This window comes from Demequina sediminicola, assembly GCF_000975055.1.
In the GTDB taxonomy this organism is placed as follows: domain Bacteria; phylum Actinomycetota; class Actinomycetes; order Actinomycetales; family Demequinaceae; genus Demequina; species Demequina sediminicola.
Genome location: NZ_BBRB01000002.1, coordinates 114,664 through 344,278, shown reverse-complemented (window position 1 = coordinate 344,278; position 229,615 = coordinate 114,664). Strand labels below are relative to the sequence as shown.

The following is a 229,615-nucleotide window of genomic DNA, read 5'->3' as shown; positions in this document are numbered from 1 at the left end:
GCGGAATCTGGCTACCTCACACAGATCGCGGCCGACCGCGTTGGCGGTGCGCAAGCAGGCTGGGGCGCGTAAGCATGCCACGCGTCTGCTTCACCCTTCAGGTGGACCCGGAGCGTCTGGACGAATACGTCGAGGCGCACCGGGCCGTCTGGCCGGAGATGTTGGCGGCCATCCGCGATGCCGGACGCCGTGACTACTCGCTGTTCTTGCGTCCGGACGGCCTCCTCGTAGGCGTGTACGAGACCGATGACGACGTCGCATCGGCCGCAGCACTAGCCGCAGACCCCCGCACAGCCTCGTGGGAAGAAGCCATGGCACCGTTCTTTGTCGATCTCGGTGGCGCGCGTCCGGACCAAAATGCCCCGAGCCTCCCCGAGGTCTTCAACCTTGCCCAGCAACTCGACGCCGCGGGCATCGAACACTGACTTTCGCCCTATCCACACTGAAAGAGGACCCATCGTGACAACGAATCCAGCCGCTACCGAGCTGATTGCCCGCTCCAACCGCCTTGGATCAGACCCCAAGAACACCAACTATGCCGGTGGAAACACGTCCGCCAAGGGCACCGAGACAGACCCCGTCACTGGCGATCCTGTCGAGTTGCTGTGGGTGAAGGGATCGGGTGGCGACCTCGGAACTCTTCAGGAGAAGGGCTTGGCTGTATTGCGGCTCGATCGGATGCGGTCACTCGTCAACGTGTACCCCGGCACCGATCGCGAAGATGAGATGGTCGCCGCGTTCGACTACTGCCTCCATGGCAAGGGCGGCGCGGCCCCATCCATCGACACCGCGATGCACGGCTTAGTGGATGCAGCCCACGTCGACCACCTGCACCCGGACTCTGGCATCGCTATCGCGACGGCAGCCGATGGTGAAGAACTGACCGCAAAGATCTTTGGCGACAAGGTGGTGTGGGTCCCGTGGCGTCGTCCCGGCTTCCAGCTCGGGCTCGACATCGCAGCCATCAAGGAAGCAAACCCCCAGTCAGTCGGCTGCATCCTTGGCGGCCACGGCATCACCGCCTGGGGCGACACCTCCGACGAGGCCGAGGCCAACAGCACCTGGATTATTGATACGGCCGCCAACTACATCGCAGAACACGGCGCCGATGCCCCCTTCGGCGGGGTGCGCGACGGCTTTAAGGCGCTGTCCGACAGTGAGCGCCGCGCGAAGGCAGCGGCGCTAGCACCCACGATTCGCGGGCTGGCGTCCACCGACAAGCCGATGATTGGCCACTTCACCGACGCGGATGTGGTGCTCGACTTCCTCGCCAGCGAGCGCGCTCCGGAATTGGCCGAGTTGGGCACCAGTTGCCCCGACCACTTCTTGCGCACCAAGGTCAAGCCGATGATCCTCGACCTCCCCGCCGATGCCTCAATCGAGGAATCGCTGGCACGCCTGGGTGAGCTCCACGAGGCGTATCGCGCCGACTACACCGCGTACTACGAGGCGCACGCCACCGAGGACTCCCCCGCCATTCGCGGAGCTGACCCCCTCATCGTGCTGGTGCCCGGCGTGGGCATGTACTCCTTTGGAGCCAACAAGCAGACCGCGCGCGTGGCCGGCGAGTTCTACATCAACGCCATCAACGTGATGCGCGGCGCAGAAGCGCTGAGCACCTACACGCCCATCTCCGATGCCGAGAAGTTCCGCATCGAATACTGGGCATTGGAAGAAGCCAAGCTCCAGCGCATGCCCAAGCCCAAGTCCCACCAGGGGCGCGTGGCTCTTGTCACGGGCGCGGCTTCCGGCATCGGCAAGGCCATCGCCACTCGCCTCGCCGCTGAAGGTGCCTGCGTTGTCATTGCGGACCTCGACCTTGAGAAGGCTCAAGCCGCTGCTGCGGAACTGGGCAATAGCGATGTCGCCATCGGTGTAGCCGCCAACGTTGCCGATGCAGACGCGATCGAAGCCGCGTTCAACCAGGCCGTCCTGGCGTTTGGCGGCGTCGACCTCGTCGTCAACAACGCCGGCCTGTCGCTGTCCAAGTCCCTGCTCGACACGACCGAGGCCGACTGGGATCTCCAGCACGATGTCATGGCCAAGGGATCATTCCTCGTTTCGAAGACCGCAGCCAAGATCCTCATCGACCAAAAGCTTGGCGGGGACATCATCTACATCGCCTCCAAGAACGGCGTCTTCGCGGGCCCCAACAACATCGCTTACTCCGCCACCAAGGCAGACCAAGCCCACCAGGTGCGTCTGCTTGCGGTGGAACTGGGCGAACACGGCATCCGCGTCAACGGCATCAACCCTGATGGCGTGGTCCGCGGCTCGGGAATCTTCGCCTCCGGTTGGGGGGCCAACCGCGCCGCGACCTATGGTGTTGAGGAAGAAGACCTGGGCAAGTTCTACGCGCAGCGCACCATCTTGAAGCGCGAAGTCGTTCCCGAAAACGTCGCAGATGCCGTGTACGTCCTCACCGGCCCCGACCTCACCCGCACCACAGGACTACACATTCCTGTCGACTCGGGCGTTGCCGCGGCATTCATCCGATGAACGAGTCCGTCACCGTCGCCGCCATCGACCTGGGCGCCACGAGCGGCCGGGTGATGGCGGGGCGGGTCGGGCCAGACGAGTTGCGCGTGCGTCAGATGGCGCGCTTTCCCAACGGCCCTGTCGCCCTCCCCGATGGACTCCACTGGGACGTCCAAGCGCTGTTTCGCGCAGCCCAGGCAGGACTCCGGGATGCGGCATCGTGGGCAGGCGACATCAGTTCCATCGGAATCGACTCGTGGGCAGTGGACTACGCACTACTACGCGGTTCGCGTGTATTGGGCGAACCATTCCACTACCGGGATGAACGGTCCGGGCGAGGCGTCGACACCGTGCACGCCAAGGTTCCCTTCACCGACCTCTACGCGCGCAATGGACTTCAGTTCCTTCCGTTCAACAGCGTCTACCAGTTGGCTGCTGAGGACCCGGCGATGCTGGCGGTCGCAGACAAGGTATTGCTCGTTCCCGACCTCGTGGCGTTCTACCTCACCGGAGCCACCGTGTCCGAGCGCACCAACGCGTCGACCACCGGACTACTCAATGTCACCACCGGACAGTGGGACACGGACCTCCTTCATACCCTGGGCTTGAACCCGGCACTCTTGCCGGCGCTCGTGGAACCCGGCGACCGCATCGGCCCGCTCCTCCCCGCGGTACTGGAGGCGACCGGACTGTCTGGGAACGCGCAGGTGACCGCGGTGGGGAGCCACGACACGGCATCGGCCGTTGTCGCCACGCCGATGCGCGAACAGGGTGGCGCTTACATCTCCTGTGGGACGTGGGGCCTGGTGGGTGTTGAGACGGAAACGCCCGTGCTCTCCGATGCCGCCCGAGCCGCGAACTTCACGAACGAGGGTGGAGTCGACGGGCGGACGCGTTTCCTTCACAACGTCATGGGGTTGTGGCTTCTCAGCGAATCCATCCGGACCTGGGAACGTGATGGCACCACCATCGAGCTTGAACGTCTGCTCGCTGAAGCCGTCGCCGTGGGACCTGACATGCCGGTCTTCGACGCGACTGACGAGGCCTTTCTTGCCCCTGGCGACATGCCTGCACGCATCGCCCAATGGTTGAGCGAGCGGGGCCTCCGTGTGCCTCACACTCGCGCCGAGACCACGCGCAGCATCATTGAATCGCTAGCCAAGGCGTTTGCCGATGCGGTGAGGATGGCCTCCGACCTCTCCGGTCAGGCCGTCGACACCATCCACATCACAGGCGGCGGCTCCCTCAACGCTCTCCTGTGCCAACGCACCGCTGACTATGCAGGACTACGAGTCGTCGCTGGCCCCGTTGAGGCCACCGCGTTGGGTAACGTCGTGGTGCAGGCCCGCGCGGAGGGCGCCACTGGTGCCACTCTTGAATCCATGCGTGACCTCGTGGCGCGCACGACTGAACTACACACTTACGAGCCCAGGAGTAACTCATGAAGATGGAGCGTCGTGTGCCGCGGCCGAGTGAGTTGGCGCCGTTGATGAGTTTCAAAAAGATCGAGTTCAATGGGCGTACGAGGCGTCTGTCGAGGGCTCACACCATCGCTGATCTGCGCGCCATAGCCAAGCGACGAACCCCCAAGGGTGCGTTTGATTACACCGACGGGGCCGCAGAAGCAGAACTGTCGCTGGCACGTGCCCGTCAAGCGTTTCTCGATATCGAGTTCCATCCGGCAATCTTGAAAGACGTCTCCCATGTGGATACCTCAGTCGAGATCGCTGGCGGCACTGCAGCATTGCCGTTCGGTATTGCCCCCACCGGGTTTACTCGCATGATGCACTCTGAAGGTGAACGTGCTGGTGCTTCCGCCGCCCGATCGGCTGGCATTCCGTTCTCCCTGTCGACAGTGGGCACCACCTCTCCCGAAGGCGTAGCGGAGGTCAACCCCGATGGACGTAACTGGTTCCAGCTGTATATGCAAAAAGACCGCGACAAGTCCATGGACCTCGTCTCACGCGCCGCGCAGTCAGGCTTCGACACTCTCTTGGTGACAGTGGACGTTCCCGTCGCCGGAGCCAGGCTCCGAGATAGCTATAACGGGTTCACGATTCCTCCACAGCTGACACCGAAGACTGTGCTGAACGCAATACCCAGGCCTGAATGGTGGATCAACTTCCTCACCACCGAACCCCTCACGTTTGCATCCCTGTCCGAATGGGACGGCACCATCGGGGAACTCCTGGACGCCCTGTTCGATCCGACCATCACGTTCGAAGACCTCGAGTGGATCCGCGACCAATGGCCCGGTCAGGTGTTCGTCAAAGGCATCCAAACCATCACCGACGCACGCGCCGTGATGGACCTGGGTGTTGACGGGATCGTGCTGTCTAACCACGGAGGCCGCCAACTCGACCGCGCTCCCATCCCCTTCCACCTGCTCCCCAAAGTGCGCAAGGACCTTGGGCCGGAGGCGCAGATCATTGTCGACACCGGCATCATGTCCGGCGCCGACATCGTCGCAGCCCTAGCCATGGGTGCCGACTTCACCCTCATTGGCCGCGCCTATCTGTATGGCCTCATGGCAGGCGGACGCGAAGGAGTCGACCGCACCATCCACATCCTGCGCCAAGAAATCATCCGCACCATGAAACTCCTCGGCGTCGCCCACACCACAGAACTCACCCCCGACCACGTCACCCAGTTGCAGCGCCTCACCCCACGCACCTAGAAACGCGCTGCAACCAACACCCCCGGAACTAAGGCCCCTAGGAGCGCTCCTCGCCCGTTGCTACGAACGCGCCCGTCGCAGTTTCCTTGCGCACCGTCCCCGCGGCGAAAAGCCGAGCCCCCATCGCGACGTAAACGCCCGGGGATGCGAGTTGCGCGGCTGCGAGCGCGAAGCCCAGATTCACCTGCGCATCGGACCCGTGAACGGTTTCCGGACGCAAAGCGCCAGTGAGCACCACCGTGCTACCCGCGGGAACACGGGAGTGGAGGTAGCTGGCGGTGTCCGCCATGGTGTCCGTGCCGTGTGTGACCACCACGGCGTCGGTCTGAGCCTCATCGATGGCACGCACCAGCACGTCCCGGTCAGCATCGGTGATGTCCCGACTGTCGAGCGCGAGAGCACCGGTGACACGGATCGCCACACCGGGCACGACCGTCGAGAGAATCCGAACGGCTGCGGGCTCACCGACTTCCAAGTCGCCGGTGAGTTCATAGACCTTGTCGATGGTGCCGCCCGTGGCGATAACTGCGACGTCCGCGTGGCGTGTCAACTGCTTTTCCCTTGAGTGTCAGTGCCGTTGTTGCGGTAGCCGGTCGTGAGATCCAAGAGTTGGCGTTCGAGTTGGTCGAGGTCCTCTGTGGTGAGCGCAGTTCCCCACAGCGGCGCCACGCTCACGCCGTCTGCTGCCGCGACCACGAGGCGCACCACATGGGACGGCAGCCCGTCGGCGTCGAGGTCTTCACGCCACCGTTGTCCGTCCTCGTGAGCGATTGCCTGGCGCGCGGGTTCACCCATGACGTGGGCCGCGAGCGCCACGCTGTCATGAAGGCCTGCGGCGTCGTGGGCGTCCGCAATGGACACGCGCACGTAGGCGCGCAATAGCCGGCCAGGAGCGTCGTCGTCTGGCGCAATGGCGGCATGCACGGAGCGCCTAAACGACTCGTAGAGTTCCCGCGCGAGCGCTTCGGTGAGGGCGGCTTTGGAGGAGAAGTGGTAGAGCAGTCCGCCTTTTGACACGCCGGCCTCGGCGGCCACGGACTCCAGGCTGGCGGCGAGTCCGTCGCGCAACACCACACGGCTGGCGGCATCGAGAATGAGCTGACGCGTGTCCTCCGCGGAACGCCCTTCAACTCTTCCCATCGCACTACCCTCCGTGTTCGACAAGCACTGCGGTGCGCCGTGCTGGAATCTTGCGCCACGCCACCGCGGCACCTACCAGCAACACCGTAGCCGAGACGAGGGTGGTGACTTGCATCCCTTGAGTGAAGGCGTGCTGGGCGTGCTCGAGCAGTGCAGAGTTGGGTTCCAGGAGGGCCGATGCGCTTGCCAGGGAGTCTTCGACGCCCGCCTGAACGTGGGCGGGGGTTCCGTCCGGCACATCAAGGTAGAGGCGGTAGGCGAGGGTCGAGACGGATCCGAGCACAGCGATTCCGAGTGCGACGCCCAGTTCATAGGCGGTCTCGGAGATAGATGATGCGGCACCGGCCTTGTCGGGTTCGACTGCAGAGACCACTGCGTCAACACTCAGCGTCTCTGCCATTCCGATCCCCAGCCCCACGGGGATGAGCGCCAACGCCACCCACCAGTACGACTGGGCGTCCTCGACGAGGGCGAGCAGCACCAGCCCGGTGGCCGCGAGGGCGAGTGCGCCTGCGATTGCTGGCCCTCGTCCCCAGGCTCGCAGCGCTGCGGCGACCACGAGCGCGACTGCCATGCTTGCGACCGCGATGGGGAGTTGCGCGATGCCGGCTTCGAGTGGACTCATGCCGCGCGCGAGTTGCAAGTACTGCGAGAAGAAAAACAGAACGCCGCTGAGCGCGAACACGGTGATGAAGGTCACGGCAACAGCGCCGGCGAACTCCGGCACTTTGAAGAGGCGAACGTCGACCATCGGAGCAGGTGCGGTGCGTTGGCGCCGCACAAATGCCACGGCTGCCGCTGCGGACAGCGCTACGGCGGTCAGGAGCAGAGCATTGATGTCGCCGGCGAACGTTTTCTTGATGGCGTAGACGAACGGAATGATCGCCGCCATGGACAGCGCGCTGGAGATCAGGTCGAGGCGGCCGCTGTGCGGATTGCGCGACTCGGGGAGGAGCCGTGCGCCAGCAATCACAAGGATGGCCACTACTGGCACGTTGATGAGGAACACTGACCCCCACCAGAAGTGCTCGAGGAGCACGCCGCCCACGAGAGGGCCGATGGCTAGGCCACTGGCGGCAGCCGCCGACCAGATGGCGATGGCGCGGGTGCGCTCGGTGGGGTCGGGGAACACCTGACGGATCAGCGACAGCGTCGAGGGCATCAGGGTCGCTCCTGCGATGCCGAGGAGAAGCCGGGCCACAATCAGCATTTCTGGGCTGGTGGCGAAGGCCGCCAGGACCGATGCGGCACCAAATCCAGTGGCACCCATCAGGAGGAGGCGCTTGCGCCCCACTCGGTCGGCAACGTTTCCCATGGTGACGAGTAGGCCTGCAATGGCGAGCGAGTAGATGTCGCCGATCCACAACACCTGTGTGGCGCTCGCTTGGAGGTCTGCGGTGAGTGACGGCACTGCGAGATACAGCACGGTGCTGTCAATCGCGAGGAGTAGCACGGCTCCGACGAGTACCGCTAAGGCCGCCCACCGGCGCGTTGCTGACATGACGGGCTCCTCTCAAGTTACTCAACCGTCCAGACGGTACAGTAACACGAAGGGGCGTACAACGAGATCACGATCCATGCCACACACGCGGCCCCGCTGCGCTCTCACCTCACGGGAAAGGGTGCCCGTCGTGTCCTGGTAATCTAGGTTCTCGCGGGCTCGCCCGCATGCCCCCGTAGCTCAGCGGATAGAGCGCCGGTTTCCGGTATCGAAGGTCGCAGGTTCGACTCCTGTCGGGGGCGCGTTGCATGCTCGCGACACAAGAGCCGGAGGGCGCGCTGAAAGGCGCGGATCCCTCCGGCTTTGTCGTTTCCCCAGAACCTGCAGCAACCACGTCTAGCGAGCCCCCAGTTGTGACCTACGTCACAACGTGCGAGCATGAAGGTTGGGACGGTTCGATGGCACCCGGCGCTTCTCATGAGGGGCCGCGGCGTCTCACGGGAATTATTGCTGAGGAGCTTTCCATGAAGATCACCACTCTTGTCGCGCCATTCGCCGCCGTCGCCTTCGCGGCGACACTCACTGCGTGCTCGAATCCCATCGAGGACATCGCGAACAACGCCGTCGAACAAGCCGCCGAAGAGGCCATCGGAGGTGGTGAAGCAGACGTCGACCTCAACCTCGATGGCGCTGGGGCCAACCTCCCGGATGGCTGGCCTGATGACATCACCCTTCCCGACGGCACCATCGACGTGTCGACGACGACCGGTGACGGCATGATGGTCTCGATGAGCGTCGCCGACATCGCGTCGTGGGAGGAACTCAACGCCAATCTCACGGCCGCCGGTTACGCCGAAAACCCCGAAGTCTCGATGGTCGTGGAAGACGCCGAGGGCGGGGCATTCAACACGATGCTCTTCGAGGGCAACAACTACACCGTGACGTCCTCCGTCATCGGCGAACCGGGTGAGTACATCTTGCAAGTCATCGTGGCAAAGAATGCAACGGAGTAACGCGCGCGTCGCGCTCTAGGCGTCAAGTGTCGGAGCGAGCTGCTCGAGCTCCTCCGCGGTGAGTTCAATCTCTGCCGCTGCAGCGGAGTCCAAGATGGAACTCGGTCGCGATGCTCCCGGAATGGGGATCACGTGGTCTCCCAACGCAAGCTCCCATGCCAACACGACTTGCTGCGCGGAGATCCCTCGAGCATCGGCGACGTGCTGGAACGCATGGAAACGCGTACCTACGTCCCCGGCCTTGCCGATGCCGCCCAAGGGACTCCAAGGAATGAACGCGACACCCAGTTCGGCACAGAGTTGCAGTTCGTCATAACTGGAAACGAACGCCGGGGAGAACTGGTTTTGCACGGAGGTGAGTCGTCCGCCCAAGACGTGGTGAGCCTCACGAATCTGGTCGACGTTGGCGTTCGAGATTCCCGCCATCGCGATCACACCATCGTCTAAGAGTTCTGCGAATGCCCCCACAGAATCGGCATAGGGCACGCGCGGGTCGGGACGGTGGAATTGGTGCAGGCCGATGCTGTCGCCACCTAGGCGCTGCGCAGAGGCCCGTGCCGCGTACTTCAGGTACGCGGGGTCTCCGTTGACCGCCCACGTTCCGTCCCCTGGACGGACGTGACCAGACTTGGTAGCGACCAGCACATCGTCGCGGCGCGCACCATAGGCGACGAGCGCACGAGCAATCAACGCCTCATTGTGCCCTGCTTCACCGGGATGCAGGTGGTACGCGTCGGCGGTATCAATCAGGGTGACGCCGGCATCGAGTGCGGCGTGAATCGTGGCGATTGAACGAGCCTCGTCCGGGCGCCCCTCTACCGACATGGGCATCCCGCCGAGCCCGATCGCTCCGACGGTCCTTTTTCCCAAGGCGCGCTGGTCCATGGCCACTCCTCACGTGTTCGCCCACATGCGAACGTACCTGGGCGTGCCCGTTTGCTCAAACCAGCATGGTCACGGCCGGTGCGAGACTTTACTCTTCGAGGTCCTCTGCGGCGTCGCCCACCAACTCGACGCTGGTGACCTGATTGTCCGCGACCGTAGCCTCGCAGCCCCCGAACGTGCCATCGGCAAACTCCCACGCGATGTCGTACACGCCCGCCTCGGGGCCCGCGATGTCACCGCGAACAATCTCCCCTAGGCCCGCCTCCTGAGCTGCGATCTCGCACGCCTCGATGGCGTCCTGTTCCTGCGTTGAGGTGCCAGCTCCGACAAAGAACCAGACCACAGCGGCGACGACCACCACCACAGCCACCGCCAATGCGCCGATCAGTGGACCCGCTGATCGCGGATTTGGTGTCGCCGCAACAGATTCTTCATTCATGACCGTCAAGCATACGGGCGTAGATCTCCTGACCTCTCTACGATGGTGACCATGGCTAACGATGATGACCTCCGATATGTGCCACACCTGGGACTCGCGCTCGGCGGCGGCGGCGCATTGGGTGCAGCGCATGTGGGAGTCATGCAGGTGCTACATGAGCGCGGCATCATCCCTGAAGTCATCACGGGCACCTCTGCCGGTTCTATTGCAGGTGGCGCCACAGCCTTGGGGCTGAATCCATATGCATTGGAGGATCGCATCTACGAGTGGGGCTGGCAGAGCTTCGGCACCTGGACGCCAAAGCCCGGCTTTGGACTGATGACGCACGATGGACTCGCACGAGGCGTGATCAACGTGGCAGGTACGGACCCCAACATTGAAGACCTCCCGATTCGGTTCGGCGCCGTCGCCACCGACATCGAGGCCCGTGAGGCCGTCGTCATTGATCATGGTTCTCTCACCGAGGCAGTCGCTGCGTCTATCGCGGTTCCGGGCGTCTTCCGCCCTGTCCACATCGAGGGCCGATCACTCCTTGACGGCGGGCTCGTGCAGAACCTCCCTATCGAAGCCTGCTTTGGCTTGGGCGCCGATCACGTCATTGCTGTCCGTTTGGCTGCCGAGTGGGATCTCCGCGGATTCGGCAATGGTTTTGAGGTTCACGAATGGGAGATCCGCTCGGATGTCACGGTCATTACTCCGCGTGTGGGTAAGCACAGCCAGTGGGTCATCAAGGGGCTACCGGACCTCGTTCAGGCGGGCCGCGAAGCTGCGGAGGCTGAGTTTCGTGACTACCCGGTGATCAACCCGCGCCCACCTCGACCGCGCATCGACACCTCTGTGGCACCCTCGGGCCAGTCCGACGCGGCGGCTAGCCCGACAGCAACGCCGGACCTGGAGGACCAGCAGGAAGATCGGGAAAGGACTCCTGCACGGCGGCGCATCTCAGGACTCCTCCGGCGACGTTAAGTCCTCGAGCAAGGGCATCGTCTGCTGAGATGGCCCGCTCCCAGCCTTCCGCGAGTTCCTGCACGTACGCCACGGTGTGCGCGTTGAGTGCCGCTGTCGCTGTGGTTCCCACAGCACCGGGCATGTTCGTGACGCAGTACAACGTCGCCGGGCCGATGCTGAACACAGGGTCATCGTGAGAAGTCGCCTTGGAGTCTTCGCAGCATCCACCTTGATCAATCGCGATATCGACGATGACGGCGCCGGGCTTCATTGACTGCACGAGACCGTGGGGTATCACGACGGGTGCAGGCCTTCCCGGAACGAGGACCGCGCCGATGACGAGATCCGCTGCACGCACCTCCTCGGCCACGGACGCGGGGGTCGAAACGACGGTCCGGATAGCGTCGCCCCAACGATTTTCGGCTTCACGGAGCCGATCGACAGCACGGTCAAGGACGACGACCTCTGCCCCAGCACCCACCGCTTGGTCGATGGCCGCTGAGCCGGCAGATCCCACACCGATTACCACCACTCGGGCCCCAGGCACACCGGGAGCACCACCCAGCAACACGCCCGGACCACCCACGGATCCCAAGAGGAAGTGGGCGCCTTCCACGACCGCGAGCGCACCAGCTATGGCGCTCATCGGAGCGAGGAGTGGCAGTGCACCATCGCCCGTTTGGACTGTGTCATACGAGAAGGCGGTGGTCCCTGCCGCGATGAGGGCCTTGGCAAGTGGCTTGTTCGCAGCGAGGTGCAAGAAGGTAAAGAGGATGTTGTCGCTGAGAAGCGGGAACTCCTCGGGCAGTGGCTCTTTGACTTTCACGACCATAGCCGCTCCCCACGCGTCCTCGCGCGTTCCGATAATGGCCCCGGCATCGGCGTACTCTCTGTCGTGAAACAGCGCGCCGTCGCCGGCTCCACTTTGCACGACGACCTCATGGCCGCCGTCGACCAAGCGTGCGACGGCGGCGGGTTCAAGACCTACCCGTGTCTCATGGTTCTTGACCTCTGTGGGTACTCCTATGCGCATTCCACGTTCCTCTCGGTCGCTTCCACACGCCGCTCACTGCGGCGGAGTGACGAGGCACATGCGGCATTGCACCTCCGTACCGCTCAGCCTGCTACACGGGCGTGGAGAGTGCATTGCGACACGGCGATGCCTGATCAGAGTGGCGCCCTAGCCGAGCACGGCGCGGAACTAGCCGCGGTTGCTGTAGTACGTGTTGCTACTGCTCCAGTAGCCAGCGTCGTATACACCGAGCTCGTCGGTGCCTGGCTCATACTCCCAGTGCCAGGGCTCCCACTTGCTCGACTTGGCCCACGAGGGGTTGACCCAACCCCAGGTTGAGCCATGCGATTCGAGCCATGCCTTGGTGTAGCCAGTGTCGTCATCGCCGCAGAGGTCAATGGCCAAGCCCCACCCGTGAACCGAGTAACCAGGCTGCGCCGCAAGGTAGCCGCGCGACGCCTTCGTTGCGTACTGCTCTGAGAGGGTCCGGTAGCCGTTCCCCACACACAGCGCCCGGCCAAACTCCAACTCAAACGCAGCGCTGAGTTCTGCGAGCGCCACGGCAGCGTCATTGCGCAGCAGCACGCCGTTGTCGAGGGCGCACATCGAGTCTTCGCTCATGCGTCCGTTGTAACCCTCCGCGCCAACGGACGGATCACAATCAGGCAGGTGCGAACTCGCGGAGAACTCTGCGGATACCGCGAGCACGGCACTAGCGCCGTTCACGCTGGGCAATGGCAGGTTTCCGTCGTCCAACTGTTGGGCGCCGATGATGGCCCGCGAACTCACAGTGTGACCGCCGTCGGCCACCGTGGCGGCACCGCCGCTTTCCGATGCGTCGGCATACGGTGCGATTGTTCCCACCGCGGGGTACACCACCATCGTCAGCGCGAAACCTGCAAGCACTCCCGTACGTGCAAGGAACTTGCGGCGACGGTGAGTAGTGCGGTCCTGGGAGATCTCCGCGTGGGCTTCACGGAGCACTTTGCGAGAGTGATGCGTCGGTTTTGACGCGCCTTCACGCTTGCTCACACGAGCCTCCACACTTCGATTGCCATCGTCCTCCGGCCCCCACCCGGCCGAGGTTTTCAGCGAGTCTAACGAAACGGTTACGGCTTGGCTACCCCTGCGGAGACGGCCCTTTTCGTAACCCTTGGAGATACGGGCTTTATGGGCTCTCAGGTATTCCTCACTGTGGAAAACTTCACATTCCGCTCGGCAAATTGCCTAGCAGTACGTGCCCGAAACGATACGACTCCGCGCTCCCAGAATCGCGCCCCAAGCACCTGATACGGTCAGCGCAGATCTCTATCCAGAAGGGGGACATTCGCGTGGATGCACCCGACATTGAAGTACGCGGATTGACCAAGACCTTTGGCTCAGTGGCCGCGGTCAACGACCTGACCTTCACGGCGCGCGCCGGTCGTGTCACCGGTTTCCTTGGGCCAAATGGGGCAGGCAAGTCCACCACCCTGCGAGCTCTCGTGGGACTCATCTCCCCCACGGCCGGAGAAGCCCTCATCGGTGGCAAACCCTATGACGGCATCGCCCACGCGCCACAGCGTGTCGGCGCCCAGTTCGAAGCCGCTTTTCACCCTGGTCGCAGTGCCCGTGGACATCTCCTCACTTACGCACCCCTGGCCGGCGTCACGGCTCAGCGGTGCGACGAAGTGCTGGCGATGGTGGGACTCACAGAAGCAGCCGGTCGCCGTGTGGGCGGCTACTCCATGGGAATGCGGCAGCGACTTGGACTGGCGACTGCCCTGCTCGGTGACCCTCAAGTCCTCATTCTCGACGAGTCCGCCAACGGTCTCGACCCGGCTGGTGTGCACTGGCTCCGAGGCTTCCTCCGCAACTTCGCTGCCGAAGGCGGCACTGTGCTCCTGAGCTCACACCTCCTCAGCGAAGTTGAACTCACCGTGGACGACGTGGTCATTGTCGCCAAGGGGGAACTGCGTCACTCGTCCTCGATGGAGGACTTACGGAATCTGACAAGTTCACGAGTCGAGGTGCGAAGCCCACGGCAGGAGGCCCTGGAGTCGTTCATCGCGTCGAGATACCTCGACTCGGCAACGCTGACGTCACCTACGACAGCACGCATCGACGGCGCGAGCGCTCAAGAAGTTGGGGCAGCCGCATTCGCTGACGGCTTGGAACTTCACGGACTGGAACAGCAGACCGACAGTCTCGAAACGGTGTTTATGCGCCTGACCACGGAAGGGGCATCCGCATGAACGCAGCCATTCGCTCCGAAATTCGCAAGATCAGCACCACCCGCATGTGGTGGGTTCTCCTGCTGTCGCTGATCTTGAGTGTGGCCTTCCTTGTGGGCACCATTGCTTTCAGCATCGCTTTCGCAGAGCAACTCGGCGGTGATGAAGCAGCGTCGCTCACCGCGGGGATGAACCCCGATGACGTGGCCTTGATGGTCTATAGCTTGCCCGTCTCACTCGGCTATGTGTTCCCTGCTGTCCTTGGAGCCCTCTCCGTCACACAGGAGTACCGCCACCGCACGATTGACACCACGCTGTTGATGGATCCGCGCCGCGGACGGTTTATTGGGGCCAAGTTGGTGAGCATCGTGCCGTTCGCCGTGGTCCTGGGAATCGCGGCCATGGTCACGGGCGTGGGTACCGGCGCAGCTGCATTGGCACTCGCGGATTTCCCGACTGGGCTCGACAATTCTGCTATCTGGGGTTCCATCGGCATGGGGGTGCTCGCGCTCACCGTGTGGGGCGTGGTGGGGGTGGGTCTGGGCACCGCAATGCCCAGCCAAGTCTTGGTCGTGGTTTTGCTCATTGGATGGACACAACTGGCTGAACCTATCCTCCGCCTCGCCCTAGGCTTCATCGAACCTTTACAGGGCGTCGCGGCCTTCCTGCCTGGTGCAGCAGGAGATGCCATGGTAGGTGCCAGTTTGTACTCCACCATGGACTCCGGAGACCTCCTCAACCCTTGGGCTGGATTTGGCGTTCTCCTTACATATGGCCTGGTCGCAGCCGCAATTGGCTGGTTCCGTATGCGCCACCGTGACATCTCCGTGTAACTGACGCGCGGCGTTCACACCAGAGCATTTTTGCGTCTAGGCTTGTCCCTGAGAACACTGACGTATCTGACGCACTGGCGCCAAGAAAGTGAGCGGCCCTGACGTGTCTACTGACACCAGCGCGACCGACGCAGACCGTACTACCGTCACCCGGGAAGAGGGGGCGCCCACGGTCGCCTCGCTCGTCCTCAGCGGCCGTAAGAACGATGCCTCGGGCACCCCACAGTCCCAGCCCACCTCGACCTCCGCGACCGACGCCACGTCGGAACCGCAGCCTCAGGTAGAGGATGCCGCCCCCAGTCCGGGCTCACACGAGACCAGTCACAGGCCTGCGGCACCGCGCATCACGCCTGCGTCGACCGACGTCTCAGCGTCCGAGGCACACTCAGCACCGGCGTCGGCCGCTTCCGTGACCGAAGCCGCTCCCGCGTCAGCCGCCAGCGCGCCGGCCGACGTTTCGCCGGCATCGGCGCCCGCCGCCGAGTCACCCCAGACTGAAGATCAGGCTCCCGAGCAGGCCCCCACCCAGCCGATCGCCACCACTCAGGCTCCGATCGCCACCTATCTTCAGCAGCACGACCACCAGGCACTCAATGCCAAGAACGTCGAACACGGTGTGACGCGTCTGCGCGGCCCAGCCGCACGCGTCGTCGCCAACATGGAGTCGAGCCTTGAGGTGCCGACAGCAACGTCGGTGCGCACCATTCCCGCCAAGTTGCTGATGGATAACCGCACGGTCATCAACAACCACCTCGCCCGCACCCGCGGCGGCAAGGTCAGCTTCACGCACCTCATTGGCTACGCCATTGTGGAGGCGCTCGCACAGCTACCCGCTCTCAACGTTGCCTACGCGGAGGACGACGGCAAGCCTGCTGTCCGCACTCCTGAGCACGTCAACTTCGGGCTCGCCATCGACTTGGCAAAGGACGACGGCACCCGCCAGCTCCTCGTGCCGAACATCAAGAACGCCGACGACATGGACTTCGCGAAGTTCTGGTCGGCATACGAAGACGTCGTCAAGCGTGCTCGCTCCGGCGCTCTCCAGGCCGCCGACTTCCAGCAGACCACCATCACGCTGACGAACCCCGGCACGATTGGCACCGTCCACTCCGTTCCACGCCTCATGGCGGGTCAGGGATCGATCATCGGTGTGGGAGCCATGGACTACCCAGCCGAATACCAAGGTGCCTCGTCTGAGACCGTGGCCCGCCTTGGTGTGTCCAAGGTCATGACACTGACGTCCACCTACGACCACCGTGTCATTCAGGGCGCTCAGTCCGGCGAGTTCCTCGCGCTGGTCCACCGCAAGTTGCTGGGCCAAGACGGGTTCTACGACCGTGTCTTCGTCGCTCTGCGCATCCCCTACGAGCCCGTGCGCTGGATCCAAGACGCCGCCACCAACGACGTCGCTGAAGCTGCGAAGCCCGCCCGCATCGCGGAACTCATTCACTCGTACCGCTCGCGCGGACACCTCATGGCCGACGTGGACCCCTTGTCCACACGGCTACGCAAGCACCCCGACCTCGACGTGCAGACCCACGGCCTCACGCTGTGGGACCTTGACCGCATCTATGCCACAGCCGAGTTCGGTGGCCGTGGCACCTGGAAGATGCGCGAAGTGCTGGGACGCCTGCGTGACGCATATTGCCGCACGGTGGGTGTCGAGTACATGCACATCGCAGACCGCAAGCAGCGCGCATGGCTCCAAGAGCGCCTCGAAGTCGACTACACCAAGCCCACCCGCGAAGAGCACCTGCGCATCCTGCGCCGGCTGAACGCAGCAGAGGCCTTCGAAGCCTTCCTGCAGACCAAGTACGTCGGGCAAAAGCGCTTCTCCCTCGAAGGTGGCGAGTCACTCATCCCGCTCCTCGACGCCGTCATGTCTTCGGCGGCCGAATCCGGCATCCAAGAGGTATGCATCGGCATGGCTCACCGCGGACGCCTCAACGTGCTGGCAAACCTCGCCGGCAAGTCGTATTCGCAGATCTTCTCCGAGTTCGATGGCACCGCCGTCCCGGGATCGGTCCAAGGCTCCGGTGACGTGAAGTACCACCTCGGTACCGAGGGTGTCTTTACGTCCGAGTCAGGCGCCACCACGGATGTCTACCTCGCGGCAAACCCCTCACACCTCGAAGCCGTCAACCCAGTCCTCGAGGGCATCGTTCGAGCAAAGCTCGATGCACTCGGCGCTGACCCGGTCACGGACGGCTACCCAGTCTTGCCAGTTCTCGTCCACGGCGACGCAGCATTCGCAGGACAGGGCGTGGTCATGGAGACGCTCAACCTCTCCGGGCTGCGTGGCTACAAGACCGGCGGAACAGTCCACGTCATCATCAACAACCAGGTGGGCTTCACCACGGGGCCTGGCGACTCGCGTTCCACGCGCTACTGCACAGACATCGCCAAGGGCTACCAGATCCCCATCTTCCACGTGAATGGCGATGACCCTGAGGCCTGTGCCCGCACCGCACGCCTCGCATTCGAGTACCGCGAAGAGTTCGGTCGCGACGTCATCATCGACATGGTGTGCTACCGCCGCCGTGGTCACAACGAAGGCGACGACCCCTCGATGACGCAGCCGCGCATGTACGACCTCATCGAGGCCAAGCGTTCCGTACGCCACCTCTACACCGAGGCGCTCATTCGACGCGGCGACATCACGAACGAGGAAGCCGAGGCTGTCTCTCAGGACTACCTGGCGCAGCTTGAGCGAGTGTTCCTTGAGACGCGTGAAGGTTTCCAGGGCACGCAGTCGGAGTCCATCTCTGGCCTTGAGCTGCCCTCGAGTCAATCCTCGGACGCCGGCGTCATGGTCGGATGGCAGACCGCCGTCACCGCCTCGCAGGTGGAGCGCATCGGTCGTGCGCACATGCGTCCACCTGAGGGCTTCAAGGTGCACTCCAAGCTTGCGAAGTTGCTGGAGCGGCGTGAAGTCATGAGCCGCGAAGGTGGCATTGACTGGGGCTATGGAGAGCTCCTCGCCTTCGGTTCGCTCCTCCAAGAGGGCACCCCGGTACGCCTCGCCGGCCAGGACGCTCGACGCGGCACCTTCGTCCAGCGTCACGCCGTGTTCCACGACCGCGCCACTGGTGCCGAGTGGACGCCGCTGCTGTACCTGAGCGCAGACCAGGCACGCATGCACATTTACGATTCGTCGTTGAGTGAGTACGCATGCCTGGGCTTCGAGTACGGGTACTCCGTGGAACGCCCCGACGCTCTCGTGTTGTGGGAAGCGCAGTTTGGTGACTTCGTCAACGGTGCGCAAACCATCATCGATGAATTCATCTCATCGGCCGAGCAGAAGTGGGGTCAGTCCTCCTCTGTGGTGCTGCTCTTGCCCCACGGATATGAGGGACAGGGACCGGACCACTCGTCCGCTCGGGTGGAACGCTTCCTCCAGTTGTGCGCCGAGCAGAACATGGTGGCAGCAATGCCCTCGACCCCGGCAAGTTACTTCCACCTGCTGCGCCGTCAGGCCTATGACCGCCCCCGCAAGCCGTTGGTGGTGTTCACACCTAAGTCGATGCTGCGCCTGCGCGCGGCCCAGTCAGCCGTGGAGGACTTCACCCAAGGCACCTTTGAGCCTGCGAAGCCGGACACGATCGATGCCGCCAATGTGACGCGTGTGCTCATGTGTGCGGGCAAGGTGTACTACGACCTCGCGGCTGAACGTGAGAAGTCCGGAGACACCACGACGGCGATTGTGCGCCTCGAGCAGCTCTACCCGCTTGACCAGGAGTCAATCGCAGCAGCGCTGGAACCCTACGCCGATGCTGAACTCGTGTGGGTTCAGGAAGAGCCAAGAAACCAGGGCGCGTGGAGCTACCTTGCGCACGCACTTCCGCAGGTCGTTGGCCGTGACGTACGCGGGGTGACTCGCACTGCGTCTGCGTCTCCAGCATCGGGCCTCAGTTCGCGCCACAAGGCTGAACAGGAAGACCTGGTCAAGCGAGCATTCGCGCGATGAAAAATGTCTTCTTTGTAGGCGACGAGCTCACCGCCGGTCACGGCGACCCCAAAGCCCTAGGCTGGGCCGGTCGCGTGGCCGCGCGGACGTTGCCACTGATCAAAGACGTGCGGTTTCACACGCTCGCGGTACCTGGTGAGACCACAGGGGAACTGGCGACGCGCTGGGACTCCGAAGCCCTCCGACGTGTAGGCCCAGACGGAGTCGAGAGCGCGGAGAACTACGTGCTCTTCGCTCTTGGCCGTCACGACCTCTCACGCGGTGTGTCCTCAACGATGACTCGCCTCAACCTCGCGAACACCCTGGACCGTGCGGCGGCGTTGAACTTCAACGTGATGCTTGCCGGTCCGCCACCAGTCACGGCAGTCGATCGCCAAGCGGTGGCCGAATACGCGGCCCTGTGCGACGAGTCCGCTGCCCGCCGTGCCGTGCCCTACATCGACATGTTTGGCCCGCTGGCTCGCCACGAGCAGTGGGCGACAGACATGGACACCAGCGGCGGCGAAGTTCCGCTCCAAGCTGGCTACGGCCTCATGGCATGGCTGGTGCTGCATTCCACCTGGCACGACTGGCTCGGCGTCGCTGCGCCGCGGTAACACCACCAAGCGCGCTCATCCACAAGCGCTCCCCTGCCTCCACTGTGTACCCTGCGGAGCGCGCGGACCGTGCCATCAGGATGACTTGATCACGGACCTCATCGGAACCACGGCGTCCACCCTCAAGGTATAGCCAATGCCGCGCACAGTCTCGATGGGCGGCACTGCCCACGGGACGGCCTGCGCGAACGCATCTCGCGCACGGCCAACACCCACACGCACACGGGAGACCGCACCGGCGCCCGTCGCACCGCATTCGCGAGCCAGATCCTCCGGGCTCACCACCGCGGGGTAGGCATTGACGAGTGCCGTCATGAGATCGAGCAACAGAGGCCCGAGGACAACTCTGCGGCCATGCCAGCGCGCCCCATGGGCTTCGCGTTCGACGATCAGCTCTCCCACCTGGAGTGGCCTCAGTTCGGGCACATGCCTCTCGGGAAGTCGTTCCAGAGCGGCCCGCAGCCGTTGAGGACTTGCCGGGAGCAGCATCGGCTCTGTGTGGACCTTCGCCACGACCGGGGGGAGGCTCGCGGCCTCCCGCTCGGCCGCGACGATCACCGGCGTATGCCCCAAACGCATCACCACATCGACCAGGCCCTCGAGCTCCATGTCACGCACTCCGGGGCCCACCATGACCGCAGCGATATCGCGATCACGTCCAAGGCGCACCAGCGCATCCACACCGGTATCGACGACCTGCACCACGACGCCCGCTCGGAGATACTCGTCGTGGCGTCCCCGCAGGTGGCGCTGACGGTCCAGCCCCACAGCAAGCACCGTTCGGGGCCACGGGGTGTGCGCAGTCATGGTTACCCGAACCGGCCGCTGATGTAGTCCTCAGTGCGCTTGTCGTGTGGTGACTCGAAGATCGTTGCCGTGTCGCCGAACTCGACCAGCACTCCCGTGCGATCACCTGTCGTGTCGTTTGCCTCGGCAGTGAAGAAGGCGGTCTTATCCGCAACACGAGCGGCTTGCTGCATGTTGTGCGTGACAATCACGATCGTGTAGTCGTTGCGCAGCTCCTGCATCAGGTCTTCAATACGCAAGGTCGCGATCGGGTCGAGTGCGGAGCACGGCTCGTCCATCAGGATCACCTCTGGCTGAACGGCAATGGTCCGTGCAATGCACAAACGCTGCTGCTGACCACCTGAGAGTCCAAGCGCGGACTGCTTCAGCTTGTCTTTGACCTCGTCCCACAACGCGGCTCGGGTCAGGGCCTCCTCGACGAGATCGTCCATCGAGTCAACCTTCATGCCGTTCACTCGAGGCCCGTAGGCGATGTTGTCGTAAATCGACTTGGGGAACGGGTTGGGCTTCTGGAAAACCATGCCGATGCGCCGGCGGACCTCGATTGCATCGACCTCGGGACCATAGATGTCCTCACCGCGGTAGGTGATGGCACCTTCAACGCGAGCGCCTTCGATGAGGTCATTCATGCGGTTAAACGAGCGAAGCACCGTTGACTTGCCACAGCCCGATGGGCCGATGAGCGCGGTGATCTCGTTGCGCAAGCATGCGAAGTTGACGTCGTGGACTGCACGGAAGTCGTCGTAGAAGATACTCACCGAGTCGCAGTCGAGCACGGGGACCTCAAGAGAGGGCCGGGCCGATGCGTGCACGATGGTGTTCGTCGAGCCGGTACGTTCTGGGGCTACGGAAGTATTGCGGATGTCATTCACAGCGGACCTTTCTGGGTTACCAACGCTTCTGGTAACGGTTACGGATGAGGATTGCCAAGGCGTTCATGGCGAGGAGCATCACCAGGAGCAGCACGCTCGCTGCAGCCGCGAGTTCGTGGAAGCCCGCTTGAGGGCGTGACGTCCAGTTAAAGATCTGGATAGGCATGGTGGTGTACCCGCTGGTGAGACCGTTCGGGTCGAAGCTAAGGAATACGAGCCCACCCAAGAGCAGCAGTGGCGCTGCCTCACCCAACGCTCGCGACAAGGCAAGGATGGAGCCGGTCGCAATACCCGGAACGGCGGCTGGCAAGGTGTTACGCACCACGGTTTGCAATGGCGTTGCGCCTACTGCGAGAGAACCCTGGCGGATTTCCGAGGGAACAGCGCGCAGCGACTCTCGCGTCGCGATGATCACCACGGGCAAGATCAGCATCGATAGGGCGAGCGCCCCCACCCACACCTGGTTCTTGTTCGAGACCCCCATCAGTCCCATGGCACCGAGGGTCAGCATGCCGTAGATCACGGCGGGAATTGCGGCGAGGTTCTGCACATTCACTTCGACAATTCGGCTGAACCAGTGATGCCGGTTCGCGAACTCCTCCATGTGGATCGCTGCGGCGACGCCCAGGGGGATGGTCATCAACGCCGTGGTGCCAATCACCCAAAGCGATCCAAGGATCGCCGGACGGGCTCCCGCATCTTCAGGATCCGAGGCCGGGTACTCCGTGAAGAGTCGGGAATCTAGTCGGTTCCAACCATCGATGAAGGTCGTGACGATCAGGACCGTCAGGAACACGAGGGCGAACAGAATCGCAAGCCAAAGGATGACGAGGAACCCGATGGACTTGGGGCTGCTCTCCCCGCTTCGTGCCTTGTGACGGATCGTGGTGTGAACCGTCTCTTGCATGGTGCGGCGCGCCATTAGTAGGCCTCCCGGAATCGGCGGACAATCCAAATGCTCACGAGGTTGATCAGCAGTGTGATCACAAAGAGCAGGAGTCCTACTGCAAAGAGCGTGTTGTATTCGAGAGACCCGACTCGCGAGTCACCCAACGCAGCGTTCGCGATAAAGCCCGTCATGGTTTGGCCAGCTTCGAGGGGCCCACCAACGATGCGTGCTTGCTGGCCTGCGGCAAGCGCCACGATCATGGTTTCACCGACCGCACGAGACACGCCCAAGACAATCGCGGCAATGATGCCTGAAAGAGCTGCGGGAAAGACGACCTTGAGCGCGGTCTGCCGCCTCGTTGCTCCAAGAGCTGCCGAGCCTTGCCGCAAGCTATTGGGCACCGCAGACATGGCGTCCTCGCTGATCGAGGCGATCGTCGGGATGATCATGATGCCCATGACGAAGCCTGCGGACAGCACTGAGAACGAGCCTGTCTCGAGCTTCAGCCAGTCTCGGAACACCACGGCCTGGATGAACTGGACCGCGAAGTAGCCGTAGACCACCGTAGGGATTCCTGCGAGGACTTCGAGGACGGGCTTGAGGATGCGGCGGGTGCGCTGGTGGGCGAACTCCGACATAAAGATCGCGGCACCGAGCCCGAGCGGGATCGCGAAGAAGAGTGCAATTGCCGTCGTCCACGCAGTGGCCGTGATGAGCGGAACTACACCGAATGAAGCGTCAGCGAAGCGGGGTGCCCAGCGGGTACCGAACAGGAACTCGTTCACGGGCACTTCAGAGAAGAACTCCACGGACGGAACGATGAGCGCGATGAGGATGCCCAGCGTGATTGCGATCGTGAGTCCTGCGGCAAACCTGAATCCCATACGCGCGGCGATGTCGCCGGGGCGCGGGCGCCGTCGTAGGTCGGGGGTGGGCGGCGTCGTGCGCGCCGTTACTGAGGTCAAGAGAAGGACCGCCTTACATAGCGAACCTGGGGGCGGGCCACGATGGCCCGCCCCCAGGTGTCACGTATTAGTTGACGAGGGATGCCAGTTCGGACTCTGCGGTCTCGACCTGGTCATCGGTCAGCGGCACAAACAGGGCGGACTCTGCAATGTCGCCGGAGTTGCTGACGTAGTAGTCGATGAAGTCGCGCAGCTCAGGCTTCTCGGCGTAGTTGGCGTTGTTCACATAGATGAACAGCGGGCGGCCCAGCGGCGAGTAAGAGCCGTCCTGGACGGTCTCGGTCGAGGGGTAGACGCAGCCCTCACCGCCGTCAATCTCCACACCCTTGATGATGTCGGGGTTCTCTTCGAGGTAGCTCAGACCGAAGTACCCCATCGCGCCGAGTTCACCCGACACACCCTGGATCGTGACGTTGTCGTCTTCCGAGGGGCTGTAGTCGGTGCGGCTCGCGCCTTCTTCGCCGTTGATGACGTCGGTGAAGTAGTCGAAAGTACCGGAGTCGGTACCGGCTCCGTACAGGGTCAGTGGCTCGTCAGGGAACGATGGGTCGACGTCTGCCCACGACATCACTTCACCTTCGGACTCGGGAGCCCAGATGGTGGCGAGTTGCTCGGTGGTGAGGCACTGTGCCCAGTCGTTCTCGGGGTTCACCACGACGGAGAGACCGTCGTTGGCGATGATGATCTCGGTGAACTCAACGCCGGCTTCGGCGCACAGGTCTGCCTCTTCGTCCTTAATGGGACGCGAAGCATCGGAGATGTCAGTCTCGTTGGCGCAGAATGCGGCGAAACCGCCACCGGTACCTGACGTGGCGACCGTGACTTGCACGTCGGCCTCAACATCGCGGTAGGCGTCAGCGGCTGCTTCGGTCAGCGGTGCGACCGTCGATGAGCCATCGGCTGCGATGGTGCCGGACAGTCCGGAACCACCTGCGGCTGCAGAAGACGAGGCTTCTGCGCCGTCGGCGTCGTCAGAAGTACCTCCGCATGCGGCAAGCAGAAGTGCTGCGGAAAGCGCGAACGCTCCAGATGCGGCGAACTTGGGAAGCTTAGTGGTCACTCTCGGTCCTTTCGTCGACGCCGGGGGGCGCCGCAGAGGGATTGGCATCGGCTTTGTGCCGACTAGAACCGAGAGTAAGCAGGTAAATTAAACTTTGAATGAACGGAAGGTGTACTCCGGCTAAAACATTGAGAAGTGTCTGTATGTTTTTGGCAAAATGCCGGAATACCAGGGATTTCTTAAGCGATGACGCCCGAGTTCTTCAGGGTCACAGTCAAATCGTGTGGTCGCGAGGCGATAGCGACAGCATCATCGACCGAGACGAGCCCATCGCGAACCAACGTAAAGAGGTGCTGGTCGAAGGTCTGCATCTTGTAGTACTCGCCTTCAGCGATCAGGTCCGTGATGGGAGGTTGGCTCGACGGATCAATGATCGCTTCCGCGGTACGGCCGTGGTTGACCATGACTTCTGCGGCGAGAGTCCGGCCACTTCCGTCACCCTTGCGCACAAGTCGCTGAGAGACGATGCCGCGGAGAGTCTGCGCCAATGTCGCGCGCACCTGGCTCTGCTCGTGGGGCGTAAAGAAGTCAACGATGCGATTAATCGTGTCCTGCGCATCAACGGTGTGAAGCGTCGCGAGCACCAGGTGCCCCGTTTCTGCGGCGGAGAGCGCAGCGCGGACCGTCTCGATGTCACGCATCTCACCGACGAGGATGACGTCCGGGTCTTGACGCATAGCGCCACGGAGGGCATTCGTGAAGTCAAGGGTGTCTGAGCGCACCTCGCGCTGCGAGATGATCGCCTTCTTATCCTGATGCAGGACCTCGATCGGATCCTCAATGGTGATGATGTTGACCTCGCGGTACGTATTGATGAGGTCAACCATCGAAGCCAACGTGGTGGTCTTTCCAGAACCGGTAGGGCCAGTCACGAGGACGAGTCCGCGAGGTTCAAGAGCGAGGTCTGCGATGACCTGTGGCAACCCCAGGTCCTCCCACGGCTGCGCACCGACGGCCACGCGACGGAACACAAGGCAGTCCGTGCCGCGCGCCACGTAGGCGTTCACGCGGAAGCGACCAACGCCAGAGAGCGAGAACGCGAAGTCCGCCTCGTGCGTATCGCGGAACTGAGCGACAAGGTCCTCGGGCAGCACCTGAGCAACCATGTTGCGCGTGTCAGCAGGCGTCAACGGTGGCACCTGCAATTTGCGCAGGCGTCCATCGACGCGGATGCGGGGTGCGGATCCAACCTTGCAATGCAGGTCGGACCCTCCAGTGCTCGCCAAAGCGTGCAGGAAGGGAATCACGGAAACTGGCTCGTTGCTCACGACTTCTCCATCGGCACAAGGTGTGTAGGTCTTGAGTGAGACTATCGGCACCACGGCGTTCAACAGAACTTGAGTGTGGGAAGATAGGGAGTCACGTCGTCACCCGCGTCAGAAAGGGGGAGCTCATGAGCAAGCGAGGCCGTAAGCGCAAGGCACGCGCCAAGGGAGCAGCCAACCACGGCAAGCGTCCCAACGCATAAGACGTCCTTTCACGTAAAGGAAAAGGCCGCACCAGCAATGCTGATGCGGCCTTTTGTCATCTCTAGGCGATTCTTTGATGTCTAGTGTGACGTCTCTGCGCTGTGGCGCCCGGGACTCGGCGCTACCGAACTGTGCGGAACCGGACTGTGCGGAACCGAAACTATGCGGGACTGGCGCTAGCCGTCTTCGCGCACTGCACGCAGCGATGCAAGTACCCGCTCGCGGAGCTGATCGGGTGCTCTCTCTCCTCCGGCATGCGAGGTGAGCTCCTTGATCTTCTCTTTGATCTGGTGCTCGGCTTCACACGGGGGGCATGTCTTGAGGTGTTCACCGATCCGGTGCACCTCATCGGCTGGGAGCTCGTCATCGATGTACTCGAAAAGACGATCCAATGCTTCACTACATTCTTGACCCGCCATGTCAGGCTCCCTTATCCATCTTTGCCGCAGGGCGCTTATCGCGGAATCCGCGATCGGCAGCGTAATCCACGAGCTGTTCTCTGAGTAGTTTGCGGCCACGGTGCAATCGCGACATCACGGTGCCCACCGGCGTATCCATGATCTCGGCGATTTCCTTGTAGGCGAATCCTTCAACATCAGAGAGGTACACAGCCATTCTGAAATCTTCTGGAAGGTCATTCAGCGCTTGCTTCACTTCCGCATCGCCCAGACTGTCCAGCGCCTGCTGTTCAGCTGAGGCCAATCCGGAACTGGTGTGTTCAGCAGCTGCCGCGAGCTGCCAGTCTTCAACCTGTTCGGCATCCGACTGCAAGGGTTGGCGCTTTTTCTTGCGATAGGTATTGATAAAGGCGTTGGTTTGAATCCGGTACAACCACGCCTTGAGGTTGGTCCCGGGGGTGAACTTGTCCTGTGCGGCAAAGGCCTTGGCATAGGTTTCCTGCACCAGGTCTTCGGCATCGGCGCCATTACGTGTCAGTCGCAGAGCAGCCCCGTAAAGTTGGTCCATAAACGACAGCGCGTCTGTCTCGAAGTCGAACGTTGAATCGCTCATGGCACCCGAGCCTACGCCACCCACCGGGTCACTCTGGCGGGCATTCGGAGACCGCCCTGGGACGGTGCTCGGGCGGAGTGTGCGCTGCGTGACGTCAACCTCGATGGATGAGGCCACGTTCCCAGCCCGGGGGTGTGTGGCGGTTTCCGTGACATTCATACGACGTGTAACGCCGCACTTCCCCGCATCATTCCCCCGCGAACACCTGACGCAGAGCGCCGGTCTTGGTAGGTTTAGTTCATGCTTAGAGTTCTCGCCCGGCCACTGCTCGCCACCTGGTTCGTTTACGGAGGTGTGCAGTCTGTTCTCGAGCCCGAGACGCGTGCCGAACGCGCCGCACCTGTCATCGAGCCTGCGCTGGCTGAGGCGGGCGTCGACGGTGTGAAGACCACTGACATCGTGAAGGTTCATGGTGCTGCCACCATCGTCGCGGCGAGTGTCCTTGCGCTCTCGCGTACGCCCCGGACCGCCGGGTTGGTGCTCGCCGGGCTGACGGCCGCCACGGTCGTGGCCGGACGTCCCTTCTGGACCGAGACTGATGAGGCAAAGCGCGAGGAGCAGATGGAGTTCTTCCTGCGCAACGTTTCACTGCTCGGCGGTACCTTGCTTGCCGCTTCAGCAGGACACAACCCTCGCCGCAAGGAACGTGCCAAGGCTAAGAAGACCAAGGCTCAGGCCAAGAAGGTCAAGGCCGATGCCAAGAAGGGCAAGACCACGGTTGAGGCCAAGAAAACTCGCCGTGGTGGCGCGCTCACCGCTTCCAAGAAGTGACCACCGGCACAGTTTCAGGAACTGGCCCCGGCCAGTTGTGGCGCGCACCCCGTGCACTCACGCCGATTGACGCCACTGTTGATGTTCCCGGCTCCAAGTCGCTGACCAACCGGTTCCTGCCTCTCGCAGCCCTGGCATCGTCCCCCGTCACCATCCGAGGTGGGCTACGTTCCCGCGACTCAGACCTCATGATCGCGGCGCTACGTGAACTCGGCGTCACCATTGATGATGCCGGCACCGAGTGGACCGTCAACCCGGGGCCCCTCAAGGGTGGCGGCCATGTCTTCACCGGCCTGGCGGGCACCGTGATGCGCTTCGTGCCACCGATGGTGTTGCTCGCCGATGCCCCTGTCACCTTTGACGGCGACGCCGAGGCGCGCGTGCGCCCGATGGGGCCGCTACTCGACGCGCTGCGTGCGCTCGGCGCCACAGTCGACGATGATGGCCGCGGGACCCTGCCGTTCACAGTGACACCCCCTGCGCAGATTGCAGCGTCCGTCGACGTCGACTCCTCAGCGAGTTCGCAGTTCGTCACCGCGCTCCTCATGGTTGCCCCGCGACTCCCCCACGGCCTCACTGTTCGCCACACAGGAGAGACCCTGCCCAGCCTGCCCCACATCGACATGACCTGTGAGACGCTGCGCAATGCCGGAGTACACGTCGAACAGCCTGACGAACGCACGTGGGTTGTCCACCCGGGTTCACTCGAGCTGGGTGATGTCCGCGTGGAGCCCGACTTATCGAATGCGGGCCCATTCATTGCGGCGCCGCTCGTGGCCGGTGGCACCGTCCGCATCCCCGGATGGCCTGCCGAGACTACCCAACCGGGCGCACTCTATCCCGAGATCCTCGAGCGCATGGGAGCCACCTGCACACGTGACGACGGTGTGCTCACGGTGTCGGCACCCGGACTCGCCCACGGCGGTATCGCCGGAATCGATGCGGATCTCTCCCCCGCTGGCGAGATCACACCCACCATTGCCGCACTGTGTGCGCTGGCTGAGGGGCCTTCGACCATCACGGGCATCGGCCATCTCCGCGGACACGAGACGGACCGTTTGGCTGCGATCGCGACCGAAGTCGAGCGGTTCGGAGGCCAGTGCACGGCGCACGAGAGCTCGCTCAGCTTCCACGGATTCCCCTCCGAGGGCATCCGGCCCGCCACCATGGAGAGCTACCACGATCACCGCATGGCGACCTTTGCCGCGATTGTTGGCTTGGCGGTGGACGGTATCGACATCGTGCACGTCGGCACCACAGCCAAAACGATGCCGGACTTCCCTGACATGTGGAAGGGCATGCTGAGCGCGTGAGCGACTGGAGTCGTTACGACGAATCGGACGCCAAGGTGCGGCCCGGCAAGGGCTCGCGACCTCGTTCCAAGCGCCGCCCACTCCACGAGGACGCCATCCCTGGCGTCGTGATTGGCGTAGATCGCGGACGATTCTCGACTGTCCTCAATGACGGAACGCGAGTGACGGCAGTCAAGGCCCGCGAACTAGGGCGACGTGGTCTCGTGGTCGGCGACCGGGTCTCGCTGGTGGGAGATGTATCCGGCGGCGATGGCACGCTCGCACGCATTGTTCGACGCGACCCCCGCACCACGGAACTCCGACGCACCGCCGACGACACGGACCCCGCCGAGCGCGTGGTAGTCGCGAATGCCCAGCAATTGGGCATTGTGACTGCACTTGCAGACCCCGAACCCAACCCCCGAATGATTGACCGTTGCCTCGTCGCTGCTCTCGACGCCGGGATGGAGGCGATCCTGATCCTGACCAAGGGCGATTTGGGCACTGGCGATGACCTGCGCGCCGCCTATGAGCCACTCGGAGTGACGGTCATGGTGACCACGATGTCCACCGCCGCCGATGGCGCTCGAGTGATCGACGGCATCGGTCCACTTCGGGACCTACTGACTGATCGCGAAAGTGTGCTGGTGGGCTACTCCGGCGTAGGAAAGTCAACGCTCGTCAATGCACTCGTTCCCGATGCGGCTCGTGCCGTCGGACACGTCAATGATGTGACCGGACGCGGCCGCCACACGTCGACTTCCGCCGTCGCTCTCGACCTTCCCGAGGGTGGCCGCATCATCGACACCCCTGGTGTACGCACCTTCGGACTCGCCCACGTCGACCCCGACCACTTCATTGACGCTTTCCCCGACGTCGCCGAGGCAGCTGCAGAAAACTGCCCACGCGGCTGCGCACACGAATCTGCGGAGGCAGGTTGCGAGCTCGATGCGTGGGCCCATACCGATGCTCAGCGCGCCCGCGTAATTTCCATTCGCAGGCTCCTGGCCACGCGAGCCGAGGCCGATGCCACGCGCTAGCCTGGCACCATGAACTCTGGCCCTTATTCGGACGACTTGGCACTGGCGCTTCGCATAGCGGATGCCGTCGATACCGTCACTCTCGGCAACTTCGAAGCAGATGACCTCACTGTCGAGACCAAGCCCGACGACACCCCGGTGACCGCGGTGGACCGGGAAGCCGAGAGGCTTGTCCGAGAGTTTTTGGCTCGTGAGCGCCCGGACGATGCTGTGCTTGGCGAGGAGTACGGTGCCGTGGGGGACGCGTCTCGACAGTGGATCGTCGACCCCATCGACGGCACCAAGAACTACATTCGCAACGTGCCCGCGTGGGCGACACTGATTGCGCTCGTCGTCGATGGCGACCCAGTGGTGGGTGTCGTGAGCGCTCCAGCCCTCCAGCGACGCTGGTTTGCTGCCCGTGACCAAGGCGCATGGCGAGGCCTCACCCCTGAGGACGCCCGGCGCCTCCACGTGTCCTCGGTGGACGACCTCGAGCAGGCATCACTGTCGTATTCGTCACTCACCGGCTGGGAAGAACGCGGGCTGCTACCAGCCTTCCTGGACGTCTCCAGCACCGTGTGGCGCACTCGCGCATTTGGTGACTTCTGGAGCTACATGATGGTCGCCGAGGGGGCAGTCGACGTCGCATGCGAACCCGAACTCGCGTTGCACGACATGGCCGCACTCGTGCCAATCGTCACCGAAGCCGGTGGGGCATTTACCTCGCTGGATGGAGTTGCTGGACCGTTCGGGGGCGATGCACTTGCTACCAACGGCATGCTCCACGCCGCGATGCTCGAGGCGCTGCGCGCCCGCTAAGGGCGCGGTATCTGGTCGAACTCGCTGACGTCCCACCACAGCAGTTCGTGGTCTGCCAAGGCTTCGAGCGCCTCTGCACTTCCCGTCGTGGCATCAGACACGGCATCGGCTGCCGCTAGTTCGTCGACGAACGCGCACACCACATCCGCTCCGTCCACACGCCCGTTAATGCGGACCGCGGCTGGATGTTCACCGGCAAGCTCCTCGACATCTAAACGCGGGCAGTCCGCCACAATGACGACACGCAGAGGCACGCCTCGACGCGCCACTGACGTCAATGCGGCCACATCACGGACCTGCTCTGCGACTTCATCGTCGTCGTCGAGCGCGGTGATATCGAGCAACTGATCGGTCACGGCAAACGCATCACCGGGGCTCCACAAGCCCGTGAGGCAGGTCTCAAGATCGTCGAACGAGGCGGGGATGTACACGCGCATGACTTCAGTGTGTCAGGGAAGCCGGCTGCGTGGGGAGAACTCGCGCAGGAGCCTGTGATCCTCGCTGTGCGGCAACTCCGGACCGAGCCTCGCTGGGATCTTTGGCTTGTGAACCCCACTCCCACCCCATTCGCTCCGAGATGTCACGCATCAAGGCAGTGTGCGCCTTGCGAAGCCGAGAGCGTGGCACACGTTCGGCGAGTGTCTGACCCGCCAACGTGACAGCATCGGCGGCTCGGGGGTCCCAGGGCAGCATTCGGACCTGGCCGATGCCCGCATAGCGAGCCAGTGCATCGGCAAGTGCTTGCTCCGGCTTGGGTCCCGCTACCTCGGAACGCACACGATTCACCACGACGAGGGGCGTCGCGGGCGCGTGCGCTGACAGGGACTCGAGCCCGTGGATAAGCCGTTGCACCCCGAGAGGTTCCGCGCTTCCCACCGCAACGATCAGGTCGGCGGCAGCGAGGGCACTCAGCGTGGCACCGTGACGTTGAGGGGCCACGGTGTCGTACGTGAGTTCTTCATCTTGTTCAAGCCCAAACCCGGCGTCAACGATCACCACATCAGCGCACTCCCGCGCCACTTCCCACACCTGTTCCAGAGCGCTCCCCGGGAGTTCCGGCCACCGCTGTGGGCGGGTGATTCCGGTGAGCGCTCTCAAGTGAGGCGCCACCTGCCGCGCATGGCTGTGCAGGATACGCGCATCCAAAGTGCCGTTGAGGCTCGCACGTGACACCGCGGCGAGCCCCGGAGCCTCGTCGAGCATGCCGCAGGCTTGGCCCACCGCTCCGCCGTACGTATCTGCATCAATGATCAACGCTTCGCGCCCAGCGGACGCTATCTCCGCCGCCAGATTGACGGCAACGGTGGTGCGCCCGGGAGCACCCGTGGGGCCCCAGATCGCAATCACGACACCGCGAGCAGATGTGCTTGGCGACCCCGCCTCGCGAGTTGCGGCTTCTGGAACCGGCATATGCTCTCGCTCAACGATCGCGGCGACCTGAGCCGCAACATCGGCTGGCTCTCGCCCCGCCCAGACGTGGCCGATCCCCAACGCCTCAAGGCGCCGCGCCACCACGTGATCCGGGGCGATCGCCACGACGATCGCGCTCCGTGACAGCTCCGCCACCACGGCACGCGTCAACTGCGGCTGTTCCGACACCACCACCACTGCACCAATACCGGCATGGGCAGCTCCCACGGCCTCGTCGAGTTCCGCACAGCGTCGAGCAACGGTGAGTTCCCGACGCGCATCGAGCGCGGCACTCACACCGGATTCTGCGGACCCTCGCACGGCGACGAGAACATTCGTCGCTCCCATCAGGCTCCACCCCAGCCCACGACGACCAGCTCGCCCTCGCGTGAGATCGCCTGCAAAAACGCAGGCACCTCGGCGTGATCGATAGCGACGTGGACTGTGGCGCCGTGACCGCCCCCAAAGTTTGACTCGCTGCGCTCGATGGCCGTGACGGCAACTTGCTCGGCCACAATGACGGTCGCTGACTCGATGCCACCATCAGCGGGAACAGCGACCGTCATCCAAATGTCCACGACCGATCCCACGCCTATGTCCTCAGAGACTGGCAGCGACGCCGCGACCGGAAGCGGCCTGAGGCCTATCTTGTCGGCATCTGCAGTAGCGCTGACCGGTAACAGCTCACCGGCCGTGATGGTGCGGGTCACGACGGCACCGTAAGGAACGGCATCATCTGAGTCGGCACCCGTGGCCTCCCAGTACATGTCGCCATCGACCTTCGCGGACGAGACGCGCACATTGTCCTCGGTGAGCACCGTGCCAGGCGGGAGTGTCTCGTCTGCCATGTAGTAGTCCACAGTCACATCGGCTGATCGCACCACCAGACCAACCCCCACCACGGACACCGCAATGAGGAGGATCCCCGCCAACAAACGAGGATCCTTCCAGCTCGGCCGCCTCAATCTTCCTGCGACTGGAGCATCGTCGTGCATCGTTTCCCCCTGGAATGTTCTTTGGCTGAGCCAAGAGTGCCCGTCCTCACGTCACGCGACAAGTCCTGTGGACAACCCAGGAACGCCTTGTGGTCATGCCACAATGGCGCTATGGCACAGCGGTTTCTCAAACTCGAAGATGTTCAGGAAGTCCTGAACATTTCCTCGCAGCAGGCGTATTCGCTGGTGCGCAGTGGGGAGCTCCCCGCCATTCAGGTAGGCGGTCGAGGGATCTGGCGCGTAGAGTCCGCGGAACTCGAGTCATACATCGAACGCCAATACGCAGCCGCACGCAGTAAGGCCCACGAGGACGCATAAGGCCCTCGCCGTCGCCCAGGCCCACTCACCGAGCCGTACTGACTCTACCCAGCAGACGAGCAGCGCAATAGCGCCTCAAGGCGCACTGTCACGGTAGTGCCCTGGTCCGTACGCACGTCGCACCAGTCGGCGCCGACAGCCTGGATGACACCCACCACAGTCCCCGAGTTCACCACCAACATGACTCGCGCTCGATCTCGGGAGAGGCCTCGCAGAACGCTGGCCAAGGTCAGCGACTTCTCGACGACAGTGGCGCTCGCCGTCGAGTGGGCAAGTCCGTCTAGGTGCCCGACCGCACCCGTGGGCACCACATGCTCACGTCCGGCGTGATCCCCAATCAATAGCCAACTCGCAGCGACATCATTCAGCGTTCCACGGACGGGCACTCCATCGCGGCACCACAGCGTCACCGCGTGCCCGATCGTCGCGAGCAGGCGTTCGAAGACCGGAACGTCAGCGAGTTCCGATCGCGTCCTTGCGGTCACATCCGCGCGCCACGCTTCGACCTCAGCAGCTTGAGCCTGGCCTTCCAAGTCATCAAAGAGGTCATCCCAACGCATGCGCACACGCTAGCGCTTTCCACAGGAGTCATGCTCGCCCTAGACAATGCCATCACAGTGGACTACATCTAGTGTCATCAAACAGCATCAAATGACATTGGAGAGCATCATGAGCCCCATATCCACACCGAGGCGGATTGCGCGTATCGTGATCGCCGTTGCCCTCGTGCTCGCGACACCTGCGGTCACAGGCGGGCTTGCGTGGACAGCATGGACCCTCGTCACCAGTACCACCCACGCGTCCTGGAGCATCGATGACGTCGTTCTGCTCGCTTGCTGCACTGTGGGCGCTGCGATCGGCGTTTATCTCAGCCTGACAGCCCTTCTCATGGCACTCAGCGTCGGGAGCCGCAGGACATGGACCATGGTCAGCCGGTGGGCTCCCGCTGGATGGCGGCGCGTGGTCGCAACGGCGCTCGGCGTAGCAGTGGCGTCCGGAGCTGCTGGCCCGGCCTTTGCCACAACCGATACTCCCCACGACTCGGCCGGCTGGCTCGACAGTCCCTCGGCGACGGTGAACACCGCCGCAACTGAAGCATCCGACGTCGCCGATGACTCGGTGCATGAGGTCACCGCAGTGACACTCACGGAGCATCTCAGTGACGAGACCAAGGATCTCAGTGACGAGGCCGCAGCCGCGGGCTCCATCACGGTCAAACCCGGTGAGTCACTCTGGAGCGTCACCGCCTCCACCCTGGGAGCCGAGAGCACGGAAAGCGACATCGCGGCTGCCTGGCCCGAACTGTACGAGGTCAACCGCGACATCATCGGCACAGACCCCGACATCATTCACCCCGGGTACGTACTCACGATTCCGCAGGGATGGGCATCATGACCGCAATTGCGCTCGAGCGTTCAGGCACATCGACTCCACCTGACCCGACGCCGTGGCAGCGCCCGCGGGTGGTCCTGGGCGACCCCACCCCCTTGGCCTGCACGGTCACGAAGGCCATCGCCGAAGCCTTCACGGGAACGGCGAGCCTCGCTCCGATCAATCGGTGGCTTGCGCCGTCGGTCCGCGAGAAACTCGCGCGCCAACAGTCGCTCGCGAGGCGTGCACCAGGAGCGCCGGCCCCGGCGCGCATTCACCGAGCCCGCATTGACCGAGTGAATGCCGACGTCGCGGAAGCGGCCGTCGTCGTGGACATTGGCAACCGTACTCGCGCGGTGGCGTTGCGGTTCGAGATGGCCCACGGCCGCTGGCTCGTGACCTCTGCGGATGTCCTGTAGCCGGGCACCCAGTCGCAGTGCCTAGTCCTCGTTGTGCCTAGTCCTCGTTGCGCCTAGTCCTCGTTCTTCCCGTGGCACATTTTGTACTTCTTGCCAGACCCACACGGGCATGTCGCATTCTTTGCGGTGCCGGGGAACGTGACGCCATCACCACCGGGCTTCTTGGCAGCGCCAGCCTTGGGCCCCTTCACTGTGGCAGTTCCGTCCTCAGACGGGCCGGAGTAGGTCAGGGCACCCATCGAGGTTTGCATCATCGCACCCGGAGTTGCTGACTGCGTGGAGATGGGACGCCCCGGCTGTGGTGCACGTGCGCCGGCGGGCTTGGCCGCGGGTGCATTGGCGGCAGCCGCGGCAGCGGAATCTGCGGTGACGGCCGGTGCTTGGGGCTCCTTCTTCTCAATCCGGTAGAGAACCTGCAACGAACGTTCCTTGATGCCATCCGTCATGGCCTGGAACAGTTGGTAGCCCTCACGCTGGTACTCGGTCAGCGGGTCGCGCTGTCCCATCGAGCGCAGACCAATGCCCTCCTTGAGATAGTCCATCTCGTAGAGGTGTTCGCGCCACTTGGCGTCCAGAACCTGAAGCACCACTTGGCGCTCTGCCGTTCGCAACAGACTCTCACCGAGGCGCTCTTCGACCGCCTGATACTGAACCCGGGCATCGGCAATCAGTTCGCGCTCAAGGAAACCTGTCGTGAGGAGGTCGATACCGCCGGCTTCCTCGATCAACTCTTCCTCTGTCACGGACACCGGATAGATCGTCCGCAGATCCTTCCACAGCGCTTCCAGATCCCACTCTTCTGCGTTGCCAACCAGCGTTCCCGCACGCACATACGCGCCTACGACATCTTCAATGAACGTGTCGATCTGGTCCGCGAACTCCTCGCCGTCCAGCACTCGACGGCGCTCACCGTAAATGACCGTGCGTTGCGAGCTCATCACATCGTCGTACTTCAGGATGTTCTTACGGGCCTCGGCGTTGCGGCCTTCCAACTGCGCCTGGGCACTTCGGACACCGCGTGTCAGCACCTTCGACTCGATCGGCATGTCATCGGGGATCGCGCTGGAGTTCATCATCGTGGCAGCCATGCCCGACTGGAACATCCGCATCAGGTCATCTTCGAGCGACAAGTAGAAGCGGGACTCACCCGGGTCACCCTGGCGACCAGAGCGTCCACGGAGCTGATTGTCGATACGGCGCGACTCGTGACGCTCCGTACCCAACACGTAGAGCCCGCCGGCAGCAAGAACTTCGTCGTGTTCAACACTGACGGCCGCTTGCGCCTCAGCCAGCACCTCGTCCCACACCCGCTCGTACTCTTCGGGGTTCTCCTGCGGGTCCAAGCCGCGCTTGTTCATTTCGACGACTGCCCGGAACTCGGGGTTGCCGCCAAGCATGATGTCCGTTCCACGGCCAGCCATGTTGGTGGCAACAGTGACGGCGCCCTTGCGGCCAGCCTCCGCAACGACCTCTGCCTCTTGTGCGTGCTGCTTCGCGTTCAGCACGCTGTGCTGGATGCCGCGCTTGCGCAGTTCCTTGGAGAGACGCTCAGACTTCTCGACGGACACCGTTCCTACGAGTACAGGCTGCCCGTTCTCGTGGCGTTCCAGGATGTCGTCGATGACAGCGTCGAACTTTGCCTGCTCTGTCTTGTAGAGCAGGTCAGACTTGTCCATGCGGATCATGGGCTTGTTGGTGGGGATGGGCACCACACCCATGCCGTAGGTGCTGTTGAGTTCGGCGGCCTCAGTCTGGGCCGTACCCGTCATACCAGCGAGCTTGCTGTACTGACGGAAATAATTCTGGAGGGTGATCGAGGCATACGTTTGGTTCTCCGCCTTGATCTGCACGCCTTCTTTGGCCTCAATGGCCTGGTGCAGCCCGTCGGAGTAGCGACGCCCCTTCAGCAGGCGACCCGTGTGCTCGTCGACGATATCGACGTCGCCGTCCTGGATCACATAGTCGCGGTCGCGCCGGAAGAGTTCCTTGGCCTTCACCGCGTTGTTGAGGAATCCGATCAGCGGGGTGTTCTCGGGCTCATAGAGGTTCTCGATTCCGAGCACCTTCTCCACCTTCTCGATGCCCGGTTCGAGCATTCCGATGGTGCGCTTCTTCTCCTCGACTTCGTAGTCCTCGTCAATCACGAGGTCGCGAGCGATGCGCGCGAACTCGTTGTACCAACGGCCGTTGTCGGCAGAAGCCGGGCCGGAGATGATGAGCGGGGTACGGGCTTCGTCGATGAGGATCGAGTCCACTTCATCGACGATCGCATAGTGGTAGCCACGGTGCACGAGGCTCTTGGAATCCAGCGCCATGTTGTCGCGCAGATGGTCAAAACCAAACTCGTTGTTGGTGCCGTAGGTGATATCTGCTGCGTACTGAGCACGACGGTCTTCAGGGGCCATCCCGGAGAGAATGCACCCGGTCTCCATTCCGAGGAACCGGAAGACGCGGCCCATGAGCTCAGACTGGTAGGACGCCAGGTAGTCGTTCACTGTCACGACGTGGACACCGTTGCCCGTGAGCGCGTTGAGATATGCGGGAAGAGTAGCGACGAGGGTCTTTCCTTCACCCGTCTTCATCTCTGCGATATCGCCGCCGTGCAAAGCGGCACCGCCAAGGATCTGCACATCGAAGTGGCGCATACCTAGCGTGCGGCGGGAGGCCTCGCGGACTGCAGCAAAAGCCTCCGGCATCAGCGAATCGAGGGACTCGCCGTCCGCGACACGGGCCTTGAACTCGTCCGTGAGTTCCCGCAGTTCCTCGTCGCTGAACTCCTGATAGACGTCTTCCAGAGAGTTGGTAAGCGTGACGATCTTGTTGAGGCGGCGCAGGTTGCGTCCCTCTCCCATCCGGACGATGCGGTCGAGCACAGGCACGAAGTGACTCCTCAGTTTCAGGTCTGATCCTGATCTATCGTAGGCCGTGGCTTGGCACGCCCCGGCGAGTCTCGCTGTTGGCGCAACGGCGCGCCCTCACGAGGTGGAAACTCTCTTCATTCTTCCCCATATTTGCACCACGAAGGCCCACACCCGGCGTGGAGCCGGATGCGGGCCTCGTACACCACGTCTCTCGATGCGAGAGTGTGCGTCTGGAGCGCTCCTAGGCGTCGGCCTCGAGGTGGATCACGCCGTAGGTCCAGCCGCGGCGACGGTAGACAGCAGAGGGCAAGTTCGAGTCCACATCCTGGAAGAGGTAGAAGTCGTGGCCCACTAGCTCCATTTGATCAATGGCTTCCGCCACGGTCATCGGCTTGCCGGTGTGAGTCTTGGACCGAATCACGATCGGCGTGTCGTCGATGGCGACTTCGCGGGTGCTGCCCTCTGGCGCACCTTCCCATGACTCCACCGACTCGACCGGGTCTGCCTCGGGTGCCGATGGTGCCGACTCTTGGCTTGCGAGGTCGGTCACGACTTCATGGAGCGAAGGCTTTTTGTTGTGGCGCTTCGCGTGACGTTCGCGGCGCTTGCGCAACTGCTCAAGCACACGGGCCTGAGCCCGGTCGAGCGCGATCAGCCGGTCGTCAGCATCGGCTTCGGCACGGAGAATGCCGCCCTGACCGTGGAGAGTGATCTCGACACGTTCACGGTTGCCAGACAAATGGGGGTTGCGTTCATGGACCACGTGGACTTCTGCCCTGGTGGTACGCGGAGCCACTTCCTCGACCTTTTCTAGCTTCTCAACGATCGTGGTGCGCATTTCTTCGGTGACCTTGGTGTGGCGTCCGACGATGGCGATGTCCATGGTGCAGCTCCTTCGCAGTGGGTAGGACCGGGGCTTCTCATGCCGACCGGCCAGGGTGATTCTCGGCGGCGCCTCATACGCCTGCGGGCATCACCTCCTGACTGGGAAGGTGTGACGTTGCGTCACCTCTACTGGTGCATCCCACCCTAGTCCTGACGAGTACGAAATGCGACCATCACGCGGCAGCAAGGACCAGCGCGCCGCGTACTTTCACCCCTTTTTCGCCAAGGGCTGACGCGCACGCCGCAAGTGTCGCTCCGGTTGTCAGCACATCGTCAACAAGGACCACCTCGCCCGACACCGCACGGCGCACCTTCAGGGCACTTCCGGCCCCGCGCCAGCGCTCTCGTGCTGACTTGCCGCGCGACTCACCCCTGCCTATCGCGAGCGCGGAGACCAGCGGGACACCGCATGCGTCTGCAGCGGCCGCTGCAGTGATGCGCGTGAGATCTGCACCGCGACGTCTGTACGCTCCTGGGCGTGAGGGCACCGGCACCACGGCGTCAGCGCGCAGTCCGGACTCGAGTGCCACGCGGCGCATCGTCTGGGCTGCCATGCGGTCCAGATCGCGACGGCCTCCGTCCTTCCATGCGGCTACCCATTCGTGCACTGGCCCGGTCAGTACCGCGGCGGCCCACACCGGCATGAGCGCCGTGTCCTCGACCATCAGCCGTGGAGCCGCTTCCTCACAGCGCAACACGGGTTCCCACCACAATGCGGCACAGGGCTGGCAGAGCGGGATGTCCACGGCGCCACAACCGGCGCACTCCACAGGGACGATGCATCGGGTGACGTCACGGAGGGCGCGTAGCCATATCGATTCGCTTGGGCGAGCGTCGTGGAAGGTCATCGTGACAGCACAGCACACGCCGTTCACGACCGGCCGTGCCCCGTCACGATTGGGGACGGCAGCCCCGATGCCACGACGGCTGGGGACACGCAGTCGTGAGCGCGCGTACCTAACCGGCGTACGCGATGTCAGTGATGCCTTCCAGCACCATCGTCCACGACGTGCCAGAACGCTCCTCGACCACCTCGTCGTCTCCCACGACCAGCAGCGTCGCCTGCCCCGACCGAGCCGCGACTCCCGTTGCTTCCCGCATCGTGGTGATGGCCGTCGTCTCACCGCCCACCGTGACAGTCCACAACGGTGACGCCGTGCCCTCGACGGGTTCGCCGAGCAGAGCAAAACTGACCTCATCGATCCACGCGATGTCAACGCCGGTCCCCACGTCAGCGCCTACGGCCTTGGCCTCACCCAAGGCGATCGGGACACCCGAGGCATCCCGCACCACGGCAGCCACTTCAAGAATTGGCTGGCCACCGGACCTCGATTGGACAGCCACCATGGTCCCGGATCGGGAAACGGAGATCGCAGAGACCTCGCGGCCTGCAAGCCAGTTCTCCCCCAACCGTATGGGCGCATCATCGCCACGTGTCACCGTGATCGCACCGCCGGACTTCACCGCCGTCCACAGATAGCCGTGATCATCGAAGCTCGGGTCAACCGCATCGGTCCCAGCGACTACGCGGGTCGCCTCAATCTCCGTCGCAGGCGCATCGGCCTCATCAAGCGGAACCAGAGACTCCCAGCCGTCGGCAAGCACTGCCGTGACATACACGCCATCGGGCGCCACCCACGCAGCTTGGCTAGCATCCAAATCCCGTGCCACCACGCTCGCGCCGGCAGGCAGCGCGCCCACATCAGCGGGTGTCACACGCACTTCTGTGCCATCCCACATCCCAAGGCGGCCATCCACAGCAACAACCGCATACTTGTCCGGGATCGCAGGAGACTCAAGCGCAACAGTGTCCTCGTCGGAAATGGGCAGACCGCCGATGCGCACATCCACCTCGGTCACGTCCGGCAGGCTGGACAACGTCAAGCGCAGTTGCTCATCCGCCAGGGACCTCTCCACTTGCGTGCCTGCCGACTGAGCGGTCAAGTCCACCGTTGCGACACCATCGGCCACCACCACGGACTCCACCGCAAGGGCAGCGGTTGCCGGGAACCCGGTCACTACCGCGTCGGCGAGCCACGGCGAGGGGCCCTCAATCAGTTCACGCGCCGCGGCCGTCGCCGCATAGTTGTTCGGAAGCCACCGCAATTCACCCACGACGGTGCTCAGGTCAGGCGTCGCAAATGCCAACGACACCGGCCTAAAGAAGCTCACGAAGTTGGCCTCCGACACCACAACGCCATCTGCGAGATCTGAGATTCGCCACTCACCGGACTCCTCCACCACCGTAAACACAAGTTCGGACACCTCCCCCTCGCCGGCTTCCACCAAGCGACCGGAGTCGTCGAGCGTGGACGCCAAAGGCACCTCATAGGTGACGGTGTTGACTTCTTCATCCCACTCGGGAACAACGGCACCGGAGTCATAGACCGTGACCTGGGCGCTGGGGTCCCACGTGGCGCTCGCGTCTGCGGTCAGGAACTCTCGGGCAACAGTGAAGTCACTGGCCACACCACCAGCGGAGGCGGTCAGGAACCCCGTGATGATGGCGGCAGGATCGTCCTCGGGCGCAGGCCCTTGAACGATGGGTTCAAAGTTCTCAATCGGAGCAACGTCACCATTGCCCTCTGTGACGTCGCCGTCCGTCGGAATAGAGGCACAGGCGCTCAACGTCACAGCCGCGAGCGCGGCGACGGCCGCCACAGTCCGCTTATTCATCACGCGTCCTCCTCGCTCTCTGGGTCCTGAGGCTCGGCCGCGCTATCGACAATAAGTGGCCCGACTTCCTCAAAGGCCCCTTGTCGCATCACCAAGGGCAGTGGCTGGTTGTGTCCCACGCCTTCGTGCGTGCGTGGCAACACCAAACGGAAGCTCGCACCCTGCCCGGGGGAACCCCACACCTCAAGCGCTCCGCCATGGAGTTGCGCATCCTCACTAGCAATCGACATACCCAGTCCGGTGCCACCCATCGTCCGGGCGCGGGCAGCATCGGCCCTCCAAAATCGATCGAACACTCGCTCCACCTGCTGTGGCGTCAACCCAACGCCGAAGTCCCGCACCACCACCGCGGTAGAGCGACGGTCAGAACGCACGGACACCTCGACTCGGGTGTCCTGCGCGTGCTCCACAGCATTTGACAAGAGATTGCGGACGATGCGCCCCACGCGCGGGCGGTCAAGCGACGCTGAGTGTTCTCCCTCAGCCACGCGCAGACGCACGGGCACACCAATGTCCTGTGCCACCGGCACCATCGCTTCAACCTCCTCACGCACAACGTCAGCAATGTCCATCTTCTCGAACTCCAGTTGAGCGGAGCCCGCGTCAATGCGGGAGATCTCGAGCAGGTCAGACAGGAGTGCCTCAAATCGGTCGAGTTGGGCGCTGAGGAGTTCCGAGGAGCGCGAGACCGACGCGGGGAAGTCCGCGCGGGCGTCATACAACACGTCCGATGCCATACGAATGGTGGTGAGCGGCGTCCGCAGTTCGTGGGAGACGTCGGACACGAAGCGCCGTTGAAGTCGGGACAAGCGCTCCAGCTTGGTGATCTGACGTTGGAGGGATTCCGCCATCTCATTGAAGGTCTGCGCGAGCGTCGCCATCTCGTCGTGTCCGCGAACAGTCATGCGTTCACTGAGTCGCCCCTCAGCCAATCGCGAGGCGACCCGCGATGCTCGGCGCACCGGCCGGACAGCCTGGGTAGTGACGAACCATGTCATGGCCACCACGAGCCCCATCAGCACCACTGCGCCCAGCAGCAGCACGCGTTGGATCAGCGCGAGCGTGGCCTGCTCATCTTCCAGCGAGTAGACAAAATACAACTCGTACGGGCCAGCGACACCAAGATCGACTTCCGAACCCACGACAATGCCCGCAATATCGGAGCCGGGGAACTGGACGTACTGCCACGGTTGTGTCATATCGCCCGCCACAGCAGCCCGCATTTCCGCAGAAATCGTCTCGTCAAGGCCCGTCGTAGACTCACCCACGGTCAGGGGCACTGATGACGTGTTGTCGGGACTGCGCAACATCACGAGTCCCCGGCTCTCACCACCCAATGCGCGCAACTCAATGATGAGGTCGTAAACGAACTGCTGCATCTCCGCTGGGTTTGCCGCTGGCGTCGAGTCAGCGCGCTGCTGGGCGATGTTGGCGTCGCGAGCGCTCTCGGACAACACCCGGTCGACCCGGTCGTCAACCAGCCCATCGCGGATTTGGTCAGTGACATACGCACCGAGCAGAAGCACCGTGCCGATACCGACCACCAGAGTCGAGGACACGATGCGCAGCGACAGCGACCGGGACCAGCGCCGACCAGCCGCTTTCAGTGGCGCGAGAATGCGCGCGCCAAGGGAGCGTTCCTCGTCGGTCACGACTGGTGTGCGCCCGCCTTATACCCCACGCCGCGCACGGTCTGAATGATCTCGGGATGTTCAGGGTCTTGTTCGATCTTGGCGCGCAGGCGCTGAATGTGGACATTGACGAGCCGAGTGTCTGCGGCGTGACGGTAACCCCACACATCCTCCAGCAGGGCCTCGCGCGTGAACACCTGGCCGGGTGCCCGGGCGAGCGTCACCAAGACATCAAACTCCAGTGGGGTCAGGGGGATCACCTGGCCGTCACGGGTCACACGGTGTCCCGTCACATCTATCTCAAGATCGCCGATGCGCACTACCGCGGGAACTGCGTTGTCGTTGCGGCGCAGCCGCGCTCGTACACGCGCAATGAGTTCGCGAGGCTTAAAGGGCTTGGGAATGTAGTCGTCGGCACCGGATTCCAGGCCTAGCACCACGTCAACAGTGTCCGACTTCGCTGTCAGCATCACAATCGGGACACCTGATTCGGCACGAATCTCCCGGCAGATGTCGATTCCCGAGCGGCCCGGAAGCATCAGGTCAAGCAGGATCACGTCAGGGTTGTAGTCACGGAACGCTTGCACCGCCTTATCCCCGTGATCGCAGAACACCGGATCAAAGCCGTCGCCCCGCAGGACAATTCCGGTCATCTCCGCGACTGAAGGGTCGTCGTCAACCACCAAGATACGTGCCGTCATATTGTTATCTTGCCATGCAAATGCAGACGGGACGGGACCCTCGTCGTTTTTGCCAGAACATGGCAGGATGGGCGTGGCCTATGAAGGAGGGGGACATGACACACCCATACGGTCCAGGTTCCGAACCGCCCGTCTGGCCGGGCGCGGCCCCACACACGCCCCCGCCGTCAACACCAGGAACCCCACCCCCGGCCGCGAACTACGGCGCGACGTCGCCTCCTCCTCCACATGGCAACCCGCCACCACCGTCAGGCACGCCAACCTTCCGCTCCTGGCAACCGGGCATCGTGGCGCTCAAGCCCCTTTCCTTTGGGGACTTTCTTGCGGCCCCATTCAAAGCCATACGCTTCAACCGAGGGCCAGTACTAGGGATCCCGTTGTTGCTGTCGCTTGGCTCAGCCCTGCTGATGTGCTTCGCGATGCTGGCGCTGTTCGGCGACCCACTCCTAGCCCTCGAATCAAACACCATCCCGACCAACACTGGCGCCATCGCCATCGGACTTGTCGTGATCGCAGCGTTGTTCGCGCTCGCCACCGACATTTTGTCCGGAGCGTTCGTCGCCGCAGGGGTAGCCCGAGCGGTCATGGGAGAGAAGCTGTCGGTGGCCGGCGCATGGCCCATGGTGCGGCGTCGCCTAGGCGCATTGGTCTTGCTGTTCATCGTGGGTGGCGCGGTCCTGGGTGTGCTCGTGGCATTGGCAATCATCCCGCTCATCGTGTCTATCGCGGCCGGCTCAGGAGAGATTGCAGGCGTCCTCGTCTTCCTTGCACTCTTGCTCTTCGTGGTACTCCCCCTCACCCTGGTCGTCCTCGTCCTCCAAGGCATTGCGCGCTCCATCATCGTTCTCGAAAACGCCTCGTTCGGCAGCGCTATCAAACGCACCTTCGGGCTCATTAAGGGCCGGTTCTGGTGGTCGCTCCTCATCGTGTTCGTCGCCGCGCTCCTCATCCAGGTCGTGACCGGCATCCTGCAAACCGTGGCGCAGATCGCCGTCACAGCGACGATCTTCATTGCACCCGAGTCGACCATCGTCGTGGCGATTGTGCTGTTTGGTAGTTACGGGATCCTGCTGGCATTGGTCTCCGCAGTCTCGTACAGCTACTTGGGCTCGGTCTACGCGCTGACGTACATCGATCTGCGGATTCGCCATGAGGGCTTTGACATCGACCTCGCACGCGCCGCCGAGGCCCGTGCAACAGCGAATCGCTACGCATGATTTCTACCGCGATCGTGGATCCTGACGCCGACCAAGCACGGGAATGGGCAGAGGACGAACTCTCCAAGCCTGAGTACCAAGAAAGGGGGCCGTCGCTCATGGAGCGGCTGATCGCTTGGATTGAGGACTTGTTCAATGGTGCCGGTGACGTCGCGGCGGGGTTTCCCCTGGTGTCGGTGCTCGTCGCTACCGGCGTCATCATCGCGATCGTGGCACTCATTGTGTGGATTGTTGTAGGGCCGATGCGCCGGCGCCGCGCCGTAGCCGAACACGCGGCACTCGACCCTGAGGACGAGAGAACTGCGGATCAGATGCGTGCCGCTGCGCACGCTGCGGCAACTCGCCATGACTGGGACACGGCAGTCATCGAAATGTTCCGCGCGTCTATTCGATCAGCAAGTGAGCGCTCCCTCATGCGCGTTGTGCCAGGAATGACCGCCAGTGAAGCAGCGCGGTCGCTGATGCTCGCCGCCCCAGACACCCCCATGGCTTCACCTGTGGCCCAGGACTTCGATCGCGCTCGATATGGCAGCGGTGGACTCAGTGTCACCGCCTGGGAGCAGGCCCAAGAGCTCGACGCCGCTATCCCTGAGCACGCCGCCCAGGCAGGTCACACCGCATGACGACTGAAGCTCACACGCGTGTGGCCGCGCGTCCCGGCGCAGTTGCCACACTACGCAAGCACCCACTGGTCGTGGCTGGTGTGCTCCTGGCATTCATTCTGCTCGGGGTCCTCGCGGTCATGGCCCAGCCCACAGATGAGAGGCCGCTGTCTCCCGCCAACCCAGGAAGCGATGGAGCGCGCGCCGTAGCGCAACTGTTGGGCGAGCACGGGGTTGACGTGAGCAATCCCCAGACGCTCAGCGCCACGAACATCCAAGACCCCGGCTCCACAACCCTGATCGTGTCTGTCCCCTCAGACTTGCAGAGTTACCAAATCGACGCGCTCATGGAATACCCAGGAGATCTCGTGTTTCTTGGCGCGGACCGCACCATCCTCCAGAGCCTTGGCATCACGGACCCGGACATCAGCACCTACGTCGCCGACGGGCGCACCGACGCACAATGCGATGACGCCGATGCTCTCGCTGCGGGCACCATCAACGTCACCGCGGGCTTCGGTACACACTCAGGTGCTGCGCAGTACCAGGCGTGCTTCACCACCCCAGACGGCTACAGCGCTTACCTGGTCGCGCCGCGCGACTCGGGTACCGTCCGCATCATTGGCAGCACCTCCATCGTTACCAACGAGCACTTGACGGAGGAGGGACATGCCGCGCTCGCCCTCCGCGCTTTGAGCCATCAGGACGCTGCAGTCTGGTACGTCGCCGACATCTTCGACTCCTCCGTGCCCACCTGGCTCGATGACACCAACGACCTCCCACCCTCCGCCGAGGTGGAAGCCGACGCGGACATGCTGCCACCGTGGTTCATTCCAATGCTGTTCATGCTGGGGCTCACGGTCCTGATGGCGGGGCTATGGCGCGGTCGACGTTTTGGACCTCTCGTTCCCGAGCCCCTTCCCGTCATCGTCCCTGGCGCGGAGGCGGTGCGCGGCCGTGCCCGTCTCTACCGGCGTGCCCGCGCAGCACACCATGCGGCTGCTGCACTACGAGCGAGCACCGCGTCGCGCATGGGCGCGCGCCTCGGCGTCCCGCGCTCCGGCACTATGAACGCGCTCATCGACGCGGTCCACAGCGCGACCGGAATACCTCGAGACCATGTAGCCCGAACGCTTGGCGGGCCACCCCCGTCTAACGATGCTGAATTGATTGACCTCATCGCCGACCTTGACGCCCTAGAAAGCGAGGTTCACCGACCATGACCGAGACCCCAGGAATCCCCGAGGCGGCCCCGACGCCGGACTCCGCATCTGAGCCCGCGCCAGCTCCGAGCCCGGGCCCGGGCCCGAGCGGCAGCGACCCACGACAAGCACTCGGAGCGGTGCGCACCGAAGTGTCCCGTGCAGTGGTGGGACAAGACCAGGTCCTTACTGGGCTCGTGATCGCGCTCCTGTGCCGCGGGCACGTCCTCCTCGAAGGCGTACCGGGCACCGCGAAGACACTGCTGGCACGGTCGGTCTCGGCAGCCTTGAACCTTGAGTTCTCGCGGGTACAGTTCACGCCCGACCTGATGCCTGGCGATGTCACGGGATCACTGGTGTACGACGCCAAGACTGCCGCGTTCTCCTTCCGCGCGGGCCCGGTGTTTACCAACCTGATGCTCGCCGACGAGATCAATCGCACGCCGCCCAAGACCCAGTCGGCGCTGCTGGAGGCTATGGAAGAACGCCAGGTCACGGTCGATGGTGAAGCCCGGCCGCTACCGGACCCGTTCCTCGTGATCGCCACCCAGAACCCCATCGAGTACGCAGGAACATATCCGCTCCCCGAGGCACAACTGGACCGTTTCCTCCTCAAACTTCCCGTCGACCTGCCTGCCCGCGAAGCAGAAATCGACGTTGTTCGACGCCATGCCTCCGGGTTCGACCCGCGTGACCTCGCTCAGGCAGGTCTCAAGGCCGTCGCCGGTGTCGAGGACCTTGACCGCGCCCGCAGCGCTGTCCGTCAGGTTCAGGTGTCCGATGCGGTGACGGGCTACATCGTCGACCTCTGCCGCGCGACTCGTGAGGCCGCATCCACCTCAGTAGGTGCGTCCCCCCGTGGTGCCACCGCGCTGATGAACACTGCTCGTGCGTGGGCGTGGATGCGCGGCGGGGACTTCGTGACTCCCGACGATGTCAAGGCACTCGCACAGTGGACGCTCGGGCACCGCATTCAGATGCGCGCCGAAGCCGAACTTGAAGGTGTGACTGTCACGAGCGTCCTGAACGCCGTCCTCGCGGCTGTGCCCGTTCCCCGCTAACTCATGTACATCACCGGCTGGACTGTCGCACTCAGCGCTCTCGGGGTCATCCCCACGCTGTGGGTACATACACGCGAGTTCGCGTGGATGTGGATTCTGGGTGTACTCGTGCTCGCGTGCCTCGATGCCGTCCTGGCGGCCAGCACGCGGGGACTCGGTTTCCGGCGCGATGTGCCCCGCTCCATCCGCCTGACGGAGGCAACGGCCAGCACGCTCGAGGTCACTAATCTCTCGCGTAGGCGTATGCGAGGTGCCATCAGAGACGCATGGCAGCCCTCGGCGGGGGCGGAGAACCCACGCCACCGCTATAGGCTCGCGGCCGGTGCCGTCACCACACTCACGACAGTCTTGCGCCCTACCCGCCGCGGAGACCGCTTCGCCGATCGCGTGACGATACGAAGCGAAGGGCCGATGCGCCTGGCTGGACGGCAACGCTCGGTTGAAGTTGCGGGGCAGGTCCGAGTGCTTCCGGAGTTCGCGGCACGCCGCCATCTCCCTGCGCGGCTCGCGCGGCTCCGTGAGATTGATGGCAGTACCGCAGTACAACTCAAAGGTGCGGGCTCCGAGTTTGATTCCTTGCGTGAGTACGTGGTGGGCGATGACGTGCGAACTATCGACTGGCGGGCCTCCGCACGCAGGGCCGACGTGCTCATCAAGACGTTCCGCCCTGAACGCGACAGGCGTGTGTTCACCGTCCTTGAGACTGGCCGTACCGCAGCAGTGCGTATGGGAGATGCACCGCGGCTCGACGCTTCGATGGAGGCCGCGCTACTCCTCACCGCACTGGCAACTCACGCTGGTGACCGCGTCCACGTTTCGGCTTTCGACCGAACGGAACGCGCCCGAGCCATCGGTACCTCTGGACCCGTACTGATGCCAGAGCTCGCGGATGCCTTCGCGACGGTGGAACCCGTCCTCGTGGAGCCTGATTGGCCTGCGGTGGTGCGGCTCGTCCAATCGCGGGTGAGCCAGCGTGCCCTTGTGGTCTTACTGACGACAGTCGATGTCACTGCCGTGGATTCGGGGCTGCTCGATGCTGTCGAGGCATTGAGTCGCCAGCACCTTGTTCTTGTGGCGTCCGTGGACGATCCGGCGGAGGCGGAACTGCTGGCTGGGCGGGAAGATGCCGCCGCGATCTACGGAGCGGCTGCCGCGTCGCGCGCTGGGCTTGAACGTGCAGGTGTTGAGGCCCGCCTGCGGCACTTGGGAGCGGAAGTAATCTCCGCTAATCCTCACGAGCTGGCTCCTGAGGTCGCGGATCGCTACCTTGCCCTCAAAGCATCCGGCCGCATGTAGCACTGGCCAACCGTCCCCGGCTGCTACGCCGAAATCGCGACCTTGGCTGTCGCAAAATCGCCGTCGGAGTCGCCATCAACATTCAAGCTGACGGCGTGACGTCCCGCCACAAAGACGTAGAGCCAGAATGCGGCGCACGCCGCAATGCCGATACCGACCTTGACAGACCACGGCAACGCCGAGCCCGTGATGTACCCCTCGATCAGGCCCGAGATGAGGAGCACGACAGCGAGTCCGATAGCGACGCCGAAGGCGGTGCGTCCCTCTTGAGCAAGCGCTGCTCCGCGGGGGCGGCCACCTGGCGCCAGCATCGTCCAAAACAACCTCAAGCCCGCGCCGGCTGCCACGAAGACCGCGGACAGTTCGAGCAGACCGTGGGGGCTAATGAGCTGAAAGAACTCGGCCAGCAAACCGGCCTCCCCCATGACCGCTGCGGCCACGCCCAACTGAATCACGGTGTTGTAGAGCAGAATCAGCGGATAGATTCCTGTAATGCCCAATGCGATGCACTGGGCCGCGATGAACCAGTTGTTGGTCCAGACCCGTGCCGCGAACGATGTGGAATCGTACTCAACGTAGTAGTTGGCAAACTCGTATTGCGCCAGTTCTGCACGCTGTGACGGAGTGCCTGCGAGCGCCATCGCTTCAGGGTGGCTCAGCATCCACCACGCACAGATTGCACCGCCCAGGATCACCGCAAGTGACACCATGACTCCCCACCAGCGGACGCGATAGAGAGCGGCCGGGAGTCCATAAACGACGAAGCGCCGCAGTGCCCCTGACGACGCCTCATGGCCTCCGGTCAACCACACACGAGCGCCCGCAAGCGCGATCGACAGGCGGCTCACAAGCCCCGGATCAGGCGCTGTTGACCGCACGGTCGCGAGATCCCCCGCAGTGGACTGATAAAGGCGAGCAAGTTCATCAGCCTCAGCGCCGGTGAGGCGGCGCGATCCCGCCAGTTCGCGAAGGCGATCCCAGCGGGGCTGGCGAGCCTGAGTAAATGCATCAATGTCCACGCCGCTACGATGCCATAAGACGCGAGGTCATGGGGGTGATTCACATGGATGACGACGAGATCATTATTGGTGAGGGTGTCAGTCTCAGCACTGGCGCCGCACCGGTCACATTGCGCATGCTCTCCGGGGCCATCGACGTATTCGTCTATGGGGTCACCGCAGCACTGGCCATGACCGGACTCTCTGCAGTCGTGGGGCCGGTGGTGAACGAAGCCGCGTGGGCTGCGATTCTCATCGCGACCCTCGTGTTGTGGCTCGGCGTTCTGCCCGCACTGGTCGAGACACTGACCCGCGGATACTCGCTTGGGCACTTGGCGCTAGGTCTACGGATGGTGCGCGATGACGGCGGTCCGTTGTCGTTCCGCCACTCGTTCATTCGCTCGTTCGTGGGCATCGTCGAGATCTACGCCACGTTTGGCATGGTCGCCATTACCGTGTCCACGTTGTCCGCGCGGGGTAAGCGCTTGGGTGACATGCTCGCCGGCACGTACGCCATGCGTGTGCGTGGTGCTCCCCGCGCGTTGCCGCCGATCGCGATGCCGCCCCAGTTGGCGCCGTGGGCTCGCAGTGCCGACATTCGCCGCCTGCCCGATGGCTTGGCGTTGACGTGCCGACATTTTCTGGGACGTGCGCCGTCGCTGCGTATGGACTCGCGTGCACGCCTGGGTACTGAACTCGCTGCGCGACTCACGGAGTTGGTGTTTCCTGCGCCTCCTCCGGGAACACACCCAGAGGTCCTGATCGCAGCAGTGATTTCTGAGAGGTCTCGCCGCGAATTGGACTTAGAGATGCGCCGTCAAGCACGCCTCGAGAAGGAAGATGCGCGCGTCACGGCACTGCCCTACGGACTCACCGACGCCTAATCGCCCGATGGCTCCAGTTCGCTGTTTTGAGCCCTCTAGACAGCGAAATGGAGCCATGTGGCGAAGGTGCGGGGGTCGTTAGTAGCGGTAGTGCTCCGCCTTGAACGGACCATGCTGCGGTAGTCCAAGGTAGTCAGCCTGCTCCTTGGTGAGCTCAGTCAACTGCACGCCCAGTGCGTCGAGGTGAGTCCGCGCGACCTTCTCATCGAGGACCTTGGGAAGGCGGTGCACACCCAGCGGGTAAGCCTCAAGGTTGTTCCACAATTCGATCTGCGCCAGCACCTGGTTGGCGAACGACGTGCTCATCACAAAGCTCGGGTGGCCGGTCGCGTTGCCAAGGTTCAGCAGGCGGCCTTCGGACAGAATGATGACGCTGTGGCCATCGGCAAAGGTCCACTCGTCGACCTGGGGCTTGATGGGCTGGTGCTTGGCACCGGAACGGGCCAGACCTGCCATGTCGATCTCGTTGTCGAAGTGGCCCACGTTGCCGACAATCGCCTTGTCCTTCATCGCGGCCATGTGGTCAACACGGATGATGTCCTTGTTGCCGGTCGTAGTGATGAAGAAGTCGGCGCGCTCCACGACGTCCTCAATGCGCGCAACCTCGTAGCCGTCCATCACTGCCTGCAACGCACAGATGGGGTCGACTTCAGACACGATGACGCGTGCACCTTGGCCGCGCAGCGCCTCGGCAGCACCCTTGCCTACATCGCCGTAACCGGCGACGAAGGCGACCTTGCCGCCCATCAGCACATCGGTGGCGCGGTTAATGCCGTCCGGCAGGGAGTGGCGGATGCCGTAGCGGTTGTCGAACTTGGACTTGGTCACGGAGTCGTTGACGTTGATCGCCGGGAACAGCAATTCGTTGCGCTCGTGCATCTGGTCGAGGCGGTGCACACCGGTGGTTGTTTCTTCGCTCACACCGACGATGCCGGCGGCCATCCGCGTAAATCGTGTGGGGTCGGCCTCCAGTGAGCGGCGGATCACCCGTCGCATTCCTTCGACCTCGACGTTGTACTCAGGGTCTTCCTCGTCGAGAGGCGCAGGAACCGCCCCGGCCTTTTCTGCCTTCACACCTTCGTGAACGAGCAGCGTTGCGTCACCGCCATCGTCGAGAATGATGGTGGGCCCGTCTTCACCTGCCCAGGTGAGGATCTGGTCGGTGTACTGCCAGTACTCCTCGATAGTCTCGCCCTTGGTGGCGAACACCGGCACCCCCGCAGGGGCCGAGTAGGTGCCGTCACCCACGACCACGGCCGCTGCCGCATCGTCTTGCGTCGAGAAGATGTTGCACGAGGCCCACCGTACTTGCGCACCCAGCGCCGTCAGCGTCTCGATGAGCACCGCGGTCTGCGTAGTCATGTGCAACGACCCTGCGATGCGCGCGCCCTTGAGCGGCTGCGCGTCGCCGAACTCGCTCCGCAAACCCATCAGGCCCGGCATCTCGATCTCTGCGAGGCGGATCTGGTGGCGTCCTGCCTCAGCGAGGGCGAGGTCAGCAATCACGTAGTCGGGGTTACTCACGCGGGGGCTCCTTGAGGGAATGTCGTAGGTCAGGTTCGATGTAGATCAGCCGAGCGGCAGGCACTTCTGCTCGGATGCGGCGCTCCGCATCATTGATGTCGGCGGCGATTTGATCGATCTGAGCGCCCGGAGCCACCCCCACTTTAGCGGCGATCATGACGTCGTCGGGCCCCAGGTGCATCGTGCGCAGGTGAATCACATCGGTCAGCGGGGATACGGCGAAAGCGTCCCGAATCCTTTGCAGATCTTCCTTCGTCACGGACTCCCCCATCAGCAGTGACTTGGTCTCCTTGGCGAGGATGACGGCGTTCGTGACGAGCAACAGGCCGATCATCGCAGTTCCCACGGCGTCCCATTGCCCGTCGCCGGTGATGAGCGTCATTGACACTCCAAAGAAGGCAAAGACCAGGCCCACCAGTGCGGCCGTATCCTCGAGCAGGATGACGGGGATCTCGGGCGACCGCGAGCGACGGATGTAGGCAAACCAGCCGAGTTTGCCGCGGACCTGATTTGCTTCCTTGATGGCGGTACGCAGGGACAGACCTTCCATCACCATCGCGAGGAGCAGCACGACGAGGGGGACCCAGGCCCAGGAGTCGATGGGTTCGGGCTCTTGCCACTTTTGCCAGGCCTCGTAAAGCGAGAAGAGGCCTCCCAGGGAGAACAGCATGACTGCGACGAGGAACGCGTAATAGTAACGGTTCCTGGAGTAGCCGAAGGGGTGGGTGTCGTCTGCGGCGCGGGTGGACTTCTTTTTGCCCACGAGCAACAGGATCTGGTTGCCCGAGTCGACGACGGAGTGGATCGCTTCCGCAAGCATCGACGATGCACCTGTCAACGCCCACGCGCCAAACTTGGTGACACCGATGCCAAGGTTGGCGCTCAGCGCCGCAATGATCGCTTTGCTGCCACCCTCGGCGGACATGTCAGGCCTCCCGAATCAATTCCAGTGCACGGTCACGGATGTCCGCCATCACCGCCGGATCCGCTGCCTCGACGTTGAGGCGCAAGAGAGGCTCGGTGTTCGAGGCGCGTACGTTGAGCCACCACCGGGGTTCTGTCGCCCAGTGCTCGAGCGTCATGCCGTCGAGGTTGTCCTCCGTCACGTCAGGTCCGGCGAAGGCGGCGCGAACGCGTTCGCGTGCTGCGGCAGCGTCGATCACGGTGGAGTTAATCTCGCCCGAGGCGGCATAGGGGCTGTGCCGTTCGAGCAGGTCGCTGAGCGTTCCGTCGTGGCCTCCCAGGGCGGCCATGAGGTGCATCGCGGCAAGCATGCCGGAATCCGCAAAGAAGAAGTCGCGGAAGTAGAAGTGGGCCGAGTGCTCTCCACCGAAAATCGCGTCGAGCTCAGCCATCTGTGCCTTGATGATGCTGTGCCCGACCCGGGAACGCACTGGGGTGACGCCCGCCGCAGCGAGTTGCTCGGGGACGGCGCGTGAGGAGATGAGGTTGTGAATGACGGTGGCGCTGCGCCCAGCTGCCGCTTCACGCGCGGCCTCACGCAATCCCACCAAAGCGGTGATCGCCGATGCCGGGACCACCTCGCCGCGCTCGTCGACGGCAAAGCACCTGTCGGCATCGCCGTCGAACGCAAGTCCGAGATCCGCGCCATGCTCGCGGACCGCTCGCTGCAGGTCGACCAAGTTAGCGGGATCGAGCGGGTTGGCCTCGTGGTTGGGGAATGTGCCGTCGAGTTCGAAGTACAGCGGGATGATGGTCAGCGGGAGCGGATCCAGGCCAGCCTCTCCACCGAGCACAGCGGGCACAGTCAAGCCTGCCATCGCGTTTCCCGCATCGACGACCACGGTGAGAGGGCGCACGTCGCTGAGATCCACAAGATCACGCAAGAACGCCGCGTACTCGGCCAATGTCTCGCGCTCGCTCACCTCGCCAGGGACATCGGCGGCCGCGATGGCATCGGCAATATCCCCTGTACCGGAGGCCTGGCGTGCCAAGGTGTCCGCAGTGAGTTCGCGCACTCGGCCCAATCCTGTGGTTTCACCGACTGCCCGCGCCAGTGGGCGGCACATCTTCATGCCGTTATAGCCAGCAGGGTTGTGGGAGGCCGTGATCATGACGCCAGGCAACTCGAGAATTCCCGACGCGTGATAGAGCCCGTCCGTCGAGCACAGCCCAATCTCAACCACATTGACGCCACGGCGGCGGAGCCCCCACCCCACGGCCTCCATCAGACTGGGGCCGGAGTCACGCATGTCATGGCCAATGACCACGTGTGTGTCGCCGTCGGGAAGCACCACGGCGTCAGCGAATGCTGCTCCAATGGCGCGGGCAACGTCGTCGTTCAGACTTTCGCCAACGATGCCGCGGATGTCATAAGCCTTAATCAGGCCGCTCAGGTCGGGTGCGTCACTCACGCCACCCAGGTTATCCGGTTCTCAGTCTCCTGAGACGACGCGCAAGTGCCCGCGCCGAGGCTCGGATGCGACTGGCGCGCTGGGGATGTCTGCTGGCGGCGTAGGCCGTCCAGCTTCACGCACTGCTCGTGCCAGCGCATCGAGATCGTCAGTGCTGGGGCCTGGGTCTACCAAGTCTTGGTGGATGTGCACCACGTCCCACCCGCGCGGCGCCGTGAACCGCTCGCCGTGGTCGGCACACAGGTCATAACTGTGAGGCTCAGCCTGCGCTGCCATTTGGCCGACGACCACCGTCGAATCCTCATAGACATACGTCAATGTCGCGGCGGCGGGCCGCGCACAGTTGGTGCGGGAGCACTGGCGAGTCGACTTCACAAGATCGGACGCTACCTTGAGTGCTGGCCGTGTCCCAGCCGGACGCGCCGAGCAACGCGCGGTAGCCTCGCCACATGCCGCGCCGTGACCGACACGAGAGGGGACTTCGAGCCCCGCTGTTGCCGTATGACGCGCCAGCATGGCGGTCTCGGGCCGAGATCTTTGATGACTATGTCCGTGACGGAGTAGACCGCTTGGAGCCCCTGTGGGGCAAAGCCTGGGGCAAGTTGGAGTTTGGCACCGAGGACGTCCCGCCGTCGGATCCCACACCGTGGGAGGACGGCGTTCCGTTAGCGCGAATGTTCCCCGCTGAGCTGGGCCATCCCACCCGGATCGTTCTCTACCGCAAGCCCATGGAGCAGCGCGCAGAAGGCGCAGAGCTTGAGGCTTGGGTGCGTGATGTCATCACCGAAAACGTGGCGCATGTCCTCGCGAAACGCCCCGAGGACGTGGACCCGGACTACGGCTCACACTAGTTTTCGGTATCCACGTAGCTCCCCGAGACTACGTCAACGTCTTCGGGAAGACGCTCGGGCGCCCTGGGCGTCATCGAGGTCACAAAGCCGTCGTCTCGCACACGCAGCGCCCATGCGACACTGCCAGAGCCGGTGATCTGGGTCCCGGCGGGCACATCGATCTCAACCTCGGTGGCGCTCAACGGGGAGATCCACTCGTCCGCGACGACGTCGCCATCGGGATCAGTGAGCAACAACCGACCATTGGTGACGGCGGCAGCCACCACCGTGACGTTTCCCTCGGGGACGATCACGGCCCCCTCGACGGGTGTGGAGAGGTCCTGTGATGGGGTCCACGCAATGTCAGCGGCGGTGTCCTCACCGTCACGTACCTCATAGCTCGATTGGGTCATCACCGCGGCGGCCACGGGCACATCCGCATCAATACCGATGCCTGCGATGTCCCCTTCGGGGACCGTAATGTCCGTCAGGAGTCCCGCTTCCAACTGGACGGATTGGTCCCCCAACCATTCACGCTCGCCATCCGGGCCTAGCAGCGTCAAGTTCGCGGAGGTGTCCTCGGTCGCCAGCAATCGCAGGACAGCGGGGTCCTCGGCAGTCGAGGGCCCGGCCATGGGTACCACGGTCGACTCGGCGTATGCCGATCCAGTCGCCCACTCAGTTCCCGCCGATGTAAAGCCGTCCAACCGGGAGTCCTGCAGCGCAGCGACAATGCCCACGCCACCGGCAGTGACCTGCAGCACAAGACCCGGAATCTCTGGTTCGACCGACTCGATCAGCACGTCAGTTTGCGAGCCCGGGCCCACCGCTGTCGTGATCGTTTGGCCCTCGTCAAAGAGCAACGGTCCGTAGAGTCTGACGGAGACACGGACTGCGACAGCGGACGGATTCGACAGTACGAGGCGGGCACTCGAACCCAGCGCAGTGGAACCCGCAACAATCCACTGTTCCTGGCGCGGGTACGTGCACGTCAGACCCGCCAAGGATGCGATATCTCCGCTCCCTACACGCTCAAGCGACGCACCCAGCGGGGTCGTGAGCGCGACGCCCTCGCCGAGTGCCGTGCTATCAGCCGGAGCCGTCCACAACTCGCGGTCGTCCGACCCAGAGTCCAAATCTTCATCGCCAGACTCGGTTTCACCGACGGGAATCTCCAGCGGGCCAGGGCACACCGCAGGTTGGTCCGCAGGAACAACTTCGACAGTGACGGGCTCTACCTCGACCCCAGACTCAGTGCTGGGGAGAGTGACGAGAGACGCGGCTACGACGGCGGCGATCGCGGCCGCACCAGGGAGGAACGCGGTGATTTTCATGCTGATACCTCCCGAAAGGTTCGAGTGGGGAGCGGAATAGCGGCAATAGCGGCCCACGCCACCACCACGATGGACATCCACCACCAGAACCGGTGGGCTGAATCGTCATAAACAATCTCAAGGACGCCCTCACCATCCACAGCGAACACCGCGCGGCCGGACTCATCTTCAACCTTGGGCAAGGTCGCGCCGTCCAACGTTGCTGTCCAAGCCTCGTCATCGCTGACAGCGAGGACCACGTTTCCGGTCACAGGTTCTGTCAGCGTGACCGAACCCGTCGTGCGTCCCATTTCGACGACGGTGACGCCACCATCGTCCGCGGCCACCCAGGCTCGAGACACCGGCGCCTCGTCGCCCGCGCGCTTGACCCGCCACGACGTGCCGCGCTCAGACGAACCGATCAGTTGCAAAGCGTCCGACTGCCCCAGTGCCGATGCCGCGCGCTCTGCGCCAGGCGCAGCAATCACGACGCCGATGCCCCATTCGGCAATCTGTGCTGGCGCGCCCTGGGCGCCACCCACCAGGTCAGCAACGATGGGTGCGAGCGCGCTCGTTCCGACGACGGAAATACCCGTGGTCCGGGTCGCCGAGCGATCATCGCTCACCAACTCCCCGGCGGTAGTGATCGCGTCCGAGCCATCAGTCGAGGTCACGGTTGCGGAGATTCCGGACTCGGCATCGTCTAGGACGAGCACCCGTTGCCGTGTGGGCTGCTCGAGCTCCAGCCCGGCAACCAACGGCAACACATCTTGCGAAACTGCGGAAATCTCCGAGTCTTCGCTTGCGACCGGCCAGGCCACGGCAACACCGTGGCCGAGGACAACAACAACGACGGCCGATGCCGCAATACTTTGGAAGACACGGCTCGTCACACGAAGTTTGCCAGAACCTGCATCCCAGAGACCCTCGGCCGCCGATGCCACCGCAATGAGCACACCCATCACCGCGAGCGACAAGCCCGGGCCAGCCCAAGCGTTGGCGCTAGCGGTACCGGCGCCGCCATCTGGGGAGACCAACGTCGACAGCGACAGCGCACCCCACAGCACGCCCATCGCCGCCAATGCCACGCCGGTAGTGGCCATCGCCCAGCGACGCGCGACAAACGTCGAGAGGAACGCCACCACCAACAGCACGGGGACGACCACGGACGATGCCGCCAAGAAAATGTCGGGGGCCGAGCTCACCGAGACAGGTGCCAACAGAATGTCGAGAGCACTTGAACTATCACTGATCGATGGCCCCGGTTCACGCATCAGAACCGTCCAGGCATCGCGCGAAATCAGGCCCTGCTGCACAATGGCGACCAGCCCGGCAAAGCCCACCACAGCGGGAGGAATGCCCATCCCCCACACCCGTAGACGCATCGGCCCGGCACACGCACCCACGACCGCAACAGACAGCAGCACCGGAAGTACGAGCGCGGGAGCGGCGATGACTACGACCGCCATGGAGAGAGCGCCGCCAGCGGCGGCACTCGGCGACGGCAATGCACGCTCGGGGAAATGGACGCCGTCACTAATGCGCTCGGTGCACTGCCACCCTCCGGCACGCACGACGCCAACGACAACCCACGGCAACATCACGTGCACGATGACGGATGCCACACGGCCCTGGTCTACTGACTCAATCAAGAACGGCATGAGGCCATACGCCATAGCCGCGGCAGCACGAACAGCGAGCGACCGCGTCAGTGCGCCGGCAGCAGCCCACGCACCCAACCCAGCCCACAGGGATGCACCGGCCAACAACAATCCCAGCCCTACGGCTAGCCCACCTGGAACCACAGTGAGAGGCAACAACACCACCGAGAGTCCGCCATCAATCGACGGTGCGCCCAAGCCCTGTTCCGTCCAGCCGCTGAGGCCGCGCTCCCAAAGCGTCCGCCAGCCCACATCGGTGATACCGAGCGACTCGGAAGCCAGCATCTGGCCAGACAACACCCCACTGATCCAGTCGTAGTGCCTCACCGTCGACACGGCGGCCAAAAGCGCCGCGACGCTGACCAGCGTGATGCGGCGCCGGCGTGCCACCACAGCTAACTCATTCCGGATGAGCTCCGGAGGCACGCTAGCGGCACGCCAACTCTCATACGCTCCCCACTCACGGGTACGCGTGTCACGCCGGACCTGACGGGAAGAAGCCAACAGCGGATGCTCAATGGTGCGTGCATCACTACCTCGCAAGCCTGCGGCATTGACGCGCTGGCGCGAACGATACACACGGGGAAGGAGCACCAAGAGCCGCATCGGAACCCAGGCATCGGCTCCTGCCAAACGCAGATTATTCTGCGCCACGCGCATCAGCACCCGGCCGAGTGTCGATAGGGCCACACCAATCAGGAGCGGCAGCCCCATCCACCAGCGGGCATACACCAACGCTTGAAGCCATTCCGATGCGCGTCGAGCCCCATACGTGTGGAGGCGCGATCCGCCCTCACCGCGACCCCCGTTGAGACGCTCCTGAGCATGGCGAATCCGCGCGCGCGGCACCACCACGACATCCCATTGCGCCCGCCACACCCGGCGGCAGAAATCCAGGCTGTCACCCCACCCGTCATATGCCGGGTCGAGCCCCCTGAGCTGATCCCACACCTCACGCCGCACGAGCGCACCAGTAATGGACACACCCAGAACATCATCGCGCTCGTCGTGCTGTCCCTGGTTAATGTCCCCCTCATCGACCAAGGTGACACGGCGGGCACCGCCACGCGTGGTCGTGGTGCCCATCGACACCAACCGGGTGGGATCATCCCACTGCACCTGAGCCGCGCCAATGATTCCGGCGCGGTGCCGCTTACGAGCGGTCGCAAGGAGCAGCCCCAATGCATCCGGCATCGGCGCGGAATCGTCATGAAGGAGCCACAGCATCTCCCCCGGCTGCGCCTCTTCATCCACAATGAGTGCGTGGACAGCCGACGAGAAATCTGTCGCCGTCACCTGGACAGCGTGCACCGAGGGGGGAAGTGGGTCAGGCGCCGGAGCGTCTCCCACAAGCACCAGGTCAACTCGATCTGGTGCGGGGTCTTGATGGATCACTGCATCAACAACTGAGGCCAGTCGGGGCGATTCCCCGTCACTGACCACTACTGCGCGCACATGAATGCGCGCTGGACTCATGCTCGTCCCACGCAGGCCGACCAGCTAGACGGCGCGGCGCTTCAATTTGCGCCGCTCACGCTCTGACAATCCACCCCAGATGCCAAAACGCTCGTCGTTTTCGAGCGCATAGTCCAAGCACTCAGAACGAACCTCACAGGACGCGCAAACCTTCTTTGCTTCACGCGTTGAGCCGCCCTTTTCAGGGAAGAACGCCTCGGGGTCCGTCTGAGCGCACAGTGCGCGCTCTTGCCATGCCAAAGGGCCGTCATCTTCTACACCGTCAAAAATGTCAACGACGGAGGCGAGAGAAGGTGTGGCCTGACCTGCGTCGGAAGGCACTGCACCATCGTAGATATTCCACATAGGCCGTCCTCCGATCACCGTGAGCAGGAAACCCTGCCTACGTGAATTACACCCGTGTAATCCCTATGCGTCAAGTTGAGAAGACGGCACCTGACGCAGGAATCCAGCGCCCCAACCGAGGTGCATCGTGGCCAATACCAGGGGCAAACGAATGCTTGCCGCTGCTCCGGCCCGACTCGCCAATGAGACGGTGGCCAGCAAAATACCTGCTAAATATGCCAATGGGATGACCCAGCCGGCGATCAACCAGGGGGTATCGAAGAGCATTCCCAGGACCCCACACAGAGCCCCCAGAACAACCGCAACGGTAGCGATAGGCGCTGCAAGGTATCTGAGAGATTTTGTCTCGGGATGCCGCGAGACCACCTCGCGGCGCCACTGACCCGTCAGCCAGAACTGCCGGGCGAGGCTCCTCCACGTGTTCCTCGGGGAGTACGGAACCTGCATTTCGGGCACAAACCACACGCCATAGCCCGCCTCGCGAAGCCGGAAATTCAGCTCCCAATCCTGTGCACGCACGTAATGAGAGTCGTAGCCACCAACGTCCTCCAGCGCCTCCCGCCTAAAGGCACCCAGATACACCGAATCCGCCGGCCCGGCCACACCGCCCTGCCGGTGGCCAGCCCCTCCCAGCCCCCACGCGGACGACATCGCGACCGCTACCGCCTTCGCGAACGGCTCTGAGGCCGTCGGCACCATACGGCCGCCGACATTGGCTGCACCCGACTCCCGCAGATGCCGCACTGCGGAATCCACATACCCTTCCGGCATCAGCGCATGACCGTCCATGCGCACCAACACATCGAAACGTGCAGCCGCAATGGCACGATTCAACGCATCGGGCGTCTTGCCCGACGGATTGGACACCACACGCACCCGCTCGTCCTGCTCAAGGCCGCGCGCAATCTCTTCGGTGGCGTCATCCGACGGTGCCACCGCCAACACCACCTCCAGCTCACCTGCGTAGCCACATCCCAGCATGGCGGCCACGGCATCGGCTAGATACGGCGCCTCGTTCTTGACGGGCACCACGATGCTCACCGGCGGCTGAGCGGGAAGGGTCGGCAAATCAATCACCCGCCGAGCGTAACCGAGACACCACGAGGTAGCCCGCATCCCTACACTTAACTCAGAACCATCTTTGGCGGAAAGGGACAACGATGAGCGATGGCCACGAGGCCACGGGCGAACCGACCACACGACGCGCATCGCACAGCCCTCTCCAGCACAGCGCGCGAGCACACACTCCCCGGATGCTTCAGATCATCGCCACCACCATCGCCGCAGTCGCGGGGTTCATCCTGGTTTACGGCATCACCGTGAGCCAACAGATCGAAGGCGCCATCTCCACCCAAGATGTCGATCACATCGTCGACGACATCGACGTCGAGGTGGCACAAACCGGCGCCCTCAACATCTTGCTCATGGGATCCGACACCCGCGACGGCGACAATGCCGACATCAGCGGAGACGACGCACCCGGCATGCGCAATGACACCACGATCGTGGCGCACATCGCCGGTGACCGCTCCCGAGTCGATATGATCTCGATCCCGCGCGACATGCAGGTCGAGATTCCTGATTGCACACTTCTGGACGGCGAGGTCGTCACGGGCGGCTACGGAGACTTCAACATCGCCTTCTCCAACGGCGGCAAGAACGGCGACCCAGCAGAAGCCGCCGCCTGCACCATCAATACCGTCCAGCAGGACGCGCAGATCCCCATCGACCACTGGGCCGTCATCGACTTCGACGGATTCATCACGATGATTGACGCGCTAGGCGGGGTCGAAATCTACATTCCCACCGACATCGTCTCCTCGAAAGCCCAACTCGACCTCGAAGCGGGATGGCAGACTCTCACCGGAGAAGAGGCACTCGGATACGCCCGTCTACGAACCGCGGAAGTCGGGGACGTCTCCGGATCAGATCTTCAACGCATCAGCAGGCAACAGCAACTGCTCGAAGCCGTCATCCACACCGTGTTTGAGAAAAACCTCCTCACAGACGCAAGCGCACTCACGCAATTCCTGCGCGCCGCGTCCGAATCGCTCACCACCGACCCCGAACTCGGTCAAGTCGACTTTGTTCTCTCCCTCGCAGCAAGCCTCCGCAACACCCCCGAAGACAACTTCACGTTCCACACCGTCCCATGGGTGTACACAGACGACCGCCTCAATGTGCTCCCCACAGAAGAAGCCGAGACGATGTTCCAGCAGCTCCGCGACGACGTCCCCATCACCGTCGACGCCGAAGGCGATTCCACCTCCGAATGGGACACGAACCCCACGCCAGAACCCAGCAACGGCTAGACATACGCGAACCCGTTAGACTGAAGGTCTGTCCGTTGAGGGAACCGCGACGCACCCCGGTGCGTTACTGACGCAGACACAGTCCGCGCGCCCCGCGCGCCAAGGGAGGAATTCGCTTGAGTACACGCCGTCCCCGGGCACGCGCACGTCACAGTGCACGCCTGCCGCGTCGCAGTGTCTTCGCGTTCCTCGTCTCGTCCGTCGCAGCAGTAGCCGGATTCGGCATCGTCCTCGGCAGCGCGTACATCACCAACGCGCAAGGCGCCATCGAGCGGCACGATGTCCGCAACATTGCCAGCGCCACCGACGGTGAAGCGGAAGCCGAGTACATTCCCACCGACTTTGCCGGTGGAGAAGACATCAACATCGTCCTGATCGGCACAGACGAACGCAACGGCGAGAACGCCGACATCGGAGGCGACGTTGCCGAGGGTATGCGCGGCGACACCACCATGGTGGTCCACATCTCGGCAGACCGTTCTCGCATCGATGTCGTCTCAATCCCCCGCGACTCCCGCGTCGCAATCTCAGACTGTCAACTCTACGACGGCACTGTCGTCAAGGGCTGGACCGGCAAGTTCAACATTGCCCTCGCCAACGGCGGAATCAACGGCGACCGCGGCGAAGGTGCCGCCTGCGTGATGCGCACCATCACTGACCTCACGGGAGTGGACTTCAACGGCCACTTCGGAATGATCGACTTCTCCGGCTTCGAAAACATGGTCGACGCCATGGGTGGCGTGCCGATGTGTATCGACCAAGACATGTACTCCAGCAAGGCAAAGCTCGAGCTCGAAGCCGGCCCGCAGGTGCTCGACGGCGAAACCGCGTTGGCGTTTGCGCGAGCCCGCACAGGCACTGGACTTGGTGGTGACGGCACGGACCTTTCCCGTATTGATCGCCAGCAAGAACTCCTCACGAACCTTGCTCGCGTGACACTCGGCTCAAATGTCCTCACCGACCTCCCAGCACTGACGCAACTCCTGCGCGCGGGAGCAGAGTCCGTCTCCATGGACTCGGAACTCGGTTCACTCGACAACCTCGTGGGCCTGCTGTACTCGCTGCGCCACTTTGAGACGTCTGAGTTGAACTTCTACACCGTGCCCTGGAAGTACGCAGGCGACGGCTCTGGGGATGTCCTCTGGGACGAGCCCGCTGCCTCTGAAATGTGGCGTTCGCTCATCAACGACGAGCCCGTAGTGACGGCCGAGGAACACGCCGCGACCGATGCCGACACTGAGTCCAGTGACAGTTCGACAGACACGACGACCGCGACGGAGTCGGAATCGACGGAGAGCACCTCGACTGGTGGATCAACCACCACGACGGACTCGACGACCACCACCGCCAGCACCCCTGAGCCGACCGTCTCGCCCACGCCGTTGCGTGAGACCGAAGACGACATCCTCGCTGGCTGCACCGTCGTCGACTACTAACCCGCCAAACTCGGTACTCGACGCGTCACTCGCGCCAACACTACGAACGGGCCACGGCACTCGTCGCACCAACACTACGAGCTGGCCACGGCACTCGTCGCGGCAACACTACGAACCCGTCGGGACTTCGACACGCCGTCATGGGGCCGCCAGCGGAGTCCCACAGCGGCGTGGCGAGACTACCTTTGGTTCAAAGTGTCCACGGTGGTGGTCCTGGGGTTGTGATTCCCCGAGACCCGCGAAGGGCGGGCTTAGGCGCTTGCGATGGTGGGCTTTGCCCCGCGCCCAAGGCAGCAGTCGGTGGGGCACACGTCCTGCCATGGGCCTAGAGCGGTCAGGGCCTCGCGTTCACGCGCCGCCCCACCGTCGCTACCGACGTGGCGTTCCTCGACCAAGTCGATGAGCCCAGACACAAACTGCGGGTCCACGCCCACAGTCGGCACACGCACCATCGCCAGGTCGCGCTCTTCACACGTTTCCTGCGCCTCGTTGTCGAGATCCCAGGCAACTTCCATGTGGTCGGACACGAAGCCGATAGGCGACACTACAAGTCCGCTGACCGAGTCGTCCAGAGCGTTGATTGCATCGTTGATGTCAGGTTCAAGCCACGGTGTGCTGGGGTCTCCGGACCGCGACTGGAACACGAGGGACCACGGGGTGTCCGGGAACTCCTGCGCCACAGCATCCATTACGAGTGCCGCGACTGCGCGCTGTTGTTCGACGTACCAGCCGCCGCCTGCGAACCACTCTTCGCCTCCGCCGGTGGCAACTGGCGTGCCGTCCGGTCGTGTTTCGCGCGGCCCGGAGACGTCGGCTGCAGCTGAGGGAATGGAGTGTGTCGCGAACATGACGTGCGCGTCGTCTGCACGGTTCGCCGCCTTCAGTTCATGGAGGCCGGACAGCACCGCATCGATGTTGGGCTTCACGAAGCCGGGGTGGTCGAAGTACTGGCGAATCTTGTCGAGCTGGAGCTCATCTGTGAGGCCAGTCTCTTCGAGAGCGGTCGCGAGGTCTTCGCGGTAGGCACGGCACCCGGAGTATGAGGAGAATGCCGTCGTCACCAGCACCAGAACCTTGCGGTGACCGTCCGCATGGAGTTCCTTCAGGGCGTCAGCAAAGTAGGGAGCCCAAAAGCGGTTTCCCCAGTACACCGGCAGTGCGAGTCCGCGCTTGGCGATCTCACCTTCGAGTGCCACTTTGAGTTCGCGGTTCTGCTCGTTGATGGGACTGATCCCACCAAAGTGGCGGTAGTGGTGGGCGACCTCTTCGAGGCGTTCGTCTGGCACACCGCGGCCGCGCGTGACATTGCGCAGGTACGGAATGACGTCGTCTTGACCTTCGGGACCGCCAAATCCTGCGAGCAGGATGCAGTCATAGGTGGTCGGGTCGACAGTGCGAGTGTCGGCAGCGAATGGCTTGAGTTCCTCGGTCACGATGCGAGAACCTCCACGGCCTCCGCGGTTTCAATTCGGCGTCCCGTGTAGAACGGCACTTCTTCGCGCACGTGGCGACGGGCATCGGTATTGCGCAGGTCGCGCATCATGTCAACGAGGTCGAGGACGTCGTCGGCTTCCATGGGGAGCAACCATTCGTAGTCACCCAAGGCGAACGCTGCGACGGTGTTGGCGACGACACCCTTGAACTTGGCGCCCATCATGCCGTGCTCGCGAAGCATCGTGGAGCGCTCCTCGTCGGGCAAGAGGTACCACTCGTAGGAGCGCACGAAGGGGTACACGGTGAGCCAGTCGCGAGCGTGTTCGCCACGGAGGAATCCGGGAACGTGGGCCTTGTTGAATTCTGCGGAGCGGTGCACGCCGGCGGCCGACCACGTGAGCTTGGTGTCGGCCAACAGTTCGGTCGCGCGGAGCTCACGCAGCGCCAACTGGAGGTCCGCCAGATCAGGGCCGTGGAGCCACAGCATGACCGTGCCATCGGCACGCAAGCCGGACACGTCGTAAATGCCGCGCAGGACCACGTCCTGGCTGGCCAGTTCTTCCACTGCGGCGTCGAAGTGCTCGACTACCTCAGCAAGTTCTTCATCAGGGGTGTCGAGGAAGCCGTCGAGGACAGAGAACAGGGTGAAGCCATGGGGCTGATCAGTCATGCCTCCATTGTCACCCAGGCACGCGCCCGTGGGAAATCGCACACGAGCACGTTCGCGCCTGGCAAAGGTCCGATGCTCGGGTCACGTGGGTGCGAACGGCCTCGCCTGGGACTTCGGTCCTAGGTGCGAGCGCCGAGGGTCGATCGCGCATCGTCGTCGGCGATGGCCGCAAGGCCTGAGAAACCCGCGGCCGAACCGACCAGGTGGAGTCCCGGCGCGGGCTCTCGATCCCCTGCCCGGGTGGGAGCGGCATCGTGCCACGTCACTTGAACCAGATCACGTACTTGCTGGTCCTTGAGTGGCACTCCCAGGAGGCGGGAGGCGTCTGCGAGCGCATAGTCGCTGAGATCTTGAGCGGATTCAACGTTGTACGAGAGGCGGATGATGTGCCGGCTGGGTGCTGCTTGGGCGACCCAGTTCCACTTCGCTGACGCATGCGTCAGCGCCTTGGCATGGGTGACGCCTTCCACTGCCAGCACGCCTGAGCCACGCGGGTGGGAGTCGAGTTCGGGTGCGTCGAGTGACAGTGTGACGAGCCCGACCTGCCTGTCAGGGGCACGTTCGAGTTGCGGGACCAGCGACGCGGCGACGGGCCGTGACGCCGCCATCACCACCTCATCGGCGTGCCAGTGGTTGCTCTCGGTGACCATGTCCCATCCGGGGACGTCGTTGCTGGGGCGCCCGCCAGGGGTCGAGTCCTCACTGCGGGTCAAGGAGTACACCGGGGCATCCGTGTAGATGGTGACGCCGCGGGCGCGGGCGCGTTCCGCCAGCACGTCAGTGAGGGTAAACATGCCGCCCTCGAGTCCCATCACGGACGCACCTGCAGGAGCGAGGGCTCGGCGCTTGGCTGCGGCTCGCGTCAGCCCGAGTTCGGATATCTCGGCAGCGAAACCCGCTGCTGCGGCGTCGATGCGGAGTTCGTCGATGGGGCGGGAAAAGATGCCGCTGACGACGGGAGCCAGCAGACGGTCGGTGGCGATGTCGCCGAGCCGACGCCGCGCGACTTCTCCGAGATGGTCGTCTGGCGCTACCTCTTCGACGGGCATCCACCGTTCGACGGCGGCCCGCAACGCTCCCGACCATCCGAGTGCCTTGCGAACGTCGCGTGACAGGGACTTGGTGGGAATGCCTAGCCATCCGGCTGCGGGCATCGGATATGAGCGGTCTGGTCCCACGATCCAGGCGGGGCCACCCGCGGGAGCGACCAGTTTGTCAGTCAGGCCGATGTCGTCGATCAGTTTCTCGACATGACCACCGCGGGTGGCAAACGACTCTGCCCCAGCGTCAATATCGATCCCGTCCACTCGCACCTTGCTGACGCGTCCGCCCAGTTCGCTTTCCGCTTCCAGGACGGTGACGGAGTGCCCTTCGTCGGCGAGCCGACAGGCCGCGAGGAGGCCAGCAGGCCCGGCCCCAATAACGATCCAGGTGCGGGGATCAGTCATGTGAATGGATTTGCTCGACGATCGACTTCACGACGTCGGGGTTAGCGTGGGGCGGCATGCCGTGGCCCAAGTTGACGACGTGTCCGGGGGCTGAGCTTCCACGGTGCAGGACGTCGGCCACATGCGCTTCGAGCTGTGCTGCAGGTGCCCCGAGCATGGCGGGATCAATGTTTCCTTGGAGCGGGAACGCGCCACCGGTGATACGCGCCGCCTCATCCAGTGGCGTGCGGTAGTCGACGCCAAGTGCGGTCGCTCCAGCACGTCCCATCTGCACCAGTAGGTGTCCAGCGTTAGCGGCAAAGTGAATGCGTGCGACCCCGAGGTCCTCCACGGCAAGCAACGCGTCACGGGACCCTGCCTGGCACTTCGCCACATAGGTGCTCTCGGACAGCGAGCCGGCCCAAGAGTCGAACAACTGCACGGCCGATGCGCCAGCGAGCACCTGTGCTCGAAGGAAGAGGCCCGCGGCCTGAGAGGTCCAGGCAACCAGCGCGTCCCACACCTCGGGCTCTGCCCACATCAGTTCGCGCGCGGCCATGTGGTCACGCGAGGGGCGCCCGTGGACCATGTAGGCGGCGAGCGTGAACGGCGCACCAGCAAACCCGATCATGGGGGTGGAGCCCAGCTCGGCGACGGTGAGGCGCACTGCCTCGCGGATCGGCTCAAGTGCGGCGTCAAAGTCTCCACCGTCGCCTGCCGTACCCAGATGGGGTAGCGCCTCAACATCAGCCATGGTCTGTACCGGCGTCGCGAAGACGGGACCGACGCCCGGCTCAATCTCCACGTCCACGCCAGCCGCCTTGAGTGGGACCACGATGTCGGAGAAGAAAATTCCGGCATCGACCCCATAGCGGCGCACCGGCTGCAAAGTGATCTCCGCCGCAAGTTCTGGGTTGAGGCACGCTTCCAGCATCTGAGTGCCGCGGCGAACCTCGAGATACTCGGGAAGGGATCGGCCAGCCTGACGCATAAACCAGACCGGCCGATGGGCGCCGGGCCGGCCGTCGAGTGCCGCTACCAGCGGAGACTCTGCGGTAGTGCCGGAGGCGAGAGGGTGGGAAGCGGGCAATGCAGCTACGGTCATACCCTCGATTCTGCCTTGTTCTGCGCGCGTGTCAGAATAGCGGGGTGGTCTTGATGTCAGTAGTGGCGAGTCATCACAACCGTGACTTGACGGTTTTGGAACAACTCAGTGTGGGTTCCGATGCGTTGGGAGCGGCGGTGGTGGGGAGCAACTCACCCGTGCGCGGTGCCGTGGTTCTCCCCACGTGCAACCGCTTCGAGGTGTACCTCGAAGCCGAAAGCGTCGAATCGGGCCGTGCCGCCGTGATTGAAGCCGTTCACGAAGCGACTGGCCTCGGCCGCGACAACATCGAAGCCGCTCTCGCCACCTACGAGGGCGACGATGCGGTCCAGCATTTGCTCTCCGTCACCACGGGCCTTGAGTCGATGGTGGTGGGCGAGCGTGAAATCTCGGGCCAGGTGCGCAGAGCCCTCGTCGAAGCGCAGGAGGGCAAGCACGTCAGCCCTCAACTCGATCGACTTTTCCAGTCCGCACTGCGCACGTCCCGTGTGGTCGCCTCGTCGACGGGTTTGGGTACCTCGGGTCGTTCCGTCGTGTCCGTGGCCTTTGACTTGGCAAGTGAGACCGTCTCCTGGGAGGGCGCTCGTGCTGTCCTGATCGGGACGGGTGCGCTTGCCGAAACAGGCATTGTGTCGCTGCGTCAGCGCGGCGTCGATGTTGTCGGCGTGTATTCGCCTTCCGGTCGCGGCCAAGAGTTCAGCCGCGACCATGACGTGACACCGCTGTCGCTTGAACAGCTGCGCGAGCAACTCGCCCGTGTCGATGTGGTCCTCGCCTGCTCCGGCGGCGAATCCATCGTCCTCACACCGGCGATGGTTCACGCAGCCCGTGCCGAGGCATCGGCTCCCCTCACACTCATCGACCTTGCACTGCACCGTGACGTCGCCCCCGGTGTCGAAGCGCTCGATGGCGTGCACGTCGTGAATCTCGAGTCCGTTGGCGCTCAAGCCCCTGGCGAGGCCGTCGGCGCAATCGAGGCGGCCCGCGCCATTGTCGCTCACGCTGTCGCTCGTTTCGAAGACGGCGAGTCTGTCCGCACCATCGACCCTGCCGTGGTCGCTCTGCGTGAGCATGTGTTTGGCCTTCTCGAGCGCGAACTCGCCAGGGTGCGCCCCGCTGCAGGAGCCAGCGAAGAAGCCGTCGCGCAAGCGGACGCCACAGAGCAAGCATTGCGACGCTTCGCTAAGACCCTTCTTCACACCCCGACCGTGCGCGCACGTGAGCACGCTCAGGCCGGCCAAGCAGACAAGTACCTGGGCGCGATTCGTGCTCTGTACGGCATCGATGTCGCGATGCCCGATTCCGCCTGCCCGGTCGACGAGATGGACCCCGAAACGCCCCGGGCATAGCCCGCGATTCGCCCTTCACGACGCCATTCATTTATCCAACAGGGATGTTGCGATAACGCCTGTTTCTGGGTTAGGTTAGGCAAACCTCAGTGGTGCGACGTCGACGCGCGCCACCACATCCCCGAAGGAGCACGATGCGCCAGCGCGCTCTCGTCGCAGGCGTCACTGCCGCGGCGCTTGTAGTCGCCATCTTGCTATCCCTTTCTGTCGGCGCACGCCCCATCGATCTCGGTACCGTCTGGGACTCAATCTTCAACTTCAACCCCGACGATCCCGAGCAGCTCATCGTGCGCGACCTGCGCTGGTCTCGCACCACTATCGGCATCCTCGCCGGCGCCGCGCTCGCGGTGGGTGGTGCGCTCATGCAGTCGCTCACACGCAACCCGTTCGCTGACCCCGGCCTCTTGGGCATCAACGCTGGTGCCGCGACCGCAGTGGTGTTTGGCATCACCTTCGCAGGTGTCACTGGATTCACCGGGCAAGTGTGGCTCGCATTCATCGGTGCTGCCATCGCTGCCATCACTGTGTACGCCATTGGTGCCACGGGAGCTGCGGCCGGAGCTCCCGTGAGACTCGCACTCGCTGGTGTAGCCCTCACTGCCCTCCTCACCTCCGTCACGTATGCCGTCCTGATCGTCAATCAGTCGACCCTCAACGAGTACCGCTTTTGGGTCGTGGGCTCACTCAACGGGCGTCAAGGTCACGACATGACTGCGCTGTGGGTCATTGTCGGGGCTGCACTCGTGGTGGGCTTTATCGCCGCGAAGTCGCTCGAAGCGATCTCCATGGGAGAAGAAACCGCCCAGGCGCTCGGTGTGCGCATCGGGCTCACCCGGTTCATCATCATCGCGGTCGTGACCCTGCTCGCTGGCGCCGCCACCGCAGCCGCGGGCCCTATCGTGTTCGTCGGCCTCGCGGTCCCCCACATCGTGCGCACCTTCGTCGGAGCCTCGTTGCCATGGCTCCTCGGCGTCTCCGCCCTCGGAGGCGGGGTACTGCTGCTGGTCTGCGACGTCATCGGGCGTGTGATTGCGCGCCCATCCGAGGTCGCTGTAGGCATCACCACCGCCCTCATCGGAGGTGCCATCTTTGCCGTGATGGCACGGCGCATGAAGGTGGTCGAGCTATGAGAGTCGTGCGCCTCGGCCCCTTCGGAGTCCTCACACACACCCGCGTCATCGTGGTCGGATGGGTGCTCTTTGCGGTCGCCTCCGTGTTCTTCCTGCTCGGCCTCACCGTGGGACCCGTCGAGATCCCGCTCGGCGACGCGCTCGCTGCTGCGTTTGGCTTCACCACGGATTCGCAGGCCGACTTCATCGTCGGGCAACTGCGCGCGCCGCGGACCTTCACCACCGTCCTCATCGGCATCATGTTCGCGCTCGCCGGCGCCATCCTGCAGTCGCTGACACGTAACCCACTCGCCTCACCTGACTTCATCGGAATCTCCGCTGGTGCTGGTGCGGGAGCGGTGGCAGTCATCGCGTTCGCCGGCGCTACCTCCGCCTGGCTCGTTGCCGCAGGTGCAGGCATCGGCGGCATCGTCGCCGCGGCCATCATCATCGCGCTCGCCTGGCATGGCGGCATCGTGCCACTGCGCATGGTGCTGACCGGCATCGGCATCGGCTTCGTCGCCTCCGCGGTCTCCCAATACCTGCTCACAGTGATGGACATCAACAACGCAGACCAAGCACTTGTCTGGCTCGTCGGCTCCACCGCCAACCGCACCTGGCAGCACGTCGCCGTCGCGGCAGTGATCCTCGCCGTCATGATCCCCATCATCGTGACGCTCAGCCGCTCGCTACGCACCATGGAGATGGGCGATGAGACCGCTGAAGCCCTCGGCATCCCCGTGGCACGGGCGCGGCTACTCCTGGTGCTCTGCGCCGTCCTGCTCGCCGCTGGCGCCACGGCCGTCGTCGGACCCGTGGGCTTCATTGCCCTCGTCTCACCAGCGCTCGCCAGGCGACTCACCCGCGCCCCGGGCGTCACTCTCATTCCCGCCGCGCTGATGGGTGCCGCACTCGCTCTGGTAGCGGACTATGCCGCCCAGCACGCTACCGGCGACATGCAACTTCCGATCGGCTTGTACACCGCAGCCATCGGCGCCCCCTACCTGCTGTGGCTCGTGGGGCGATCCGCACGAGGAGGACAGCAATGAACCGGCTCGAAGCCCGCCGCGTCGTACTCGGCTACGGCGACTCCACCATCGTCCATGGTGTCAACGTCGCCATCCCCGACGGCAAAATCACCGCGATTGTCGGCCCCAATGGATGTGGCAAGTCCACCCTGCTGCGCTCGCTGGTACGCCTGCTCACCCCATCGGCGGGGTCTGTAGTCCTGGATGGCGAAAACATCCACACCATTCCCACACGCGAAGTGGCACGGCGTGTAGGACTGCTCCCCCAGTCCCCGATCCCACCCGCTGGCATCACCGTCAAAGAACTCGTCGCACGCGGGCGTACGCCCCACCAGAAGATCCTGCGGCCCTGGTCCACCACTGACGAGACGGCGGTCATGTCTGCCCTGCACTCCACCGGGCTGACGGAGATTCAGGACGCCGTCGTTGACGAACTCTCCGGCGGCCAACGCCAACGCGCCTGGATCGCGATGGCGCTCGCTCAGGACACGCCCCTGATGCTGCTCGACGAGCCCACCACATTCCTCGACATCGCCCACCAGTACGAAGTCCTCGACCTCCTGCATCGCCTCAACACGCGTCAAGAGCGCACCGTCGCGATGGTGGTACACGACCTCGACCAGGCCGCACGCTACGCACACCATGTCATCGCCATGTCTGATGGCCGGGTGGCAGCGTCGGGAACTCCCGGCGAGGTCTTCACCGAAGAACTTGTGCGGGACGTGTTCCACCTTGACGCCCGCATCATTCCAGACCCCGTGACCGGCACGCCGATCGTCGTACCGGCTCGAGCCCCCGGAGAGACCCGATGACCATCACCGCTCCGCAGTTGCGATCGGCTGCCGCACTGCTCGCCGCCGTCCCTGGCTTGGCATGCCGCCTGACCCTCGACGAAGGCGACGAACTCGTCGCCGGAGAACACAGCGACGCGCAGATGTGCGGACACAGTTTTCACGACTTCATCCGCGAGCGCCACGAGCGCCTCAACGTCAGCGACCTCACCATCGACGGCGTCGACCCTGCCACCGGCCTCGCCTGCCACCAAGGTATGCGCTGGTTCGTCTCCCCCATGCCCGCCTCCGCCACGGTGGCATGCCTCCGCGACGCGGGCTACACGCGCGCACCCTGGCAGGCACTTGTGCGCACCGACGAGGACCTCGGCGTCTCCGTCGTCGCAGTGCGCGACCAGTCAGGTCACGCCTCCACGGCAGAACTCGACGCTGTGGCCGTCGCCGCATACGGCGCATGCCTCGTCGAACACCTCATCGTCACTACCCCCTGAACGCAAGTCCCATGAAAGGAAACACCATGTCCGTGCGCACCATGCGCCGTGCCTCCACCGTTGCCCTCGCAGCGGTTGCCGCGCTCACGCTCGCTGCTTGCTCCTCGAGCGAGTCCAGCGAAGAAACCACAGAAGAAGCCACCGCAGCCGCCACTACTGAGGCCGCCGCGGGCTTCCCCACCACCATTACGCACGCCTTTGGCGACGTGACCATCGAAGAAGAGCCCCAGCGCATTGTGACGCTTGGATCGCGCGAGCACGAGCTGCTGTACTCCCTCGGAGTCGCCCCGTACGCGATCCTCGAGTCGTGGCAGGGCTACGAGCACGGCACCGGCCCCTGGGCTGAGGAAGACCGTGTCGCTGCCGACGCTGATCCCATTCTGATCCCCCAGGGCGAACTGAACCTCGAGCTCATCGCTTCCTACGAGCCCGACCTCATCATCAACACCTACCCGCAGGCAGCCGTTGACCAGGCGACCTACGACTCCTTGAGCCAGATCGCGCCGACCATTGTTCGCCAGGCAGACTACGTCGAGTGGGGAATGCCGCTCGACGTTGAACTCGAGATGATCGGGCAGGCCGTCGGCAAGTCCGACGTCGCCGAAGAGGTCGTCAGCGACCTCGATGCCGAGTATGCCGCAATCCGCGAAGCCAACCCTGAATGGCAGGACAAGGCCGGCATCGTCGCGTTCTACTACGACGGCAACCCCGGCGCATATGACTCCACGGACAACCGCAACCAGCTGCTTGAAAACCTCGGCCTGGACACCAGCGCGTTGGACGACCAGTTGGGTGACAGCTTCTACATCCAGATCTCAGCTGAGAACCTCGACATGTTCGACGCATTCGACACGATCCTGTGGCAGACCGCAACCACCGGCGAAGTCCAGAGCACCATCGAGGGCCTGCCGCTGTTCCCGAGCCTGAGCGTCACCGAAACCGGTGGACACGTCTGGATCACCGACCCCACCCTCGAGGGCGCGTTCTTCGCCAACTCCCCCTCGTCGATCCAGTACTCGCTCGAGGCACTCGTTCCGCAGCTCGAGGCAGCGCTTGATGGCGACCCCGCCACCGAGGTTCCCTCCTACTCGGACCCCGCCTCGGCGTCCTAACCTCCCGGGAGGCGCCGCCCACGGGTGGCGCCTCCCCCACCCGGGCCAGCATCGGCCCTCTCCAGTAGTGAAGGAGTGACAATGACTGACTCGTTCCGCGTCAACGTGATCGACTCAATCGACATCTCGCCGAACCTGCGCCGTGTGACGCTCGCAGGCGACTCCCTGAGCGCATGGGAAAGCACAGGACAGCCCGACGAGTTCGTGCACATCCACATTCCCGGCCCCGATGCGGCCGAGGGGTGGGAAGACGATCACGACATCGCCCGCCACTACACGATTCGCCGCTGGGACAAGCCGGCCAACACCATCCTGGTCGATGTCGTGACCCATGGGCATGGCCTGGGCGCCAGTTGGGCACGGGATTGCCAGCCCGGAGACACGGTTGCCATCAGCGGTGCGCGTGGCTACTACGGGCCGCCGGAGGGCAGCACGCAGCGGCTGTTGTTTGCGGATGCCACCGGCATTCCCGCCGTCGCCCGCATTCTTGAGGAAGCCTCCGCAGAGGAGTCCTTCCAGGTCATCATCGAAGTCCTCGACGAGCGCGACGCGATTGACCTGCCCTCCGCGGCCGAGGTCAACGTTGAGTGGATTGTCGCCGGCAACGGCCTGGCGCTGTCGGAGATTGAGTCCGCTATGGCGCAGCTGGAGACGCCGAGCGACGACACCTACATCTGGGTGGCGTGTGAGACGAGCGCTTCGCGTGCTGCGCGCAAGTTTGTGCGTGGGCAGTGGCCCCGTCACCACTCGTGGTTCCGCATTGTGGGCTACTGGCACTTCAATCAGGAGGAACGCCTCAAGAAGTGGCTGGCACTGACGCCAGAGCAGCAGGCTCGCTACGCCGAGATCTGGGACGAATCACGCCCCGATGAGGTGAACTGGATCGAGCTAGAACCGTTCCTTCAAGAGGTCGGCCTCTAACCACACCCCTCTTCATGCCGAATGGCTCCATTTCGCTGTTATGAGCACGTAAAACAGCGAAATGGAGCCATTTGGCGATAAAGCGCGGGGCGGGGCGGGGCGGGGCGGGGCGGGTCCGGGCGAGTTAAAGGTCCAAGCGTTCCAGCATGTCCGTCACCAGCGCCGCCACCGCCGAACGCTCCGAGCGCTCCAACGTGACGTGAGCAAACAGGTCATGACCCTTCAGCGCCTCAATGACAGCGGCAACGCCGTCGTGGCGGCCCACGCGCAGGTTGTCACGCTGGGCCACATCGTGCGTCAGCACCACTCGCGAGTCCTGACCAATCCGGCTCAACATCGTGAGCAGCACATTGCGCTCAAGCGACTGGGCCTCATCCACAATGACGAACGCATCGTGCAGTGAGCGGCCGCGAATGTGCGTCAGTGGCAGCACCTCAAGCATGCCGCGCGCCATGACCTCTTCCACAACTTCGGAGGACACCGTTGCGCCGAGCGTGTCGAACACCGCCTGCGCCCACGGGTTCATCTTCTCTGCCTCGCTGCCGGGCAGATACCCGAGCTCTTGGCCACCGACTGCGTACAGCGGCCGGAACACCATGATCTTCTTGTGCTGACGGCGCTCCATGACCGCTTCGAGCCCCGCGCAAAGCGCCAGCGCGCTCTTGCCTGTTCCGGCACGCCCACCCATCGACACAATGCCAATAGATTCGTCGAGCAGCAGGTCGATCGCAATCCGCTGTTCTGCGGACCTGCCGTGGAGCCCGAAGACCTCCTGGTCTCCTCGCACCAACTGGACGTCGCCGCTGCCGTCGACGCGACCCAAAGCCGAGCCGCGCGGCGAGTGAATCACGAGGCCGGTGTGGACGGGCAGCACCGAGAGGTCTTCGCCGCAGTCCTCGGGGCTCATTCCCGCAACGCGTTCGGCGTCGTACAGCTCGGACATGTGCTCATCGCTGAGGTGGATTTCACGCATGCCCGTCCAGCCGGCATCGACGGCGAGTTCCGCTTTGTACTCCTCGGCTTCAATACCGAGGGCCGATGCCTTGACACGCATGGGCAGGTCCTTCGACACCACGGTGACGGACAGTCCCTCAGCCTTGAGGTTCGCCGCGACGGCCAGGATGCGGGTGTCGTTGTCCCCGAGCCGGAATCCGGAGGGAAGGACGGATTGGTCGGTGTGGTTGAGTTCCACGCGGACGGTTCCGCCTGTGTCGTTGGCCGGGACCGGAGAGTCAAGCTTGCCGTGGCGGACACGGAACTCGTCGAGGGACCGTAGCGCGGAGCGCGCGAAGTATCCGAGTTCCGGGTGGTGCCGTTTGGCTTCTAGTTCGGTGATGACGACGACGGGTAGCACGACCGCGTGTTCAGCGAACCTTTTGAGTGCTCGAGGATCCGAGAGCAACACTGAGGTATCGAGCACGAAGGTGCGCAACTCAGTGGCGGTTTCCGCGTTGATGGAGGGTGTGGTGTCAAACTCGACTGCGCTCACGTGGTGCTCCCGGGGTTAGGGCCGTGGAGCGCCGACCGCGCCACGGCGATCGGTGTCAGTCCCGCATCGGGTTGATGCGGGTATTTGAGGTTCCCACGTTTGTGACGCTACGCCTTTATGAGTGACCCGGGTGCATTGTTGTGCGCGTGTCGCGGGCATGTTGCCCAATGTTCACATGCTGTACAGAGTCGAGTTAGCGCCCGTGACGGCGTTCGCGCTGCGAGTAGGAACGCAAGGCACGGAGGAAGTCCACGCGCCGAAAGTCTGGCCAGTAGGCGTCGCAGAAGTAGAACTCGGTGTGCGCGGACTGCCACATGAGGAACCCAGAGAGTCGCTGTTCCCCTGAGGTGCGGATCACGAGGTCGGGGTCGGGCTGGCCCTTGGTATACAGGTGCTCGGCAATGTGGTCGACCGTGAAGGAATCGGCGATTTGGTCGATGGACTTGCCTTGGTCGCTGCCGTCACGCAGGTAGGCGCGGACGGCATCGGCGATTTCGTGACGGCCGCCGTAGCCGACCGCGATGTTGACGTGGAGTCCGGTGGCGTTGGCCGATGCGTCGACGGCGGCAGCGATGCGAGCTGCGGAGGATTCGGGCAGCAGCTCTGCTGAGCCCACGTGTTGGATCTTCCAGCGTCCGTCGGCTGCGAGTTGTTCTGCTGCGGTGCAGATGATGTCGAGGAGCGGTTCGAGTTCTTGGGGGTCGCGTTCGAGGTTTTCGGTGGAGAGCATCCACAGTGTGACGACCTCAACGCCGGCGTCTTGCGACCATTCGAGGAGATCAGCGATCTTGTCGGCGCCGCGGCGGTGGCCGTCGGCTGCAGTGATTCCGCTTTGTTTTGCCCAGCGTCGGTTGCCATCAAGAATGACACCGATGTGTCGAGGGACGTCCCCCTCGGTCCGCAGGGTACGGGCCAGGTCACGTTCATACTTCCGGTACAAGAGATCGCGGAGACTCACGTGGGGTCCTTTCCAACGGCATCGGCGAGGTTCGAACAGGGTACCGCCCCCACGTAACCTACGGTATCGTAGGTTTATGGCAGAGAACCTTCCCGAGCCCGCAAAACCACTGATGCGCGGCTGGCTCCACCTAGGTGCCGCACCGATTGCCCTGGTCGCTGGAATGGTCCTTGTAGTGTTTGCGCCAACGCTGGCAGGACGCATCTCGACGGCCATCTTTACGCTCACCGCAGTGATGCTGTTTGGCACGTCCGCTGTGTATCACCGCGGCAACTGGTCCCCCACCACCCGAGCGGTGCTGCGGCGGATGGACCACGCCAACATCTTCCTCATCATCGCTGGCACGTACACCCCGCTTACGGTGCTGCTGCTTGAGGGCACCACACGGACCACAGTCTTGATTGCGGTGTGGGCGGGCGCGCTCATCGGCCTGCTGCTGCGGATCTTTTGGCTTAACGCCCCGCGCTGGCTGTACGTCCCGCTCTACCTTGCGTTGGGCTGGGTTGCCGTGGGCTACATCGGCCCGTTCTACCAAGCGGGCGGCGCTGCCGTCGTCACGCTGATTGTGTTGGGCGGTCTGTGCTACACGGTAGGAGCGGTCATCTACGGCACCAAGTGGCCGCGAGGCTCACAGAAGTACTTTGGCTTCCACGAGATTTTTCACGCTCTAACGATCGCGGGTTTCTTCTGCCACTACGTCGCCATCGCCCTCGTCGTCTTCAACATCTGACGTTGACGTGCTACCAGCCGATGCCTCAACGTCGTTGAGAGCAACGTCACCTTCGACGGCGGCAGGTTGCGCCTCAGTGGTCTTGGCCTCGTCTTTGGGTGGGCGCGTGCGCACCTTCCGCAATTGCTTGGACAACGACAAGAACAGCAGAATCACTGCCGCTACGAGCGCAAACGTCGAAACAAACGCTAGGAACCCGGGTCCTCCGCTAAAACTGGTCACTGCCACACACCTTTCTGTGGACTATCCTGCCTCATGATGAGCAGCGACACAGACCACGAACCCATGGAGGACGGCGCCTCGGGCGCGATTCCTCGCCTCACCAAGAAGGCGTGGGCACTCGTCATCGTGGGGCTCATCCTTCTGACCGGCGTAGCCGCCTGGTTTGGCTTCGATCAGGCAGATCAAGACGCCCGGTGGAACACTGTCGGATTCGAGGTCATCTCACCAACGGAGATGGACATCACGTTCGATGTTTACCTCTACACCGATGAGGTCGTCGAATGCCAGGTACGGGCCATGAACGTCAGTTTCGCCGAAGTGGGCGTCACGATCATTGAGGTGGATCCGGCGGACGGGGTCGAGCAACGCATCACGACACCGATCACCACGGTGGAAGAAGCAACTACCGCCGAGGTCAACTACTGCCACGTCCCGGGCTAACACCACCGACGCTCGCACAAGGCGCCCTGGTGTGGCGTACTTCGCTGTTTTCGCCGGGTGTTGTTATTCTTGCCAGTCACGTCCACTAAGGAGGATCTCGTGACTGAGACAACCGGCACTTGGCTGACCCAGGAGGCCTTTGACCGCCTGCAGGCCGAGTACGACCAGCTTGCTGGCGAAGGCCGCGCTGCCATCGCCAAGGAGATCGACGAGCGCCGCCAAGAAGGCGACCTCAAGGAGAACGGCGGCTACCACGCCGCCCGCGAAGAGCAGGCCAAGCAAGAGGCCCGCATCGAGCAGCTCCGTCACATTCTGCAAACCGCAACCGTAGGTGAAGCCAGCGACGGCGGCACCATCACCTCTGGCACCGTCGTCACCGCCGAGGTCGCAGGGCGCGAGATGCGCTTCCTCGTGGGTTCACGCGAGGTTGCTGGGGGAACGGACCTGGACGTGTTCTCTGCACAGTCCCCCCTTGGCGAGGCACTCATCGGCAAGGCCGAAGGTGACAGCGCCAGCTACACCGCACCAAACGGCAACGACATTGCGATTCGTGTGCTGAAGGTCGAGCCCTTCAACGGCTAAGTTTCACACTTCAACGACGGAGGGCCGGTGACGCGTAATGCGTCACCGGCCCTCCGTCTTGTGCCGCAACGTGCGCGGCGGCACCGCACTAGCGGTTGAAGTACTTCTGTCCTGGGGTGAGTTCACCAAAGAGTTCAGGGACCGTGACCAGCGTGTATCCCTGGCCCAGCAGGTTGTCGATAATGCCGGCATAGGCATTGCGGGTGGTCTCATGAATGTCGTGGGACAGGATGATCGCGCCATCATGGGCGTGAGATTCAACGCGCTCAGTCACGATCGCCGAGTCGTGATCCTTCCAGTCCTCGGGGTCAACATCCCACAGGATCTGCGCCATGCCCAGATCGGCGGCCACCGCACTCACCGTGTCATTCGTTGCCCCATACGGTGGGCGTAGGAGCACCGATCGCTCTCCCGTCGCAGCCTCAATCAGATCGTTGGTTGATTCGATCTCGTCGCGAATGGAGGCCTCATCCAAACGCGTGAGTTGGGGGTGGTCCATCGTGTGGTTGCCAAGCGCGTGGCCCTCATTGTGAATGCGCGCCACGACGTCGGGGTTGGCCTCAACGTTGGTGCCGACCATAAAGAAGGTTGCCTTGACTCCGCGCGACGCCAACACGTCCAGCAGCGCGTTGGTGCCCTCGACCGGCCCATCATCAAACGTGAGTGCAATGCATCGGGCACTTGAGCAGTCCACACTGCCCCCGTCTTGAACGATGACCTCGCCAGATCCATCTGCGCTTGCAGTGTCACTGTTCTCAGGAGACGGCTCCGGCACCGCGATAGCCGGGTCGGTGGGGGTCATTGCGGACTCCTTTGCCAAGTCGCCAAAGTCGCTGAGCACACCGTCGGCCGATACCGCGATTCCGATGGGCGTGTTGTCGTGGGAGACCTGAGCCCGGTCAAACTCGACCCAGAGATCGCCTTCTGTGGTGAACGCCAAGGAGTGCAGCGACTCTGTTTCACCGGCAAGGTGTTCCTCAAGCATCTGTTGGTCGATACGGCTGTTGTCGCTCGCGACCTCCTCGATACGCTCGAACAATTCAGCGAGCGCATCGGTGTCCAAAAGAGCAGTTGCGGGAAGCACGTCGCCGGATGCCACGTCGTACCACCACGTCTCGGCGCGACCATCGAACGCATCTCCGCCGTGCTCCGCAAACGCCAACCGCACACCTACCGTGTCGGGTGACGCGCCAACCAGGTCCCACGACACCGTCAGTTCCGGAACGCCTGCATCGGTGACAGTATTCTCGGTCTCTCGGAAGCGGTCCGCCACGGGGCTCACCGCATCCTCAAGAGCTGTTGTCAGCGCATCGGCTCCCGGGATCGTCGGATACGACTCATAGGTGTGGTGGGTGTCCTCGATGTTCTCCTGCGACACCACATCGATGCCCTCAACCACGTCCCCGATCTCTTGAGCACAGACTTTTTCGCTGAGAACTTCTCCACCATGCCAGCCGACCCATCCTGTATGCGAGAAAATCACGATAGCCCCGCTCTGCCCCCACCGTGCGCTACGTGACCTAGAGCCGCGCCAGCAGTGCGGCAACCTCCATGTGACCGGTGTGGGGGAACATGTCGAAGACACGTACGTCTCGCACCTCGTACGCCGGCATTCGCTGCAGATCGGCGGCAAGCGTCGGAAGATGACAGCTCGAGTACACGACAGTGTGCGCACCACTGCCGTTCAACCACGTCGAAAGTGACTCACCGAGCCCCCGCCGTGGCGGATTGACCACCACAGCATCGGCCGACACCTGTTGCCCGGAAGCCCACGCCACAGCATCGGCCGCCTCAAAATGCACGCTGTCCATACCGTCAACACCGCGAGACTGAGCCTCGTCCCGCGACTTCCGCGCCGCATCAATAGCAGGGGGAGACACTTCGATTCCTGTGACGACGCGGCCCGGTGCAGCACAAGTGAGCGCAAACCCACCGACGCCGCAGTACAAATCCCACAGCGACGTCGCACCCGAGGCATCAATCCACCGTGACACCTGCGCGTAGAGTTCCGTCGCCACCGCCGTGTTGGTCTGGAAGAAAGCACGCGGCCCCACATGGAGATCGACTTCGCCCATGGGCATCGTCAACGAATCCTGGTCCGTCAGCACCATCTCCCTGTCACCCTCCGTCACCGCCTTGTGTTCAGGCAGCACATTAAGCGTTGCGACCGCGAGTGACGGGAGGCATTCACGGAGCCACGGAAGGTGCTTGCGGACGCGCGACTCGGCCTCCGTTGAGCGCGCCACACACCGCACCATCAGTTCGTTGCGGGCCGATGCAGTGACCAGCAGATACTTCAGCTCGCCACGACGGGTGGGGACGTCATACGGCTGCCATCCCACACGCCGGATAAAGTCGGCGAGCACCGGCAACGCATCCGTGATGACCGCCGGATAAAGTCCGCATGCGCGCAGGTCAACGCCGCGCCCAGCAGCATCGAGAATGCCCAGAGTAGGGTCCTCGACAGTGCCACCGACCACCATCTTGGCCTTATTGCGAAAGCCCCCCAGCGCGCTGGCACACGGCTCATGCCACGTCGCGTGGGGCGCCAATGGATCAAGCGCCGAGTGTGCCTGAGTGACCTTATCCGCCAGTTGCACGCCATGCGGTGTCTCGATCAGCGAGCACGATCGGCACACCTGCGCATCCCAATACGCGCACTGCAGAGTGTCTGCCGTGGCAGGTGTCACGAGGATGAGGAACCGCGGTCCGAACGCCCATCGTTTGCGTCGCCCTCGGCACTGTCCGGGGTGGAGTTGGTGGGCGCGGAACCACTGGCCGCGGAGCCGTCAGTGCTTCCGCGACGGACCTTGATGGTGCCCGTAGTGGGACGGATCTCCTCGGTACCGGTGTCGCCCTCGGCCTCAGCCTCGGTGGCAACCGAAGCATCGGCCGATGTCGACGACGAAGGTGTGTGGACGCGGATCTCGCTCGTGCGTGAGATCTTGCCGCGTGCACGACGGACTGCGTCACGCGAACGCTCGGCGATCACTGGCACTTGAGACGTGATGGGCGGCACCGACTCTTCGCTCGCCTTGTACGTCTTGCTCATGCCACGAATGAAGGCATAGATGAAGGACACGATAGGAACAGCGATCACCGCACCGATCAATCCCATGGTGAGCGTTCCAGCGGTAATGGTGAGCAGGACCACCAGCGGGTGGAGCGACAGCGCCTTTCCAAACAGCCACGGGTACAACACGTTCCCCTCGAGCTGCTGCACCAGCAGCACTGCGCCAAGCATCAGCAGCGCTGTAGTCCAACCGCCGTCGACGAGTGCCACAAGTGTCGCGATAGCGCCGGACAGGGTGGCACCGAACATCGGGATGAAGGAGAACAGGAACACCAAAATCGCGATCGGGAAGGCCAGCGGCACACCGAGGATCCATGCGGCCATACCAATGCCGACCGCGTCAACAAAGGCCACAAACACCGTGGTCTGGGTGTAGCGACGCAAAGTACTCCATGCGTGCGTTCCAGCGATGTCCACGCGCTCCTCGACAGGGTCCGGGAGCAGCTTCACGGTCCAGAGCCACAGTTGGCGTCCGTCCCGCAGGAAGAAGAACATTGCGATGAGCCCAATGACAGCTCCCGCGATGATCCCTCCGATGGTGGCCGCGGCTCCCAGCGCACCAGAGGCAAGGCCGCCGGCATGCTCCGTCAGCCAGGACTGGATCTGCGACACCACATTGTCGATTTGATCTTGGTCGACACCCAGCGGGCCCTCGCCAAGCCAGTCCATAAAGGTCTCGAAGCCCTCGACGGCGGCTACTCGCAGTTGATCAAACTGGGAAACGAACGATGATGACGCGGCTCCCAGCAGGAACGCAATGATTCCCAACAGGGCAAGCAACGTGATGATCGCGCCAAGGCCGCGGGGCACCCCAAGTTGCTTGAGGCGGAACACCACACGCTCCAGCGGAGCAACAATCAGCAGCGCAATGACCAACGGGATGAAGAGCGTCGGCAGCGTCGTGAAGAGCCAGAAGATACATCCAACAACGATCCCGACAACGATGAGTCGCCACGACCACGCCGCGGCTACTCGTAGCGCGAAAGGCACGCGCGGCTGTGCGTCTTCATGTGCGTTGCTCGGCGGAGGGGAATCCGGCGGCGCCAACTTGGGTTCTGCCATGGGCTGAGCCTAACGCGCGTTACGCCTGGATGCCGCGCGAACACCACGAGTGCTTCCATGTCTCAGGCACCCCCGACAAGGCCCGTGTCTCAACCATGGAGAAGTGCCGCAATACTCAGCCGGAACAGATCACCTTGCGCCGGCGTTGTGCCTCATGAACACCGCCGCCGATGAGGGTTCGCTGAACGCAGCTCCGTGAACGCCAGCGACGACGGATTGTCCATCTAGGAGGAACCATGATCTTCGGATTCGATAAGACGCACATGATCACGCCTGACGAGGCACTCGCAGGGCGCGATGCTCCCATCGAGGTCACGAACCGCCATGTCGTCCTCGGCACCCCGTTGTACGGCCCGTGGCCAGACGGGCTCGAGGTCATCTACTTTGGGATGGGCTGCTTCTGGGGCTCAGAACGCGTGTTCTGGCAGACCCCAGGCGTCTACTCCACCGCAGCCGGATACGCAGGCGGCTGGACCAAGAACCCCAGTTACGAAGAAACCTGCACGGCCAAGACGGGTCACACAGAGGCCGTACAAGTGGTCTATGACCCCGCCAAGGTCACGCCCGACGCACTGTTCAAGGAGTTCTGGGAAAATCACGATCCCACGACTGCGAACCGCCAGGGCGGAGACATCGGAACGCAGTACCGTTCCGCGATCTTCACCACCACAGACGCACAGTTAGAGGCCGCTCAACGCTCACGCGAGCAGTACCAGAGCGACCTCGACGGCCAGGGATACGGGAAAATCACCACACAGATTGCCCCCCTGTCCGATGCCGGTGACGGCGAGTTCTATTACGCGGAGGAATACCACCAGGGTTACCTCCACAAGAACCCCGGCGGCTACTGCAACCACGGCTTCTGCCAGGTCAGCTACAGCAACGCCTAAACACCCACACAAGCCACCACGGCAACGGCGCCTCGCCACCGATACCTCACACCACAGACACCCCACACCACTACGGCCTCAGACCACGAAGACGTAGGGCCGATGCCAAAGTGACCCTGGCATCGGCCCTACGTCTTGTGAAAGCAAAGTCGTGTGAAAGCGAAGTCGTGTGAGGGCGAAGTTCCGCGACCGCCAACGTCCCGCGGAAGCCGTCACCAAGACCGCGATCACCAAGACCGGGATCGCTAGTTCAGCATGGAGCGCACAAACTGCAGCTGACGTGCAAGCTGATGCGTTGAACCACCCTCATGACCGTTGTCATGCCAGACATCCATACGCGTCTGAGGCCGATGCGGACCATGAGCGCCATACCAGTTGTACGCCGCGAAGCCCCCAGAGGGCGGGCACACCTGATCCCTGAGCGCCACCGATGCCAACAGAGGTGCGCCAGCGCGCTTGGCATGATTCACGCCGTCGAAGTAACTCAAGTTATCGAGGACAGCGTTCCGGTCACCCCTCTGTGTCGACAGGTAAGTGATGATCTCCCCGTACGGCTCGGCATCCGTGATGGCAAGCGACCGCTCAAAATGGCATAAGAACGGCACATCAGCCATCACACCAGCCAAGCCATCCACGAGGCCCGCTACAGCAAGCGCAATGCCGCCGCCCTGCGAGGCACCCGAGAAAAACACCCGCTGCTCATCCACCCCAGGGAGCATGCGGACAGCGTCCACAGCCCGCACGGCGTCGGTGGTGACGCGCCGGTAATAGTAGTCACGAGGATCCTCGATGCCGCGCGTCATGAAACCAGGCGCCGACGTCGAGTGACCCACGGGATCCGCAGTCTCGCCACCGTTTCCCCAGCCAGCGCCCTGGCCACGAGTGTCCATCACAAAATGTGCAACGCCGGCACTCGCCCAGAACGTGTGGTCAAGGGCGTGTCCGCGACCACTTGAATAGCCAGCAATCTGCACCACGCACGGCAACGGTTGTTGCACACCCCGAGGTCGCACATACCAACCACGAATCGGGTGTCCGCCATAGCCAGGGAAGATCACATCCCGAATGCTCAGCTGCGGGAGGTTCCAGCCCGCGTCCGCCAGCATCGGCTCGCCTTCATGCTCGCGTGCCTCCGCGATGGTGGCCCGCCAGAACTCATCAAAGTGCTGGGGTTCACGCACGTCAGGCCGGTAACGCTCAAGTTCAGGCAAGGACAGATCAAACAGCGGCATCGTCGCCTCTTTGGGTAGCAGGGTCACAAGATAGAAGACATCGCCGCCACGCTACAACGAGATAAGCCCCGCAGCCTAAGGGCTACGGGGCTTATCCACAGGGAGGTCGAGTTAGTCGCGACCCTGCAACAGAGCGATGATGCGAAGGAACTCGGTGTACATCCACACCAGAGTGACGACCAAGCCAAAGGCAGCTGTCCACTCGTAACGTGCTGGCAGTCCGCGCTTGACACCGTTTTCGATGAAGTCGAAGTCACCAATCAGTGACACACACGCAAGGATGATGGCGAATGCACCGATGAACACGCCAAGAGGCAGGCCCAAGATCTCGATCTCTGAGCGCACACCCCACGGGGAGTCCGTGGCACCAAACAACATCAAACCAAGATTCACCAGCGAGAACGCCAGGTACGAGATTCCACCGATGATGAGGAACTTCTGCATCTTGGGCGTGTAGCGGACCTTGCCGGTGCGGTAAAGCGTCAAGCACACGGCGAACGTCACACCCGTCGCAAGCAGCGCCTGCAAGCCCGCGCCGGGGGCGTTGAAGTAGGTCTCTACGTAGTTGCTCAACGATCCAAGGAAGTAGCCCTCAATGCCGGCGTAGGCGATCGCGAGCGCAGGAGGCGTGGTCTTCTTGAACGCGAGCACCAGGCCCAGCACCATGCCCACGAGGCCAGAAATCATGAGCCCCGCGAACGAGAAGAACATGTAGCCGGGAGCGGCAAGCAGGAACGCCAGAATAATCATGGCGCTCGTCTTGCTGATCACGCCTTCATAGGTCATCCGACCCGTCTCGAGCGGAGTGGCCGAAGGCGCATTGAAGTGCTGGTCCAATTCGGTTGCGGAAACCGTGGAGCCATCAGGGTTGATGGTGGCACCAGGCTTGAACGCGCTGTTGGCACCACTAAAGACGGGGCTGGACAAAGGGTCCTCCTCGAGAGATTACGTCGCATCAGCATACAAGCCGGACGGCCCGTCGTGACATCCTCCTGCAGACGGATTTCACTGACGCGTGAACGCACGGAAGGCTTGGGATGCTCCCGTCGCGCTCGCAGGAGGACCTCCGCATCACTTGCGGCGTAGAAACGCTCCTCTGCTCCTGCTGGGAAAGCGTGGGTGAGCGAGTGCCCCCGGCGGGACTTGAACCCGCACTGAACCGATTTTAAGTCGGCTGCCTCTGCCGATTGGGCTACGGGGGCGTGCCTCTCGATTGTGCCGTATCCCGAACCCTCTCCGGTGCGCGCGGCTCACATCCGCTCAGGACTAAGAGGTGCGGACAGCTCAGGCGAGGGGCGACTCACATACGTGCGTCAGATACGTGCGACAGTCGAGAACGCAATCCCGTCAAGGATGTCGTGCTCGCTGGTCACCACTTCCTCGAGCTTGCCCCCGGCAGAAGCCACCTCATCACGAACACGCGTCACGACTTCGCGCCACACGAGTGCGCCAGCGCTGATCACATCAACGCGACCGGGATGCATAAACGGCATTGCTTCCCGCTCTGAACGCGAGGCCGCCAGGATCGCATTGCACGATGCGAGCGCCTCGTCGACACTCAGCCGTGCACCATTGATGGCCTCGCGGTCGTATTCGGCCAACCCCAACGCATGTGCAGTCACCGTAGTAATGGTGCCGGCAAGGCCCACGAGCGTGCGGGTCTGGGCCACCGGAACATCGGCGAGGGCCATATCCAGTGCTGCACGCACATCGGCTGCCGCCGCATCAAATCGCTCTACCGATGGCGCAGCGTCGGCGATGTGGTCGGCACCGTCAGCACCGTCCGCGAAATGACGCTCCGTCATGCGGACGCAGCCCACGTCCATCGAATGCGAGCCGGCAGGACCGTTCTCACCCAAGACAAGTTCCGTCGACCCTCCCCCAAGGTCGACAACGAGATACGGCGGCGTCAAGTCATCGGCCACCACCGACACCGCACCGCGGAAGCTCAGCGCCGCCTCTTCGTTACCCGAGATCACCTCAGGCTCGACACCCAGCCGCTCCTTGACACCATCGATGAACTCCTGACGGTTCGACGCGTCGCGCGTGGCAGAGGTCGCCACAAAGCGCACTGCCTCAACGCCATGCTCACGGCACAACGCCGCGTACTCGGACGTCGCCTCCAAGGTGCGCTCCAGCGCCTCAGGAGCGAACTGACCCGTGCGGTCAACGCCCTGTCCAAGGCGCACAACCTTCATGACGCGCACCACATCCGTCAGGGATGCACCGTCAGCAGCAACATCTGCAATCAGCAAACGGATGGAGTTTGTTCCACAGTCGATGGCGGCAACGCGAGCCATTTAGTCCTCCTCAGGTGCGGGGCAGGTGCAACGGTCAGGGCGCCACTGATGGGCGATTCGCTCCAGAGCGGCATCACCCAAGGGGTTCACACCGGGGCCAGACGCGAGCGAGTGGCCTACCAGGACGTGCAGGCACTTGACCCTGTCAGGCATGCCCCCCGCAGAAATTCCATGGATCTCAGGGACATCGTCCATCGCGTAGCGCTCCTCAAGGTAACGCTCGTGGGCCCGTCGGTATGCCGCCGCGAGTTCCTCATCGTCCTGGAGCTGTTGAGTCATCTCTTTCATCACGCCATTGGCTTCCAACGTCGACACAGCCGAGACAGCCTCGGGGTGCGTCAAGTAGTACTGCGTGGGGAACGGAGTGCCGTCCGGCAAACGTGGAAACGTGTGCACCACGGTGGGGTTGCCACAGACGCATCGCGCTGCGATCTCCACAACTCCACGTGGGGGGCGTCCCAGTTGGGCCCGCAAAACGGCAATGTCAGCATCAGTGACGGAAGAGTGACTCACCCGCCAAAGTCTACGTCGGTCAGCGGGGACTCTTCATCGTCGCTGTCCTGGGGCGCCGGCTCGGGGCTCGGACCCACGTCCTCGACAACAGGTTCACCGCCCGCGTCAATCACGCTGTCCCACAGGGAGTCGTACCAGGGCGTGAATGCCGAACCCGCGTCTGCACTGGTGCCCTCAGCATCGTCCTCTGTCAATCCATCCGTCACAAACTCCGGATCGACAACACGGTATGGGGTCTCACCTTCGAACACGTACGTGAGGCGCTCGCGGGCCTGTGCGACCACATAGGCGGGGTCTTCCCAACGCGCCACATGAGCATTGAGGTCATCCACCTCTGCCTGAGCCTGGGCCGCTTCTACTCGCAAATCCTCGAGCGTTGCTTGCTGGTCCCAATACGCGCGGACGGTAGGTGTCACGACCACAAAGGACAGGATCACGACCAAAACGATGACGCCCGTGCGCCAGGTGAGCATGCTGGCAAACGATCCGCGCGGGTCGCTCGCATCTATCCGGGGTGCGGAACCTGATGCGCTCTTGCCTGATCCACCTTGGGAGGCGCCTGAGCGGCTAGAACTGGGTGCCCTGCCAGCCGCATTGGAACTACTGCGATTGCTGGGCCGGCTCGCGCTGGGACGCGCTGCTCCGGGGGCACCGGTGCGGGATCCGCTGCGTCGCTTTGCCTCCGCGCTTGAGCGCGACGAGGTGCGCGGGGCACCGGGGCGGCGAGGAGCAGTCACCGCCTCATTCTCCCCCAACTTCCGGCTCAGACACACGAGGACGGCGCCGCGAGTCGCATGAGCGAGCTTCAAGTGAATGCCCGTGCTCGCGATTCGCGATCCGCGTCTCGCATCCACCCCGCATAGCCACCCCTCGCGACCGGCACCTCGCATCCGAGCCTCGCATCCAGCCCGCGCAGCCACCCCTCGCGACCGACGCACGCGAAATGGTGCAGAAGGTGCCAAAAAGACCCGTGGATGGCACATTTCGCACCATTTCGTCGGGACGGAAGGGGGGCGGGGTGGGTGCGAGACGATGAGGGACGAGGGCGGGACGGAGGGGGTCGGGAGCGGGAGGGGTGGTCCAGACATGCATCAGGGCCGCGACCCCCGTGGGGATCGCGGCCCTGATGTGCAGTGCCAGGTCAGCGCATCACACGCCGACCCAACAGTGGCCTTATGCCGAGTAGCTACGCGGGAAGGCCGACTTGCCGGCGTACTTTGCGGCGTCGTCGAGCTCTTCTTCGATGCGGAGCAGCTGGTTGTACTTAGCGATGCGCTCGCCACGGGCGGGAGCACCGGTCTTGATCTGGCCGGTGTTGAGGGCCACCACGAGGTCAGCAATGGTGACGTCCTCGGTCTCGCCCGAACGGTGCGACACCATCGAGGTGAAGCCGTTGCGAGTAGCCAGCGACACAGCGTCGATGGTCTCGGTGAGCGAACCGATCTGGTTGAGCTTCACGAGCAGAGCGTTGGCCGACTTCTCGTCGATTCCGCGCTGCAGGCGGGTGGGGTTGGTGACGAACAGGTCGTCGCCGACGATCTGCGTCTTGTCGCCCACGCGAGCGGTCAGGGCGGCCCAGCCCTCCCAGTCGTCCTCGTCCAGCGGGTCCTCGATGGAAACCAGCGGGTAGGCGTCGACGAGCTCTGCGTAGAACTCGGTCATCTCCTCGGCGGTCTTCTTGCCGCCTTCCCAGTTGTAGACACCGTCTTCGTAGAACTCGGTGGCTGCAACGTCGAGGGCGAGTGCGACGTCCTCGCCTGGCTTGAAGCCGGCCTTTTCGATGGCGACCAGGATCAGGTCCAGAGCGGCACGGTTGGACTCGAGGTTGGGCGCGAAGCCACCCTCGTCGCCCAGACCGGTAGCAAGGCCGCGCTCCTTGAGCACGGACTTGAGCGCGTGGTAGACCTCAGCGCCGTAGCGGTAGGCCTCGCGGAACGTGGGTGCGCCCACGGGAGCGATCATGAATTCCTGGATGTCAACGTTGGAGTCAGCGTGTGATCCACCGTTGAGGATGTTCATCATGGGAACGGGCAGCACGTGCGCGTTCGGGCCGCCGATGTAGCGGAACAGTGCGAGGTCGGCCGAGTCGGCAGCAGCCTTGGCAACTGCGAGCGAGACGCCGAGGATGGCGTTTGCGCCCAACTTGCCCTTGTTGTCGGTGCCGTCCAGGTCGAGCATGGTCTGGTCGATCAGACGCTGTTCGGTGGCGTCGAGGCCAACGATCTCAGGTGCGATGTCATCGATGATGGCATCCACGGCCTGCTCAACGCCCTTGCCGAGGTAACGGTTCTTGTCGCCATCGCGACGCTCAACGGCTTCAAAAGCACCGGTCGATGCGCCGGACGGAACGGCGGCGCGTGCAAAGGTGCCGTCTTCGAGGGCGACCTCAACCTCAACGGTCGGGTTGCCGCGCGAGTCGAGGATCTCGCGTGCTCCTACAGCCTCGATGCTAGCCATGTTGCTCCTTATGTTGGATGTATGGGTTTCTCTTCGTGAGTCTAGCGATGCCCCGCTGGGGTTGCGCCCTGACAAACGTCCTATGTGGGTGAACTTCCCGTTGCGGCGCCCTGTTCGGCTTCGCGTGCGGCGGCTTCGTAGTCGCGGACGGCGGCGCGCAGGGCAGCCTCGGCATCCACACCTTCGGCCTGAGCACGTGCCACGAGGGCAAGAAGTTGAGGGCCGATGCCGACGCCGGCGGGGTCGTTCACCTGCACCTGGGCTTTGCCTGCCCGGCTGATGACTTTTTGAGCGCGGGCGAGTGCCGGCTGGTCGAGCGGAATCCCGTCGAAGACCGACTCGCGGCGCTTGGTTTCCTTCTTGATTTTCTCCCAGCGTGCGTGGACCTCGGCGGCCGTGCCGGCATCGGCGTCCCCGAAGACGTGCGGGTGGCGTTCGATGAGTTTGTCCGCTACGCCGTTCGCCACCACGTCGATGTCGAAGGGATCGTTGGGGTCTTCTTCAGCAACGCGGGCGTGAAAGACCACCTGGAGAAGCACATCTCCCAGTTCTTCGCGCAGGTCTTCACGCGTGCCAGTCTCTACCGCTTCTGCGAGTTCAAACACTTCCTCAATGGCGTGCTTGATCAGTGTTTCATGCGTTTGTTCGGCGTCCCATGGACAGCCACCGGGGGACCTGAGTTGGTCCATCACCCCGACCAGGCGGGTAAGGCCTTCACTCACCGGCAACCCAGGGCTGGTCCACGTCGACGAACGCCTTGGTGACGGACATGTCAGCAATCCATCGCACGTCGCCGGCTTGGGCCTTTTCTAGTGCCATCGGCGTGGCGATCTCGACCGTCCGCGTGAACTCTTCCTCACTCCATTCACCCGTGCGGGTCGACGACACGGCATCGTCTCCGATGGAGGTGACGATCTCGGCGAGGATCTCGCTGCCCTGTGGTGTCGTCACGTAGGTCGCGACAAGGAACGATGCCTCGACAGCATCGACGAGTTCATCGCTCGCCACGCCCTCAACACCGGCCTGCTGCTTCAGCACGTCAGCAATCTGGTTGATGGTGTCCCGGCTGTAGGACACCCCGAGCTCGTCGACACGCTCAAGGAGCGGCTCGCGGAGCAGTTCCAGCGTCACGACCGAACGACGGTCGACCGTCACGTGGGCTTCATTGGTCCAGGCGCTGAACAGGTCGGCGACGCGCTCGTTGGTAATGACCTCGTCGTGGTATTCGACTGCGCTAGCCGGTGAGCCTTCTTGGCCCGGGACGGCACAGCCGGTGAGCAGGAGTGCGCCGCCAGCAAGCGTGGCGGCGAGGATCCGTCGGTGTTGGCGCTGCTTCATGCCCGTCATCCTACTGGCGCAACCCGGGTGGCCGCGATGACCTGCCTCACCCAGTCCAAAACCTCGACGCCTTCGACCGGTTTCCCGCCCACGCGGGCAGTCATGGGGGCCGGTACCAGGATTTGCCGCACGGCAGGCTTGATCACGGTTCCTGGGTAGAGGCGGTTGAGTCGCATTGCCGCAGAATCGGGGAGTTCAACGGGGCTGAATCGCACCGATTTGCCCTGCGAGACCACGTCGGTGATGCCGGTTTCTCGCACTTCGATGCGCAGCCGCGCGACGGCGAGGAGGTTCTCGACCGATTCGGGAAGGTTCCCGTAGCGGTCCTTGAGTTCCTCTGCGACCGCGTCGAGGGCTTCCGGTTCCATGGCATCGGCGATCTTGCGATAGGCCTCGAGGCGGAGTCGCTCGTGTTCGATGTATTGGGTCGGGATGTGCGCATCGATCGGAAGGTCGATCGTCATGGGAGTCCGTTCGCCTTCACCTTCGCCGCGGAAGTCGGCGACGGCCTCGCCCACCATACGGATGTAGAGGTCGAAGCCCACGCCTTCAATGTGGCCGGACTGTTCGCCGCCCAGCAGGTTTCCAGAGCCACGAATCTCGAGGTCCTTCATCGCCACCGCCATACCTGCACCCAGATCCGTGTTGGCGGCAATGGTTTGCAAGCGGTCGTGGGCCGTTTCCGTGAGCGTCTTGTCTGGCGGGTACAGGAAGTAGGCGTACGCGCGCTCGCGGCCTCGTCCTACACGGCCACGCAATTGGTGGAGCTGCGAGAGACCGAACTTGTCGGCGCGCTCCACGATCAGGGTGTTGGCGTTCGAGATATCCAGGCCAGTCTCGACAATGGTGGTGCACACCAGCACGTCGTAGCGCTTCTCGTAGTAGTCGACAATCACCTGTTCGAGTTGCTTCTCGCTCATTTGACCGTGAGCGACGGCGATGCGCGCCTCGGGCACGAGTTCGCTGAGTCGGCGGGCTTGGGCAGTGATGGTCTTGACCGAGTTGTGGATGTAGAAGACCTGGCCGTCGCGCAGCAGTTCGCGGCGGATCGCGGCGGAGACTTGTGGGTTCTCCTGGGGTCCCACATAGGTGAGGATCGGGTGACGCTCCTCAGGGGGCGTGGCCAGCGTCGACATCTCGCGGATACCGGTGACGGCCATTTCCAGCGTGCGCGGGATGGGGGTAGCCGACATCGCCAAGACGTCCACGTCGGTCCGCATGGCCTTCAGGGTTTCCTTGTGCTCGACACCGAAGCGCTGCTCCTCGTCGATGATGACCATGCCGAGTTTCTTGAACCGCACCTGACCCGTGATGAGGCGGTGGGTTCCAATGACCAGGTCTACCGAACCGTCGGCCAGGCCCTCGATAATCTCTTTCGCTTCCTTGTCGCTCTGGAAACGAGAGAGCGCCTTGACGGTCACCGGGTATTGAGCGAAGCGCTCGGTGAAGGTGTCGACGTGCTGCTTCACCAGCAACGTGGTGGGGCACAGTACTGCGACCTGTGTGCCGTCTTGGATGGCTTTGAAGGCGGCACGGACGGCGATTTCAGTCTTACCGAAGCCCACGTCACCACAGACGAGGCGGTCCATGGGCACCGAGCGTTCCATGTCCGCTTTGACCTCGTCGATGGTCGAGAGCTGGTCAGGGGTCTCGACAAAGGGGAATGCCTCTTCGAGTTCCCGCTGCCATGGGGTGTCGGGCGAAAACTCGTGACCTGTGGTCGCCATGCGTGCCGAGTAGAGGCGGATGAGTTCGCTGGCGATTTCCTTGACGGCCTTCCGGGCGCGGCCCTTGGTCTTGGCCCAGTCAGAGCCACCCATCTTGTTGACACTGGGAGCCTCGCCGCCGACATATTTGGTGACCTGGTCCAACTGATCGCTGGGCACAGACAGACGGTCTGCAGGTCCGCCGCGCTTCGAGGGCGCGTACTCAATCACCAGGTATTCGCGTTCGATGCCACGCACGGTGCGTTTGGTGAGTTCCACGAACCGGCCGACGCCGTGGGCCTCATGGACCACAAAGTCACCCGTGCGTAGTTGGAGGGGGTCAACGGCATTGCGGCGCCGGGACGGCACCTTGACCTTGGGTCCGGCTGCCACGGCGGCACGTCCGGTGAGGTCCGATTCGTGCATGACGAGGACCTTGTCCGGTTCAGCGGAGAAACCGGCTCCGGTGATCATTGGCACGATGGACACGACGCCCTCGACGGGCTCGAAAACGGTTTGCACGCGCGAGGGGATCTCGTCCTCGGCTAGCTGTTCTGCGAGACGATGCGCGCTTCCGGTTCCCGCTGCCGTCAGCACTACCTGCCAGCCCTCGGCCAGACGGGTGCGCAATACGTTGAGGGCTTCCCGGAGCCGGCCCCGGTGGTCCTCGAGGTCACGCAGCGCGGTGACCGTGGCATCGGCTCCACCAAATGGGCCGATGGTCGACACGGCAAGCCCGCGCTCTTGGGCCGACTCCTCGAGTTGCTCGAGCGTCAGGAACGATCCCTCGGTGGGCTCCAATGGCGAGTCAGCGCCAGCAGCCGCGGAGACCCATGCTGCGGCAAGGAACTCGTCGGCGGTACGCGAGAGGTCCTCAGCGCGACGGGCCAAGCGCTCGGGCTCGACCAGCACCACCCGGGTCTCGCGAGGAAGAATCTCCGGCAGAGCCTGCAAGCGGTCAACCAGCAACGGGATGAGTGACTCCATGCCCTCGACAGCCTGACCATCCGCAATGCGTGCAAGCATCTCGCCTGCGGCGGGGACCGAGTCCACGAGCGACGCAGCACGGTCGCGCACCGACTGGGTCAGCAGCAGCTCGCGGCACGGCGGCGCCCACAGGCGTTCCACGGCTTCCAACGATCGCTGGTCAGCGACGGAGAATGATCGGATCGCGTCGACCTCGTCACCGAAGAACTCGATACGCACGGGGTGCGGGTCCGTAGGTGCGAAGACATCGACAATGCCACCGCGCACTGCGAACTCGCCGCGTCGCTCCACCATGTCCACACGGGTGTAGGCGGCAGCCGCGAGCGCCTCGGTCAGTTCGGTCAGGTCGTGGCTTTCCCCGACCTTGACGTGGACGGGTTCAAGATCCGCGAGACCTGCGACGAGAGGTTGCAAGAGCGCCCGGATGGGAGCCACCACCACCTGCAGGGGCGGCAGTCCCGCTTCCTCGGCGACGATCTGTGGGTGAGCGAGCCGGCGCAGCGTTGCAAGACGCCGGGCGACGGTGTCGGAACGCGGGCTGAGGCGTTCGTGGGGAAGGGTTTCCCACGCTGGCAGGACCGAGATGGAGGCGGGATCTCGGTAGGCGCCAAGCGCGGCGGCGAGAGTATCGGCGTCACCGCCGGAGGCCGTGACTACCACCAACGGAGCGTCGCTACGAGCAGCTCCGACTATCGCTGGAACTGCTGCTGGTGCAGCGACCAGGTGCGCACCATCGTCGAGAGACGGCAACGTCAGGTGTGACAACAGGGCGCTGAGTGGCTGATTCACGCTTCTCCAGGCATGCCAAAGAACCGGGATTTCCGGCGTGACCATCCTACGGATATGGGCTGAGTTCACACATACTTCCAGGCAGATAGACTGGCAACTGCTCATCGGGAGCGATCAATGTCGACCCCGCTCCACATCATCTTCCCGATCTGGAGTTCACATGACATCTCGCTCGTTCAGCCCTGCCCTCCTTGCTGGCCTCGCGGCCTCCACTGTTGCACTGACCGCGTGCGCCACAGCAGAGTCGTCGAACGCACTCACCTCGGACATCAGCACTCCCGCTGCGGCTGCGCCGTCCACGTCCCCGTCGCCCGATGCCGTCGAAGCGCCCGACTTTGTGGTGACTCCACAGCTCGACACTGTCACCGACGGAGTCCTCACCATCGCGACGAGCCACCCCGCAGCGGAGCCATGGTTTGTGGAAGACGACCCCACGAGCGCGCAGGGATTCGAATCTGCTGTGGCCTACGTTGTCGCGGAGCAGCTGGGGTACAGCGCAGCTCAGGTGCAGTGGGTCCGTGTCTCAGCAGAACAGGCAATGACCCCTGGTGAGAAGGACTGGGATCTGGGCCTGCAGCAGTTCGTTATCAGCGAGAAGGACGAGGCGTTTGTGGACTTCTCCTCGGCCTATTACGAGGCTGGCGTGGCGGTTCTGGCTCACGCCGATTCACCGCTTGCCGATGCCGATTCCATCGCTGCGCTCGGTAGCTTCAGCCTCGGGGCCCCCAAGGGCACCCCTGCCTACGCTGTTGCGGAGCGCGAACTGGGGCGCGATGCACTGACGGCCTTCGAGACCGTCGAGGACACTGTCGAGGCGTTTGAAGCGGGCGAGGTGGACGGCTTCATCATTGAGTTGCCGGAGGCGTTCGACTACGCCGCTGCGGGCGAAGGAACAGCCGAGATCATCGGTCAGTTTGCTGCTGACCGCCGCAGCGATGACTTTGCGTTCCTCCTGCCGGACGGGTCCCCGAACACGTCGACCGTCACAGCAGTGGTGGACGCGCTCGATGCTGACGGCACCTTGGCGGCACTCGAAACTCAGTGGCTGTCGACTGCCATCGATGTCCCTGTGCTGCAGTAAGCGCAGAGGCGCAGACTTTGGCGAGTCCATTGCGGGGACCATCGAAAGTGATCCTTGGTCGTGACTCAGTGGTGCGGTTCCGGAGTGGGTCGCAACTAAGGCACGGGTCCGAGCCAAGCCCTCATCTGACTTGCCTCTATGGGACTCGTAACACCAGGAGTGGGTCTCGACGCGCGGCGATGAGCGCGGGCGCCACGGCCCCAAACAGACTCATCAGAATCGCCAGCAACGGCACAGCGACGAGGAAGGACCATGCGGGCAGGTCCTCAGTCACCAGCGACATCGCGATCACCCCGCCCATGGCACCGACGACCGCGCCCGCCGCTGCCTGGACACTCGTGCCCCACAGCACCATGGCGACGATCGTGCTTCGGCTCGCACCAAGTGCGCGCCGGCGTCCGAAGGTCGTGCGGCGCGCCGCGACGGCGACGTGTGTGGTGATGGCGATCATCAGCAGGCCCGCTCCGAGGACAGCAAGCATGAGGGCTCGCGAAGAGCGGCCCAGATCACCCGAGATAACCTCTCTCAACTGGATCGCGGCAGTGGGCGGCTCGACAGTCAACTTTCCTGGGTCGCGCGCAACGACTACACCCGGGAGTAGCGCGGCAAGCTGCTCAACCTCGTTCACATGGGTAGCAACAACATAGAGGTAGCGCAGCTCGGTACGATCTGGGTCGGTGGGCGTGAAGATGACAATGTCGTTGAGACTGTCCAAGGCCCCTGACGCAGCGAAGACCCCCACCATGGGCCACTGACCGTTCTGACCTTCAACTCCTCCGACTCCGTCTACCAAGCCAAGTTTACGCGCAGCCCGCTCGCCGACGAGTGCCTCGCCGTGGTTCGGCAAGCGTCCATCGACCAGTGCGATGTCCGCGGGAAGCTCCCCTACATATGGCCGGATAGCGATTGTCCCGGTGACGGGCGCGTTGGCGTTGCGGCCATCGTGTGCCGTTCCCAGCCCGAACGCAGACTCAACAGTGGAGAGGCGAGTCACGGCCTCGACGCTCTCCGCCGACATCATTGCTTTCTCGCTCCCGTCGCTTAGGACGATGGTGCGGGTTCCTACTGAGTCGATTCTCGACAGAACCGCTTGCTCGCTTGCCGCGGATTGACCCGTGGTGGTGAAAACGACCACGCACACCGCAGCAACCACGAGCGCACACGCAACCGCGTGGAGAGGTTGGGCGCGCAGGTCTCGCAGGACGGTCGCGATGAGGGCTCCGGGCTTGGCTTGGCCCGGCCACTCACGGGAGCGCATCATCGCGATAGGTCCACGTGCACGTCGGCGGACGCGATGCGTGACTCATCGTGCGTGGCGACAAGGACACATGCACCAGTCACGTGTGCGTGGCGCGCGAGCGCGTCCCACACCACATCTGCAGACTGTCGGTCGAGATTTCCTGTGGGTTCGTCACCGAATACGATCGTAGGCTCCGTCAACAAGGCTCGACATAGTGCCACCCGTTGCGCTTGACCGCCAGAAATCTCCCCTGGTCGGTGAGTCGCGCGATGGCCAACACCAAAGTCGTCCATCAATTGTTGCGCGCGTTCGCGAGCTCTGTCGATCGGCATACCGGCGAAGACGGCAGACTCGCAGATGTTGTCCGCGATGGTCAGGGCGGGGTCGAGCAGCGCATCCTGAAACACAAAGCCATACCGCGACGCTCGCAGCATCGAACGCTCGGCGTCGCTCAACCCTGACACACGCTCGCCCGCACACCACACTTCCCCCATTGTCTCGCGCAGCATGAGCGCCAAAAGGTACAGCAATGTGGATTTTCCCGTGCCCGACGGCCCCGTCACTACGGTGAGCGCACCATAGTGGAAGCCTGCACTGAAATCGTCAATCACGGGCAACTGGCCCGCACGGTAGGAAAAGCTCAGATTGCGGGCTTCCAACGCAACCTCAGCCGTCACGATGGAGGCGCCTCAGCGGCCGGTTCACCGTGGTTGACGAGCAGAATGCGATCGCCAACGTCAAGGCCGTCGACGACTGCACGCCCGTGCCCGTATGACTCAACGGTGACGTCCTGTGCGGCACCGGATTCTCGCACGACCGTGGTGGCACCATCCGCTGCGGTTTGGATGGCGGAGGCGGGCACCGTCGGGCCAGTCGCTTCAGGCACGACAGCAATGGTCGCCATCATGATCGTGCCGCCGTCCGCGACTACAATCGCGCCGCAATCCTCGCCGCACACGCTGCCGCGGTTGGCCCCCACGAGCCCGATGGTCACGCTGCCGTCGCTTCCTTGCACCACGTCACCTACCGCTGCGGCCCACATCGTCTGGTCAGTACCTTCCACGGATATCGGTGCGTCAAGCGGGATGAGGTCGACCTGGTCGGGCGTCACTGCAATTTCGAACGTGGGATCGTGAGCAAGAACCGTCAGCAGCGGCTCCCCCGCTGTCACTTCGTCGCCGACCGACAGATCGGGAGCCAGCGAGACTGTCGCGGGGAGCCCTGGCACGAAGGCAACATCACCCGTCCGGACCACTCCATCGTCTTCAACACCCACCATGCGCTGCCACGCGCGGACCGCGACCTGTGTGCTGGCGCCGAACTCGCCGTCGTCGGTGCCCTCCGCAAGCAGGCCTTCAGCCACAAGAAACTGCTGGAGCTGCACAACATCTGCACCTTCAACTCCGCGTTCCAAAGTTCGGAAAGTGGGAATCTCGCCGTGCATCACGACCACCGGGCGCAACCCGATGGTCATCGCCACATCACCACCGTGAAGCTGGCTCCCCCCATCGGCCACGAACACCTCAGTCACCACACCGGTCGATGCCGCCTCCACAGTGCCCAACGGTTCACGCTTAACAGTGACAGGGAACGCCTGGCTCAACCCGACAGTTTCCTCAGCGACCGTGTAGACCGGCACGGCGGACGTAGACGCGCCAGCAGTGGGAGTAGCAAGGGTTGCGCGCCCAGCGAATACGCCCACAACGAGAGCCGCGATCACCGCCAGGCACCACCACGCTAAAGTGCCGAACCGGCGCCCACCCTGATACACCATCAGTCACCTAGCCTTGTCCAACAAAGTCGACGCCAAAGAACGCGCCGTCTTCGACGCACTCGGCTTTTAGCGCATCCCACTCTTCCTCTGTGATCGTGTCCTCGTGCAAGCGGTACAACTCCCCATAGGGGGTCCACACATCCCCTCCGCCCCCGTAGGCATCGACCCAGGCGTCGCGGCTCGGCGGTTCGCCGATCTCGGCATAGCCGTGAGCCCGAATACACTCAGTGGTATCGGCAACCCTCGCGTATGCGTCTTCAGGGTCCAATGGGGGTGGGTACGCAGCGTCAGCGGATAGCCCCTGCTCACAACTGCCCAAGGCATGCTCCCACGCCACTTGCTCCGCGACGATCTCGTCTTCTGTCTGGTTGGGAAGGACATCACGAACGAGCGCACCGTCCGCGTCGACTGTAACGTCGTAGCCCGCGCCAGCCAAGCAACTCACAAGTGCCTCAGCTCGCAACTCCATCGACTGTGCCACTTCCGCCATCCAGGCTGGCGCTACGTATCTATCGGTTGCGGTGGATGACGCCGGGGTGCACCCCGCGATGGTGGCGGCAATCGTACTTACGACTACCGCCACCATCGGGCTCGGAAACAATCGCGCCATTAGTTGATCGAGCAGTTGTTGGAGTAGCCCGGCATTTCACTGTCATTTGCACCACTTGAGACAAACCAAGTGGCGCTTTGCCAGTACGAGTGGACAGTTCTCGAATATGGCGTCGATGTGTGCTTCCGCGACAACGCCCCCGCTGTCAATTCCTTGTTTCCCGACCTGACAAAGAGGTACCCATGAGCTGAGCCCGTTGTCTTGACGTACCGCCCTGACGGGCACGTGAGAGAGTCACTCACCCAAAAAGCGTTGGCCGGGGCCGGCACAAGCAACACGGCACCGAGAGCAGCCGCCGCGACTGCAAAGCCACGCTTTACTCGAGAGAACTTCTGTGACGTCACTGTGAAGCCTCCATTGGTTTGACTGAGGATCGCCCTCAACGCGAGAGGTCTTGCCCCCCACACAACCATGAACCTAGTGCCTCCGTCGTCAGATAACAACCAATGGTCGAATATGCTGGAGCTCTCACGAAAACCCACGGTGGGGTGCAGTGAGGGCAGGCGAGGCGAAGCGCCCAGGACGTGCCCACGGCTTCACAACTTAGACTTGACGCTATGACCGATGCGCGCGCTGAAGCGGAGCGGCTACTGCGTCGCTTCGCCTCCCAGACCAACCTCCTCGTTGCGGGACGGCCGATGCTGGTGACGGGCCGCACTGACGTGGCGGATTCGCTTCGGGCCATGCTGAGCGCAATGGGCGCACGCCTGGTGGCCCCCGACGCCGGCGTCAACACCCGTGATTCCGTGCATTTTGACGTGGACTCAGGTGCCATCACGCTAGCCGGGGCACCTCTCCCGGACCGGGGGGACGCTGGGGGACGGCTGGACTTCGCTGCCGCACACATGCCGGTCTCTACCGCGCTGGCCGCTGAACTCGCGGAACGTGGCACCGTTCGAGGGCTGTCCATCGGTGTGTCAATGACGCTTGAACCCAAGACGGCGAACCTTGCCCTCTTGCTCGCGAGCGCGGGCGCCTCAGTCGCGGTGTACGCGCATCCGGACGAGACCGACGACGCTGTGGCTCGGGCGCTGCGTGAGCGTGGAGTGCCCGTGGATGCGGACGCAGACTTCACTGCCGCGCAGGAGCGTGCCGCCGCACTCGCGTTCATTGATCGCGGCTTCGATGTGTTGGTCGATGACGGCTCACACGTCACGCGCCTGGCTCATGAGGAGCGCCCCCATCAGGTGGCGCGCTGGATGGGCGCCACCGAGGAAACCACAAGTGGGCTCACTCCCCTCCGTGCAATGGCCGATGCCGGGGTGCTGGCTACCGGAGTAGTCGCCGTCAACGACGCCATCACAAAGACAGGCTTCGACAATCGCTACGGCACCGGGCAAAGCTGCGTGCTCGCGATCGCAGACCTGCTCGACGCCGTGGACGTGAGTGTGCGGGACCAGCCTGCGCTTGTCATCGGCTACGGCCCGGTGGGCGTGGGCGTGGCCGCACACTTGCGGGCGCTGGGCGCCGAGGTGCGAGTGAGCGAGATTGACCCGGCGCGCGCGCTGCTCGCGCTCCACGACGGCTACGAGGTGGGGCCAGCCGACGCACTTGGTGCCGGGGCGCTGATCGTGTCTGCGACGGGGTGGTCCCGCACTGTCAGGGCGGACCTCGTCGATAGTGCCGTTGCCGTAGCGGTTGCAGGCGGCGTGCCCGATGAAATCACTTGGCAGGGCGACCTGACGCCAGTAGCCGACGACGTGGCACGTACGGGATCAGGAACACTCATCCTGGACCGCGGCAACTGCATCAATGTGACCGCCGCTGAAGGCAATCCCATCGAAATCATGGACCTGTCCTTCGCCACCCAGCTGGCTGCCATCGCCGAAACAATCGAGACTCGCCCTAGCGTCGGGGTCCACGCCCTCAGCGACAACGCGGTGACGCACGTGGCGGCGACGGCCGCCCGTGTGCGCAGCGTGACTCTCGATGCCCGCCCAGCCCCAGCATCGGCCCGATCCGATGACTGGCACTCCCCTCGTTACGCAGCATCTCGCAAGGAGACCCCATGACGACATTCCCGGTCACGCTGTATTCGGCAGACCTCGTGCTGCCCATCACCGCACCCCCCATCTTGGACGGCGCTATTGCGGTGCGCGGCGAGCGCATCCTGCACGTGGGCGAGCGCGCCTGGGTCGAGTCCTCCTTGGCTGAGCGGGGACTTCCCGTGAAGCACGTCCGCTGGCCCGGTGTCCTCATGCCAGGCCTTGTGAACGCACACACCCACCTCCAGTACACCGGGATGGGGGAAGTGGCGACGCGCACCTACAACGGCTTCGAGGACTGGGTCACAGGCTTCAACCCTGTCTACCAGCGCGGCCACGACTGGGCAGCGGACGCAGCTGAAGGAGCTCGCCAGATGATCGTGGCCGGTGTGACGGCAGCCGCCGACATCGTGACTGACCCAGAGGCTGCTACTGCTCTGCACGATGCGGGACTCGCGGGCATCGCGTTCTGGGAAGTGATGGACTGGAGCAACGACGACTGGCGTGACCACGGACGCGCAGAAGTCGAAGCCGCTCTGGACTCGATGCCCGACCGCCCCGGTTCGGGGCTCAGTCCCCACGCGCCGTACTCACTCGAGATTCTGCCTTTGCTGGAGTTGCCCGACATCGTGCGCGAACGCGGGCGACGCATTCACATTCACCTCGGCGAATCCGGCATCGAACGCGAATTTGAAGCAGACAACCTAGGCCCGTGGCAGTCTCAAGGCCTGGGAAGTTTGCGTGAACTCCGTCAGGCCGGGTTTGGCACCTCCGCCACCGACTATGTCGACCACCTCGGTGTGCTGGGCCCCGACTGCCACGTCGCCCACGGCATCTACGTCTCCGAACGGGACCGTGCCACGCTGCGCGCCCGAGGCACCACCGTCGCGCTGTGCCCCCGCTCCAACGAGATCATTGGCCTCGACGCTCCACCCGTCGCGGCATACCTTCGCGAAGGCAGCCCCATCGCGATCGGCACTGACTCCCTGTCCTCGTCCCCGTCCCTGGACCCGATGGCGGAGATCGCTGCAGTGATGCGCGTCGCTCGTGGCCAGGGCTACTCGCATGACGACATCGCTGAGCGCCTACTCAATGCCGCCACCTTGGGAGGCGCCCACGCACTCGGTATCGACGAAGGTCCACGACGCACCGGCTACCTGGCCGTGGGCGCGATGGCCGACCTCGCCTTCTTCGACGTTCCCGTGACCACCGTCGACGACACGATCATGACGCTCGCCGAATCCGGAGCGGGACGTGCCGGCGCCACGGTCACCAACGGTCGAGTGCGTCACGCCACCTCATCGTTCACCTCAGAAACCGGAATCGCCGCATGAGCACCGTCCCCGCCACCGCATCGGCCCTGGGCCTCGAGCCGCACCCCGAGGGCGGCTGGTTCAAGCGCATGTGGACCGGCACCGTACCCGTCGACACCGCCGGCGGCGTTCGACCTGCGGCCACCTGCATTCACTACCTCCTACCCCCAGGGGAGCGTTCTGCCTGGCACGTCGTCACGTCCGACGAACTCTGGCTCTGGCACGGTCCCGGCACACTCGATCTGCACCTCGGTGGAGACGGGGACAGCCCGGCCGATGCCGTGGAGACCGCGCGATTGGGACCAGACTTGACGTCCGGGCACCGACCGATGGTCGTTGTTCCCGCTGGCACCTGGCAGGCGGCAGACCTGGGCGACGGCAAGGAAGCGCTCGTCAGTTGCGTGGTCAGCCCCGGCTTTGACTTCGCCGACTGGGCACTCGCCGAGCCCGCGTAGAATGACCGGCACACGGGAGCGATCAACGCCGACACCGCTCCACACCCCACCAAGCACGTTGTGAATGGAGACCCATGTCTATCCGCACCCTTAGCCGCGTCGGCGTAGCCGCAGTAGCGGTATCCGCCCTGGCACTCGCAGGATGCTCGTCATCGGACGAGGCTGAGACCTCGGCCACCCCCGAATCAAGCAGCAGCACGGAAGCCACTGCCGCCGCTGGCGCAGAACTCGAAACCGTCACCGAAGGCAAGTTCACCATCGCTACCGGTGAGCCCGCCTACGAGCCCTGGATGGTCGACAACGAGCCCACCAACGGCGAAGGATTCGAAGCCGCCGTGGCCTACGCCGTTGCGGAAGAGCTCGGCTACAGCCCCGAAGACGTCGAGTGGGTGCGCACCTCCTTCGAGACTGCCATCGCTCCTGGCGTGAAGGACTGGGACGTCAACATTCAGCAGTTCTCGATCACCGAAGAGCGCAAGAACGCGGTCGACTTCTCCTCGCCGTACTACACGACCTCGCAGGCCATCGTCGCCGACGCAGACTCGGACCTCGCGACCGCAACGTCCGTGGCCGACCTTGCCGGCTACCGCATCGGCGTTCCCTCCGGAACTACCAGCTACGCCGTCGCAGCAGAGTCCATCGGCGAAGACGACCTCGCAGTCTTCAACTCCGCTGAAGACACCGTCGCAGCCTTCAACTCGGGACAGATCGACGGCTTCATCACCGACCTGCCCTCCGCGTTCTACCTCTCCGCAGTGGAACTCGACAACGGTGCGATCGTTGGCCAGTTCCCCGCCGAGGACGAGGGCGACGGCGACCAGTTCGCGTTCGTGCTCCCCAAGGACTCACCCAACACCGCAACGGTCACGGCCGCAGTGGACGTCCTCAACGAGAACGGCACCCTCGCCGCACTCGAAACCGAGTGGCTCTCCGACGCCGTTGACGTCCCCGTCCTGGACTAATCACCACCCACAAGTCCAGACACTGAATTAAGGATTCACAAATGAGCGACGGAGCGCCCCTGGTGCACGAGCCGAGCACACTCGAGCTCGACCGACGGGCCTACCGCCAACGCGCCACGTGGCGCTCCGTTCTCATTGCCGCCGCCTCGACCATCATCTTCGCCACCGTGGCGACACTCCTGGTGGTCAACACCCCAGGCTGGGCGGCAGTCAAGGAAAGCTTCTTCAACTGGGAAATCGGGCGCGAAAGCTTCCCCGACATTCTCAAGGGCCTTTGGCTCAACATCCGGGCACTGTTCTTTGCAGGCATCGGCGTAGCCATCTTCGGCACCATCCTTGCCGTCCTGCGCTCACTGCGCGGACCCGTGTTCTTCCCGCTGCGCATGCTCGCCACCATCTACGTGGACCTCTTCCGCGGCGTGCCAGTGCTGATCGTGCTGTACCTCGTGGGCTTTGGAATCCCTGCGCTGGGGATCTTCCCTCCCCTGAGCGCTGCCGTCTGGGGAACCATCGCCATCGGCCTGTGTTACTCCGCCTATGTCGCCGAGGTTCTCCGCGCAGGCATGGAGGCCGTCAGCACCTCACAGCGCGTCGCCGCCCGCTCGTTGGGTCTGAGTCACGGCCAGACACTGCGTATGGTCGTCATGCCCCAGGGTGTGCGCAAGGTCATCCCCGCGCTCATGAACGACTTTGTCTCCATGCAAAAGGACGTAGGCCTGATCTCCGTCCTCGGTGCTGTTGACGCCATTCGAGCCGCCCAGATCGATGCCGCGCTGACCTACAACTTCACGCCGTACGTTGTTGCCGCCCTGCTCTTTATTGCAATCTCCCTCCCGCTGACCCGCCTCACGGACTACGTAGCCGCGCGCATGAACAGCCGCGAACAGATTGGCGGTGTGGTGTGAGTGTCCTCGAAGTCCGCAATGTATGGAAGAGCTTTGGTGACAACACCGTCCTGAAGGGCGTCGACCTCACCCTTAACGAGCACGACGTCGTGGTGCTGATCGGCGCGTCAGGGTCGGGAAAGTCCACCCTGCTCCGCACCATCAACCTCATCGAACGCATCGACGACGGCCAACTGATTCTGTCCGGCGACGATATCTCTGAGCCCAGCGTGAATGCTGACAAGGTGCGCTCGCGCATCGGCGTGGTGTTCCAGCAGTTCAACCTCTTTCCCCACATGCGCGTGATCGACAACGTCACGCTCGCAGCGAGGAAAGTCCACGGGGAGAACGCGGCGAGTGCGCGTGAGCGGGCCGTGACCCTGCTGGAGAAATTTGGTTTGGGCGAAAAGGTTCACGACTACCCCGACCGTTTGTCCGGCGGACAGCAGCAGCGCGTGGCCATCGTGCGTGCCATCCTCACCAACCCAGAACTGCTGCTCCTGGACGAGATCACCTCGGCGCTGGACCCCATGCTGGTGGGCGAAGTCCTTGACCTTGTGAAGGGGCTCAAGGACTCGGGTTCCACGATCCTCATGGCTACCCACGAGATGAACTTCGCACGCGAGGTTGCCGACCGCGTGGTGTTCATGCACGGCGGCAGGATCGTCGAGGCGGGAAGTCCCGAGCAGATCTTTGACGCCCCCGTGCGCGAGGAGACCCGCGAGTTCCTCGCACGCGTGGGGCGCCACTAGCCCCTATCACTGAGGCCATCGAGCCGATGTAAGGCGTTAGTCCTACAGTTTCGCGATAGCTCCAACGTAACCTCGAACATCCCGATGTTCGACAGACTGGAGTTGTCATGACCACCACCTTTGACAGGATTCTCGAACCCATCACGCTCGGAAACCTCCACCTCCGCAATCGCGTGGTCATGGTCCCCATGGGTACCGAGATGGGCGACCACAACGGACACCTGACAGAGCGCGAAATCGCCTACTATGCGGAGCGCGCGAAAGGCGGCGCCGGTCTAGTCGTGACGGGCCTCACCGCAGTGACCGATGACTACGAGGTCATCAACGAAGGCCTCGGACGCATCGACTCCGATGACGCTATCCCCGGTCTCCGCGCACTCGCCGACGCCGTTCACGCAGTCGGCGGCGCTATCTCCGTGCAGCTCACCGCAGGGCTAGGGCGCAACATCAACGTCGCGGACCCCGAGCGCGCACCCATCTCAGCCTCCGACAACGGCCACTACACGGACCCCAGCATCCGCTGCCGCCCTCTCGAGGTCGACGAAATCCACGTGATCGTCAGCCGTTTCAAAGAGGCCGCCGCAAGGTGTCTTGAGGCAGGCATCGATTCCATCGACATCCACGGACACACCGGATATCTCATCGACCAGTTCCTCTCCCCAGAATGGAACCGTCGCACAGATTCCTACGGTGGCTCGGTCGAGAACCGTTGCCGCTTCGCCGTCGAGATTATTCAGGCCGTCAAGGAAGGTGCCCCGGGTCTCCCCGTCACTTTCCGGTTGTCTGCCAACCACCGTTCCGAGCACGGCCGCAAGATCCCCGAATCGCAGGAGATCGCGAAGGTCCTCGAGGCCGCGGGTCTCGACATGCTCATGGCCGACGAAGGCTCATACGAGGCAATGGACTATGTGTTCCCCCCGTACTACCTAGGTGACGCTTGCATGATGGAAGCCGCCGCCGCGATGAAGGAAGTCCTCACCATCCCGGTTCTGGGATGCGGAAACCTGACCCCCGAGAACGCCGAGCAAGCACTGGCCGATGGCGAATTGGACTTCGTCGGAATCGGACGTGGACTCATCGCCGATCCCGAATGGACCAACAAGTTGGCTGCAGGCCAGCGCGAGGACATCCGCCCCTGCATTCGTTGCAACCAGATGTGCGTGGGCAATGCGTTCATCGGTCAGCCCCTCGGCTGCGCAGTCAACCCCACCGTCGGATTCGAGCGCGAGCGTGTCATTACCCCGGCCACGGATCACCAACACGTCGTCATCATCGGTGCCGGCCCCGCAGGCCTCGAGGCCGCACGCGTGGCAGGCGAGCGTGGTCACCGCGTCGATGTCTACGAACGCGAAAGCAGGCTGGGCGGCGTTTTGTGGCCTGCCGCAACCCCCGAGTTCAAGAAGGAACTCCGTTCCATGATCTTCTGGTGGGAACGCCAACTGGCAGATCTGCCCGTGACGGTCCACCTGGACACTGAGATTACAGAAGACTCCCCCGAACTCGCAGACGCAGACACCATCATCGTGGCCGTGGGTTCCACCCCGGTCTCCCCACCCATCCCGGGTCTTGATGGCGACAACGTGGTCGAGGTCGTCGACGCCCACCTTGGCGCAACGCTGGGCAAGCGGATTGTGGTCTGCGGAGGAGGACTTTCTGGGTCTGACTTTGCGCTCGAAGCGGCGCAGGCGGGGCACGACGTCACCATTGTTGAGATGGCAGATGCCGTGGCTGGCGACCTGCTCATGATCAACCGCATTACCCTGATGCGCGACCTCGAAGAGGCAGGGGTGACTCTCACCACTGGACAGCGAGTGACAGCCATCGAGCCGGGCGCCGTGGTGCTGAGCGGAGCGGACGGTGAGTCACGCATCGAGGCCGATACCGTGGTCTCGGCCTTCGGTGTTGCGCCTGCCACGGGCCTCGCGGCAGCGCTTGCTGGCCGGGGACGGGTAGTCGCCGTCGGCGATTGCGTGGAGCCAGCCAAGGTCGGAGACGCGATCAACGCGGGCTTTGAAGCCGCCTTCGCTGTCTAATCTGGGGCTCGCCTCAACCAAACCCACCCCTTCTGCCGAATGGCTCCATTCCGCTGTTTTGGACGCTCAAGACAGCGAGATGGAGCCATTTGGCGGGGAGATGAGGGGTTAGTCCTCGTGGTGACGCAACTGCTCGTGGCCCTCCGGCGGGAGTTCCATCTCAGTAGTGTCAGTCACAGCGCTGGGGAGTGAAGGCTGAATCACCGTGCCGTCTGCACGGACTGTGCCGTGGAACGCCTGAGCATCGGGTGCGCCAGGAATCCTCTCGCCCTGACCGTCAAGAGGCACATTCAACTCAGCCAACTGTGTGACGTGGTGGCGTTCACCACGCACATCCACGGTCAGTCCGGGGCCTTCCTCAATGGCGAACGTGATGTCATCCTGGCGGATCGTCACGCGCACACGCGTGCCGCGCTGAGTGAGGCGGAACGTGAGTGACGGCCACTCCTCCGGCAAGCGCGGATCGAAGCTCAAAATCTCGCCGTGGTCGCGGAAGCCACCAAAGCCATACACCAGAGCAGACCACACACCGCCAGTCGAGGCAGTGTGCACACCATCGGCCGCGTTGTTGTGCAGATCCCCAAGGTCCACATACAGGCTGTCCCAGAAGTACTTCAGCGCAAGCTCGTGATAGCCCACCTCGGCAGCCACGATGGACTGCACCACACCAGACAGGGTCGAGTCGCCCGTGGTGATCGGATCGTAGTACTCAAAGTTCTTGCGCTTCTGTTCCGGCGTGAAGTACTCGCTCTGCAGGAAGCACGCGAGGACCACATCGGCCTGCTTCAAGACCTGGAAGCGGTAGATCACCAGCGGGTGGAAGTGCAACAGCAGCGGCCGCTGCTCGGCCGGCGTGTGCTCAAGGTCCCACACCTCACGCTGGTTGAACAACGCATCCTGCAAGTGGATACCCAGCAGGTCATCCCACAGGAGCGCCATGCCATCAGCGGCGCGAAGCCACTCTGCGACCTCATCCTCCTGCAACTCCAAGCGGGCCACGAGCTTGTCGTACTGCTCCGGCCAACGGTCCTTCAGCTTCTGCACGGCCTGGGCGGCGCAACGAAGGTTAAACCGCGCCATGGCATTCGTGTAGAGGTTGTCGTTGACAACGGTCGTGTACTCATCAGGACCGGTCACACCATGAATGTGGAACGATTCGTCTTTGCCCTCGGCCTTGCGCCAGAAGCCAAGGTCCGCCCACATGCGGGCCGTCTCGACCAGGATGTCGATGCCGTTGCGCGCCAGGAACTCGTCGTCTCCGGTGGCGCGGACGTACTTATCAATCGCAAAGGCGATGTCAGCGTCGATGTGATACTGCGCGGTGCCGGCGGCGTAGTAGGCCGATGCCTCCTCGCCGTTGATGGTCCGCCACGGGTAGAGCGCACCATGCTGCGCGAGCTCCGCCGCACGGCGCCGCGCTGCAGGGAGCATCCGGTGGCGGTATCGCAACGCATTGCGGGCGATGATGGGCGACGTGTACGTGAAGAACGGCATCACATAGACCTCGCCGTCCCAGAAGTAGTGGCCGCCGTACCCTGAGCCAGTCAAACCCTTGGCGGGGACGCCGAGTCCATCTCCGCGCGCCGCAGCCTGTGCCAACTGGAACAGGTTCCACCGCACGGCCTGCTGGGTGTCATCACGTCCCTCCAACTCCACATCGGAGCGATCCCAAAAGTCCTTCAGCCAGACGCGCTGGTGCTCGAACTGCGTGTCAACGCCTTCTTGATTGACTCGGTCAAGCGTGCGCTGGCAACGGTCAACGAGTTCACGCGGCGGCACCAAACTCGACGTGTGGTAGCTGACGACCTTGGTCAGCGTGAAGACTTCACCCGGTTCCATGCGAGTGCGGAACACATGCTTGGCATAGTCGGGATCGACCTCATCGACGCGGTCGAACTCTCCGTCGTAGTCGACCTTGTGTTCCATGGCTGCGGCCAGAGTCATACCGGAGTTGCGCGCCTTGTAGCCAAGGATGACCCTGTCCCCCTGCGCATGCTGCAGGCGGGGCTCAAGCACGCGGTCTTCGAGGCGTGAGGCCTTACGTGGGTCCGCGATGCCGCCGGAGGGCTTGGGCGTGGCACGGTACTCATCAAGCCCTGCCTGGCGGTTCAGCATCTGCGAGGAGATGGCGATGGGTGCGGCCTCGTCCAGCAGTTCCACTTCATAGGTCATGACGGCCAGGTGGCGCTGCGCGAAGGACACCATGCGGCGTGAGCGCACACGGACGCGGTTGCCTGACGGAGTGCGCCACAACAGCGTCCGCGTCAGCACACCCTCGCGCATATCGAGCACGCGCTCGTACTCGACGAGGTCCGCGGTCGAGAGCAGCAGTGGCTCGTCGTTGACGTACAAGCGAATGATCTTGGCGTCCGGGACATTCGCGATGGTCTGACCCGTGCGCGCAAATCCGTAGGCCTCTTCTGCGTGCTGGATATCCCACGTCTCGTGAAACCCATTGATGAACGTGCCGTGTGCGTGAGCGTCGTGGCCATCCTCGACGTTGCCGCGCAACCCCAAGTAGCCGTTCGCCACCGCAAACAACGTCTCTGTGACTCCGAGGTCATCTTCAGAGAACTCGGTCTCCACCAATCGCCACGGGTCGATCGGGAACCGTAGCCGGTCCAGGTAGTCACGCGTTGCCTGCGTGTCACTCATGCCATCAACTCCTCAAGTCCATTGACAACGACCTCGGCGCCGTGGCGGCGCAAGACGTCTGCCCCTGCTCCTCTGTCAACGCCCACGACCAGCGCAAAGTCCCCGGCCGCTCCCGCCTCAACACCGGAGAGCGCGTCTTCGACCACGACAGCATCGGCCGTATTGACCGACAGCCGTTGTGCCGCGAGGGTGAACATGTCGGGGGCGGGCTTTCCCGCGATGCCTTCCTCGGCAACAGTGTTACCGTCAACAACCACCTCAAAGAACCGAGTCAAGTCAGCGGCGGCGAGTACTTCGCGGGCGTTGCGCGAACTCGACACCACAGCCATGGGCACATTGAGTTCGGTGAGGTGCTCGATGAGGCGCAACGAGCCAGGAAATGGTGCCACGCCCTCACGTTTCAACACAGCCATGAACGCATCGTTCTTGACATTGCCGATGCCGCAGACGGTCTCGACGCCAGCGGCATCCTCGGGGGAGCCCCACGGGAGTTCGACGCCACGTGAACGCAGACATGCGTCAACGCCGTCATAGCGCGGCTTGCCATCCACGTAGGCGTAGTAATCAGCGTCGGTGTAGGGCGGAGATACGTCGTGCTTGGTGAAGTAGGCCGTGAACATTGCGGCCCACGCCTTCATGTGCACCTCTGCTGTGGGCGTCAGCACGCCGTCCAGATCAAAGAGTGCCGCACCGTACGTGCGTTCCGGCGTTGGAGGGATCATCCATTGAGCGGTCATGCTTGCTCCCTTGGTCGGGGACGGGCACGGGCTAAAGCGCGGGAGTGAAAGCCCACGATGGTTCCTACGTTGATAGTAGTGACATCAACCGGGGGGTTGTCTATTCCCAATGTTGCGCCTACCCCTGGTAAACACCGCTACCGCGGGGCGTGATACACCTGCTGCGCGGCCTCCAGGCCGTCCGCCACGATGCTCTCCACAGCATCGGCTGCCCGAGAAACGAGCAAGTCGAGCTCCTTACGTTCCGCCGCAGAGAAGCGCTTCAACACGTACGTTGCGGCGTCCATACGGCCTGGAGGACGGCCGATGCCGACTCGCACCCGTACGTAGTCCGGCCCACCAAGGGCTTTGGTGATGTCCTTGAGCCCGTTGTGGCCGGCGGAGCCGCCGCCTCGCTTGAGTTTCACCTCACCAAAGGGAATGTCGAGTTCGTCGTGGACGACAATGACGTCGCGCGCAGCAACGGACTGATAATTGGCGAGCGCATGCACCGGGCCACCGGACACATTCATGTACGTCATGGGTACAGCGACCACCACCGGCTCGCCGCCAATCCGCACGGTGGCTGCTCGAGTACGCGACTTCTTGTGGACGCTTAACGACGTGCCGCCTCGTGCAGCGAGCTCATCAGCGACCATCTGGCCGATGTTGTGGCGGGTTCCGGCATAATCCTCACCGGGATTCCCCAGACCTACTACCAGTGCGTTCACGTCACGTCCCTTTCCGTCAGGCCCTAGTGTCCCGCGAAAACGATCGCCGGGAAACGCAACGCGCCCGCCACCAACGGTGACGGGCGCGCAGCGAAAGCAGGAAGGCGAGTTACGCGTCGTCGCCTTCAGCGTCCTCGGAAGACTCGTCCTCAGCAGCAGCCTCTTCAGGCTCGTCCTCGGCAGCGGTACGCGGCACGGTGATGTGCACGATGAGCTGGTCGGGGTCGCCGGCAATCTCGGAGCCCTTGGGCAGGTCGAGGTCGGAAGCGAGCTTCTTGTCGCCGTCTTCCATGCCCTCGATCGACAGGGTGATGTACTCGGGCAGGTGCGTTGCTTCTGCGTTGATCTGCAGCGAAGCGTTCTCCAGCACGTGAATGGTGCCAGGAGCGGACTCGCCCTCGAGGTGCACAGGCACGTCGACGGTGATCTTCTCGCCCTTCTTCACGATCAGCAGGTCAACGTGCTCGATGACGGGCTTGATCGGGTTACGCTGCACGTCCTTAGCAACAGCCAGGTTCTCCTTGCCGTCAAGGGTGACAGTGAGGAGGGCGTTGGGGTTCTTCAGCGCCATCATCGTGTCGTGTGCGGGGAGCAGCATGTGCACGGGAGCTTCGCCGTGACCGTAGAGCACTGCGGGGATCTGTCCAGCAACGCGTGCGCGGCGTGCCGAACCCTTACCAAATTCGTTGCGCGCTTCAGCAGCGAGCACCAGCTTGTCAGCCATGGGATTCTCCTTGGGAGTGATCAGTGTGTGGAGCCAGGCAAGGCAGGCATCAACTTCACACTGCCGCGTCGATCACGCCAGCACCCGTTGGGCCCAGCCTCGCCGTGGAACAGGGAAAGTCTACCTGAACCTGCGGAAACCCCCTACCCGCTGGGCGTTATGCCTGGTCTACACGCGTCGATCGGGCCGCAATGGGGAATGCCGCCCGCTGCGTGGCGTTAGACATGACTATGAACGCAACTGCATCGTCCATGCGACAAGGAAGCACCGGAGATGTGTGGGAAAAAGGCGCCCGAGCTGGCTACGCCGTCTCTGGAGTCCTCCACATCATGCTGGGTTTCCTCATCGCGAAGATCCCCTTTGGCGGGGGCGAAGAAGCAAGTTCCAGTTCTGCCCTCTCCAGTGTCAGCGACAACGCCTTTGGCGTCGTCATCCTCTGGATTGCCGCCATCGCATTCGCCGCCCTCGGGCTGTGGCAACTCGCCGACGGGCTCCGCTCCCACGAGGACTTCAAAGACCGAGTGAAGCCCCTCGCGAAGGCCGGCGTGTACCTCGTCCTCGCATTGACGTCGGCATCGATTGCGATGGGATCGTCAAGCAGCGGCGGCGACTCCCAAGCACAAGGCATCGTCGCTCAGGTCCTCGGGTGGCCAGCCGGACAGTTCATTGTGGGTGCCATCGGCATCGGCATCCTGGTCGCCGGTGTATTCCACGTCGTGAAGGGTGCCCGCAAAAAGTACATGCACGACCTACGAAGCGTCCCGCAAGGCTCAGGGAAGACCGTCCGTGCGCTCGGAACTACCGGCTACGTCGCCAAGGGCATCGCGCTGGTTGTGGTGGGCGTACTGTTCACCTACTCAGCAGTGACCGCTGACCCCGACGACGCCAAGGGCCTGGACGGCGCCGTGAAGAGCCTCCTCGACCTTCCTGGTGGCGCCATCATCGTTGTCCTCGTCGGCATCGGCTTTGCGGCCTACGGACTGTACTCGTTTGTCCGCGCCCGCTACGCGAGGATGTGACGGGTGATCGGTCCAGGACCGGGAGACGTTGCTCCCACCCGCGCCCAGATGGGGCGCGGCCTCGTACGCCGCATTCTGCTGCCATCGGCCGTTCTTTGGGTCGTGGTAGTCGGTGTCGGCTTCACGCTCGTCGACCTCATCGGTATCGACGAGTCCGCCATCAGCGAGTCAGCCGTCGACATGCGCACCGAGTCGCTCAACACCATCACCGCAGTGGTGTCGGAACTCGGCAACACTCAAGTGCTGATGGGAACGTGCCTGGTGCTCGTGGGGATCATCTGGGCGCTCTCACGACAATGGTGGCTTGCCGTCATTCCAGCGATCGCGCTCGCCGTGGAGGCAGCCGTGTTCCTCACGGCTTCGCTCGTGGTGGGACGCCCTCGCCCCGAAGTAGATCAGCTCGACCACGCCCCACCCACATCGAGCTTCCCCAGCGGACACACCGGTGCCTCAACCGCCGTGTATCTCGCAGTAGCCCTCTGTGCGACCCGCATTCGCACCACGTGGCTGCGAATCACCGTCCAAGTCCTCTGTGTGCTGATTCCTCTAGGAGTGGGACTGTCGCGGGTATACCGCGGAATGCACCACCCCACGGACGTCATCGCGGGGTTCCTCGTGGGTGCCACCTGTGCGCTCATCGCCTGGAACTGGATTCCCCTGCGTGAGTCCGCGGAACGGGTGGCGAACGCCTCTCAGCAGCAGCCGGCGGCAGCGTAAGCCGCGGCGCTTTCGCCACAACGTGATCGGCCCCCTCGGAAAGATCCGAGGGGGCCGATCCACGTTGGACTCATTCACGGTGGACCACGCGAGTCCTCGAAGAATTGCTAGACGTTGCCCTGGAACAAGCTCGTCACCGAACCGTCGTCGAAGACCTCGCGGATGGCGCGTGCCAAGAGCGGGGCGATGGAGAGCACCGTGAGCTTGTCAAAGCGCTTCTCGTCAGGGATAGGTAGCGTGTCCGTGATGACGACCTCGGTCACGCCCGAATCGCGTAGGCGCTCGACGGCGGGACCCGAGAGCAGACCGTGCGTGGACGTCACGATGACATCCTTGGCGCCGTTCTCGAACAGTGCCTCAGCGGCCTGCACAATCGTGCCGCCCGTGTCGATCATGTCGTCGACGAGCACACAGGTACGGCCCTTGACCTCACCCACAAGCTCGTGAACCTTGACCTGGTTGGGCACCGAGGGGTCACGGCGCTTGTGAATGATCGCTAGCGGCGCACCCAAGAAGTCGGACCACTGATCAGCCAAGCGCACGCGGCCCGCGTCCGGAGAAACGATTGTCAGGTTGTCCGGTGCAACACGGGTACGCACGTACTGCGCGAGCAGCGGCATGGCCCAGAGGTGGTCAACCGGGCCGTCGAAGAAGCCCTGGATCTGCGAGGTGTGCAGGTCCACCGACATGATGCGGTCAGCACCCGCAGTCTTGAACAGGTCTGCCATGAGACGCGCGGAGATGGGCTCGCGACCCTTGTGCTTCTTGTCCTGACGGGCATATCCGTAGCAAGGCATGATGACGGTCACGCGCTTGGCGGACGCGCGCTTGAGTGCGTCCACCATGATGAGCTGCTCCATGATCGACTCGTTGATCGGGGCAGCGTGAGACTGGAGAACAAAGGCGTCAGCACCGCGGACGGACTCTCCGAAACGCACGTACAGCTCGCCATTGGCGAAGGTGTAGGCGGTCGTCGGCAGCAGTTCGATGCCCATGGCATCCGCCACCGCTTCAGCGAGTTCAGGGTGCGCCCGGCCACCAGCCAGGATCAGGCGCTTCTCACTCGCGTGCGAGATCTCCGAGGTCATGACTCTCCTTCAGTTTTCTCGGTGGCCGCAGCACGCTCGGCGCGTGCACCCTCCGACAGTCCATCATCGTGCGTACGAAGTGCTTCCTCAGCGGCGAGAGCTGAGGCACTGCCGGGCCGGCGATTGCCCACCCATCCCTCAACGACTTGCTGCGGAGAACTGTTGCGCCCCAGCGCACCGGGTGGGACATCGCGGCGAATCACCGCACCCGCTCCCGTATAAGCGCCGTCGCCGATCTCGACGGGGGCGATGAGTGAGTTGTCCGAACCAATACGCACGTGGTTTCCCACCGTGCTGTGATGCTTCGAAATGCCGTCGTAGTTCACAAAAATCGTGGCCGCACCGACGTTGGTGTGGTGTCCGATGGTTGCATCCCCGACGTAGCTCAGGTGCGGCACTTTGGTGTGCTCGCCGATGGTGGCGTTCTTTGTTTCAACGAACGCGCCGATGCGCCCGCTGGCTCCCAGGTGTGTGCCTGGGCGGAGGAATGAGAAAGGCCCGACAGTCGCGCCATCATCGATGACGGATGCCGAGCCGTGGGTACGGATGACGGAGGCGCCTGCGCCCACCGTGACATCCATAAGTGTCGTGTCAGGTCCCACCACGGTGCCAGTGCCAACAGTGGTGCGGCCCTGCAGTTGCGTGTTGGGAAGGATGGTGACGTCTTCGGCCAGTTCCACATCGGCGTCGATCCACGTGGTCGCGGGGTCCATGACCGTGACACCGTCACGCATCCATCGAGTCACAATGCGAGCATTGAGTTCCTGGCCCAGCTGAGCCAACTGAACGCGATCGTTGACGCCTTCGACATCGCCTGCGTGCGGTGCGATGAACGCGTGCGTGCGCCCGCCCTCACGGCGTGCAATCTCAATGACGTCGGGCAAGTACATCTCGCCCTGGGCGTTGTCTTGGCCGATTTGCGCAAGTGCGCCACGGAGCACGGCAGCATCAAACACATAGATTCCGGAGTTGATCTCGGTAATCGCGCGCTGCTCCTCCGTCGCATCCTTGTGCTCGACGATGCTCAGCACCTCATCAGTGCCAGCGTCGCGCACAATGCGGCCGTAACCGGTCGGGTCGTCCACGGTCGCGGTCAGCACGGTGACAGCGGCACCCGCGGCACCGTGTGCGTCCACCAATGCGCCCAGCAGTTCACCATCAACGAGCGGCACGTCACCACTCGTCACGACGACAGCGCCCTCGGCCTGAGTCTCCATCACTGCGGTGTCCCCCACGGCGCCAGCGGCGACCTGCGCGGCGACGGCCGTGGCGTCCAGTGCAGAGAGTCCGCAGTATGCGGCGCGGCCCGTGCCTGGAATCTCGTCCTGATCAGCCAGCAGCACGTGAGGCGCAATCTGAGTGATGTGCTCGGCAACCGTCTCCCGGTCGTGGCGCACCACCACCACAACGCGCTGGGGTTCGATAGCTGCTGCAGAAGCGAGCGCGTGCCCCACGAGCGAACGGCCAGCAATAGAGTGCAAGACCTTCGGGGTAGCGGACTTCATTCGAGTGCCTGCTCCGGCCGCGAGAATAATCACGGCGGCGGGTCGAATCCGACTCACCGGACCCCCTTCATGTGGCGACAAAAGTTGGTGGAGACCACTCTACCTGCCCTTCGCAGCCCTGCGCGTCTCAGCATCGGCCCTCCACCCCCAACACTTTGAACCAAAGGTGACAGCGGCACGCCGGGCTCCGCGCGCTCAATGCGCCCGCGCCACGGCGTGCCGCCTCAATCTTTGGTTCGTACTGTCAGTTTCCTTACTGTCAGTTTCCGTACTGGCAGGTTCGGTGCAGGCAGGTTTCGTGGCGTCCATCTAGAGGAGCCAGTGCTTGGCGGTGGCTCGGTACCGCGCTGTGCGTCAGCGTCGCGCCCCGGAAAGACTCACAGCCCAGCCGATGCTGGCGCAGGAACGCAGGCCACGTTCAGCAAGGAATCGGGCACCAGGGCCGCGCCACCAGAATGGGGCGAATACGAGGGAGAACGAGGCTCCGCCCACAGGATTCGAACCTGTACCGCAAGGCTCCAAAGGCCTGCATGCTGCCGTTACACTAGGGCGGATCGAGAGACCACATTACGCGTCAATGAGCGCAGGTAAAAACTCTCGGGGCACCAGTGTGCCAGGATTCACGGCACACTAGGAGCGTGACAGACCCTACTCGCAAGACTCCGCGCGCCCGAATGACCTCTCGCGAACGGCGGGAACAACTCCTGACTGTGTCGCGCACCCTGTTCGCTGAGCGTGGGTTTGAGGGCACCTCGGTGGAGGAAATCGCCTCACGTGCCGACGTGTCAAAGCCGGTGGTATATGAGCACTTTGGCGGTAAGGAGGGCGTGTACGCCGTCATCGTGGACCGCGAAGTCGAGGCGCTGCTGGGAGCGCTGACGGGCGCGCTTTCTGAGCGAGGTCACCCTCGCCAACTGGTGGAGCGTGCCGCACGGGCACTCTTGGATTACATCGAATCTTCTCCCGCGGGTTTCCGAATCTTGGTGCGCGATTCCCCAGTCGCGCAGGCCGGTGGGACGTTCTCTTCACTCATCGGTGATGTGGCGACGCAAGTGGAGCACCTGCTGGGGCACCAAATGGCTAAGCGTGGACTCGATCCCTCAACTGCGCCGATCTATTCACAGATGCTTGTGGGCATGGTTGCGCTCGCGGGCCAGCATTGGGCAGAAGCGCGCGAGCCCAGCAAGGACGAGGTTGCCGCTCATATGGTGAACCTCGCGTGGAACGGGCTGAGCAACTTTGAGGCTGACCCTGTCCTCCCGCCGGCTGACTAACGTCACCTGAGCAGGGCTTGTGTCTGTTGTTCCTGGGCGCACAAGGCGTTTCCCCGCGCACGAGGCGTAGCCGTGAAATATCCTCACAGGTGTCACGTCCCCCTCTGTGAAGGAATCCACCATGATTCAAGGCTTTAAGGAATTCATTACCCGCGGCAATGTCATTGACCTGGCCGTCGGTATCGTCATCGGCGGTGCCTTCGCGACCGTCATCACCGCAGTGGTAGACGGGCTGCTGACACCCATCATCGCCATGATCTTTGGGCAACCGGACCTGACCCAGGTGATGACGTTCGAGATCAACAGCGCTGTGTTCAGCATCGGCCTGATTCTGGATGCGCTGTTCAAGTTCATCACGATCGCTCTGGCGATTTACTTCTTTGTCGTTGTTCCCATGAACAAGCTCGCCGAGCGCCGCAAGAAGGCCGACGACGTTGTCGAGGAGGATGGCCCCACTGAGGTTGAGTTGCTGATGGAGATCCGCGACTCGCTGCGCAAGTAGCACCCTCCCTCTTTCTCAAATGGCTCTATTTCGCTGTTTTGGCATGGCTAGACAGCGAAATGGAGCCATTTGGCGTGCAGGGGAGGGGAGGGGAGTTAGGGGGCAGCGATGATCGTGGCGCCCGGAGCAGGGGCCGATGCCGCCAACACCGTATCGGCAACCTCCGCCGCACGCAGGTGCGCAGCAATGGCCAACGCATGCTGACGTGAGCGCGCCAACGCGGCCACAGTAGGCCCAGACCCCGACACCATGACCCCAAGCGCCTCCGCCTCCAGCGCGGCCCCCAACACGCGCTCCAGGTGAGGCGCTAGCACCAATGCCGCGGGCTGCAGGTCATTAGACAATGCGTCCCCGAGCCGGACGGCATCGCCTGCCATCAGCGCGGTCATGATGTCTTGGCTGATACGGGGGTCGCTAGGTGCCGTTCCCGAAGCGGCATCAGCCTCCGCGTCATGCAAGGTGTCGAACATCGCGTAGACCTCGGGGGTCGACAAACCTGACGACTGCGTAGCGAGCACCCAGTGGAACTCCCCGCGCGCCATAGCCGGCGACAGGTCGCTCCCCCGTCCGAGCCCTACGGCCGTGGCACCATGTAATCCGAAGGGCACGTCAGCGCCCAAAGTTGCCGCTACCTCGTGAAGCCCCTCGCGCGTTGCCCCCAAATCCCACACCTCTGCGCACGCAAGCAAAGCCGCCGCAGCATCGGCGCTCCCTCCGGCCATTCCGCCAGCGACGGGCACGCCTTTGCGGATGTGGAGGGATACGCCCGCCTCGACGCCGTATGCCTCGCGCAGGGCCACAGCGGCACGCGCCGCAAGATTGTCGGCTCCTGTGGGGACGGTGGCCGGGTCGATGCCTAGAGAACGCGACGCTTCCACGGTGATGACAATTTCGTTGTCGTCACGCTCGGTTGCTGTGACCGTTTCATACAGGTCAACAGCCTGGAACACGGTGGCGAGGGGATGGTAGCCGTCATCGCCTACGGGGCCCACAGCAAGTTGCAGGTTGATCTTTCCCGGTGCACGCACGGTGACGGATCGGTTCATGGGTCACATGTTCCCAGACAAGGGGTACTTGCCGCGAGAGGAACGATGCCGAGGAGACATCGCCGCACACTACGCCGTGGCGTTGAGGGCTTCTGCAATGCGGGTGAAGTCGTGAATGTCGAGTTGCTCACCCCGAGTGAGTGGGGCAATACCCACGGACTCGAGTGCCGCCTCCGACGCCGACGAGGAACCAGCGAGCTCCGACAATGCCCCTCGCAAGCCCTTACGGCGTTGAGCGAAAGCGGCATCGATGACCGCAAACACTTCTTCACGGCTCGCGCTCGTCTCAGGAATCTCGCGGCGCTCCATCAGCACCAGCCTGGAATCCACACGCGGGACCGGCCAAAAAACGTTGCGCTTCACGTCGCCTGCAGCGCGCACGTCGCAGTACCACGCCGCTTTGGCGGATGGAATGCCATAGGTGCGTGACCCTGGTCCGGCAGCGAGGCGGTCAGCAACCTCGGCCTGGACCATCACGAGCACGCGTTCAAGGCTCGGGAAGGTCTCGAGGAAGTGCAAGATCACCGGTACCGACACGTTGTACGGCAGATTCGCCACCAGTGCCTTCGGTGGCGCGTCGAGTCCGGTGACGCGCATCGCGTCCTCATGAATGACTGTGAGGCGCGAAGCCTCGTCGGGTGCCCGTTCAGCAACGGTGTCGCCAAGAGCCTTCGCCAACAGCGGGTCAATCTCCACGGCGGTCACATGCGCACCGGCCTCAAGCAAGGCAAGCGTTAGCGAACCAAGGCCGGGACCGACCTCAACAACAGCATCCCCCGCTTCGACGCCAGCGATACGCACAATGCGGCGTACGGTGCCGGAGTCCACCACGAAGTTCTGGCCCCACTTCTTGGTGGGTGCAGCTCCCAGGGATTCCGCCAGAGAGCGAATATCCGACGGGCCTAGGAGGTCCGCCACGCGTTTAGTACCAGCCGACGCTCTGTGAGTGACCCCACGCGGCGCACGGAGTGCCGTAGCGGCCGGAGATGTAGGACAGGCCCCAACTAATCTGGGTGGCAGGGTTGGTAGCCCAGTCGGCACCGTGGGACGCCATCTTGGAACCAGGCAGCGACTGCGGGATGCCATGGGCACCGGAAGACGAGTTGTGAGCGTTGGAGTTCCAGTTGGATTCCTTGGTCCACAGCGCGTTCAGGCAGCTCCACTCATCTCCGCTCCATCCGCGGGCGGCAGCCATTTCCTGGCCGATAGCGCGGTTGGCTCCAGCGTTCGAGACGCCGGTAGGGATCGTGGGCTTCTCTTTGGCACCAATGGCGACCACCTCATCGACGGGCTCGTCGACGACAACGGTCAGGCTTTCGGTGCGCTCAACCTCGACGCCGTCCTTGATGACGACCTCGTAGGACACGAGTGCGGTGCCGTTCTCACCTTCGGTGACAACCGTGTCGGTGCCTTCCTCGGTGTCGTAGTCCTTCTCTTCAACAGAGCCGTGCTCGAGGGTCTTCTCCTCGGTCTTGGTCACGACCTGGATGTCGTTGGCGGCGGCCTCGACAGGTGCAAGCGTGGTGTCGGCAACAGCCGAGTCGCGCGTCGAGTCAGGGGTCGCCCAGGCGTTCACGCCCACGGAGGCAAAGGAGCCGACAGCGAATGCTGTGACGGCCAGTCCGGCGCTCGCGGTGAGGGCCACGCGGCGGCGGCTCACTGCCTTGTAACGCTTGGAGCGGCGGCCTCCCGGAGCAGGCATCAGGTTACGAAAACTCAAAGTCATGTCCTTTCTCGCGCGCATCGGTCCGTGCCATCTGAATAACGAAACCGTAACGGCGAACGGTCTTTTATCTCACAGACCGACCCCGTCGCGCTAGTCCTAGTGACGTCGCTCACACTCGCAGGGGCGTTCACTCCCACGATCCGTAGAGCATTTCCGACGTCTCAGTGACAGTCGTGCACACCGTTTCTAGGTCTGTTTCCAGGACTTCTGCCACCGTGCGAGCCGTCAGCGCCGCGAGCGCAGGGTGGTTCGGGGCGCCTCGATACGGGTGCGGAGTCAAAAACGGCGCATCGGTTTCGACAAGCACCTGAGAGAGGTCTGCGACCGCGAGCGCAGCTCGCAGTCCTCCGGCGTTCTTGAAGGTCACGGTCCCCGAGAACGAGAGGAACCACCCATGTTGCATTGCGAGCTTGGCTAGCCCCGCGTCTCCGGAGAAGCAGTGAAACACCGTGCGCTCGGGAGCTCCATCGCGCATGAGGATATCGACCACGTCGGCGTGGGCGTCACGGTCGTGAATCTGCATGGGCAGGTTCAGTTCCTTGGCGAGCGCGATGTGGTCACGGAATGCCGTGATCTGCGCGTCTCGCCCCTCGGGACCTGTGCGAAAGAAGTCCAGCCCGGTCTCCCCCACCACACGGATCCGTTCACCTCGAGCAAGATCGCCGATGCGGGCAAAGGCCTCGTCGTATTCTCCCCTGGCCGCGAGAACGGCTGCGTCGTTCGGGTGGAGCGCGACACCGCCGAGCATCTGCGGGTACTTGGTCACGGCATCGGCCGTCCACTCCGCGGACTCAAGGTCACAGCCGATCTGCACCACACGAGTCACGCCCGCTGCAGCGGCCGCCGCGAGGCGGTCCTCTACCGTGAACGGTTCATCGCCAGCCGGGAAGTCCAGATGGCAATGGTTGTCGACGATGGGTGCGGGCAGCGGCTCGGGAGTCGCCGGCCAGGTGCCGGGACGAGTCATTCGCCCTCGCCGCGCATACGGGCCAGTTCCTCCTCGACAATGTCGTCGTCGAGCTTGGTGAAGATCGGCGATGGCTTGTCGACCGGAGTTCCCGGCACCACGGAGCGACGCGACCACGTGCCCTGAGCCGCACTGTAATCACCCTGGATCACCGGGTAGTGACGGTCCGGCAGGTCGAGGTCGTCGACTTCGTTCAGCTGCGGCATCGGTGCGAACACTCCGGTGCCACCCATCGCTTCGTGAACCTTCTGAGCACTGTGAGGCAGGAAGGGCGCGAGCATCGTGTTGGCGTCGGATACCAACTGGGCTGCGACGCCCAGCACGGTCTTCATGCGCTCCGGATCCTCGTTCTTGAGCTTCCACGGTGCCGTGTCGGCCAGGTACTTGTTGGCCTCTCCCACCACACGCATGGCCTCGGAGATCGCGGCGCGCTGACGGTGAGCACCGATGAGTTCACCCACGGTGTCGAATCCGGCTTCCGAGCCCGCGAGCGCCGCACGGTCCACGTCCTGCAAGTCGCTCAGCGCGGGGATGGAGCCGACGTTCTTGTTCAGCAACGATGCGGTGCGGTTGACCAGGTTGCCCCAGCCTGCGACCAGTTCGTTGTTGGTGCGGTTCTTGAACTCTTGCCAGGTGAAGTCCGAGTCGTGCGACTCGGGGCCTGCCGTTGCAATGAAGTAGCGCAGGGCGTCGGGCTGGTAGCGAGCAAGCATGTCGCGGACGTAGATCACGTGCCCGCGGCTTGAAGAGAACTTGGCGGACTCCATGGTGAGGAACTCTGAAGACACCACCTCGGTGGGGAGCTGCAGGTCGCCGAACTCGGAGAGTTCGCCGCCGTGCGCACCCCGACCATTGGCGGCGAGCAGTTCGCCAGGCCAGATCTGCGAGTGGAAGGTGATGTTGTCCTTACCCATGAAGTAATAGGACAGCGTCTCAGGGTCATTCCACCACTGGCGCCAAGCGTCAGGCTCGCCCTCACGGCGTGCCCACTCGATGGAGGACGACAAATAGCCGATGACGGCATCGAACCAGACATAGAGGCGCTTGTTGGGATTCGACTCCCAACCCTCAAGCGGCACCGGGATGCCCCAGTCGATGTCTCGCGTCATAGCGCGGGGGCGCATGTCGGCAAGCAGGTTCTTCGAGAAGTTCATGACGTTGGGACGCCAACCCTCGCGCGCCCCGAGCCACTCGGTGAGGGGCTCTGCCAACGAGGGGAGGTCGAGGAAGAAGTGTTCGGTGTCGATGAACTTGGGGGTCTCGCCATTGATACGGCTGACGGGGTTCTTCAGTTCGGCTGCGTCGAGCTGATTGCCGCAGTTGTCACACTGGTCACCGCGAGCGCCGTCGGAATCACAGATAGGGCACGTGCCCTCGATGTAGCGGTCAGGCAGAGTGCGACCCGTAGACGGGGAGATCGCACCGCGGGTGGTCTGCTCAATCATGTAGCCGTTGGAGTGCACTGCCTTGAACAACGCCTGAGCGACCTTGTAGTGGTTGCCGGTGGTGGTGCGTGTGAAGAGGTCATAGCTCAGACCCAGCGACACCAAGTCTTCGACAATGACGCGGTTGTAGCGGTCCGCGAGTTCCTGGGGCGTGACGCCTTCCTGATCCGCCTGAACCAAGATGGGCGTGCCGTGTTCGTCAGTGCCGGAAACCATCAGGACATCGTTGCCAGCCATGCGCATGTAGCGGCTGAAAACGTCCGAGGGAACACCGAACCCGGCTACGTGGCCGATGTGTCGGGGCCCGTTGGCATATGGCCAGGCGACGGCAGAGAGGATGCGTGACATGCCGCCCATCCTAGTGAAGCCGCACGCTTGTGCTGACTTCCCCGACAACGCGCGCCGCAAGCAGCAGGCGATCGTGACACGATGGGATGATGAAACACACTGGGGAGGCCACGGCGGAGCCATCGCTCCCAACTCCCTTGTTCACGGCACCCAGCTGGGAAGTCCCTCGCTCCCGCGTGCTCGATAGTATTCCACAGTCGGCACGGGCGGTCATCATCTGTGCTCCGCTGGGCTGGGGCAAGAGTGTAGTGGCACGCCAATTGGCCAATCACCTAGTGGCGGAGGGCGCCCAGGTCGCGTGGCACAACACCCGATGGTCACCTTCCCCTCACCACGAAAGCGCCCGCAGCGCCGCATTATCCGTCGCAGTAATCGACGCAGTGCCGGCTGCCGATGTGACCGTGCGTGAGGCTCTCGCCACTGTCGACCTACTCATCATCACGACCCGCGATGGCCGCAACTTGCGCGCCGCGCTCGACCTTGAAACTGACGTCGCCTATGTCTCCGCGGCGGACCTGCTTTTTACACCGTCAGAAATGCGTCAGTGTCTTACACTCGCTGGTGTCCCAGACTCCGCGACCACACTCGTGCACGAGGTGAGCGGAGGCCACCCTCTCGCCACGCGTGCGATTATCGCTGCGGCCGCGCGCAAAGACGCATCCTGGGCCAACGTGACAGCGACCACGGCTTCCGCCTGGGCGGCGGAGGGAATCCACACCGCACTCACCGCCCATCGCAAAGAACTCTCTGACCTCATTCCCGATACCGAAGCACTCGGTGCTTTACTCATTTCGGAACGGCCTTCCGTCTCTCTTGCAAAGACTCTTCTAGGTCCTGACGACGCGGAACGAGTCTTGGGCCATGCCGGTGCTGCGGGACTGATCTCGATCGACGAGTCCAACGGAGATGCGGTCATCGTCCTGCCTTTCGTCGAGGCCATCCTGCGCCGGCTTAAGCCCGGCGACGACGCAACGCACCGTGCCCTACTGCAACGCATGCTCGCCTGGTCGCGGGAGCATGGTGATGCTGTTGAGTCGCTCGCCGCCGCCGCAAAACTCCGAGACATCGAAGCGATGGCAGATGGCGTCCTCGCCCGCGCGGGAGTGGAACTCATCGAGCGCGCTGACCGCACCGTCGAGTTATTGGGGAGGTTCTCGACCGGCGAGTTGTCGCGCCGCCCAGTGTTGTGCCTCGTCATGGCGCTCGCGCGCAGCACTCAAGCAGGGGGCCGCGTCGACGGTCGAGCGTGGCTGCGCATCACGATCGACGCTGGTGAGCGGTCAACTAACGGGTCCTCCGCAATCAGTTTCGAGGGTGAAGCCGCGTCCCTCGTCGCGCGACGCATGTTGGGCGATACTTCCGCAGCGGTCGAAGGTGCTCGAGAGCTCGCAGCACGCGCAATCGATGCCGCGGGGCAGCACGCCTTGCCGCCGCATCTGGGCGCCGCCTACCTCCAACAGGCGGCGACCACCATGTTCGTTATCGGGCACCTTGACGAAGCTGCAGAATTCCTCACCGCAGGAGTCACCACGGCCGGAGTCATTCGGGGCGACGAAATGCGCACAGACCTGGCAGCTCTCCATGCGCTCCGAGGAGAGGTGCGCCGTGCGCGCGATGACCTCAACGAAGCGACAGTCGATGACGCAGAACCGGAGCGCCTGCTCCAGCAAACGCACGTCACTCGGACAGCGGCGCAAGTACTCATACTCACGGAGAATGGGGAGCCAGCCGAAGCGCTCGCACTGTTGGCCAACGAAAGCCCGCGCATCGCCCGCTCAGAACTGTGGCCGCTCTGTGCGGAGGCGCTACTTTTGGCCGAGGCAGCGCGCTTTCCGGGGAAAGTACCAGGAATGACCACCATCGAGAAGTGGGAGAAGGGGGCGCTCGTCGCGCCGCCCCCGTACTGGCGAGCACGGCTCGCGAGCGGTCGCGCTCTCGTCGCACTCGGCGCTGGAAACCGTCACCTCGCTGAAGACTTGACCGAAGAGGCACGATCAATCCATCACCAGCCCGCCGTCGCGCTGACACAAGCGCGACTCCTGGTTTCCATGGGCCGCCCCCATGAAGCGCTAGCGGCCTTGGATGCCTCCGGGGTGCCCACAGACCCACGCACGCTCCTAGGTCGTGCTCTGCTAACCGCAGTCGCATACCATGCGGTGGGCGACGCAACTTCCTGTACCCAAGCCACCTCCGAAGCAGCACGCACATCGTTGGCATATGGTGCGACAACACCTTGGCTCTTGCTTGGTGCGAGCGAGCGCGACACGCTCCTCAAGGAAGCCACGCAACTACCGACACGAGAGCGGGACGCGCTCCTCCGTGCTCAGAGGCTCTTCCCGCTTGGGGAGTCCGCGGGCCAACGCCCGACAGTCACGCTAAGTCGCACAGAGCGGGAAGTCGTGCGACTACTGGCGACAGGAGCCGAACTCAAGGAAATCGCGCGCCATCGCCACGTGTCACTCAATACCATCCGGACTCAAACACGCTCGATCTATCGAAAGTTTGGTGTACGAAGCCGGCACGAAGCCGTAGTTCGGGCTAGCGAACTCGGCCTCGTGCGCGGGGCACCTTAGCTGCGGCGAGAGCGTCGCACTAGAATGAAACCTGCGAGCATGAGGGCGAGCGCTGCGCCCACATGCCAGTCAACCACTCCCCCAGTGGCCGCAAGCCTGGCCTGACTGTGGCTGGTTGCCGCACCGTCAGACTCAGCACCGGGCTGGTCAGCGTTGAGACCACCCGAGTCGAGCACCTGACTTTCGCCAACAGTCCGCGTGATGCCCGCCATCCCGCCGACTTGAGGATCCATCTTTTTGGCATCTCCGACCTCCACAGCATCAGTTGCATGCTCTGCCACTTCGTCGACCACCTGTGCCACCACTTCCTGCTGCACTGCTTCGGAGACAGCACCGGCAGGGTCCAAGAGCGGGGCTGTCGACACGCCTTCCGCTTCCGTAAGAACGTCGTCAACAAGTTGGTCAACTGACGCGGACCCGTCAACGATTGCCACAATCTGCTCGATGACTGGGTCCGAGACGACATCCGAGCCAGACTCCAGGCCCGTGTCGGGTCCCGCCACAAGAACGGACTCTTCCGCGGATGTTGCCCCGTCACCAGGTGCCGTCGAAGGCTCGCCAGGAGCGGCGGAAGGGACGTTTTGGTCGTCTTCGCTGGGCTCCGAATCGCCGGCAAGTTGTGAAGCACCGGGAGCAACCTGGTCAGCAATCTCAGTCACTACGGGAGAGTCATCGATGGCCCCTGCAATCATGTCCGTCACAGTCTCGGGGAGCATTGACTCTTCACCAACGAGCGCCGGCGTTCCAGCAGCCTGTTCCCCATCCGAAACCGCCACGATGGGTTCGGAGCTGGGCTCGATCGACGGCACGACCTCAGGTTCAACGGTAGGCACTGGCACAGCAGTTGGGCTCGGAGAATGCGTCGCAGGTGCAGTGTCGAGGATTGCGTCCTCATCGGCCGCGGCGGCTTCCTCCATTGGCGCACCGGCGGAAGCATCGGTATGAGTAGGAACCGTGCCTGCGTCGGCAAGTGCCAAGAGTCCCTCAAACTCGTAGTGGTGGATCTCGCCATCGTTGCGCAGTTCTACCCGGTGAGCCACAATCTGACCCTCTACGAGGGTCTTCTGAGGCCCGGTGATCACTGTTGCCTGAGGTGCCAATATTGAACCAGGCACGATGCCTGGAGAGTTCACGTGGATGACGGCGCCAGGCTCGGTGACTAAGTTCCATACGATGTAGGGCGCGAACACATTGTGAGCGCTCGACTGCGGGTACGCACCGATCGCCTCGGTCGGCAGGTCGATACTCGCACCATCATTGGCGCGTACATTGATCACTAACGGGGAGTCAACGGAAGGCGCGACACCATCGAACCGAATCTTCCACCCGGTAGCCGGAAGTTGGTCTGCGTCGATGTCCAGCACATTCGCAGCGCCTTCCTCGAGCTCAAGGGGTACACCGTTTAATGGGTGGGTTACATCTGGAAGATCAACGAAGTATGCCCCAGCGAGCGTCCCCGCCGCCATTGCCTCGGACCACACCGCGAACTGCTCAAATGCGTTCGCCGCGATGAGTGCTCCATACGCATGAGGGTCTTCCACCGACTCCACGCTCTGGGGGGTGTCGCTCTGCTCGAGAACGCTGTCGCCGAACGGGCAACCGTTGCGCCCCACCTCGCGTACACACACACCGTTGCCGCGACTGCCAACCTCCAGGCCATCGAGTGACCCAAGGCGTACCTGACCTTGCTTGGCAGGATCGGACTGACGGGGGCTCACGCGGATCGAACCGGTCGATGCTTCGCGGTCGAAGGTACCGCCCGCCACCACGCGGACATATTCGCCGTCGAGAAGGGGGAGTGTGTAGTCGCCACTACCAGCGGCTTGATGCACGATGTTGAACGCCTGCGTGTCGGCGATCAAGTTTCCGCCTGCGGCAATGGATCCTTCTATCTCATGGTTCGCCACCACAACATCGGTAGCGGAGACCACAGTGAATCCGGCCGCGGCCGCAAAAGGGCCGCTCACGACACCTGCCGCCGGTACGGCAGCGAATGGGACGCTCACTATTGCTGCGGCGGATGTGACAATCGTCGCCGCGGCTACACGGACGGTGGTTCGCGCTGACATCTTTGCTCCTCAATGCTCCAGGTGGGTACACACCATGAGAACGCGAGGTTCCCCGCTTCCACGGATGAAAGCGGGGGTGAAAAATGTTGGAATCCAAGCAACGTGTTAGTGATAGTCGAGGGCGGGCGGGAGATCGAAGAACTCCTCCATGGTCTGGCCGGATTCGTGCATGGCTCGTGCGAGGTCGAGGCCGACATACCTGACGTGCCACGGCTCATACCGAATGCCAGTGGTGTCTTCGGCACCATCGGGGTAGCGAACGACAAATCCGTATTCGTGCGCATTCGCAGCGACCCATTGACCGGCAGCCTCGTCCGCGAAGCAGGTCTTGATGCGGCAGCTCTCCGATTGATAGATGTCTGCGGCGAGTCCAGTTTGGTGCTCGGAGTATCCCGGCCGGAGGGAGCTACGTTCGGTCACTGTGGTCCCATACTCTGCGATGTACCGCTCGTGGAGAACTTTCTGTTCCGTGTAGGGCCGGTACGCGTTCGACACATTGAAGGGTGCCCCTGCATCGGCGGCTGCAGTTCTCATACGCTCCATAGCGCTGGCAGCCTCGGGCGTCATCGGCGAACCTGCGACAGCGTCCAGCGGACTTGGCACATAGTCAATTGGGTCAAGTGGCCGCAGTTTGTTCACGACAACCCACAGCGAGTCGGCGTCGTCGAGCGAGTACTGGCTCCAGGGGTTGGCGCTCACCTGCGGATTCACCGGTGCAGCCGGAGACACCGACGGCGCGGTGATAGGGCCGATGCTGGGGTCACCGTCCGCGATCGCCGCAGTGGTGGGAAGAGTGTCGGGTTGACCGTTGAGCATCGCGTCGTGGGTGCGTGCAGTTGCGGCGCCCGCCAGAAAGGCGACGACGACAACCCCGGTTACCAACCAGGGGAACGGTTTGCGCTCGCGGCGCATGTGAGACGGCGTCACGGTCACGCGCCCCGGTCGCTCCGAGCTGCGAGGACCGCGCTGTAAAGTTCGCGGCGCGGAACGCCTGACGTCTGGGCGAGGTCGGCGACGGCGTCCTTTGCCCGCTCACCGGCGTCCACACGCGCGAGTGCCTCAGCCACAAGTGCTTCCATGGAGGGTGCACCGGCGTCTCGGCCCGCGACGGTAATCACGATTTCGCCCCGCACCCCGTCCGCGGCCCATCGCGCCAGTTCAGCAAGGGAAGCGCGCCTCGTCTCTTCATGAGTCTTGGTGAGTTCACGCGAAACCGAGGCACGGCGCTCTCCACCCCAGGTCTCGGCCATCGCCTCGAGCGTCGCCGCAAGCCGGTGCGGTGCTTCAAAGAACACCATGGTGCGCGGCTCAGATTGCAATGCTGTCAATGCTCGGCGCTTTTCACCATCCTTGCGCGGCAAGAATCCTTCAAAACAGAACCGGTCAGTCGGGAGCCCAGAGAGCGCGAGCGCCGTCAGCACCGCGCTAGGGCCGGGGAGCACGTCAACCGTCACGCCGGCGGCCACAGCGGCCTCGACCACTCTGAAGCCCGGGTCGGACACGGTCGGCATCCCTGCGTCGGACACCACGAGCACCCACTGGCCGGCCTGGACACGCTCAATGAGTTCGTTGGCTTTGTCACGCTCGTTGTGGTCGTGGACGGCCCACACGTCACCGGTCACGGTGACGTCGAGCCGGCGCGCCATGTCGCGGAGCCGGCGTGTGTCCTCTGCCGCCACGGCATCGGCCCCCTGCAGTGCGTCCTTAAGTCGCTGCGACGCATCGCCCACGTTGCCGATGGGCGTTGCTGCGAGGGTGAGCCGGCCAGTCATGACTCCAGGGTGACACAGGCCTTTCCTCATCTGAGGCACGCCACCCGCTAGGCTCCCCCTTGTGATGGGCTTCCTTTGGCGCTGGCGCGTAACCCTGATGGCCACTGTGGTGGGTGTTGTTGCGGCCGTGATGCGCTTTGCCACGCTGGGTTACCCGCAGGCCCTTGTCTTTGACGAGGTGTTTTATGCGCGTGGCGCCTACTCCCTCATCACTATCGGCTACGAGGGCGAATGGGGCGGCGAGAACCAAGACTTCGCCCAAGGCGACTTCTCGCAGTTGACGAGCGAAGGCGACTACGTCGTCCACCCGAACATCGGCAAGTTGATGATCGGGTGGGGCATGAAGATGTTTGGGCCCACGCCTTATGGCTGGAGGTTCATGGCCGCCCTCGTGGGTGTCGCCACGGTCCTCATGATTGCGTTCATTGCGCGGCAGCTCTTGCGTTCGACCCTCTGGGGTGGTGTGGCCGGCCTGTTCTTGGCCCTCGACGGCGAGCACATCGTGCTCTCCCGCACCGCACTACTCGATATCTTTCTGACTTTCTTTGTGGTCGCGGCTTTCGGACTTCTCGTGGTCGACAGGCACGTGACCTCGCGCAAAATCTATGCCGACGCAGCACGACAACGCACAGCCCTAGGGCTCGGAGCGACGTCACTGATCCCCGGTGGCGGTCCCAATACGGGCATCCGTTGGTGGCGCCTTGCGTCGATCGTGGTGTTTGGCCTTGCAGTCTCAGTGAAATGGAACGGCCTGTATTTCGCGGCAGCGTTCCTCGTGCTGTCCGTCATCTGGGACTGGTACGACCGCAACAAAGCCGGCTACGTCAAGTGGTTCACCGGCGGGTTCGTCCGCGCCATCCCCGCGTTCCTCACGACGGTAGTGGTCATCCCGCTGGTGTATCTCGCATCGTGGATTCCGTGGTTCCGGGCAGACAAGGCGTGGGGGCGACACTGGGCTGAGGACAACCCGGGCGAGGGCCTCACGTGGCTGCCCGACTCATTGAACTCGCTGGTGCACTATCACGAGCAAATGTGGACCTTCCATCAGGGCCTCGACGAACCACACAACTACGAGTCCAACCCCTGGGGGTGGCCGCTCCAACTGCGCCCGACAGCCTTCTACTTTGAAGACGTCACCGACGTGGACTGCGGTGCCGAGCGATGCGTCTCTGCCATTCACGCGATCGGCCACCCACTGCTGTGGTGGGTGGGAGCGGCCGTGCTGATCTACGCAATCTGGCGGATCCTGCGCCACCGCGACATGCTCGCCCTCACTGTCACCGCAGGCTACCTGGCCGCCTGGCTCCCGTGGCTACCACTGGCTCACCGCACCATTTTCACGTTCTACACCGTGACCATGGCACCGTTCCTCGTGCTCATGCTGGTGTGGGCGATGCAACGAATAGCCAAGCCTGAACGGTTGGGCGGCCGATGGTGGAAGCCCGGAGTCATCATGTGCGTGGTCTACGTGGGTCTCGTTCTGATCGTGGCCGGGTTCTTCACCCCAATCTGGATTGGTGAACCCATCCCCTACCAGTACTGGCGCCTGCACATGTGGCTTCCTAGCTGGGTCTAGCGCAGCCGACCCGCACGACGACGGCAGGGATCTAGAGGCGCCGTGCGTCGCGGTCGTGGGTCGTGGCCTAGTGCACTCTGCGTTCAATGAGCCGCGTCAACACCATTGACGAACGAGTCGAATCCACTTGCTGCGGCGAACGCACCCGTTCCAAGGCTTCTTCCAGATGTCGCGGATCTTTGGCATGCAACATCACCAACGCATCGGCTTGGCCTGTGACCGTTGTGGCCTCAATGACCTCCGGGATGTCGGCAAGGATGCGCTTGAGGTCCTGCGGCGCGACCTTGCCTCGGCAGAAGAGTTCAACGAATGCTTCAGTGCCGTGGCCCACTGACTCTGGGTCGGTCAAGACCGTAAATCCGCGGATAATCCCGTCGGCCACCATCCTGTCGACTCGGCGTTTGACGGCCGAGGCGGAAAGGCCGATGCGGTCACCCAACTCGGCGTACGGCGCACGTCCGTCGATCCGCAGCAGGTCAACGATCCGATGGTCCAAGGCATCCACGTCACTCACGTCCTCTCTCTGGTACTGGGCTGCTTCCCCTGGGCACTTTGCGGCGCAATGGCTGGGCCGTGCCGCAACACGCAACACTTCCGTGCACATCACGCTAGAAAACGCCGCCATCACTTTGATACTTGCACGATTCCCGCGCCTACGGCAAGGAAAATGCACAGGATCCCTGAGAACCTGGAAGTGGAGGTGGTGACCGCCACACAGCAGTGAAGTGAAAAAGCACTGGAGAGAAGGAGAAATCCCATGGTGATGCTCGTAGACGTCCCCCGCATGAGTGCCTGGATCCGCGACACCGGCGCACAGCAGGCGATCGCCCAGATCACAGCAAGGCTAGAAACCGACTTCTCTCGCTGGAATCAGTTCGACAAGGTAGAGCGAATCGCCGCCCACTCGCCCATCGGCGTCATCGAACTCATGCCAATCGCCGATGCAGACCACTACGCCTTCAAGTACGTCAACGGCCACCCCAGCAACCCAGCCCACGGGCTCCAAACAGTGACAGCATTCGGCGCCTACGCTGACGTGCACACGGGCTATCCAATCCTCATCGCGGAAATGACCCTCCTGACGGCCCTGCGCACAGCCGCAACGTCGGCCATGGCAGCACGCCACCTTGCACGACCCGACTCTCGCGTGATGGCCATGCTGGGCAACGGGTCACAGAGCGAATTCCAGGCACTCGGCATGAGGTCCGCCCTCGGCATCACCCAGTTGCGCATCTGGGACATCGACCCCGCAGCCATGGACAAGCTCGAATCCAACCTCGCACCCCTGGGCTTCGACATCGTCCGTGCAACCAGCGCGGAGGACGCCTGCCATGGAGCAGACATCATTACCACCGCCACCGCCGACAAGGCCCTCGCCACCATCGTTCACTCTGACTGGGTCACACCCGGCACGCACGTCAACGCGATCGGAGGAGACTGCCCCGGCAAGACGGAACTCGACGCAGAGATCCTGCGACGTGCTCGCATCTTTGTGGAGTACGAGCCGCAAACGCGCATCGAGGGTGAAATCCAGCAACTGGATCCAGGCCACCCCGTCAATGCACTCTGGCAGGTCGTGGCAGGCGAAACGCCCGGACGCATGTCCACCGAAGACATCACCGTGTTCGACTCAGTGGGATTCGCACTCGAAGACTTCACGGCACTCGCTCACCTAGCCGAGGCCGTCGCCGGAACGGAGTACGCGGGCGAACTCGACCTCGTTGCCGAACCGCACGACCCCCGCGATCTGTTCTCCCTGCTGCAGGTCCCAGCCATCCCCCGAACGCTCGCCTCATAGCGTGACCTTGTGGACATCGGCCGTCTCCATGCGGCCGATGCCCACGAGACGTCTCCCCGTTCGTCCGTCATGCTTCTCCCCACGAGGGCCAAGACACTGGCACGATAGGCGTCATGAGCACTGACAACGAGCCTCGGCCACACATCCCCACCGAGGTCGCCCACGCCGCAAAATCCGTTCGAGGAGATCGACACGAATCCTCGCCTCCCGCGTGGACAAACCGGTTCGTGTGGATCAGTTCCTGGAAGTTCGCCATCGTGGTCCTGGTGACTTTGCTGGCCGTCTCCGCGTTCCTCGAACTGCGTCACCTGATCGGGATCCTGGTGATCTCGCTGTTCTTCGCGCTGGCCATCATCCCTGGCGTGGAGTACCTCAAAAACCGCTTCAACATGAGGCGTGGCGCCGCGGTTGGCATCATCTTTATCGCAGGGTTCATCGGCCTCACGTTGATGATCGCATTCCTGATCCCCGCGATCGTGAAGTTCGCCCAAGCCGTCAGCACCAATCTCAACGACTGGATTGCCAACTTCAACGCATGGACCGTTGACGTCTTTGGTGAAAGCTCAGTCGACCCAGAGACCGCGGATCAGGTCACAGCGCCACTGCTCCATGCAGTGCAGTCCTGGGGCGACAACGTATTGGGTCTGCTCTCCTCAGGTTTGGGCCTCGTGTTCGACGTCTTTACTATCCTGATGTTCACGTTCTACTTCGCCGCAGACTTCCCTCGACTCATGCGCACCATCATGCGTCGCATGCCTCCTGAACGTCAGAAGGTCGTCGACTGGGTGGCACGGACCTCGATCGAACAAACCGGCGGCTACTTCTATTCACGCCTGCTGCTCATGCTCATCTGCGGGACCGGCGCGTTCTTTGTCATGATGCTCGCGGGGCTGCCACTCGTCTACTCGCTACCCATGGCATTGTTCATGGGCTTCGTGTCCGAGTTCATCCCGTTCATCGGCACCTACCTGGGTGCCATCGTGCCGTCTCTCGTGATGCTCGCGGTCGAGGGATTTGTCCCCACCCTGATTCTGGTGGCGTATGTCATCATCTATCAGCAGATCGAGAACTTCGTGCTGAACCCCCGCCTCTCGTCCAAGACCATGGAACTCAACGGAGCGGTGGCGTTCGGTGGGGCAATGGCCGGTGGCGCCGTTGCCGGGCCGATGGGCGCGTTCATGGCTTTGCCGGTCGCAGCACTGATCACCGCCATCGCTAAGAACACTGGCCGCACCTACGACGTGGTGGCAGAACTCGAGACTGCGGCGATCGAGGAAGAGCAAGCAGCCGCCGATGCGCAAGCTGTGGTCGACGAGGAGAGCTCCACGACCAGTTCCTAGGCCTCACACGCAATGAAGGCCGGTAGCGGATCAAGTGATCCGCTACCGGCCTTCATTGTTGATAGCTGATGTGCGCCAGGGCCAGCACGTCGTGTCAGCCCGGATGTGTCAGCGTCGGGATGCTGCCTTACTTCGCTGCGAGGATATCCACGACGAAGACGAGGGTCGAACCTGCGGGGATCGACTCGGAGTCCTGGTCGCCGTAACCCATCTCAGGGGGCACGACCAGCAGAACCTGGCTGCCGACCGTCTGGCCTGCAAGTCCCTCGGTCCAGCCTTCGATGACCTGTGTGAGACCAAACTCTGCGGGAGTTCCGCGTTCCCACGAGGAGTCGAACTGTTCACCGTTGGACCAGAGCCATCCGGAGTAGTTCACGATCAAGGTGTCGTCGGCTTCCACGACTGCGCCTTCACCCTCGATGAGGGGCTGTGAGACCAGTTCGGTCGGAGCATCGGCGTCAGGGATTTCCACGCTGGGCTTGCCGTCATCGTCAAGCGTGACGACGGGAAGGCCCTCGACGGGGTCCACAGCGGTGCCCTCGGCACGATCAAGGACTTCCTCAATCGCTTCAACCGTGACAGCAGTGAAGCCAGAAGTGGTCTCGGGCTCGCCCGTCTCTTCGTTGGTAACTTCAAAGCTCTCGCCAAGAATGATCTGGCTTCCGACGGTCTGACCAATCAGCGCGTCGTAGAGCACGGGAGCCACGGCTGCCTCGGTGATTTGGTACGACTGCGGCGCTCCTGCCGAGTAGGTGCCGTAGCTTTCCTCGCCAGTGTCGCCTGCATAGCCCACATAGTTGAGGCTGACGTAGTCGCCATCCTCAATGGTCTCGCCGTCACCTTCAGTCACGACACGACTCACCGTCGTCGACACCATCAGAGGTGCCTCGAACTCAAGGGTGGGAACACCGTCTTCGCCGTCAACCCACTCGATCGAGTCGAGTGCCGCAATGTCCTCTTCGGTGGGAGCGGCGGTGGCGTCAACGGTGGCATCGGTGCTGGTGTCAGTCTCGGCATCGCCATCCGACGAGCAGGCTGTCAGGCCCAGCAGTGCCACGGCAGCGAGTGCCACCGCAGCGGTTTTACGCGTGGTCTTCAAGGATCACTCCTTAGCTTCCCGCGCCTTGCACGGCGACGGGCATGTGTTGCCTCCCGAACTACGGGCAAGGCATGGTCATAGTCGAACAACCGATGGGAACGTCGATTCGTTCCCGTAGTGGTGAACTCCCAGTATTCTGTCAGGTTTGCTGACGGCGGCATGCCCCGGAGGTGCACTTGGGAATTCGCTGGGCTCGCGAGCGTCGCGCACTACACTAACCGGCATGACATTCAACCCGGCCGTTGTCTACGCTGCGATCTCCTGGGTTCTCGTCATTACAGCCCTGATCTATATTCCGCGCCGTAGGCGCCCCTCGTCCGGGACCGCGTGGATCCTGCTGATTGTGTTGCTGCCCATTCCGGGCTGGCTGGCCTTCGTGGTTTTCGGTAACTACAAGCTGCCCAAGAACCGGCGTGACATTCAGGCACGCATCAACGCCACCATCGACGAGCAGATCGAACAAGCCAAGCAGGAAAGTAGCGTCGCGTTCATTGATCCCGAGGTGAAGACGCAATTCCACTCAGTCAAGCTCTTGGCTCAGGAGTATGGGCGTCTCCCTGCCGTAGCCGCCAACTCCTTGGATGTCCTGACGGATTACAACGGTGCGATTGAGACGATCGTTCGCGACATTGAAGCCGCCCGGAAGACCGTGTTCATCGAGTACTACGCGATGACGCTCGACGACACTACGCAACCTCTGTTCGATGCGCTGGTGGCGGCCAAGGCCCGTGGGGTCGACGTACGCGTGATGTATGACACGTGGGGTTCAAAGAAGTACCCGGGCAAAAAGCCGATGCTCGCATCGCTGGACGATGCCGGAATCGCCTACGAGGCAATCCTGCCGCTACATCCCCCGGGCAAGTCGTACGTCCGCCCTGACCTCCGCAATCACCGCAAGATCGTGGTCATCGACAACGCGATCGGTTACACCGGTTCGCAAAACATGATCGACCGGGCGTACCACCGCAAGGACGACATCTACTACGACGAACTCGTAGTGCGCATGACCGGGCCAGTCGTCCTTGAACTCGGCACGCTCTTCATGACGGACTGGATCTCAGAGGGCGGCTCGCTCGAGTACCGGATCGAGGCCCCCACCGACGATCCGTACTCTCTTCCAGGCGCCACCATGCAGGTACTGCCCAGCGGCCCCGGTTTCGACGGTGAGAACAACCTGAAGGTCTTCACTCACCTGCTCCACTTGGCGCGCACTGAGATCACCATCGTGAACCCGTACTTCGTGCCCTCGGAAGGGCTCCTTGGCGCCATCGTGGCGGCAGCCAAGCGTGGAGTACGTGTGCGCATGATCAATTCGCAAGCCATGGACCAATGGATGATCGGATACGCGCAACGCTCCTACTACACGACGCTGCTCGAGGCAGGTGTGGAGGTTTACCTCTACAACGCCCCCAAACTCCTGCACTCGAAGTACATCCTCGTCGACAACGAGGTCACCGTGGTCGGCTCCAGCAACATGGATATGCGCTCGTTTGAACTCAACTCCGAACTGTCGCTCATCTGCTACGACACCGCCATCGCTACCGAAATGTCGCAGATCACCGAGATGTATCAGGAACGCTCAACGCGACTCGACTACGACACCTGGGAAGAGCGCTCCGTCTACAAGCGCACACTCGAGAACATCACGCGCCTCACTTCCGCATTTCAATAGCGACGCATGGCCTGGCCCACGGCTGAGTAAGTCAGCGTGGCACTTCGGGTGAGATTCGCGACGGCCCGTCAGCCCCCTGCGGCAAGCGCCAGAACTCCTTGGTGGAGCTGATGTGGTGGAGCTGAGGGGAATCGAACCCCTGACCTTCTCATTGCGAACGAGACGCGCTACCAACTGCGCCACAGCCCCTAGGGACTTTCGAGAGTATCACCAGATCTCGGCGGCCGAAAAGCGGTGCGGACCCCAGCATCGGCCCGCTTCAGTGCCCGTCGTTCCGTTCCTCATCGTGGGCTCGTTGCTTGCGCTCTCAGTCACGCGGGCGCTGTCCGCCACCACCGTCCACCAGCGCTCGTTGGCGCTGTCTGCCATCTCGGGCGCCACGCTACTGGTGCAGGGGCTCACACACGTGTGAGAGCCGAGTACGGACAACATCTACCCGCACCGATAGCATGGCGAAGAGATTTGCCACTTTTCAGGAGGAAACATGTCCGTACCCCCATTCCCCAATGAGTTCGCCATTGACCCCGAACAACTCACACGCCGTGCCGTGAGTGCAGCCCGCATCACGATGGGCGTCGTGGGCGCTATCGCGATCGGTATTGGTATTGCGCTGCTGGTGTGGCCAGGGGAGTCACTCGAGGTGCTGGCTGTTTTTGCCGCGATCTTCTTCCTCATCTCCGGTGCTGTCCGAGCAGCCGTGGGTGTGTTTAGCCGTGATGTCTCCTCCGGCTACCGCCTCCTGAACATCATCGTGGGCATCTTGTTGCTCCTCGGCGGTGTCGTCATGCTGAAGAACCTGAGCGCCGCGACCGGTGTACTGACCGTCGTGGTCGTCATCCTGATCGGTATGGGATGGATCATCGAGGGCATCGCGACGCTGGCTCAAGCTGGCAAGGCACAAGCCGGAACGATGGCCTATGTTCGCGGTGCGATCGCCATCATCGCCGGTATCGTGGTCATCGTGGTCCCGGGTTGGAGCGCGTTCGCCCTGATCATCATGACGGGTGTCACGCTCATTCTGTTGGGCATTGTGGGCCTCGTGCAGGCATTCGCCTTGGGCCGCAACCTCCCGCCCGCCGGTGACGCTGAAGGTGAGAAGGACAAGCACCAGGTCATCGACGGCTAAACCCCGTCACAGCCTTTGAGGGCCGGTGCCGCGACTGTGCGGCATCGGCCCTTGGCATTTCTGGGCGACGCCTCTGCCGACACATCCCTACGCCCCCCTCTCCCCGCCCCCCAACTGCGAAATGGCTCCATTTCGCTGTTTGAGGCCACCTAGACAGCGAGAAACAGCCACTTCGCGGGAATGGGGGGACTTCGCGGGAAAAAAAGGGGGGTGGGATTAGGCCGATGCGCGGCGACGGCGGGCGAGGATCGCATCCAGTGCCGCCGTAGTGGTCTCTGCTTCACCGGTGGCGACACCGGCAGCAGAAGTGCTCGACGCCGACGCCACAGGGGCCGATGCGTCACGCGAAGTCTCGCGCGACTCACCCCAACGGCGAGCGCGAGCCAGAGCGGCGTCGTAGTCCTCGGTCGAGATGGGGCGCGCTTCACGCTGACGCACAGTGGACTTCAACGTGTAGGACGGTGCCGGCATCTCGCTTGGAGACCATGCCGCGGACTCTTCGCGTGCGGGTGCCTCTGGGGCGGACTCGACCTTCTGCCGGGGCTCGCGCTTTTGAGCGGGCGCTGACAGTGGAGCCAAGTCTTCAGCAGTCACCACACGAATGGCCTGCGTCGCCACATCGGACGGTGCAGCTTCGTGCCCTGCGGCACGCTCGCGGCTCACCACGCGCAAAGCCTGGGTGGCAGTCGCGGCGGCCTCCACCTCACGGGAGACCAACATGATGCGCTCATCAGCCTGACGCTGTGCCGCTGCAGCCCGGGCACCAGCACCCACCACCCCAGCGAAGACACCAGTGGACAGAATGCCGACCACAGGCGATGCACCCACGGCGCCCACCAAGGACCACGCCACAATCGCGACGACAAGAGCTCCGCCTGCCACCACCAAGCGACGACGGGCCTGTGCGGCGCGCTCCGCCAACACCTCAGCACGGTCGCGGCGCACGCGAAGGCGCTCTCGCTGGGCGTAAACGGCTGCCTGATCAAGCGGGCCAGCAGGGCGGGAGAAAGTCTCAGCGCGCTCCGAGGCGATGCGAGCAGAATCTTTACTTGCCGATACCTGGCTGGCACGAGTGGCACCAGTGGCAAGCAGTGGAACTTGTCCTGAGTCCGTGGACGGACGGGCGGCGGCCTTCTCGAGGCGCTCGGCAGAGGACTTCACCACGCGCATTTGAGCGCTGTATCGATCCTCAGTGCGGACCAGGGCGTAGTCGCCGCGCTCCTTGATGCGCTGGGGGAGAACGTAGGCGATCACCATTCCGACGGCGATGATCGCGAGCAAACCAACTGGCACCATGGGCACGACGGTACGACTGCGGAGGCGCGAACGCTCGCAGGCGCGCGGCGTGTCAGCGGCCTTCTTCCCAATATCGACCAACTCGGGCCTGATCTTGAGTACGAAAAAAGATCACATGGTCACGCCATTGCCCGTCAATGAAGAGATATGAGCGCCGCATACCTTCCTCGGTGAACCCCAATTTCTTTGCCACAGCAAGGGAGCGGTCATTCTCTGGTCGTACCGCAATTTCGAGGCGGTGCATTCCTCGTTCAAACGCAAAACTCGACAGCATGGCTACCGCAGTAGGGACGATGCCCCGGCCGGCATATTCTTGATCGATCCAGTAGCCGATGGACGCACCGTGCGCTGCGCCCCACTGGATACCGAACACGGAGACTCGACCCACCAAGAGTCCGTTGAACTCGATGACCGCTGGATACCCAGCGTCGTCCCGCCATTGCCTGCGGTCCCGCCGCACCACCGTGGGAAACGTGGCCGATGGAATGCGTGAGCCGGGCGGGGTTTGGGCCTCCCACGGGTGGAGCCACGCGCGATTGCGGGCGCGAAGGTCTCGCCAGTCCTGCTCATCAGAGCGGGAAAAGGCTCGCACTGTGAGAGGTCCGCGTGTCAGCACCTGGGGCCGTGTCATGGTGTTACCAACGCGAGCAGTGCACGCGCATCCCCGCTTCCACTTGGTCAGTCTCGGGACCAATCCACGCAAGCGCGTCGGCTTGAGCTAACGCATCAAACGTCAACTCTCCGTGCGACATTGGCGTGGCAAAACGGCCCTCCTGAGTGCGGGTGACACGCACCGGTGTGGCCGTGACATTTCCTGCCGACGCAGACCATCCCTCGGTGACTGTTGCGACATATGTGTCGCGCTCTCTCTGGACAAATCCACACATATCGCGCAAAGCGGGACGTACTGTCGCTTCAAATCCCACTGCAGCTGCTGATGGTTTGCCTGGTAAAGACACCACCGGGATCTTTCTGGAACCTATTTCGATACTCCCCAATCCCTGCCTTCCCCCTGGATTGAGTGCGATATCGACAACCTCAAATTCCCCGAGTCGCCGCATGACAGTGGCGACCGTGTCACTGGTTCCGTGAGACAGGCCACCAGTGGTGAGAATCACATCTGCCCGCACCAACTGATCCTCGATGACGGCCCGCAACTCGAGAGCCCGGTCAGGCACCGGGCCTACACGGTAGGCCTGTGCCCCTGCCTCACGCACCAGGCCAGCAAGCAAGTGACTATTGGCGTCATCGACACCGCCCCCAGGACGGTGCGAACCGGGATCGATGAGCTCGTCCCCCACCGCGATCACCACCACACGAGGAACGGGGTGCACGCGCAAACGTGGACGCCCCATGGCCGCGCCCACAGCAACCTGGCGCGGCCCCAGCGTCGAACCCGCGGGTACGAGCACATGCCCGGCGCGGACGTCCGTTCCTGGCGCACGCACATACTGGCCGGGCTTCACGTCGCCTTCGATGACCACGCGGGCGACGCCCTGATCTGTGGCCGACGACGGAACCACGGCATCGGCCCCCTGCGGAAGCGGCGCACCCGACGGAACCCGCGACGCGGTGCCAGGAACGTGAGTGCGGGGCGAGCGGTCATCAAACGTCACGTCGTGCGATACAGCGAGTGCCGCTCCTGCCGCACGAGCCACGTCCGCCGCGGCCACCGCATACCCATCGCATGCCGCCACAGGCGAGGCGGGAAAATTGCGTGTCGCGACAATGTCCTCTGCGAGCGTTCCTCCCACGGCGTCAGCGATCAGTACGTCGAGCGCGGGGTTGCGGGCCAGGGCGTTGCTGACGGCCCGCTTATGGTCGGTCAGGCTCATCACAGTCACACTGCATTGTCTCTGTCCGCACACACCACAAGCAAGCACCACGCTGACAAGTGCCCTGCGTTCGCCCATGGCGTGAGAAATATGAGAGCTCATGTCCCCCGGGCCTGACACAATAGAGGCATGACCTCGCAGATGAGCCATACGCGTGCCCCAGCGCCGGAAGACGCTAAAGCACACCTGCGGGCATCTATCCGGAAGGCTCGTGCGCATCGTTCGGTGCGCCGCAATGAGGAACTGGCATTGGCGCTACGCGACCAGGTGCTCCAACTTCCATCGATCCAAGCCGCCACGTGCGTCTCGGTGTACGCGTCGCGCCCTCACGAGCCTGGCACCGGGCCTCTCATCTCGGCGCTCCACGATCGCGGCATCACGGTCTTACTCCCCCGGCTCGGCGACGGCCTGCAGCGCGGCTGGGGTGAATACCTCGGCGAGGAAGACCTCATTGAGCGTGCCCCGGGGCGCCCGCCAGAGCCCTCCGGGCCGTTCCTGGGCAGCGAAGCGCTTGAAAGGGCCGATGTGGTGATCGTCCCCGCTCTCTCCGTGGACTGTGCCGGTACCCGGCTAGGCCAAGGTGGCGGCTGGTATGACCGCGCATTGGTGGATGCCGCGCCCGACACCCCCGTGGTGGCACTGACCTTCACGTCGGAATTCCACTCTGAAGAGGCCTGCCTGCCCCGCGAATCTCACGACCTTCCCGTGCATGCGGTGATCACCCCACAAGGGATCACTTCATTGCCAGCGTAGAATGCCGCCATGCCCACGTACTCCTACGCATGCCGTGCCTGCGACCACCGCTTTGAGCAAGTTCAGTCCATCCATGACGAATCCCTCGTCACGTGCCCCTCATGCTCCGGTGAACTACGCCGCGTCTTTGGCACCGTGGGAGTGACGTTTAAGGGGTCAGGCTTCTACCGCACCGACTCTCGCAACGCGTCAGCGTCGTCGAGCTCCACCAGCAAGTAACGATTTACCAGTGTGGGGGCTTGTCCCCACGGATCTCGTCATCGCGCGAGCCTGAACCGCGATCACCCCACGCTGCGTCCTCGTCCTCCCACGCACGCGTCGGGATCAAGGGGCGCCCTGTCCCCTGGGACGAACCGTTGGCAGGCGCTTCAGTCTTCGCGGCACTCGCGGCGCTTGGGGCACTCGCAACACTCGCAGTGCTCGGCGTCGATGCTGACGCAGCGGAGTCTGACGACCCGGCCGAGTCTGCCGAGGGCGTCGACGCCGCAGACGGCGTCCCTGGAACAGAAGCTGCTGACGGGGCCGAGGTCATCGGTGCTGAAGCCTCCCATGTCGTAGGCGAGGAGGCAGATACCGCTGACGACGCCGAGCGCGCGGACGATCCCGACACCGCAGATCGCGCAGAGGTGGCAGACCGCGCAGAGCTGGCAGAGACCGCCGATGCTGCGGATGGCGCCGAGAGCGACGAGTGCGCTGAGGCTGCGCTACGAACTGAGGTTGCACTGCCTACTGACGTTGCACTGCGCACTGAGGCAGTACTACGCGCAGAGACGGCGCTTGCGGACCTCGCACTCTGAGCCGAGGCCGCGCTGCGTGCTGACACAGCGGAAGGCCACAACGGTGCGACAGGCTGGTGCGGCTCGCGCGCTGCATCAATCGCGGACTCCACCATCATGGTGCTCAGTCCCAGGGTCATCGGTTCGGGCTCGGGCCGCACCGGAAGGTCGTCGTGCAAATCTGCCACTTCGTCAACGGGGGCAGGCTCCACGTCAAACTCGAGGCTCTCCTGAATGAACACGGGCTCAGGAGCGTTCTCGGGCAACGCGGCACGAACCTCGGCTGCAGCAGAATCGGGATCCATAAAGACGTCGAGCGTCCACAACGGCACCACGTTCCAGCCCAGGTGGTTGAGCTGTTCATGCTGCCTGCGGACTCGATCGCGCAACGACAGCGAGCCTGCCGCCGATGCTTCGTCGGTCACGATCGCCACGGTGTACTCAGGCTGCTTGCGACCGCCCACCACCATGGGGATGGCGTCCGCGGCCTTGCCGTAGCGCACGTGCACCGGGTAGTTGTCGTGACGGAGGCGTTGCGCGACGTCAGCGAGGAGCCAGTCGCTCGGCGCGGGCTCCGGACGTTCAGGAGCCACCGCCGGAGTCTCAGCGGCACTCAACAAGTCGGCGAAGTCACCCACCCCGGGGGTGTCGTCAGTGGCCAACTCCGCCACAGCATGGGCGTCGAGCGACGTGAACACCGTGACGTCACAGGTGGAAGCCACCAATGCCTGAACCAGTGCCTCGCGTCCCCAGGGCTCTGAGAGCGCACCCAGATGAGTCGGTAGGCCCTGGCGCGTATCGCGAGCAAAGCCAAGCGACACCACTACCTCGTCGCAGTGCACCCCAGCAGCCTCGCCCATGGCTTCGACAGGAATGCGAGCAGCGAGCTTTGCCGAGCGAGCGGTGAGTTCTGCGCGGATGTGCTCCGCGTGTGTGCGTGACCCTGCCACGACCACCCGAGTGCGGTGCGGGTCATCACCCACGGCCTCCTCAACGTAGTCAGCGACGGCACGAACTTCCTGGGAGGTGGTCTCCACTACTCCGGCATCGGCATCGGGGAGACCCGTCGCGGTGACAGCATTCACCGTGAGCGCGCCTTGGCCGCGAGCGGCTGGCTGCGTGGGTAGAGCTCTACCGTAAGCAATCTCAGCGAGGAGGGCGCTCACGCGCGGGTCACGGGGCTGCCCCGCGGCGTGCAAGGTGACTCGGGGCAGGAGGGTCGCGAGCGCGGCCACCGCAGAGCGTGTCGCAGCGTGGGCGTCGCCCAGGACCACGACCTGCTTGGCGCGAGCCAGCGTGGGAACGAGTTCGGCGAGTGCCAAGGATTCCCCGGCCACGACCACTGCAACATCTATCGACAAGGATGCGGGCGCGAGGTGTGACACCTGCTCTGCTTTGGCCAGTACCACCGGACGGAGTGAGGTCACCAGCGGCGCAAAGTCTCGCCACAGTTCCTTGTATGACGCATCGCGGCCCTCAACGAGGGCGGCGAACAAGTCGCGGGCCATGTCGGGGTGGCGCGCGATGGCGGAACGACGGCGTTCTGCGGCGGCACGCATCAGCGGGCCCACGCGTGCCGCGGAGAAGGCGGTGTCCCGTGCGAGGAACTCTTCGACTGCTCCACCGATGGCGCCGTATTCGGTCAGTGACGGATCGGCGGTGACGATGGCGTCGAAGGCGGCAGCCCACCAAGCAAACTCAAGGTCGCGACGGATCTGCACTGCGCTGGCGGAGCGGCTGCGCAGGTCTTGAAGCAGTGCAGCGAAGCCGTCTGCATCGAGATCCACATCTAGGTCGCTCACGTCCGACGACTCAAGTGAACCCGGCACGCCGAGCGCGAGGCGGTCAAGGTGCTCCACGACCGAGTCCCACGGCTGCTCGTCAAGTCCCTCGATCTCGGTGACGCTTGCCACAACCGGGCTGAGGACAGCCCACTCCTGTGACGCCCGCTGCACGTGGTCGACGTAGATGTCGTAGTCATCGGGCACCACGGGCCAACCACCACCGGAGCAGTGCGAGCGCCAGCGCAACGCCAAGGCATGGGCACGTACCAAGTCCTCGTGGAGTCGGGACTTGTCGCGTCCAGGTCGCAGTAGTTCGGCCGCGCGGCGTGTGAGCGCGCGTCGATCACGACGGGGAAGGTCGACGTACTTGGGAGAGTCGTGTGGGGCCGTAGCCGCCACGAGGTCGTGCAGTGACCGGTGGAACACTGCTGGGGAGAACGTCTCCAACAACTCACGCAAGGACGCAAACATATCGACTTGATCAGCCCACACGGTGAACGACGAGGCCTCGTCGACTCCCGTCTCGTGCGCGGCGGTCGCTGCTTCTGCGCGCATCTTTGGCACTGATCGTCCGAGGAACCCTGCGAGAGCTTCGTCGAGGTGCGCGCCATCGTCCGGGTTTGCGTGACCCCACCACCACGAATCGTCTTCTGACTGCGGCGTCTCAGCTGCGGCATCGGCCGCCTGCACCTCGGGGTCAGAGCCCTCCGGAGCGAGGTCACGCGCAATCGCGGCCGCAACGGAAGCGAAACCCAGGTCTGCCACGACGGCTCCCGCATCGGCCCCCAGCCGGGCTGTCGTTTGCGGCGCAGGCGTTGCTGTCGTCACACGCACAATGGCTTGGACCGCCTCGAAAGCACTCACGCCCCAGGGCCGGTACGTCCTGTGTAGGGCATCAAAACGGCGATGAAGCGCCGCGCGTGCTTGGACGAGCGATTCGCCAGCCTGACGCACTCCCGCATCGTCCACAGGTTGCGTGCCCATCGTGATGGCTTCGAGGAGCCGAGAGCGAGCACTCATGTTCCACGCGGCCTCAGTACCGTCGACCACGACATCGCCGGCGCCTTCATCCGAGAGGCGTTTGCCGATGGCCTTCAACGCACCGTCCTGGCCACCCACGATGGCGACCGTCCGGCCTGAGGCTGCACCGTCAGCGCCAATGGCCGCAGCGATCCCGTCGATGTCCGTGCCCGGAGGCGCCTCAAGAAAGACGTCACGGCCAGTGGCGATCAGATCAAGGGCAGCGAATGTGACATCGTCAAGATCGCCGATGCCGCGTTCGCCGAAGGGATCGCGGTCACCTTTGGGGAAAGCTGGCAACGGTTCGCCGAGGGTTCCGAGGGCGTCCCGGTCGCCTGCGGCTGCCGCCAAGATAGGCGACGCTGAAATCACGGAGTCGAGATCGTCAAGGTCGTCGAGGAGCCGCTGCTCTGGGTCGTCGTAGGCCCCAAGAATGAGGCGGTTGCGCACTTCAAGTGACTCGCCAAGCAGATCGGTGTGAGCGCGGACGGCTTCCCACAGGGGGCGCGGGTCAAACTCACGTCCCACCGTCACTGCTGGGAGCGTGGGTGGAGCGTCCCATCCGGCCTGAGCGGCGCGTTCGCGCAGGAGTGAGACGAGCGCTGGGTTGACCCACACTTCGTTGCGGAGCGTGATGTGCAGGTCACGTTCGCGGTAACGGTCGAGTTCAACCGCACGCAACAGGATGGGCATTTCCACATCGTGGCTCGCGGCACGCCAGTACGCGGTTCCGACGGCCATAGCGGCTGTCCACGCGCCTGTGGCAGCCTTCACCCGCTCGGCCTCGTCGATGATGGAGCGGCCGTAGGCAAGAGCACTGTCGAGGGCGTTGTCGTCTCGGATGAGTGACGTCAGTGCTGTGGGACGCGACGCAAACAACTGTGCCAGCCCAGAGGGGTGAGAGTGGCGCAGGTCAATCAGCTCTGCGCGGGTCGCGACGAGGTCACGCAGGGGAGAAACGGTGGCGTGCGTCTGAAGCTGCTCGCGCCACTCCTGGAGTGCGTCCGCCACAAGGGAACGTCCGATGTAGTCCACCACTGTCCTACGGTACCTAGCCGCGGCTGAGAACGTTGACCACCACGCCCATCGGCGTCGTCAAATGACGGTTCTTGGCTGCTCCGTGGCCGCCAAGAGCGGCACGATGCCCGACATCAAGGGCAGGAATGGTGCGCCTGGGCAGATTCGAACTGCCGACACCCGCTTTAGGAGAGCGGTGCTCTATCCCCTGAGCTACAGGCGCGCGGGGCACCAATAAGGGTACCGTCCCGGCGTCGTTGTCAGGAATCCTCCAGCATCGCTGCCCGGCGCACACAGTCCCCGCTGCGGGCCATCACCAACGCTCAGCGACGTGAGGCGCAATGCGCTCCTCATAGATGGCCTTCAGCGCCGCTAACGTGGCGTCATCGAGTGATTCGATGGCACCGGCTGCGGCGTTGTCGCGGGCCTGCTGCGGGCGGGACGCACCCGGGATCACCGTCCCAGCACCGACCGCAACAATCCATGCAAGAGACATCTGAGCGGTGGTCCAGCCCTCAGGGGTCAGGAGCGCCACTTCGCGAGCAGCCTCCACACCGACCTCGTAGGGAACCCCGGCAAATGTCTCACCGATGTCGAAGGCCTTGCCGTCACGGTTAAACGTGCGGTGGTCGTTCTCAGCGAAGGTCGTCGCCTCGCTGTATTTTCCGGACAAGAGGCCCGATGCCAGGGGGACTCGAGCGATGATGCCCACTCCCGCGGCGTTGGCTCGTGGCACCACTTCGTCGAGGGGCTTCCTGCGGAAAATGTTGAGGATGATCTGGATCGTCGCGAGGTCCGGTTCATCGAGGGCCCGGAGGGCTTGCGCCGAGGTCTCAACGGAGACGCCCCATCGCGCGATACGCCCTTCTTGCGTCAGGGTGCGGAGGTCGTCGTAAGTCTGGGGGTTGTTGAGGACTTCCTCTGGTGGACAGTGGAGCTGTACGAGGTCAAGCGTGTCGACACCGAGGTTGTCGCGGGAGCGATCTGTCCAGCGGCGGTAGTTGTCAAGGTTGTACGCGTCTGGCGTGTGGGGGTCGGCGCGTCGTCCCATCTTGGTGGCGACGGTGATCCCTGCATCGCGGCGCTGGGCGAGGAACGCGCCTACCGCACGTTCTGAACGCCCGTCGCCGTAGACATCGGCGGTGTCAAAGAAAGTGACGCCCGCATCGGCGGCTGCGGCGAGGATCTCTTGGGCGGTCTCCGAGGCAACGTCGCCCCAGTCCGCGCCGATTTGCCAGCATCCTTGGCCGATCGCAGAGATGGAGCGGTCAAGGCGGGACACATGTGAGCTGCGCATGGCTTTAGCCTACCGACTGGTAAGTGCGAGGTCGACTGGGCGGCACATGGCCCAGGTGTCGGCAGGCTCGCCACGGCGAAACGACGAAGGCCGCCACCTCAGTGAAGAGGTGGCGGCCTTCGTGACAATCGAGGCTGTTAGCCCGTGACCCGCACGTAGGTGGGGTTGGACTGCCAGATCGAGCGGAACTGCACGGACTTGCCGGGACGCGGTGCGTCAATCTGCAAGTTAGGGCCCGCGTAGATCGCAACGTGTCCCGGGGAAACGATGATGTCGCCCGGCTGCGGAGTCGAGACTCGCGTTCCCACGTTGTAGTAGGCGCCCGAGGTGCGCGGCAGCGAGATGCCCAACTGGCCGTAGACATACGAGACGAGTCCCGAGCAGTCGAAGCCAGAAGGTGACGAACCGCCGCCAACGTAGGGCGTGCCTACGTACTTGGATGCCTCAGCGACGACTGCGGATCCGGAGATCGCGGCAGAGACGTCGGACGACTGCGACACCTCACGAGCGGCGCTCGTGGATGTGGTCGACTCCGACGTTGACTCAGAGGCAGCCGAGTCAGTGGTGGATTCTTCGGCTGGTGGGGGCGTGTACACCGGCTCGGGGTTAGCGGAGTATTCAACGTCAGGGGTGTTGACGTCGTACTCAGCCTCACCGGCTGCGGTGACACTTGCAGCGATGTCTGCAGCTGCTACGTCTTCAATGGATGCCGAATCGGCGGACAGGTTTCCCGTAGGAATGTCCTGGGTGACGAGGGCTGCCGCGGCAGCTCCTGTAAGGGGCACCACCACGAGTGCTGCACCGGCCGTAGCCGCTACTGCACGCGTCTTGGCGCGCATATATCCGTACCTCAAGATGCTGTGTTCCTTCCGCGCGACATAAACATGGCGCGTCGATGTTCCTGGCAATTTTGCTTCCTCGGAGGGAACTCCGAGTCCCGCCAGTTGGTGACCCAAGCCATCAGGGTCCCCGGCACTGCTAGTCGTCCATGTTACCTAATCGTGACGATTTGCCAAGTCCGCGATTCCGAACACGTGGCGGGCCGCCTCGACGGACAGTTCAAGGGTCCTGCCCGCTACAGTCACCACCACAACTCCATCGGTCAGCGCGGCGTCGACTGTCGCTCCTGGAACCAGCCCAATTTCCACTGCTTCATCCAAGAAGCCTGCGGCGGCCTGTGGGCCCTCGCCGATGCGGTGGATAGTGAAATTCGTCACGCCAGGATCCGCGACACTCGAAAGAGCTACTGCACCGGACTTGTCCGCCTCGCCAGCGTCCACACCAAGTTCTTCGAGCCCTGGAATGTGGTTTCCGTACGGCGAGGTGTGAGGAACATCGAGCATCTCGACCAGGCGACGTTCAACCCGGTCGCTCATCACGTGCTCCCATCGGCACGCTTCCTCGTGGACGTAGGGCAGCTCAAGCCCAATCACGTCGGTCAACAGCAGTTCCGCGAGCCGGTGCTTACGCATCACGCGCACCGCGATCTCACGGCCATGCTGAGTCAGTTCGAGGTGGCGATCAGGGGCAACGATCACCAGTCCATCGCGTTCCATGCGAGCGACGGTCTGGGACACAGTAGGGCCGGAGTGGTCGAGCTGCTCCGCGATCCGGGCCCGCATGGGCACTACCCCGTCCTCGATGAGCTCGTAGATAGTCCGCAGATACATCTCGGTGGTGTCGATGAGGTCACTCATTTGGACAGGCGTCCCATCCCTCGGTACTCCCAACCAGCATTGATCCAGTCGTGCGCGGGCAGGCAGTTGCGCGCATCGATGACACGACGGGCTGCGACGGTCGCGCCTAAGATTTCTGGATCAATCTCCCGGAATTGCTGCCACTCAGTGGCCACAATCACCAACTGTGCGTCTTTGCACGCCGCAGCGGCATCTTCCGCATACGTCAGCGTTGGCCACACACGGGCAGCGTTGTCATTGGCCTGTGGGTCATGAACAACGACTTCCGCACCCCGCAGGTGCAGTTTCCCGGCAACGTCGAGGGCTGGAGAGTCGCGAATGTCGTCACTGTTCGGCTTGAACGCTGCACCCAGAACTGCGATGCGGACGCCATCGAGCCCGCCCACCAATGCTTCTGCCATCTCCACCACATGTTCACGGCGGCGCATGTTGACGGTGTCGACTTCCTGCAGGAACGTCAAGGAATTGCCGACGCCAAGTTCACCTGCACGCGCCATGAAGGCACGGATGTCCTTGGGCAGGCACCCTCCACCAAAGCCCAGGCCAGCGCCCAGGAACTTGCGGCCGATGCGGTCGTCGTGCCCGATGGCATCGGCGAGGTCGCGCACATCGGCGCCCGTGGCCTCGCAGACCTCGGCGATGGCATTGATGAAACTGATCTTGGTCGCGAGGAATGCGTTCGCACTCACCTTCACCAGTTCCGCTGTCGCGAGGTCCGTGACGAGGAAGGGTGTGTCTCGCTCCAGCATGTCGGCGTACACGCGGCGTGCCACTTCCTCGGCCTGGCCCGGTTCATCTCGGTCGACGCCGAGCACCAGACGATCGGGGCGTAGCGTGTCTTCGACGGCAAAGCCTTCACGCAGAAACTCGGGGTTCCAGGCAAGCGTGACCTGATCGCCCGCGGGGGCAATGTCACGCACTCGTGCGGAGAGTCGCTCGGCGGTGCCGACGGGAACTGTCGACTTTCCAAAGATCGTGGCAGGACGGTCAAGCAGCGGCGCGAGAGTCTCGATGACCGATTCCACTTGCGAGACGTCTGCGGCGTATTCACCACTCTTCTGTGGTGTGCCCACACCAATAAAGTGCACATCGGCGAAAGCCGCAGCCTCAGTGGCGTCGGTCGTGAAGCGCAGGCGACCTGACTCCACGTGCTTTCTGAGGAGTTCAGGCAACCCGGGTTCGTAGAACGGCACCTCCCCTGCGGCAAGACGCGCGATCTTGTCGGGGTCAATGTCGACACCGAGGACTTCATGCCCCAGTTCAGCCATACCCGCGGCATGTGTTGCACCCAAGTAACCCGTCCCAAAGACGGCAATCCGTTCAGCCATGCGCACTACTCTAGTCCGCGACCTAGTGGTGGCGTTCTGTCTCCCAAGGGGTGCGGGCAACGACCGCCTGACCTGATGTCGTCACGTCGAGGACACCGCAATGATGGGGAACAAAGGCTGCCTTGCCTGGTTCCAGCACAATCCGATCATCGTCACAGTGCAACGTCGCTTCGCCGTTCAACGCCAAAACGATGCGTGGTGCGGCCGGGAGTTGCGCACGTCCCTCCGTGACGATCGTGAGCGCAAACTCCTGAGCTTCGGTCACGAGATGACGTGCAGCACCCTCACTGTGGACAGTGGGAAGGGCGGGCGCACACTCGCGAGGCTCAAGGAGCTCAAGAAGCAGGGGAACATTCACCGGCTTGGGCGTGAGTCCGGCCCTCACGACATTGTCAGAGTTGGCCATAATCTCAAGGCCCAACCCCGACTGGTACGAGTGCAGGACACCCGCGCCAACAAACAGCGACTCCCCCGGCGCTAGGGCAACACGGTGCATACCCAAGGCGACCACCGCTCCCGCATCGCCAGGAAAGTGGTGCAACGTTCGTGCGGCAGCTGCGAGCGATGAGCCAGCATCGGCCCTTTGTCCGGCGCGAGCGAGAGCGTCGAGCGTGTCCGGGCCCACACCCGCGGAGAGTGCTTCATGGATAAAGGCGCGAATGTCTCCCGCCGCTTCAAGGATGTCCGCGAGTTCCGACGCGCGGACGGTTTCCAACGACCGCAGGTCGATGGCGGTATCCCGCACAGGCCTCACGCCCGCAAGAATCTCCATCGGCGTCACCGCGACGACCATCTCCGGCTTGTGGAAGGGATCGAGGAAGTGGTGCGGAGCCCCACCCGTGCCCCGTTGTTCCTCTGAGAAGCCCGTACGCGCCTGATCCAGCGTCGGATGCACCTGGATAGAGAGGGGCTTCCCGATTGACAGCACCTTCAATAAGTACGGCAACCGCGGACCCCAGTGCTCAGCCGCCGACTCCCCCAACATTCCTGCCGGCTCGCGCGCAATGAGCTCGTCAAGCGGGAGCCCCTCGGCGTCGAGCCTCGATGGGCCAGAGTCGTGTGCGCCCCACCACGCCTCGGCCACAGGCTCGTCCGTCGCAGCCACTCCGAGCATCCGTGGAATGTCCTCGTGGGTACCCCACGCATAGTGGCGGAGCACGGGGCTGATCAGATGCACAGGCGCAAGTCTGCCAGTTGGCTCGCCACTACGCTTAACCCCATGTCGAACGATGTGAAGATTCCTTCAGAATTGCTGCCCCGCGACGGACGGTTTGGAGCAGGCCCCTCGCGCGTGCGTGATGAGCAGATTCAGGCGATCGTCGATGCGCAACCCCAGGTGATGGGCACCTCGCACCGCCAAGCCCCCGTCAAGGATCTCGTGGGCGATGTGCGCCGCATGCTTGCCGAGCTCTATTCGCTCCCCGAGGGCTACGAAGTGATCTTGGGCAACGGCGGTTCGACGTCCTTTTGGGACGCCGCGGCATTCTCCTTGGTCGAGACGCGCGCGCAGCACTGCGAGTTTGGCGAGTTTGGCAGCAAGTTCACCGAGGTGACGCGCACTGCGCCGCACCTCCAGGACCCGGACGTCATCACTGCCTCCGCCGGTGACATCGCGACTCCCGTTGCCCGCAAGGGAATTGACGTCTACGCATGGCCACACAACGAGACATCGACAGGCGCGATGGCGCCGGTCGCGCGCCCGGAAGGGGCCGATGCTGGCGCGCTGACAGTGGTCGACGGCACCTCGGCGGCGGGCGGGCTCGCATTAGACCCCACGCAGGTCGACGTCTACTACTTTGCTCCGCAGAAGAGCTTTGGAGCCGACGGTGGCTTGTGGTTTGCGCTGATGTCCCCGGCGGCAATCGCGCGCATCGAGAAGATCGCCGCAAGCGGGCGCTACATCCCCGCGACCCTCAACCTCGCCACCGCGGTCGACAACTCCCGCAAGAACCAGACCTACAACACACCGGCGCTGGCTCCACTGGTCATGATGCGCAACCAACTCGAATGGATGCTCGCCAACGGTGGCATGGAGTTCACCACGGCACGCACCAGGGAGTCCTCTTCGCGCCTGTATGCGTGGGCTGACCGAACTGCGCAAGTTGAGGCATTTGTCACAAACCCTTCCGCTCGCTCCCATGTGGTCGTTACCGTCGATCTCACACCATCGGTAGAAGTGAACTCGCTGATCTCGATTTTGCGTGCTCACGGGGTGGTGGATATCGATCCGTACCGCAAACTGGGACGCAATCAGATCCGCGTGGGCACGTTCCCGTCCGTCGATCCTGATGACGTCACGGCCTTGACCCGCTGCCTGGACTGGCTTTTGGAGAAGCAACTGTTATGAGCGCACCGCAGGAGACAACCCCTGTCGAGACCACTACTCGACGTTTCCCCACCGGAGTTCTCCTGCTCGCTCTCGTTCCACTCGCTGTCGTCGGCACCACGGGTGCCGCCGCAGGCTTCTGGAGCACAGACGATGCCGCCACCAGCGCTGACGGCGCCACGGCATCGGCCCTCCACAGTGACGCGTCCGATCAGGGCGCATCCGCACAAGGCGCATCTGTACAGGACAGCGCCGACGCTGCAGGCGTTGAGGTCGTCGTGGAGCCAGTGAGTGCCGCCGATACGGAGTTGGCCTCCTTTGAACAGTCCACGCCCAAGATCAGTGTGTCCTTGCCACCAGAACCCGTGGTGACACCTCCACCCGCTGCGCCCAGTGGAAATTCGGGCGGCAGCCACGGTGGTGGCTCGTCCAATGGATCATCTGGCGGCGGCTCGTCCAGCGGCTCTTCCGGCGGATCGGCACAGGCTTCAACCCCACAGTCGCATACTGCGTTCTGCTCATCACCCTCAGTGACCGCCAGCGCCTATAGCGCCTCCGGGTTTCTCTCGGCGGCGAACACCGAGCGGGCACGCCTGGGCATCCACCCGCTCTCGTGGTCGGGAAGCCTCGCCTCTGTAGCGACGGCCTGGTCTCAGGACATGGCCCGCCGTGACGCGCAAACTCCCGGTGACCTCATCGACACCATGGACCACAACCCCAACCGTCCCGCTGGTGGCGAGAACGTCGCGGCGTCGTACAGTTCCGCGGGCAAGTCGCAGGGAAGTGCCGCTAACCAAGCGCACAAAGAGTGGATCGAGTCTTACGGCCACTGCGTCAACATGATGAACCCCGCATACTCCTACATGGGCGCGGGCATGGCCGTCACCAGCGATGGCAACGCCTGGTTCTCCACGGTCAACTTCCAGTAGGACCCGTTTCCTCAGGCTTACCCTGCTCAAGAACCGCCGCCCCATCGACCGGCTTGCGAGGCACCCAAGCCGCGAGCGCACCCGACGTCACCAGTCCCACTGCGCCGATTCCCCACAAACTCCAGGGGAGCGAGGCCACGGCGACAGCCGAGACCGCAGCTGGTCCCACCAATCCCCCGACATCAACCAAGATCGTCCAGATCCCAATGAACATGTCACGTCCCACGGCCGGGGCAGCATCATTGCCCAGAGTCATCAGTGCACCCGAACCCCACCCATTGCCAAAACCAATGATCATCGCGGCCACCGCCACCATCACAGGGGTGGTCGTGAAAGGCAGCAGCACCAGCCCCAGCGCGATGAGCACAGTAGAGGGCACCACAGTCCACGCCCGGCCCCACCTGTCGGCGACAATCCCAGCGGGATAAAACAGCAACATGTCAACACCAGCGGACAGCGCGAAGATCAACGACACCATCGAATCGGTAGCGCCGATGTGTTCGGCCCACAGCGGGATCACCAAGATACGCACGCCACGCACCGCGCCCGTAAACATCACTGCCATCCCCAGCGTGCCCAGGACCGATGCATTGGCACGAATCACCGAAACCGCTGAGGCGTGGGCATGCTCGTGTGGCCGCGCGCGGTCCCCCCACGCGGGAGACACAGCAAGGGCCGCCATTGCCACCACCACGGTGATGGCAGCAAACGCATAGCTCGCGGGCAAGCCCCACGCCGCGATGATGGCAGCTCCCACCAGCGGGCCGATGAAGTTGGCAATGCGCCAGATGCCGGCCAACGTGGTCAACGCCCGAGCACGGTGAGTAGGTGGAATGAAACGGGCGATCTGGCCCTGGCGTGCCACGTGATAGACCGCGTGCCCCACCCCTACGAGCATGACACCCACCGTCAACGAGATCAGTTCGCCTGACAGCCAGCACAGGACCGCACCACCAGCCAGCACGGCGAGTCCGAGCATCGCTGCGCGCGCGTATCCCAAATACGAGCAGAAACGTCCCCCAATGTACGAGCCAAGAATGCGGCCGCCCGAATACAGTGCGACGACGCCCGCGGCGATCGCAGCCGAATGGTCGAGTGCCACCACGGAGAGGGCGAACAGCGGCATCATTGCGCCCAGGCCCAGTTCCGCGAGGAACGTTGGAATATAGGTAGTACGGACCGCCACGCGAAGAGTTTCTCGACTCAGCGCGGGCGCGGCTGAGGCTCGCTTAGCCAGCGTCGGCCTCGAGCTTGACTTCCGTCTCTGCCTGAGCGTCCGCTTCTGCCGTGACGTCCTGTGCAGCCTCGCCAGCGTCGGCTGCCTGCTCCGACTCGTCGACCTGCTTAGTCTCGGCCGCCTGCTCAGTCTCCTCTACGGGGTCCGGTGCAGCCATGTCCAACGCAGTCACGGCATCCGTGTCGATGACGGGATCCGGCTCGGGCCACTTGCTGGACTGGCGCTCAACATCCGTCTGCGAGTGCGCACCGCAGCCGTGATCGACGGAAACAACCTTGCCGTCCGAAGGCGACCACTCGTTCGCGCACGCTCCAAAGGTCGTACGGAACGATCCCTGCAGCGGCAAAAAGAAGGCACACGTGGAACACGGCGCGGCCGAGGCGACTGCGCTCGATGCCGTCGGCCCGTGCGAACCGCGATACCAGCGGTCCGCAGTCGAGACACGCCCTTCAGGAGCCAACACGCGTTCACGACCGAGCCCGAGTTCCCAAATCTCCAAAGCATCGGCGTCTTCCCCGGTCACTTCGTATCCGGGAACGAGCCGTGAGTCTTCAACAATCTTGGGGAGCACCATCGATGGCTCGAGGTCGCCGGGACGAATTCGGTCCGCCCACGGAATCCACGAGGGGGCAAGCAGTGCATCGTCGGACGGCACCAGGTGTGCCTCGCACAGTGAAGCCTCGCGGCCTCGCGGAGCACGCGACACCGTGACGGCCCACACCCAGCCTCGGTACCCCGGCATCGTGCACACAAACCTGTGCGTCACGAGACGGTCGGCATCACTGTGGGCACCCCGGTATTCACCTACCCACTCAGCACCTTCAGCAACCTCAACGGCGGCCTCGTGCGCGAGGTCTACGGCTTTGTCCAGCACTGCATCCATGGGTGAGGTTACGCCTCCAACTGGTCGGCAACTGCCCGCAACACGGACGCCACCTTCTGGCCACGAGCCGAATCTGGGTAGCGGCCCTTTCGCAGTGAATTTGAGACACCATCGAGCATCTTGATGAGGTCCTCAACGATGACCGTCATCTCGTCAGGCTTCTTGCGCAGGCCCTGCGAGACAGTAGTCACGGGATCAATCAGCGTGACGGACAGCGCCGACGGGCCACGACGGCCATCAGCAACCGAAAAGTCCACGCGCGTACCTTGGCGCGGCGACGTCACCCCTGCAGGAAGTGCAGAGGCGTGCAAGAAAACTTCACTGCCATCGTCTCCGGCAATGAAACCGAATCCCTTGTCAGCGTCGAAAAACTTCACACGACCGGTGGGCACATCAACCTCACTGAAATTTCCAGGCGCCGCGAGTTCGGCACCAGTTCAGTCTAACGGGCACCAGCCCTCCTCGCGGTGCCCACACCGGCGGTTGCCTGGTACTCCAAAAGAGGAGGACACTAGAGGCAAGACCTTATTGATGGCGTGAAGTGTGAGGTGGCCTTGTGCCCGTCCCCGATTGGCTTGTCCCAGCCTTTCAACGTTCCGTAGTTGCTGCCGGAGCGACAGCGTCGCCCACCCAGGTGACGCAAGCAGCAAACCGCCTCATCGAGTGCTGGACAGCGCCCGACAGGCACTACCACTCCATCGGCCACCTCGTGGATCTCCTCCAGCGTGTGGACGAGTTGCAGCAAGAGGCCGCTAAACCGCATCTCATTCGGTTGGCCGCCTGGTACCACGGAGCGATCTTCGACGCGGAAGAGCGCGCGGCAACCGCGCGCTTGGGCGAGAACGAGGCGGCGAGTGCGGAGTTTGCTCGCACGGAGCTCACCGCATTGGGCTTGGACGATGCGAAGGTCGCCATCGTGGCGTCGCTGGTTCAGGGGCTGGAGCGTCACAGCCCGGCGGCGCTCGACACGGACGCGGCAGTACTGTCGGACGCTGACCTCGCTGTCCTGGCTGCAGATCCCCAGCGATACAAGGTGTACACCGCTCAGGTGCGCGAGGAGTATCAGAAGATCCCCGAGTTGGAGTACCTGGAGACGCGGCAACGCATCTTGAAGCGGCTCATGTCCCGCGACCGGATCTACGTGTCTCCCTTGGCGCGTGGTTGGGAGCGTCAGGCCCGCGAGAACGTTGCGGGCGAATTGGCGCGGCTGGATCGGGACATCGCCAAGGCTGCAGCCGCGTAAGCGTTGTCCCCAGGATCTGTTGAGGTATTTCCCTACCCACAGATGTTGAGCGTGCACGCTCAACGTCGGCACGTCAGCCCTAGCGTCGTGGTGTCCACATCACCATGAACCACAGGAGCACACCATGACCCAGTTCAACGTCGACAGCAACGCCGTCTCTGAGGCAGGCACACGGGCACGGGCCTCGAGCGAAGCGATTCGCACCGAAGTTGCAGCCATGGTGGGTCACCTCACCGCACTCGAAGGTAGCTGGCAAGGCGGTGCCGCGACCGCATTCGCGCGCCTCCTCGAAGACTGGCGTGCCATGCAAGTTCAGGTTGAACTCAACCTCGACTCGATCTCTATGGCGCTCGACAACGCGGCCGTGACCTACAGCAACGCTGAGGACAGCGCGACACAACTCTTCACAGGTCGCTAGACACCACAGCCCACCACCTGCAACACCACCACCCATGCGGTCACGGACCACCTAGGCAACTAGGCTCGGTCCGTGGCCGTCCTCATTGATCCTCCGCTGTGGCCCCGCCACGGACGCATCTGGGGACACATGGTGTCCGATACCTCGCTCGCAGAACTGCACGACCTCGCGGCACAAGCAGGGATCCCCGCAAGAGCCTTCGACCGCGACCACTATGACGTTCCCCTCGACCTGCACCCGCAGCTCATCCAACTCGGTGCCCAGCCCGTCAGCACACGCGAACTCATCCAAAGACTCCGTAAGTCAGGACTGCGCGTCACCCACGCACAACGCCACGCGACCGGCGAGCAATAGTCGCTCCGGCATCGGCCGGGCTACAGCAGATTCGGCGCGTGCGCCGAACCGTTCAGGTATGACGAAGGCCCCCAGGGAATCCCTGGGGGCCTTCGTGTACATCAGCGCGTGTGGTGCACGCGCGGCTCAGGCTTAGAAGCCCATGCCGCCCATGTCGCCACCACCGGCAGGCATTGCCGGCTCGGGCTCGGGGATGTCCGCGACCACTGCTTCGGTGGTGAGGAACAGACCCGCGATGGACGCAGCGTTCTGCAGTGCGGAACGAGTCACCTTGACCGGGTCGTTGACGCCAGCAGCCAGCAGGTCCTCGTACTCGCCTGTTGCGGCGTTCAGGCCGTGACCGACAGGCAGACCCTTGACCTTCTCGACAACAACGCCACCCTCAAGGCCAGCGTTGACCGCGATCTGGCGCAGAGGAGCCGTGATAGCAGCCTCGACGATGCGAGCACCGGTTGCCTCGTCACCAATCAGGTCCAGCGTAGGCAGACCAATGGTGCCGGCCTGGATAAGAGCGACGCCACCACCGGCGACGATGCCCTCTTCCACAGCAGCCTTAGCGTTACGCACGGCGTCTTCGATGCGGTGCTTGCGCTCCTTGAGCTCGACCTCGGTTGCCGCACCCGCCTTGATGACTGCAACGCCACCTGCGAGCTTGGCGAGGCGCTCCTGGAGCTTCTCGCGGTCGTAGTCCGAGTCCGAGTTCTCGATCTCGGCGCGAATCTGGTTCACGCGACCCTCGACCTGGTCCTCGGAGCCAGCACCATCAACGATGGTGGTCTCGTCCTTGGTGACGACGATCTTGCGTGCCTGGCCCAGGAGCTCGAGACCAGCGGTCTCCAGCGACAGACCGACAGCCTCGGAGATGACCTGGCCACCGGTGAGAACTGCCATGTCCTGCAGCATCGCCTTGCGACGGTCGCCGAATCCAGGAGCCTTGACAGCAATAACCTTCAGGTTGCCGCGGAGCTTGTTGACCACGAGGGCAGCGAGTGCTTCGCCGTCAACGTCCTCGGCGATGATCGCGAGGGGCTTGCCGGCCTGCATGATCTTCTCAAGCAGGGGCAGCAGGTCCTTGAGCGACGAGATCTTCGACTCGACGAGCAGCACGTAAGCGTCCTCGAGGACGGCTTCCTGGCGCTCAGCGTCGGTGACGAAGTAGGGGTTCAGGTAACCCTTGTCGAAGCGCATACCTTCGGTGAGCTCAAGCTCGAGGCCGAACTGGTAGGCCTCCTCGACGGTGATGACGCCTTCCTTGCCGACCTTGTCCATCGCTTCAGCGATGAGTTCGCCGATGGCAGGGTCGCCAGCGGAGATACCAGCGGTAGCAGCGATCTGCTCCTTGGTCTCGATCTCCTTGGCCTGTGCCAGCAGCTGCTCGGTGACGGCGGCGACGGCCTTCTCGATGCCCTTCTTCAGAGCGATCGGGTTGGCGCCGGCCGAGACGTTGCGCAGACCCTCGCGAACGAGTGCCTGAGCGAGCACGGTGGCGGTGGTGGTGCCGTCACCCGCGACGTCGTCAGTCTTCTTGGCAACTTCCTTGACGAGCTCGGCGCCGATCTTCTCGTACGGCTCCTGGAGCTCGATCTCCTTGGCGATCGACACACCATCGTTCGTGATGGTGGGAGCGCCCCACTTCTTTTCGAGCACGACGTTGCGGCCCTTGGGGCCGAGGGTGACCTTGACGGCGTCAGCGAGGGCGTTCATGCCCCGCTCCATACCGCGACGGGCCTCCTCATCGAAGGCAATCTGCTTTGCCATGGGTGTAAGTCCTCTTTCGATGATGGTGGCTCCGAGTTGCCCGCGACGGACGGCAGAGCCCTCGCCGTTCACGTCACGACGGGAGCTCGTACCTCAACTACAGAGCCGAACTTTTTAGCACTCTCGGATGGAGAGTGCTAACTGTGATTCTGGCACTCTCCCCCTCCGAGTGCAAGCCAGGACCACCCCACCCTCAAAGCCAAATGGCTCCATTTCGCTGTCATGAGGTCACAAGACAGCGAAATGGAGCCATTTGGCGAGAAAGAGGGGGGTTAGTTCGGGTCGGACGCGAGCAGTACTTCGATCTCCGCCCCACCAGGGGTTCCCCCGCCCTGCACCGCGGTGATGTCGAGTGTGTCCGCCACATCCTGTGCGGTATCCGCGAAGGCATCGTCGCTGTAGACAACGGTGTTCACACCGCCCGGGATCAGCGAGATATCGATGTTGTTGGCGGCCAAGTTGGTGTAGCCAGCGGCCTCAAGCTCGGCCTGCTGCTCGCCAGCCATGCCCTGAATCCCCGCACCATTGCGCACGTGGATCTGTGCGTCGTAGCGGATGTCGGGCTCGGGCTCGGGTTCTTCAGTTTCCGTCGGCGTAGGCGTCGGAGAGGGAGTCGTTGACGGTTCGGGGGCCGTCGACGGCGTCTGCGAGGGCTCAGCGGAGGCCGATGCACTTGGAGTCACCGTGGCGGTCGGCTCATCGTCGCCGCCTTGGCCGAGATTCCACAGCACCATCGCAATGCCGTAAGCCACAGCACCTGCGATCAGGAAGGCCAGGATGGGCGTGAGCACCTTGCGCCACCATGGACGCGGGGCGCGGTGAACACCGACGGGACCTGGGCCCTCTGCGAGTTCGTCGAACTCATCCCGCTCGAACTGTTGTGTTTCCTTCGCCACGGCTCACACCCTAACGTGCATTCGACACGCTGACGGCACTGGTCGAACGGAGGCGTCGAGCCTCGCGCATCCGGCCCAGGCGCGCGACAAGCGTGGGGTCAAAGGCTAATGCGGCAGGTGAATCCAACAGCGAACTCAGCACCTGGTAGTACTGCGTCGTGGACATGCCTAACTCGTCACGAATGGCATGGTCCTTGGCCCCCGCGGACGCCCACCAGCGACGTTCCAGAGTCAAGACGGCCTGGTCACGTTCAGACAAAGCTTCGCCGGTGTCGTTCGCGTCAGACATTCTCACCTCCTGCGTCATGTGGTGGGTCTAGCGTAATTCCCTCGCGGCTCAGAATCGTGACACCACCCCGAGGGCGGCCCCGGACCAACTGCCTGAAGTTAGGGTGGCCCCATGATCGACACGTGGCGTGAGCATGTCGCCGACGACTGGCGCAACGCTTTGGAGCCCGCGGCGCCCACCTTGTCGAGCATCGGCCGGTTTCTCGATGCTGAGCAAGACCAGGGCTATGACATCGCCCCTCACGCCGACGCCGTGTTCCGCGCCTTCCGCGAGCCGCTCGCCGATGCCCGGGTCCTCATCATCGGTCAGGACCCCTACCCCACACCCGGCGACGCGGTCGGGCTGAGTTTCTCGGTAGCGCCAGGACGGCCGATGCCACGTTCCCTTCGCAACATTGCCGCCGAGTTGGCGACGGACACCGGAGAGACACTGACTGACGGGGATCTCTCCCATTGGCAGCACCAAGGGGTGGTGTTGCTCAACCGGGTACTGACAGTCCGCGCGGGCAAGGGCAATGCGGGCACGCATCGGGGCAAGGGCTGGGAAGAGGTCACGGCAGTGGCAATCGAGGCGCTGGCGGCGCGTGGCACACCTCTGGTTGCGGTGCTCTGGGGCAAGGATGCGCAACGGCTCGAGCCCGCACTCGACGGCGTGCCTGTGGTGTCGAGTGTCCATCCCAGTCCACTGAGTGCACGGCGCGGGTTCTTCGGGTCACGCCCGTTTTCACGGGTGAATGCCGCGCTACAAGCACAAGGTAGCGAGCCTATTGAGTGGGGTTCGCCGGCGTAAGCACGGCAATGCGAGACAAAGAGAGCTGGCAGCGGGACTCGAACCCGCAACCCCCGTATTACAAGTACGGTGCGCTACCAATTGCGCCATGCCAGCTGTGGCGCCAGAGCGCCGCCCCACGAGGATACCCACACTTGAGGTGATTCCAAACCTCAGGAGTGCCGACGGGGCAAAAAAGTCGGCACCCCTGGCGGCCAGAAGGCTGCCAGGGGTGCCGGCAAGTCAGGGTCGAACGGTTACTCGAGGCCCTCGATGTAGCTGCGCAGCACGCCAGCTTCCATGTAGGGAACCTCCTGCTGCTGAACCAGCGAGCCTTCTGAGAAGGTCTGGCCGGGCTCAGCGATGCGGATTGACGGCGTACCGCTCACGCCGTCCTGCGAAGCCTTGTCGGAGGCTGCGACTACCCACTTGGTGAAATTGCCGTCAGCAAACTGTGCAGCGACGTCTTCTGGAACGCCCGCATCGATCGCGATCAACTCGATCTGCTCGTCGCTCAGACCAGTGGTTCCCTCGTCGGGCTGGTTGGCGTAGAGCGCTGCGGAGAAGTCGAGGAACTGCTCGGGGGCCAGGTCAGCGACGGTCGCTGCGGCATTGGCGGCACGCGTGGAGTACTGGGTGCCTGACGAGAAGCGGTCAAGGATCGAGATGGGGTGGTAGTACAACTCGATTTCGCCCGCTTCACGCATGGCAGCGATGTCTTCCTCGTTCGTCTGCTCGAAGAGGTTGCAGAAAGGGCACATGAAGTCGAGGTAGACGTCGAGGCGGACGACGTCGCCTTCAGGAAGGTCCTCATTCACCACGCCAGAAGCACCCACCACGATGCCGCCGGTGTCATCAGAACCCGCCGGGACGACAGCGCCGTCCTCGGTCAGGCCCGGAACCTTCGACGAGTTGATGATGAAGAACACAATGCCGACGAACACAATCGCGACTACGGCAACGACCGCAGCGATGATGATTCCGGTCTTGCGTTCTTGGGCCTTGACCTGCGCTTGCGCTTGCGCGCGAGCGGCAGCGGCCTTGCTATTGGATGGTTGTGGCTTTTTGTTGGCCATGGGGAATCCTTACCTCAAGGTCCTTCGGGAGATGAAACTGCGTCAACGGGGTCATTGTCCTCAATGACGGGCTGGGGCGCCAACCAGGCATCAAGGGAGAAGCGAGAACGGGGCCACACAAACAAGTACAGCCCCAATGCGATAAAGCCAGCTCGCTCAAGCAAGTGGCCGGTGTAGTTCGCGGTGCCTTCCTCAACTTCACCGCCGCCGCCAAAGCAGCCGCAGTCAATGGACAGGCCCTGCGACCATGCCCAGATCACACCAAAGGTGAAGCCCGCCATCATGAGGAGCCATGCACCTGCAGCCCAGCGGGTCCACAGGCCCACGAGAAGCCACAAGGCGAGGGCGATTTCGAGGAACGGCAGTACGGTGCCAACGAAGGGGACGATGGCTTCCGGAAGGAGCCGGTAGGCGCGCACCGCGATGATGGACTGCGGGATGTCCTGAACTTTGGGAATGGCTGCAAAGATCAGAATCCCGGCCATTGCTAGTCGCACTACCAGCGATAGCCACGGTTGAACCACTCGCATACGGTCACCGAACGTCATCGATCAGACTCCCTGCCCTGGGATCACGGCGTATCCGCATTCCCTCCGTCGTGCACCCAACGTACATGCTGGAGCGATGGTTCCCTGCTTCGGTTTATCCACAGGAGAGCCTATGCGCTTAGGGCTCCGGGAGCACCGTTAAGCGGCCACCACATCGGCTCTACCAGCAGATAGACACTGAGCGCCATGATCGCAAAGACCACCAACGAGACCACTACCCAGGCCACGACGGGGCCTCGTGAGGGTGCAACGAGAGACGCCAACCTGTGTGCGCCCTCGCGAGTCAATCCACTCCATGGTCCCCACCAGATCGCCGCGGCTGCAGCGAGTGCTCCGGTGAACAGTGCAATGGCTTGGCCCCATGCCTGAACTTCAGCGCTTCCCGTAGCCACGTGCTCCTCAACGACGAGCCACCAGCCCAATGTCCCTACCCCGACCCCTACGACTGCACCCAACAGAATCGCCGGAAGCGACTCGCCTGTGGCGCGCAGGAGGTGCCACGGGAGTCCAAGCGTGTGCAAGGCGGCGTCTCCCCGACGTTGACCACGTTTGGCTCGTGAGGCCGCGAGCGCGAGAGAGCGCCGCTGTCCGGCGCGTGCCACGATCGCGGCAAGCGCCATGATCACGAAGGCAATGAGTGGCGCAACTACGGCGCTGGCGGCAGTCGCGACTGTGAGCGCCAGAATCATGATCTTGCGGCGTGGCGCCGGCGGCACTAACTCATCGGTGCGGGGGCGTTCATCCTGCGGTTCGCTGTCGAGGTCGTCGCCATTTCCGTACTCGGAGTGAGAGCCGATGGCATCATCGCCTTCGGGGGCCTCGTCACCGCTGCCATCGTCCACCTGGGTCGCCACGTCACCGCTCGCCAGGGTGTCAGCACTGTCGGCAGCGGGCGCAGCGACGCCTCCCCCGCTCGAGGCGTCGAAGGTCTCTGCGTGATGCGCATGCGCGTCCATGACCGACGTGGCGGCGACCGCAGCAACGGCGGTGGCAGGGATCTCTTGCGACACGGGCAGTACGACGGTGTCGCCGCGAAGCGCTGCCACCACCTGGCGGGGCTCCGGGCGCGCGTCAACATCGCGGCCGAGGGCGGCTCTCAGCGCCTCCGCGCCTGGAACATCGGGCAATGACACGGTGGCTTCAAGGGTTTTGGAGATTGCTCCGGTCCCCGAGCCAAAGGGTGCCTTGCCCGTCATGGCGTAGGCAACTGTTGCTGCCCACGACCATCGGTCTGCCGCCGCTCCAGGCTCTTCACCGTCGATGACCTCCGGTGCGACATACCCAGCAGTGCCAGAGACCAGACCATCGCGGGTCAGCCGGTTGTCTGTGGTCATGTGCGCCAGGCCAAAGTCAATCAGCACAGGACCGTCAGGGCCCATCATGATGTTTGAGGGAGTCACGTCTCGGTGGACCGAGCCGGTGGCGTGCACCGCTTCCAGCGCCGATGCTGTCCGCTCGGCGAATGCCGCTAACTCCGCGTCACGCAGCGGACCGTTGTCTTGGATGTAGTCCCACAGGCTGACGCCGGGGATGTACTCGAAGACGACGAACGTCTCATCGCCATCAAGTTCCGCATCAAGAATGGCGGGCACCGCTGGGTGATCCATGGACTGCAAGGAGCGAACCTCGCGGGCGAGCCTCTCGGCAGCGACGTCGTCGGCTCGCGCGTCAACGAGCTTCAACGCCGCTTCAGCACCCCCGCCGTCAACGACTTTGTAGACAGCGCCGGAACCGCCGCGACCCAATTGATCGACGATGGTATACCCACCGATCTCGTCACCCACCTCACGCACCACGGAAGCCATGGGTTCACGCTACAGCCAGGCAGGTTGGGATTCACACAATCCCTGTGAGAAGATATGCACTAATCACGGCGATTGGCGCCGCGATTAGTGTCATTGTGGACACCACACCGGCACTCTTCACCACGGATCGTCTGGCACGTACCTGCCAGTGAAGGGACCTATCATGGCCACCGTTACTTTCGACAAGGCTTCGCGGATTTACCCGGGCACGGAGCGCCCCGCAGTGGACCAGCTTGAGCTGGACATCGCGGACGGCGAATTCCTCGTGCTCGTCGGCCCATCCGGTTGCGGAAAGTCAACCTCCCTGCGCATGCTCGCAGGCCTCGAAGACATCGACGCCGGATCCATCTGGGTTGGCGACCGCGACGTCACTCACGTTCAGCCCAAGGACCGCGACATCGCCATGGTGTTCCAGTCTTACGCCCTATACCCCCACATGACGGTGGCCGACAACATGGGCTTCGCCCTGAAGATCGCCAAGGTCGACAAGGCTGAAATCCGCGAGCGCGTTGAAGCAGCCGCGAAGGTCCTGGACCTCACTGAGTACCTGGACCGCAAGCCCAAGGCTCTCTCCGGTGGTCAGCGTCAGCGTGTGGCCATGGGTCGTGCCATCGTGCGTCAGCCCCAGGTGTTCCTCATGGATGAGCCGCTCTCGAACCTCGACGCCAAGCTGCGTGTCCAGACTCGTACCCAGATCGCCGCACTGCAGCGCCGCCTGGGCACCACCACTGTCTACGTGACGCACGACCAGGTCGAGGCTCTGACCATGGGTGACCGCATCGCAGTCATGAAGGACGGAAAGCTCCAGCAGGTCGGCACCCCCCGCGACATGTACGACGCTCCCGCCAACGTGTTCGTTGCAGGCTTCATCGGCTCGCCCGCCATGAACCTCGGCACCTACACCGTGAACAACGGTGTGGCACAGGTCGGTAACGGCCAGGTCGCACTGGCTCGTGACGCTGTCGCAGCTCTCAAGGCTGAAGACAAGAACCAGGTTGTTCTGGGCTTCCGTCCCGAGTCGCTCGACCGCGTTGCTCCCAACACCGAGGGCGCTGTTCCGATCAACGTCGACGTGGTGGAAGAGCTCGGCTCCGACGCATACGTCTACGGCACCGTCGCTGCAGAGAACCCAGGCGCAGCTGCCATGCACTTCGAGGCCGGCGGCTCGTCCGAGGTCATCGTTCGCATCGACCCCCGCGACGTCCCCAAGAAGGGCGACTCCGTCTGGGTCAAGATCCGTGAGGGCGAGCAGCACATCTTCTCGTCCGCTACGGGTGACCGCCTGTCGAAGGCAGTGCAGTCGAGCGTTTCGCTGTAACCACAGTTCATCACGAAGGGCGGTCCGGGTATCCCGGGCCGCCCTTCGTGCGTCATAGCCACGTTCGTCACCACTACCTCGGGCTGAGAAGCGGCCCCAGCATCGGCCCGTCTTGCGCAAGCGGCCTACGATGGCACTATGCCTCTCAAGATCACCGGTGCCGTGGATCCAGAACTCCTGGATCTACCGTGGTCCGTCCCGCTCGAAACCTGGCCTGAAGACACTCTGGCCGCACTGCCGCGAGGCATCTCGCGCCACGTCGTCAGGTTTGTCCGGTTCCGCGGGCGCGTCCTGGCGGTCAAGGAGACCGTAGGGCCGATGGCTCAGCGCGAGTTCACGATGCTCAAGGACTTGGGGCGCATGGGAGCTCCGTGTGTGGTGCCGTTCGCCGTCGTGGACGGACGTCGAGACAAGGACGGCAATGAACTTCCGGCTGCGCTCGTCACGGAACATTTGCAGTTCTCGTTGCCCTACCGCGCCCTCTTTAGCCAGGCTCTGCGGGACGACACACTGGACAGGCTCATTGACGCACTCGCCGTGCTCCTCGTGCGCCTGCATCTACTGGGCTTTTACTGGGGCGACGTCTCGCTTTCCAATGCGCTCTTTCGCCGCGACGCTGAGGCCTTCTCCGCCTACCTGGTGGACGCCGAGACCGGCGATATCCATGCGTCGCTCACTGCCGGTCAGCGCAACTACGACATCGAGTTGGCGTGCACCAACATCATCGGCGAGATGTTCGACCTCCAGGCGGCCGAGGAACTCGACGATGCCGTCGAGCCCCTTGACCTCGGAGACCGCATCAAAGAACGCTACTGCGATCTGTGGTCGACTCTGACCGGTAAGGAAACGTTCCACGACAACGTGCGCTATCACGTCGCCGAAAGAGTGAAGGCGTTGAACGAGTTGGGCTTCGATGTCGCTGAACTGGACATGACGCAAACCTCGGACGGCTCCGAGTTGTCGATTCATCCGAAGGTCGTCGACGCAGGGCACCACTCCCGCCGCTTGCTCCGGCTCACCGGACTCGACGTCCAGGAGAATCAGGCACGTCGGCTCCTCAACGATCTCGACGAGTTCCGCGCCGTCACGTTCCCCGACGAAGAAGAAACCCTCGCCGCACACGAATGGCTTGCACGGAACTTTGAACCGACGGTACGCGCCGTCCCCAAGGAGTTCCGACGCAAACTGGAGCCAGCGCAGGTGTACCACGAGGTGTTGGACCACCGCTGGTTCCTGGCAGAAAAACGCTCCAACATCACGATGCCCGAGGCCGTTGCCTCATACGTCAAGCACGTGCTCCCCGCCCGACCCGACGAGGCTGCCGTCCTGGGGCACGCCATCGGCACAAGTGCTGAGGGCGATCCCGAGACGTCCACGGAGACGCGCAGCATTCCCGCGTGGCAGCTTCCGCCCACCGTGGGTCGTCTACGCGACTAGGCCCCGCCAGCGTCGACCGGCGCGACGGGTGGTGCTGTGTGACGGGTGCTGTTACGAGGCGTCGCCGCGTCGTGAGGCCTCGTAGAGCGCAACTGACGCCGCCACGGATGCGTTGAGAGACTCCGTGTCCCCGCCGATCGGGATGGACACGATTTGATCGCAGGTCTCGCGCACGAGGCGCGACAAGCCCTTACCTTCCGCACCCGCCACGATCACCAGCGGGCCGTCGAGCAGCTCCGACTCGTGCAGGAAGACCTCGCCACCTGCATCAAGGCCCACCACAAAAATGCCGGCCTTCTTGTACGACTCGAGTGCGCGTGTGAGGTTGGTGGCGCGTGCCACAGGAATCCGCGAGGCCGCTCCAGCGGACACCTTCCAGGCGGCAACGGTGACACCAGCCGCACGGCGCTCCGGAATGAGGACACCGGTGGCACCAAAAGCCGACGCCGATCGCATGACAGCACCCAAATTGCGCGGGTCCTGAATACCGTCGAGCGCCACAATCAGTTGGCGACCTTCAGTGTCAAGAAGGTCCTCAGGGTCGGCGTACACGTAGGGCGGCACCTCAAGCGCGACACCCTGGTGGGGGCTCCCCCCAGCGAGGGCATCAAGAGTGCTCTTCGTGACCTCGCGAACCTCAACGCCCTGCTCAACGGCGAGTGACACGATCTCGGTGATGCGGTCATCGGCGTCAATGCGGTTGTAAATGTGCAGCGTATTCGCGGGGAGTTGAGACCGCAGTGCCTCGACAGTGCTGTTGCGTCCAATCACCAACTCGTCTGACGAGGAGGTGCGGTGACGCGGGCCCTGGCGCTTGCCCTGTGGGCGCTTGGCGGCTTCAGCCTCAGCGCGCTTCTTGGCGTGATACGCCTTGTGGTTGGGGCGGTCCTCGGCGCGCGGAGTGGGACCCTTACCTTCGAGAGCCTTGCGGCCATGGCCGCCGGTACCGACCGACGCACCCTTCTTCGATGCTGCATTGCGCGTGGCGCCGCGGCGCTTGGAGTTACCTGCCATGGGGTCAAGGGTAGTCGCCCTGGGCGGGCGCGCGCGTCAGCAGTCGAGCGAGCGCGTCAGTCCTCCGTCGACAAACTCCACCGCGCACCGTCCGCGCCATCCTCAATCACGATGCCGGCTTGAGCCAAACGGTCACGGATCTCATCTGCCGTTGCCCAGTCCTTGTCCGCACGAGCTTGAGCCCGTGCCGCGATGTTGGACTGCACCAATGAATCGAGAGCAACCATCGCAGCGCCATCGCCGCTCGCGGCACCTGCCCAGCATCCCGAGGCGGGATCGAGGCCCAGAGCATCGAGCATCGCGCGTACCTGAAGCAAAGCCTGCGACGCAGCCTCATCGTCGCCCGCCGTCAACGCGGCGTTGCCGGCACGTACCGTCTCATGCACGTGCGCAAGAGCGCGCGGCACCGAGAGGTCATCATCCATCGCTTCCACAAACGGCGCCGGAAGGTCACTCCCTCGGACTTGTTCGAGCGTCAGCGCCCCGACCTTCTCCGAGGCACGGGACACGAAGCCTGCCAAGCGGGTCCACGTTGCCGCGGCGTCTTCCATGGTCTTGTCCGAGTACTCGAGCATCGAGCGATAGTGCACCTGCGCGAGCGCGAGACGCAGCGCCGGCGCCGGATAGCGCGAGAGGACATCACTCACCAGCAGCCCGTTACCCAAGGACTTCGACATCTTGGCGCCCGACTGCGTCACCCAAGCCGAGTGCATCCACAGATTCGCAAACCCGTAGCCCGCACCCCGTGACTGAGCCTGCTCATTCTCGTGATGCGGGAAGCGCAGGTCGAGACCGCCGCCGTGAATGTCGAACGAATCACCCAAGTACCGCCGTGCCATGGCCGAGCACTCAATGTGCCAGCCTGGACGTCCTCGACCCCAAGGTGAGTCCCATGACGCGGTGTCAGGTTCGCCGGACTTGGTGGCCTTCCACAGGGCGAAGTCGCGGGGATCACGCTTGTCATCTGCGGGGGCGTCGGGCGCGGGGGTCAGGTCATCGAGCGCCTGCCGGGTCAACGTGCCGTAATCGGCGTACGAGCGCACGTCGAAGTACACAGAGCCGTCAAGCTCGTAGGCATGGCCGGCGTCAATAAGTCGCGACACCAACGCGAGGATCTCTGGGATGTGTCCGGTAGCACGCGGTTCGGCGGCAGGCTGCTTCACTCCCACGGCCGCGTAGGCATCCTGGAACTCGCGTTCGTGGCGCAGCGCCCATGCCCACCACTCGACGCCTGCATCGGCCGCTTTGGCCAAGGTCTTGTCGTCAATGTCGGTGACATTGCGCACCATCGTCACGTCGTGGCCGGTGCGCTCGAGCCAACGTTGCAAGACGTCAAAGGCGACAGCGCTACGAAGGTGCCCAACGTGGGGCGAGCTTTGCACCGTAGGCCCACACAGGTAGATGCCGACCTTCCCGGGCTCGCGAGGCTCGAAGGGCCCCTCGGTGCGTGTGGCGGTATCAAACAGGTGGAGAGTCACGGATGCCAGGCTACCGGGCCTGTGCCGCCACGACCAGCGCCGACGCGATCGCCGCCACACCTTCACCACGACCCGTCAGCCCTAAACCATCCGTGGTGGTGGCACTGACGGTGACTGCAGCCCCAATGGCCTCCGATAGCACTCGCTCCGCTTCCGCCCGCCGCGGCGACAACTTGGGACGGTTACCCAACACTTGAATGGTCACATTGCCGATCTCAAAGCCCGCCGCGCGGACACGATAGGCCGTCTCAGCGAGCAACGCCGTGCCCGCAGCCCCAGCCCACTCGGGACGGTCAGTACCGAAGTTGGAACCCAAGTCACCCAGACCGGCAGCGCTCAGCAACGCGTCGCATGCCGCGTGAGCCGCGACATCGCCATCGGAGTGGCCGCTCAGCGGCGTCTCGCCAGGCCACACCAGGCCAGCAAGGGCGAGTTCGCCCTCACCACCAAACGCATGGACATCGACGCCCAACCCTGTCCGCGGAATCATGTGAACTCCTTACTCCTGTGAAACGAGCACTTGTGAGACAAGCGCTGCTACGAGGTGCGTTCGCTAGCAACGTGCGCGGCGAGCGCAAGGTCCCAGGGTCGAGTGACTTTGAACCCGCGATCATCGCCCGGCACGTCAACAATACGAAAGCCCGCCGCGCGGGCAAGTTGTGCGTCATCCGTCGCGGGGGCGGTCCCCGCGGTCGCGGCGTGGTCGTGGGCGGCACGGGCAACATCGACAGTAAAAACCTGCGGGGTCTGCACGGCACGCAGCCCGTCACGATTGACGGGAGCTCCGAGGGTGCCGTCATCCGTCGCTGCAACCAACGTGTCGACCAGCGGGAGTACGGGGACAGCACCGTCTGCTCCGGCTCGCACAGCCTCCACGGCTGCACTCATCACGTGATGGGGTTGGAAGGCACGGGCAGCATCGTGAATAAGGACGATGCTGGCGTCCTCGGGCAATGCCGCTAACCCTCGGGCGACCGAGTCTTGGCGACTCTCTCCACCGGCCACCACCGTGGCAGACGGAACAGCGTCGTGAAACTCCTTGAGGTGAGACGTAGGCGCAGTGACGACCACGGCATCGGCGATATGGCTGATGTTCTCCACCGCCCATGCGACCAGAGGCCGACCCTGCACCGTCACTAGAGCCTTAGGAACATCCGCCCCAAGGCGAGTTCCTGCACCGGCGGCCGTGACGACCGCCGCTACGGTCACGAGGCGAGAACCTCGTCCAGACGGGCTTCAGCAGTTTCCTCGTCACACTTCTCTGCGAGAGCCAACTCGCTCACGAGAATCTGACGAGCCTTGTGAAGCATGCGCTTCTCACCGGCAGAGAGACCCTTGTCGGTGTCGCGACGTGACAGGTCACGCACCACTTCCGACACGCGAATCACGTCGCCCGAAGCAAGCTTCTCGACGTTGGCCTTGTAGCGGCGCGACCAGTTGGTGGGCTCTTCCACATAGGGCTCGCGAAGAACGTCAAAGACCTTCTCCAGTCCAGCCTGATCGACAACATCGCGGACGCCGACGAGGTCAACGTTTTCCGCGGGCACCTCAATCGTCAAATCACCCTGCGCGACTTTAAGTTTGAGATACGTCTTTTCCTCGCCCTTAATGATGCGCTTTTTGATGTCCTGAATTTTCGCCGCACCGTGGTGCGGGTAGACGACGGTCTCGCCGACGGCAAAGTTCATGTGAGGTGTGCCCCTTCGTGTCGCAACGATTCTACCACCGGGAGCGTTGCACTAACAGGGGTCTTCTTTTTCGCCGGTAACGACGCGCCGTTCCGCAATGCTACGCGTGACCAGTATCCTTGGGTTTAACCATGTTCCCGCGAAAGGTTTTCACGCAGTGAAGCGCACCGTCCCCGCCAGTATTGCCGCCGCAGCACTCGCCGCAGCCGCACTCACCGGATGCTCCTACGTCAACCCCATCACGACACAACAGAACTACTCGGCCTCCGACGGCTCGCAGTTGTTCGTGGAAGACGTCTCCGCACTCAACCTCATTGTGTTGACCGAAGCAGTCGACTCCCCCGCCACACTGATCGGCACCATCGTGAACGACTCCGACGAGGACGTGGAGTTCACCATCACCTTTGACGGCACCACTGCCACGCCCGTAGCGATTGACGCTGGCGAAAGCATCAAGCTCGGCCCCGAAGACGGCGACGTCGAAGTCTCCGGAACCTCGACCGTCCAGCCAGGTCTCGTCGTTGACGTGCTGTTCCAGGAAACCGGCAGCAAGACCTATGCGGTCTCCGCGCCAGTGCTCGACGGCACCCTGCCGGAGTACACCGACATCGTCGCCGAAATCGGCTAGCACCGCACCGTGCGATGGCTACGGCCATCACACACGAAAGGGCTCCCAGCATCACGCTGGGAGCCCTTTCGTGTGTGCGGCAGACGCCGCCTAGCGATCAACCAAAACGGCCCGAGATGTAGTCCTCGGTGGCCTTTTCCGACGGCGTTGAAAACATCGTCGTGGTGTCATTCATTTCGATGAGCTTTCCGGGCTTTCCGGTGCCGGCGATGTTGAAGAACGCGGTGGTGTCGGACACGCGCGCGGCCTGTTGCATGTTGTGCGTCACGATGACGATCGTGTACTGGTCCTTGAGGTCCGTAATGAGGTCCTCAATAGCCAACGTCGAGATCGGGTCGAGCGCCGAGCACGGCTCGTCCATCAGCAAGACGTCCGGCTTAATCGCGATCGCACGCGCAATGCACAGACGCTGCTGCTGGCCACCAGAGAGCGAGGAGCCAGGCTTGTTGAGGCGATCCTTGACCTCGTCCCACAGATTCGCTCCACGCAGCGAGGACTCCACGAGGTCCTCCGCATCAGAGTTGGACACGCGCTTGTTGTTCAAGCGATAGCCCGCCAACACGTTCTCCGCAATCGACATCGTCGGGAACGGGTTGGGGCGCTGGAAGACCATCCCGACGTGACGGCGCACGGTGACAGGGTCGACGTCCTTGCCGTAGAGGTCGACGCCGTCAATGAGGACCTCGCCCTCAACCCGTCCGCCGGGGATGACCTCATGCATCCGGTTAAGGGTGCGAAGGAACGTCGACTTGCCACAACCGGATGGACCGATGAAGGCGGTGACGGCCTTGGGCTCGATCGACAGCGAGACGTCCTCAACAGCCAGGAACTGGCTGTAGTAGACATTCAGGTTGTTGATGTCAATGCGCTTTGACACTGCATGGCTCCGATCTGGCGCGGCTAGCGGCCGCTCTTCGGGGAGAAATATCTGGCAACAAGTCGGGCCACAAGATTGAGGCCCATCACGATCACAATCAGGACGAGCGCGGCGGCCCACGCTCGGTACTCCGCGATGTCAGCAACACAGGTATCCGTGGTGCACGGGAGCTCGCCCTTTTCGTACTCGGTAATGATGTAGACGGGCAGCGACATCATGCGGCCGTCAAAGAGGTTCCAATTCATGGAATCCGCGACGCCCACTGCCACGAGCAGTGGCGCGGTCTCGCCGATCACGCGAGCAATTGCAAGCGTGATACCCGTCGTGATTCCAGCGATGGAGGTGCGTAGCACGACCTTGGTAATGGTGAGCCACTTGGGCACACCAAGGGCGTAGGACGCCTCGCGCAGTTCGTTGGGGACCAACTGCAGCATTTCCTCGCTGGAGCGGACCACCACAGGAATCATCAGGATTGAGAGCGCCACAGCACCCACGATGCCCAATTTGGTGCCTGGCCCCATGATCACTGCGAACAGTGAATAGGCGAACAAGCCCGCGACGATCGAGGGGATGCCCGTCATCACATCAACAAAGAAGCGGATGCCCTTCTTGACTGGGCCGTGCCCGTACTCCACAAGGTAGACCGCAGTGAGCAGGCCCACCGGGACCGAGATGACGGTGGCGGCAAGCGTCATCATGAGCGAGCCCACCATCGCGTGCGCGATGCCGCCAAAAGGAGCTTCAGCGCCGTAAATGCCGCGCATGGACTGGTTCAGGAATTCGAAATTGAAGCCGCTGTCCGGGTACGTGTCCGAGATCAGGAACCGGTCGATGCCGTTCACGACAACGGTCAGCAGTAGCCACACCAAAGGGATCATCGCGAGCACGAACGCGATGTACATCGCGGCGGTCATGACCCGATCTTTGGCCCGACGCGACGCGGAGATCTCCCCGAATGGGGTCGTCGAAGTGGTAGCCATCAGTTCGCTCCCGAGTATTCGCTCCGGCGCGAGACAACCCACCGCGCGAGCATATTGACAAGCAGCGTGATCACGAACAACGCAAGGCCCATGGCCACCAGCGAGGACACGCCCATCGCGTTCGCCTCAGGGAATTGCAGCGCGATGTAGCCGGCCACGGTGTTGTGCTGGTTGGGCTGAAGAATGTATGGCGAGAGGGTGAGTCCAGGGCTGATGATCATCAACACCGCCATGGTCTCGCCAAGTGCGCGACCCAGGCCAAGCATCGTGGCTCCGACCATGCCGGAGCGAGCGAAGGGGAACACGGCCATCCGGATCATTTCCCAACGCGTGGCACCCATCGCGAGCGCGGCCTCTTCGTGCAATACGGGGGTCTGTAGGAACACTTCGCGGGTGATAGCGGTGATGATCGGGAGGATCATGATGGCGAGCACAATTCCGGCCGACATGGCGACTCGGCCAGTGAAAATCTCACCGGATTCCGGCGCTGCAAACAGCGGGATGAAGCCGAGGTAGTCCGCCAAGAATTGGTAGAACGGGTTGAGGAATGGCACCAGGACGGCCACACCCCACAGGCCATAGACCACCGAAGGCACCGCCGCCAACAGATCGATCAGGTAGCCGAGTGTCTGTGCGAGGCGGCGTGGGGCATAGTGCGAGATAAAGAGCGCGATTCCAATGGAAATCGGCGTAGCAATGACCAACGCAATGACCGACATCAGCACCGTGCCGTACACCAGGAAGCCGATGGTCTCCATCAGCGACTGGCCGTCCTCGGGCTTGATGAAGGACACCTCTTGGCCCAAGTCTTCCGACGAGGACACGAATGCGGGCCAGGCCTCGACCAAGAGGAATGTGGCGACCGCGGCGAGCGTGACGAGGATGAGGACACCCGCACCGGTGGACAGGCCCTTGAAGATGCCGTTTGCGCGTGCGCCGGGGTGCGTGCCGTAGTCGTTTCCTGCCGACTGAGAGTCAGTGGACGACGGGGTCGTGGTCACGGTCAGGTCTCCCTTGGGTCTGTGATCACTGGACTAGCGACTGCGCCCACCTTAACGGCAGTAGACGGCGCTGGGCGCGGGGTGAGCGTCACTCCGTCGCCGCAATCTCGTCGAGGATAGCGATGATGCGGTCGGATAGTTCGGCGGTCAGTGGGGCCGAGCCTGCAGCCGCAGCCGAGACATCTTGGCCCTCTTCCGATGCCACGAACTTTTCGAACTCAGTCAGGAGTTCACGTTCGTTCGGGTTCTCATACTCGGCACACACGATGTGATAGCTCACGAGCGTCAGAGGGTAGGCCGATGAGTCGGTTGTGGTGCGGTCGATGGCGTAGGCAAGGTCGTTCTCACCGTTCGCGTTGTCCATGACGGGAGAGGCAGCCACGATGTTCGCTGCGGCCTCAGGCGAGAACGGGACGTACTCGTCGCCGACCTTGAGCGCGGCAGTTCCAAGCCCACCCGAACGTGACGCGTCGGCATAGCCCACCGAGTACTCGCTGGAGCGAATCTGGTCGATCTGCGCGGAGGTGCCGTCGCCGCCTACACGCTGAGCGTCGGTCGCGGGGAACTCCTTAGACGCCTCGTACGGCCAGGCATCACCGGCAGCCTGCTCGAGGTAGTCCGTGAAGTTCTCGGTAGTGCCCGAGCTGTCCGAGCGTGGAACGACCGTGATGGTCTGCGCGGGAAGCTCGACGCCTTCGTTCTGCGCGGCAATATCTGGGTCGTCCCAGGACGAGATGTCGCCGTTGAAGATCCGCGCGATGGTGGCGGCGTCCATATTCAGCGACGCGATCCCAGGGATGTTGAAGATCACGGCGACAGGGGAAATGTACATCGGGAGGTGGTAGGCACCACCGTCACCAGCGCATTGTTCCGCTGCGATCTCGTACTCATGGTCGCTGAGCAGTCCATCGGAACCGGCGAACGGAACAGCGCCCGAGAGGAACTGTTCAATACCGCCACCCGATCCGACGGGGTCGTACCCCACGTTCACGTCGGGGTTGTTGCTCTGGAACGCGGCCCGCCAAGCGTCCATGCCAGCTTCCTGCGCCGACGAACCCGCGCCTTGCAGGTTGCCTGCGAGATCTGAGGTCACCTGTGAGGCTTCCAACGCGGCCTCATTCGTGGGCGTACAAGCCGCGAGCAAGACCGCGACCGTCGCAGCGGCGGCGGTCGCCCCCGCGCGAATCTTAATCATCACAGAATCAGTCCCCAGGTGTCGGTGCGGCTGTGTAGGGCCCAACGCGTTGCCGGGCTATACCAAGGTAGGAATCCAAGGTAACGCGATACTGTCGCCAAACTGAACTTCAGGTGAACATTAGGTAAACAGGCGCGGGGGCTACCTGTCGATTCGAGCGTCTAATCTTCGAAGGTGTAGCCCACTCCCCGTACCGTCTGGATCAGCATCGGCTGCGAAGGGTCCTCTTCGATTCGTCCACGCAGACGCTTGATGTGAACATCGAGGGTCTTGGTGTCGCCAAAGTAGTCGGCACCCCAGACGCGGTCGATGATGACCTGGCGAGGAAGCACACGGCCGGAGTTCTGCGCCAGCAGGTACAGCAGTGCGAACTCCTTGGGGGGCAGGTTCTGCACATCGTCCCCACGGGTCACCGACAGTCGCTCGGGATCCATGGTGATGCCGGACACAGTCAGACGCTCGGGTTCATCGGGGATGTCGGTGGACGCCGCACCGTGGCGACGCAGGACCGAGCGTACGCGCGCCACGAGTTCACGAGCGCTATAGGGCTTGGTGACATAGTCGTCGGCTCCAAGTTCAAGGCCAATGATCTTGTCCACCTGGTCGTCCTTGGCCGTCACCATGATGATCGGCACGTTTGAACGCTCACGGATCTCACGGAACACCTCGGTGCCGGACATGCGCGGAAGCATGAGGTCAAGGAGCACCACATCCGCTCCGTCGCGCACGAATGCGTCGAGGCCTTGTTGGCCGTCCTCCGCGAGTAGGACGTCAAAGCCCTCACGTCGCAGCAAGTACTTCAGGGAGTCGCGATACGACTCCTCGTCTTCAACGACGAGAATTCTCGCCTCCGTCATTGCTCCTCCTGGTGGATGGTGAGACGAACAGTAAAGGTGGAGCCGACGGTGGGCTTTGACCACACCTCTACGACTCCCGAGTGCTGCAGGACAACGTGCTTGACGATCGACAGGCCGAGCCCCGTACCACCGGTCTCGCGCGACCGTGCGGGATCTGCACGGAAGAACCGCTCGAAGATGCGCTCCTGGTTCTCCGTTGAGATTCCGATGCCCGCGTCGATGACTTTCAGAACTGCGACATCGGTATCGGCATCTCGCGCGAGTGTCACGGTGACGTGTGATCCGCGATCCGAATAGTTGATGGCGTTGTCAACGAGGTTGCGCAGCGCCATCACCAAGAGGTCGTGGTCACCCATCACGGTGGGAGAAGCCGAGACGTCTGCCACCACCGTCACGTCACGAGCCTCAGCGGACACTTGAGCGGCTTCGACGACTTCTTCGACGACCTCCGCCAGCGGCACCACCTCGTGGTCAATCACCGATTCGCCGCCCTGAATCCGGGAAATCTCAATAATCTCCTGGATGAGCTTGGTGAGCCTGCGTGCTTCTCGACGGATCTTCTTCGCGAAGTCCTCGACCATTTCCGTGTCGTCGGCGTTGCCTTCGATCGCCTCAGCCAAGAGCGACAGCGCACCCACGGGGGTCTTGAGTTCGTGAGACACGTTCACGGCGAACTCACGGCGAGTTTGCTCCGCGGCGCGCATTTCAGTGTTGTCATTCGCAATCGCGAGCGCCAGATCATTGCTGAGCGGAGTAACGCGGACGTGAACGATAGACGACGCTCCCAGCACTCCCCGGCTAACCTCGACCTCGTCCTCAACCACCTGTTCTGCGGCCCACGCCACTTCAGCGAGGTCCGCCACCCCGGGGTGGAGCGCACCGTCCGGTCGGGTCACACCGAGGGCGGATGCGGTGTGATTTGAGAACGCGGCGCGACGGTCACGGCGCACCACGATGCTCCCGGACTGCAAGGCAGACAGGACCTCTCGCGTGCGGTGAGGAATCGTCGTGTTGCCGCCTTCGTCACTGGCGCGTCGTTTCATGAGTGCTACCACCAGCGCCATGCCGGCTGCACCCACCACGACACCGATGGCTGCGGCAAGCCACATCTCGAGGGTCATGTGGTCACAGTAGCGAGGCCACGGCAAGTTCACCCAATGTTTCCCGTTGGTCACACGATGTTTACTGGTTCGCAAGGGCTTTCTTTAGTGCTGGCCCGCGAGCGGTGCCACACTAGGAATGATGCATACCGCCTAAGGAGAGTCATGCGTACGCTTTTCACTGCAGAGATGTCGGAATTGGCCGACGATCTGATCACCATGAGCCGCCACGTCGAGTCAGCGATTACCCGCGCCTCGGAAGCCCTGCTCGAACAGAACATCGAGTTGGCCCAAAAAGTCATTGCCGACGACGTCAAGCTCGATGAGCTCGAAGCCACCGTCGACGAGCGCTGCGTGCTCCTCATCGCCCAGCAGCAGCCCGTGGGCCTTGACCTGCGCACGATCATCTCGTCGTTGCGCATTTCCGCGTCGCTCGAGCGCATGGGTGACCTTGCCCAGCACATCGCCGAGGCCGCACGCCGCGCCTACCCCGAGAGCGCCATCCCTGACGGGCACATCGAGATCATTCGTGGGATGACCGAGGCCGCCAAACGTGCCGCCAACGAAACCGTGGGCCTTCTTGAGAGCCGCGACCTCAACACGGCCGCAGGCATCGTGTCCGACGACGATGAACTCGATCAGCTTCACGCGAAGTCGTACCAAACGCTTCTGGAGTCTGGCTATGCCGGTTCCGTACAGGAGACCCTCGACATCGCGCTTCTTGCGCGCTTCTTCGAGCGTTTCGGCGACCACGCCGTAGCTGTCTCGCGCCAGATTGTGTACTTAGTGACCGGCGACCACACCGGATCGCGAGCCCGTTTCTAAACTCAAACCGGCATCGGCCGCATAGCAAAGGCGCCCATCTCCACACAGGAGATGGGCGCCTTTGCTATCTCACGAGCGCTCGGCCCTACTTCTTGCCCTGGTTCGCGACAGCCTGAATCGCGGCAGCAGCAGCGTCAGCGTCGAGGTAGGTGCCTCCGGCCTTGACTGGCTTGAGGGTTTCCTCGTCCAGTTCGTACACGAGGGGGATGCCGGTGGGCACGTTCACGCCCACGATGGCGTCATCGGCGATGCCATCGAGGTGCTTGATGATGGCGCGCAGCGAGTTGCCGTGTGCGGCAACCATCACAGTCTTGCCTGCCTTCAGGTCAGGCACAATCTCGCCCTCCCAGTAAGGGAGTGCGCGCTCAAGGACGTCCTTAAGGCATTCGGTCTTGGGGGTGTCGACACCGTCGTAGCGAGGGTCCCCAGCCTGACCGTACTCGTTGCTGTCCGAGATCACGGGCGGCGGCACGTCGTAAGAGCGGCGCCACGTCATGAACTGCTCTTCGCCAAACTGCTCGAGGGTCTCAGCCTTGTTCTTGCCCTGGAGATCACCGTAGTGACGCTCGTTGAGGCGCCAGTCACGCTTCACAGGAATCCAGTGACGGTCCGCAGCATCGAGCGCCAGGTTGGCGGTCATGATGGCGCGGCGCAGGAGGGACGTGTGCAGGACGTCGGGCAGCACGCCCTCGGCCTTCAGCAGCTCGCCGCCGCGGACTGCTTCGCCCCAGCCCTTCTCGTTGAGTTCGACGTCCACCCAGCCGGTGAACAGGTTCTTTGCGTTCCACTCGCTCTCGCCGTGGCGGAGCAGGATCAGTGTGTAGGTCATGGCTCTAGCCTATCGCCGTTGCACGGGGTTGCCGGTGGGACTTTTGGCCGCTGTCGAGGCCACGGCCGATGCCGGTGTGCCGAACGTGGTCAGGGAAGCGCGATCGCGAAGGCCGGGCTGGGCATGGCGGCCGATGCGTGGGCTACGTGGGCCACGTACCCGACCTCGTTCTCGGGAGGCAATGCGAGCACATCGTCCATGTCGTAGGTACGCACCTCATGTCCGCGTTCGGCTCCAACGTGAAGCCGCTGGGCGATGATGGCGAAGTGTCGAGGCCAGTGCCCTGCGTCTATCGAGGTCCGATAGTTCAGTTGCCCTTCAGGCGAGAGGTCGTGCAAAGCGATGACGTCCGCACCCCGGACACCGGTGAAGAGCACACCGTCGTGCAGGACAATGTGCGAGGGGTAGTTGTCGTCGGCGCTCCTGGGGGAAACGGTCGTGACCGGCTGCTCGGCAATGGCATAGGCCTCACCAGCATGTGCATCCCATCGCAACGTCACGATGGTGCCGCTCAGTTCACACGCGACATAGAGAAGATCACTTCCACCGCGTCCGTCACCGACGACGAAGTGCCGCGGTCCGGAGCCTGCCGGCAGGGTCGCGGCAATGCCGTGATCGTCAAGGAGTCCATCAGCCCGCACCGCGTAGCGACGCAACTCATCGGTGCCGAGATCCGCGACGAGCACGTGGTGCCCTCCAGGGCCAAAGCCAGCCGAATGCGCATGTGGAGCATCCTGACGATCAGTGCGAGGTCCCGAACCGGCGTGCCCCAGTACTTGTGCCGCAGCCTCAGCAACGGGCATTCCGTTCTCATCGAGCTGGATCACGCTCAGATCGCCGGAACCGTAGTGGCTGATGTACAAGGTGCGCGCGTCCGGTGAGATGAGGACGTGACAGGCTCCCGAACCCCCAGTAGGGACGGAGGCAGCAACGCTGGGCGCAGACTCATCACTGACGTCAACCACGTGCAACTGAGAGGCGTCCTCTTCAGATGTCACATAGAGCAGTGACAGCGAGGGATGCCCGGCCATGAAGGACGGCGCAGGAAGTTCCAATGCACGTGAAGCATCGCTGGCACTTTGGCGCCAGACGCCTTCGCCCGTACCTGTCGGGGACCCCAGCCCAGCTTCTGGGTACGTTCCCCACCACACGGTGTTCGCCATGGTGTCATTCTCCTGTGGTTGTCCGTCTGTCATGGGCGACACGCACAAACGACCCCACCTCCACGAAGGAGCCGGAGCCGTCTGCGGTCTTCATTGCCGCTCAATATTACCTATCAAGCAATCCCTATTGCCTAGTTGGCGTTCGCGTATGCCTCGCGAATATCTGCAGAAATGCGTCCACGTTCAGAAACGTCATAGCCGCTCTTCTTCGCCCACGCACGAATCTTGGCCGTGTCCTGGTTGCGGCCACGGCTTGCGCTCTTACGGTTAGTCACCTTGCGTGCGACTGCCGTCCACGGCTCGAAAGCCTGACGCAGTTCAGCAGCGTGTGCCGTGGAAAGGTCAATCTCGTAGTGAGTGCCGTCAATGGCAAAAGAGACGGTCTCGTCCGCATCTCCGCCATCAATATCATCAACAAGTACTACCTGAACCCGCTGTGCCATCGTGCACTCCTTCTCCACCGTGTGGAAATAAGACTGTTGGGGAACTCCATCTGTGTGTGAATACAATCACACATTCTTAGGGATACCGTCAATACTGAGAATTATCCTGTGGAATTCTCATATTCGCACAACGTGATGGTGATGCGCGCGGCGAAACGGCGCCGCAATGCTCCATGAATCAGCGCGGGGAATCCGTCTTACTCTCAGGTGATGGTGCGGGAGTCGGTGATACCGCAGGCGACGGAGCACCGTCGGGGCCTGCGGGAGGCGTCGCCACACGCTGCCTCTCAGCCTCTTCAGCATCGGCCTTGGCCAGCGCCTCGCGCTCGTTGCGATCAGCACGAATCACGGAACGCATGGCATACCAAAAGATGAGCGCCACACCGATGGACGGGATGATGCCAACGGCGACGGCCTGCCACGTTTCCATTAGTCGTCGCTCGGCTTCACCAGCGGGAAGGTGATGGTCTCGCGGATGCCCAATCCCGTCAGTGCCATCAGGAGCCGGTCCATCCCCATTCCCATACCGCCCGAGGGAGGCATCGCATACTCCATAGCAGTCAGGAAGTCCTCGTCGAGCTTCATAGCCTCGTCGTCGCCCAACGCAGCCATACGCGCCTGCTGCTCAAAGCGCTCACGCTGAATCACGGGGTCAACGAGCTCCGAATACGCGGTCGCCAACTCGAAGCCGCGCACGTAGAGGTCCCACTTCTCGACAATGCCGTCCTGCGTTCGGTGATCGCGGGTCAGCGGACTTGTCTCCACAGGGAAGTCGCGGACAAACGTGGGCGCAGTGAGATCGTCACCGACGTAGTGCTCCCACAATTCCTCGACCAGCTTGCCGTGGTTCGCACGCTTCACGTCCACCGAAACATCGGCCTTATCGCACCATGCCAGCAACTGCTCAACGGAAGTCTGCGGTGTGACTTCCTCACCCATGGCCTCCGACAACGAGCCATACATCGATAGTTCGGCCCAATCGCCGCCGAGGTCGTACTCCTCGCCGTCGGCCAATGTGACCGTCGTTGAACCAAAGACATCTGAAGCAGCGCCCTGAATCAAGTCCTGAGTCAACGTCGCCATGGTGTTGTAGTCACCGTAAGCCTCATACGCTTCGAGCATCGAGAATTCTGGCGAATGCGAGGAATCGGCGCCTTCATTGCGGAAGTTGCGGTTAATCTCGAAGACCTTTTCCACACCACCCACGACAGCGCGCTTCAAGAACAGCTCAGGCGCAATACGCATGTAGAGATCAATGTCATACGCATTCATGTGCGTCACAAACGGCCTCGCGGCAGCGCCGCCGTGCTGCGTTTGCAGCATCGGCGTTTCAATCTCAATGAATCCACGGCTGTGCAGCGACTCGCGCAGTGAGCGCATGACGTGTGCGCGGTTACGCACGGTGTCGCGAGCCAACGGCCGCGCAATCAGGTCCACATAGCGCTGACGCACACGCGACTCTTCAGCAAGTTCTTTGTGCAGCACGGGCAGTGGGCGCAGCGCCTTGGCCGCAATTCCCCACTCCGACACGAACACCGAGACTTCGCCGCGCTTGGACTTGATAGCGCGACCTGTCGCATACACGTGGTCACCCAAGTCGACGTCGCCCTTGAACGCCGTCAGCGACTCCTCGCCCACCTCGGCGAGCGACAGCATGATCTGCAGACGCTCTCCCGCGCCATCCTGCAGGGCGGCAAAGCACAACTTGCCGGTGTTACGAATGAAGACGACGCGACCCGCGACCGACACCACATCATCGGTCTCTTCGCCGGTCTCTAGGCCGTCATAGTCACGCTTGACGTCAGCAATCTCATGCGTCCGCGGCACGGAAACGGGATACGCCTGCCCACCGTCCGCAATGAGGCGATCGCGCTTGGCGCGGCGCACCTTCAGCTGTTCGGGAAGGTCATCGGCCTGCACAGAGTTTTCGTCAGTCACGCCCACTAGGGTACCCGCGCTTGAGCTCAGAGCCGATGTCGCGGCACAGCCAGGAGGCAACGGAACCTTAGACGAGGTCAAGTCCCAGATCGATGATGGGGCTTGAGTGCGTCAGTGCCCCCACCGACATGTAGTCAACACCCGTGTGGGCCACATCGCGAGCGTTGTCCAACGTCAAGCCGCCGGTAGCCTCCAACCGCACCTTGCCGACCGTCGGCTCCAGCGCACGCAGCGTCGCCACCAGCGCCCGCATCGGCTCTGGCGCCATGTTGTCGATCATCAAAAACCGCACCCCGGCATCGACCGCTTCGAGTGCTTGAGACTCGCTCTCCACCTCAACCTGGATGGGCACATCGGGAAAACGAGTGCCAATGGCCTCGACCGCTGCTGTCACAGACCCGGCCGCGACAATGTGGTTGTCCTTGACCATCGCACAGTCATACAGCCCGTGACGCTTGTTCACACCCCCGCCGCAGTGGACCGCATACTTCTCGAGTTCACGCAGGCCCGGAGTGGTTTTGCGGGTGTCTAGGACCGCAGCACCAGTGCCGTCGAGGGCATCGGCCCAACGCCGCGTGTGAGACGCAATGCCGCTCGCGCGCGACAAGAAGTTCAGCATGGTGCGCTCCGCGATCAACACGACGTGACCTGGCCCTGCAATCGACGCAACCACGGCGCCAGCGGCCAAACGGTCTCCGTCGGCGGCATGGAGGTCAACCGCCGGGCGTGCCAAGTTGAGTCGATCCGCGACCTGTGACAGCGTCTCCGCAATCACCGCGGATCCCGCCAGCACTCCTTCTTCACGCATCCCAATGGTGCCGCTCACCTGAGTGGTGGGCGCAATGGTTGCCTGCGTGGTCACGTCCCGGCTCTCGGTGGAGCCCAGGTCCTCATCGAGAGCCTGCGCTACGGCGCCAGCAATCCACGAAGCAGACAAGGGACGGTTCTGGTCACGATCCTCTGGGTGCATCACGGCGTCTAGCGTACGCCCGACCGCAATAGTGCCGGCGCGCTAGCCGAGATCCCGAGGCGCGTGAATGAGCTCCATATCGCCGTCCGGCGTGAGGACGGCCGCGATACGAAGCCTCCACTGAGCATCGTCCCTCTCCGGAAAATCCTCCCGCACGTGCCCGCCACGCGTCTCCTTGCGCTCCGAAGCGGCCGCAACGAGGGTCGACGCAGTGGTCAACACATTGCTGCTCTCCCACTCCGCGATCTGCGGCTCACCCGCAGGGGCACCATTGAGGTGATGACGCTGACGAATCTTCGCGAGGCGCTCTTGAGCGGTGGCGAGTGAGGATGCTGTGCGGATAGGGCCCGCACCACGCTGGGTGATGGTCTGAATCTGCGTCCGAGTCGTGGCCGGCAACAGCGCCGTCGGACCCGGCCGGTCTTCAGGCTCATGTTGACGCACGGTTTCGCTCGCCACAGTCGCGGCGGCGTCGGCCGCAGCACGGTGAGCAAACACCAGCCCCTCGAGCAGAGAGTTGGAGGCAAGTCGGTTAGCACCATGCACGCCCGTGCACGCCGCCTCGCCGATGGCATAGAGACCAGGCTGCGTTGACCGACCACGAAGATCAGTCAAGATTCCACCCGAGTGATAATGCTGCGCAGGCGCCACCGGGATGAGGTCGTGGGCCATATCAACGCCCTGCTCAGCGAGACGCTCACGAATAGTGGGGAACCGCTCCCGCAGGAATGCGCCTCCCAGGTGGCGACAGTCGAGGAAGACGTTCTCCGAGTCCTCCTCCTCCATCATCGCGACGATGCCCCGACTCACGACATCGCGCGGCGCAAGCTCGGCCATCGGGTGCTGACCCACCATGAAGCGTTCACCGTCGCTATTGAGCAGATACGCGCCTTCGCCCCGGACAGCCTCCGAGATCAGCGTTTGCTGGCCACGTGCCGCCGCACCCTGCCACAGCACTGTCGGATGGAACTGCACAAACTCAAGGTCGGCAACCGCCGCACCTGCACGCAGCGCAGCAGCCAAGCCGTCGCCGGTAGACGATGCAGGGTTGGTCGAGGCGCGGAACACCTGGCCGATTCCACCAGTCGCCATGATCACGGACTTGGCAAGTGCCGCGCCGACACCGTCGCGCGAACCTGCGCCGATGATGTGGAGCGTCACGCCGCAGACGGGGCCTGGGCGGCCGTCGCTGTCGGGGGCGGCAGTAAGAAGGTCCACGACCATCGCATGCTCAATGACCTCGATTCCAGGGTCGTTGCGCACCGCTTCCAGTTGTGCGACGAGAGCCCGGGAGATCTCCGCACCAGTGGCGTCTCCACCCGCATGCGCGATGCGGTCACGGTGGTGGCCGCCCTCACGCGTCAGCGTCACGGCACCGTCGGGTCCGGTGTCAAAATTTGCCCCCCGACGGACGAGGTCCCGCACTCGATCTGGGCCTTCCGTGACCAACGCACGAACGGCCTCGTCGCTGCACAGGCCCACACCCGCAGTCAGGGTGTCTTCGAAGTGCTCTTCGGGGGTGTCCTCGGGGTCGAGGGCCGCGGCGATCCCGCCTTGTGCCCAGACTGTGGAGCCTGAGGACAACTCGCCCTTGGTGACGACCAGCACGCGATCGACTTTGTTGCGAAGTTCAAGCGCGGCAGTTAAGCCGGCGATACCTGAGCCCACGACGATCACGTCCGCATTGATGGTCCAACCGGGCGCGGGGGCAGCGAGGCGCCGCACAAACGATGTCATTCGGACAACCTATCGGGCAGACTCCCCACACTACGAACCGGAGCAGGGCCAGACACGCCGTGCTCGCAAGGCTTGCTGAGCGCAACTTCAGGCGCGCCGCGCCCACCTTTGGTTCAAAGTGTCGAAAGGGGGTGGTGGCGTTAGTGACGGAAATCGTGCACCGGGATACCGGAACGCTCCAGCCCGTATCCTTCTGGCACCGAGCCAGGATCATCGCATTCCTGCAAGATCTTGTTCTCGCCGTCGACGAACACGACGTGCGGCTCAAACGTGCGGGCCTCTGCATCGGCGAGCATGCCATAGCCAATGATGATGACCAGGTCCCCTGGATCAACCAGGTGCGCAGCCGCGCCGTTGATACAGATCTGACCCGAATCAGGTTCACCGGGGATCGCATACGTCGTCAGCCGTGCACCGTTGGTGACATCCACAACATCCACCTGCTGGCCAGCGAGCAAATCCGCGTGGTCCATCAGCGTCGCATCAATGGTGATGGAGCCCACATAGTGCAGGTCGGCCTGCGTCACGGTTGCCCGATGGATCTTGGAGATCATCATGGGCCGTTGCAATGAAGTCACTTCTGCGCTCCTTTATCTGAGCTGATCACTTGGCAGGCCACGCCGCGTCACCCTGAGGGTCGGCGTCACGGGGGCCGATGCGCGTCGTCACGTTGTCGATCAATCGCGTGTCACCAACATGTGCTGCCACCGCGATCACCGCCTCGCCACGATAGTCCGAATCGATGGGTTGCGCGTTCGCCGGATTCATCACCGTGAAGTAATCGACACGTACCTCGGGCGCACTCTCCAGCATTGCGCGTCCTTGAGTCAGAACGTTCTGGACCTGCACACCATTCCGCGCCTGCTCATCCGCCACGTTGAGAGCACGCGAGAGCACCAGTGCCTGCTCACGTTCGCTGGCGCTCAAAAAGACGTTGCGGCTCGACTGGGCAAGGCCGTCAGCGTCCCGCACGGTCGGTGCAGTGGCGATCTCCACCGGGAAATTCAAGTCGCGGACAAGTGCGCGCACCGCGATGACCTGCTGGGCGTCCTTGGCACCAAACACCGCAATGTCTGGCTGGGTCAGATGGAGGAGCTTGGCAACGACAGTCAATACTCCATCGAAGTGCCCCGGACGAGCCGCGCCTTCAAGGACCCGCCCCATCTCACCTGCTGACACCGATGCCGCGGGAACACCGTCGGGGTACATCGTGTCATCGGCGGGAGCGAACACTACATCGACTCCAGAGCCCTTCAGTCGGGCTACGTCGGCCTCCAAATCCCGCGGATAGCGTTCATAGTCAGTCGACTCATTGAACTGGAGTGGGTTCACGAAAACTGTCACGACCACCTGATCGCCCAACTCGCGAGCCTGCCGCACCAAAGCCAGATGGCCGTCATGCAACGCACCCATCGTCATCACGACCACGCGCCGCCCCTTGCGCGGCCACGCAGCAAGATCCTGTGCCGTGTGCACTACCTTCACGATTCCACTCCCAAAGCCGCAATGAGATCGGCATACGCTGCCGGCCCGATGCGCCCACCACTGAGCGCCAAATCTGCAGTCGCGCGCGCCATAGCGCGATACGCCAACTGGGCCTCCGGCTGGCCCGACAGCGCCGCCATATGTGCGGCAACCGTTCCCGCATCACCCCGGACCACAGGTCCCGTCAGCGTCGACACCGCACCAGGAGCATCCCCGAGTGCATTGTCGACAGAGGCATGCACCAGCGGCCCCAAAACCTTGGCAGGATCCTCAATACCAATACGTGCGAGGGACGCACTAGCCTGCGTGATCGCAGTCACCACATGGTTCGCGCCGTGCACGAGCGCCGCGTGGTACGCAGGGCGGTCGGCATCGTCGATCACCACGGGCTCACCGTTCATCTCGACCACGAGAGCTTGCGCGATAGGCAACACCGGCGCAGGCGCACTGACCGCGAACGCCGCACCAGTCATGCGATTGAGATCAAGCGAAGTCCCCGTAAACGTCATCGCCGGATGAATAGCCAGCGGCAATGCGCCCTTGGCCGCAGCATCGGCGAGCGCCTCCGTCCCCCATCGGCCCGACGCGTGCATCACGATCTGCCCCGGCCGCCACACGCCGAGGTACGCCAGACCCGCAGCCACCGCCGCAATGGAGTCATCGGGAACAGTCAGCAGAACCAAGTCCGCCGCTTCAACCACCCCTTGCGGCTCCATGACGGGGACACCAGGAAGCAACGTGTCGATGCGCGAGCGTGACTCCTCGGAAACCCCCGATGCGGCCACCACCTCGTGCTCCGCGGCGCGCAAAGCAGCGCCCAGGACGGCACCCACACGACCAGCACCAATCACCCCCACCCGCAGGCGTCCCGGCTTAGCCATCAAGACCCACCGCGCCCTTCCACTGCTCGGCAGTCTGAGCCTGACGCTCGTGCGCGGCCCGCTGAGCCTGCGCGATCAACAACTCCCGAGCATCGGCCTCATCAAGATGCCGCGCCACAGGCTTCACCGGGCCATTCGTCGAGTGCACAGCCACATCAGCAAGACCACGGGCACGTTGCAGCGGCCCCTGCGTCAAGCCAAGAGACTGAGTCCGCTCATGGGGCACCACATACATGTGGCGAACGAACCGGCCACGACGGATCAGCAAGGCGTGCTCGGTGGCACGGACTCCACGCTGACGCCACTGCCACGGATCAAAGACCTTTGAACGGGACGATGCCGCGGTAAAGCCGCCCTCAGCCCCTTGCCCGGAGAGGGCCTGGGACACCGTGCCGGCGGGATCCGGATCACCCAAATCTGGCAGCACGAGCCACAGCGCCGTCAACGCGTCCTGGCGAGTACCCACCGGAAGCAACGTCGACACCGCCTGGGCATCGTCTTGATAGCCAGCAACATTGATAGTGATGCGCCACCAGTCGCGGCGACGCCACAACAGCGGTTGCTGAAACTCGATGGCCTGGACACGTCCCGCTGGGACAGTCTGCCGGCGCGTCTCCGTCAGGCCATGGCGGAGATGAATACCGTCTTCAGACAGACCCGCGACAAACCCATATCCGCGGGAGAGCTCGTTCCAAAAGAACCCAAACAGCGCCAACGCCACGGGAACAATCGTCACCAAACTCGCCCCCGCGACAGCAAGAATCCTCGACACGTCAAGATTCATCACCAACACCGCCGCGACGGCCACCACCGGAATCGTGACCAGCCACACGAACGGCCACGACAACAGGATCGACATCAGCAAGTCACTCGTACGGACTCGGTAAACCTCGCGCTGCGGCGACGCCGGGGTTGCCGCATAGCCAGCCGGAGCGCCCGCCAGGTCACGAAGCGACCCCGGGCCGGCATCGTGTCTCTCCCCCGCCACGGAGTCACCAACGGAATCGGCACCTAGCCCAGCCGTGGCCGGCATCGGCTCTGCTCCATCCACGTGAGGCGCGCCGCCCAAGTCCGACACCACTGCGTCAACAGTGGCTTCGCCACCGGAAGCCTTGGCGCGCTTCACCCCAGCAGAGAGCGCCAGAAGCTCATTGCGCATCGCCTCGGCGTCACCCAGGCGCAAATACTCAAGCGCAATAGTTGAACTCTCACCGCCAGCAACTTCAATCTTGAGCGACGCAAACCGAAAAATTCGTGCAATGAGCGGCTGCACCACATCCACCGCTTGAACACGATCCAATCGCGCCTGCTTGTGCTGCTTGAACAGCACTCCCTTGCGCTGCTCCACCGCCACACTCGAAAGGCGGTACTCGCTGTAATGCCACTGAAGATAACCGAACCCGATGGCCAACCCAATCACCACCACCGCGCCCACAATGACCCACAGAATGGAACGCATCAGGAAATGAGCACCCTCCTGCAAAGCAGGATCCACCCCGGTCCACGACGGCGCATAGTTGTACAGCGCGATCGAAACCACCACACCAAAAACAGCCCACCCGCCGAGTAGTGGGGACACCGGGTGCAAACGAGTCCACTCGCGCGGCGCGCGGTAGACCACTGGAGCGTTGCCCTGCGTCACAGGCCCGCCAACTGCGCTTCACCGCGCGACGCCAAACGGTCACGCAAACGGGCAGCCTCAGCAGCAGGAACACCTGCAATGCGCGCATCGGACCCTGGCGAGGCGGTGTGCAACTGCACTTCAGCGATGCCCAGCGACCTCACCAACGGGCCAGCCTCCACCTCGACATATTGCATGCGGCCATAAGGAACCACCGTCACGGTGCGCCACATGCGGCCACGCTTAATCACCAGATCATCCTCGCGTTCAAGCCATGCATGTGCCGTGACCTGTCGAACAATCACCCAGCTGGACCACACACCGATCAGCAGGAGCACCACACCGGCCGTGAACACCCACGGACTCGTCAACACTCCAACGACGACCGCCACCACCGCCAACACCAGCAAAGTCACCCACAGAGTCACCAGGCGGGCAGTGATGAGTTTGCGCGATGCGTAAGTCCACTCAGCGCCATCGGGCTCAAACGTAGTCATAGCCCATAAGTCTGCCAGGTGCCGTCAATACGCCGTCACGCAGGCGAAGGCTCCGCACTGTCGTCATCATCGTCATAGCGGCACCACCGCTCAGCGATCATGCCCGCAACCATCAGCACCAGCGAGGAACCCGCCGCAATGAGCGCAGAAATGATGACCTCACGCCGCGGGCCGTGCGACCAACTGTCCACGAGGGCCAACGCATAGCCCCCATAGGCACCAGCCATCACCGCACCCACGTAGGCGCACGCCTGCGCAAACATCGCAGTGCGTGCAGCCCTCAGTGGTGACAGATCAGGGCGCTTGCCCTGGAGGAACCTCTTCACCTGCCAGGCAAAACCCAGCGCACACCCACCCGCAATGAACGAGAAAGCCCACGCACTCCACGGAACGTGAGGCGGAGTAGTGCCCGACGAGTCCAGGAGACGGCCTGCCAGCCAACACACCGCGAGGGCCACGAGCCCTGCCAGCGTGAGCCGCTGCCACGTCACTTCGGACATCACAGAACCTACGACTGAGCGGGAGGCGGCGACGAGGCCGCAGAGTCCTGCCCCGCATCGGCCCTACGGCCCGCAAGGAACGATGTGCGCTCCACTGTCGGGCTCCCCGTCACCGGGCGTTGCGCCGATGTCGCAGCCGATGCCGTGGACGGAGGCTGCGAGCCTGACTCTGGGAAGGACGAAGGCTCCGGGTGGTTCTCAGCCGGAGGGTAGGACGCAGGCGCAGATTGCGCTGACGGCTCCTGATGGGACTGTGCTTCTGGGTGAGACTGTGCTTCTGGGTAGGGTTGCGCGTCTGAGTATGACTGTGTGTCGGGATGCGATTGCGACGCAGGCTGCACTTCTCCCGAGGGCTCAGGATCGACGGGCGTGACCGCTGGCCCCGGAGGAGTCGACTCTGCAGCGGTAGCAGGCGCCTGGTGTGGCCAGTTCTCCTGCACCAAGCGCACCGTGTCGGCACCAACGGCACGCGCCAAGTCCGCCACTGTCCCATGCGGAGCAAGGGAAGCGTCCGGCTCAATCGCAGACCACGGCAACAGCACGAATGGGCGCTGGTGAGCGCGAGGGTGCGGCAGGATCAGATCCGTGGAAACCGCCGCGACGTCCGCATAGGCGACGATGTCGATGTCGAGCGTCCGGTTGCCACTCGGGTCCGTGCGGTCCCGACCGTGGACCATCTCGATTCCCTGGCAGGCTGCCAAGAGTTCACGCGGCGACAGGGCGGTCTCGATGCGCACCACCGCGTTGAGGTAGTCGGGCTGATCCGCGCCAGCCTCAGGCTTCGAACTCACCAACGGCGAGACGGCCTTCACTTCGATGCCGTTGACGCGATGAATGTCAGACACAGCCTGACGCAACGTGGGCTCGACCTCACCGATGTTGCCGCCGAGTGCCAGCAATGCCGGAGCAACCTGTAGCGGCCGCTGGTCAAGTTCGTCACGGACGGGGCCGGCACCGGGATCGAACGGATCGTCCGAAGCACCAGCCGACGAGCCGATGCGTTTGTCCGCCCACAGTCCGCCCTCGCGCATGTCGCGACGAATAGTGATCGCCACATCCTTGAACTCCACATGCAACGGCGCCTGCGGCTTATGCACTGTCACATCGACACAGTGCACGCCGTCAAACTCCAAGACAGCGCGAGCGATGCGCTCAGCAACAGCCTCAATCAACAGAATCGGTTCGCCACCCAAAACCTCAGCGGCACGGTCCGCAATGTCCGAATAGTTCACCGTGCGCGTCAAGTCATCGCTCGCACCCGCAGCGCGAGTGTTGACGTGCACCACCACATCGGCAAAGAACAGTTGGCCGGTCTCACGCTCAGCGTCGAACACCCCGTGATGGCCGACGAGGCGAATACCCTCGACAGCCACCTGGTCCAGTTCGATTCCGTCTTTGACATACGGACGCATATGCACAGTCATGCCCCTTACTCTGGCCTGTCCCGGCCGTTATTCCAAGAGGACACGACAGCAATCGCATCCCGTGCCGCCTGAGAATCATGCACACGCACCGCCCACACACCGTGTGCGGCACACATCGTTGTCACTGCTGTGGTGGCATGCTCACGCTCAAGTGGAGCCTTGTCAGGCGCCAAGAACCGCTTACGCGACGCACCAATGAGCACCCGGGCATCTCCAGCCCAATCCTCGAGACGCGCCAACAACGGCCAGTTCGATTCCGCGACCTTGGAGAAACCCAGACCGGGATCGAGCACGATGCGCCCCAGGTCCACACCAGCCCGCGTCAACGCCTCGACCCGAGCCGCGAGTTCGTCCCGCACCTGAGCCACAACATCGTCATACGCGTCATGGCGGTCCATCTCCGTGGAATGCGCGCGCCAATGCATCGCGACATAGTCACAGTTGAGGTCCGCGATAGTGCCGGCCATACGCGGATCCGCGAGGCCTCCCGAGACATCATTTACCAGCACCGCACCGGCTTCAACTGCGGCCCGCGCCGTCGCCGCGCGCATCGTGTCGATCGAAACCGCGACACCTTCAGCAGACAGCGCACGAACCACGGGAAGCACACGAGCGAGCTCTACCTCGGCATCTACTCGCTCCGCACCGGGACGCGTGGACTCGCCACCCACGTCAACAAAATCCGCCCCCGTCGAGGCGAGAGCCAATCCCCGCTGAATCGCGGCATCGGCTTGGTGCCACTGCCCTCCGTCGCTAAACGAGTCGGGCGTCACATTCAGGATCCCCATGACATGCGTCATGGCGGGACTACCTCCCTGCGATGAGGCTCATAGCCTCCGCGCGGGTGGCGGCATCACGCATGACACCGCGCACCGCTGACGTGACGGTCCGGGATCCAGGCTTGCGGATGCCTCGCATCGACATACACAAGTGCTCGGCCTCGACCACAACGATGACACCGCGTGCACCGATGTGTGTGACCAGCGCATCGGCAATCTGAGTCGTCAAACGTTCCTGGACCTGCGGGCGACGCGCGTACATGTCGACGAGGCGTGCGAGCTTGCTCAAGCCCGTAATCCGGCCGTCCTCGCCTGGAATGTACGCGACATGCGCTACTCCATGGAAGGGCACCAAGTGGTGCTCACACATCGAGTACAACTCGATGTCCTTCACCAGGATCATCTCCTCGTGGCCCAATTCGAACACGGTGCTAAGAATCTCAGCGGGATCCTGTTGCAGACCGGAAAACACCTCTTCGTACGCGCGTGCAACTCGTGCAGGGGTGTCCTTCAGACCGTCACGTTCCGGATCTTCGCCAATGGCGAGGAGCAGTTCCCGCACCGCGGCCTGAGCACGCACATGGTCGACACCATGGGCTCGCGACACGATCGGTTCAGCGTCCACCGGTACGCCATGCGAGTGAGCGCTACCGGATGAAGGTACGGACGTCATGACTCCTTGGTCCCCTCATCGTTCGGGTTGGCCTCCGGCTTTACCTCGGCGGTCGCGTCAGGGACGTCCCCAGCGGAGATATCCTCAGTACCGACGATGTCGCGTGGCTCTTCCTTGGGTGGAACGGGCGCAGCGACTGGCTTCTTGCGTGGCGCAGTCTTAGGCGCCCAGTCACCAGATACCCAGTGCTTGCGCTTGGCGATCTTCTTCACCGGCGCGAAGATTTCTGCCAGTTCGATCTCGTTGAGGGTTTCCTTCTCAAGAAGCTCCTGCGCAAGGGTGTCCAGCAGTGCACGGTTGTTCTGCAACGCCTTGGTGGCCTCAGCCATCGCGTTGTCCAGAAGCAAGCGCACCTCGCGGTCCACCGTCGCTGCCGACACTTCCGAGAAGTCGCGCCCATGACCCATGTCGCGGCCCATGAAGACCTCTCCGGAGCCGGCAGCCAAACGCACCGAACCAATCTCCGTCGACATGCCGTACTCCGTCACCATCTGGCGAGCAGTGTCTGTGGCCTGCTGAATGTCGTTGCTCGCACCCGTGGAAGGGTCACCGAACACCAGTTCTTCAGCGATTCGGCCACCCATCGCGTACGCCAGGTTGTCGAGCAACTGGTTGCGCGTCTTGGAGTAACGGTCCTCCTGTGGCATCACCATGGTGTAACCCAGAGCGCGCCCACGGGGCAGGATCGTGACCTTAGTGACGGGGTCGGTGAAGTTCATCGCAGCCGCCACCAACGCGTGCCCACCCTCGTGGTAAGCGGTGACGGTCTTGTCGTGATCATTCATCACGCGTGTGCGCTTCTGCGGTCCCGCAATCACACGGTCGATGGCCTCGTCGAGTTCGCTCGCACCAATCAGTTGTGCATCGCGGCGAGCCGTCAGCAGTGCAGCCTCGTTGAGCACGTTCGCCAGGTCTGCGCCGGTGAACCCGGGCGTGCGCCGAGCGATGAGTTCGAGGTCGACATCCGGCGCCATCGGCTTGCCCTTGGCGTGGACTTCAAGAACCTTCTTACGGCCCTGCAGGTCGGGTCCGTCGACGCCAACCTGGCGGTCGAAGCGCCCGGGACGCAGGAGTGCGGGGTCGAGGATATCGGGCCGGTTGGTGGCGGCGATGATGATGACATTGGTGGTTCCACCAAAGCCATCCATTTCAACGAGCATCTGGTTCAACGTCTGCTCACGCTCGTCGTGTCCACCACCCATGCCGGCTCCACGGTGACGACCCACGGCATCAATCTCATCAACAAAGATGATGGCCGGTGCGTTCTTCTTGGCCTGCTCAAACAGGTCACGCACACGGCTCGCACCGACACCCACGAACATCTCGACAAAGTCGGATCCGGAAATGTGGAAGAACGGCACGCCAGCCTCACCAGCGACCGCACGGGCAAGGAGGGTCTTACCGGTACCCGGAGGCCCGTAGAGCAGCACACCCTTAGGGATCTTGGCACCCACGGCTTGGAACTTCTCTGGGGCCTCGAGGAACTCCTGGATCTCGCGGAGCTCGTCGACGGCCTCTTCCACGCCGGCCACGTCATCGAACTTCACGGTCGGGGTGTCCGGCGTCACGAGGGACGCCTTGGACTTGCCGAACTGCATGACCTTTCCGCCGCCGCCCTGCATCGAGGACATCAGGAACCAGAAGAGGCCCACCAGCAGCAGGATCGGCAGGAAGGTGAACAGCAGTGTGGTCCACACGGAGGTCTGCGGGACCTCGGAGTCGTAGCCCTGGGGAGGATCGGCGCTGGTGACAGCGTCAACAATCTGCTCACCCTGGGGTGCCACGTAGAAGAACTCGACCTTGGCGGGGTAGTCAGCCCACTCTTCGGGAGCGTCCTCGGGGATCTCGTCGGCCCAGTCTGCGCTCAGCACCAGCTCAACACGTTGGTCGCCGTCAACGATCTTTGCTTGGTCGACAAGACCGGTGTCGAGGATCTCGAGACCCTGTGAAGTGTCAATGCGCTGAACTTGGGGACCAAAGAGCCCCGAGATGAGCCATCCAAGAAGGACGGCAAGCAGGATCAGCGGAATGATGCGGCGCGGGCTGAGGGCTTTCTTCATGGTGGTAAGAGCCTACGCGAGTGTGCAGGGGTGTTGTCTACGTTTCGCTGACGGCGTTGACCCCTGCTTTCCCTGACAGTTTGAACCAAAGGTGCCCGCGACACGCCGAGCAAAACGACTAGGCCGCGCGGCGCGCCCGTGCCGCGCCGTCCATTCTGGTTCGTAGTGCAGGGGAAAGGTGCCCGCGACGCCACAACACCCCTGTCACATCCTCAACAAAGTCAGCCCCCGAGACCGCCTCGAGGAACGTGTACCGCAGCACCTCGAATCCACGTGCAACCAACATCCGGTCCCTCTCCCTATCACGCCTAAACTCAGCCTCCCCCGAGTGATACCCACGTCCATCAAGCTCAACAACCACACGGTCCTCGACAAGCAGATCGACCCGGCCCACGCCCGCGAACACCACCTGCGAGCGCACCCGAAACCCCGCTTCCGCGAGTGAGACGCGAGCAAAGGTTTCCGAGATCGACTCAGCACCGGCATCGGCCCTTGCCGAGAGCCACCTCCGGTGCTCAAGCGGCACCCCACTCATCCTGGCGATGTCGTGCAACGTCAACACTCGTTGATTCAGTGCGGCGTCAACCAACGCCAGGTGCTGCAGGGGTTGAGTGCACTGGAATGCGAGTTCGAGGTCGCGTGCAACAGAGGCCGGCGCGTTGGTGCGATGAAGCACCACTTCAGTGACGGGGCGGGAACGCGGATTGCCCAGACCGCGCGATTCGGGCACCACAAGATGGGTGTGCTCGGGCCGTGGGAACAGTGGCAGCCCTCGGTCGAGCAACCCGCCAACACATCCAAGATGAGCGCGAAACACCACAGCGAGAATGCGGTCTCGGCGCGTATCAGGTAGCGCAAAGCACCCGCGGTGGGGACGTTGGATGAGATCGGCTTGGAGGGCGGCGTAGAGATCGTTGCGACTCACACCACGTCGGGACAGGTCGGTCCAGCGCGCCACACCGCCGAGTTGTCGCAGAGCATCCACGGGTTCCATGCGCACCAATGTCCCGGGGCGCCCACCACGATGCTCCGAAGTTCACCGATGCGTGGGAAAAGTGGCACTCATGGGCCGCCTGGGGACAGCAACACCGCCCCAACACTACGAACCGGTAGCGCCCCCGACACGCCGCGCTATGCAGCTCGGGAGGCCGCAACTATCGGCGCGCCGACCGCACCTTTGGTTCAAACTGTCAGGAGGGTCAGCCGCCGTAGACTTCCGGCTTGAGGACCGCCACGAACGGCAGCGTCCGATACTTCTCGTTGTAATCGAGGCCATAACCGACAACGAAGTCCGACGGAATGTCGAAGCCCACATACTTGACGTCGATCTCGACCTGCACGGCATCGGGCTTACGCAGCAGCGACGCCACCTCAACGCTCGCGGCACCACGCGAACGCAAGTTACCTAAAAGCCAGTGCAGCGTGATCCCCGAATCGATGATGTCCTCAACAATGAGCACGTCGCGGCCGGTCAAGTCAGTGTCGAGGTCCTTGAGAATGCGCACCACGCCGGACGACTTAGTCCCGGAGCCGTACGACGACACCGCCATCCAGTCCATCGTGAACGTGTTGGGCATGCGCCGCGCGAGATCCGCCATCACCATGACCGCACCCTTGAGCACACCGACGAGGAGTACATCGCGGCCCTCGTAGTCAGTGCGGATCTGCTCGGCCAGCGCATCGAGTCGCTCGGAGATGTCGTTCTCGGAAACGATGACGCTACTGAAGTCATTCATGTCGTGCAGGGTGTCCACGGGGAGTTCCTCCGAGTTAAGGGGCTGGGCTGGGTGCCGGTACTGACATGGGGCCGATGCTGGGCCGGCCTAGGGCCGGTCGTGGGAACGTTCAAAGGGGTGGGAGATCACAAGCCTGCCATATTCGCGTCGCGCTTCGAATCCACCGGGCAGTGAGACCGCGCCTTGGCCGCGATAGCCGGTGACCAGTTGATCGATAGCTTTGACGTGAGTGGCGCTCAACGCGCCCGCGCCGGCGCTCTCGGCAAGCATCTTGATCATCCTTGACCGGATCGCATCTGGGAGTGCTGCCAAAGCGTCGCATTGCCACTGTTCGTCGGGGGCGGAACCGGAGCCCATCGCGGAGCGCGTTTGCCGATCGAGTTCGTCGGCATCGGCCTGCAGCAAGGCTGCTGATCGGGCGAGCCCGGAGACCACGCCGGGGCCAAGCACCTCCACGAGTGCCGGCATGACCGTCGTGCGCAATGCACTACGTCGCGGTCCGTCGGTCACGAAGTTAGTGGGGTCGTGCCAGGGGTCGAGGCCGAGCGACTGGCAGGCCGCGATGGTGTCTTTGCGGCGCAAAGACAGGAACGGCCGAACGATGCGTCCGCGCCGCGCTGGAATGCCGGCGAGGGTTCGTGCGCCGGACCCCCGGGACAGTGCGAGGAGCACCGTCTCCGCTTGGTCGTCCATGGTGTGACCGGTGAGGAGTTGGGGGTTCAGTCCGCCCTCGGCGTCGATGCGCGATTCCAAGGCAGAGTAGCGAGCGGTGCGAGCCGCGGATTCGAGTCCGCCTTCGCGGCCCACCGTGACGCGCTCGATGAAGACGGTATGCACGCCTGCTCGGCGCACTTGTGCGGCTGCCCGCTCTGCGATCTCCGCGGAGTCCGGTTGAAGACCGTGGTCCACGATGATCGCGCCCGTCAAGTACCCCTGTTTGCGTCCTACGTAGCCAGCAGCAGCCGCGAGCGCCAGTGAATCCGGCCCTCCTGAGCACGCGACCCAGATACGTGTACCGATATCGCAGACGTCGAGGGCCTCGCGCACAGCGTTGCGGATCGCGGCGACGGACGGGTGCGGTCCAGTCATGCGTTTCCTTGCGCGCTGGACGCGTCGTTAGCCTTCACACCCACATTCTGCCAAAGCAACCAGGAACTCGTCCAAAGCAGCTTGGGGTTGTGTTTGCCCATAATCCATTCCGTCCATGAGGACTGCGAAGGCAAGCCATCGTCCGTCCGCAGTTTGGATGGCGCCAGCGAGGGTCGTCACCCCTGTCAGTGAGCCTGTTTTTGCCCGCACTTGCCCTGCTGCGGGGGTCTCGTGCATGCGCGCGTTGAGGGTGCCGGTGAGCGCGGAGATGGGCATCCAGTCCAGAAGGTCTGCTGTGGGCTGCGCGGCAACGGCGGCGGCAGTGGCACTGGAGAGTTGTAGCGGCGTGATGCGGTTGTTCTCAGAGAACCCGGCGCCGTCATAAAGCGTCAGTCCTGCGGTGTTGACGCCCATACCTGCAAGGGTCTCTTGGGTGGCGGCTGCCGCTCCGGCTGCAGTGCTGGGTTTGCCAACCTCGAGTGCGTGCACGAGCGACACGATCTCGGAAACGGTGTTGTCCGATTCCTCGAGAAGCAACCGGACTACGGCAGAGAGCGGTGCGCTCTCGACGGATGCGACTTCAACGGAGGCGGCCGATGCCGCAGCGCGCGTTGTGAAGTCGTCTTCTGTCGCGGCCTCGACAGTCACGCCGCGCTCGGCGAGGCGCTCGGCGAGGACATCAGCGGCGGCGACGGACGGGTCTGGGTAGCGCTGCGCATAGTGTTCGTCGGTGGTGCGGGCAACGTCGACCGCTACGCCCGAAGCGGGTGCGACATACCCAAGGTCAAGCGCGTACTGCGGCCATTCTGGGTTCACTGCGGGCGCTTCGAAGAGGAAGTCGTCAACGGCGACCGTGACTGGTCCAGCTTCCACGGTGGCCGAGCCGAGCGAATCAACCACGGCATCGGCGAGATCCCCCATGCCGGCCCAACCGTTCGGTGACTCTTCTGCGCCGCCGTGTCCGGCATCGGCTGCCAGCATCATGTCGCCCCCGGCAACGAGCGTCAGGGTACGGGTAGTTTCATCCCAGTTCACGCTCGTGGTGGTGGTGTAGTCCGGTCCCATGTCGGTGACGGCGGCGATCGCGGTCAACAGTTTGGTGGTCGACGCGGGCACTTGAATATCCGTAGCGCCCAGGTCCGCAAGCGTCTCGCCGGTCAGGAGGTCGATCACGGAGACGTTGGTGGATTTTCCGGTGCGCTCATCGTCACGCAACTCTTGAGCAAATTTTTGGACTGTGGCTGCGTCGGGCAATGGCGCATCGGCGCTTATGGGAGAGACGACCCCCTCCTCAGGGGCCGCAGCGAGTGCGGGTGCGGCCGTCAAAAACGGCGCAGGTTCGGGGGGAATGGGCTCCGCAGTGATGAATCCGGGGACCACGTCATACGCGTCAGCGACGGCGTAGCCGCCTAATCCCGCAAGCACAATTGCGGGCAACACCACACCAACTGCTACTCTCGCGCGCACACATCACCCTTCGACATGGGCCACACTAGTACCCAGCACACTCTCCAACGACGCAAGGAATGCTATGGAATTCGACGTCACCATTGAGATCCCCAAGGGATCCCGTAACAAGTACGAGGTCGACCACCACACTGGGCGCATCATGCTTGACCGGATGCTCTTCACCTCCACCCGCTACCCCGACGACTATGGGTTCATTGATGGCACCCTCGGCGAAGACGGCGACCCCTTGGACGCGTTGGTCCTTCTCGAAGAGCCCACGTTCCCCGGCTGCCAGATCCGGTGCCGCGCGCTCGGCATGTTCCGTATGCGTGACGAAGCGGGCGGCGATGACAAGGTTCTCTGTGTGCCAGTCGGTGACCAGCGCCAGACGTGGCGCCGTGAACTCAACGACGTCTCTGACTTCCACCGCCTCGAAGTCCAGCACTTCTTTGAGGTCTACAAGGACCTCGAGCCCGGCAAGTCCGTTGAAGGCGCTCACTGGGTCTCGCGCGAGGAAGCTGAAGCGGAGATCAATGACTCGTTCAAGCGCGCAGAGGGCACGCCTTTCGCGCACATGAACCCGCTGTTCCCGCCGCAGCACTAGACACGACAACGAGAGAGCCCCGCATCAATGGCGATGCGGGGCTCTTTCGCGTTCGAGGGCTGGCTCTGAGGTGAGGTGCCCTCAGTGACTTATGGTCGGCCGATGTACGGCATGAGGTTGGCTGTGCCCCAGGCGTACAGGTTGCGAGTCTGGGCCGGCACTCCGGGCTTGCGGGCCTCCATGACTTGACCGTTGCCGATGTAGATCGCTACGTGGTAGATGCTCGAGGAGCTGTTGCTGGTACCCCAGAACACCAAGTCCCCTGGTCGCAACTGGGAGTACGAGAGGTGCGTGACCGCGGTGTACTGCGACCGTGAGGTGCGGGTGATGTAGTGGCCAGCCGCGCTCCATGCACTCATCGTGAGACCCGAGCAGTCATACAGCGGTCCGGTGCCACCCAACAGGTAGCCAGCGCCAGTCTTGCTCTGTGCCCAGGCCGATGCCGCCGAGCCTTGGGAGGCCGACGACGACCAGCTACCGCTGGGAGGCTCTGGTTCGGGGTCGGGCGTTGAGGTCTCTGTGGGCTTGGGGGTCGACGTTTCGGTGGGCCTTGGGGTAGAGGTCTCGGTAGGCGTCGGAGTCGAGGTTGCGGTGGGCTTGGGGGTAGAGGTGTTGCCGCCGGACGAACTTCCGCCTCCGGAGGAATTGCCGCCACCCGAGGAGTTGCCACCAGAGTTGCTGCCCGAACCGTTCGAGCCGCCGGAGTTGTTGGCTTGTTCCTGCTCGAGCCGCTCTTGCTCGGCAACGAACTCCGCTTGCGCCCGGGCTGCGCGTTCCTCAGCCAACCCGTTTTGACGTTCCTGTTCGAGTTCCTCGGTCACGCCACGAAGCTCTGCAAGACGGCCGATGGCGGCTGATCTGGCGCTTGCGGCATCGGTGAAGGCCTGGTCGGCTGCGAGACGGGTGGCTTCCGCATCATCTGCTGCTTTCGCGGCGGCGGCCTCGGCGGCTTCCGCTTTTTCTGCGGCGTCTGCGGCACGCTGATGCATGGTGTCAGCGACAAGTTCTGCGGCGCGCACTTCCTGGACCGTGGCATCGGCCTTGGTGCTTGCCCTGTCGATGACCTCGTGGCGGGTGACGACGTCGTCAAAACCGTTGGCTTGGGTGATCGCTTCCAACTGGTTCATGGATCCCGCGTTGCGGTAGGCCACGATGGCGGCGCTCGCGAGTCCAGTGCGGGCTTCTTCAAGGGCGGCCTGCGCTTCTGCAGCGGCACCCTCTGCTGTGAGAAGTTCCAGTTGAGCCTCGGCGAGGTCGTCCTTGGCTTCGAGGTGGTCCTCTTGCGCAATGAGTGCGGCGACTTCAGCATTCTCGAGCGCCGTCTCGAGGCCGGCGACTGCTGCGTCGAGTTCCTGGACCGACGAGGCTGCACTGTCTGCTGCGGCACGGGCGGCAGCGATGTCGTCCTCACCCGGATAGTCGTCTGCGACGGCTCGGGTGCTGGGGATCGCGGTGAGGGCCGTGACGGTGAGGGCTGTGACGAGCGCGGGCACAGCAATGCGTGCCGGTAGGCGCCAACCAGAACGTCGTGTTGCCATCATTCTCACTCTCAAAAGGAACCCTGTGAGGCCGGAAGTCACTTTTGTCACATCTGTCACATGAGACGCATGAGTCAAATCATAAACATGAGAGCCCTGAATCCGCTACCCCCCTGTGACACTTCGCACTCACATCGAGCGCCACACCCGCGCGCATTGCAGTCCCCGCGTGCCCTAATGTGGATTCCGGTATGGATGACGACGGAATCGAATCAGACGCATGGGCTGCAGACCAGGGCCGAGGCCCAGGCGCGCCCATCCCCGCCACTGCCGCATGGCGCGAGGGTAACCACCCTGGCCGACGGCAGTTCTTCGCCCTAGGCGACCTGCCCCTTGAGGCAGACCCCATGGGGGTACTGCCCAACGTCACCATCGCCTACGAAACGTGGGGCGAACTCAACGCCGCTCGAGACAACGCCATCTACATTGCCCACGCACTCACCGGCGACAGCCATGTCTTTGGCCCCGCCGAACCAGGCCACCACACAGGCGGCTGGTGGAACGCGATGGTCGGCCCAGGCAAGCCCATCGACCCCGAACGCCACTTCATCGTCTCCGCGAACGTCGTCGGCGGATGCCAAGGAACCACCGGCCCGTCCTCCACACACCCCGAGGACGGCCAGCCCTGGGGATCGCGGTTCCCCTACGTCACCATGCGCGACATGGTCAACGCAGAAATCCGTCTCGCAGACCACCTCGGCATCGATCGCTGGCGGCTCATCGCAGGACCCTCGATGGGTGGCATGCGCGCCATCGAATGGACAGTGATGGCACCCGGACGCGTGGGCGCCATTGCACCCGTGGGCTCCACCGCTGCCACGAGTGCAGACCAGATCGCCTGGTCCACAGCGCAACTTGCCGCCATCACCGCGGACCCGAAGTTCCGCGACGGCGACTACTACGGAGCAGCAGACGGGGACGGCCCCCACACCGGCATCGGCATTGCGCGCATGATCGCGCACACCAACTACCGGTCCGAAAACGAACTGCAGGAACGCTTTGGGCGCCGCTACCAAGAAGGTGGCGACCCGCTGGGCAAAGGCGGGCTCTTTGCCATCCAGTCGTACCTGCAACACCACGCACGCAAACTCGCACGGCGCTTCGATGCCAACACCTACGTGCGCCTCTCGCAAGCCATCCAGTCCCACGATGTGGGTCGCGGCCGTGGAGGCGTCGAAACCGCGCTCGCCCAGTACACCGACCCAGCCTTGGTGGTAGCCGTCGACTCCGACCGCCTGTACCCCTTGAAGAACTCACAGCGACTCGATGCCGCCATGTCCGGTTCGCGAGGCGTCAAAGTGGTGCACTCCCCCGTGGGTCACGACGGGTTCTTGGTGGAATCCGGCCAGCTCAACGCTTTCATGTCGGAGTTTGAGCAGACACTCTGAGCGCTCATCTGAGTGAGCGGGTCAAGCGCGCGTTGGCCGCGCCTTCGTCAAGATGCCCAAGCTTCTCGCGGCGCCAGGCGGGTCACTCAGGCACAAGCGTGGTCTTCTGCGAGATATCCGTCGGCGTGTAGGTCTCACCGTTGTGCTCCATGGCCGGAGCGGACAGTGTGGACGTCACTGTGTAGGAATGGCTGCGATCGTAAGGATCAACCTTGAACTCCACCTGCGACGCGTTCTCATAGGTCAACACCACAGTGCCGGACGTCTGGAAGACCTGCCCCGTATCGAGATCCTCAACCGTGATCGTGTAGGTCGCTGTGATCGGGTTCTCAAAGGGTTGATCCCAGGGCCACGACGACGCATAGCCGTAACGGGGCTCAATGATCAAAGTGCCGTCATCTTCAAAGTGAGGCGGCCCGTTGAACGCCAGAGGGGTACCAGGATTGTCGCCGGACGCGGCACGTGCCGGAATGGATGTGGCTACCACTATCGCGGGAGCCGCCCAAACCGCCGCCGTCAGCACCGAACGGCGCGACATGCGGTGCGGGCCACCTGCATACGGGGTCGCGGAAGTCATCAGAGCCACCTTTCGCGGGAAGAACCCCTTGATTGTACTCCGACAAAAGGGACTTCTCGCGGGACTCAGGTCCCCGGACGCACAGCCGCGGAGTGGCGGTTCGACGGCTAGCGCGGGACGATTCCCGGCTTCGTCAGGAGGGCACCAGCGGAGTCGATCGCGTACGCGTCGAGGTTCGCAACAGTCGGCTTGGCGGTGGTGCGCACCCAGAAGAGGTCGATGTTTCCACCTGCCCACACGGGGATGGGGTAGCTCACGTTGGGGCCACCCGTGAACCTCAGTTCAGCCGTGAAGACGCCGTTGGTGATGGTCGGTGCGCTGCGCAGCTCCCAAGCCGAGTCTGCCGGAACGCCGATGGCGTCATTCACGCCGAACTGAATGGGTTCGTAGACCTTGTCCACCGTGAGAACAATCCATAGGTCGACAAGGGGAAGCGTCGGCGACACTCCGGTCAGGGGCTTGTATTGCAGATACGAGCTCATCAATTGAGCCTTCGTATTGCCTTGGCCTTGGACCCAGTGGCTCGAGTTGTAGCGCCCTGTCGGACCGTTGTGCAGTTGGCCGCTGGGTGCCACGGGCGTCGAGGCCGCGTAGGAAGGCACCGCGGACGCCACCATGATGGTGGGGGCGGCCCATGCAGCACCCGCCAGCACACGGCGTCGGGACAGTCCCGGCGATGGTGCCGACGGACTCGCGTCAGGGGTGTCGTTCATGGTCCTCAGTCCTCAAATCTCAAGCCTTGCGGTGAGGAGACATCAGTCGCGCTGGGCCTTCCCGATGCACGACGGCGTCTCCGCAACGCGTCATATTACGTGATGAGAGGTGCGGAGGCGCCCGCTATGACGCGGCCAGACATTCCCAATTCCCGTAATGAACTATTCAACTATCCCTAGCGCCGACATCGCGCCGACATCACGCTGCGGAGCCGACATCACGCTGTGCCGATGTAACGCGCTACTGACCCGGGGGATTCCTCGCTGTGAGCAACGTCACGCGAGGTCACTGCTCAACGCGCGTCGCGTCCACCGTCATGAGGCCCTCGAGCAAGAGCGGCTCAAGGATGCGCTGCAACTGGACATCGACCGAGACTCCTAGGGGCTCCCCAAAAATCTCGAGCAAACGAGTGCGCAATGCGGAATAGCCGATGCCCTCCCACGCTGCGCTCATGGACTCTGCCGCGACCTGGGACAGCAGGTACAGATCGTACCCACGCAACACCAACATCTGACCATCACGGACGAGAAAATCGTCGGCATGGGACGTCAGTTGTGAATCATCCGCAATCCCCACGGCTTGAGGCGCGGATTGGATCTCAATCATGCCGCCTCCAGTTCAGGGAAGAGGCCAACCACGCTGGACGCATCACTGTAGGTGAGGCGCCACACCCCACCGACAGATTCGGTCAGGCGGGCGAGGTCATGGAGCTTATCCGGAAGCTGCGGGAGGTAGGAGATATGCGGGGCCATGTCCGCGAGACCAGGGAGCAACGGGATCTGTTCCAGCATCGGCTCTCGGGCAACGTCCGGAATACGGTTCAGCACAACCAACCTCGACAGCCGCAAACCCTCGGGAGGGCGGAGCATCCCTAGATTATCGGGAGAGCGTTGCTGCTTGACCCCCGTACCTCCCTCAACCACCAGCGATAGTGGCTTGGGATACGGAAAAACCTCACCGTGAAGATCCACCGCAAGCGTCTCGTCCGTGACATACCCGTAGTGGGCACCAAGGGTCCGCGCCAATGTGGTCTTGCCCGTCCCTGACGGCGCAATCAACCCCACCACCTTCCCATCCGGACCGGCCAAACCTGCAGCATGCACCATCAACAACTGGCCTGCACGCGCATCAATGGCACGCACCGTCACTGTTGACGTGACGTAGTGAAGCGCCTCCGGCACGCTGCGATACGTCGTCCAACCTCGGCTGCTCGCCCAGGTACGGTCCTCGGCATCGTGCCGCACCGCCAAGTGGACGATGCTCTCGGGCTCACGTGGCGACGTGGCGAGAGTCCGAGAAAAAGCGGCCCGCACTGCCGCCGCGAGTCGAGCGGGATCGTCGCCATCACACACCACACGCACGGCCACGCCAAAGGCATCAATGTCGACAGACTGCTGGTCAGAGTCACTGTCCCAGCTTTCGTCACCGACACCAGGCGCCATCGACACCCAGATCTTCGCAAGCCAATGGCAAGACCTCTCCACCTTCGCGAACATCTCGTCAACGGCGGCCGGCGTGCGCTCATCACTACTGAGGTCGTAGTTGTCCGCCACCGAAGCATTTTGCCGAGCCGCGTTCAGCATGCGGGCATGCTCAACAAGCGGGGCCATCGCGGCTACCTCCGCATACAGGTGACCGATCTCCGACATCGTGAACGTGATCCGCTCCACCGCAGGAAACCGCGCCACCAACTGCGAACGCACCGCTTCACGTCCCGTGATCACCATGTCGGCACGCTCCAGCAGCTCCGCAGAGACCTGCTGCGACACATACGGGCCGCGGTCACACTGATGCGATTCCAACGCCACCCGTGCCTGAGGCTCAATCTCACGACCGCCCGGCTCCTCGAGGCCCGCACTTTGCACATCGATAACCCCAGCCGCAACAGACCGCTCACGGAGCAGCGAGCAGAGAATACGTTCAGCAACCGGCGCCGTAAACGTGCCGGACATGCCCACGATGAGGACGGTAAAAGGATGTGGCTCAGCGGAAGTCATGACGCATCGTTTCTATGGTCGCTGCGCCTTGCGGGAGCGGGAACTGGTGTCACGCTTGGCCGTAGGCGCATCGTATTCGTACGAGTAGCCGTAGTACTTGGAGTCAGGGCCAGACCGCGCCATCCCCGTGAGGATCACACCGAGCGCACGGCCTCGCACCTTGTCAATACTCGCGAGCGCCCGGTCCAGGATGTCGATCGTTGTCCGTCCCGCACGAACCACCACCAACGCGCCATCAGTGCGCGCAGTCAAGATAGCGGCATCGGTGACGGGAATCAGGGGCGGCGCATCGATCAGCACCATCGCGCTCGCGTCAAGCTTGCGGAGTGTTTCACGCATGGTGCTTGAGCCGAGAAGCTCTGACGGATTGGGAGGAGTAGACCCAGAACCCAAAACCCACAGATTCCCCGTTGCACCATACGGTTGCAACACGTCCTCAACCTGGGCCCGGCCTACAAGAACGTCAGTCAGTCCCGCCCCTTGAACAAGGTCCAAATACTCCACGATCTTGGACCGACGCAGGTCTCCATCAACCACGATGACCTTCTGCCCTGACTCTGCAATCGCCTGAGCCAGTTTGATGGTGGCGGTCGACTTGCCATCACCCGGAAGGGGGCTAGTCACCGTCAAGATACGAGGCGGATTATCGACATCCATGAACTGGAGGTTGGTACGCAGTTCGCGGATAGATTCATCCGTCGCAAAGTCAGGAGTCGCCGATGCCACGCCACGCTTCGCAATCGACGCATCGTGGGGAATGGTCCCAATGACGGGAAGCGTGAACTCCTTCGCAATGCTCGCAGGAGTACGCAACCGGCGGTCAAGCGACGCCCGCACAAGAGCGTAGGTGATGCCAAGAATGAGACCCACGAGCAACCCCAGCGCCACAGTAAAGCGCACGTTGGGAGAGCTAGGCGCCCCTGGCAACGTCGCCGAGTCGAGGGACTGCAACCGGACGATGCTTCCGTCGGCATCAGGGACATCGGCCGGGTCAGAGACGTCGTTCTCAAGCAGGGACACCGCAACAGCCATGCCATCCACCCACGACTGCGCAAGGGCCTGGGCGTCCTCAGGAGTGCCGGCGTTCGCAGTGACCAGCAAAACTGCAGTGTCCTCCGGGTTGGTCACACTGACCTGACCCACGAGAGACTCAGGAGAGGCATCCAGCCCCAAATCCTCGATCACATACTCCGCGACCGTGCGAGAACTACCAATGTCGACATAGGACTGAACCCGCGATTTGGCGTAGTTGTCACCAATCAACGCTTGGTTGATGTCCTCGCTCACACCCGTCGTGATAATCGCCGAGGCATTCGAGGTATACACCCGCGGCTGAGTCGTCGTGAAGAGATAAGCAAGGAGCGCACAGGCCACAGTGACAAGCACGATCGCAATCCAATGCGCGCGCAATGCCTTCCCGTAGTCACTCAGCTCCATGGGATCTCCGTTCGGTGCAGGCTCATCCCAGGCTACTTGACAGATGAGCCCCAAACGACGACCCCTCGCTCCACCAGCGCGTCAATAAACGCTGGTACGTCCCGCGAGACTTGCTCGCGAGCCTCGCTCGGAAGCCCATGCGCGAGGTCTTCGACGATGTCAGCGACGGTGGCGCTGCCGTCGATGCGGTCCCAAATTTCCAGTGCCGCGCCTTCAAGCACAAGGGGCGACGGTTCCGTGTGGAGAGCACCGAGGTTGAGGACCCATGCCCGCGACTCGGACCTCACCACAGCGAGTCGCTGCGCAAATGCCACGACGGTCACGACATGCCTCCCTCTCCGTCACGTCCACTCGAGGTGCCACCCGGTGGCCGAGACCGCGTCGGGTGATGACCCTTTGCCACCAGATCTCGTGTTCGCCGAGCCTGTACAGCCGCTTTGAGCCCTTCCGCGACACGTTCAAGCCGTCCTCGGAACGCCGGCCACCACCCAGTTGGAGTCTCCGGGTGCACTAGCCGATAGTCAGCTTCGCTCTGCCACGCAAGGCGTGCGTATGCGGCAGGTCTGCGACGCCACGGGAGCCTGCGTATAGCCCGCAAGTTTGCTGCCGTGAGCCTGCCGCCTGCCTCCGTCATCGCATACCAATCTGCGAGTGCGTCAGGGACTGGTTGCGGCAATGGTGGCGTAATCACGCCCACCTGCTCCAGGAACGGTGCTGCCGTGTGCCTACAGCCAGTTGCGTCGGCGAGGGCACGCAGCGCAGCCGCCTGGTCCTGAGCCCCGACAGCGTCGATCAGCTGGTCGAGTTCACGTGCGTGTCGGGCTTGGTCCTCTGTCGAGCGCAACGAGTGAAGCGCCAAGATGAGTGCGGCTCCCTCGTAATCAGGGATCGCCACCGGTTGGTTCCCCACATCAATGGTGACGCGCCTCGACCACAGTTCGTCGAAGACGGCCGATGCGGGCTCGAGAAACCCGGGAAACTCCCAGTGGACGTCAATATCGCAGGGCCAGGCCTGATGAAAAAGCGAGACCGAGTGACCGCGGGCGCCTTCCGGACGCTCTGGGCCTCGCCTTGTCTTCCACCCCAGTTCCTCCAGGCAATAGACGAACTGCTCGGCTTCCACTGGCTGCAGCAGTATGTCAATGTCGGCACTCATACGAGGACGACGCAGGCCATAGTGTTCGACCGATCGGCCTTTGATAAGCAGGAGACGACTTCCCAGTTGCGTCGCGCCGTCGGCGCACATCGCCGTCGCCAAGGCGGTCGCTACGGGAAGGGGAAGGGTCATTCTCTGACCTTAGCCGGGCCAGGATCCAGTGGTGACGACCAACTGTTCAGGGACTGCCAACTGGCGCTTCATTCCAGTGCGCGCGTAAGTTCCTCCGTGTCGAGGGCTCCCTCCATGTCGGCGCGGACCCACCTGCCCTCTGAGGGGACGTGATGCCACCAAGGATGCCGCGCCACGACAACGCCACGAGAGCCCATCCCTGCAAAGAAACTGAACGAACTCGGTGCAGCCACCAGCACTCGCGCAGACGCCATCCAGGCGAAATCCGAGTCACGTTCACCGCCCGCGCGGACCTCTACCCCCAAAGGCTCGAGGGCATCGCGCACCTCTCCGGGTTGAGGGTCCTGCAAAACTGCGCTGATCGGGAGATCGCGCAGTGCTGGGTGCTCCTGCAATTGCGTGGCCACGCGCTGGTGCCAGGCCAAGTCGACATAGCGAGGGACCGTGTCGCTTCCAGGAGTACTCGCGTTCACATCGCCTCGACGTACGTGGAGAACGACACGAGGCACCGAGCTCTCCCATTTCTCGATGCTGGCACCCTGCGTCCCCCCAAGGACAGCCTGCCTGATCGTTGCGGAAGCGGGCGTCTGATCAAAGCGCGCCTGATCGAGTGCGAGGGAAAACTGAACCGGCCTCCGGTACCGGGCGAGCGCCTCGTCAACCTCGGACTTGAGAACAGTCAGTGCGTGAGCATTGAGTTCATTGGGTACTGCCTGGAGGCGGACCTTCGGCGTTGCGCGTGGAACGTTGACGTCCCGGTCGAGGGAGAACAGGTTGCTCGAGTTCTGAGTGAGCGCACCCCCAGCAAAACGCATGCCAAGGTCGCGCGCCCACAACTCTCCGCTCACCCACGACGACACTTGATGACCTAGGCCCGCAAAAGGGTGGATTGTTGCCGCCAAGACTGACGCCTCACGCCACTCCGCCGGGATTCGGGGTTCCTCTGCCTCCTGCGCGGCCTTGAGCCTGTCGTCAAATGAGGCAAGTTCGCGCTGGGCACGATGGCGCCTGACGCGCACTTGAACGCGCGCATAGGGCCGGTCTGTCACACGTGACAGGATGCGGGAAGCCACTGGATCTACTCACTTTCCACGGTGTGTTCGGTGAACGACGATCTTGTGTTGGCGCTCCCGCTAGGGGCGAGGGAACGCCCCAAGGCTCTCTCGAGAATCTCAGCGGGCAATGTCGCCTGGTCAAGATTGTCCCGTGCCCAGTGTCGCCCGGCGCCCGCCAATGCCCTGCGTTCCGCGGGGGCCACGTCGGCTAGGAACGTTCGGATTGCTGCCACGAGCTCGGCAGGCGTGTCGGCCGTGTGGAGGAATCCGGCGTTCACCGGCAAGAAGTCCTCGTAGCCGGGGTGGTGCGTGGTGAAGTGGATGCCGCCCGCGGCAAGCGAGATGGCAAGCCTATTGGAGAAGTAACGGGGCTCCCTTGGATAGTGGTCCCAGTTGGCAGAGACCCACGAGGTACCCAAAGCGTCTCCCTGCTCCCAGAATGGAACAGGGCCTCGAGCTGACTGACCCGACCAGCCGTTGCCATAGAGCGCGAGGCGAGCACCGAACTCCTGCGACGCAATCTCAATGAAACGACGCCGTGCACGACCGCCGGGGTGGCCGCGCCACGGGAGTCGAGGTCGACTCGCGTTGGCGATGACGGCGACATCAAACTCAGGGGTCCAACTATCCGTGTCACCGGCACCAAAAGTCTCGATGTCGCACGTCTGGCGAATCCATTCGACCCGTGGTGCGCCAGTCCTGCGAAGGTTGTCGACGAAGGTCCCGGCGCCACTGGTCAGGACTAGATCCGCGTGACGCGCTGCAGTCGCAGCATCGTCGGGCAGTGGATTGCGTACGGGCGCAAATGGGTCCATTTCTTGATAGACCACACAAGAGACTCCCGCGTCGCGCCAGCGTGAGAAATGCGCGGCCGTGAGGCCACAGCCCTGGATGTGCTGGAGCCAGATCACGTCAGGCTTGGCAGTCAGCACCACGTCATCCAATAGTGCCCGCGCCTTGGGCCCACGACCAGAACGAACGGCGGCGAGCAGGCTTAAGACGTGCACATGCTCGACGAAACCTTGATCCGCTAAAGACTGAAGTCCGCGTCGGTAACCACGCTGGTCGCCGATACTGGCTTCGTTGGGGATGTAGAGCACCACAGGGCGCATCCTGTCCCTCCGTTCGCCGTCCCGGTTCATGCAAGACTACAAGTGTCACTGCACCAGGTGACGGACCCCCTGCTGAGACAATGAACAGACGTCTAGCCCGCTGACCCAGGAGGACAGGTGCCCACTCGCTCGCGCACACTCCTCGCGGGATTTATGTGGACGTATGGGGTCCAGCTCGCGACTGTTGTGGCGCAATTGGCCTACGCGGCAACGACCTCGCGCCTCGCAGATTCCGTGGACTTTGGCGCTTACGGAGTTGCACTGAGCGCCAGTGCACTGATCGCCCTGGTGGCTACGGGCGGTGTCGCACAAGGCATGGGCCGATTAGCCCGCACCGATACGGCCGACCCCGCCGCACTGAGCGTCGTCGCGCTGCTGTTCGGCGGCGTGGGAGCAATCGTGCTGTTTGTCACGGCTCCGTGGTGGGCTGCACTATGGGGAGCATCCGAAGCGGTCACGGCAACACGTGTGATGGCGATCAGCGTGCTCACCGCACCACTCGCGGGGGCGTTCACGGGCTTGCTCAGGCGCCTGGGCCGGTTTCGCCGTGCTGCGCTCACTGCCCTCGTGGCCAACCTCACGGGCATGGCGGTGGGTGTTGCCACAGTGATGGCAGCACCATCTGCGGCGGCGCTGGTCGTGTCCGCCGTCGTCGCGAGCGCCCTGACCGCGCTTGGCACCGGGTTCGCGGTTCGCACGCACTTGCGGCAACGCCCGACGCTTAGCATCATGCGATCGCACCTGACATATTCCCGCAACATGATCGGGATGAGGCTGCTCTCCTATGGCTCCGGCAACGTTGGCCGATGGACAGTCTCGAACGTGCTGGGGGTGGGCGCTCTTGGCCAGTGGAACCGGGCCGATGCTCTCACGTCGGTGCCGTTGCAACAGCTCCAGACCTCGACGACCAGTGTGATCTACCCGGAATTCCGGCACGCATCGGAGTCGCCAGAACGCGCACGCCACACATGGACTGACCTGCTCAGCCTGCTTGCGTGGGTCTGGCTCCCGCTCGCGGGCATCGCTGCCGCGGCCACGCCGTTGCTCATCCCGGTGTTGTTCGGACCCGGATGGGAAGCCGCTGCACAACTCGCCCCTGCCGTCGTCGTCGCGACAAGCATTCAGGCACTCACATCGACGTTGTCTTCTGCGCATGAATCCCTCGGGAAATTCACCTGGTTGCGGCTTACCCTCAGCGGATCGCTCCTCGTCAATTGCCTCGGGGCGGTCGGTGTCTGGATCAGCAACCAGTGGTGGCCGATCATGGTCGCTCTAGTACTTGCGACTGTCACCCAACACGGCATCGGCGTCATGTTGTCGTCACGTCACGGGTATCTCCAGGGAGCCCCACTGGCACGAAACTACACCTTGGCCACCAGCGTCGGAGCCCTGATCTTCCTCTCTGCGTGGGGGCCCGTGCGCCTCATGGGGCTCGACACCAAGCCATTCGCAGGTTTGCTCATCGTCGCGGCGGTGACCCTAGTCTGGGGTGCCCTTGCCTGGTTGAATCGCGCTCGTCTGGTGCCACTCACCCTCGCCAAGAAGTACGGAGCCCTTTCACCAGGCGCCGTTCCTGAGGGAGACACCCCATGAAGATCGTCCTTGCGGCCCCTGTATCAGTCTCAGACTGTGCAGGCTTGCTCGACGACTCCGATGCCCAACGCGCCCTCGCCCAGCCTGGCAACTATGGCGCTGCACCAACGCGACTGGCTCTCGCCTTACATGACGCGGGTCACGATGTCAGCGTCGTGACCCACCGGCGTGGCCACGGCAATTTGGAACTCGCTGGTAGCCGCTTTCGCTATATCCAGGTCCCGTCCCGAAGTTCTGCGCGTTCCCAGGCCGTTGACGGCTGGCGACACGAGCGTCGCCTGATGGTGTCGGCCATCACGGAACTCGCTCCGGAGATCGTGCACTCGCACTGGACCTACGAATGGGCGCTTGCGGGGATCTCTTCAGGGCTACCTCACGTGACGACAGCGCGCGACGCACCCACCACAATTCTGAGGCACCACCGGGACGCCTACCGGGCTCTCCGGTGGCTTATGGCCGCGCAATTCCGGATGCGCGCACGCTCCACCTCGCTGGCCACGCCGTCCCCATACTTGGCGGAGCGGTGGCGCACAGAGATGCGCTGGACCCGCGACATTACCGTGCTTCCCAATATTGCTCCGGGCGCGCCGACGGCTCACGTAGCGACGGCAAACCATCCAACGCTGGTCGAAGTTGCTGATGCTGGCCCGCGCAAGAACATTCGCGGTCTTCTTCAGGCGTTTGCTGACGTTCGCCGCACCACGCCCGATGCTGAACTCCGACTGGTGGGTCCCGGCCTCGGTGAGGGCGACGGTCTCGCACGGAGCGCTCGCGAGGCAGGCCTCGCTAACGGTGTGACTTTCGTAGGCCCGTTGGAGCCTTCGGACGTTCAGACAGAACTGATGCAGGCATGGGCGCACGTCCATGCCGCCTTAGAGGAGAGTTTCGGAAACACCCTCGTCGAGGCGATGGCAATGGGCACACCGGTGATCGCGGGAGAAGCAGCGGGCGCCGCTCCTTGGGTGCTCGGCGATGCGGGGCTGGTGTGCGATGTTTCAAACCCGGCGAAGCTCGCATCCGCGATGGTGTCACTCCTCGAGGACTCGTCACGCCGGAACGAGCTACATGCGCTGGGTCTCAAAGAAATCGATGAGCGCTTTAGTGCCCACGCTCTGGCGCTTGCTCATCAGGAGTTTTACGAGCGGGCAATCGGCTGACGGCGGTAACTGCTGGAGCCGATCTTGGACTCGCGGGGTTTACCCGGTGTGGGATCGGAGGCTCCGGTCGTGACCGCAAGAAGCATCCCAAGTACGCCCATGGCTTGAAAAGGCCAGGAGTAGCCCCAGCCAAAGACAATCAACGTGACAGCAACGACAATCGCAGCTGCGTTGGCGTCCCGACGCAGGGCGCGCGCGAACATTGCGAAGCACCACACCACAAGAGCGATGAGCCCGACGAGCCCGATGCGCAGATAGATAGATACGTACCAATTGTGTGGCGAGTACTCGACCCACACGCCGTCTTCATCGAGCCGCCTCCAACCAGAACCCATCGAGGCCCCAAAGAGAATGGTGGGGAGCCCCTGCTCGACGGACGCATCGATCAGCGAGCTCCACGCCGCGGTCCGCCCCTCGTAGGTGCCCGCGGAAGACGCGGATTGGAGGAGTTTCGAGGTCACGTTCCCGTCGACAAACACCGCAATCACGAGCACCACTATGCCTGCGGCGACACCGAGGAAAAGGGCTTGAACCTTTTTGACGAGGCCCGCGCGAAAGAACGCCACCACCAGTGCTACCGCAACAGCGACGAGCACCGATCGTTGCTGGCTGAGAACAAGAACCACGGCCATCGGTACCACCGCAAGCGCTGATCTCGCCCAGTGTCGCTGAGTGGCGGTGGCGACCACGACGAAAATGCACATCGCCAGCACGAGCGCCTGGGCAGAGACGAGGATCCGTCCGCTGTGCGTTTCGCCTCCGACATCAACGAACTCATCCGCGGCCCCAACCCCATAACGGATTGCGTGATAAAACCCCAACGTCGTCAGCGCGATTCCCGTTGCCACACTCCATACCCTGAGAAGGCGGTCCTTGTCCCCTCTTTGGCTCCAGTCGACCGATAAGGCCCACAGGAACACCAACGGCACGAACAGGATCGACCGAGCTTCATTGATTGCGGAACCAACGCCGTTATCCGAGATACCCCGCAGTAGTGAAACGAGGAGGAGCAGAGTGACAAGGGCAGCGACGTTGAACAGCGCACCGCGCCTCACGGTGTTTCGTATGAGATTGATGCCGGCGGCACCCACCATGGCGATGACTAACACGTCATTGGGGTAGACGGCGGCTCCGCCCACTGACACCAGGGCGGGAGGTGCTGGCCACTCCCACAGAACCAGCACGGAGAGGGAAAGAAAAACCATCGCGGCCATCGGCCACCGGACAAATGCACCCATCAGCGCCACGAGCAGAGTGAGTGCCCCCGCGGCCTGCACGCCCTCCCACAGCAGCCCGACTACCTGATCTGACATGTGCGCGTCACCCGTCCGCTCGCGTCGACGCTGCGATCGCACGCACATAGACCTGCACATACGCGTGCACTCCCCTGCTTGCAGAGAAGTCATGTTCAGGTGACGCACTGCTGTACGCGTCGCGGAGAGCGCGCTTGATCGCGGCAGCCCACGCCTTAACGGTCGGTTCCAGCACCGTCACTCCGGGCTCACTCTGTGACCACCTGAGGCCTGGCACATCACAGACAAGTGCCGGAGTCCCCACCGAAAGGGCCTCGGCAAGCGCGACACCCATGCCCTCGTGTACTGACGGCATCAAGAACACACTTGCTCTGCGCAGCCACTGTTCAGGGTCACCGACCCCGCGATGGAGCAAGAGTCCTTTGGATTCAAGTTCGTCGAGCAGGGCCTTTTCGTGAGGTGACGCATTCGCTTCTGAACCCACATAGGCGACGGGGGACGCGGTTGCGACGAGAGCTTCGAGTGCAAGCAAGTGCCGCTTGATGGGGGAAGCGTTGCCGACGATCACCGCGTAAGGTTCGCGAGGCCCCTCACCTATCCCTTGGAAACGATCGTCAACCCAGTTCAGTATTACTTCGCAGCTCCGGCCGACGACTGCTTCATTAGCGGCGACGTCCTGGGACGGTGCGATGAATGCGTTGACGCGCCCATCAGCCAGTCGTGCCTGGATGCGCCTGCTCCAACTCGAAGTTCCACGGACCGGGAAAGCATTGTGGACTGTACGCACTTGCGGCACGTGGCGTGCACCCCACACCGCACTCACAAATGCTTGCTCGGTGTGGATGTGCACGATGGATGGATTGATCTCAGTGACGAGCGCTCGCCATTCCTGGAGGCCAGCTCGGGAGCGCACAGGGACGATATGTCGAACGTCGTACCCGGCGCCTTCAAGTTCTGCCCTGAAAGGGTGATCGGCCCCCTGCCCCACCACGATGGGAGTGACGTCGTGATCATCCCAGTAAGGTGCCGACGAGATGAGCATCCGTTCCATCCCGCTTGGTCGCAGGGGACCCAAGAGGTGCAGAACGGTCATAGCCATGTCTCAACGCTACTCGCATCGTCCCTGCCACCAATGAGATAATGGGCATTCGTCACCAGAAAGGTCGGACCGGCAGATGGCCAGCACTCCACACCGCGTTGCTGTGGGTGCCGTCCCGTTTGATGTCCGCACCCAAGATGGGGCTGTCGCGGAGATTCTCCAGTGCGCCCAGGACCGCTCGCCCGTACCGATCAGGTTTGCGAACGCGTGGTGCGTGGTTCTCGCTGATGAGGATGCTGAATACGCGGCTCTCCTCAACACGCCCGGCCTCAATTTTCCCGATGGCCGACCGGTGGCGAAAGAGATGCGCAAGGCGCCCGATGCCGGGAAGGCTGAGCAGGTGCGCGGGCCTTCCGTATTCCCTGACGCGCTGGGGGACGGCAGAGCGCTCGGCATCCGGCACTACTTCCTGGGCTCTACCCCAGAGGTGATAGAACGGCTGACGGCCAAGGTCGCCGAACGTTTTCCGGGGGCCGTTATTGTCGGCAGCTACGCACCGCCTTTCGGACCCCTCGACGAGGCTTTCTATGCCGACTGTGTCCCCCGCATCGAAGCTTCGGACGCGGACATTGTGTGGGTAGGGATGGGCACGCCCAAACAGGACTTCGCTGCAGCAGAGTTAGCGGAGCGCACTCAGCGCCCGTGTGCGGGCGTGGGTGCGGCCTTTGACTTTCTCGCTGGAACCACCCGTGAGGCACCGCGGTGGATGCGGAGCATCGGGCTCGAGTGGCTGTTCCGGCTGCTCAGTGAGCCGCGTCGACTGTGGCGTCGCTACCTGATTGGCAACGCCAAGTTCTTGCGGATTGCGAGGCGTTCATGAGGATTGCCATCGTTCACAGTTTCTACTCATCGGCCCAGCCAAGCGGCGAGAACATCGTCGTTGAGTTGCAGCGCCGCGCACTCGAACGCGCGGGCCACGATGTCCATCTGGTCGCGACACACACCGACGACCGCGAGCATGAGACTGCCTATGCGCTGCGGTCTGCGCTGCGCGTTGCGACGCGTCATGGTCAGTCACCTGCGGAGGAACTCGCCGAGATCACACCGGACGTGGTTCACCTCCACAACCAGTTCCCGAACTGGGGCTCAGGCTGGATTTCATCGTGGCACCAGTCACCCATTGTGGCGACATTGCACAACTACCGGCCGCTGTGCGCCGCAGGAACGCTCTTTCGCGATGGCTCAGATTGCACCCTGTGCCCCACGGCAGGCTCGCATCACGCGGTCAAGCATCAGTGCTACCGCGGCAGTCGCGCCGCCTCTATCCCCCTGGCGGTCGCATCGCGCGGAGCCGGTGCACATGATCCCGTGCTGCAACGCGCAGATGCCCTTGTCGCTCTCACGTCTCGAGCTGCAGATACCTATCAACTCCTTGCGCACGGCGGCCCAGACCTTCCCGTCACCGTCGTGCCTAACTTTTGCCCGGATAGCGTTACTCAGTCAGAGCACTCCGACAATTGGGTCTACGTCGGTCGCCTGAGTCCCGAAAAAGGAATCCTCGAACTGATCGCCCACTGGCCCGCTGACGTTCCACTCACGGTGATCGGCAGTGGCCCTCTGCTGGATCAGGCAACAACCGCATCAGCGGGCAAACGCATTGTGTTCCTCGGGCAGGTCGACAGCGCGGAGGCTCAGTCGCGAATCGCGAGGGCACGTGGGATGGCGTTCCCGAGTGTCTGGCGCGAGGGCATCCCGACGGTGTACCTGGAGAGTCTTGCAGCTGGCACCCCTGTCCTCGCGTGGCCAGGGAACTCAGTATCGGACGACATCGAGGAGGCCGGCACCGGCGTCGTGGTGGCTCCCGAAGACACCACCAGCGGCATCGCTCGCATCATGGCTCGGCACTCAACGTACTCAACTGCCGGTCGAGCCCGGTTCGAAAACCGCTACACCGAATCCTCATGGATTGCGGCGATGGCACGGGTCTACGACAAGGTGACTTCATGACCAAACCCATGGCCACCATCGTCCAGGAATACGTTCCCGCCTATCGGGCACCCCTGTTTGAGGCCATGCGGGACCTAGCGCAGTCGAGGGATTTCGAACTGTGCATCGCTGCCGGGGAGGCTGGTCCTCAACAACACCAGAGGGACGATGCGGCTCGACAGTTTGTGCCGGACCGACACGTCCGTCAGCGGGAGTTGAAGATCGCCGGCAGGCGCGTGGTGACACGGTCCCTCGACGAGGTGTATGCACGGTCGGACCTCGTTGTCCTTGAGCAAGCGCGGCGCAATCTTGACGCCTACCGTGCACTGGCCACCCGCCGAGCCACGATCGGGCTTTGGGGGCACGGAGCCGACACCACTCAACAGGTCGGCAGCCTTGAAGCGCGACTACTACGCACCATGACTTCGCGCGCTGACTGGTTCTTCGCTTACACCGACGCCGGCGCCGATGCGGCTGTGACCGCCGGACTGTCCCGCGACCGGATCACCGTGTTGCGCAACTCCACCGACACAGCCACCTTGCGCTCACATCTCGATGCCATCACCACTGACGAACGGACTTCCTTCAAACGTGACCATGACCTCACGAATCGCACAGTGGTATTCGTGGGCGGTCTTGACGACTCCAAACTCCTTCCACTGCTGGTCGAAGCGAGCACGATCACCGCTCAGCGCATTCCGGGGTTCCGGTTGCTGATCGTGGGAAGTGGACCCGCCTCAGCGACCTTGCCCGACGCTTCCTGGCTCAAGAGGATTCCTCACGCCACTGGAGGCAGCCTCGCACTTGCCCTGAGCGCAGGGGAAGCGCTGGTGATGCCTGGGCGCGTGGGCCTCGTCGCGGTGGACGCGCTCACTGCGGGATTGCCTGTGCTCACGACCGACTACCCCTGGCACGGGCCTGAACGCGACTACCTTGACGAGTCGACAAGCGTTGTCACGGCTCAACGACCGGCGGCTTTCGCCCACGCGATGATCTCGATACTGCAAGATGCCGATCGCCGCTCGAGGATTCGCAGCGCAGCCCTCGCAGCCTCGGCGGGTCTCTCCGTTGAAGCCATGGCCCAGCGGTTCGTCGACGGCATCGGAAAGGCCCTTGACGCATGAGTATCACCGCCGACCTTGAGGTCCTCATTGCATGCCACAACCGCAAGGAGTTGACGGTCCGAGCCGTTGAGAGAGTCCGCGCCACCGCCCCCGTACGGACTCACATCACGGTGGTGGATGATGGCTCGACCGACGGGACAGCGGACGCACTCGCGTCGATAGCGGGCCCTGATCTCACTGTGCTCACCGGGGACGGCTCGCTCTTCTGGGCTGCCTCGATGGCGTGGGCAGAGAAGACGGTCTTGTACCGCCGGAGCGACCGTGATTTCTCGCTCGTCTGGCTCAATGATGATGTGAGACTCGATGCCGATGCGCTTTCGCGGCTGGTGTCAGTTTCCGCTGAGAATCCGCACAGCATCGTCATCGGGCCGATGCGCGATCCAGACTCGAGTGAACTCACCTATGGGGGTTTCGCAACGGCGGGAATTCACCCCCTCAGGTTTGACCTCATTCCATGGTCGTCGCATCAACAACACGCGGATACCCTCAACGGCAACTTGGTCCTCATTCCGGCCACCGCAGCGGACAGAATCGGCCCTATCGACGGCGAGTTTGCGCACGCCCTGGCAGACATTGACTACGGGCTGAGGGCGCGCCGCCTAGGGATCCACGTTGTCGTGGCGCCGGGCACCCTCGGAACCTGCGCCCGCAATCCTGCGCCTCCACGCGAGCCTCTCCTCACCGCCTGGCGACGCTTCTTGTCCCCCAAGGGCGGCGGCAACCCGGCATCGGCCGCGCGTGTCCTCAAAAAGGACCGCCCCGGCACGTGGCCCCTCTGGTGGGCGTCGACCTACGTGACGTGGTGGCTCAGAGAACCCACAAGCAGGATCCGCAGGCGTGGAGGACAGCGGTGACAGCCCATATCGTCACCTGGTTCCACACGGACGACGCAGAACAGGGCAGCTATGCCCAGGTGTCCGGCGATTCGCGCACTGAACAATTCCGAGATGTCTACCGGCGCTGCATCGCGACCTTCTTTGCGAGCGCGCGACGCACGAATCCCGACGCGCGGCTAGAACTGGTGGTCAACGCCCCGTGGGACGCGTCCGCGTCCACGATTGCCAACGAGGTCCAGGCGCTTTTGACACGCTTGCACGTCACCATTTCGATAGTTCCGTACGTCTCGGAACCGCCCCAGACATTTACTGCCAAGTGGCGCAACCAGTTCTACGTGCTAGATGTCCTCGACCACCTGCGCGAAGGACCAAAAGATGACCTCTGCCTGGTGCTCGACAGCGACATCGTGTGGGCCGGTCAACAGTCTGTCGACACGCTCTGGTCCACGCTCGCACGCGCCGAGATCACGACCATGCCCATTGGCTACCCCCGTACAAAAGTAGTCAATGGCGCCTCCTGCGAGCAGATCAGTGCCCTCACTTCGACGCCCCACGTTTACTACTGCGGGGGAGAGTTTGTCTCTGTACGTCGCGGATCCATCGGCCGGCTACTGGGTGCGGCGCGTTCCGCCCGCGACCAACTGAACTCACACCATCACGACAACCCGAATTTCGCGTTTGAGGAAGCTCACGTCCTGAGCGTTGCCTACGCGAAACTCGGCGCAGCACCGCTCCCCCATCCCGCACCTATCAGGAGGATGTGGACGCAGCCACTTAAGCCACACAACACCGTGCCCGAGGATCTCGAGCGCGCGCTCTGGCACGTACCGGCAGAGAAGAAGTACGGGCTGCGACGCATGTATCGCGACCTCAGCAAACGGGGAGTCGACTGGGACGGCATGGCCGACACCCAATGGAGCAAGTATCTCTCCCGACGTCTCGGTGTCCCCACGAACACCACCATGAAATGGATATCGGACGTGACCACGGCCCTATATGCGCGTTTACGGCGCCGGTAGGATTGCCCCAAGACGTCGAGGGAGTTCCCACCATGACCAAAACCGCTTTCATCACTGGCATCACTGGCCAGGACGGTTCGTATTTGGCGGAATTGCTTCTCCGCAAGGGCTATGAAGTGCACGGCCTGATTCGCCGCGCCTCGACGTTCAACACCAGTCGCATTGACCACCTCTATGAAGACCCGCACGACCGCGGCGTGAAAATGTTCCTTCACTATGGGGACCTGTCCGATGGGTCGCGTTTGGCTGGCCTACTCGCGGAGATCAACCCTGATGAGGTCTACAACCTCGCTGCGCAATCGCATGTGCGTGTGAGTTTTGATGAGCCCGAGCACACCGGTGATGTCACCGGCTTGGGCACCACGCGCATGCTGGAGGCCGTGCGCCGCGCGGGCATTGATACCCGGATTTACCAGGCAAGTACCTCAGAGATGTTCGGCGCGAGCCCACCGCCCCAGGCTGAGGACACCCCGTTCTACCCCCGCAGCCCCTACGGCGCCGCGAAGGTCTACTCGTACTGGATGACCCGCAACTATCGTGAGGCGTACGGCATGTATGCGGTGAACGGCATCCTGTTCAACCACGAATCTCCACGCCGCGGTGAGACGTTCGTGACGCGCAAGATCACTCGCGCTGTGGCGCGCATTCAGGCAGGGACTCAGCACGAGCTTTACCTGGGAAATCTGGATGCAATTCGAGACTGGGGCTATGCGCCCGAATACGTGGAAGGCATGTGGCGGTCCCTCCAGGCCGATGCCCCGACTGACTATGTGCTCGCGACAGGCGTGGGCATCACCGTCGAGGAGTTCTTGGCTGGGGCCTTCGAGGCAGCGGGTCTGGACTGGCATAACCACGTCAAGTTCGATGAACGGTATTTGCGGCCCACTGAAGTTGATGCGCTCATTGGCGACGCGTCCAAGGCGGAGCGCGAGCTTGGCTGGAAGGCCACGGTGCACGGCCCCGAACTCGCTCGCCTCATGGTCGAGTCGGACATCCAGGAGCTCGCTCATGAGGGCCGTCCCTGGCATGACAGCGTTTCGCTCGCCTCGTGGGAAGCCTGATGGCCGACGCCGTCGACTTCACGCCAGGGCCGCTTGACCGCGATGCACCGTTCTATGTGGCAGGCCATCGTGGGCTCGTCGGTTCTGCGATCTGGCGCCGCCTTGAGAGAGCCGGCTTCACCAATCTGGTGGGACAACCATCGGCCGCGCTGGACCTCAAGGATCGCGACGCCACCTTTGCCTACATGCGTGACGTGCGCCCACGCTACGTGGTGCTGGCGGCAGCCAAGGTCGGCGGGATCATGGCGAACAACACCTACCCGGTGGACTTCCTGTCGGAGAATGTGCGCATTCAGACCAACGTGATCGACGCCGCCATCGACACCGGCGTTGAGCGCCTACTCTTCCTCGGTTCCAGTTGTATCTATCCCAAGATGGCACCCCAACCGCTGCGCGAGGATTCACTCCTGACCGGCCACCTGGAACCCACTAACGACGCCTACGCGATCGCTAAGATCGCAGGCATTTTGCACATTCAGGCCGCACGCCGTCAGTACGGGCTGCCCTGGATTTCCGCGATGCCGACCAACCTCTACGGCCCTCACGACAACTTCTCACCCAAGGGATCACACGTGCTCCCGGCCCTCATCCGCCGTTACGACGATGCCGCGCGAGCCGGCGATCCGACAGTCACCAATTGGGGCACCGGGTCACCGCGCCGCGAATTCCTTCATTCCGACGACATGGCCGATGCGTGCCTCCACCTCCTGGAGAACTACGACGGCGCGCAGCACGTGAACGTTGGCACCGGGAGCGACGTCACGATCCGCGAGATCGCGGCGACCATTGCCGAGGTCACCGGCTTCGAAGGCGCCACCGAGTGGGACACGACCAAGCCCGACGGAACCCGACAAAAACTACTCGACATTTCCACGTTGGCCGAGAGCGGGTGGCGTTCCAGCATCGGCTTGGAAGAAGGCATGGAACGCACGGTCGCGTGGTACCGCGACAACAGGGAGCACCTACGCGGCTAGTCTGTGCCGCCCGATTCGTCGGCAATGGGAACAGTCGTGATGGTGACAGGAGTGAACTGCACCGTCACCTCAACGTCCTCTCCGAGCGCCTTGTCGAAGTCGTCCTGCAATAGTTCAGCCGAGGGCGGAGTGTCCGTCCCAATGAGGTCAACCTTCACCGCGCCGGCAGAGACGCTGATGTTCTGCACCACCAAGTCAGTGTCGTCCCCCAACCACTCATCGACAACGTCCTTTGACGTGGCCTGCAATGACGCGGTCGACAAGAGGCCTTGCGACGTAAACATGAGCGGCACCAAGATGACCGCAGCGAGGGCGATAAATGGGATCACGGTGGTCAGAATTCCAGACGCCTTCGACTGCAAGACCCGGGGCCGCGCAAAACCGGTCAAGACGAACACCACACTGGCGGTCAACACGATGGCCACAAAGTTGGTCAAGAACAGTAGAAATGCACCGAAGGCATCGTCAATCTGACCACCGCCCAACGCAACACCCACCACAGACAGCGGCGGCACCAAGGCCACCGCGATTGCCACACCGGCGATACTCGCGGAGACACGCTTGTCAACTGTGGCGAAGGCACCTGCCGCGCCGGCGGCAATGGCGATGAGCATGTCAGTCAAGGTCGGGTTCACTCGCGACACAATCTGCGAGTTGCTGTCGTAGGCGAGGGCCACGGGCGTCCACGCCGCCAAGCCGTAAGACAAGGTGATTGATGCGACCACACCCAGGCCTACCATCACGGCCGAGTCCAACGCACGCCGCCGCCACCCGTTGACGATGGCACCCGCCAAGCCCAGAATCGGCACCATGAGCGGCGCGACGAGCATGGCGCCAATCACCACGGCGGTCGAGTCTGCAAGGACGGCAAAGGTCGCAATCGCCACGGACAGAATCAACATCACCCACCACGCGGTGCGTTTCGCTAGCCGTGCGGGAGACTCGAAGTACAACGCGTCGGCGAGCTCTTCCCGACGTTCACGACCGATGTCCGAGCCGCGGATCCAATCCCACAGCACCACAAAGACGCCGTCGGAATAGGGATCGGCCTTGGTGGGGAGGAGTCCCTCGTCGCGGCGGAGGCTCCAGGTGATGAGGACCAAGCCAAAGATGATGGCAGCAAGTGCTCCGCCGGAGATCATCGCTCTCGCGACAGTTCCCGGAGAGATGATCGAAATCACACCAAGAGCAATGGCGGTGATCCCCCCGGTGATCCGCACGCCCCGGTGAACGATCTCGTGGTTAGCCAATGCCGAGATCACATAGATCAGGCCCCTGACAACCACATAGATGCCTAGCAGTTCGACGATGAGCTCAAGGCCGAGTTCAGCACCGCCACGCTCGTGAAAAGCGACAAAAATGAGCACCACAGCGAATGCCAACGTCACAAGTCCTCGAAGCAAGGCGAAGAACTTGTTGATACGCCGGAGCAGGCGGTGCTTGCCAGTGAAGGAGAAGACGATATCCAGCACGCCGGCCACCGCAACCGCAACGAACAAAATCATACTGACGAGGAAGGTCGCCACGTTGGGCATCAGGAGGATCGCGGCACCCGATATGGAGGCCGTGAGGCCCTTCGCGGCGATGGGATTTGCCATGGCGCGGGCGCCATCATGAATGCGGGTGCCAATCGCGTCCCGGGCCAGCATTGTGCCGC

General features: G+C 63.3%; 218 protein-coding genes and 6 tRNA genes (2 of these 224 running past the window's edge). 83 read left to right on the top strand and 141 right to left on the bottom strand.

Annotated elements, in window-relative coordinates; all coding sequences use genetic code 11:
• The 5 genes in view from rhaI to AOP79_RS06510 are tightly spaced (at most 34 nt apart) and all read left to right on the top strand, a layout consistent with a single transcriptional unit that may run on beyond the window.
• Positions 1–72 carry the final stretch of an L-rhamnose isomerase gene (gene rhaI, locus AOP79_RS06530; protein WP_062071737.1) on the top strand. It extends 1,095 nt beyond the left edge of the window, so the window shows 72 of its 1,167 coding nt (coding positions 1,096–1,167); the start codon falls outside the window, past its left edge; it ends in the stop codon at positions 70–72.
• Positions 73–74: 2 nt separating this feature from the next.
• Entirely contained in the window at positions 75–425 is a 351-nt protein-coding gene (locus AOP79_RS06525) for an L-rhamnose mutarotase (RefSeq protein WP_062071736.1), read from the top strand.
• A 34-nt stretch (positions 426–459) separates the two neighbouring features.
• Positions 460–2,499 carry a bifunctional rhamnulose-1-phosphate aldolase/short-chain dehydrogenase gene (locus AOP79_RS06520; protein WP_062071733.1) on the top strand — a complete coding sequence of 680 codons (2,040 nt, stop codon included), beginning with the start codon at positions 460–462 and terminating at the stop codon, positions 2,497–2,499.
• Complete coding sequence (locus AOP79_RS06515) at positions 2,496–3,923, top strand: rhamnulokinase (RefSeq protein ID WP_062071731.1); 1,428 nt, start codon at positions 2,496–2,498, stop codon at positions 3,921–3,923. Before AOP79_RS06520 ends, AOP79_RS06515 begins: the two co-directional genes overlap by 4 nt.
• Positions 3,924–3,925: 2 nt before the next feature.
• Positions 3,926–5,155, top strand: a complete 1,230-nt coding sequence (locus AOP79_RS06510; RefSeq protein WP_062071989.1) for an alpha-hydroxy acid oxidase — start codon at positions 3,926–3,928, stop codon at positions 5,153–5,155.
• Positions 5,156–5,192: 37 nt separating this feature from the next.
• Here AOP79_RS06510 and AOP79_RS06505 read toward each other — a convergent pair whose 3' ends face one another.
• The 3 genes from AOP79_RS06505 to AOP79_RS06495 are packed head-to-tail and all read right to left on the bottom strand — an operon-like array spanning position 5,193 to position 7,796.
• Complete coding sequence (locus tag AOP79_RS06505) at positions 5,193–5,705, bottom strand: asparaginase domain-containing protein (protein WP_062071729.1); 513 nt, start codon at positions 5,703–5,705, stop codon at positions 5,193–5,195.
• Positions 5,702–6,295: a TetR/AcrR family transcriptional regulator gene (locus tag AOP79_RS06500; protein WP_062071726.1), complete on the bottom strand. Its 594-nt coding sequence runs from the start codon at positions 6,293–6,295 to the stop codon at positions 5,702–5,704. The genes AOP79_RS06505 and AOP79_RS06500 overlap by 4 nt, the downstream gene beginning before the upstream one ends.
• A 4-nt stretch (positions 6,296–6,299) precedes the next feature.
• Positions 6,300–7,796, bottom strand: a complete 1,497-nt coding sequence (locus AOP79_RS06495; RefSeq protein WP_062071723.1) for an MFS transporter — start codon at positions 7,794–7,796, stop codon at positions 6,300–6,302.
• A 169-nt stretch (positions 7,797–7,965) separates the two neighbouring features.
• On the opposite strand from AOP79_RS06495, the gene AOP79_RS06490 reads away from it, so the two are divergent.
• Together AOP79_RS06490 and AOP79_RS06485 are read left to right on the top strand one after the other, a co-directional pair.
• Positions 7,966–8,038 (top strand) — tRNA-Arg (locus AOP79_RS06490).
• A 222-nt stretch (positions 8,039–8,260) separates the two neighbouring features.
• The gene (locus AOP79_RS06485) at positions 8,261–8,749 is read left to right on the top strand and encodes a hypothetical protein (protein WP_062071721.1); all 489 of its coding nucleotides are present in this window, start codon (positions 8,261–8,263) and stop codon (positions 8,747–8,749) included.
• 15 nt (positions 8,750–8,764) lie between these two features.
• Here the strand turns inward: AOP79_RS06485 and AOP79_RS06480 are convergent, their stop codons facing one another.
• Together AOP79_RS06480 and AOP79_RS06475 are read right to left on the bottom strand one after the other, a co-directional pair.
• Positions 8,765–9,634 carry an aldo/keto reductase gene (locus AOP79_RS06480; protein ID WP_062071719.1) on the bottom strand — a complete coding sequence of 290 codons (870 nt, stop codon included), beginning with the start codon at positions 9,632–9,634 and terminating at the stop codon, positions 8,765–8,767.
• 88 nt (positions 9,635–9,722) lie between these two features.
• Positions 9,723–10,073: a hypothetical protein gene (locus tag AOP79_RS06475; protein WP_062071717.1), complete on the bottom strand. Its 351-nt coding sequence runs from the start codon at positions 10,071–10,073 to the stop codon at positions 9,723–9,725.
• Positions 10,074–10,124: 51 nt separating this feature from the next.
• On the opposite strand from AOP79_RS06475, the gene AOP79_RS06470 reads away from it, so the two are divergent.
• Positions 10,125–11,039, top strand: a complete 915-nt coding sequence (locus AOP79_RS06470; protein ID WP_062071715.1) for a patatin-like phospholipase family protein — start codon at positions 10,125–10,127, stop codon at positions 11,037–11,039.
• Here the strand turns inward: AOP79_RS06470 and ald are convergent.
• Both ald and AOP79_RS06460 read right to left on the bottom strand, forming a co-directional pair.
• On the bottom strand, positions 10,942–12,054 hold the full coding sequence (ald, locus tag AOP79_RS06465) for an alanine dehydrogenase (protein WP_062071713.1): 1,113 nt from the start codon (positions 12,052–12,054) through the stop codon (positions 10,942–10,944). The genes AOP79_RS06470 and ald overlap by 98 nt on opposite strands.
• A gap of 168 nt (positions 12,055–12,222) precedes the next feature.
• Positions 12,223–13,065: a M15 family metallopeptidase gene (locus AOP79_RS06460; protein ID WP_062071711.1), complete on the bottom strand. Its 843-nt coding sequence runs from the start codon at positions 13,063–13,065 to the stop codon at positions 12,223–12,225.
• A 299-nt stretch (positions 13,066–13,364) separates the two neighbouring features.
• On the opposite strand from AOP79_RS06460, the gene AOP79_RS06455 reads away from it, so the two are divergent.
• The 4 genes from AOP79_RS06455 (at position 13,365) to AOP79_RS06440 (ending at position 19,642) form a co-directional block, all read left to right on the top strand.
• Complete coding sequence (locus AOP79_RS06455; protein WP_062071709.1) at positions 13,365–14,267, top strand: ATP-binding cassette domain-containing protein; 903 nt, start codon at positions 13,365–13,367, stop codon at positions 14,265–14,267.
• A complete protein-coding gene (locus AOP79_RS06450) occupies positions 14,264–15,079 on the top strand; it encodes an ABC transporter permease (RefSeq protein ID WP_062071707.1) in 816 nt (271 codons plus the stop codon). Before AOP79_RS06455 ends, AOP79_RS06450 begins: the two co-directional genes overlap by 4 nt.
• Positions 15,080–15,167: 88 nt before the next feature.
• Complete coding sequence (locus AOP79_RS06445) at positions 15,168–19,046, top strand: multifunctional oxoglutarate decarboxylase/oxoglutarate dehydrogenase thiamine pyrophosphate-binding subunit/dihydrolipoyllysine-residue succinyltransferase subunit (RefSeq protein ID WP_236683280.1); 3,879 nt, start codon at positions 15,168–15,170, stop codon at positions 19,044–19,046.
• Positions 19,043–19,642 carry a GDSL-type esterase/lipase family protein gene (locus tag AOP79_RS06440; protein WP_062071705.1) on the top strand — a complete coding sequence of 200 codons (600 nt, stop codon included), beginning with the start codon at positions 19,043–19,045 and terminating at the stop codon, positions 19,640–19,642. The genes AOP79_RS06445 and AOP79_RS06440 overlap by 4 nt, the downstream gene beginning before the upstream one ends.
• 75 nt (positions 19,643–19,717) lie before the next feature.
• Here the strand turns inward: AOP79_RS06440 and AOP79_RS06435 are convergent, their stop codons facing one another.
• The 6 genes from AOP79_RS06435 to AOP79_RS06410 form a co-directional block, all read right to left on the bottom strand.
• Complete coding sequence (locus tag AOP79_RS06435; RefSeq protein WP_062071703.1) at positions 19,718–20,449, bottom strand: winged helix-turn-helix domain-containing protein; 732 nt, start codon at positions 20,447–20,449, stop codon at positions 19,718–19,720.
• Positions 20,450–20,451: 2 nt separating this feature from the next.
• The gene (gene pstB / locus AOP79_RS06430) at positions 20,452–21,225 is read right to left on the bottom strand and encodes a phosphate ABC transporter ATP-binding protein PstB (RefSeq protein ID WP_201774444.1); all 774 of its coding nucleotides are present in this window, start codon (positions 21,223–21,225) and stop codon (positions 20,452–20,454) included.
• Between the two features lie 112 nt (positions 21,226–21,337).
• A complete protein-coding gene (gene pstA / locus AOP79_RS06425; protein ID WP_152648041.1) occupies positions 21,338–22,243 on the bottom strand; it encodes a phosphate ABC transporter permease PstA in 906 nt (301 codons plus the stop codon).
• Entirely contained in the window at positions 22,243–23,175 is a 933-nt protein-coding gene (gene pstC / locus AOP79_RS06420) for a phosphate ABC transporter permease subunit PstC (protein WP_062071701.1), read from the bottom strand. The genes pstA (AOP79_RS06425) and pstC (AOP79_RS06420) overlap by 1 nt, the downstream gene beginning before the upstream one ends.
• Positions 23,176–23,242: 67 nt before the next feature.
• Complete coding sequence (locus tag AOP79_RS06415) at positions 23,243–24,235, bottom strand: PstS family phosphate ABC transporter substrate-binding protein (RefSeq protein ID WP_062071699.1); 993 nt, start codon at positions 24,233–24,235, stop codon at positions 23,243–23,245.
• Between the two features lie 179 nt (positions 24,236–24,414).
• Positions 24,415–25,503, bottom strand: coding sequence for a type IV pilus twitching motility protein PilT (locus AOP79_RS06410; RefSeq protein ID WP_062071697.1), 1,089 nt, complete (start codon positions 25,501–25,503; stop codon positions 24,415–24,417).
• Between the two features lie 125 nt (positions 25,504–25,628).
• Here AOP79_RS06410 and AOP79_RS12095 point away from each other — a divergent pair, with 125 nt between their 5' ends.
• Complete coding sequence (locus AOP79_RS12095) at positions 25,629–25,703, top strand: 50S ribosomal protein bL37 (RefSeq protein ID WP_439644680.1); 75 nt, start codon at positions 25,629–25,631, stop codon at positions 25,701–25,703.
• A 177-nt stretch (positions 25,704–25,880) separates the two neighbouring features.
• On the opposite strand, the gene rsrA is transcribed toward AOP79_RS12095, so the two are convergent.
• Positions 25,881–26,123 (bottom strand): mycothiol system anti-sigma-R factor, encoded by a 243-nt coding sequence (gene rsrA, locus AOP79_RS06405; RefSeq protein ID WP_062071695.1) that lies wholly within the window; start codon positions 26,121–26,123, stop codon positions 25,881–25,883.
• 1 nt (position 26,124) lies between these two features.
• Positions 26,125–26,874, bottom strand: coding sequence for a sigma-70 family RNA polymerase sigma factor (locus AOP79_RS06400; RefSeq protein ID WP_082093423.1), 750 nt, complete (start codon positions 26,872–26,874; stop codon positions 26,125–26,127).
• An 81-nt stretch (positions 26,875–26,955) separates the two neighbouring features.
• On the opposite strand from AOP79_RS06400, the gene AOP79_RS06395 reads away from it, so the two are divergent.
• Genes AOP79_RS06395 through hisN form a run of 4 tightly spaced genes read left to right on the top strand, consistent with a single transcriptional unit; the run spans position 26,956 to position 30,619 of the window.
• On the top strand, positions 26,956–27,486 hold the full coding sequence (locus tag AOP79_RS06395) for a hypothetical protein (RefSeq protein ID WP_062071693.1): 531 nt from the start codon (positions 26,956–26,958) through the stop codon (positions 27,484–27,486).
• Positions 27,483–28,799, top strand: coding sequence for a 3-phosphoshikimate 1-carboxyvinyltransferase (gene aroA, locus AOP79_RS06390; RefSeq protein ID WP_152648040.1), 1,317 nt, complete (start codon positions 27,483–27,485; stop codon positions 28,797–28,799). The genes AOP79_RS06395 and aroA overlap by 4 nt, the downstream gene beginning before the upstream one ends.
• A complete protein-coding gene (gene rsgA / locus AOP79_RS06385) occupies positions 28,796–29,818 on the top strand; it encodes a ribosome small subunit-dependent GTPase A (RefSeq protein ID WP_062071691.1) in 1,023 nt (340 codons plus the stop codon). The genes aroA and rsgA overlap by 4 nt, the downstream gene beginning before the upstream one ends.
• Before the next feature lie 9 nt (positions 29,819–29,827).
• The gene (hisN, locus tag AOP79_RS06380; RefSeq protein WP_062071690.1) at positions 29,828–30,619 is read left to right on the top strand and encodes a histidinol-phosphatase; all 792 of its coding nucleotides are present in this window, start codon (positions 29,828–29,830) and stop codon (positions 30,617–30,619) included.
• Here the strand turns inward: hisN and AOP79_RS06375 are convergent.
• The 3 genes from AOP79_RS06375 to AOP79_RS06365 are packed head-to-tail and all read right to left on the bottom strand — an operon-like array spanning position 30,616 to position 32,964.
• Complete coding sequence (locus tag AOP79_RS06375) at positions 30,616–31,056, bottom strand: DUF6912 family protein (RefSeq protein ID WP_062071688.1); 441 nt, start codon at positions 31,054–31,056, stop codon at positions 30,616–30,618. The genes hisN and AOP79_RS06375 overlap by 4 nt on opposite strands.
• 4 nt (positions 31,057–31,060) lie before the next feature.
• Positions 31,061–32,377 carry a CpaE/TadZ family protein gene (locus AOP79_RS06370; RefSeq protein ID WP_062071686.1) on the bottom strand — a complete coding sequence of 439 codons (1,317 nt, stop codon included), beginning with the start codon at positions 32,375–32,377 and terminating at the stop codon, positions 31,061–31,063.
• Positions 32,377–32,964, bottom strand: a complete 588-nt coding sequence (locus tag AOP79_RS06365; RefSeq protein ID WP_062071684.1) for a CpaB family protein — start codon at positions 32,962–32,964, stop codon at positions 32,377–32,379. Before AOP79_RS06365 ends, AOP79_RS06370 begins: the two co-directional genes overlap by 1 nt.
• A gap of 171 nt (positions 32,965–33,135) precedes the next feature.
• On the opposite strand from AOP79_RS06365, the gene AOP79_RS06360 reads away from it, so the two are divergent.
• The gene (locus tag AOP79_RS06360; RefSeq protein WP_062071682.1) at positions 33,136–33,342 is read left to right on the top strand and encodes a helix-turn-helix domain-containing protein; all 207 of its coding nucleotides are present in this window, start codon (positions 33,136–33,138) and stop codon (positions 33,340–33,342) included.
• A 44-nt stretch (positions 33,343–33,386) separates the two neighbouring features.
• On the opposite strand, the gene AOP79_RS06355 is transcribed toward AOP79_RS06360, so the two are convergent.
• Complete coding sequence (locus tag AOP79_RS06355; protein ID WP_152648039.1) at positions 33,387–33,902, bottom strand: hypothetical protein; 516 nt, start codon at positions 33,900–33,902, stop codon at positions 33,387–33,389.
• Between the two features lie 109 nt (positions 33,903–34,011).
• Between AOP79_RS06355 and AOP79_RS06350 the strand changes: the two genes are divergently transcribed.
• Positions 34,012–34,737: a LysM peptidoglycan-binding domain-containing protein gene (locus tag AOP79_RS06350; protein WP_152648038.1), complete on the top strand. Its 726-nt coding sequence runs from the start codon at positions 34,012–34,014 to the stop codon at positions 34,735–34,737.
• Positions 34,734–35,132, top strand: coding sequence for an Rv3235 family protein (locus tag AOP79_RS06345; RefSeq protein WP_062071676.1), 399 nt, complete (start codon positions 34,734–34,736; stop codon positions 35,130–35,132). The genes AOP79_RS06350 and AOP79_RS06345 overlap by 4 nt, the downstream gene beginning before the upstream one ends.
• Before the next feature lie 53 nt (positions 35,133–35,185).
• Here the strand turns inward: AOP79_RS06345 and secA are convergent, their stop codons facing one another.
• The 6 genes from secA to mtrA form a co-directional block, all read right to left on the bottom strand.
• A complete protein-coding gene (secA, locus tag AOP79_RS06340; protein ID WP_082093422.1) occupies positions 35,186–38,011 on the bottom strand; it encodes a preprotein translocase subunit SecA in 2,826 nt (941 codons plus the stop codon).
• 223 nt (positions 38,012–38,234) lie between these two features.
• Positions 38,235–38,876 carry a ribosome hibernation-promoting factor, HPF/YfiA family gene (hpf, locus tag AOP79_RS06335; protein WP_062071674.1) on the bottom strand — a complete coding sequence of 214 codons (642 nt, stop codon included), beginning with the start codon at positions 38,874–38,876 and terminating at the stop codon, positions 38,235–38,237.
• 175 nt (positions 38,877–39,051) lie between these two features.
• Positions 39,052–39,726: a ComF family protein gene (locus tag AOP79_RS06330; protein WP_152648037.1), complete on the bottom strand. Its 675-nt coding sequence runs from the start codon at positions 39,724–39,726 to the stop codon at positions 39,052–39,054.
• A 109-nt stretch (positions 39,727–39,835) separates the two neighbouring features.
• Entirely contained in the window at positions 39,836–41,554 is a 1,719-nt protein-coding gene (locus tag AOP79_RS06325; protein ID WP_062071670.1) for an LpqB family beta-propeller domain-containing protein, read from the bottom strand.
• On the bottom strand, positions 41,554–43,206 hold the full coding sequence (gene mtrB / locus AOP79_RS06320; protein WP_062071668.1) for an MtrAB system histidine kinase MtrB: 1,653 nt from the start codon (positions 43,204–43,206) through the stop codon (positions 41,554–41,556). Before mtrB ends, AOP79_RS06325 begins: the two co-directional genes overlap by 1 nt.
• A complete protein-coding gene (gene mtrA, locus AOP79_RS06315; RefSeq protein WP_062071666.1) occupies positions 43,203–43,886 on the bottom strand; it encodes an MtrAB system response regulator MtrA in 684 nt (227 codons plus the stop codon). The genes mtrB and mtrA overlap by 4 nt, the downstream gene beginning before the upstream one ends.
• 95 nt (positions 43,887–43,981) lie before the next feature.
• Here mtrA and AOP79_RS06310 point away from each other — a divergent pair, with 95 nt between their 5' ends.
• The 5 genes from AOP79_RS06310 to AOP79_RS06290 are packed head-to-tail and all read left to right on the top strand — an operon-like array spanning position 43,982 to position 49,264.
• Complete coding sequence (locus AOP79_RS06310; RefSeq protein ID WP_161794236.1) at positions 43,982–45,103, top strand: hypothetical protein; 1,122 nt, start codon at positions 43,982–43,984, stop codon at positions 45,101–45,103.
• A complete protein-coding gene (locus tag AOP79_RS06305) occupies positions 45,100–45,726 on the top strand; it encodes a DUF4129 domain-containing protein (RefSeq protein ID WP_062071661.1) in 627 nt (208 codons plus the stop codon). Before AOP79_RS06310 ends, AOP79_RS06305 begins: the two co-directional genes overlap by 4 nt.
• Complete coding sequence (locus AOP79_RS06300; RefSeq protein WP_062071659.1) at positions 45,723–46,928, top strand: DUF4350 domain-containing protein; 1,206 nt, start codon at positions 45,723–45,725, stop codon at positions 46,926–46,928. Before AOP79_RS06305 ends, AOP79_RS06300 begins: the two co-directional genes overlap by 4 nt.
• The gene (locus tag AOP79_RS06295) at positions 46,925–47,968 is read left to right on the top strand and encodes an AAA family ATPase (RefSeq protein ID WP_062071658.1); all 1,044 of its coding nucleotides are present in this window, start codon (positions 46,925–46,927) and stop codon (positions 47,966–47,968) included. The genes AOP79_RS06300 and AOP79_RS06295 overlap by 4 nt, the downstream gene beginning before the upstream one ends.
• A 3-nt stretch (positions 47,969–47,971) precedes the next feature.
• Complete coding sequence (locus AOP79_RS06290) at positions 47,972–49,264, top strand: DUF58 domain-containing protein (protein WP_062071655.1); 1,293 nt, start codon at positions 47,972–47,974, stop codon at positions 49,262–49,264.
• Between the two features lie 23 nt (positions 49,265–49,287).
• Here AOP79_RS06290 and AOP79_RS06285 read toward each other — a convergent pair whose 3' ends face one another.
• Positions 49,288–50,283: a stage II sporulation protein M gene (locus tag AOP79_RS06285; RefSeq protein WP_062071653.1), complete on the bottom strand. Its 996-nt coding sequence runs from the start codon at positions 50,281–50,283 to the stop codon at positions 49,288–49,290.
• A gap of 44 nt (positions 50,284–50,327) precedes the next feature.
• Between AOP79_RS06285 and AOP79_RS06280 the strand changes: the two genes are divergently transcribed.
• Positions 50,328–51,146, top strand: a complete 819-nt coding sequence (locus tag AOP79_RS06280) for an RDD family protein (RefSeq protein WP_062071975.1) — start codon at positions 50,328–50,330, stop codon at positions 51,144–51,146.
• Positions 51,147–51,224: 78 nt separating this feature from the next.
• Here AOP79_RS06280 and ahcY read toward each other — a convergent pair whose 3' ends face one another.
• Genes ahcY through AOP79_RS06260 form a run of 4 tightly spaced genes read right to left on the bottom strand, consistent with a single transcriptional unit; the run spans position 51,225 to position 55,420 of the window.
• Positions 51,225–52,670, bottom strand: coding sequence for an adenosylhomocysteinase (gene ahcY / locus AOP79_RS06275; RefSeq protein ID WP_062071651.1), 1,446 nt, complete (start codon positions 52,668–52,670; stop codon positions 51,225–51,227).
• On the bottom strand, positions 52,663–53,595 hold the full coding sequence (locus tag AOP79_RS06270) for a cation diffusion facilitator family transporter (RefSeq protein ID WP_062071649.1): 933 nt from the start codon (positions 53,593–53,595) through the stop codon (positions 52,663–52,665). The genes ahcY and AOP79_RS06270 overlap by 8 nt, the downstream gene beginning before the upstream one ends.
• A 1-nt stretch (position 53,596) precedes the next feature.
• On the bottom strand, positions 53,597–55,045 hold the full coding sequence (locus AOP79_RS06265) for a phosphomannomutase/phosphoglucomutase (protein ID WP_152648035.1): 1,449 nt from the start codon (positions 55,043–55,045) through the stop codon (positions 53,597–53,599).
• A gap of 21 nt (positions 55,046–55,066) precedes the next feature.
• Positions 55,067–55,420, bottom strand: coding sequence for a DUF3499 domain-containing protein (locus AOP79_RS06260; RefSeq protein ID WP_062071645.1), 354 nt, complete (start codon positions 55,418–55,420; stop codon positions 55,067–55,069).
• Between the two features lie 74 nt (positions 55,421–55,494).
• On the opposite strand from AOP79_RS06260, the gene AOP79_RS06255 reads away from it, so the two are divergent.
• Positions 55,495–55,896, top strand: a complete 402-nt coding sequence (locus tag AOP79_RS06255; protein ID WP_062071643.1) for a metallopeptidase family protein — start codon at positions 55,495–55,497, stop codon at positions 55,894–55,896.
• Here AOP79_RS06255 and AOP79_RS06250 read toward each other — a convergent pair.
• The 4 genes from AOP79_RS06250 to AOP79_RS06235 all read right to left on the bottom strand — a co-directional run bounded on the left by AOP79_RS06250 (position 55,893) and on the right by AOP79_RS06235 (position 61,747).
• Positions 55,893–57,209 (bottom strand): DUF5719 family protein, encoded by a 1,317-nt coding sequence (locus tag AOP79_RS06250; RefSeq protein ID WP_062071641.1) that lies wholly within the window; start codon positions 57,207–57,209, stop codon positions 55,893–55,895. The two genes, AOP79_RS06255 and AOP79_RS06250, sit on opposite strands and share 4 nt — an antisense overlap.
• Positions 57,206–60,325, bottom strand: coding sequence for a glycosyltransferase family 2 protein (locus AOP79_RS06245; protein ID WP_062071639.1), 3,120 nt, complete (start codon positions 60,323–60,325; stop codon positions 57,206–57,208). Before AOP79_RS06245 ends, AOP79_RS06250 begins: the two co-directional genes overlap by 4 nt.
• Before the next feature lie 24 nt (positions 60,326–60,349).
• Entirely contained in the window at positions 60,350–60,670 is a 321-nt protein-coding gene (locus AOP79_RS06240; RefSeq protein ID WP_062071637.1) for a WhiB family transcriptional regulator, read from the bottom strand.
• Between the two features lie 63 nt (positions 60,671–60,733).
• Positions 60,734–61,747, bottom strand: a complete 1,014-nt coding sequence (locus AOP79_RS06235) for a glycosyltransferase family 2 protein (RefSeq protein WP_236683272.1) — start codon at positions 61,745–61,747, stop codon at positions 60,734–60,736.
• A 176-nt stretch (positions 61,748–61,923) separates the two neighbouring features.
• On the opposite strand from AOP79_RS06235, the gene AOP79_RS06230 reads away from it, so the two are divergent.
• Both AOP79_RS06230 and AOP79_RS06225 read left to right on the top strand, forming a co-directional pair.
• Positions 61,924–62,982 carry an LCP family protein gene (locus AOP79_RS06230; RefSeq protein ID WP_161794235.1) on the top strand — a complete coding sequence of 353 codons (1,059 nt, stop codon included), beginning with the start codon at positions 61,924–61,926 and terminating at the stop codon, positions 62,980–62,982.
• 116 nt (positions 62,983–63,098) lie between these two features.
• Positions 63,099–64,418: an LCP family protein gene (locus AOP79_RS06225; protein ID WP_062071633.1), complete on the top strand. Its 1,320-nt coding sequence runs from the start codon at positions 63,099–63,101 to the stop codon at positions 64,416–64,418.
• 251 nt (positions 64,419–64,669) lie between these two features.
• On the opposite strand, the gene AOP79_RS06220 is transcribed toward AOP79_RS06225, so the two are convergent.
• The 4 genes from AOP79_RS06220 to hemE form a co-directional block, all read right to left on the bottom strand.
• Complete coding sequence (locus tag AOP79_RS06220) at positions 64,670–65,851, bottom strand: ferrochelatase (RefSeq protein WP_236683270.1); 1,182 nt, start codon at positions 65,849–65,851, stop codon at positions 64,670–64,672.
• Positions 65,848–66,522 (bottom strand): hydrogen peroxide-dependent heme synthase, encoded by a 675-nt coding sequence (gene hemQ, locus AOP79_RS06215; RefSeq protein WP_062071629.1) that lies wholly within the window; start codon positions 66,520–66,522, stop codon positions 65,848–65,850. Before hemQ ends, AOP79_RS06220 begins: the two co-directional genes overlap by 4 nt.
• 119 nt (positions 66,523–66,641) lie before the next feature.
• Positions 66,642–67,970, bottom strand: coding sequence for a protoporphyrinogen/coproporphyrinogen oxidase (locus AOP79_RS06210; RefSeq protein WP_062071627.1), 1,329 nt, complete (start codon positions 67,968–67,970; stop codon positions 66,642–66,644).
• On the bottom strand, positions 67,963–69,054 hold the full coding sequence (hemE, locus tag AOP79_RS06205) for a uroporphyrinogen decarboxylase (RefSeq protein ID WP_062071625.1): 1,092 nt from the start codon (positions 69,052–69,054) through the stop codon (positions 67,963–67,965). Before hemE ends, AOP79_RS06210 begins: the two co-directional genes overlap by 8 nt.
• Positions 69,055–69,107: 53 nt before the next feature.
• On the opposite strand from hemE, the gene AOP79_RS06200 reads away from it, so the two are divergent.
• The 7 genes from AOP79_RS06200 to AOP79_RS06170 all read left to right on the top strand — a co-directional run bounded on the left by AOP79_RS06200 (position 69,108) and on the right by AOP79_RS06170 (position 75,855).
• On the top strand, positions 69,108–70,403 hold the full coding sequence (locus tag AOP79_RS06200) for a glutamyl-tRNA reductase (RefSeq protein ID WP_161794234.1): 1,296 nt from the start codon (positions 69,108–69,110) through the stop codon (positions 70,401–70,403).
• 134 nt (positions 70,404–70,537) lie between these two features.
• Complete coding sequence (locus tag AOP79_RS06195) at positions 70,538–71,533, top strand: FecCD family ABC transporter permease (protein WP_062071621.1); 996 nt, start codon at positions 70,538–70,540, stop codon at positions 71,531–71,533.
• Complete coding sequence (locus tag AOP79_RS06190) at positions 71,530–72,561, top strand: FecCD family ABC transporter permease (protein WP_062071619.1); 1,032 nt, start codon at positions 71,530–71,532, stop codon at positions 72,559–72,561. The genes AOP79_RS06195 and AOP79_RS06190 overlap by 4 nt, the downstream gene beginning before the upstream one ends.
• Positions 72,558–73,352 carry an ABC transporter ATP-binding protein gene (locus AOP79_RS06185; RefSeq protein WP_062071617.1) on the top strand — a complete coding sequence of 265 codons (795 nt, stop codon included), beginning with the start codon at positions 72,558–72,560 and terminating at the stop codon, positions 73,350–73,352. The genes AOP79_RS06190 and AOP79_RS06185 overlap by 4 nt, the downstream gene beginning before the upstream one ends.
• Positions 73,349–73,822, top strand: a complete 474-nt coding sequence (locus AOP79_RS11720) for a hypothetical protein (RefSeq protein WP_062071615.1) — start codon at positions 73,349–73,351, stop codon at positions 73,820–73,822. The genes AOP79_RS06185 and AOP79_RS11720 overlap by 4 nt, the downstream gene beginning before the upstream one ends.
• A 26-nt stretch (positions 73,823–73,848) precedes the next feature.
• Complete coding sequence (locus tag AOP79_RS06175) at positions 73,849–74,934, top strand: ABC transporter substrate-binding protein (protein ID WP_062071613.1); 1,086 nt, start codon at positions 73,849–73,851, stop codon at positions 74,932–74,934.
• Positions 74,935–75,015: 81 nt separating this feature from the next.
• Positions 75,016–75,855 (top strand): siderophore-interacting protein, encoded by an 840-nt coding sequence (locus AOP79_RS06170; protein ID WP_062071611.1) that lies wholly within the window; start codon positions 75,016–75,018, stop codon positions 75,853–75,855.
• A gap of 124 nt (positions 75,856–75,979) precedes the next feature.
• On the opposite strand, the gene phoH2 is transcribed toward AOP79_RS06170, so the two are convergent.
• Positions 75,980–77,311 (bottom strand): RNA 5'-3' helicase PhoH2, encoded by a 1,332-nt coding sequence (gene phoH2, locus AOP79_RS06165; RefSeq protein ID WP_062071970.1) that lies wholly within the window; start codon positions 77,309–77,311, stop codon positions 75,980–75,982.
• A 226-nt stretch (positions 77,312–77,537) separates the two neighbouring features.
• A complete protein-coding gene (locus AOP79_RS06160) occupies positions 77,538–78,302 on the bottom strand; it encodes an isoprenyl transferase (RefSeq protein WP_062071608.1) in 765 nt (254 codons plus the stop codon).
• A 76-nt stretch (positions 78,303–78,378) separates the two neighbouring features.
• On the opposite strand from AOP79_RS06160, the gene trhA reads away from it, so the two are divergent.
• Entirely contained in the window at positions 78,379–79,032 is a 654-nt protein-coding gene (gene trhA / locus AOP79_RS06155; protein ID WP_062071606.1) for a PAQR family membrane homeostasis protein TrhA, read from the top strand.
• Here trhA and AOP79_RS06150 read toward each other — a convergent pair.
• A complete protein-coding gene (locus AOP79_RS06150; RefSeq protein ID WP_152648033.1) occupies positions 78,970–79,254 on the bottom strand; it encodes a hypothetical protein in 285 nt (94 codons plus the stop codon). The two genes, trhA and AOP79_RS06150, sit on opposite strands and share 63 nt — an antisense overlap.
• A 36-nt stretch (positions 79,255–79,290) precedes the next feature.
• On the opposite strand from AOP79_RS06150, the gene AOP79_RS06145 reads away from it, so the two are divergent.
• Together AOP79_RS06145 and greA are read left to right on the top strand one after the other, a co-directional pair.
• Positions 79,291–79,695, top strand: coding sequence for a DUF4307 domain-containing protein (locus AOP79_RS06145; protein ID WP_161794233.1), 405 nt, complete (start codon positions 79,291–79,293; stop codon positions 79,693–79,695).
• Between the two features lie 99 nt (positions 79,696–79,794).
• Positions 79,795–80,277, top strand: a complete 483-nt coding sequence (gene greA / locus AOP79_RS06140; RefSeq protein ID WP_062071599.1) for a transcription elongation factor GreA — start codon at positions 79,795–79,797, stop codon at positions 80,275–80,277.
• A gap of 88 nt (positions 80,278–80,365) precedes the next feature.
• Here greA and AOP79_RS06135 read toward each other — a convergent pair whose 3' ends face one another.
• From AOP79_RS06135 to AOP79_RS06125, 3 genes are read right to left on the bottom strand one after another with little or no spacing between them, the layout of a single operon-like run.
• Positions 80,366–81,760: a polysaccharide deacetylase family protein gene (locus tag AOP79_RS06135; RefSeq protein WP_152648032.1), complete on the bottom strand. Its 1,395-nt coding sequence runs from the start codon at positions 81,758–81,760 to the stop codon at positions 80,366–80,368.
• A gap of 37 nt (positions 81,761–81,797) precedes the next feature.
• Positions 81,798–82,967: a methyltransferase domain-containing protein gene (locus AOP79_RS06130; protein WP_369401063.1), complete on the bottom strand. Its 1,170-nt coding sequence runs from the start codon at positions 82,965–82,967 to the stop codon at positions 81,798–81,800.
• Positions 82,964–84,412 carry an AI-2E family transporter gene (locus AOP79_RS06125; protein ID WP_062071594.1) on the bottom strand — a complete coding sequence of 483 codons (1,449 nt, stop codon included), beginning with the start codon at positions 84,410–84,412 and terminating at the stop codon, positions 82,964–82,966. Before AOP79_RS06125 ends, AOP79_RS06130 begins: the two co-directional genes overlap by 4 nt.
• Positions 84,413–84,648: 236 nt before the next feature.
• On the opposite strand from AOP79_RS06125, the gene msrA reads away from it, so the two are divergent.
• Positions 84,649–85,302 carry a peptide-methionine (S)-S-oxide reductase MsrA gene (gene msrA, locus AOP79_RS06120; RefSeq protein WP_062071591.1) on the top strand — a complete coding sequence of 218 codons (654 nt, stop codon included), beginning with the start codon at positions 84,649–84,651 and terminating at the stop codon, positions 85,300–85,302.
• A gap of 245 nt (positions 85,303–85,547) precedes the next feature.
• On the opposite strand, the gene AOP79_RS06115 is transcribed toward msrA, so the two are convergent.
• The 6 genes from AOP79_RS06115 to AOP79_RS11800 all read right to left on the bottom strand — a co-directional run bounded on the left by AOP79_RS06115 (position 85,548) and on the right by AOP79_RS11800 (position 89,820).
• Positions 85,548–86,561, bottom strand: a complete 1,014-nt coding sequence (locus tag AOP79_RS06115; RefSeq protein WP_369401062.1) for an acetylxylan esterase — start codon at positions 86,559–86,561, stop codon at positions 85,548–85,550.
• Between the two features lie 84 nt (positions 86,562–86,645).
• Positions 86,646–87,461, bottom strand: coding sequence for a Bax inhibitor-1/YccA family protein (locus AOP79_RS06110; RefSeq protein ID WP_062071587.1), 816 nt, complete (start codon positions 87,459–87,461; stop codon positions 86,646–86,648).
• Between the two features lie 201 nt (positions 87,462–87,662).
• Positions 87,663–87,736, bottom strand: a tRNA-Leu gene (locus AOP79_RS06105).
• A 111-nt stretch (positions 87,737–87,847) separates the two neighbouring features.
• A complete protein-coding gene (locus AOP79_RS06100; protein ID WP_062071585.1) occupies positions 87,848–88,834 on the bottom strand; it encodes a Ppx/GppA phosphatase family protein in 987 nt (328 codons plus the stop codon).
• Entirely contained in the window at positions 88,835–89,347 is a 513-nt protein-coding gene (locus AOP79_RS06095; protein ID WP_062071583.1) for a DUF501 domain-containing protein, read from the bottom strand. It lies immediately after the preceding gene.
• Positions 89,344–89,820 carry an FtsB family cell division protein gene (locus tag AOP79_RS11800; protein WP_062071580.1) on the bottom strand — a complete coding sequence of 159 codons (477 nt, stop codon included), beginning with the start codon at positions 89,818–89,820 and terminating at the stop codon, positions 89,344–89,346. The genes AOP79_RS06095 and AOP79_RS11800 overlap by 4 nt, the downstream gene beginning before the upstream one ends.
• Here AOP79_RS11800 and AOP79_RS11795 point away from each other — a divergent pair.
• On the top strand, positions 89,819–90,145 hold the full coding sequence (locus AOP79_RS11795) for a hypothetical protein (protein WP_161794232.1): 327 nt from the start codon (positions 89,819–89,821) through the stop codon (positions 90,143–90,145). The two genes, AOP79_RS11800 and AOP79_RS11795, sit on opposite strands and share 2 nt — an antisense overlap.
• Positions 90,146–90,520: 375 nt before the next feature.
• On the opposite strand, the gene eno is transcribed toward AOP79_RS11795, so the two are convergent.
• From eno to mfd, 4 genes are all read right to left on the bottom strand, one after another.
• A complete protein-coding gene (eno, locus tag AOP79_RS06085) occupies positions 90,521–91,804 on the bottom strand; it encodes a phosphopyruvate hydratase (protein ID WP_062071577.1) in 1,284 nt (427 codons plus the stop codon).
• Between the two features lie 80 nt (positions 91,805–91,884).
• On the bottom strand, positions 91,885–92,526 hold the full coding sequence (locus AOP79_RS06080; RefSeq protein ID WP_236683268.1) for a nucleoside triphosphate pyrophosphohydrolase: 642 nt from the start codon (positions 92,524–92,526) through the stop codon (positions 91,885–91,887).
• Positions 92,519–93,142: a hypothetical protein gene (locus AOP79_RS06075; RefSeq protein ID WP_152648031.1), complete on the bottom strand. Its 624-nt coding sequence runs from the start codon at positions 93,140–93,142 to the stop codon at positions 92,519–92,521. Before AOP79_RS06075 ends, AOP79_RS06080 begins: the two co-directional genes overlap by 8 nt.
• A 5-nt stretch (positions 93,143–93,147) precedes the next feature.
• A complete protein-coding gene (mfd, locus tag AOP79_RS06070) occupies positions 93,148–96,603 on the bottom strand; it encodes a transcription-repair coupling factor (protein WP_439644679.1) in 3,456 nt (1,151 codons plus the stop codon).
• Between the two features lie 181 nt (positions 96,604–96,784).
• Here mfd and AOP79_RS06065 point away from each other — a divergent pair, with 181 nt between their 5' ends.
• A complete protein-coding gene (locus tag AOP79_RS06065) occupies positions 96,785–97,705 on the top strand; it encodes a substrate-binding periplasmic protein (protein ID WP_062071569.1) in 921 nt (306 codons plus the stop codon).
• 136 nt (positions 97,706–97,841) lie between these two features.
• Here the strand turns inward: AOP79_RS06065 and AOP79_RS06060 are convergent, their stop codons facing one another.
• The 4 genes from AOP79_RS06060 to AOP79_RS06045 are packed head-to-tail and all read right to left on the bottom strand — an operon-like array spanning position 97,842 to position 101,329.
• Positions 97,842–98,966: an FtsX-like permease family protein gene (locus tag AOP79_RS06060; protein WP_062071567.1), complete on the bottom strand. Its 1,125-nt coding sequence runs from the start codon at positions 98,964–98,966 to the stop codon at positions 97,842–97,844.
• A complete protein-coding gene (locus AOP79_RS06055; RefSeq protein ID WP_082093416.1) occupies positions 98,963–99,622 on the bottom strand; it encodes an ABC transporter ATP-binding protein in 660 nt (219 codons plus the stop codon). Before AOP79_RS06055 ends, AOP79_RS06060 begins: the two co-directional genes overlap by 4 nt.
• Entirely contained in the window at positions 99,619–100,719 is a 1,101-nt protein-coding gene (locus tag AOP79_RS06050; protein ID WP_082093415.1) for a peptidoglycan-binding domain-containing protein, read from the bottom strand. The genes AOP79_RS06055 and AOP79_RS06050 overlap by 4 nt, the downstream gene beginning before the upstream one ends.
• A 7-nt stretch (positions 100,720–100,726) precedes the next feature.
• Positions 100,727–101,329 (bottom strand): hypothetical protein, encoded by a 603-nt coding sequence (locus tag AOP79_RS06045; RefSeq protein WP_152648030.1) that lies wholly within the window; start codon positions 101,327–101,329, stop codon positions 100,727–100,729.
• Positions 101,330–101,886: 557 nt separating this feature from the next.
• Here AOP79_RS06045 and AOP79_RS06040 point away from each other — a divergent pair.
• The 7 genes from AOP79_RS06040 to AOP79_RS06010 all read left to right on the top strand — a co-directional run bounded on the left by AOP79_RS06040 (position 101,887) and on the right by AOP79_RS06010 (position 109,713).
• A complete protein-coding gene (locus AOP79_RS06040; RefSeq protein ID WP_062071558.1) occupies positions 101,887–103,341 on the top strand; it encodes an adenosylhomocysteinase in 1,455 nt (484 codons plus the stop codon).
• On the top strand, positions 103,338–104,648 hold the full coding sequence (locus AOP79_RS06035; protein WP_062071555.1) for an amidohydrolase family protein: 1,311 nt from the start codon (positions 103,338–103,340) through the stop codon (positions 104,646–104,648). Before AOP79_RS06040 ends, AOP79_RS06035 begins: the two co-directional genes overlap by 4 nt.
• A complete protein-coding gene (locus AOP79_RS06030; protein ID WP_062071553.1) occupies positions 104,645–105,082 on the top strand; it encodes a cupin domain-containing protein in 438 nt (145 codons plus the stop codon). The genes AOP79_RS06035 and AOP79_RS06030 overlap by 4 nt, the downstream gene beginning before the upstream one ends.
• Before the next feature lie 74 nt (positions 105,083–105,156).
• Positions 105,157–106,044 carry an ABC transporter substrate-binding protein gene (locus AOP79_RS06025; RefSeq protein WP_062071551.1) on the top strand — a complete coding sequence of 296 codons (888 nt, stop codon included), beginning with the start codon at positions 105,157–105,159 and terminating at the stop codon, positions 106,042–106,044.
• A 41-nt stretch (positions 106,045–106,085) separates the two neighbouring features.
• Positions 106,086–106,949, top strand: coding sequence for an amino acid ABC transporter permease (locus AOP79_RS06020; protein ID WP_062071548.1), 864 nt, complete (start codon positions 106,086–106,088; stop codon positions 106,947–106,949).
• On the top strand, positions 106,946–107,680 hold the full coding sequence (locus AOP79_RS06015) for an amino acid ABC transporter ATP-binding protein (protein ID WP_062071546.1): 735 nt from the start codon (positions 106,946–106,948) through the stop codon (positions 107,678–107,680). The genes AOP79_RS06020 and AOP79_RS06015 overlap by 4 nt, the downstream gene beginning before the upstream one ends.
• Positions 107,681–107,787: 107 nt before the next feature.
• Entirely contained in the window at positions 107,788–109,713 is a 1,926-nt protein-coding gene (locus AOP79_RS06010) for an oxidoreductase (RefSeq protein WP_062071542.1), read from the top strand.
• A gap of 108 nt (positions 109,714–109,821) precedes the next feature.
• On the opposite strand, the gene AOP79_RS06005 is transcribed toward AOP79_RS06010, so the two are convergent.
• The 4 genes from AOP79_RS06005 to AOP79_RS05990 all read right to left on the bottom strand — a co-directional run bounded on the left by AOP79_RS06005 (position 109,822) and on the right by AOP79_RS05990 (position 114,539).
• The gene (locus tag AOP79_RS06005; RefSeq protein WP_062071539.1) at positions 109,822–112,368 is read right to left on the bottom strand and encodes a glycoside hydrolase family 65 protein; all 2,547 of its coding nucleotides are present in this window, start codon (positions 112,366–112,368) and stop codon (positions 109,822–109,824) included.
• Positions 112,365–113,105 carry an HAD family hydrolase gene (locus AOP79_RS06000; protein WP_152648029.1) on the bottom strand — a complete coding sequence of 247 codons (741 nt, stop codon included), beginning with the start codon at positions 113,103–113,105 and terminating at the stop codon, positions 112,365–112,367. The genes AOP79_RS06005 and AOP79_RS06000 overlap by 4 nt, the downstream gene beginning before the upstream one ends.
• A 137-nt stretch (positions 113,106–113,242) precedes the next feature.
• Positions 113,243–113,815: an aminoacyl-tRNA hydrolase gene (gene pth / locus AOP79_RS05995; RefSeq protein WP_062071537.1), complete on the bottom strand. Its 573-nt coding sequence runs from the start codon at positions 113,813–113,815 to the stop codon at positions 113,243–113,245.
• Between the two features lie 109 nt (positions 113,816–113,924).
• Entirely contained in the window at positions 113,925–114,539 is a 615-nt protein-coding gene (locus AOP79_RS05990) for a 50S ribosomal protein L25/general stress protein Ctc (protein ID WP_062071536.1), read from the bottom strand.
• 224 nt (positions 114,540–114,763) lie between these two features.
• Between AOP79_RS05990 and AOP79_RS05985 the strand changes: the two genes are divergently transcribed.
• Positions 114,764–115,558, top strand: a complete 795-nt coding sequence (locus tag AOP79_RS05985) for a DUF1206 domain-containing protein (RefSeq protein ID WP_062071534.1) — start codon at positions 114,764–114,766, stop codon at positions 115,556–115,558.
• A 3-nt stretch (positions 115,559–115,561) separates the two neighbouring features.
• Complete coding sequence (locus AOP79_RS05980; RefSeq protein WP_236683266.1) at positions 115,562–116,275, top strand: phosphatase PAP2 family protein; 714 nt, start codon at positions 115,562–115,564, stop codon at positions 116,273–116,275.
• A 107-nt stretch (positions 116,276–116,382) separates the two neighbouring features.
• On the opposite strand, the gene AOP79_RS05975 is transcribed toward AOP79_RS05980, so the two are convergent.
• From AOP79_RS05975 to AOP79_RS05965, 3 genes are all read right to left on the bottom strand, one after another.
• Positions 116,383–117,363 (bottom strand): ribose-phosphate diphosphokinase, encoded by a 981-nt coding sequence (locus tag AOP79_RS05975; RefSeq protein ID WP_062071532.1) that lies wholly within the window; start codon positions 117,361–117,363, stop codon positions 116,383–116,385.
• Positions 117,360–118,925, bottom strand: coding sequence for a bifunctional UDP-N-acetylglucosamine diphosphorylase/glucosamine-1-phosphate N-acetyltransferase GlmU (gene glmU, locus AOP79_RS05970; protein WP_062071530.1), 1,566 nt, complete (start codon positions 118,923–118,925; stop codon positions 117,360–117,362). The genes AOP79_RS05975 and glmU overlap by 4 nt, the downstream gene beginning before the upstream one ends.
• Positions 118,926–119,350: 425 nt before the next feature.
• Positions 119,351–119,422: transfer RNA gene (locus AOP79_RS05965), tRNA-Gln, on the bottom strand.
• Positions 119,423–119,542: 120 nt separating this feature from the next.
• Here AOP79_RS05965 and AOP79_RS05960 point away from each other — a divergent pair.
• Entirely contained in the window at positions 119,543–120,142 is a 600-nt protein-coding gene (locus AOP79_RS05960) for a TetR/AcrR family transcriptional regulator (protein WP_062071528.1), read from the top strand.
• A 121-nt stretch (positions 120,143–120,263) separates the two neighbouring features.
• Positions 120,264–120,644, top strand: a complete 381-nt coding sequence (gene mscL / locus AOP79_RS05955; RefSeq protein ID WP_062071526.1) for a large conductance mechanosensitive channel protein MscL — start codon at positions 120,264–120,266, stop codon at positions 120,642–120,644.
• A gap of 95 nt (positions 120,645–120,739) precedes the next feature.
• On the opposite strand, the gene AOP79_RS05950 is transcribed toward mscL, so the two are convergent.
• The 5 genes from AOP79_RS05950 to metG all read right to left on the bottom strand — a co-directional run bounded on the left by AOP79_RS05950 (position 120,740) and on the right by metG (position 126,176).
• A complete protein-coding gene (locus AOP79_RS05950) occupies positions 120,740–121,690 on the bottom strand; it encodes a 4-(cytidine 5'-diphospho)-2-C-methyl-D-erythritol kinase (RefSeq protein ID WP_062071524.1) in 951 nt (316 codons plus the stop codon).
• 69 nt (positions 121,691–121,759) lie between these two features.
• Positions 121,760–122,608: a 16S rRNA (adenine(1518)-N(6)/adenine(1519)-N(6))-dimethyltransferase RsmA gene (gene rsmA / locus AOP79_RS05945; protein WP_062071521.1), complete on the bottom strand. Its 849-nt coding sequence runs from the start codon at positions 122,606–122,608 to the stop codon at positions 121,760–121,762.
• A 4-nt stretch (positions 122,609–122,612) separates the two neighbouring features.
• On the bottom strand, positions 122,613–123,410 hold the full coding sequence (locus AOP79_RS11970) for an aggregation-promoting factor C-terminal-like domain-containing protein (RefSeq protein WP_161794231.1): 798 nt from the start codon (positions 123,408–123,410) through the stop codon (positions 122,613–122,615).
• Between the two features lie 133 nt (positions 123,411–123,543).
• A complete protein-coding gene (locus AOP79_RS05935; RefSeq protein ID WP_062071517.1) occupies positions 123,544–124,383 on the bottom strand; it encodes a TatD family hydrolase in 840 nt (279 codons plus the stop codon).
• A complete protein-coding gene (metG, locus tag AOP79_RS05930; protein WP_062071514.1) occupies positions 124,380–126,176 on the bottom strand; it encodes a methionine--tRNA ligase in 1,797 nt (598 codons plus the stop codon). The genes AOP79_RS05935 and metG overlap by 4 nt, the downstream gene beginning before the upstream one ends.
• Before the next feature lie 275 nt (positions 126,177–126,451).
• Between metG and AOP79_RS05920 the strand changes: the two genes are divergently transcribed.
• Entirely contained in the window at positions 126,452–128,749 is a 2,298-nt protein-coding gene (locus AOP79_RS05920) for a helix-turn-helix transcriptional regulator (RefSeq protein ID WP_062071509.1), read from the top strand.
• On the opposite strand, the gene AOP79_RS11915 is transcribed toward AOP79_RS05920, so the two are convergent.
• The 3 genes from AOP79_RS11915 to rsmI form a co-directional block, all read right to left on the bottom strand.
• Positions 128,746–130,818 carry a collagen-binding domain-containing protein gene (locus tag AOP79_RS11915; protein ID WP_062071507.1) on the bottom strand — a complete coding sequence of 691 codons (2,073 nt, stop codon included), beginning with the start codon at positions 130,816–130,818 and terminating at the stop codon, positions 128,746–128,748. The genes AOP79_RS05920 and AOP79_RS11915 overlap by 4 nt on opposite strands.
• A gap of 105 nt (positions 130,819–130,923) precedes the next feature.
• Complete coding sequence (locus tag AOP79_RS05910) at positions 130,924–131,745, bottom strand: M15 family metallopeptidase (protein WP_152648028.1); 822 nt, start codon at positions 131,743–131,745, stop codon at positions 130,924–130,926.
• A gap of 2 nt (positions 131,746–131,747) precedes the next feature.
• The gene (gene rsmI / locus AOP79_RS05905; RefSeq protein ID WP_062071503.1) at positions 131,748–132,590 is read right to left on the bottom strand and encodes a 16S rRNA (cytidine(1402)-2'-O)-methyltransferase; all 843 of its coding nucleotides are present in this window, start codon (positions 132,588–132,590) and stop codon (positions 131,748–131,750) included.
• 64 nt (positions 132,591–132,654) lie between these two features.
• Between rsmI and AOP79_RS05900 the strand changes: the two genes are divergently transcribed.
• Positions 132,655–134,166: a dolichyl-phosphate-mannose--protein mannosyltransferase gene (locus AOP79_RS05900; protein WP_082093411.1), complete on the top strand. Its 1,512-nt coding sequence runs from the start codon at positions 132,655–132,657 to the stop codon at positions 134,164–134,166.
• A gap of 67 nt (positions 134,167–134,233) precedes the next feature.
• On the opposite strand, the gene AOP79_RS05895 is transcribed toward AOP79_RS05900, so the two are convergent.
• Positions 134,234–134,680: an Lrp/AsnC family transcriptional regulator gene (locus tag AOP79_RS05895; RefSeq protein ID WP_439644676.1), complete on the bottom strand. Its 447-nt coding sequence runs from the start codon at positions 134,678–134,680 to the stop codon at positions 134,234–134,236.
• A gap of 243 nt (positions 134,681–134,923) precedes the next feature.
• Here AOP79_RS05895 and ocd point away from each other — a divergent pair, with 243 nt between their 5' ends.
• A complete protein-coding gene (gene ocd, locus AOP79_RS05890; protein WP_062071495.1) occupies positions 134,924–135,964 on the top strand; it encodes an ornithine cyclodeaminase in 1,041 nt (346 codons plus the stop codon).
• A gap of 113 nt (positions 135,965–136,077) precedes the next feature.
• On the top strand, positions 136,078–137,304 hold the full coding sequence (locus tag AOP79_RS05885; protein WP_082093410.1) for an AI-2E family transporter: 1,227 nt from the start codon (positions 136,078–136,080) through the stop codon (positions 137,302–137,304).
• A gap of 127 nt (positions 137,305–137,431) precedes the next feature.
• On the opposite strand, the gene AOP79_RS05880 is transcribed toward AOP79_RS05885, so the two are convergent.
• The gene (locus AOP79_RS05880; protein WP_062071491.1) at positions 137,432–138,403 is read right to left on the bottom strand and encodes an FKBP-type peptidyl-prolyl cis-trans isomerase; all 972 of its coding nucleotides are present in this window, start codon (positions 138,401–138,403) and stop codon (positions 137,432–137,434) included.
• A 223-nt stretch (positions 138,404–138,626) separates the two neighbouring features.
• On the opposite strand from AOP79_RS05880, the gene cls reads away from it, so the two are divergent.
• Complete coding sequence (gene cls / locus AOP79_RS05875) at positions 138,627–140,075, top strand: cardiolipin synthase (RefSeq protein ID WP_062071489.1); 1,449 nt, start codon at positions 138,627–138,629, stop codon at positions 140,073–140,075.
• 113 nt (positions 140,076–140,188) lie between these two features.
• Here the strand turns inward: cls and AOP79_RS05870 are convergent.
• Positions 140,189–140,264, bottom strand: a tRNA-Ala gene (locus tag AOP79_RS05870).
• Positions 140,265–140,337: 73 nt separating this feature from the next.
• Here AOP79_RS05870 and AOP79_RS11790 point away from each other — a divergent pair.
• Positions 140,338–140,487 carry a hypothetical protein gene (locus AOP79_RS11790; protein ID WP_161794230.1) on the top strand — a complete coding sequence of 50 codons (150 nt, stop codon included), beginning with the start codon at positions 140,338–140,340 and terminating at the stop codon, positions 140,485–140,487.
• 72 nt (positions 140,488–140,559) lie between these two features.
• Positions 140,560–141,201: a DUF308 domain-containing protein gene (locus tag AOP79_RS05865; RefSeq protein WP_062071487.1), complete on the top strand. Its 642-nt coding sequence runs from the start codon at positions 140,560–140,562 to the stop codon at positions 141,199–141,201.
• Positions 141,202–141,417: 216 nt separating this feature from the next.
• On the opposite strand, the gene AOP79_RS05860 is transcribed toward AOP79_RS05865, so the two are convergent.
• Genes AOP79_RS05860 through AOP79_RS05850 form a run of 3 tightly spaced genes read right to left on the bottom strand, consistent with a single transcriptional unit; the run spans position 141,418 to position 144,332 of the window.
• Positions 141,418–142,497 carry a hypothetical protein gene (locus AOP79_RS05860; RefSeq protein WP_062071485.1) on the bottom strand — a complete coding sequence of 360 codons (1,080 nt, stop codon included), beginning with the start codon at positions 142,495–142,497 and terminating at the stop codon, positions 141,418–141,420.
• A 52-nt stretch (positions 142,498–142,549) separates the two neighbouring features.
• On the bottom strand, positions 142,550–143,128 hold the full coding sequence (locus AOP79_RS05855) for a GNAT family N-acetyltransferase (protein WP_082093409.1): 579 nt from the start codon (positions 143,126–143,128) through the stop codon (positions 142,550–142,552).
• Positions 143,129–143,132: 4 nt separating this feature from the next.
• Positions 143,133–144,332: a molybdopterin molybdotransferase MoeA gene (locus AOP79_RS05850; RefSeq protein ID WP_062071481.1), complete on the bottom strand. Its 1,200-nt coding sequence runs from the start codon at positions 144,330–144,332 to the stop codon at positions 143,133–143,135.
• 129 nt (positions 144,333–144,461) lie between these two features.
• Here AOP79_RS05850 and AOP79_RS05845 point away from each other — a divergent pair, with 129 nt between their 5' ends.
• On the top strand, positions 144,462–145,085 hold the full coding sequence (locus AOP79_RS05845; protein ID WP_062071479.1) for a 5-formyltetrahydrofolate cyclo-ligase: 624 nt from the start codon (positions 144,462–144,464) through the stop codon (positions 145,083–145,085).
• A gap of 9 nt (positions 145,086–145,094) precedes the next feature.
• Positions 145,095–145,304, top strand: a complete 210-nt coding sequence (locus AOP79_RS05840) for an FmdB family zinc ribbon protein (protein ID WP_062071476.1) — start codon at positions 145,095–145,097, stop codon at positions 145,302–145,304.
• Positions 145,305–145,308: 4 nt separating this feature from the next.
• Here AOP79_RS05840 and AOP79_RS05835 read toward each other — a convergent pair whose 3' ends face one another.
• The 7 genes from AOP79_RS05835 to manA form a co-directional block, all read right to left on the bottom strand.
• A complete protein-coding gene (locus tag AOP79_RS05835) occupies positions 145,309–149,703 on the bottom strand; it encodes a PDDEXK-like endonuclease domain-containing protein (protein WP_152648026.1) in 4,395 nt (1,464 codons plus the stop codon).
• Positions 149,704–149,829: 126 nt separating this feature from the next.
• A tRNA-Arg gene (locus AOP79_RS05830) sits at positions 149,830–149,905 on the bottom strand.
• Between the two features lie 90 nt (positions 149,906–149,995).
• Positions 149,996–150,979, bottom strand: a complete 984-nt coding sequence (locus AOP79_RS05825; RefSeq protein WP_062071470.1) for an aldo/keto reductase — start codon at positions 150,977–150,979, stop codon at positions 149,996–149,998.
• A gap of 137 nt (positions 150,980–151,116) precedes the next feature.
• Positions 151,117–151,818 (bottom strand): C40 family peptidase, encoded by a 702-nt coding sequence (locus tag AOP79_RS12045; RefSeq protein WP_062071467.1) that lies wholly within the window; start codon positions 151,816–151,818, stop codon positions 151,117–151,119.
• A 156-nt stretch (positions 151,819–151,974) separates the two neighbouring features.
• A complete protein-coding gene (locus AOP79_RS05815; protein ID WP_062071465.1) occupies positions 151,975–152,676 on the bottom strand; it encodes a metal-dependent transcriptional regulator in 702 nt (233 codons plus the stop codon).
• On the bottom strand, positions 152,673–154,004 hold the full coding sequence (locus AOP79_RS05810; RefSeq protein ID WP_062071956.1) for a UDP-glucose dehydrogenase family protein: 1,332 nt from the start codon (positions 154,002–154,004) through the stop codon (positions 152,673–152,675). The genes AOP79_RS05815 and AOP79_RS05810 overlap by 4 nt, the downstream gene beginning before the upstream one ends.
• Before the next feature lie 22 nt (positions 154,005–154,026).
• Complete coding sequence (gene manA / locus AOP79_RS05805) at positions 154,027–155,181, bottom strand: mannose-6-phosphate isomerase, class I (protein ID WP_161794229.1); 1,155 nt, start codon at positions 155,179–155,181, stop codon at positions 154,027–154,029.
• A gap of 42 nt (positions 155,182–155,223) precedes the next feature.
• Here manA and serC point away from each other — a divergent pair, with 42 nt between their 5' ends.
• Both serC and AOP79_RS05795 read left to right on the top strand, forming a co-directional pair.
• Complete coding sequence (serC, locus tag AOP79_RS05800; protein ID WP_062071954.1) at positions 155,224–156,351, top strand: phosphoserine transaminase; 1,128 nt, start codon at positions 155,224–155,226, stop codon at positions 156,349–156,351.
• Positions 156,348–157,259 (top strand): CAP domain-containing protein, encoded by a 912-nt coding sequence (locus tag AOP79_RS05795; RefSeq protein ID WP_062071460.1) that lies wholly within the window; start codon positions 156,348–156,350, stop codon positions 157,257–157,259. The genes serC and AOP79_RS05795 overlap by 4 nt, the downstream gene beginning before the upstream one ends.
• On the opposite strand, the gene AOP79_RS05790 is transcribed toward AOP79_RS05795, so the two are convergent.
• Genes AOP79_RS05790 through AOP79_RS05780 form a run of 3 tightly spaced genes read right to left on the bottom strand, consistent with a single transcriptional unit; the run spans position 157,246 to position 159,771 of the window.
• On the bottom strand, positions 157,246–158,445 hold the full coding sequence (locus AOP79_RS05790) for an MFS transporter (RefSeq protein ID WP_062071458.1): 1,200 nt from the start codon (positions 158,443–158,445) through the stop codon (positions 157,246–157,248). The genes AOP79_RS05795 and AOP79_RS05790 overlap by 14 nt on opposite strands.
• Before the next feature lie 43 nt (positions 158,446–158,488).
• On the bottom strand, positions 158,489–159,379 hold the full coding sequence (locus AOP79_RS05785) for a DUF3027 domain-containing protein (protein ID WP_062071455.1): 891 nt from the start codon (positions 159,377–159,379) through the stop codon (positions 158,489–158,491).
• Positions 159,380–159,387: 8 nt separating this feature from the next.
• Positions 159,388–159,771: a cold-shock protein gene (locus AOP79_RS05780; protein WP_062071453.1), complete on the bottom strand. Its 384-nt coding sequence runs from the start codon at positions 159,769–159,771 to the stop codon at positions 159,388–159,390.
• Between the two features lie 164 nt (positions 159,772–159,935).
• On the opposite strand from AOP79_RS05780, the gene AOP79_RS05775 reads away from it, so the two are divergent.
• The 3 genes from AOP79_RS05775 to AOP79_RS05765 all read left to right on the top strand — a co-directional run bounded on the left by AOP79_RS05775 (position 159,936) and on the right by AOP79_RS05765 (position 161,394).
• Positions 159,936–160,622 (top strand): HD domain-containing protein, encoded by a 687-nt coding sequence (locus AOP79_RS05775; RefSeq protein ID WP_062071450.1) that lies wholly within the window; start codon positions 159,936–159,938, stop codon positions 160,620–160,622.
• 124 nt (positions 160,623–160,746) lie between these two features.
• Positions 160,747–161,040, top strand: coding sequence for a WXG100 family type VII secretion target (locus tag AOP79_RS05770; RefSeq protein ID WP_062071447.1), 294 nt, complete (start codon positions 160,747–160,749; stop codon positions 161,038–161,040).
• Between the two features lie 72 nt (positions 161,041–161,112).
• On the top strand, positions 161,113–161,394 hold the full coding sequence (locus tag AOP79_RS05765) for a DUF4031 domain-containing protein (protein WP_062071445.1): 282 nt from the start codon (positions 161,113–161,115) through the stop codon (positions 161,392–161,394).
• Between the two features lie 132 nt (positions 161,395–161,526).
• Here AOP79_RS05765 and groL read toward each other — a convergent pair whose 3' ends face one another.
• The 3 genes from groL to AOP79_RS05750 form a co-directional block, all read right to left on the bottom strand.
• A complete protein-coding gene (groL, locus tag AOP79_RS05760) occupies positions 161,527–163,152 on the bottom strand; it encodes a chaperonin GroEL (protein WP_062071443.1) in 1,626 nt (541 codons plus the stop codon).
• Positions 163,153–163,424: 272 nt separating this feature from the next.
• Positions 163,425–164,048, bottom strand: a complete 624-nt coding sequence (locus AOP79_RS05755) for a LytR C-terminal domain-containing protein (protein WP_062071441.1) — start codon at positions 164,046–164,048, stop codon at positions 163,425–163,427.
• A gap of 10 nt (positions 164,049–164,058) precedes the next feature.
• Positions 164,059–164,337: a DUF3263 domain-containing protein gene (locus tag AOP79_RS05750; RefSeq protein ID WP_082093406.1), complete on the bottom strand. Its 279-nt coding sequence runs from the start codon at positions 164,335–164,337 to the stop codon at positions 164,059–164,061.
• Between the two features lie 111 nt (positions 164,338–164,448).
• Between AOP79_RS05750 and AOP79_RS05745 the strand changes: the two genes are divergently transcribed.
• Positions 164,449–165,126, top strand: coding sequence for a uracil-DNA glycosylase (locus AOP79_RS05745; RefSeq protein ID WP_062071436.1), 678 nt, complete (start codon positions 164,449–164,451; stop codon positions 165,124–165,126).
• 23 nt (positions 165,127–165,149) lie between these two features.
• Here AOP79_RS05745 and AOP79_RS05740 read toward each other — a convergent pair.
• The 4 genes from AOP79_RS05740 to AOP79_RS05725 all read right to left on the bottom strand — a co-directional run bounded on the left by AOP79_RS05740 (position 165,150) and on the right by AOP79_RS05725 (position 168,534).
• Positions 165,150–165,222 (bottom strand) — tRNA-Thr (locus AOP79_RS05740).
• A 140-nt stretch (positions 165,223–165,362) separates the two neighbouring features.
• Positions 165,363–166,181, bottom strand: coding sequence for a DsbA family protein (locus AOP79_RS05735; protein ID WP_062071434.1), 819 nt, complete (start codon positions 166,179–166,181; stop codon positions 165,363–165,365).
• A 14-nt stretch (positions 166,182–166,195) separates the two neighbouring features.
• Positions 166,196–166,729, bottom strand: a complete 534-nt coding sequence (locus tag AOP79_RS05730; RefSeq protein ID WP_201774439.1) for a DoxX family protein — start codon at positions 166,727–166,729, stop codon at positions 166,196–166,198.
• A gap of 110 nt (positions 166,730–166,839) precedes the next feature.
• Positions 166,840–168,534, bottom strand: coding sequence for a serine/threonine-protein kinase (locus AOP79_RS05725; protein ID WP_062071432.1), 1,695 nt, complete (start codon positions 168,532–168,534; stop codon positions 166,840–166,842).
• Positions 168,535–168,697: 163 nt separating this feature from the next.
• On the opposite strand from AOP79_RS05725, the gene AOP79_RS05720 reads away from it, so the two are divergent.
• Positions 168,698–169,852, top strand: a complete 1,155-nt coding sequence (locus AOP79_RS05720) for an ABC transporter ATP-binding protein (RefSeq protein ID WP_062071430.1) — start codon at positions 168,698–168,700, stop codon at positions 169,850–169,852.
• A gap of 138 nt (positions 169,853–169,990) precedes the next feature.
• Positions 169,991–171,289 carry a DUF4032 domain-containing protein gene (locus AOP79_RS05715; RefSeq protein WP_082093405.1) on the top strand — a complete coding sequence of 433 codons (1,299 nt, stop codon included), beginning with the start codon at positions 169,991–169,993 and terminating at the stop codon, positions 171,287–171,289.
• 51 nt (positions 171,290–171,340) lie between these two features.
• Here AOP79_RS05715 and rlmB read toward each other — a convergent pair whose 3' ends face one another.
• From rlmB to AOP79_RS05690, 5 genes are read right to left on the bottom strand one after another with little or no spacing between them, the layout of a single operon-like run.
• On the bottom strand, positions 171,341–172,303 hold the full coding sequence (gene rlmB / locus AOP79_RS05710) for a 23S rRNA (guanosine(2251)-2'-O)-methyltransferase RlmB (protein WP_062071428.1): 963 nt from the start codon (positions 172,301–172,303) through the stop codon (positions 171,341–171,343).
• Positions 172,304–172,359: 56 nt separating this feature from the next.
• Positions 172,360–173,781, bottom strand: coding sequence for a cysteine--tRNA ligase (cysS, locus tag AOP79_RS05705; RefSeq protein WP_062071426.1), 1,422 nt, complete (start codon positions 173,779–173,781; stop codon positions 172,360–172,362).
• Positions 173,782–173,791: 10 nt separating this feature from the next.
• Positions 173,792–174,271, bottom strand: coding sequence for a 2-C-methyl-D-erythritol 2,4-cyclodiphosphate synthase (gene ispF, locus AOP79_RS05700; RefSeq protein ID WP_062071423.1), 480 nt, complete (start codon positions 174,269–174,271; stop codon positions 173,792–173,794).
• 47 nt (positions 174,272–174,318) lie between these two features.
• Positions 174,319–174,990, bottom strand: coding sequence for a 2-C-methyl-D-erythritol 4-phosphate cytidylyltransferase (gene ispD, locus AOP79_RS05695; protein WP_062071421.1), 672 nt, complete (start codon positions 174,988–174,990; stop codon positions 174,319–174,321).
• Positions 174,987–175,469 (bottom strand): CarD family transcriptional regulator, encoded by a 483-nt coding sequence (locus AOP79_RS05690; protein ID WP_062071419.1) that lies wholly within the window; start codon positions 175,467–175,469, stop codon positions 174,987–174,989. The genes ispD and AOP79_RS05690 overlap by 4 nt, the downstream gene beginning before the upstream one ends.
• Positions 175,470–175,626: 157 nt before the next feature.
• Between AOP79_RS05690 and AOP79_RS05685 the strand changes: the two genes are divergently transcribed.
• Positions 175,627–176,097 (top strand): hypothetical protein, encoded by a 471-nt coding sequence (locus AOP79_RS05685; protein ID WP_062071417.1) that lies wholly within the window; start codon positions 175,627–175,629, stop codon positions 176,095–176,097.
• A 97-nt stretch (positions 176,098–176,194) separates the two neighbouring features.
• Here the strand turns inward: AOP79_RS05685 and pstB (AOP79_RS05680) are convergent, their stop codons facing one another.
• The 6 genes from pstB (AOP79_RS05680) to AOP79_RS05655 all read right to left on the bottom strand — a co-directional run bounded on the left by pstB (AOP79_RS05680) (position 176,195) and on the right by AOP79_RS05655 (position 182,128).
• Positions 176,195–176,974, bottom strand: a complete 780-nt coding sequence (gene pstB / locus AOP79_RS05680) for a phosphate ABC transporter ATP-binding protein PstB (protein ID WP_062071415.1) — start codon at positions 176,972–176,974, stop codon at positions 176,195–176,197.
• A 23-nt stretch (positions 176,975–176,997) separates the two neighbouring features.
• Positions 176,998–177,954: a phosphate ABC transporter permease PstA gene (gene pstA, locus AOP79_RS05675; RefSeq protein ID WP_082093404.1), complete on the bottom strand. Its 957-nt coding sequence runs from the start codon at positions 177,952–177,954 to the stop codon at positions 176,998–177,000.
• Complete coding sequence (gene pstC, locus AOP79_RS05670) at positions 177,954–178,961, bottom strand: phosphate ABC transporter permease subunit PstC (RefSeq protein WP_082093403.1); 1,008 nt, start codon at positions 178,959–178,961, stop codon at positions 177,954–177,956. The genes pstA (AOP79_RS05675) and pstC (AOP79_RS05670) overlap by 1 nt, the downstream gene beginning before the upstream one ends.
• Before the next feature lie 82 nt (positions 178,962–179,043).
• On the bottom strand, positions 179,044–180,150 hold the full coding sequence (locus AOP79_RS05665) for a phosphate ABC transporter substrate-binding protein PstS (protein ID WP_062071410.1): 1,107 nt from the start codon (positions 180,148–180,150) through the stop codon (positions 179,044–179,046).
• 161 nt (positions 180,151–180,311) lie between these two features.
• Complete coding sequence (locus AOP79_RS05660; RefSeq protein WP_062071407.1) at positions 180,312–181,007, bottom strand: response regulator; 696 nt, start codon at positions 181,005–181,007, stop codon at positions 180,312–180,314.
• Positions 181,004–182,128, bottom strand: coding sequence for a sensor histidine kinase (locus tag AOP79_RS05655; protein WP_062071404.1), 1,125 nt, complete (start codon positions 182,126–182,128; stop codon positions 181,004–181,006). The genes AOP79_RS05660 and AOP79_RS05655 overlap by 4 nt, the downstream gene beginning before the upstream one ends.
• Before the next feature lie 144 nt (positions 182,129–182,272).
• Between AOP79_RS05655 and phoU the strand changes: the two genes are divergently transcribed.
• Positions 182,273–182,932 (top strand): phosphate signaling complex protein PhoU, encoded by a 660-nt coding sequence (gene phoU / locus AOP79_RS05650; protein ID WP_062071401.1) that lies wholly within the window; start codon positions 182,273–182,275, stop codon positions 182,930–182,932.
• A gap of 85 nt (positions 182,933–183,017) precedes the next feature.
• Here phoU and AOP79_RS05645 read toward each other — a convergent pair whose 3' ends face one another.
• The 21 genes from AOP79_RS05645 to dacB form a co-directional block, all read right to left on the bottom strand.
• Positions 183,018–183,761, bottom strand: coding sequence for a phosphoglyceromutase (locus AOP79_RS05645; RefSeq protein ID WP_062071398.1), 744 nt, complete (start codon positions 183,759–183,761; stop codon positions 183,018–183,020).
• Between the two features lie 89 nt (positions 183,762–183,850).
• The gene (locus AOP79_RS05640; RefSeq protein ID WP_161794228.1) at positions 183,851–184,924 is read right to left on the bottom strand and encodes a lactonase family protein; all 1,074 of its coding nucleotides are present in this window, start codon (positions 184,922–184,924) and stop codon (positions 183,851–183,853) included.
• A gap of 131 nt (positions 184,925–185,055) precedes the next feature.
• Entirely contained in the window at positions 185,056–185,367 is a 312-nt protein-coding gene (locus tag AOP79_RS05635) for a histone-like nucleoid-structuring protein Lsr2 (RefSeq protein ID WP_062071394.1), read from the bottom strand.
• A 178-nt stretch (positions 185,368–185,545) separates the two neighbouring features.
• Positions 185,546–185,797, bottom strand: a complete 252-nt coding sequence (locus AOP79_RS11880; RefSeq protein WP_062071392.1) for a hypothetical protein — start codon at positions 185,795–185,797, stop codon at positions 185,546–185,548.
• Positions 185,797–187,305, bottom strand: coding sequence for a lysine--tRNA ligase (lysS, locus tag AOP79_RS05625; RefSeq protein WP_062071948.1), 1,509 nt, complete (start codon positions 187,303–187,305; stop codon positions 185,797–185,799). Before lysS ends, AOP79_RS11880 begins: the two co-directional genes overlap by 1 nt.
• A 67-nt stretch (positions 187,306–187,372) precedes the next feature.
• On the bottom strand, positions 187,373–188,275 hold the full coding sequence (gene nadC / locus AOP79_RS05620) for a carboxylating nicotinate-nucleotide diphosphorylase (protein ID WP_062071390.1): 903 nt from the start codon (positions 188,273–188,275) through the stop codon (positions 187,373–187,375).
• 42 nt (positions 188,276–188,317) lie between these two features.
• Positions 188,318–190,012 carry an L-aspartate oxidase gene (locus AOP79_RS05615; protein ID WP_062071389.1) on the bottom strand — a complete coding sequence of 565 codons (1,695 nt, stop codon included), beginning with the start codon at positions 190,010–190,012 and terminating at the stop codon, positions 188,318–188,320.
• A gap of 140 nt (positions 190,013–190,152) precedes the next feature.
• The gene (gene panD, locus AOP79_RS05610) at positions 190,153–190,590 is read right to left on the bottom strand and encodes an aspartate 1-decarboxylase (protein ID WP_236683264.1); all 438 of its coding nucleotides are present in this window, start codon (positions 190,588–190,590) and stop codon (positions 190,153–190,155) included.
• Between the two features lie 25 nt (positions 190,591–190,615).
• On the bottom strand, positions 190,616–191,497 hold the full coding sequence (gene panC, locus AOP79_RS05605; RefSeq protein WP_236683262.1) for a pantoate--beta-alanine ligase: 882 nt from the start codon (positions 191,495–191,497) through the stop codon (positions 190,616–190,618).
• The gene (locus tag AOP79_RS05600) at positions 191,494–192,378 is read right to left on the bottom strand and encodes a Rossmann-like and DUF2520 domain-containing protein (protein ID WP_062071385.1); all 885 of its coding nucleotides are present in this window, start codon (positions 192,376–192,378) and stop codon (positions 191,494–191,496) included. The genes panC and AOP79_RS05600 overlap by 4 nt, the downstream gene beginning before the upstream one ends.
• The gene (locus AOP79_RS05595; RefSeq protein WP_062071382.1) at positions 192,371–194,020 is read right to left on the bottom strand and encodes a PH domain-containing protein; all 1,650 of its coding nucleotides are present in this window, start codon (positions 194,018–194,020) and stop codon (positions 192,371–192,373) included. The genes AOP79_RS05600 and AOP79_RS05595 overlap by 8 nt, the downstream gene beginning before the upstream one ends.
• Positions 194,017–194,496 (bottom strand): PH domain-containing protein, encoded by a 480-nt coding sequence (locus AOP79_RS05590; protein ID WP_062071379.1) that lies wholly within the window; start codon positions 194,494–194,496, stop codon positions 194,017–194,019. Before AOP79_RS05590 ends, AOP79_RS05595 begins: the two co-directional genes overlap by 4 nt.
• A gap of 35 nt (positions 194,497–194,531) precedes the next feature.
• Positions 194,532–194,996 (bottom strand): DUF3180 domain-containing protein, encoded by a 465-nt coding sequence (locus tag AOP79_RS05585; protein ID WP_062071376.1) that lies wholly within the window; start codon positions 194,994–194,996, stop codon positions 194,532–194,534.
• An 8-nt stretch (positions 194,997–195,004) separates the two neighbouring features.
• Positions 195,005–196,420 (bottom strand): 2-amino-4-hydroxy-6-hydroxymethyldihydropteridine diphosphokinase, encoded by a 1,416-nt coding sequence (folK, locus tag AOP79_RS05580; protein ID WP_082093402.1) that lies wholly within the window; start codon positions 196,418–196,420, stop codon positions 195,005–195,007.
• 5 nt (positions 196,421–196,425) lie between these two features.
• A complete protein-coding gene (gene folP / locus AOP79_RS05575; RefSeq protein WP_062071370.1) occupies positions 196,426–197,220 on the bottom strand; it encodes a dihydropteroate synthase in 795 nt (264 codons plus the stop codon).
• A 7-nt stretch (positions 197,221–197,227) separates the two neighbouring features.
• On the bottom strand, positions 197,228–197,872 hold the full coding sequence (folE, locus tag AOP79_RS05570) for a GTP cyclohydrolase I FolE (RefSeq protein ID WP_082093401.1): 645 nt from the start codon (positions 197,870–197,872) through the stop codon (positions 197,228–197,230).
• A complete protein-coding gene (gene ftsH, locus AOP79_RS05565) occupies positions 197,869–199,932 on the bottom strand; it encodes an ATP-dependent zinc metalloprotease FtsH (protein WP_062071364.1) in 2,064 nt (687 codons plus the stop codon). Before ftsH ends, folE begins: the two co-directional genes overlap by 4 nt.
• A gap of 118 nt (positions 199,933–200,050) precedes the next feature.
• Positions 200,051–200,926, bottom strand: coding sequence for a type IV toxin-antitoxin system AbiEi family antitoxin domain-containing protein (locus tag AOP79_RS05560; RefSeq protein ID WP_082093400.1), 876 nt, complete (start codon positions 200,924–200,926; stop codon positions 200,051–200,053).
• Between the two features lie 205 nt (positions 200,927–201,131).
• The gene (gene hpt / locus AOP79_RS05555) at positions 201,132–201,668 is read right to left on the bottom strand and encodes a hypoxanthine phosphoribosyltransferase (protein ID WP_062071944.1); all 537 of its coding nucleotides are present in this window, start codon (positions 201,666–201,668) and stop codon (positions 201,132–201,134) included.
• A gap of 87 nt (positions 201,669–201,755) precedes the next feature.
• Positions 201,756–202,757: a tRNA lysidine(34) synthetase TilS gene (gene tilS / locus AOP79_RS05550; RefSeq protein ID WP_062071355.1), complete on the bottom strand. Its 1,002-nt coding sequence runs from the start codon at positions 202,755–202,757 to the stop codon at positions 201,756–201,758.
• Positions 202,758–202,784: 27 nt separating this feature from the next.
• Complete coding sequence (gene dacB, locus AOP79_RS05545; protein ID WP_082093399.1) at positions 202,785–204,224, bottom strand: D-alanyl-D-alanine carboxypeptidase/D-alanyl-D-alanine endopeptidase; 1,440 nt, start codon at positions 204,222–204,224, stop codon at positions 202,785–202,787.
• A 64-nt stretch (positions 204,225–204,288) separates the two neighbouring features.
• Here dacB and AOP79_RS05540 point away from each other — a divergent pair, with 64 nt between their 5' ends.
• The gene (locus AOP79_RS05540) at positions 204,289–204,810 is read left to right on the top strand and encodes an inorganic diphosphatase (protein ID WP_062071349.1); all 522 of its coding nucleotides are present in this window, start codon (positions 204,289–204,291) and stop codon (positions 204,808–204,810) included.
• Between the two features lie 89 nt (positions 204,811–204,899).
• On the opposite strand, the gene AOP79_RS05535 is transcribed toward AOP79_RS05540, so the two are convergent.
• The gene (locus tag AOP79_RS05535; protein ID WP_062071346.1) at positions 204,900–206,348 is read right to left on the bottom strand and encodes a C40 family peptidase; all 1,449 of its coding nucleotides are present in this window, start codon (positions 206,346–206,348) and stop codon (positions 204,900–204,902) included.
• A gap of 191 nt (positions 206,349–206,539) precedes the next feature.
• Between AOP79_RS05535 and metX the strand changes: the two genes are divergently transcribed.
• Positions 206,540–207,736: a homoserine O-acetyltransferase MetX gene (gene metX / locus AOP79_RS05530; RefSeq protein ID WP_082093398.1), complete on the top strand. Its 1,197-nt coding sequence runs from the start codon at positions 206,540–206,542 to the stop codon at positions 207,734–207,736.
• A gap of 82 nt (positions 207,737–207,818) precedes the next feature.
• Here metX and AOP79_RS05525 read toward each other — a convergent pair whose 3' ends face one another.
• The 9 genes from AOP79_RS05525 to AOP79_RS05485 form a co-directional block, all read right to left on the bottom strand.
• A complete protein-coding gene (locus AOP79_RS05525) occupies positions 207,819–208,313 on the bottom strand; it encodes a hypothetical protein (protein ID WP_062071343.1) in 495 nt (164 codons plus the stop codon).
• Positions 208,314–208,420: 107 nt separating this feature from the next.
• Positions 208,421–209,026 (bottom strand): hypothetical protein, encoded by a 606-nt coding sequence (locus tag AOP79_RS05520; RefSeq protein WP_062071339.1) that lies wholly within the window; start codon positions 209,024–209,026, stop codon positions 208,421–208,423.
• A gap of 286 nt (positions 209,027–209,312) precedes the next feature.
• Positions 209,313–209,633, bottom strand: coding sequence for a hypothetical protein (locus tag AOP79_RS05515; protein WP_062071337.1), 321 nt, complete (start codon positions 209,631–209,633; stop codon positions 209,313–209,315).
• The gene (locus AOP79_RS05510) at positions 209,630–211,024 is read right to left on the bottom strand and encodes an arsenate reductase/protein-tyrosine-phosphatase family protein (RefSeq protein WP_062071334.1); all 1,395 of its coding nucleotides are present in this window, start codon (positions 211,022–211,024) and stop codon (positions 209,630–209,632) included. The genes AOP79_RS05515 and AOP79_RS05510 overlap by 4 nt, the downstream gene beginning before the upstream one ends.
• 12 nt (positions 211,025–211,036) lie before the next feature.
• Positions 211,037–212,461 carry a tyrosine-protein kinase domain-containing protein gene (locus tag AOP79_RS05505; protein WP_062071331.1) on the bottom strand — a complete coding sequence of 475 codons (1,425 nt, stop codon included), beginning with the start codon at positions 212,459–212,461 and terminating at the stop codon, positions 211,037–211,039.
• A 32-nt stretch (positions 212,462–212,493) separates the two neighbouring features.
• Complete coding sequence (locus AOP79_RS05500; protein WP_062071327.1) at positions 212,494–212,784, bottom strand: PqqD family protein; 291 nt, start codon at positions 212,782–212,784, stop codon at positions 212,494–212,496.
• Positions 212,781–213,749 carry a nucleotidyltransferase family protein gene (locus AOP79_RS05495; RefSeq protein WP_062071325.1) on the bottom strand — a complete coding sequence of 323 codons (969 nt, stop codon included), beginning with the start codon at positions 213,747–213,749 and terminating at the stop codon, positions 212,781–212,783. Before AOP79_RS05495 ends, AOP79_RS05500 begins: the two co-directional genes overlap by 4 nt.
• Positions 213,750–213,817: 68 nt before the next feature.
• Positions 213,818–214,798, bottom strand: coding sequence for a hypothetical protein (locus AOP79_RS05490; protein ID WP_152648025.1), 981 nt, complete (start codon positions 214,796–214,798; stop codon positions 213,818–213,820).
• Between the two features lie 29 nt (positions 214,799–214,827).
• Positions 214,828–215,907 carry a glycosyltransferase family protein gene (locus tag AOP79_RS05485; RefSeq protein WP_161794227.1) on the bottom strand — a complete coding sequence of 360 codons (1,080 nt, stop codon included), beginning with the start codon at positions 215,905–215,907 and terminating at the stop codon, positions 214,828–214,830.
• A gap of 126 nt (positions 215,908–216,033) precedes the next feature.
• On the opposite strand from AOP79_RS05485, the gene AOP79_RS05480 reads away from it, so the two are divergent.
• A complete protein-coding gene (locus AOP79_RS05480) occupies positions 216,034–217,509 on the top strand; it encodes an oligosaccharide flippase family protein (RefSeq protein WP_062071318.1) in 1,476 nt (491 codons plus the stop codon).
• Entirely contained in the window at positions 217,506–218,666 is a 1,161-nt protein-coding gene (locus AOP79_RS05475) for a glycosyltransferase family 4 protein (RefSeq protein ID WP_062071316.1), read from the top strand. The genes AOP79_RS05480 and AOP79_RS05475 overlap by 4 nt, the downstream gene beginning before the upstream one ends.
• Here the strand turns inward: AOP79_RS05475 and AOP79_RS05470 are convergent.
• Entirely contained in the window at positions 218,645–219,979 is a 1,335-nt protein-coding gene (locus AOP79_RS05470) for an O-antigen ligase family protein (protein WP_062071314.1), read from the bottom strand. The two genes, AOP79_RS05475 and AOP79_RS05470, sit on opposite strands and share 22 nt — an antisense overlap.
• Positions 219,980–219,986: 7 nt before the next feature.
• The gene (locus AOP79_RS05465; RefSeq protein WP_082093396.1) at positions 219,987–221,018 is read right to left on the bottom strand and encodes a glycosyltransferase family 4 protein; all 1,032 of its coding nucleotides are present in this window, start codon (positions 221,016–221,018) and stop codon (positions 219,987–219,989) included.
• Positions 221,019–221,094: 76 nt separating this feature from the next.
• Between AOP79_RS05465 and AOP79_RS05460 the strand changes: the two genes are divergently transcribed.
• From AOP79_RS05460 to AOP79_RS05430, 7 genes are read left to right on the top strand one after another with little or no spacing between them, the layout of a single operon-like run.
• Positions 221,095–221,838 (top strand): WecB/TagA/CpsF family glycosyltransferase, encoded by a 744-nt coding sequence (locus AOP79_RS05460; protein WP_062071310.1) that lies wholly within the window; start codon positions 221,095–221,097, stop codon positions 221,836–221,838.
• Positions 221,835–222,965: a glycosyltransferase family 4 protein gene (locus AOP79_RS05455; protein ID WP_062071308.1), complete on the top strand. Its 1,131-nt coding sequence runs from the start codon at positions 221,835–221,837 to the stop codon at positions 222,963–222,965. Before AOP79_RS05460 ends, AOP79_RS05455 begins: the two co-directional genes overlap by 4 nt.
• Positions 222,962–224,068, top strand: a complete 1,107-nt coding sequence (locus tag AOP79_RS05450; protein ID WP_062071306.1) for a glycosyltransferase family 4 protein — start codon at positions 222,962–222,964, stop codon at positions 224,066–224,068. The genes AOP79_RS05455 and AOP79_RS05450 overlap by 4 nt, the downstream gene beginning before the upstream one ends.
• Positions 224,065–224,922, top strand: a complete 858-nt coding sequence (locus AOP79_RS05445; RefSeq protein ID WP_062071304.1) for a glycosyltransferase family 2 protein — start codon at positions 224,065–224,067, stop codon at positions 224,920–224,922. Before AOP79_RS05450 ends, AOP79_RS05445 begins: the two co-directional genes overlap by 4 nt.
• A complete protein-coding gene (locus tag AOP79_RS05440) occupies positions 224,919–225,923 on the top strand; it encodes a hypothetical protein (RefSeq protein ID WP_062071302.1) in 1,005 nt (334 codons plus the stop codon). Before AOP79_RS05445 ends, AOP79_RS05440 begins: the two co-directional genes overlap by 4 nt.
• Positions 225,924–225,955: 32 nt before the next feature.
• Entirely contained in the window at positions 225,956–226,984 is a 1,029-nt protein-coding gene (gene gmd / locus AOP79_RS05435; protein ID WP_062071300.1) for a GDP-mannose 4,6-dehydratase, read from the top strand.
• Positions 226,984–227,958, top strand: a complete 975-nt coding sequence (locus AOP79_RS05430; RefSeq protein WP_062071297.1) for a GDP-L-fucose synthase family protein — start codon at positions 226,984–226,986, stop codon at positions 227,956–227,958. Before gmd ends, AOP79_RS05430 begins: the two co-directional genes overlap by 1 nt.
• Here AOP79_RS05430 and AOP79_RS05425 read toward each other — a convergent pair.
• Positions 227,955–229,615, bottom strand: partial view of a DUF389 domain-containing protein gene (locus AOP79_RS05425; RefSeq protein WP_062071295.1) — the 3' portion only. Its footprint extends 4 nt past the window's final position; 1,661 of the gene's 1,665 nt are visible here — the last part of the coding sequence; its start codon lies off the right edge, out of view — the gene reads right to left on this strand; its stop codon occupies positions 227,955–227,957. The two genes, AOP79_RS05430 and AOP79_RS05425, sit on opposite strands and share 4 nt — an antisense overlap.

What these genes read in the sequence shown, in the direction of transcription:
- AOP79_RS05730 (WP_201774439.1), bottom strand. Translation starts at nt 166,729, where the DNA reads ATGACGTTCGGTGACCGTATGCGAGTGGTTCAACCGTGGCTATCGCTG.
- AOP79_RS06485 (WP_062071721.1), top strand. Translation starts at nt 8,261, where the DNA reads ATGAAGATCACCACTCTTGTCGCGCCATTCGCCGCCGTCGCCTTCGCG.
- AOP79_RS11800 (WP_062071580.1), bottom strand. Translation starts at nt 89,820, where the DNA reads ATGCTCACCTGGCGCACGGGCGTCATCGTTTTGGTCGTGATCCTGTCC.
- AOP79_RS06295 (WP_062071658.1), top strand. Translation starts at nt 46,925, where the DNA reads ATGACCGAGACCCCAGGAATCCCCGAGGCGGCCCCGACGCCGGACTCC.
- folP (WP_062071370.1), bottom strand. Translation starts at nt 197,220, where the DNA reads ATGACGCATGTCATGGGGATCCTGAATGTGACGCCCGACTCGTTTAGC.
- mscL (WP_062071526.1), top strand. Translation starts at nt 120,264, where the DNA reads ATGATTCAAGGCTTTAAGGAATTCATTACCCGCGGCAATGTCATTGAC.
- AOP79_RS05495 (WP_062071325.1), bottom strand. Translation starts at nt 213,749, where the DNA reads ATGACCCTTCCCCTTCCCGTAGCGACCGCCTTGGCGACGGCGATGTGC.
- hemQ (WP_062071629.1), bottom strand. Translation starts at nt 66,522, where the DNA reads ATGACTGATCAGCCCCATGGCTTCACCCTGTTCTCTGTCCTCGACGGC.
- AOP79_RS06230 (WP_161794235.1), top strand. Translation starts at nt 61,924, where the DNA reads ATGCTTCAGATCATCGCCACCACCATCGCCGCAGTCGCGGGGTTCATC.
- AOP79_RS05665 (WP_062071410.1), bottom strand. Translation starts at nt 180,150, where the DNA reads ATGATTAAGATTCGCGCGGGGGCGACCGCCGCCGCTGCGACGGTCGCG.
- AOP79_RS06310 (WP_161794236.1), top strand. Translation starts at nt 43,982, where the DNA reads ATGACACACCCATACGGTCCAGGTTCCGAACCGCCCGTCTGGCCGGGC.
- AOP79_RS06325 (WP_062071670.1), bottom strand. Translation starts at nt 41,554, where the DNA reads ATGAATAAGCGGACTGTGGCGGCCGTCGCCGCGCTCGCGGCTGTGACG.
- AOP79_RS05865 (WP_062071487.1), top strand. Translation starts at nt 140,560, where the DNA reads ATGTCCGTACCCCCATTCCCCAATGAGTTCGCCATTGACCCCGAACAA.
- rsmI (WP_062071503.1), bottom strand. Translation starts at nt 132,590, where the DNA reads ATGACTGGCCGGCTCACCCTCGCAGCAACGCCCATCGGCAACGTGGGC.
- AOP79_RS05525 (WP_062071343.1), bottom strand. Translation starts at nt 208,313, where the DNA reads ATGACTTCCGCGACCCCGTATGCAGGTGGCCCGCACCGCATGTCGCGC.
- AOP79_RS05560 (WP_082093400.1), bottom strand. Translation starts at nt 200,926, where the DNA reads ATGGAACCCGTGGATGCTCTGCGACAACTCGGCGGTGTGGCGCGCTGG.
- AOP79_RS06250 (WP_062071641.1), bottom strand. Translation starts at nt 57,209, where the DNA reads ATGAAAATCACCGCGTTCCTCCCTGGTGCGGCCGCGATCGCCGCCGTC.
- AOP79_RS06375 (WP_062071688.1), bottom strand. Translation starts at nt 31,056, where the DNA reads ATGCGCGTGTACATCCCCGCCTCGTTCGACGATCTTGAGACCTGCCTC.
- AOP79_RS06270 (WP_062071649.1), bottom strand. Translation starts at nt 53,595, where the DNA reads ATGTCCGCCGAGGGTGGCAGCAAAGCGATCATTGCGGCGCTGAGCGCC.
- AOP79_RS05720 (WP_062071430.1), top strand. Translation starts at nt 168,698, where the DNA reads ATGGCCACCGTTACTTTCGACAAGGCTTCGCGGATTTACCCGGGCACG.
- AOP79_RS06100 (WP_062071585.1), bottom strand. Translation starts at nt 88,834, where the DNA reads ATGGCTCGCGTTGCCGCCATCGACTGTGGAACAAACTCCATCCGTTTG.
- AOP79_RS06510 (WP_062071989.1), top strand. Translation starts at nt 3,926, where the DNA reads ATGGAGCGTCGTGTGCCGCGGCCGAGTGAGTTGGCGCCGTTGATGAGT.
- AOP79_RS05715 (WP_082093405.1), top strand. Translation starts at nt 169,991, where the DNA reads ATGCCTCTCAAGATCACCGGTGCCGTGGATCCAGAACTCCTGGATCTA.
- AOP79_RS06470 (WP_062071715.1), top strand. Translation starts at nt 10,125, where the DNA reads ATGGCTAACGATGATGACCTCCGATATGTGCCACACCTGGGACTCGCG.
- AOP79_RS05825 (WP_062071470.1), bottom strand. Translation starts at nt 150,979, where the DNA reads ATGCGCAGCTCACATGTGTCCCGCCTTGACCGCTCCATCTCTGCGATC.
- AOP79_RS05540 (WP_062071349.1), top strand. Translation starts at nt 204,289, where the DNA reads ATGGAATTCGACGTCACCATTGAGATCCCCAAGGGATCCCGTAACAAG.
- AOP79_RS11880 (WP_062071392.1), bottom strand. Translation starts at nt 185,797, where the DNA reads ATGGAAACGTGGCAGGCCGTCGCCGTTGGCATCATCCCGTCCATCGGT.
- AOP79_RS06245 (WP_062071639.1), bottom strand. Translation starts at nt 60,325, where the DNA reads ATGAGTCCAGCGCGCATTCATGTGCGCGCAGTAGTGGTCAGTGACGGG.
- groL (WP_062071443.1), bottom strand. Translation starts at nt 163,152, where the DNA reads ATGGCAAAGCAGATTGCCTTCGATGAGGAGGCCCGTCGCGGTATGGAG.
- AOP79_RS05515 (WP_062071337.1), bottom strand. Translation starts at nt 209,633, where the DNA reads ATGATTGAGATCCAATCCGCGCCTCAAGCCGTGGGGATTGCGGATGAT.
- AOP79_RS05590 (WP_062071379.1), bottom strand. Translation starts at nt 194,496, where the DNA reads ATGACTACGTTTGAGCCCGATGGCGCTGAGTGGACTTACGCATCGCGC.
- AOP79_RS05430 (WP_062071297.1), top strand. Translation starts at nt 226,984, where the DNA reads ATGGCCGACGCCGTCGACTTCACGCCAGGGCCGCTTGACCGCGATGCA.
- rlmB (WP_062071428.1), bottom strand. Translation starts at nt 172,303, where the DNA reads ATGGCAGGTAACTCCAAGCGCCGCGGCGCCACGCGCAATGCAGCATCG.
- AOP79_RS05455 (WP_062071308.1), top strand. Translation starts at nt 221,835, where the DNA reads ATGAGGATTGCCATCGTTCACAGTTTCTACTCATCGGCCCAGCCAAGC.
- AOP79_RS06010 (WP_062071542.1), top strand. Translation starts at nt 107,788, where the DNA reads ATGACCACCACCTTTGACAGGATTCTCGAACCCATCACGCTCGGAAAC.
- AOP79_RS05785 (WP_062071455.1), bottom strand. Translation starts at nt 159,379, where the DNA reads ATGGATGCAGTGCTGGACAAAGCCGTAGACCTCGCGCACGAGGCCGCC.
- AOP79_RS05505 (WP_062071331.1), bottom strand. Translation starts at nt 212,461, where the DNA reads ATGGAGCTGAGTGACTACGGGAAGGCATTGCGCGCGCATTGGATTGCG.
- AOP79_RS05770 (WP_062071447.1), top strand. Translation starts at nt 160,747, where the DNA reads ATGACCCAGTTCAACGTCGACAGCAACGCCGTCTCTGAGGCAGGCACA.
- AOP79_RS06350 (WP_152648038.1), top strand. Translation starts at nt 34,012, where the DNA reads ATGAGCCCCATATCCACACCGAGGCGGATTGCGCGTATCGTGATCGCC.
- AOP79_RS06480 (WP_062071719.1), bottom strand. Translation starts at nt 9,634, where the DNA reads ATGGACCAGCGCGCCTTGGGAAAAAGGACCGTCGGAGCGATCGGGCTC.
- AOP79_RS05935 (WP_062071517.1), bottom strand. Translation starts at nt 124,383, where the DNA reads ATGACTCGTCCCGGCACCTGGCCGGCGACTCCCGAGCCGCTGCCCGCA.
- AOP79_RS06060 (WP_062071567.1), bottom strand. Translation starts at nt 98,966, where the DNA reads ATGATGCGCTCCCGTGAGTGGCCGGGCCAAGCCAAGCCCGGAGCCCTC.
- cls (WP_062071489.1), top strand. Translation starts at nt 138,627, where the DNA reads ATGACATTCAACCCGGCCGTTGTCTACGCTGCGATCTCCTGGGTTCTC.
- AOP79_RS05460 (WP_062071310.1), top strand. Translation starts at nt 221,095, where the DNA reads ATGGCCAGCACTCCACACCGCGTTGCTGTGGGTGCCGTCCCGTTTGAT.
- AOP79_RS05635 (WP_062071394.1), bottom strand. Translation starts at nt 185,367, where the DNA reads ATGGCACAGCGGGTTCAGGTAGTACTTGTTGATGATATTGATGGCGGA.
- AOP79_RS06185 (WP_062071617.1), top strand. Translation starts at nt 72,558, where the DNA reads ATGAACCGGCTCGAAGCCCGCCGCGTCGTACTCGGCTACGGCGACTCC.
- AOP79_RS05745 (WP_062071436.1), top strand. Translation starts at nt 164,449, where the DNA reads ATGATCGACACGTGGCGTGAGCATGTCGCCGACGACTGGCGCAACGCT.
- AOP79_RS05445 (WP_062071304.1), top strand. Translation starts at nt 224,065, where the DNA reads ATGAGTATCACCGCCGACCTTGAGGTCCTCATTGCATGCCACAACCGC.
- AOP79_RS05985 (WP_062071534.1), top strand. Translation starts at nt 114,764, where the DNA reads ATGACTATGAACGCAACTGCATCGTCCATGCGACAAGGAAGCACCGGA.
- AOP79_RS06400 (WP_082093423.1), bottom strand. Translation starts at nt 26,874, where the DNA reads ATGAATGTCACGGAAACCGCCACACACCCCCGGGCTGGGAACGTGGCC.
- AOP79_RS06075 (WP_152648031.1), bottom strand. Translation starts at nt 93,142, where the DNA reads ATGAAGCAGCGCCAACACCGACGGATCCTCGCCGCCACGCTTGCTGGC.
- AOP79_RS05960 (WP_062071528.1), top strand. Translation starts at nt 119,543, where the DNA reads ATGACCTCTCGCGAACGGCGGGAACAACTCCTGACTGTGTCGCGCACC.
- nadC (WP_062071390.1), bottom strand. Translation starts at nt 188,275, where the DNA reads ATGCACCCAGAGGATCGTGACCAGAACCGTCCCTTGTCTGCTTCGTGG.
- AOP79_RS06500 (WP_062071726.1), bottom strand. Translation starts at nt 6,295, where the DNA reads ATGGGAAGAGTTGAAGGGCGTTCCGCGGAGGACACGCGTCAGCTCATT.
- AOP79_RS06355 (WP_152648039.1), bottom strand. Translation starts at nt 33,902, where the DNA reads ATGCGTTGGGATGACCTCTTTGATGACTTGGAAGGCCAGGCTCAAGCT.
- AOP79_RS05900 (WP_082093411.1), top strand. Translation starts at nt 132,655, where the DNA reads ATGGGCTTCCTTTGGCGCTGGCGCGTAACCCTGATGGCCACTGTGGTG.
- ftsH (WP_062071364.1), bottom strand. Translation starts at nt 199,932, where the DNA reads ATGAAGAAAGCCCTCAGCCCGCGCCGCATCATTCCGCTGATCCTGCTT.
- AOP79_RS05510 (WP_062071334.1), bottom strand. Translation starts at nt 211,024, where the DNA reads ATGACTTCCGCTGAGCCACATCCTTTTACCGTCCTCATCGTGGGCATG.
- AOP79_RS05645 (WP_062071398.1), bottom strand. Translation starts at nt 183,761, where the DNA reads ATGACCTACACACTGATCCTGCTCCGCCACGGCGAGAGCGAGTGGAAC.
- AOP79_RS06395 (WP_062071693.1), top strand. Translation starts at nt 26,956, where the DNA reads ATGCTTAGAGTTCTCGCCCGGCCACTGCTCGCCACCTGGTTCGTTTAC.
- AOP79_RS06495 (WP_062071723.1), bottom strand. Translation starts at nt 7,796, where the DNA reads ATGTCAGCAACGCGCCGGTGGGCGGCCTTAGCGGTACTCGTCGGAGCC.
- hpf (WP_062071674.1), bottom strand. Translation starts at nt 38,876, where the DNA reads ATGGACATCGCCATCGTCGGACGCCACACCAAGGTCACCGAAGAAATG.
- serC (WP_062071954.1), top strand. Translation starts at nt 155,224, where the DNA reads ATGTCGAACGATGTGAAGATTCCTTCAGAATTGCTGCCCCGCGACGGA.
- AOP79_RS05795 (WP_062071460.1), top strand. Translation starts at nt 156,348, where the DNA reads ATGAGCGCACCGCAGGAGACAACCCCTGTCGAGACCACTACTCGACGT.
- AOP79_RS05855 (WP_082093409.1), bottom strand. Translation starts at nt 143,128, where the DNA reads ATGACACGGCCCCAGGTGCTGACACGCGGACCTCTCACAGTGCGAGCC.
- AOP79_RS06210 (WP_062071627.1), bottom strand. Translation starts at nt 67,970, where the DNA reads ATGACTGATCCCCGCACCTGGATCGTTATTGGGGCCGGGCCTGCTGGC.
- folK (WP_082093402.1), bottom strand. Translation starts at nt 196,420, where the DNA reads ATGACTGTGCATATGCGTCCGTATGTCAAAGACGGAATCGAACTGGAC.
- ispF (WP_062071423.1), bottom strand. Translation starts at nt 174,271, where the DNA reads ATGATTCCGCGGACAGGGTTGGGCGTCGATGTCCATGCGTTTGGTGGT.
- AOP79_RS05600 (WP_062071385.1), bottom strand. Translation starts at nt 192,378, where the DNA reads ATGGCTAAGCCGGGACGCCTGCGGGTGGGGGTGATTGGTGCTGGTCGT.
- AOP79_RS05810 (WP_062071956.1), bottom strand. Translation starts at nt 154,004, where the DNA reads ATGGCTGAACGGATTGCCGTCTTTGGGACGGGTTACTTGGGTGCAACA.
- AOP79_RS06370 (WP_062071686.1), bottom strand. Translation starts at nt 32,377, where the DNA reads ATGGGAGCGACGAATGTTCTCGTCGCCGTGCGAGGGTCCGCAGAATCC.
- metX (WP_082093398.1), top strand. Translation starts at nt 206,540, where the DNA reads ATGGATGACGACGGAATCGAATCAGACGCATGGGCTGCAGACCAGGGC.
- hemE (WP_062071625.1), bottom strand. Translation starts at nt 69,054, where the DNA reads ATGACCGTAGCTGCATTGCCCGCTTCCCACCCTCTCGCCTCCGGCACT.
- mtrA (WP_062071666.1), bottom strand. Translation starts at nt 43,886, where the DNA reads ATGACGGCACGTATCTTGGTGGTTGACGACGACCCTTCAGTCGCGGAG.
- trhA (WP_062071606.1), top strand. Translation starts at nt 78,379, where the DNA reads ATGGCAGAGAACCTTCCCGAGCCCGCAAAACCACTGATGCGCGGCTGG.
- AOP79_RS06030 (WP_062071553.1), top strand. Translation starts at nt 104,645, where the DNA reads ATGAGCACCGTCCCCGCCACCGCATCGGCCCTGGGCCTCGAGCCGCAC.
- pstA (WP_152648041.1), bottom strand. Translation starts at nt 22,243, where the DNA reads ATGGCGCGCCGCACCATGCAAGAGACGGTTCACACCACGATCCGTCAC.
- AOP79_RS06360 (WP_062071682.1), top strand. Translation starts at nt 33,136, where the DNA reads ATGGCACAGCGGTTTCTCAAACTCGAAGATGTTCAGGAAGTCCTGAAC.
- AOP79_RS06200 (WP_161794234.1), top strand. Translation starts at nt 69,108, where the DNA reads ATGTCAGTAGTGGCGAGTCATCACAACCGTGACTTGACGGTTTTGGAA.
- eno (WP_062071577.1), bottom strand. Translation starts at nt 91,804, where the DNA reads ATGGCTAGCATCGAGGCTGTAGGAGCACGCGAGATCCTCGACTCGCGC.
- AOP79_RS05520 (WP_062071339.1), bottom strand. Translation starts at nt 209,026, where the DNA reads ATGAACGACACCCCTGACGCGAGTCCGTCGGCACCATCGCCGGGACTG.
- AOP79_RS06280 (WP_062071975.1), top strand. Translation starts at nt 50,328, where the DNA reads ATGGATGACGACGAGATCATTATTGGTGAGGGTGTCAGTCTCAGCACT.
- AOP79_RS06000 (WP_152648029.1), bottom strand. Translation starts at nt 113,105, where the DNA reads ATGACCGCTCAATGGATGATCCCTCCAACGCCGGAACGCACGTACGGT.
- AOP79_RS05990 (WP_062071536.1), bottom strand. Translation starts at nt 114,539, where the DNA reads ATGGCTGACAAGCTGGTGCTCGCTGCTGAAGCGCGCAACGAATTTGGT.
- AOP79_RS11915 (WP_062071507.1), bottom strand. Translation starts at nt 130,818, where the DNA reads ATGTCAGCGCGAACCACCGTCCGTGTAGCCGCGGCGACGATTGTCACA.
- AOP79_RS05535 (WP_062071346.1), bottom strand. Translation starts at nt 206,348, where the DNA reads ATGGCAACACGACGTTCTGGTTGGCGCCTACCGGCACGCATTGCTGTG.
- AOP79_RS06005 (WP_062071539.1), bottom strand. Translation starts at nt 112,368, where the DNA reads ATGAGTGACACGCAGGCAACGCGTGACTACCTGGACCGGCTACGGTTC.
- AOP79_RS05470 (WP_062071314.1), bottom strand. Translation starts at nt 219,979, where the DNA reads ATGTCAGATCAGGTAGTCGGGCTGCTGTGGGAGGGCGTGCAGGCCGCG.
- AOP79_RS05950 (WP_062071524.1), bottom strand. Translation starts at nt 121,690, where the DNA reads ATGAACCGATCCGTCACCGTGCGTGCACCGGGAAAGATCAACCTGCAA.
- AOP79_RS05860 (WP_062071485.1), bottom strand. Translation starts at nt 142,497, where the DNA reads ATGGTGCCAGTTGGTTTGCTCGCGATCATCGCCGTCGGAATGGTGATC.
- AOP79_RS05840 (WP_062071476.1), top strand. Translation starts at nt 145,095, where the DNA reads ATGCCCACGTACTCCTACGCATGCCGTGCCTGCGACCACCGCTTTGAG.
- AOP79_RS06255 (WP_062071643.1), top strand. Translation starts at nt 55,495, where the DNA reads ATGCCGCGCCGTGACCGACACGAGAGGGGACTTCGAGCCCCGCTGTTG.
- AOP79_RS05735 (WP_062071434.1), bottom strand. Translation starts at nt 166,181, where the DNA reads ATGGCCAACAAAAAGCCACAACCATCCAATAGCAAGGCCGCTGCCGCT.
- AOP79_RS05615 (WP_062071389.1), bottom strand. Translation starts at nt 190,012, where the DNA reads ATGACATCGTTTGTGCGGCGCCTCGCTGCCCCCGCGCCCGGTTGGACC.
- AOP79_RS06125 (WP_062071594.1), bottom strand. Translation starts at nt 84,412, where the DNA reads ATGGCAGAACCCAAGTTGGCGCCGCCGGATTCCCCTCCGCCGAGCAAC.
- AOP79_RS05450 (WP_062071306.1), top strand. Translation starts at nt 222,962, where the DNA reads ATGACCAAACCCATGGCCACCATCGTCCAGGAATACGTTCCCGCCTAT.
- pstA (WP_082093404.1), bottom strand. Translation starts at nt 177,954, where the DNA reads ATGGCTACCACTTCGACGACCCCATTCGGGGAGATCTCCGCGTCGCGT.
- ald (WP_062071713.1), bottom strand. Translation starts at nt 12,054, where the DNA reads ATGCGCATAGGAGTACCCACAGAGGTCAAGAACCATGAGACACGGGTA.
- AOP79_RS06290 (WP_062071655.1), top strand. Translation starts at nt 47,972, where the DNA reads ATGTACATCACCGGCTGGACTGTCGCACTCAGCGCTCTCGGGGTCATC.
- AOP79_RS05725 (WP_062071432.1), bottom strand. Translation starts at nt 168,534, where the DNA reads ATGGCTTCCGTGGTGCGTGAGGTGGGTGACGAGATCGGTGGGTATACC.
- AOP79_RS05815 (WP_062071465.1), bottom strand. Translation starts at nt 152,676, where the DNA reads ATGAGTGACCTCATCGACACCACCGAGATGTATCTGCGGACTATCTAC.
- AOP79_RS06050 (WP_082093415.1), bottom strand. Translation starts at nt 100,719, where the DNA reads ATGGTGTATCAGGGTGGGCGCCGGTTCGGCACTTTAGCGTGGTGGTGC.
- AOP79_RS05750 (WP_082093406.1), bottom strand. Translation starts at nt 164,337, where the DNA reads ATGTCTGACGCGAACGACACCGGCGAAGCTTTGTCTGAACGTGACCAG.
- AOP79_RS06515 (WP_062071731.1), top strand. Translation starts at nt 2,496, where the DNA reads ATGAACGAGTCCGTCACCGTCGCCGCCATCGACCTGGGCGCCACGAGC.
- AOP79_RS06035 (WP_062071555.1), top strand. Translation starts at nt 103,338, where the DNA reads ATGACGACATTCCCGGTCACGCTGTATTCGGCAGACCTCGTGCTGCCC.
- AOP79_RS06170 (WP_062071611.1), top strand. Translation starts at nt 75,016, where the DNA reads ATGACTGACTCGTTCCGCGTCAACGTGATCGACTCAATCGACATCTCG.
- AOP79_RS05655 (WP_062071404.1), bottom strand. Translation starts at nt 182,128, where the DNA reads ATGACCCTCGAGATGTGGCTTGCCGCAGCCATCGGTGTCGTGGTGGGT.
- ocd (WP_062071495.1), top strand. Translation starts at nt 134,924, where the DNA reads ATGGTGATGCTCGTAGACGTCCCCCGCATGAGTGCCTGGATCCGCGAC.
- AOP79_RS06450 (WP_062071707.1), top strand. Translation starts at nt 14,264, where the DNA reads ATGAACGCAGCCATTCGCTCCGAAATTCGCAAGATCAGCACCACCCGC.
- AOP79_RS12045 (WP_062071467.1), bottom strand. Translation starts at nt 151,818, where the DNA reads ATGCGCGCCAAGACGCGTGCAGTAGCGGCTACGGCCGGTGCAGCACTC.
- AOP79_RS06065 (WP_062071569.1), top strand. Translation starts at nt 96,785, where the DNA reads ATGACATCTCGCTCGTTCAGCCCTGCCCTCCTTGCTGGCCTCGCGGCC.
- rsrA (WP_062071695.1), bottom strand. Translation starts at nt 26,123, where the DNA reads ATGGCGGGTCAAGAATGTAGTGAAGCATTGGATCGTCTTTTCGAGTAC.
- AOP79_RS06145 (WP_161794233.1), top strand. Translation starts at nt 79,291, where the DNA reads ATGAGCAGCGACACAGACCACGAACCCATGGAGGACGGCGCCTCGGGC.
- AOP79_RS05845 (WP_062071479.1), top strand. Translation starts at nt 144,462, where the DNA reads ATGACCTCGCAGATGAGCCATACGCGTGCCCCAGCGCCGGAAGACGCT.
- hisN (WP_062071690.1), top strand. Translation starts at nt 29,828, where the DNA reads ATGAACTCTGGCCCTTATTCGGACGACTTGGCACTGGCGCTTCGCATA.
- AOP79_RS06025 (WP_062071551.1), top strand. Translation starts at nt 105,157, where the DNA reads ATGTCTATCCGCACCCTTAGCCGCGTCGGCGTAGCCGCAGTAGCGGTA.
- AOP79_RS11795 (WP_161794232.1), top strand. Translation starts at nt 89,819, where the DNA reads ATGCTGGCAAACGATCCGCGCGGGTCGCTCGCATCTATCCGGGGTGCG.
- AOP79_RS06525 (WP_062071736.1), top strand. Translation starts at nt 75, where the DNA reads ATGCCACGCGTCTGCTTCACCCTTCAGGTGGACCCGGAGCGTCTGGAC.
- AOP79_RS06300 (WP_062071659.1), top strand. Translation starts at nt 45,723, where the DNA reads ATGACGACTGAAGCTCACACGCGTGTGGCCGCGCGTCCCGGCGCAGTT.
- hpt (WP_062071944.1), bottom strand. Translation starts at nt 201,668, where the DNA reads ATGAATGACTTCAGTAGCGTCATCGTTTCCGAGAACGACATCTCCGAG.
- AOP79_RS11720 (WP_062071615.1), top strand. Translation starts at nt 73,349, where the DNA reads ATGACCATCACCGCTCCGCAGTTGCGATCGGCTGCCGCACTGCTCGCC.
- AOP79_RS05640 (WP_161794228.1), bottom strand. Translation starts at nt 184,924, where the DNA reads ATGGCGAACACCGTGTGGTGGGGAACGTACCCAGAAGCTGGGCTGGGG.
- AOP79_RS06440 (WP_062071705.1), top strand. Translation starts at nt 19,043, where the DNA reads ATGAAAAATGTCTTCTTTGTAGGCGACGAGCTCACCGCCGGTCACGGC.
- AOP79_RS06045 (WP_152648030.1), bottom strand. Translation starts at nt 101,329, where the DNA reads ATGGCGCGATTGTTTCCGAGCCCGATGGTGGCGGTAGTCGTAAGTACG.
- AOP79_RS06435 (WP_062071703.1), bottom strand. Translation starts at nt 20,449, where the DNA reads ATGACTGCGCACACCCCGTGGCCCCGAACGGTGCTTGCTGTGGGGCTG.
- AOP79_RS05690 (WP_062071419.1), bottom strand. Translation starts at nt 175,469, where the DNA reads ATGAACTTTGCCGTCGGCGAGACCGTCGTCTACCCGCACCACGGTGCG.
- AOP79_RS05975 (WP_062071532.1), bottom strand. Translation starts at nt 117,363, where the DNA reads ATGACCTCGGAGATCTCGCACGCGAGTGAGAAGCGCCTGATCCTGGCT.
- msrA (WP_062071591.1), top strand. Translation starts at nt 84,649, where the DNA reads ATGATCTTCGGATTCGATAAGACGCACATGATCACGCCTGACGAGGCA.
- AOP79_RS05465 (WP_082093396.1), bottom strand. Translation starts at nt 221,018, where the DNA reads ATGGCTATGACCGTTCTGCACCTCTTGGGTCCCCTGCGACCAAGCGGG.
- gmd (WP_062071300.1), top strand. Translation starts at nt 225,956, where the DNA reads ATGACCAAAACCGCTTTCATCACTGGCATCACTGGCCAGGACGGTTCG.
- AOP79_RS05850 (WP_062071481.1), bottom strand. Translation starts at nt 144,332, where the DNA reads ATGAGCCTGACCGACCATAAGCGGGCCGTCAGCAACGCCCTGGCCCGC.
- AOP79_RS05660 (WP_062071407.1), bottom strand. Translation starts at nt 181,007, where the DNA reads ATGACGGAGGCGAGAATTCTCGTCGTTGAAGACGAGGAGTCGTATCGC.
- AOP79_RS05475 (WP_062071316.1), top strand. Translation starts at nt 217,506, where the DNA reads ATGAAGATCGTCCTTGCGGCCCCTGTATCAGTCTCAGACTGTGCAGGC.
- AOP79_RS06240 (WP_062071637.1), bottom strand. Translation starts at nt 60,670, where the DNA reads ATGTGGAATATCTACGATGGTGCAGTGCCTTCCGACGCAGGTCAGGCC.
- AOP79_RS06305 (WP_062071661.1), top strand. Translation starts at nt 45,100, where the DNA reads ATGATTTCTACCGCGATCGTGGATCCTGACGCCGACCAAGCACGGGAA.
- AOP79_RS06345 (WP_062071676.1), top strand. Translation starts at nt 34,734, where the DNA reads ATGACCGCAATTGCGCTCGAGCGTTCAGGCACATCGACTCCACCTGAC.
- AOP79_RS05585 (WP_062071376.1), bottom strand. Translation starts at nt 194,996, where the DNA reads ATGTCCGAAGTGACGTGGCAGCGGCTCACGCTGGCAGGGCTCGTGGCC.
- AOP79_RS06175 (WP_062071613.1), top strand. Translation starts at nt 73,849, where the DNA reads ATGTCCGTGCGCACCATGCGCCGTGCCTCCACCGTTGCCCTCGCAGCG.
- AOP79_RS06475 (WP_062071717.1), bottom strand. Translation starts at nt 10,073, where the DNA reads ATGAATGAAGAATCTGTTGCGGCGACACCAAATCCGCGATCAGCGGGT.
- AOP79_RS06190 (WP_062071619.1), top strand. Translation starts at nt 71,530, where the DNA reads ATGAGAGTCGTGCGCCTCGGCCCCTTCGGAGTCCTCACACACACCCGC.
- AOP79_RS06040 (WP_062071558.1), top strand. Translation starts at nt 101,887, where the DNA reads ATGACCGATGCGCGCGCTGAAGCGGAGCGGCTACTGCGTCGCTTCGCC.
- AOP79_RS06020 (WP_062071548.1), top strand. Translation starts at nt 106,086, where the DNA reads ATGAGCGACGGAGCGCCCCTGGTGCACGAGCCGAGCACACTCGAGCTC.
- folE (WP_082093401.1), bottom strand. Translation starts at nt 197,872, where the DNA reads ATGACGTCCGTACCTTCATCCGGTAGCGCTCACTCGCATGGCGTACCG.
- metG (WP_062071514.1), bottom strand. Translation starts at nt 126,176, where the DNA reads ATGTCACGCATCCTCTCTGCCGTCGCCTGGCCATATGCCAACGGGCCC.
- AOP79_RS06195 (WP_062071621.1), top strand. Translation starts at nt 70,538, where the DNA reads ATGCGCCAGCGCGCTCTCGTCGCAGGCGTCACTGCCGCGGCGCTTGTA.
- AOP79_RS05885 (WP_082093410.1), top strand. Translation starts at nt 136,078, where the DNA reads ATGAGCACTGACAACGAGCCTCGGCCACACATCCCCACCGAGGTCGCC.
- tilS (WP_062071355.1), bottom strand. Translation starts at nt 202,757, where the DNA reads ATGACTGGACCGCACCCGTCCGTCGCCGCGATCCGCAACGCTGTGCGC.
- phoU (WP_062071401.1), top strand. Translation starts at nt 182,273, where the DNA reads ATGCGTACGCTTTTCACTGCAGAGATGTCGGAATTGGCCGACGATCTG.
- AOP79_RS06330 (WP_152648037.1), bottom strand. Translation starts at nt 39,726, where the DNA reads ATGACCTTCCACGACGCTCGCCCAAGCGAATCGATATGGCTACGCGCC.